Source organism: Streptomyces sp. JLSY215, from assembly GCF_059682825.1.
This window is the reverse complement of sequence record NZ_CM185022.1, coordinates 8,640,990-8,870,538: the sequence shown is the minus strand read 5'-3', so window position 1 is coordinate 8,870,538 and position 229,549 is coordinate 8,640,990. Positions and strand designations below refer to the sequence as shown.

Here is a 229,549-nt window from a genome sequence, read left to right as displayed (position 1 = left end):
TGATGCGCCTGCGCTGCGGCTTGGGCGCGCCGTCGTCGCCGCGGCCGGCGTCGGCATCACCCGCACCGGCGGGTTCGGGCGACACCTGGCCCGAGGCGCTCTCGATGAAGTACAGCGGTCGCTGGCCGAAGAAGCCGGCGGGGGTGATGTACCAGAGGTGGCCCTGTGCTTCCTTGGTGTCCGGGTCCAGCGCGGTGGCCAGTTGGACCCCCTTGTCGTGGCTCTCCTCCTTCAGGTCGGCGGGCCGCAGGTAGCCGCCGTTGAAGGCGTGGACGAGCATGACCGGCCGGTTTTCGAGCAGCGCCGCCACGATTGCGTTGTCGTAGCTGTTCACCGCCACCGGGCCACCGACCACCAAATTTGACATTGCCGTGCGCTCTTGGGTGTACATCGCGGAAACCTCACCTGTTCTGAACGTGGAGAACAATGCGTCGGTGCTCAGTTCAGTGCTTTATCGCCCGGAATTACTGCAGGCTCGATCGCCCTCGATTAAGTCGAGTCCGAAAGCGATTGGATGGCCGAATCGAATCCCCTCACCCACGTCAACGCACCACGTCAACGATCGAGGTCACAGCGCTCGCAGGCAGGACTGCCGGAAAGTCATTGATCGGCGATTGGCAGCGCTTCAACCTAGCGTCAGCTCCTGCGAGTTGAGAACCGTCACCGGACTCCGACCACCCGATTGGGTGAATGCGCGAAGTCACCGTTTGAGTGACGAAGCCCGTGGAAATTTCGATTGTCGGGACATGCACAGATTCCTGTTACCGCTTTATCGTTCACCGAGCGCAGTTCGACCAGATCAGTCGAGGACGGGGAATGCCTTCCAACGCGTACAACCTGGAACGGGCCAAGCGCCAGCCACTGACAAAGAAGAATCTTCGGGAACTCAATATCGACCGGACCTGGCAGTCCATCCTGGACCACCCCAACCTGGTCTACGTCGACGATTACGGCGTGCGGCACAAGCCCGTCGGGTTCTCCCTGAACAAGTCGAGCTTCGGTACCTTCCCCGGGTCCGCCTTCAATCTGGGCTGGCTCGCCTACATGAACCTCGGGGAACCGCTGATCGAGGAGCGGGGCGACATCAGCCAGCCCCCGCCCGACACGTTCTCCTCGCGCGCCTACGTCAACCGCAGCCAGACATCCGAGATGACCTTCACCGACTCGGTCGATTTCACCGTGTCGAACGGGGCCACCTGGTCACTCCAGGGGGATGCCAAGCTCACCTTTGGTGGCAGCGTCGGTGCGTCCCTCCAGCTGCAGCTGCAGAACCAGCTCCGGCTGGATCTCCAGTCGCAGCTTCAGACGCAGTGCCAGAACGAGGCGGCGAACCGGAACACGGACACCGTGACCAACAAGAACAGCAAGGACAGCGTCGGCGTCGACAAATCCCATGCCACCGAGACGTCCACGAGGAATGCCTCGACGAACTCCGCGTCGAACTCGATGACGAACTCGGTGGGGTTCACGACCACGGGCAGCGCCACCGGCAACGCATCGCTCAACGCGCAGCTGGCGCTGGGCATCGTGGCCTCCGTCGGAGGCTCCCTGACCACCAGCTGGGCCTCGAAATCGCAGATCTCCGGCAAGGTCCCGCCGGGCTCCCGGGTGACGACCATCGTCACGCAGCGGCGTACCCGCAAGCAGTACTCCTACGAGATCCCGGTGACCTTCTCCGGGTTGCTCGCGGTGCAGTACGCCGTGCCGGTGGCGGTCCTGTCTCCCCCGCAGAGCCGGAACTACCCCGGCCTCGACCACGTGGTCGCCCGCGACCTCGGTGACATCGATCTGGCCGGCGGCAACGGCTTCCGCATGAAGGGGCTGGCCGAAGTCGTCTCCGCCCTGGAGGTCCACCACACGATGTTCGACGGCGAGAGCCTGACCGGCAGCGAACGAGAGCTCCACAAGCAGCCTTGACCGGGCGGACGACGCCGGCACGACGACAACCAGGGGTGACGACCATGGTGTTCGACAACATCTTCGGCTTCGCGAGCAAGGGCGCAGGGCTTTTCTCAGTAACCACCGACGGGGCCAAGCCGCAACCGGGCGCGGACGTCGACTTCGAGGACTCCGACGACGACACCTACGACGACAAGAGCACGAGCCTGTTCAACAGCGCGATCCACGGGGCCAACTCCCGCGCGAAGATCGTGCAGGAGCAGTCGCCCGAAGCACGGGCCATCCTGGGCTTCCTCGGCTCCTTCATCCAGACCACCCAGGCATCTGCCAGTGCGCAGGCCCAGTACGCCCAGAACCCCGGCTCCGTGTCCAAGGCTGCGTCCGCCGGCATGCAGGAGTCGAGTACGACCGTGACCGAGCACAGCGGCCTTCAGAAGGACGAGGACCTGCAGAACAAACCGAAGAAGAGCGACTTCGCCAAGGCACCCGAGGTGCCCAAGCCGACCGCCGAGGACCCGTCCGCCTCCAACGACAACCGCTCGTAGCCGGCGGTCAGTGAACGGTGAAGGGATGACGATGAGCACTGCCCACGAGGCAACCACAGGTGGCGAGGACTGCGCCCCTCCGATCAGCACAATCGCAGGGACCGGTGTCGGTGGGTTCTCCGGGGACAACGGACCTGCCGTGTCAGCCCAGTTGCGAAACCCGTACGGGGTCGTGGTGGACTCCACCGGAGCCCTCTACGTCTCCGAGTTCAACAACCACCGGATCCGGAAGATCACGACTGACGGGAAGATCTGCACGGTCGCCGGCACGGGCACCAAGGGCTTCAGCGGTGACTGCGGACCCGCCGTCTCGGCCCAACTGAACTTCCCGCGCGGAGTGGCGGTGGACAGCGCAGGCGCCGTCTACATCGCCGATTCCGACAACCACCGGGTCCGGAAGATCGCGGCCGACGGGAAGATCTGCACGGTCGCCGGCACGGGCACGAAGGGCTTCAGCGGTGACGGCGGCCCCGCCACCGCCGCCCAGTTGGACGACCCGCGCGGGGTAGCGGTGGACAGCGCCGGCACCCTCTACGTCTCCGAGTACAACAACCGCCGAGTTCGGAAGATCACGACGGACGGGACGATCAGCGCGGTCGCGGGGACCGGGACCAAGGGGTCCGACGGAGACGGCGGTCCAGCGGTTTCGGCCCAGCTGAACAACCCGCGTGGAGTAGCGGTGGGCCGCGCGGGCGAGCTCTACATCGCCGATGCCGGAAGTCACCAGGTCCGGAAGGTCACGGCCGACGGGAAGATCAGCACGGTCGCCGGCACCGGCACCGCGGGCTTCAGCGGTGACGGCGGCCCTGCCACCGCCGCCCAGTTGGATGGCCCGTTCGAGGTGACGGTGGACAGCATCGGCACCCTCTACATCGCCGATTTCAGCAACCATCGGATCCGGAAGGTCGCGGCCGACGGGAAGATCAGCACGGTAGCAGGCACCGGCACCGGGGGCTTCGACGGTGACGACGGCCCAGCCGCTTCGGCCCAGCTGAACAAGCCGACCGGGCTCGCTGTGGACCGCGCCAACACCCTCTACATCGCCGATCACGCCAACCACCGGGTCCGTAAAGTCGCGTTGCCGAAGCGGGCCGGGGTGCCCGAGTCGGGCACGGTGGTCTCCTGGGCCAACGTCCGCAGCAGGCTGCGGATGGCGGTCCAGCGTGAGTCCACCAAGGACGGGGCCGAGATCCACCAGGCTCTCGCCACCCCCAGGGGCCACCAGCGGTGGCGACTGGTCGTCGCAGGGCAGGACGACGGCGAGAATCTGTACACGATCGAGAACGTGCACAGCGGCAAGGTCCTGGAGATCCTCGGAGCGCACGAGACGGCCGGGGCGGTGGTCGCGCAGCGCGCCTACGAGGGTGACGACGCCCACCACCAGCAGTGGAGGCTGATCCCGGTGAGCCCCGCGACCGACACCCCGCCGGTGTACGAGATCGCGAACCGGAACAGCGGCCTGCTCCTGCGAGTGGACACCAACGCCCGCACGGCGATCACGCAACACAGGGCGGAGGGCGACCAAAGGGAACGGCAGTGGCACCTGCTCCCCGTGTGACCCACGAGGGGCAGGGGCGAAATCGCCCCTGTCCATATCTGGCCAGCCGTCCGCTGTGCGTGAGCGATGCGTGAGCGGACGGTGAAGCACGAGCCATCAGGAGCAGGACCGACTATCAGGCTGGCTGGCTCTGACCTCCGAGGACAACACCCCCCAGCCCGATCCAGCACCCTCGACCGGCGCCGTTGATCGCTTTCGGCCCCTCACGGTCGAGTTCCGGACTCTGCACACGGAATCTTGCGCAACGAAGTACGGTGACTCCGTAGGGTGATATCTGGTTAAGCGGTAGCGGCACCGATTCCTACAGGTTCCAGGCCACCGAAGCCGAACGCGGCACCAACAGCGCCCGGTGACCCATACGCCATCTGGCTCTGCGCGCCCGCCCCTGACGACATCGAGAACCGCTGGCCAAAAGGCATCAATTCAGTTGCCCGGGATACGTGGCTCAGGGATAGGTTCGCGATCATGGACGAAATGGACTTACTCAAGCGTTCCGGCGGTCCCGTAGTCCGAAGCCGGATCAGCCGTGACCTGACCGCGCTCGGCCTCGCAGACGGCGACATCGTCATGTTCCACACCCGCATGTCCGCCATCGGCTATGTGGCCGGCGGACCGCAGACCCTCATCGGCGCTCTCCGCGACGTGGTCGGAACGCAGGGAACCCTCATGGTGACCTGCGGCTGGAATGACGCGCCCCCCTATGACTTCGTCACATGGCCACAGGGTTGGCAGTCCGCCCTGCGTGCGGAACATCCTGCTTACGACCCCGACCTCAGCGAGGCGGACCACAACAACGGCCGCCTCCCCGAAGCACTGCGCCGCTGGCCCGGAGCCGTTCGCAGCCGTCATCCGGATGCCGGTTTCGCGGCCTTGGGAGCGGCGGCAGCCGAGCTGATGGCCGACCACCCCTGGGACGATCCCCATGGCCCGGACAGCCCCCTCGCACGGCTGGTCGCCCGCAGCGGCCGGATCCTTCTGATCGGCGCTCCTTTGGACACCTTGACGCTGCTGCACCACGCCGAGGCGCTCGCCAAGGCCCCCGGCAAGCGGTTCGTGGACTACGAACAGCCCATCCTCGTGCAAGGTCAGCGGGTCTGGCGCCGCTTCCACGACATCGACTCGGAGGACGGGGCCTTCGACTACTCGGCAGTGGTGCCCGAAGGGCAAGAGCCGTTCGAAGCGATCGCCCGGGACATGCTCGCCGCGGGAATCGGCCAGCATGGCAGGGTTGGCGCTGCCGAAAGCCATCTGTTCGAGGCCGCTGAAGTCATCGACTTCGCCACTACCTGGATCGAACACAAACTGAACAGGTAGAGACGCAGCAGAGGTATCCGCACGTCTCCGGGCCCGCTGTGATCAAGAGGGATAGCCAGGGCAACCAGAGCCGGTCAGCTCGCTCGAAGGGGGCCGGGCCCTTCTGGACCGCGCCTGTCAGGGACGCGGGCCAGCGGGGCTCGGTGACACACACGCTATCGCCACCCGTGGCTTCACCATCACAGACACTCATGACCCGACACAGACCCGGGCAGAAGTCACCCGCTAGGGGTGGCCCCCATTCTCATTGCCGATCATGAAGCCGCGAGGGTGTCAATCGCGTTCACGAACGGAGCAATGCGGTCCCCGTTCTCGCTGCCCGGGTGGCCCTCGCATGACCTGTCAGAAACAGCCCTGCGCTACTTCGCCCTCAACGGCACCGACCACCGCAGCCACAACGAGCAGAACGCCGCCATCGCCGCCTACGTCCGCTGGCGCAACACCCGCGTGGAACCAAAGACGAATTTCGCGCCCGACTCACCGATCCGGTCATGGACCGATTACCCGGTCAGAGCCGCCTGACAAGCCGCCAGTCCACCTGGGCCCTCATCCCAACGGTGGTGCGGTGATCCGCTTCTCGAACCAGTGGTGGGCATACGGCTCGTCGTTGAAGGCAGCGACCTCCTGGAAGCCGCTGGAGTGGTAGAGACCGATCGCCGCGGTGAGCGCCTTGTTGGTGTCCAGGCGGAGTACGTCGCAGCCTTGCTGGGCGGCTCGAGTCTCCAACTCGGTCAGGAACCGGCGGCCGAGACCGAGGCCCCGGGTGCGGGGCGCGACCCACATGCGTTTGATCTCGGCCGGGGCGCCTGGGGGCAGCTTCAGACCGGCGCAGCCGACGGGCTCGCCGTGCAGCCGGGCAACCAGGAACACGCCGCGCGGTGGCCGGAGTTCGCCTGCGTCGGGCAGCAGGCTCCGCGCGGGATCGAAGCCGGTCTCAAAGCGTTGCTGCACCTCGGCGAAGTAGGACCGCAGGCAGTGCTGGGCGTCGGGGTGGTCTGGGTCAACCGTGTCCAGCGTGACCGTCGCAGCGGTCAGCAACCGGTCGACCTCGGCCATGGCGGCGGTCAGCCGGGCGCGCTGGGCAGTGTTGAGCGGCTCAAGGAGAGAGCTGGCCAGCTCTTCGCTGCGGCCATCGAGCATCGCGCGCTCAGCGCGGCCCGCATCAGTGAGCCGGACGGTGCGCACCCGTCTGTCCCGGGGCTGCGGCTCCACCGTCACCAGGCCGTCGGCCTCCAGGGAGCGCAGCAGCCGGCTGACGTACCCGGAGTCGAGCGAGAGGCGCTCGCGCAGTTGCCGTACGTCCTGGCCCTCCTCACCGATCTCCCAGAGCAGCCGGGCTTCACCGATGGGCCGGTCGCGGCCTAGGTAGTGGTCGTGGAGCACACCCACACGTTCGGTGACGGTGCGGTTGAACTGCCGCACCTGATCGATCTGCACCGGATCCATTCTCTGACTTTAGTCAGAGAATTATGCGCGAGGCCAGAGGCTTCAGCCTTGACCGAGATGTTGACCGAGACGGCGGACGCCAGACCGCATGTCGATTGCCCAGTCGACGATGTGAGCCGAGCCACTAGTCACTCTTCTTCCGGCGAGCGGCCCGAGCCTTCGCGAGGCGAGATGGCTGTGCCGGAACCCGACACTTGTTCTGGATCTGACGCAGTTCCTCAGGGCCGAACCGTTTCGCTTTCCCGAGCCCGATGTAGGGGAAGCCGTACTTATTGCACCCATCGAGAAGGAATCGTTCGCCGCACCCCAGCGCCTTGGCGGCTTCCGCAGGCGTGAGGGTTACATCGCCGCGGTTGAAGGCTTGGGCAGCGGCTTGAACGAGCAGGTCGCGAGTTCGCCCTCATTAAGACGTCATCTCATTTGGCTGACTCGGTAGGGTGTCGGTCGTGGTGGGGATCGTTGAGCGGCTGGTGCCGGACGAGTTGTGGGAGTTGTTCCAGCGGGTGGTGCCTGAGGTCCCCTCGCGGCCTCAGGGTGGTGGCCGGCGCCGTCATGGTGACCGGGAGGTGTTGGCTGCGATCGTGTTCGTGGCCACGTCAGGCTGCACGTGGCAGCAGTTGCCGTCGGCGTCGTTCGGACCGTCGGGGGCGACAGCTCACCGGCGGTTCTCCGAGTGGACGAAGGCCAGGGTGTGGGCCAAGCTCCACCGTGTGGTCCTCGACGAGCTCGGCGCGCGTGGCGAGTTGGACTGGTCCCGCTGTGCGATCGACTCGGTGAACATGCGGGCCCTGAAAAGGGGGACCTGACAGGTCCGAATCCTGTCGACCGGGGCAAGTACGGCTCGAAGATTCACTTGATCACGGAGCGGACAGGTCTGCCCCTGTCCGTCGGAATCTCCGGGGCGAATCTCCACGACAGCCAAGCCTTGATTCCCCTGGTCAAGGGCATACCACCAATCCGCTCCCGCCGCGGACGACGGCGACGCCGACCGGGAAAGCTCCACGCCGACAAGGGATACGACTACTCCCACCTGCGGCGATGGTTACGCGGGCGTGGCATCACCCACCGCATCGCCCGCAAGGGCATTGAAACCTCCCAGCGACTGGGCCGACACCGCTGGACCATCGAACGCACCATGTCCTGGCTCGCCGGCTGCCGCCGCCTCCACCGACGCTACGAACGCAAAGCCGAGCACTTCCTCGCCTTCGCTGGCATCGCCTGCACCCTCATCTGTTATCGCAGACTCACCAATTGAGACGACTTCTAAGGGCGTCGAGGACAGCCTGGCTGAGGGCCTGACGTTCTCCGGCGTGATCCATACCGCGGCAACCCCCGATTCCTGGTGTGGGTTACGGAGCACTACGCCGTCTGGAGCCACGCGAAAACGTTCCCGGCCGAAGCCGGGTTCTCGCTGTTGATACTCACGCCTCCAGCCTCACCGCACGCAACTGCGGACACCCGCAACAACACCGCCCGACGCACCACGGATCAGAATCACGCACTCAGAGTCAAGCTAAGAGATAGAAATGGCCCGAATCCCGCGACCGGGACTCGGGCCCTCTCCGGATGACAGTGATCTGCTAGGCACTGTCCTGGCGATCAAGTGACTGATGACTTTGTCGGATCGTTGTCCCGCTCGTGAGGCGGGTGATCTGACGGACAGCCAGTGGGAGCGGTTGCGGCCATTGCTGCCGGTCAGCACCGGGAGGTGCGGACGGTGGCGGGATCACCGACAGGTGATCAACGGGATTCTGTACCGGGTGCGGACCGGCGTGCAGTGGCGGGATCTGCCGGAGCGGTTCGGACCGTGGAAGACGGTGTACGAGCGGCACCGGTTGTGGTCGGCGGACGGCACATGGGAGCGGGACTCCAACAGGTGCAGGCGGCGGCCGAAGCAGCCGGCCAGATCGACTGGCCGGTGTCGGTGGACTCGACGGCGATCCGGGCCCATCAGTCGGTGGCCGGTGCCCGTCAAGCTCCCCCTCCCGCACCCGCGGGCTCGCCAAGGGGGCATTGGGTGCGGAACACCAGCGCGAGCGTCCGTGGCGGGGCCCGCTGGCGGGGGTGGTGCAAGAGGTGAGGGACTCGGCCGCTCCCGCGGTGGCTTCACCTCAAAGGTCCACCTGAGCGCGGACGGTCACTGTCGGCCGTTGTCATTGGTAGTCACGGCCGGGCAGCAATCAGGTACCACCCAGTTCATCCCGGTGTTGGAGAAGATCCGGGTGCCCTGGCTGGGACCGGGACGTCCGCGCAAAAGGCCGGACAGCGTCGCTGCGGACAAGGCGTACAGCAACCGTCCCTGCCGCGACTACCTGCGAAGGCGCGGCATCGCGCACACCATCCCGGAGAAGTCGGACTCCCAGGCCGCCCGCTCACGTCGCGGCAGCGGTGGCGGCCGACCGCCAGGCTTTGGCCTGGAGCGATACAAGAAGCGCAACACGGTGGAACGCGCCATTAACAAGCTCAAGCAGTCGCGGGCAGTGGCCACCAGGTGCGACAAGCACAGTTACGTCTTCCTCGGCACTGTCACAGCTGCCGCACTCGTCATCTGGCTCAGGTCGTGATCGCTAGTAACCGGTTGTACGGAGCCACCGCAGCATAGTGACGATCTCTTCGCCGAAGTCCTCGCCCAGCACGCGCAACTCGCGCCTGATGGCGGAGTCGAGGAGTCGTCCATCGGGGAGGGACCGGAGGGCGTCGTGGCAGGCCGACTCGATGACGGAGTTCCGGGCGGCGAGATAGCCCTGGCCGCTGACCTGGCCCGCCAGGTCAGCAAGGTAGCGCCGGTGGGATTGCTCCCACGGGTGGGAGCGGAACGATCCCTCGACGAGACCGTCGAGGTAGTTCGCCAGGCCGGACGCGGTTTCGACTACTCGCTCGACCTCGACTGCGCGGGGGCTGTCGAGCAACGCGCCGAAAGTCAGCAGGCTGTCGATGATCTCCAACTGGACGAGCTCAATCGTGTCCGGGTCCACTTCAGACGCGAACAGCTGGGCTGTGCGCAGCTCGGCGACGGCCTGCCGGTACGCCTGTTCCGACTCTGGACTGGAAGCCTCTCCCACCAGGCGAAACAGCGACTCCAGCATGGATGGGTCGATACCCCACGCTTCGTCCAGTCCGAACGCAAGCAAGGGCGCACGCCACGGCCACAGGGCTACTGCAGCGACCTGACGCTGCTGGTCAAACGTCAGGACCGCCAACCGCTCGTTCTGCCGCACGTCCCTTGTCAGCCCTTTCGATTCGCCTTCTCCGCTTCCCCAGTTCGCCCTCGAGCAGTGTAGGAGCCTGACAGATTGCGTGATCGCCAGGACAGTGCCTAGCCGGGTAGCAAGGAGAGGGGCAGCTCGTGCAGGTGGCACGAGTTCTCCCGCAGCACCGCCATGGCGTCGGTGTCGCAGGTGTCGACAGGCCCGCCCGGCTGCGGCGGGGCGGCTCCACCGCCGCAGGTACGGAAGCGTTCGAGTGTCCCCACAGAGTCGGACGCGGCGAGCCGGCGCACACCCAACGCCCGTCAAACACCGCACAGCGCGACCCCGCCGTCACACGCAAAACCCTCGCCGGATCAAGCCGGCGGCGGCAGGGGGCGAGGTCCCGGGCGATCTCGGAGGGCGCCCAGCAAGGGGTGGTTCCGCAGCAGAGCCTGTCCCTGCTCGTACGCCTCGCGGGCAGTCTTCATCATGTCTTTGTCATCGGAGACGAACCGTACGAAGTCCAGTTCCTGCATGTCCGCTGGACACGTGGCACGGTGGTCGACCACAACTCGTCGTAACAGAGCATGAGCCCGATCGCGTTCTCCAGCACGGCGTTTGAATGGATGCGGCCGTATACCTGATGGGTGTTCGCAACGTCGATGAAGGCTGGGGCAGAAGGGCCAAGGTAGGCGCGCCGCTTCTTTGGCTGCCTGGTCGCCACTGGCATCAGTCCCGCAATCGCCTCATCCGGCTTTCGCTGGGTGTCGTCACTCACGTGTGCCCTCCCCCTCTTTCCCGGCCAACCACCCTTGTAGGCGACTACCTCGCATCACTGGCTCACGGGCAAGCTAGCGGATGGAGCAACCTGCTGAACTCCAGTTGGCGTGGGCCCCAGGGAGAGCCAGCTCTGCTTGCGGCAGGGATGCGGTTGCCAGGCGGTCTCCGCACCCGACAACACCGGACTCTCCAGGTAGCGCCTGGCCACCTTCGAGTCCACCGAGAACAGCAGCATGTCCATCTCCCTGTGAGACAACGCGGGAGACGAGAGATAGCAGCTGGCCGAAGGACTTGTGGACTCCATTCATCAGCCCGAGCGACACTTCATGAGACAGATCGGAACGTCCCCAAGAAGTCGTGGGCGAAGATATGGGTGACGAGGTCCATTTCGCGGGCGCGCAGGGTGTTGACCTGCTGCTTTCCCTCATCGGCTTCAGCCTCCTCCCGGGCGCGATCGGCGTCCGCTGCCGCGTAGCAGGGGGTCGTCCACCACATGAGCCACGAGTCGTTCCAGGACCTCGTCCAGCCGTCCGCCCACTCGTACCAGCCGTTCTCGTCGATGACCCGGCTACTGGAGCGAGGGGTGTGCGGCACGAACCAGCACACTTGCACCCCGTCCCGCTCGTACAGGCCGGTCCACGCGGCGATCTCCTGCGCCGTGATGGGGACAGCTGCGCCTCCAGCGCCATCCTCCGGTTGCCGTCTGTGCTGAAGACCATCACATCGGCCCGCCACTCGCCGGTGGGTGCGGCAACTTCTAACTCGGTGCGGAAGCCTGCGGCGCGCGCACAGGTCACCAGCTCCAGTTTTCCGAGCAGCCGCGAGTCCGTATCGCGTCTGAGCTGGGCGGATGCGTCGCGGACATGTCCGGGACGCGTCCCCTGTGCGGTCAGCCTTCCAAGTCCGCCGGGACGGTCCCAGAAATGCACCCGCGCGCGAGGTGGCCTTCAACGGCCGCCTCGAGCGCGGGTTCATGGGCATCGTGAGGTGTTACTCGAGGGCGACGCTGTCGGCGGCGCCGCAGTGGTCACACAGGATCCAGCTCGAAGCTCTCGACCACCAGTACCAGCTCCTCGATGGCGACCTCCGTGGCGGTGCCGCTGAGCGACGGTGCCGAGTACTGCTTGGGCCAGGCGTTGGTGAACTTCCACCGCAACGCCGGCTTGCCCGCTTCGTCGTTGAGCACGATGTGGCCGGTGCGGCGAACCACAGTGCCCTCCAGTACGGCCCGGCGCCAGTCCCACAGCTCGCGGTTGGTGGAGAAGCCTCGCTTGAGCGTGATGTCACCGAGCTTCTTCAGCCCCGGGAGCTTGATGACCGAGAAGTCCAGGTTGCCCTCGCGGTACTCGATCACGTCCTGCTCGGTGTGGGGGCACACGCACGCCATCGGCGGGCGTCCGTGGTGCGTAGGGCGGCCATCACGTCGTGCTCAGGCGCGCTCGCACAATCTCCATGAACGGCGGAAGAGCATCAGATCCCACGAACACGGAATCCTCGGAGATCCGAATGGTGCGCAGGGACCTCACATTCTTGAGACTGCTCACATCGAAACTGGCCAGCGGACTCTCGAAGGTGATGGTGTCGAGATTCGGGAAGTACGCCAGCCACTCCCAGGTGGTGCCTGAGTCGGCCTCCACCCACAAGTGGGTGAGGCGAGACCGATCGCAGGCAGTTTGGAACTCCTCAGGTGCGATCGTGCCTGTCATCCGGATGCGAGAACGGCCACCGAACCGTCGGAGCGCATGTAATTCCTGTGCATTCGAGACGCAGAAGTAGAGATCCTCTTCTCCGAGGTGAGCAATGACTTCCTCAGCGAATCGATCGCACTCGAAACGACTCCAGACCCTCGTCAGTTCCGAACGGACACGGAGGTCGGAGAGGTCGCGGTATTGCGCCAGTACGGAGATGGCGGCGTCGGTGGCAAGACGGGTTGCGGACAGTACCGTGAAGTATGCCTCGTCGGCGGAGAGCCCCTGCGGCCCGGGGAGCAGATCCAGAACGACCGGGCCCACATCCGCCAGAGCGCGCGCTTGATCCGCCGATCGAGGCGGAATCAGCGCCGCGGCCCGCTGCTCCACCTTCATCCGCACATCCGGGTTCAGTTCTGTCGCATGTTCCAAGCAGGCCGCTGCCAACAGATGGAGTCGCCTGCTGTCCTTCTCCGATGTGTCACCTCGTGCTATGAGACCGGTCAGCAGCCGAGTGCGCTCCATGGCCCGAGCGTGGGCAACGGACATCCGGATGACGTCTTCCCATTGATCGAGGTGCGCGTGCGCAATGAGAAAATCGAAGTCAAGACCTTCCACCGCGGCCTTGGCGCCCAGGTAGTCCTGAAAAGTGCGGTGAATGAAGTCCATCGAACCTGCGCTGGGTTCGCGCAGGAGACCACTTCGGATCAGCAGGTGGTGATAGATCTCCTCAGCCGACCCCTGATCGGCGATCTTCGGCATCGCGGGTAGTGCATGCTCCAGCAGCTCGACGGCGTCGGCCCGGTCCATCTCGGAACGACCGTTGCGGATCATCCAATAGGCCAGCTTCTGGATCAATTGGATGTGATGCTCCTCGCCGATGCGGATGGTGCCCGGCTTGTAGATTCCTCGCTCACGGTCACGCCGGGACAACAGCATGGAGAGAGCGGCATCGTAGACCTCCTTCCGGCCGTCCGGGAGGTAGCCACGACGGTCCTGATGAAGCGCGCAGATAAGCGCGCACATAAGGGGGTTGGTGGCGAGCCGGCCCAGGTCCTGCTTGGTCCGTACAGACCGCAGGAGATCTGTGGCATAGCGGTCACCGATGCCCGCGGCCTTGTGCCACCGCTTGATGAACTCGGCGACGTTCTCCCGGCTCATCGGAGCAAGGTCGAGTTCTGCGAAGTCGTCACCGACCAACCAGTCCTGGCGTACGGCCGAAGGCCGTGAGGTCACCAGCCATCGGTTGTGCGGGTAGGCACTGACCAACTCCTGTAGCCAACGTCGAGCCTCTTGGCGTTCACTTTCCGGGATTTCATCGATCCCGTCGACCAAGATCAACCCACGCCCAGACCTCAACACCCTGTCGAACCACCCCGTGGGCTGAAGGTTGGCGATGGGACAGTCCACCGCGGCCAGGAATCCGTCGGGCGTGGGGAGTTTGGCGCCGCCTCGGGTCAGCGTGCGCAGCGGCAGTACAAACGGCACCAGGCCGTAGAGATACAACAGACGTTCGTCTAGGACCTTCCGCGCCGTGGATACCGCCAGCCACTGTACGAGCGTCGTCTTCCCTGACCCCGCCACGCCCCGGAGCAATACTCGATTACGGCCGGCCAAGATGTGATCGGCAGGGAGGAGGGTGGGGAGGTCATGTGTCCTGCCTCCCACTGCATCCAAGCTCAGATAGGCGGCGTCGAGCGGCCAATTCTCCGGCGCCTCGGACAGATCGAGCCCAAAGATGGTCAATTTGCCGTGCTTGGAGGCGATGTATTCGGCGTAGCGCTCCTCGAAGGGCCCGTCCGCCGGCGACGGAGTGCGCGCGATCAGGGAGTCGATCTTGAGAGTCAACTCTTCGATCCGACGGCTGTGTTCGATCAGCGTACGGGCCACAAAAGTTGATCTCTGGGTGAAGAACTGCAGGATGTGCAGACACGCGGTGTCAAGCACGCTCGCATGAAGTGTCACCGCGTCGCTGGATAAGCCGAGAGTGGCCGAGGGACTCTGCGATCGCAAATGCCGGGAGAGCGCAAGGTGCCCGAGCTGTACGGCTTGCACGTCGTCCATGTCGATGTAGCCGAGCGACCTCAGCGAGTCCGCTACGGCATGTGCCACAGCACGCTGTTCGTATGCAGGCAGACGTTCCTCGACGCCGGTGGACTTCGCGGCGCGGTTCACCAGTTCCTCGGCGATCTTATGCAGATCCTCGTCCGACAGGACTCGTTTCTCGCCCTTGAACGAAACGAGCTTCGAGACGCGCAGCGGCTTGGCGACCAAACCGGCGCCGGGGCCGTCAGCTATGAAGAGTCTCTTGATCAGCGGCGCTACAACGCTTGAGGCGAGTCGAGCGCCAATGGCAGCGGCTTCCATTTACTCCCCGGTTGGTGTGTGGACGGCAGCCAACCGTCGGACCGCCAGCAGCTTAGGAGATGGAGTATCAGGTTGCCCGGGGAACAGCCCAAGTGCGTTGGCCGGCTGCCAAGCGCTGCCATGGCACTTGGTGCCCAGACCTGACGACCGGTCTCCGAGCACCCGACACCACCCAATCGAGACGGCCGTTCGAGCACCAAGTCCCCAAAGTATTAAGACAAAAGCTACTTACGCGTCGGGGTGCTCCGGCAGGGCGAGCCAGTCCGACCAGGAGATCTCGCGGCCGAGGAAGCGCGGCTGTTCGAACGGCCAGTCGGCGGCGATCCACTGCGGCACCAGCTCGTCGAGGGCCTGCTCGACCTCGCTGCCCACCAGCTCGTCCACCACCCACCAGGAGATCTCGCCGTCCGCGCCGGCCCTCTCCGGTGGGTCGATGTAGACGCAGCCGAGCAGAGCTGTCTCCGCCGCGTCGAACAGCGCGTAGTTGAAAGACTGGTGTGCGGCGATCTCCTTCTCGTGCCGCAACAGGTCGGCCTGGTCGGCCTCGTAGGTCATGGTGGCCGCGGGCCAGCCCCAGGCTGGGCCGAAGATGGTCCACAGCCGCTCGCGCGAACCCATCACAGCCGGATAGTCGAGCGGGGTGTCCGCCTCCCGGATCGGCCGCAGGTGATGACCACTGCCCGGCAGCGGTACCAGGACGGGATGGACGAAGTCATCGGGGAGCCAGCTCATAGCGCCCGACCGTAGCAGCGCGCGGCCGTCCGCTCCCCTGGATTTTCCCCGCATACCGCCAGGCCCTGCTCTCATGCCGGGCAGTGCCCGCGATCACCCGATCGAGACTCCCGTTCGATCGACAGACTCCATGATCGGTACGGCAACGGCTTCTAAAGCCCACGAGTGCGGTCGCCACGGCGGACACCCCCAGGCCGCCAACGAGGACATGCTCGACTGCGCCCGCAGCCTGCGCGTCAACGACCAAAGGCGACCCCTGCTGCCATCGCCACAGACACCGCCGACGTCGCCCTGGCCGGTCACTTACCGGAGTCCTCAGGTCGACCGGGTTGAACCAGGCCGAGCCGGAAAGCGGTGGTGGCGGCCTGGACCCGGCTGGAGACGCCGAGCTTGGCCAGGATGTTGGACACATGGACGCTGGCTGTCTTACTGGAGATGTACAGCTCCTCGGCGATCTGCCGGTTGGTGCGGCCGTCGGCGACCAACCGGAGCACCTCGCGCTCACGGGCGGTGAGGCCGAGTTCCGGGCCCCGGGAGCCGCCTTCGTGGAGGCCGTCGGTCAACGAAACCCGGGCCAGCCTGGCCAACTGCTCAATTGTCGTCCGCAGGCCACGGGCGACGAGCAGATCGGCGCTGTGGCTGGCGGTGTGCAGGCGGTCGGCCGCCGTTTGCCGGTCGCCGGCCTCGGCCGCGACTTCCGCTGCCCGCAGCAGCGCCAGAGCCTGTGGGTAGGGCTGACGCAGCTCGGCCCAGACGGCTGCGCAGCCGTCCCAGGCCGACTGATCCGACAATCCCCGGGCCCGCGCGATTTCGGCAGTGAAGGTCAGCCTCTGCGCCTGCTGGACCGGGCCGGTGACCGGAAGCTCAGCGGCGAGTGCACACAGACCGGCCACCAGCGTGGTCTGCGGTCGAACAGCCCGGGCCCCTGCGACGAGTGCCGGCCAGAGATAGCGCGGACTCGACAAGGTCTCCCTCCTGACCAGCGTTCGCTCGACAAGCTCAACGGCCTCCGCCGCCCTGCCCTTGGCGAGTGCCAGGTCCACTTCGAAGCAAAGCATCGGAAGCAGGTCCTGAGCATCGGATACACCCCAGGTGAACACGCTGCCGGCGAAAGCGGCGGCGGATTCGGCGAACGCGAGATCGCCCCGGGCCAACGCGATTGAGCCACGCAGGACGAGCAGATACGCGCGAAAGCTGGGGGTGGGGGTGAGTTCAAGGGTGTGGTCGAGAATTTCCACGGCCTCGTCCCAGCGCCCCAACGAGATCAGAGCCTCGGCCACGTTGGCGGCGTGCGTGGGACCGGATGTGCGCGACAACCCGGCGTGGGCCGCCGCGACGAGCCCTCGCCTCGCCACCTCGGCGGCCTGCTCGTACCGGCCGGCCCCCTGAAGTACGTCGGCCTCGCAGCGGAACGCATGCATCAAAGCGGCGTGGTCCTCGATGCGCTCTGCGGTCGCTCGCGCCTCGGCGAGGCCCGGCAGCTGCCCGTCCAGGTCGCCGCCCCGGGCCTGGGCATACGCCAGATTGATCGCGGCCAGGACCTCGGCCCGGTCGTCACCGGCGGCCTGCGCCGCCCGGATCGCCTCCTGCGCGACCGCCCGTCCTTCTTCCTCGTACGGAATCGTCAGCAAGCGATTCGTCAATGTGTTGAGCACAAAGGCCCTGTCCGGGTGCTGCGACGGCATGATCCGTGCCGCCTCCCGCATGTCCTCGACGTCCCCGGGCTGCCCCAGCGCGTGGCGCAGCTCTCCCCGGTGCCGGAGCATCTGCGCGGTACGCGCCGGATCAACGGCAGGGTCGGCATCGGTGAGTGCGACGGCGATCAACGTCATGGCCTGGTCGCCTTCGCCGGCCAGCATGGCCGCCTGGGCCGCCTTGTCCAGTAGAGCCTTCCGGTCGACTGCGAGCTGCTCTGCCGCATCGGGCACCTGATCCCACAGCTCCAGTACCTGGTTGAGCATGCGCAGCTGTTCGGCGTAGGCCAGCGACGTCCCGGCGTCCTCGGCGGCACGCCACGCGGCGCCGAGCGCCCGGGCCGGGTGCTGCTTCGCCACCGCATACCAGTGGTGGGCCAGCTCGACCGCGCCCCGGCCGGGCGGAGCGAGTTCCGGACGGCGCTCCAGTGCCTGGCCATAACGCGCGTGCAGCACAGAACGCTCCCCGGGAAGCAACTCCCCCTCGACCACTTCCCGGATCAGCGCGTGCCGGAACCCATAACTGTCGCCGTCGACAACCACCAGGTTCGACGCCACGGCGGGCCGCAGCGCGACGGACAGCGCGCCGTCGTCAAGGCCGGTGACCGCGGCGAGCAGCGCATGGCCCACCCGCACGCCTCCGGCAGCGGCGGCGCGCACTACGTCCTGGGTCTGCCCGCCGAGTCGCTCCAGCGGTGCGACCAGCAGGTCGCGAATCGACTGCGGCAGTGGCGCGTCCGGCTGGGCCTCACAGGTCAACAGCGCCTCCACCAGCAGCGGGTTGCCCTCGCTGCGCCGGTAGATCCGCTCACTGAGTTCGGCAGCCGGCTCGTTTCCCAGCAGGCCGCGCAGTTGCGCGCTCACCTCGCTCTTGGTCAGCCGGCCGAGCTCCATCCGCTGTGCCCAGGCCATCCGCTCAATCTCCGCAAGGAGCGGGCGCAACGGATGCGCCAGGTTCAGCCGGTCACTGCGATACGTCACCATCGCCAGCAGAGCGGGAACTGCCTGCTGGTTGTGGACGAGGAAAGCGAGCAGGTCCAGGCTGGACCGGTCCGCCCAGTGGATGTCCTCGATGACCAGGAGCACCGGCTTACGCTCGGCCAGGCCCTGCAGCAGCGCGAGGAACTGCTCGAAGAGGCGAGCGCGAGCCAGGTCGGCATCGTCCGCGGAGTGCGGCCGGCCCAGGCTGGGCAGCAGCCGGCCGAGCTCACCGGCCTCGCTGTTGGGCAGCAGCCTGCGGATGTGGTCCGCGCCGGTCTCGCGGACCAGCGCGCGCAACACCGTGGTGAAGGGGGCGAACGGAAGGCCGGTTTCGCCCAGTTCCAGACAACCGCCCCTGAGCACCCAGGACGAAGCCGGCAGCTGCGCCGCGAACTCGCTGACCAACCGGGACTTGCCCACGCCGGCCTCTCCACCGATCAGTACGGCGGACGGCAGGCCGTCGCGAGCGCGCCTGAACGCTGCGTCGAGCGCGGACAGTTCCTCGTCTCTGCCCACCAGGGCAGCGCTCGTCGTGGCCATGCCGTCAGCTTCTCAGATGTCCCTAAGCACGTGCGGCCGGGTTCTGAGGGCCCGGATTGGGCAGTCGTCCGATGCGAAGCGGCACCGGCCCGGGCGAGTCTTCGACCGTGACCAGTTCCGATGCCGTCCTCCCGGATGCGACAGGCCCCCAGCCGATCGTCAGCCGCCCGGTGATCTTGCTGTTGCTCGTCTCGTTCGGCTCGTTCATCGGCTTCTATCTGTTGTTGTCGGTGATTCCGCTGTATGTCGCGTCCGGCGGGGCGGGCGCGGAGGGCGCCGGCCTCGCCACCGGCGCGATGATGTTCGCCACAGTCCTGGTGGAGTTGGCGGTGGCCCGTTTGGTGGCGAGATTCGGCTACCGGGCGGTGGTGTCAGGGGGCCTGCTGCTCCTCGGGGCGTCGGCGGCCGCGCTCACTGTCTCCCGCGGAATCCCGGTGGTGCTCGCTGTCTGCCTGCTCCGTGGAGCCGGCCTGGCGGTCGTCGCTGTGGCCGGCCCCGCGCTGACCGCCGAACTCGTGCCCGCAGAGCGTCGTGGTGAGGGGCTCGGGCTGTACGGAGTGGTGGTCGGTGTGCCCGCCGTGATCGGCCTGCCCGTGGGCGTGTGGCTCAGCGACCACGTCGGCTTTCACCAGGTGTTCCTGATCAGCGCGGGGATTTCCCTGGTCACACTGGCTGCCGCAGCCGGCCTGCCGGCACAGCGGGGTCGGAGTGAACGCCACAGCGGAATGCTGAGCGGCCTTCCTGGCAGCGGGCTCGCCGGACTCACGGTGGTGTTCGGCGCCGTCACACTGGCGGCCGGCGTTCTGGAGACCTTCCTGTCCCTGGCCATGCCCGCCGGGTCGCACGCGATTGTTCCCGTGGCCCTGCTGGCCCAGACCGCCGTCACTCCCCTTGCGCGCTGGGGGGCAGGGCGACTGGGCGACCGCAGAGGCTCCGGACGTCTGGTTGTCCCCGCAGTGCTCACCGCAGCCGTCGGCACGGCCGGGCTCGTCCGGATGGGAAGCCCGCTCGCGGTGATCTCAGGTATGGCGTTGTTCGGGATCGGGTTCGGCATAGCGCAGAACGCCACCCTGGCGCTCATGCTGGAGCGCGTACCACGGTCCGAGTTCGGCAAGGTCAGTGCGCTGTGGAACCTCGCCTACGACGGTGGATTCGGCGTGGGAGCTGTCGGCTTCGGCTTGCTGGCCGGGCCGGTGGGCTACCCAACCGGATTCGGTGTGACCGCGCTCGTGTTGTTCGCCGCGATCGCCCCCGCGCGGCGTGATCGCTTGAGAGAAATGGAAGCCAGCCATGAACGATGACCTTCGCCGGGCCGTGCGGCAGGTACTGCCCGGGGTCCGGACCGATCTCGACGCCCTTGTCCGGATCCCTTCGGTCAGCGCTGCCCCCGGCTCCGTCGAGCAGGTGCGCCGTTCCGCCGAGATGACCGCCCGGCTCTTCAAGGATGCCGGCGCGCCGGACGTAGAGATCCTCGACGACATCGAAGACGGCCTGCCGGCAGTGCTCGCGCGGTATCCCGCCCCGCCGGGCCAGCCCACGGTGTTGCTGTACGCCCACCATGACGTGCAGCCCGCCGGCAGTCCCGGACAGTGGTCCAGCCCGCCATTCGAGCCGACTGAACGCGACGGACGACTGTACGGCCGCGGGGCCGCCGACGACAAAGCCGGGATCGCGGCGCACCTAGCGGCGCTGCGCGCATACTCCGGCCGTCCGCCGGTCGGGGTCACCGTACTCGTCGAAGGGGAGGAAGAGATCGGATCGCCGAACCTCGGCACGTTTCTGGCGCGCCACAAGGACAAGCTCGACGCCGATGTCATCGTCCTCGCCGACGCCGACAACCTGACGGCCGGCACGCCCTGCCTGACCACCGCCCTGCGCGGGATGGCCGCCTGCGTGGTGGAACTGCGGGCGCTGGAGGGCGGTGTGCACTCCGGCAGCTACGGCGGAGGCGTCCCGGACGCGCTGACCGCGTTGTGCCGGCTGCTGGCCACCCTGCACGACGAGCAGGGCAATGTCGCCGTCGAGGGCCTCGCCACCGCGGCGCCACCCGGTGCCACCCTTTCCGAGGCGGGGTTCCGGGCCGAGGCCGGTCTGCTCGAGGGCGTTCAGCTGCTCGGGAGCGGCAGCATCGCCGAGCGGATATGGGCCAAGCCTGCGGCGACTGTCCTCGCGATCGACGCGCCCCCTGTGGCCACCGCGTCCCCCACGCTCACGCCGGTGGCCAGGGCGAAGGTCGGGCTGCGGGTCGCGCCCGGTGATGACGCGCTGAAGGCGAGGAAGGCGCTTGCCGGGCATCTGCGGCACCGTACGCCGTGGGGCCTGCAGGTCACCGTCGTCGAGGCGGAGGTCGCACAGCCGTTCGCCATCGACGCGCGAGGCCCGGCATTCGATGCCGCGCGAAGGGCCTACGGCGAGGCATACGGCAACGATGTTGTCGACATCGGTTCCGGCGGCTCCATCCCCTTCGTCGCAGAGTTTGCAGACGCCTATCCGCAGGCGGCTATCCTCATCGCCTCCGCCGGAGCCGACGCCGGCAGCCGCGCCCACGGTGCCGACGAAAGCTTGAACCTGGCGGACTTCGAACGCGCTTGCCTCGCCGAGACCCTGCTCCTCGCCGAACTCACGCGATGACGCGGAGCCTGCACGTGCCCCAGCGGCCTCCGGTGGTGTCCGGGCTCACGCTGCGTTGTTGCTGACACAGGTTGCACGGTTGTGCGGTCACCGGCGGACGGCGTACAGAGCCCCGTCGTCCGTCAGCCGCCGTGCCCAGAAGGGGCGGTGGCCCCAGCGGCCCTCCTGGGCATGAACGACGCAATGGCCGCGTCCCTGGCCGCGATGGCGGCCAGGCCCTGGAAAGACCGGCGATCCCGCGGATCATTAATGGTCCACCGCCACTACTTGACCATACGGCGAAAGGCATCGCCGATCCGGCCATCAATGCAACCTCTCCCACGTCCTTCAGCGCTTAACGCCGCCGCGTAGCCCTACGGAACAGGCGCCGTGCGCGCTCCCGACCCATGAGGCGTGTATCTGCACCCACAAGCCGAACGCGCCGTGGCGAGCAGAGCCCCATCACATCCCGGGTAAACCGGGAAAGAGGTCGACCTGCATTGGGTTGGCCTACTCATCGACGTCGACCTCAGCGCGCGATGAGAGCCGCACCTTATTGGCAGTTTCAAACCGCATCGACTGCGCGTAAGCAGCGCCGTTTTAGGCCCGCGACTACTTCCCCGATCGGCTTGATCTCCAATGCCATGGTCCCAGCCTTCAACTCGATCTCAGCGACGCGCGTGATCAATCCACTTGGGCCAGGTGCAAGGCCGCGCGGGCATCGACCACGCCCACGGCAGGAATGCCACGCTTGCGGTAGGACGACAGCCTGTGCCACATGTCGGCGCCCTCATTCGACCGGCCCGGCTCCCGCTGCTAGAAGATCCAGACTGGGCTGACCCCCGGGACCCGCGCAGCACGGACCGGCATAACCGCCCATGCGCCGCTTGGGACGGCAGCCAGGCGTACGACGCTGAGGCTGGCCCTGGCCGCTTACTGATCGTTTCAGAATGCGGTGCGCAGTCGCCTCAAGCAGATGATGCTGCAGGCGAGTTCGAGGAGACCCTGGTGGAGGTCGGCGCGTATCTCGTACCGGATGCGTAGGCGCTTGAACTGGTGGAGCCAGGCGGAACTCCGCTCTACCACCCATCGGGTCTTGCCCAGTCCGGAGCCGTGTGGGGCGCCTCGGCGGGCGATCTTCGGGGTGATCCCTCGGCTGCGGAGGAGCCGTCGGAACTTGTCGAAGTCGGAGCCGCGGTCGGCGAACAGCCGCTTGGGCCGGTGTCGGGGACGCCCGCGTCGGCCGCGGATGCGGGGAATTGCATCGAGTAGGGGGATCAGCTGGGTGACATCGTGTCCGTTCCCGCCGGTCAGCAACACCGCGAGCGGTGTGCCGCGCTGGTCGACGACCAGGTGGTGTTTGCTGCCAGGGCGGCCACGATCGACCGGCGAGGGCCCGGTGTGAAGCCCCCTTCGAGGGCGCGGACGCGCGGGCCGTCGACAGCGCAGTCATCCATCTTCAGCAGGCCAGCGGCCCGGAACTCGGCAAGCAACGCAGCGTGGAGCCGGGGCCAGACGACAGCTTCGGTCCAGTCTCGCAGGCGGCTTCAAGCGGTCACCCCGGAGCAGCCCACCACCTGACGTGGCACGTCACGCCAGGCGACGCCGGTGCGCAGCACGTAGAGGATGCCTGCCAGCGCGACGCGGTCCGGTGTCCGGCCGTCCCGCGTAGCGGTTTCTCCGCTCAGGACAGGGCGGGAGCAGGGGAACCACTCGCGTCCACAGCTCGTCGGGCACAAGATCACTGTTCACTCGTGGCAGCGTGCCAGAACAACGCGTTTGAAGTGGGCGTTTCCGCCCGGCACACTCGGCCGATGAGCAAGAGCACACAGCCGAGCGGCTGGGACGGCCCCTGGTACCGCGTCCACACAGAACATTTCGAAGCCGCATTCTTGCCAGGCGCTGATGAGGACCTGGACGCTGTGAATGACATTGACGTCGAGGTGAAGCTGCGGGACGGGTCTCGATGGAGCGCAACCATCTGCACGATTGGCCGCGTTCAGACACTGATGGAGCGGTGGGCGACAGCGGGGAGGCCCTCGGTGGGCGCTACTACTAGTGCCCGGACGGTCTCATCGTCCGCGATGCCGGCATCAGCAATATGGTCGAGGTACTCATAGGCCTGATCGACAATGGCAAGTTCACACAGGTCCTGGACCGGCTTGATGACTGACGCAGCCTGACGAGCCTCCTCAGCTCTCATTCTGAAATGATCAGAAAGACCCAGTCTCGAACGTGCCTCGAACTTGATTAGCGTTTTCGCACTTCAAGCCTGCTGTGGCTATTGGTTAGCAAGAAGGACTCTACGGGCTGATAGCTTGAGTAGGTGATCAATGGTGCACACACGATCATCTACGCCTCCGATGCCGAGGCGGCGCGAGCCTTCTTCCGCGATGTGCTTGGGCTCCCGCACGTCGATGCCGGAAACGGCTGGCTCATCTTCAAATCCCCACCGAGCGAACTGGCTGTCCACCCGAGCGACCCTCACGCCGCCGGCACTATCGAGCTGTTCCTGATGTGCGACGACCTTGCTGCCACGGTCGCGGATCTGAAGGCTAAGGGCGTCGAATTCACGACAGATATCACCGAACAGGGCTGGGGATTGGTCACCGCCTTGGCCGTGCCGGGCGCGGGTACAGTCGGGCTGTATCAGCCAAAGCACGACACCGCATACGACCTGGACTGAGTTTGCTTTCGAGATCCACATGCGGGCGACTGGGCCCCGGCCGGGGATGCAGGAGAAGGCTGGGCTGGAGCCGGTCAGGAAGGCTGCTCGCTCCTGTCTCTGAGGCGAAGAAGATCCGGACATGGGCCAAGCGGACTGGCGTCGAGGTCAATGCCCAGGGTGCTATCCCCGGCCCGATCCGTGAGCAGTACCTGAAGGCGAAGGGTGCTGGAGAGCAGGAGGCCGACGAGAAGTAGCAGCAGCGCTTGCGTCTGACGCGTTAACCACCTAAGTGGGCCGGAGTAAGCGACCGCTGGCCATCTAGTGCTCTGACCGCAGGTTCGCCGGGTTGTAACGGGCGGTGCAGGGTTCGCGGAAATCCGTTTCGAGTGTTGCCCTGGCGCCTCTACTGTGGCGCGGTGATGACTCAGGTGATCGTTGTCAACGGTGGTTCCAGCTCAGGGAAATCCGGGATCATTCGGTGTCTGCAGGCAGTCCTACCGGATCCGTGGCTGGCTCTCGGGACAGACACACTGGTTGAGGCAATGCCAGCCTCCATGCAGGCGTCGGATGGCGGGATCGAGTTCGCTCCGGATGGAGAGGTGATCGTCGGTCCTGAGTTCCGAACGCTGGAAGCTGCATGGATCGAGGGGGTCGCCGCGATGGCCCGTGCAGGCGCCCGGGTGATCGTCGATGAGGTCTTCCTCGGCGGAGCGTCCTCACAGCAGCGATGGCAGAAATCCTTGGGCGAACTGCGGGTGCTGTGGGTCGGCGTCAAGTGTGACGCTGCGGTGGCCGCAGGCCGTGAGATCGCACGAGGCGATCGGACCCTCGGGATGGCCGCGTCCCAGGCGGAAGTGGTCCACCAGGGCGTGACCTATGACCTGGAGGTAGACACCACCCACACGGAGGCGATGGAGTGCGCACGGTCCATCGCCGCACATGTCAAGTGATCGACAGCCCGGCCGTCACAAGGAGCCTGCCATGCCATGCATACTCCGGACCCTCGCCTCCCCGGCCCAAGCTGCGAGCACGGTCACCGCCGCCGGTCCGCGCGCTTCCTCTCCAGTTGACGGCGTCGGTGATTCGGTTCGAGAAGTCAAGGTTGGGATCCTGCGTCGACGTGATGGCAATCGAGGAACTGGGGGTGTAGCTCCAGTGCCACCGGCCGGACGCGTCCCTGGGCTTGACCGCTTCCCTGCCGTCGAGCTGCGTCCGACAGCCGTCGCGCACCATCCACCATTACGTCGATCGCCACCTCCAGCCCAGTGGATGCGCTAGGCCGGCATCAGCCGTGACAGGACCAGCACCAGGACTCCGTGCCCCCGCAGTTTGTGCCGGGCCTGTGCCAGATACTCCGGCGCGGCCCCCGGCGGGCAGCAGCGGAAGCCAGCGTGAGCCGCCGAAGGGGGCGCCTTCCGCCAGGTCGAACGGGCTCTGTGCGGGCTGCTCGGACATGGACAGCTCCTCGTTTCGCCATCGCCGGTGGGCGCGTCGAAGATCAGAGTACGGCCGGGCGTCCCCCGGCGGGGGAGGCTGTGGACAACCCCGCCGCGGGCCGCGGAACCGTGCCGCCGGCGGGGCGTCGGAACCTGCCGGGGGCGCCCCGCCCGCGCCTCACCCCGCCGTTCGCGGGATGCTCCGCTCCCACGTCCGCCGGAAGACTTCCTCGTCGCCGTCGTGGCAGACGACCTCGTTGCGGGTGTGGAAGGCGTCCGCGTCCGCGGTGATCTCGGAAACCGTGGCGATGCGGGCGTCCCAGCCGGTGTCCGGACGGTGCAGCCGTACCGACCAGGTGGAGCGGGTCCGGGCGCTGGTCGGGTCGTCGCTGGTGATGCGGTAGGTCTCCAGGGCGTCCTCGGTGAACTCCAGGCCGTCCGGGTAGACGCGGGTGCCGCCGTAGCGCGGATCGACCTCCAGGGTCCATTCCCCGGCGGCGACATCGCGCACCACCCGCCGCTCCGGCCGCTCCTCGGCGGCCTGCGGGAACTCCACGCCCAGCGGGGCGGCCTGCTCGGGCGGCCCGAAGGTGACGGGCGGCCCGTCGGACCCCTCGCCGCGTACGGGCAGTTCGAGGGCGGAGCCCGCCGGGTCCACGGTCCAGCCGTCCGCCTCCGGCTGCGGCCAGATCCACGGCCAGTAGGCGGAGGACAGGGCCAGGCGGATGCGGTGGCCGGGCGGGAAGGTGTGCCCGATGCCGTTGAGCTCGAAGGTGATGTCCTCGGTGGCGCCGGGTTCCCATGCGACGCTACGGTCCCGGCCGTGCCGGGCGAGGAGGTTGAGGACACCCCGAGTGACCAGTGTCGAGGAGCCGTCGGGGGCGACATCGCACAGCCGGGCGATGACCTGCCCGCGGCGGGCCTGCGAGGTCAGCCGCAGCCGTACCCGGGGGCGGCCGAGGATCTCGGTGGCTTCGGTGAGTTCGGGCAGGTCGAAGCAGACCGAGCGGCCGTCCTCCTCACGCTGGTCGGGCGGCAGATCGGCGTCGTTGCCGAAGGGGAAGAAGCGGCCCGCGTCCACCCCGGTGTGCTGCGGGGAGCGCACTGGGCGGGGCTGCTCACCCGGGAGCGGGTACGCGGTCGGCGTCACCCGGGGTGACGGCCAGGAGGCGTCGCCCACCCAGCGGCCCGGCAGCTCCGGGTAGACCGTGGCCGGCGGATGCGACTGGCTGATCCAGGCGCGCAGCAGCGGCTCGTCCATGACGTCGCGCTGTCCCGCCGGGCGCTCGGCGTCCGGTTTGAGCCAGCGGTCCCACCAGCGCAGCGTCTCCTGGAGGAAGCCGATGGCCGGGCCGGGCGGCAGTCCGCGGTCGGGGTACTGGTGCGACCACGGTCCGATGATGCCCCGTACGGGGGAATCGAGATGCTCCACCAGGCGCAGCACGGTGTCCCGGTAGGGGTCGTGCCAGCCGCCGACCGCCAGCACGGCGGCCTTGATGGCGGAGTAGTCCTCGCAGGCGCTGCCGTGTTCCCAGTAGGCGTCGCGGGACTGGTGGGCGAGCCAGGTGTGGATGAGCGGGTCGAGGGCGTTCAGGCGCGCCAGCCACCGGTCGCGCCAGACATCGCCGACGTGCGCCGGGTCCGGCGGCCGGGAGGCGAACGCCAGCATGGTGGCGGCCCAGGCGTGCATGTCGACGGCGAGCACCGAACCGCCCATGTAGTGCACGTCGTTGTCGTACCGGTCGTCGGCGGAGCACACCGTGACGATCGCCTTGAGCGCCTCGGGGGCGCGGGCGGCGAGCTGGAGGCTGTTGAAGCCGCCCCAGGAGATGCCGAACATGCCGACGTTCCCGGTGCACCAGGGCTGGGCGGCGAGCCATTCGATGACGGCCAGCCCGTCGGCCAGTTCGGTCTCGGAGTACTCGTCGGTCGGCAGCCCCTCGGAGTTGCCGTGGCCGCGGACGTCAACCCGTACGGAGGCATAGCCGTGGCCCGCGTACCAGGGGTGGCGCTGGGCGTCGCGGGGCGCCGTCCAGTCGCTGAGGCGGTACGGGAGGTATTCCAGGAGGGCTGGTACGGGTTCGGTGCCGTAGGGGCGCCAGATGCGGGCGTAGAGCTCGGTGCCGTCCGGCAGGGGGATGCGGACGTCCTCGCGGAACGTCTCGTGCGGGAATGCGGTGCGGATGTGCATAACGGGTTCCGGGGTCGGCAGGGGTCACGGTCGGGGGACGCGGGGCGCCGGGCGCGCCGTCAGTGCACCGGGTGCATGGTGCGGCGCAGCCAGGGGCCCACGGCTATCACGACGAGGCCGAGGACGACGGCTATCGCCCCGTTGAGGCCGAAGTACAGGCCGTTGGATATCACGCCGAAGAGCTTGACGGCCTGCGCCTGGATCCCGTTGGCGAGTGCCAGGGAGAGGAACCACAGGGCCATCGTCTGGCTGGCGAAGGCGGCCGGGGCGAGCTTGGTGGTCGCCGACATGCCGGTGGTCTCCAGGAGGATGTCGCCCAGGCCCAGCAGGAGGTAGGAGATGACCAACCACCAGGCGGCCATCTTCCAGTTGCCGGTCTGCCCGGTGACGGCCGGGACCATCACCAGGAAGGACAGCCCGCCCAGGATGACGCCGTAGGCGATCTTCCGGGAGGCGTGCGGTTGGCGGCGGCCCATCCTGACCCAGACGGCGGCCACGACGGGGGCCAGCAGCACCTCTGCCACACCGAGCACGGAGTTGTACCAGGTGGAGGGGAATTCCCAGCCCAGGATGCTGGTGCGGGCGTGGTCCGCGGCCAGCAGCGTCATCGTGGAATAGGACTGGAACAGGATGAAGTTGAACACCACGGACGCCGCGAACAGCACGATGTAGGGCCGCAGCCGGCCCCGCTCCTCGGCGCTGACCCGGGGGCTCTTGAACATCACGGTGAAGTAGACGACGGGGGCGATGACGGAGATGACGGTCAGGATGTTGACGGTGTCGTCCAGGCTGAGCCGGCCGGTCAGCACGAGCGCGGCGGCCGCCGCGGCGACCAGGACGCCGCCGCCCGCCAGCAGCCACACCGCGCGCTTCATGGCGCGCGGCGGAAGGGCGAATTCCGCGGCGTGGTCGCGGCCGGCGAGCCCGCGCCGCCCCAGGACGTACTGCACCAGGCCGAGCGTCATACCGATGGCCGCGGCCGAGAACCCCAGGTGCCAGCCCATCTTCTGGCCGAGCCAGCCGGTGACCAGCGGCCCGAGGAAGGCACCAATGTTGATGCCCATGTAGTAGAGGGCGAAGCCGGCGTCGCGGCGCTGGTCCTCGGTCGTGTAGAGCTTGCCGACCATGGTGGACACGTTCGGCTTGAGCAGGCCCGTACCGGCGATGATCAGGCCCAGGCCGACCCAGGTCATCCCGGTGGTCGGCACGGCCATGGAGTAGTGGCCGCAGGCGATGAGGATGCCGCCCCACAGGACGGCGCGGTAGCTGCCCAGCATCCGGTCGGCGAGCCAGCCGCCGGCCACCGAGACGAGGTAGACGAGCGTGCCGTAGGCCGCGGTCACCGAGGCGGCGGAATTCTGTGCCATGCCCAGGCCGCCGTGGGCAACCTGGTCGGAGAAGTACAGGACGAGGATGGCCTGCATCCCGAGGAAGGAGAACCGCTCCCACATCTCCAGCGAGAAGAGGGTCAGTAGGCCGCGGGGATGGCCGAAGAACCTGTGGTCCTCGCGCGTATTCGGTTCTGCGGTCACAACGGTTGCTCCAATTTGCTTTCGAGAATTCGCTTGCCTCTGCTCTCCCCTTTCGTGCACCGCAAACCTGGAGCGCGGTGTGATGTGGACCATTGCGGCAGGCACCGGGGGCGCTGGCCGGGTGATTCGGAGGGTGGGCGCTCACGGTGATCGAACTGCGACCGGATGTGATGGACGAGGCGGAGGTGCGCCACGGCGTGGCCGGCGCGCCGCGTGCGCCGTTCGGCATCGGTCGTGCGGCGAGGCCGTGCAGCGGCATCCCCCACTGTTGCGCAGGCGCACGGCAGAACGCTCGCCTGCGCAAAGGCTCACGCGGCGGACGGCCGCCCGGCTTCGACGAGGACCGCTACAAGAAAGCGCGGCTACATCTACCTGGGCACCGCGACAGCGGCAGCCCTCACCATCTGGCTACGAACTTGATCGGCCGGATGTGGTCATGCTCGGGTAACGAGGGCTCGCTTCGAGGGTGCCGGTTTCGCTGCGCCGTGTGCGCCCGATTCGCTCCGATGTGCCTTGCAAGGGCAACGGGAAACCGATCTGCCCCGCGGGGGCGTACGGCCGGGCGCCCGCTGCCCCGCGCCGGACCGCAGGCGCGGCCGGTCAGTAGGAGGTGGTCGCCGCTCCGGTGACCTTGTCGGGCGTGATGATTCCGTCGCGCTCGTAGTGCTTCAGGACGATTCCGAGGCCGAAGAATGTGGGTGCCCACTCGCTGGTCCATTCGCCGGTGATGGCTGCGTCCTTGGTGAGCTGGGCCCGGACCTCGAAGGTGCAGACGTCCACGTTCGGTTCGGGCACCCGGTCTCCGAGCTCTGCAACTGCTGCCCGTCCGGCGGTGCCACCAAGGCGTGCGGCCCCGCACCTCCGGCCGGCTGCTGCGCATCGTCCATCGCTATGCCGCAGACTCGGCCGGTGGCACGGGAGGTGCGCGGCAGCGCGCGTGCGCACTCCAGGCGCTGTACCGCCCGCCCACGGACAGCCCTTCTCGATCCCTCCGCGCCGCGGTTCAGCCGCTGCCCCGCCGTGTGTCATCAAACGAGGGATGGAGGGGTGTGATGGTGGCGCCGATTGCAGCGAGCTCTTGAGGAGGCGTCGCTGCGGGCGCAGAGGGCCTCTGCGGCGGCGATGGCTTCGGCTACTGGTTCGGCGATCCACCAGTGCTTACGAGGGTGGCCCGGGTGGTTTTTGCGCAGGGTGGAAGCGATGGCGGGTGAGCCGTAGTGTTCGACGACGCTGCCGCGGGCGATGGCGTGGATTGCTGGCGGGAAGGGGTTATTCCGACCGTGCACCACTCCGAGCCCAGCCCCAAGGCCGGGCTCGGAGTAGGGACGCGGAGGGCCCCGCACGAAACCGGGAGGTCGGGGGGTCACGTGCGGGGCCGCTCACGGGGTGTGGACCGTCAGACTCCGATCAGGGTGTACGTACCCGTACCGTCCTGCCTGCCGCTGGAGTACTGGCGTATGAACTCCCCGTCCGCGTACCGGTCGTGGCCCATCATGGAGCCGGTGTACTTGTTCTGCACACCGATCTTCGAGCTGCCGGGTACGTCGCGGTAGATGTAGAACCGCTGGAGGTCGTCCTCCGTGCAGGGGGCCGTCTGCAGGACCGCCCGTTCGGTGGCCGCGTTCTGCTCGGCGATGGTCGCGCACCCGCCGTTGCCCCAGTTCCACAGGGACGCCTCGAGGACCCCGTTGTTCTCCGTCACGTTGCACAGGCGCCAGTTGTCCAGGTGGGCGCTGAAGATCGACGAGGGCCGCAGGCGGACACCGTCGTCCGCCAGGAGCGGCGCGCCCCAGGACAGGGGCTTGCCGGGTACGGCGATCTTGTAGACCTCGGCCTTGCAGTCGAGAGCGGCCCGCGCGCTACGCCCGGAGGCCTTGGGCTGTTCGGCGGACGTGCCGCTGGTGAGCGCCGGGCGCTGTACGAGGCGGTCCCGCTTCTGCTTCGCCGTCGGCGCCACCGCACCCGCCGGGTGCTCGGCCTTCGCGGCGGCCGAGCCGCAGTCGAGGAGGCCTTGTGCCTTGGCCATGATGCTGCCTGCGGGCACCTCGTCCTGGCAGCGCACCGCGCCTTCCTCGAGGGTGGTGTAAGTGGTGAAGTTGCCGCCGTCGGGCCCCTCGGTCCACTTCAACGCCCAACTGCCGTCGCCCTGTTGGACGCGGTTGCAGTTGAGGCTTCCGTACGTACCGGTGACCTTCTTGGTGCCCTTGTAGGCGCCGTAGTAGCCGGGCTGGTTGAAGTTCCACGTGACCGCGTTCGACTCGGTGCTGGTGGAGGTGTAGTCGACCTTCACGTTCAGGCCCAGGCTCGCGCCGACCTTGCCGAGGGTCTCGACGGCGAAACTGCCCTCGACATTGCCGTTGAGGCCGACGGAGACCGAGATGGTCGTCTGGGTGCTGGTGGTGACGGTCTGGGTGCCGGTTGTGCCCTCGGTGACGTACCAGCCCTTGAAGTGGGTGATCGTCGGGGACACTTCGGTGGTCTTGATGTACGGGTGGCGCTTGCCGAGATCGGCGGCAGTGCAGGCCTCACCGAGCTTTGCCTGAGCAGCGGCGGGCTTTGCCGGGGCGGCGGCGGCCGGTGAGGCCGCGAAGCTCATGGCGGCTATCGCGGAGGCAGCCGCAGCGGTGAAGGCTATGAGCTCTCTGCCGAAGCGGCCGGTCGGTCTTAAGTGACGCATCGTTGTCTTTCCCCCTTTGGCCGGCCCGCGCGCAGGCGGGTACCCCGGCCGGTGGTGTGGTCAGTGTGATGGTGCTGAGCGCGACTGAACATAGGGCCACCCGATGAAAAGATGATGACGGAATCAGCGAATTTGATCACGCCGGGGCGGAATGGCTTGTTCTCGGTTGGTACGCGCGGCCGTTGCCCGAGTTCACCGGTGTGCCCGGTGAGGGTGAATAGGCCAGGCTTGGGCTCGGTGAGGATGCCGCGGCGGACCAGGCGTTTCAGCTTGGCGCGCATGCTCTCGGTGTGCCGTGGCTCCAGCACGGTCGCGTGGGTGATCTCGAGCCGCTCCAGGGTGCGTTCGGCGGCATCGAGTTGGCCGCTGAGCTCGGTGATCTGCTCACGCAGCCGCTCGACAGTCTCGCGGACCAGCCGCTGCCTGGCCTCGATCTTGTCCAGGAGGTCTCTCATCGACGCTCCTCCTCCTTCCGGGAGCCGACTGCCGGGCGGGCGGGTCGCGCCAGGTCAGGGTGAAAGTACGGGTGAGGCGACGGAGCATGACATCGGTCATGGACCAGTGGATCACCGCAACCGAACTGGCCGGCTTCGTCTCATAGTCACGTGCGAGACGTCGGTGGAGCATGAGCGTGCCGAAGGTCTGCTCGACCACCCACCGCTTGGGTTCCGGCGCGAACCCTTGCGCCCCGGGCTCACGCTGGACGGACTCGACGTCGATGCCGAGGCGGGCACCGTGTTCGACGACGGCGTTCCTGAACCCGGCGTCCGTCCATGCCTTGGTCACAGTGGGCGCGTTCGTGGCGACCTTGTCCAGCAGGGCGATGCCGATGGCGTTGTCGTGCACGTTGGCGGCGGCCACGACGACGGCGATGATCAGGCCGAGAACGTCGGTGGCGATGCCTCTTTCGCGGCCGGGGCTCTTCTTACCCGGATCCAGTCCAGTCGTCTCCTTCGGCGCGTTCACCGAGGCCCGCGCGGTCTGGGTGTCCAGGACGACGGCCGTGGGGTCCTCGCGCTGCCCACGCATCTCGCGGACCTGCCGGCGCAGCAGGTCGTGGATGGTCTCGGCGGTGCCATCGTCACGCTACTTGGCGAAGTACTAGTACACCGCGCCATACGGTGTCAGGTCGTGCGGCAGATAACGCCACTGGCAGCCGGTCCGGGCGTGGTACAGGATCGCGTTCACGATCTCCCACATCACGTAGCTGCCCTTGTGACCGCTGACCGACGGATGCCGCCCCTTCCATGCCGTGAGGACCGGCCGGATCAACTCCCACGTCTCATCCGACAGGTCACTGAGGTACGGGGCACACTCACCCATGCCTTCCAGCAGACCGCACACCCGGCCAAGCGCAAGACCCCGAACCAGACATCAATCCATCAATCTGCATCAGAGCCGCAGAAGATTCACATAACGCCCTCTGAGGTGAAGGGGCGGTGGCAGGCCCATTCGTCGAGCAGGGTGTGGTGGAAGCGTTCGACCTTGCCGTTGGTCTGCGGGCGCCAGGGCCGGGTCCAGCGCGGCTGGATGCCCAGGTCGCGGCAGGTCTGACGCCAGGTGTTCTTGGTGTAGGCCCAGGCATTGTCGGCCAGGACGCGTTCGACGGAGACACCTCGAGCAGCGAACCAGGCGGTGGCCCGTGTCAAAAAGCCCGCGCAGGTGTCTGCCTTCTCGTCGGGGAGGTCTTCGGTGTAGGCGAGTCGGGTGTGGTCGTCCAGCGCGGTATGTAGGTAGGCGAGTCCGACGCCGGAGCGGTTCTTGTGTCCGGCCGCGCGGCCGAGGGCTTTGTGGCCGCCTCCGTTGTGGTGTGGCAGAACGTTGGCTTCGCGAAGCCCTCGATGGTGAGCTGTCGCAGGAGGGTGTCGAGGGGTCCGGCGCCTGTCGGACATGACGCGGTGGTCACTACTGCGCACCATGAGCTCGTGTCGTCGCACCCTTCGGCTCACCTGCCTGTCAATGCCTGGCCCCCATCTGGCAAGTGCCGTTAAAAACGCTCTAGTTCTGTCACTATCCGAGCCGCGAGCGGTACTTGGATGCCGTGTCGTTCGGCCGCTCGTAGCAAGGCTCCCCCGATTGCGTCGAGTTCCAGCGGGCGACCGGCCTCCGCATCGCGCAACATGGACGATTTGCTGGCCGGTGGGAATGCTTCGTATCGCGCCAGGACCTGGGTGGCGTCCGCCGGCCCACCGCAAGCCCGGCTCACGGCGGTGGTCTCCTCGACCAGGGCCTCCAGCTCCTCCCGCCGCTCGGACCGGATGGTGCCGATGGGCAGTCGGTAGCGGGTGGTGAGCAGGGCGAAAGGCGTCAGGAAGGCCAGCTTGGCCCACAGGACGGCGTTCTCGTCAGGCATGACGCGAGTGTCCACGCCGGCGGCCGTGAGCAGTGCGGTGAGCGGGGTGAGGCGTTCCTGCGGACCGGCCAGGTCGATCTCGGTGAAGGGACTGCCGTGTTCGATCACGCCGGGAGCTGTGCGGGTGGACTCGACGCGGATCACGGCTGGTACCACCTGCCGCATGCCGAAGCGTGCGCGCAGGACAGCGGGGTGTTCGATGCCGTTGAGCAGCGGCAGGACGAGTCCGTCACCGAGGTGCTGGGGCGGGATGCGGTCGAGCGCCGCGTCGAGCGCGGTGTGTTTCACCGTCACCAGGCACAGGTCGATGCGCTCCCGCAGGGCGGTGTCCGCCTCGACCTCGGCCGTGAAGGTGCCGTACTGACTGCTGCGTACCTGGATGCCGCCGCGGCGCAGTGCACGTGTGCTCTCCTCGCCGGCGAGGCAGATGACGCGATGTCCGGCGCGCGAGAGCAGCGCGGCGAGCAGTCCACCGACCCCTCCGGGGCCGAGTACGGCCACGGTCCGGGCGGACGGGGTCGGAGCGACGGAGTCGCCGGTGAGCGGTCTGGTGTGGTGCATGGGCGGGTCCTCTCCGTTGTCGGGTCGGCACCCGTCCCGCCGCTCAGCCATATCCGGACTGGGCAGAGGGGCGGGACGGGTTGCCGCCCTGGGCCCGAAGTGATCATCGGGCAGCCCCGAGAGGCAAGTCAATCCTCGGGACTTCTTCCACACCCCAAGTGATCGCTTAGGTTGAGGCGGCCGTACCTTGGCATCCGTGCCCATGACCTTCGATGACCTGCGAATCTTCTTGGCGGTGTGCCAGGCAGGAAGCCTGAGCGCCGTCGCCCGGGACCTTTCATGCACCCAGTCAGCGGTGAGCCAGCACGTAAAACGGCTGGAACAGCAAACAGGGGTACGGCTGCTGGAGCGTCAGCCGCGGGGCGTCGTGCCTACCCTGGAGGGGCGCCTGCTGCAGGCGGCGGCCATGGAGGGGATTGCCGGTCTGGATCTCGCCCTGCGACGGCTGGGCGAACTCGCGCGCGGCGAAGCCGGATCGGTGCGGGTGACAACGGGCGCCACGACAGTCCGGCACTTCATGGCCGAGGCCATCGTCGCCTTCCGCGAGAGTCACCCAGGGGTGAGCTTGGAGTTCCGGACGGAGACCTCCAGCCGGAGCTGTTTCGACGCGCTCGCCGACGGCGCGGTCGATCTGGCCTGGGTCACCATCGGCAACCCGGTGCGGGGCATCGAGCAGCGTTCCGTCATAGAGCTGCCGTGGGTGCTGGCGGTCCGGGCCGACGATCCGCTCGCCCTCCGGTCAGGGATCGAGGCCGCCGACCTCGTCGGGATCCGGCACATCCGGCTCCCGGAGAACTCCTCCTCAAGGGCCCACCTGGACACGGCCTTCGCCCGCCTGGGCATCCACCTCACGTCGGACACTGGTGTCGCCGACTGGGACACCGCCATCCTGCTGGCAGAGCTCGGCATCGGACATGCCATCGTCCCCGCCCTGCCCGGGCAGGACTCCGCCGGCACGTCAGGAGGTCCGCTGAGGTTCCTGCCCCTCCCGGACCTGCCGCCACTGCCGGTGGGGTGGGCAGCCCGCCGCTGGGACGCGCTCACCCCACTTGCCCGCGCCTTTGCCGACGTGGTCGGGCAGCGATGTGAGACGGGCCCGGCCACGCAGTAATCACGGCTGTGGCACCAACCTCATGAGTGCGGGGAGCAGGCCGCAGCTTCGGTAAGCGGGCCTCCTTGAGCGGGACCGTCCCCGCGGACGCGGGGAGCAGACTTCTTAACCTGCATCGTTACACGCGCACGTCCGGGACCGCTTACCCCAACTCCGGCAATCAGTGCGCTGCAAATCGCCTGCTCCCGCTAGATGATCGATCCCAAGGGGTCAGTGGTCATATGCGGTCAGTGAGCGCAGGACGGGCTGTCCTGTGTGGTCGTTGTCAAGGTGGACAGGTCCTCGGTCCCTGAGGTGAAGGGCTCACTGACCACCTCGACGTCGAACCGTCGCCCCTGGCCCGACTTGTCAGCGAGCCGAGTAGGAAGTATCTGGGCCATGCGCTGCGCGATCTCCGTCGGCGCATCCGGATCCGCCAGGAGAGCCACGACCGTATCGCCCTGAGACGACACCCGAATGACTCCGGCCCTTCTCTTCGGCGGCCCCGCGATCGCAAGTGCCCACAGGATGCCCTCGAGGTAACGTCGACGCCGCGTAACACGCAGGCCCCCGCCAGCAGGTGCAGGCGGTACGGCCAGATCTCTCGTCCTCCCAGTACGGGACCTGCTCCCACCATCGGCCACGATCGCGTGCACCACCGCGAACACCCGCTCCGGCGCCACCCCGGCCCGCACCGCACGGACGCGCCACCGGCCACCCCGTCGGTGTTGCCGGACTCCGGCATCAGCGCTCCCAAAACGCCGAGGGCCGTTCCCCTCAGCCGGTGGGCGACGCGCATCAGACTCAGCATGGACAGCGACAGCAGTGCCGCGTGGGAGGGCGCTGCCGCCGGGACCGGAGCCCGGTGGTGAGGCGCGGGGCGGAACTGCAGAGGCGGGCCTTGGAGGACTTCGCGAATGGCCGTGAGCCGCACACCCCTGGAACGGGACGTCGGGTCTGCTCGCGAGGAGCAGCGGGTGCGGGCGGCCGTGGAGACGGAAGGTGACGGATCAGGACCCGCGCACCGAGGGGGATGACGGCGCCGGCGACGGGGAGCGCCCCGCCTCCTGGAGCGGGAAGTAGTCTCCCGGCCGCGTCGAGCGCCGCCACACGTACGCCGCTGTCGCCATCACGAGGATCATCCCCGCCAGGATGAGCAGTTCGATCCCCTCGACGTTCCACCGGAAGGATTTCTCCGCCTCGGCCGTCACGATGAGCACCTTGCGGATGCCGGCAATCAGGCCGACGACGAGGAACGGCTCCGCGTCGAGGGTCTGGTTCCTGATGGTGAGGCGGACGGTGTGGAGCAGCTCGGCCACGATGAACAGGACAAGGCCGTTGTCCAGGGCGGAGAGAACGACCGTCTCCTCGTGATACGGCCCCTGGATCGACCTGATGACGTCGTGGATGACCCCGACGGTCAGGAGCCCCGCGAGCAGTACGAGGAGCGTCGCGACGACCAGGTGGATGCCGTCCTCGATGAGCTGCAGGAGGCCCTGTAACCGGCCGCCCTCGATCTTCGGGGTATTGGGTCGCACAGTCAGCCTGCTAAGGGTGCCCCGGCCTGCAGGCGCGGCGTGCTGGGCGAACCGGTGGACGAGCGGATCCCTCCCTGTGGTGGCAGCCCGGGCGCGGTGAGGCGCGACGTCCTCGAGGCCCACCCGGCGGCAGGACAAGGGTTACGAGGTAGCCCGACGCGTGGACACAAACGCCGGGAACCTGCGGTTCGTCCTGGTCGCCGACCTGGGCCTGCCCTCCGAGATGGCCTGGCTCGCCCCCGCCTACCGGAGGATCTGCGCCGCCGCATTGCCTGGGGCATCCGCTGGCAGGCGGACACCGTGACGGCGCCCCTGGTGGCGGACGAGCAGGTCGGCGTGTCCGACGTGGCTGAAATCGTCGGCAGCTGTCAGGAGGAAGGCGACTGGGACATCGGCGTCTTCCTCACCGACCTGCCGAGCCGGGCGGAGCGCAACCCGGTCCGCACCGAGGTCGACGCTGAGCACAGGGTCGCACTGATCTCACTGCACGCCTCGGCTCCCGGCGTCTGCGGCGCCGGAGCGGTGCGGCAGGCGGCGGTCGGCGTCGTCAGGCAACAGGCCGCGCAGGACGAAGAGCCGCTGGATTCCGCAGTCGTCGGCCGTCCGGCCCCGGGGAGCGGTCGAAGCGCGGACGCTACGCGGTGCCGGGGGGCTGCCCGGCCACGTCCGCCTGGCAGTTGCCGCCGCGGCGCCTTCCATCCTGGCGGCGACGCTGTCCACCCTCGCCGCATGATGAAAGAAATCCCAGTTCAGATGGGCTACTCCGCCGAACTTGCGGTGTCCGGCTCCGGCTGGTCCGCGCCGCCCGAGGCGACCGCCGGACTGAGGGTCAGTGCCAGCTCGCCGTCCTTGACATCGGCGATGACGGTGTCGTCCGGATTGACCGAGCCGCTGAGCAGCATGTTCGAAAGGCGGTTGTCGAGCTCCGTCTGGATGGTGCGGCGCAGCGGCCGGGCTCCGAACTCGGGCTGGTAGCCACGATTGGCCAGCCACTCCTTGGCGGTCTCGGTGACCTCGAGGTTGATCTGCTGGGCGTGGAGCCTGCGCCGGCTGCGTTCCAGCAACAGGTCGACGATGCGCACCAGGTCCGCCCGGGTCAGGGCGTGGAAGACGATGATCTCGTCGATGCGGTTGAGGAACTCGGGCCGGAAGTGCGCCTGCAGTTCGGCCATCAGGTCATCCCTGATGTCCTCGATCGCCCCCTGGTGGTCCAGGATGCGCTTGGAGGCGATGTTGCTGGTCATGATGACCACGGTGTGCCGGAAGTCGATCGTGCGCCCCTGGGCGTCGGTGAGCCGTCCGTCGTCCAGCACCTGCAGCAGCAGGTTGAAGACGTCCGGGTGGGCCTTTTCGACCTCGTCGAACAGTACGACGCTGTACGGCTTGCGGCGCACCGCCTCGGTGAGCTGCCCGGCCTCCTCGTAGCCGACGTATCCGGGCGGGGAGCCGACGAGCCGGGAGACGGTGTGCTTCTCCTGGAACTCGCTCATGTCGAAGCGGACCATCCGGTCGGCGTCTCCGAAGAGCAGTTCCGCAAGTGCCTTGGCCAGTTCCGTCTTGCCGACTCCCGTGGGTCCGAGGAAGAGGAAGCTGCCGGTGGGCCGCTCGGGGTCTCCCATGCCCGCCCGGCCGCGGCGCACAGCCTGGGACACGGCGGTGACTGCCTCGTCCTGGCCGACCACCCGCTCGTGCAGGGCCTCTTCGAGCTTCGTGAGCCGCTCACGCTCGGTCTCGGTGAGCTGGGATACGGGAATGCCGGTGCGCGCGGAGAGCACATCGGCGATGTCCTCGGGAGTCACACTCCCGGCCTCTTCCCACTCCCCGCCGACCCCGGCGAGCTCCCGCTCCACCTGCTGGATCTGCTCCTTGAGCTGTGCGGCGCGTTCGTAGTCCTCGGTGCTGACGGCCTCGTCCTTCTCCCTGCGCAGCTTGGTGAGACGGTCCTCGAGGCTCGCGGTCCCGGTCGGGGCACCGAGGCCGCGCAGTCCCACGCGTGCTCCTGCCTGGTCCATGAGGTCGATCGCCTTGTCGGGCAGGAACCGGTCGGTGATGTAGCGGTCGGACAGGGCGGCCGCGGCGTCCAGCGCCTCGTCCGTGTAACGGACCTGGTGGTGGGCCTCGTAGGAGTCGCGAAGCCCGCTCAGGATCTCGACCGTCTCCTCGACGGTGGGTTCGCGCACCATGACCGGCTGGAAGCGACGTTCGAGCGCGGCGTCCTTCTCGATGTACCGGCGGTACTCGTCGATGGTGGTGGCGCCGACCACGCTGAGGTCGCCCCGGGCGAGCGCGGGCTTGAGAATGTTGCCGGCGTCCATGGCACCCTCGCCGCCTCCGCCGGCGCCGACGACCGTGTGCAGTTCGTCGATGAACACGATGATGCCGCTCTCGGCCTCCGTGACCTCGTCGATCACCTTCTTCAGCCGCTCCTCGAACTCTCCCCGGTACTTGGATCCGGCGACCAGACCGGCCATGTCGAGGCTCACGACGCGGCGGTTGCGCAGGGCCTTCGGGACCTCTTCGGCGACGATCCGCTGCGCCAGTCCTTCGACGATGGCGGTCTTGCCGACGCCGGGATCGCCGATGAGCACGGGGTTGTTCTTGGTGCGCCGGGAAAGGACCTCCACGGTCTGCTCGATCTCCTCGGCCCGGCCGACCACCGGGTCGAGACGTCCGCTGCGGGCCTCGTCGGTGAGGTCGCGCCCGTACTCGTCCAAGGTGGGGGTGTCGCTGTGCTCGCCCGACGCCGCCTTCCGGCCGGCTTCGCCGCCACTCAGCAAACCGGAGGAGACTCCCTCGGATCCCAGCGTGCGTGCGAGGCTGGAATCGTCCAGCAATGCGGCGAGGATGTGCTCCGGACCGATGTACGAGGCACCGGTCGCCTGGGAGTGGGCGTGGGAGGCAAGCAGAGCGCGCTTCACCGCTGGCGTGAGCCCGGGGGCGCCGGTTCCGGTGCCGGTGGGAAGGTTCTCCTGCAGGTCCGCAGCCAGCTGGTCCGGATCAGCGCCCGCCTGCTCCAGCACCTGCCGGGCGGCCGGCACCTGCGTGGCGGCCCACAGCAGGTGCACGGTGTCGAGATCGGCCCCGTCCTCGGCCGCCCGGCCGCCTGCCGCCGCCAGCAGCTCGTGCGAGGAATCACTGAGCAGTCGCCCGATGGGCACGCGCTGCACGGCCGGCGGCGAGGCTGCCGGACTCATGCCGAAGAAGCGGTTGAAGAGATCGGAGAACGGGTCGCCGGACCCGAAGGGCGAAGTCGTCACAAGGATCATCCCGTCCGGCGGGCGGCACAGCGGCTGTGCGCAGCCTGCCGTAGTCGAATTGCCGGTACACGGCCATTCTTCGCCGGGTCGTCCCGGCGTGCGAACGCAGCAGGTGAGTGACGGGCGTCCTGGGCAGAGCCGCAGATGCCACGGGCGATCGGGCACGAGCAGGCGTGGCAGACGGTGACGCTCAGTGCCAAGGCGATCAAGACGATCGACAGCATCGGTGTCGAGGCGGCCGTGGCTCGCATCCGCGCCCGGGGGAGCCCGCGCCGGATTCCTCCCCGGAGTCACGAAGTCGTCCTGCTGAAGAGAGAGTTGGACACCCTCGCGACTGCGCTCCATGTGAAAACCGACGACCTGCTGAAGGCGTCTCCGCATCTCGCGCCATGGCGGCCGACCGTGGGGATCGCCCCGCAGCTCACCGGCGCCGAGCTGGTCACACTGGCGATGAGGCAGGCCATGCTCGGCGTCACCTCTGAGGCGAGGTGGCTTCGCCACGCCCGTTCCCACCTGCGGCATCTGTTCCCGTACTTGCCCAAGCAGCCCGGCTACAACAAGCGGCTGCGCAAGAGCACCGACCTGCTTCGCAGGGTCACCCGCCTGCTGGCCACCGACACCTCCGTGTGGAGCGACGACGTGTGGATCGTGGACTGCACACCGGTGGAATGCGGCCGCTCCCGCGAGACCGTCAAACGTTCCGACCTGGCCGGTTGGGCCGAGTACGGGTACTGCGCCAGTCACAGCCGCTTCTTCTGGGGCCTGCAGCTGCACTTGATGTGCACCCCTCCAGGGCCTGCCGGTCGCCTTCGCCCTGACCGGCGCCAAGGCCGACGAGCGCGAGACCCTGCTGGACCTCCTCGCTGCCGAACCCGGCCTGGCCGCCGACCGGCCCGGCCAGACGCTGATCGGCGACAAGAACTACTACGGCCGGGGCTTCGAACACGAACTGGCCGGGCAGGACATCCGGCTGCTGCGCCCGGCCCGCAGAGGCGAGCCGGAGCGGCCCGGAGCGTCCCTGTTCAAGCCGTTGCGGCAGGTCATCGAGTCGGTCAACGAGACCTTCAAGGGCCAACTCGATCTCGAACAGGACAGCCTGTCCTGCGCTCACTGACCGCATATGACCACTGACCCCTTGGAATCGATCATCTAGAGGCTGCTGACCAGCTTCGCAGCCTCGGCGAGTGGGATGCCGGGGACCTGCTTGCGCAGCATGCGGACGGCGTGCGCGTTGCCCTTGTTGTCCCGGGCATCGCGGAGAGCCGCACTGTCCAGGGCTTGCAGCACCGCCTCGGGGGTCGGATACGCCCGCTCGTATCGTGCGTGGCGCCGCTCGCGTGTCTTCCTGCGGGAGAGGATCCACGAGAGAACGATCATGGGACCCTCGGCTATCAGACCGACTATGACCAGTGTGCTGGACGTGTCGCCGTCCACGAGGCGGTAGTGCGCGAGCAGTGCGGCCACGATCGGGAAGAGCGTCACGATGCCGCAGAGCGACCAGAAGAGTTTGTGGAGCATGAGGCATAAATCTAACAATCGATCCTCAAGAGGATGACGCTGCCCGCGAGTTGAGAATGACCGTGATGGCGGCCAGGACACTGGCCCTTGGACTCCTGGTCACGCGGCTCGACCACGATCTCCTTGTACCGCTGCCGACTGACGCTCCCCCGGACGATCGTCCGAGCCCCTGAGGTGTACCGCCGTGTGCGGGCTGGTGGGGGTCGGTTACAGCCCTATCGCTACGACAAGGTGCTACCGGCTCGGCGGCGGCGTGGGTGGAGCCGCCGGGTAGGGACCGGGTGCGCTCGGCTGCTGTTGGTAGGGGCCGGGCGGGCAGCGAGGGGTCATGCGCGGCGGCGCTGGGGCCTCGGGGACGGTCCGTAGGCCAAAGCGAGGGCGTTGCGTACTGCGACGTGTCCAACCGTGCGGAAAGACTCAGGGCGAGAATCTACAGAAACCCCGCCAGAGCACTTGAGTTCCGGCGGCAGCGCGCACATGCCATCACCTCGGCGAAAGCGGGCGCGTCACCGGCCTGTCCCACCGTGAGATGGAAAGCCAGGGCCGGCAACGGGCATCGGCCGCGAGGTGGCTCTTCGCGGTCAGCCCGCCGCGGGATCGGCCGATGGCATGGTCGCCTGGTTCCCCGGCAAGCGCCCCTTTTTGCGAGCCCCGGCCGCGTGCTGGTGGACACGCACGATCGCGGAGTCCACGGAGACGGCCCACTCCAGGGACTCGTCGGCGTCGGCCTGGGCCATGAGGGCAGTGAACACCCGCTCCCCCGTGCCGTCGGCAGCCCACATCCACAATCGGTTGTAGGCGCCCTTCCAGTTGCCGTACTTCTCAGGCAGATGGACCTACTGCGATCCGGTCTGGAGCTTCCAGGCGATCGCGTCGATCACCTCACGATGGTCCCGCCACCGCCCACCCCGCCTTGGTGTCCGGCCGGCAAGCAACGGTTCGATCCGCGCCCCCTGCACATCAGCCAACGGCACAACCCAACCAACGCCCGGAAGACCCCATCGAATCGGCCTAGCCGTGGGGAGGCCCCTATCCACTCACCGCACCCTGAGGGTCTGGCCCCGCTGGCCGGCCCGTGTTGGATGGGCCGGTAGCCTGCCCCAGCAGTTGGTGGCAGACGAGAGGATAGGCATGTGGGGTAGGCGGCGGAACGGCGGTACGGGGCCGCTGGTACAGGCGGCGGTCATGGGCGCCCGGGGGCACGGCAAGAGCACCCTGGTCCGGGCGTTGACCGAGGTGCTGCCCCAGGAGTTCCGGCAACCACCGCCGCCGTTCGGGCGGTTCGCCACGGCACGCGGCCCGTACCAGCTGCACGACAGCCCCGGCCTGGACGCCTTCCGGTCCCGAATCCCCGTCGGCACCGGCCAGTTGCGGGGTGCGCTGCTGGTCGTCTCCGCCGAGGACGGGCCGCTGCCGGAGACCCGGGAGTATCTGGAGGCGGCGAGGGCGGCGGGCGTGGCACGGATCGCGGTGTTCCTCGGAAAGCGCGACCTGGTCAACGACCCGGAGATCGCGGAGCTGATCGAGCTCGAAGTCCGCGAGCTGCTCCACGAGGTGGAGTACCCCGGGGACCACTGCCCGGTGGTGCACGGCTCCGCGTTGCGGGCGGTGCACCACGGCAGGTCCCGGAAGGGTCGCCGCGATGTGGTACGTCTGGCGGAGGCCCTTGACGGTCACTTCGGCTGACGCCTGATCGGCCGCACCCCAAGCGAAGCGCTGCCGTGCCCCGGCCCCGTACGCGGAGGGGCGGCCGAGCAGCACGACGGGTGCCCAGTGCCACGGCCTTCGCCACGTCCGCCCCGGTGCGAACATTCCGCTGGCTTACGCCACTTCGCGGGGCCCGATGCCAGACCGGACCAGGTTGAACACTTCTCGGGCAGCGTAGCGTTTGAGACAGCGGATGATGTCGCGCCGGTTGCCGTCGTGCTCGGCGGGACGCAAGGCGGCTCCGCGCTGTCAGCCGGGAAGGGCGGCCGGCACGCCGGCGGGGTGGCGGGGACCGAGGCGGTCCGGGGCGGCACCTGGACGTGCCGAAGGGCTCGTGAGCCAACCGGCCCACAAGCCCTCAAGCCCTTCCGGTGTCAGTCGAGTTCGGCGCTGCCGTGCACGATCTCGCCGCCGACCATCGTCAACAGCACCTTCGTCTTGGCGATCTCCTCCGCGGGGACCTTCATGACATTGCGGTCCAGCACGATCAGGTCCGCGAACTTGCCCTTCTCCAGGGACCCGGTGTGCTTCTCCTGCCGCAACTGGTAGGCGCCGTTGAGGGTGGCGGCGCGCAGGGCCGTGGCGCGGCTGAGCCGCTGGTGCGGTGTCATCGTGCCGTGCTTGGCGAACGGGCTGTCGGGTGCGGCGGTGCGGGTGATCACGGTCTTGATCGCGGTCCACTCGTCGAGCGGATCGACCGGCCAGTCGCTCCCGAGGGAGATGCGCCCGCCGCTCTCGTTGATCTCGCCCTCGGGCTCGTAGTGGGCCCAGCGCTTCGCGCCGAGGTAGGGCTTGACGGAGTCGACGGAGTCGGGGGCGGGCTTGGCCCAGTGGAAGCCCATGGCCGCGACGATGTCGAGCCTGCCGAACCGCGGTATGTCCTTGGGGTTGACGAGTTCGGCGTGCGCCACGGTGAGGCGGTTGCTCTTGTGCCCGGCCTCGCGTGCCGCCGCGTAAGCGGTGAGGGCGGCGCGTACCGCCTGGTCACCGATGGCGTGCATATGGGGGTCGAAGCCCGCCTCGACGAGCTTCAGAACTGTGTCGTTGAGCTTCTCCTGCTCCCAGTACTGCTCGCCCTTCTTCTTTCCCGCGATCCAGTGGTCGTGCTGGTGCACGAGGTAGGGGTCGATCAGCGAGGCCGTCTGGGCGGGGTGCTGGAGCACACCGTCCAGGAAGAGCTTCGCGTTCCGGACGGCGATACGAGGCCGAGCGGTGATCCGGTTTCCGCTGTGGAAGGCGCGGCGCAGCCGGGTCGGCTCCTTCAGCGGGTCCTTGTCGTCCACATTGACCGGCGCGGCGAAGTGGGCGCGGGCGGTGAGCTTGCCCTGGTCCGCGAGGGTGCTGAAGGCCCGGAGCCCCCCTTCCGAGGCGATGGCGTCCATGAACGTGGTCACGCCCTGCTCGGCCAGGGCGGCCAGGGCGGTGCGAGCAATCTTCAGGTTCTCCTCGGCGGAGGGCTCGGGGATCTTCCGCGCGATGAGGTCGCCCGCGTCGTCCTCCAGCACGCCGGTCGGCTCGCCCTTGTCGTCACGCGCTATGCGGCCGCCGCCCGGGTCGTCGGTCTTGGAGGTGATGCCGGTGCGTTCCAGGGCGCGGCTGTTGACCAGAGTGGTGTGGCCGTCACTGGACTTCACGACGATCGGCCGCTTGGTGTCCAGGGCGTCGAGGTCGGCCTTGGTCAGCGCGGTGCCCTCCGGTCGCATGGCCTGGAGGTACCAGTGCTCCACCTGCACCCAGCCGTCCGGCTCTTGCGCCTTCGTCTTGTCCAGATACGCCTGGATCTTCCCCTGGAACTCCTTGACGGTGAGCGGGGCGTACTTCAGGTCGCAGCCGAGCAGCCCCTGGCCGCCCGACATCGGGTGCACATGCCCGTCGTGGAGGCCCGGCATGACCATACGGCCGCCGAGCTTGATCACCTTTGTTCCCTTCCCGATGTGTCGGGAGGCCCCCTTGGTGGTGCCGACGTAGACGATCCTGCCGTCCTTGACGGCCAGCGCCTGGTGCGTGCTGTCCTCGGCATCGACGGTGTGGACGTAGCCGCCGGTCAGCACGAGGTCGGCCGGCTGGTGGCTCTCGGCGGCGGGCTCGGAGCAGCTGTCGACGGCGGCCACTGCCGCGACCGCGCCGGCAGCCGCCAGCACGGTACGACGTCGCGGGTTACCCTCCACGGGACTTTCCACAGGACTCTCCTCCAGATGCGATGAACGAACGGGTCGACGGGGGAACGGGTGAAGGGGAATTGGTGCATGGCTGAGCGACCGGGCAGCGGCGGCGGCAGAACCCAGGAGCGCGGCAGGCAGGCGCGCCGTGCGGTGGTCGAGGCCGCGCTCGCGCTGATCGCGGAGCGGCCCGTAGGGGAGATCCAGGTACAGCAGATCGCCGAGCGGGCAGGGATGAGCCCGGCACGGGTCCTGTACTACTTCCCCTCGAAGGACCACATCCTGGCCGAGACCTTCCGCTGGAGTGAGCGGGAGCTGACCGAGCGCCGGACACAGGAGCTGGCGGGGGTCGCCGATCCTCGTGAGCGGTTGGAGCGGTACGTCAGGCTCTACCTGCCCTCGGGCAGGCACGACGTCTCATGGAAGCTCTGGTTGGAGGCGTGGTTGCGCGCGGTGGAGAACGACGAGATGAGCCGGACGGCCGACGGGCTCGACAAGGGGTGGATGCGGGATCTGTCCGCGATCATCCGTGACGGTGCGGCGAGCGGGGTCTTCCGCCCGGTGACCGCCGAGGAGTTCCTGCCCTCGTTCAACGCCCTGTTGGACGGGCTGGCGGTGCATGTGCTGATCGGGCGGCTCGACCGTACGGATGCCGTGCGGACCGCGCTCACCCATGCCTCCGGGGAACTGCACCTGCCCCCGGCCGCACAAACTTGAATCTCATTTAAGTTCGGTGGCGTGAGTATTCACCGGGGTGCGTGGCCCCGTCAACCATTTCTACGGGGCCACCGCGGCGCAACGCGCTCGGCGTCCGGGCGGATCGCGGGATGGCTGCGACTGCATGGGGACGCGGGCCGTGAGCCCCGGACCCGCCCGGTGCTCGCGCTCAGTGGACAGCGCGGGGAGATGGGGACGTGGCTTGTGCCGGCAACCCGTCGTGTGAGACATGAGTGGGCAGGAGGCCGAAGAGGAACTCGCGGGCGTAGTGGCGGTGGGAATGGTCGTCGGTGGTGCATGAGCCACCGAAGGTCCGCTCCACCACCCAACGTCGAGGGATCACCTTGAACCCTTTGACGCCGGGGTCTTTGCGGACGACTTCGACGTCGATGCCGAGGTGGGCGCCGTGGTCGATGGCCTTGGTGCGGTAGCCGGTGTCGGCCCGAGCCTTGGTCACGCGAGGGCTTGTGGTGGCGATCTGGGACAGCAGGTGGATGCCGCCTGCGTTGCCGGAGACGCAGGCGGCAGTCACCCAGACGGCCAGGAGGGGAATCATGTCGACCTCGTCCGGGGTGCGGATGACGCGGTGCCCGAGGCATCCTGCCTTGTCGAGCGCCTTGAGATGGATCGGGTCGTTCGGGTCACCGTCCAGCTTGAGCGGGGTCTGATTGACGCGCTTGAGGAAGCGGATCACGTCGTCCCGGTCGTGGGCTTCCTCGAATATTCCGGCCCGGATGCCGCCGAGCTGCGCGCGGCGCTTCATCAGCGCCTTGTCCCGCAGCAGCATGGCCTGACCGTACAGACGCGGATTGTCCAGCAGAACGGAGTTGATCGCCCCTGCCCATTCAACCGTTTCCTCGAACGGCGGGATCGCGACGTCGACACCCTCGTTCTGAAGAGTCTCGGCGATCTCCAAGGAGCGGTTGTTGATCCGTTCGAAATCCCACGACAGGTAGGGGATGTCGTGGTCGACGCAGTACTCCTCGGCCTACTCCGGCGCCATACGGCAGCAGGGCCCGGCCCGCGCGTCGCGGTCCGGGCCCTGCCCCGTGCGGTGCCGCCCTGCGGCGGCGGTGCGTCAGCTCTGTGCGATGTCGTCGCCCGCCTGCCCGGCGCCCTCAGCTGCGCCTGCCTTCTCGCGCATCTTGCGCACCAGCTCCGCCTTCTGGTCAGCTGCACCCTGGCGGTCGAGGTTGCGGTGCGGGCCGTTGTTCTGCCGTTCGGCGCGGGACAGCCTCTTGCGCTGGCCGCCGCCCATGCCCACGGGGTTGTTGATGTTCTTGCTTACGGTCACGGGTTCTCCCGGTCATGATGTGAAGTGATCTACGGATTCGTCGGTGGGGGGACGGGCAGCGACGTCGAAGGAAGTCAGCAGGAGCCCGTCACGCTCTCACTCGTAAATCGGCGTCTGGAAGAATATGGCAAAACCGTTACCCGGTTCCGTCGGCCCCGCACCCCAACCTTTTCGCCGCCCCGGCATCGGCCGGCTTTCGGCGAGCGCCCGGGGTCAGCCGTTCCCTTCCGGGAGTCTCAGCACCGCCCCGCCGTCACAGGACATTAGCCCGCCGCGCGTAGAAGCCCCGCCGGAGCATTCCGGCGGGGCTTCTCGTCTCACACTGCCCCTATGACGGAGGTCCTGGCTGTGTGGGCCTGACCAGGTGGAACACCTCGCGACGGCGTAGCGTTTGAGGCATCGGACGATTTCGCGCCGGGTTTTGCCCTCCTTGGTGCGGCGTTCGTAGTAGTCCCGGGTGCGTGGGTCGAAGCGCAGGCGGGTCTGCGCGATTCGGTGCAGGGCGGCGTTGGCCTGCCGGCCGCCGCCGCGGTTGAGGCGACGGTACTGCCGAGTGCCCGAGGAGCGTTCTACGGGGCTGACCCCGCACAGCGCGGCGAAGGACGCCTCACTGTGCAGACGTTCCGGGTTGTCCCCCATCCTGATCAGCAGGGTGACGGCCGTGTCCGGACCGATGCCCACCACAGTGAGCAGCTGCGGGGCGTGGCGTTCCGCGAGCAGGGCCCGCACCGCCGCACCACGGCCAGAGCACACCCTGGGCGCACCAGTGCACACGCAGGCGCGGAGGCCGGGCCGGAGGGGCTGGGCGACAGGGCCCCGGGGCGGCTATCCGGCGACGAGGACACCAGCCAGGAGGCGATGCGCGCGGCGGCGCTGGACCGATCGACGTGGCTCTCGACCCGCTCCCGCCAATGGCCGGAACGACGCCGGTAGATGCCGGGAGATAGTCGGTTCACACGGCGACGGCAGAGACCGGGGTACCAGGCGAGGGGCCCTCAGTGATGACAGTCCTGGGGCCGGTGCGAGCCTCGGAACTAGGGCCTGTCTGATAATTGATCTTGTGGCAGGTCGAGGCGAGGTGACGGACGCGGCGTGGGAGCGGGTAGAGCCCTTGTAGCCGCAGGCGGACGGGCGTGGCCGTCCGTGGCGTGATCACCGTCAGGTGGTCAACGGTGTGTTGTGGCGATTGCGGACCGGGGCTCCGTGGCGCGACCTGCCCGAGCGGTACGGGCCGTGGCAGACCGTCCATGAGCGGTTTGCCCGCTGGGAGGCGGACGGCACGTGGGCAAGGCTGCTGGAGCACGTGCAGGTCCGCGACGATGCGGTGGGCCGGGTGGAGTGGACTGTCGCCGTCGACTCCACGGCCAACCGAGCCCACCAGCACGCCGCCGGCGCCCGCAAAAAGGGGTCGCGGACGGGGGCGAACTGGAAGATCCGGGCCGCTCGCAGACGCGCCAGGCCCTCGGCCGGTCCCGAGGCGGGCTGACCACCACGGTCCACCTCGCCTGCGATGGCCGGGGCCTGCCCCTGTCGATCGTCCTCACGCCCGGCAACGTCAACGACACCACTGCGTTCAGCCAGGTCCTCGAAGGGATACGCATCCCGCGCGCCATCACGGGCCGTCCACGCACGGCGCCGGAGCGCGTGCTGGGCGACAAGGCCTCCTTCCAGGGGTTCAGATCTGCGACCGAGTGGCCGACATGGAACAGCGGTCGCACCAGAAGCCGAAGAGCGAACCGCCGAACTCCATCGGGCCGAAGGGAGTCAGGCCGCTGTCCACCGCGACCAGGAAAGGCATGAAGTTTCCGCATCCAGGACAGAGCGGGTGCGTCTCCGGTGAAGGCCAGCGCGGTAGTCCGCCCACCTGGTGCCGCGACCTTCCGGTGATGGCCGCCCGACTCACACCCTTCTGGTTGGGGTGCGTTTCCAGCGTCATGGACAGCTCGCCGGGAACCACGCGTGACGTCTCGGCAGAAGGCCCTTGCGGTTGATAGAAAGCACGCGTCCCGTCGGCCGTGAACTGTACGTAAAGGATGTCGACTTCGTCGCAGTCGCAGGAGAACCAGAAGAACGAGGGATCACTGCTGAATTCGTACGGCAGATCACTAACGGAGAGGGTGAGCACCCTGTCCGCCGGCGCGTTGCACCGCGCACAGAGAGGAACGTTTTGTTCGTACCGTCCACCCATCACGTGCGGGCTCTCGCCCCGGTCGGTGACGAACCCCATGAACGCCGGGCGGAATCCTGCCGCGGCCTCGCTATCGGACATGCGGCCCGCGAGCGGCATCAGCCACTCCCACTCCTCATAGGTATCGACCTCGTCACGCACCGAAGTGATCAGGTCAGCGGCATAAGGGGTCCTGATGAGGGCGAGAGAGACCAGACCGGCCCGATCGTGGCCCTCGCGCCAGTCGCGCAGCAGGGAGTCGGCCCGTTCGTCCGGGGCTCCGGACAGGAGGCTGTCCCGATAGAGAGAAGTGCCGAGTCGATCCTCGTAGGGGCGTAGCCGATCGGGGTGATGGACGGCGATGTTGAAGACGACGGAAGCCAGCGGAGAGTCGGGGTCCGGCGATGCGAGGTAATCCTCGATGAACGCATCGGTCAGGCACTCCGGAAACCAGGGAACAAGCCGGGACGCTGACCGCACGACCGGTCCCGCAGCGCGCAGCCGCTCGGCCGCTCGCACCTTCACCTGCCGTGCGTCAGGAACGAGCTCAAGGTACTCCGCAACATACTCGGCCACGGCTTCGTCCGTCGTCTCCATGAGACACGCGCCGGCGTTTTCCGCTCCTCGGTCACCCTGAGCGGAGAAGTATTCAATGATGCTCTGCGCCTTGTCAGCGACGCAGAGTTCAGGGTCGAAGGCGATTTTCTCGACGCGCTCAGTCGGTGTCATTCTTTACCTTCTCCCAGTAGTACAGAAGCAAGTGATCGATGGTGCGAGAGTACGGTCTGCCACGGCCCGTACCGCTCGGGCAGGTCGCGCCACGGAGCCCCGGTCCGCAACCGCCACAACACACCCTTGACCACCTGACGGTGATCACGCCACGGACGGCCACGCCCGTCCGCCTGCGGCAACAAGGGCTCTACCCGCTCCCACGCCGCGTCCGTCAACTCGCCTCGACCTGCCACAAGATCAGTTATCAGACAGGCCCTACGGCCGTGTACCGGCGCGTTGGAACGCCTCCGATGGAGGGCCTTCCGCGTGGGCCACGACGCCGAGTGCGGCCCCGCGCTCACGCCTGCGCCCAAGGGAAGCCATCAAGCACGCAGAGGTGATCGGTTCAGCCAGATCACCAAGGCCAGATAGGTAACGGAGCCTGACACGCGGAGAAGCCCACTCCCCCTGGCTCCGCCCCTGGACAGGGTCTGACGTGGGACTGGGCAGGCAGCGTCGCGATCTCCTCGGGCCGACTGACACTACGACGGACAACAACCCAGTGGCGGCGGTCCTCACGGTGCCGGGGACGGACTTCGACACGCGCCCAGTCGAACACCCGCATCCCATGAGCAGCCCTCCCGCACGCGCGACGTTTCCCCTTCTGCCGCGGCAGGCCCGTGAACAGGTCGTGGACGGGACGGTCCAGGGCCCAGCGGGTGACGACGGTGTCGTGCCGGGTGGTGGCCACGACGTGGAAGACATCAGCCTGCTCCAGCTCGAACCGCCAGCCTTTGCTGAAACCGTAGGCGGCATCCGCGGTCACCCACGGGAACGGGAGTCCGTCCGCCCCGCGGTCCCGGAGTACTGCCGCTGCCCCCCTGCCGAACGGGTTCCCTTCTTCAAGAAGCCGGTGTCGTCCACGATGAACACGGCCTCACGGTCGCCGAGGTGCTCGACGACGTAGTCACGCACACCGTCGAGGACCCCATCAGCGTCCCACTCGATCCGGTTCAGCAGCCGATGGATCCGGTCCCGAGCAGCGTGACCGGCCTGTTCGGCCGGCGTCCAGCCATTCTTCCGCTCCAGCGGAGCAATCGGTCCCCGCAAATGGGCAAGCACCGACTCCCGCGGCTCCGACCTGGAAAACCGATGCACGAACCGCTCGTGCACAGCGTCCAGTTCGCCGGCCCATGCCCTGACATCAGCAAGATGCCCACCCATGAACAGAACGATGACCGGCCTGCCCCACCGTCACGGCAAACACCGGCTAGGGCGAGGAACAAGCCGGATTCCACTGCCGGCTCACCAACGCCGCAGCGACGGAAGCGCGAGGCGGGCCGCTCCCCCGTCCTCCGCGATCGCAGGAGCAGCTCAGATCTGTCCTGACGGGCCCGTCGACGGCTGACCTGGACAGCTGCAAGATCCCCGACAGAGTCAAGACAAGACCGCTGTGCATCCGATGAGCGGAATGGCAGCATTGCGTGCGCGGCCGCGTTCAAGGACGACTGGGACGGGCAACAGCGGTAGCGCCGTGGAAGTTTGAGGAGCAACGTGAAGAACGTACTGGTCACCGGTGCCAGCAAGGGCATCGGACTGGCGATTTCCCAGCGGCTCGCGACGGCAGGGTACGGGGTCATTGGCGTCGCTCGGAGTGCGCCCGACGACAAGTTCCCCGGCACGTTCCTGCGGTGCGACCTCGTCGATGTCGAGGACACCGCACGCATGCTTGAGGAGGCTACCCGCAGTCACGCGGTCTGCCGGGTCGTCAACAACGCGGGTATCGCTCAGCCCCAGCCCATCGAGGATCTCGACCTTGCGACGTTGCAGCAGGTGGTGGACTTGAACCTGCGCGCTTCGGTCCAGATCGTCCAGGCCCTCGTGCCGGGCATGCGCGCGGAGCGATTCGGCCGGATCGTCAACATCACCTCGCGGGCGACGTACGGCGCCAAGGACCGTACGTCCTACGCGGCGGCCAAGAGTGCGCTCGTGGGCTGCACCCGTTCCTGGGCGCTGGAACTCGCCGCGGACGGCATCACCTCCAACGCGGTGTCGCCCGGCCCCACCGCGACCGAGCTGTTCCGCCGTGCGCGGCCCGCCGGCAGCGAGGCCGAGCGCAAGGCGATCGCCTCGATCCCGATGGGGCGCCTGGGTACTCCCGACGATGTCGCCGCAGCCGTCGCGTTCCTGCTCTCCGACGACGCAGGGTTCATCACCGGCCACGTCCTCGATGTCGACGGAGGGAGCAGCCTCGGCGGACGCTAACGGCTTGCAGAAGAACAACGTGCGGCTTCCGCTCCTGTGGCTCATTGATCTGGTACGGGAAGACCGAGTGAGGTCAAGGTGCAACTCGCCTCGGGGGTCGAGGTGTTGTTCCCGCACCTGGACGAGCGGCTGCGCGCCGTCGGCCGCTCGGACGCGAAGGTCCGCCGGACCACGGGCATCGGCGCTCCCTCCCGCACCAAGATCAGTGGGCCCTGCATCGTCGCCCACGGCCGCCTGGTCCTGGGCACTGAGGACGGCAACGTCCTCGCCGTGGACACCGCGAACGGCCGCCGCGCAGGGGACCTGCGCCACCGGGCGGACGACGACTTCATCCGTCCGGCCCTGTGCGGCGGACGGTCCACCTCGGCGCCAAGACGCTGCCTGCCCGCAGGATCACCGGCGGCAAGGAGCTGTGGACCGTCGAGGACACTTCGTCCATCAACAGCCCCCGCCCCTGCGTCGCGGTGACCGCCACCGCGGATGCCGTCTGCGCCGCGTTCGGCTATGGCGGCACCTGGCCCTGGCGGCTGAGTAGAGCATCTGGGATTGCGACCTGCCTCCGGTCCGAGGCCAGTGGCTCGTGGCCGACGGCAACCGCGTCTTCGCCACGAACGGCACCTCGCTCTACGCACTCCCGGTGTTCTGAGCCCCTGGTGGTCAGTGACGGGGCAACCAGGCCGTCGGCCGTAGGAGTACGGGAACCGCGCCCCGATACATACGTCCCCGACGCCACCTCGCCCTCCTCCACGACGCCCCCGTCCCTGCGCACCGGCACAGTTCCCAGCCCGCCGGCGCCGCTACCGCCGCACCTCTCGATGCATCGCCACACGTCACGGTCCGCACCACATGACGCGCCGTCAGCCAGGGAGGCCCCGGAAACAGCATCCTGACCAGCACTGACACCGAAACACTGGTGAAGTACTGGGCTGCGGGCCCAAGCTGGCTACGAGGGGGCCGTCAGGCGTTGGCGGGGTCTTTCACCTCGTGTCCAGGCCGCACCGATCTGCGGCTGCGCCGCGAGCTGTTCGCGGACGAGCTCCTCGCCGTGGAGGCGGGCCGCGGGACCGTACACACCTCGTACATCCCCACGGTGTGCCGCGAACGGATTGTTGGTTAGGGTGGCAAGTAGAGGCTGATTGCGATGCCCTTGGCCAAGGTCATGGCCAAGCCGGCAAGTTCGGGGCTGCACAGGCTGACGGCTCCTGCGCGGGCCAAGCGGTGCCGGGTACGGAGCGGCGTCAGGTCCCTGCGCACCCGGCGGGAATCGTGCAGGCCAGGAGCGGGTTTCCACGGGGCGGTCATGGTCGCTGGAGGGTGGGTCGGACACGACTTGGGACTCGTTGCTGGGGGGTTGGTGCCAACAGAAGCCGGAGGCCACGCCGACCGGCGTCCACTGGCGTTGGATCGCCTGGCCGGAGCGGACCTGGAAGTCGACTCAGCCCAGTTCGTGCTCGGCGTGTTGGTCATCTTGCGCGGTCCAGCCGCGCGGCCCGTACAGGCTGACGATCCCGGCCATGTCGGCGGGCGGCAGCGAGCAGTTCTTGCGGGCGCGGCAAGGCAGATCGGTCACCAGGTACCAGACGCCGACGGGCGGCAGGGTCACCGGGGCGGAGGAGGCCACGGTCGTCTGCGACGGTGTGCGGGTTTTCCCGGCCTCGGTCATCAGCGGGGAATTCGGCTCGATCGCCGCCACGTCGGGGGTTGCGGCGCGGTCGAGTTCGGCGATGATGTGCGGGCTTTCGCTCGGGCCGTAGAAGCAGTCGGCGACCAGCGCCCGAAACGCGAGGCCCTTGGCGCGGGCCCGGGCCACAAGGTCGGCGGCCAGTTGGCCCTTGGTGCGAAACGCCGGATCGGCAGGGCCTTGGGGCAGGACGGGAGCCGGCCGGTAGGGCACGGTGTGCGGCGGGAAGTACACGGGCTCGTCGGCCCGGGCGGTGGTGGCCACGACAGTGCCGATTCCTACCTGCTTGCGCGAGCCGAGGTACTGACGGGACGCATAGGCCGTGGTGTGCCCGGACCTACGGTCACCGGAGTCGTCCGGAAACAACGCCCCGCCGTCGTGGGGCGGGGTCGCCGGCTCCGCCTCCGCCAACGCGGTCAGCGTCTTGTTGCGGTCCCGTGGCGCCAGCAGGGCGGCGACACCGCAGGTCGACCGGACGCGGTGGGCGTGTGACCGGCCGGCCGGCGCCCGCGGTGCTGCCCCCGTCGCTGCGCACGTGGCTCGGGCCGATCGCGGCCCTCGCCACGCTGGTGGTCGTCGTGCTCGGGGTCCTGTACGCCGGCCACAGCCGGCCCGGCATGGTGGACACGTGGCTCCAGTCGGCGGCGGACGGTGTGCGGCCGACGTGGCGGCACGTCGCTCTGGCCACGGACTTCCTGGGGGAGCCCGCCGGAGCGGCGACGCTGGTCGTGGCCGCTGTCACGGGCTGCCTGCTGCTTCGGCGTCCTCGCGCGGCGGTGCTCGTCGTTGCCGGGGGCGGCATGACCGTGGGGACGGCGTCGCTGCTCAAGCACCTGGTGGGACGCACCATCCACGGCGACAACCTGTCCTATCCGAGCGGGCACACCGCCTTCGCCACCGCGCTCGCCCTCATGGTGGCGCTGCTCGCAACCGGCCGGCTCGGCCTCGGCAGGACGGCCGGCACGTTACTCGTGCTTGCCGCGGCGCTGGTCGCCGGCGCGGCCATGGGCTGGGCGCAGGTCGCCCTGGGCGCGCACTACCCGACCGACGTCCTCGGCGGCTGGTGCACCGCGCTGGCGGTGATACCGGCGACCGCGTGGCTGGTCGACCGGATGGCCGACGCCGGTCGGTAGGAGCATCGCTGACGTCGGTCACGTCACGCCAAGCGGCGGAATACGGGCTTCACCGGTCGCCCGGCCAGCCAAGGGGTGGGGTCAGCGGCGTCCAGTGCCTTCCGATACACCGCACATGCTTGGGCCACCACGTCGACGGTGCGGTCGATGTCCGCGTCGTCGAGCGCGCTACTCACCACGAACGACGGGGCCAGCACCCCACCCGCGAGGAGCCGGCGCAGAAACAGGGTGCGGTACTGCTGCGACGGCTGCCGGTTCTCGTCGAGGGTGGCGAAGACCAGGTTGCTGGCCCGGCCCCGGACGACGATGTGGTCGCCGACGCCCATACTGGCCGCGGCGTCGCGGACACCGGCGGCCAACCGCTCGCCGAGGGCGTGCAGCCGCGCGGTGACGCCCTCCTCGACGTAGGTGGTGAGCACGGCCATCGCGGCGGCCAGCGAGTGCGTTTCCGCACCGTGCGTGGTGGACAGCAGGAACACCCGCTCGCCGGAGTGACGCAGCCCGCCCCGCTCCATCAGCTCGCGGCGCCCGGCCAGCGCAGAGACTGCGAACCCGTTGCCCAGCGCCTTGCCGAACGTGGAGAGGTCGGGAACGACGTCGTACAGGCCCTGGGCGCCCGCCTCGGACCAGCGGAAGCCGGTGATCATCTCATCGAAGATCAGTACGCAGCCGTGCCGGTCGGCCAGCTCGCGCAGGCCGGCGAGGTACCCGGGAGTGGGGTCTCCCCTGTTCGAACGAAGTTGAGAGCTTGGGGAAGGCTCGGTGTGGGAGGCAGGCTCGAGGATCAGGCAGGCGACCTCGTCCTGGTACCGGGTGAGCAGCTCCTCCGTGGCGGCCAGGTCGCCGTAGGGGAAGGACACGGTGAGCTCGGTCGTCGCCGCCGGAATGCCGGCGTTCATCGGTGTGGTGCCGATGAACCAGTCGTCGACGGAGAAGAACGGATGGTCGGCGCAGAGGGCCACCCGCGGGCGCCCGGTGACGGCGCGGGCGAGGCGCACCGCGGCGGTGGTGGCGTCGGAGCCGTTCTTCGCGAACTTCACCATCTCGGCGGTCGGCACCGTGGCCAGGAAGCGTTCCGCGGCCTCGACCTCCACGATGGACGGCCGGACGAAGTTGCTGCCGCGGTCGAGTTCCCGCCGCACCGCCTCGACCACGCGTGGGTGGGCGTGGCCGAGGCTGACCGACCGCAGGCCGGAGCCGTACTCGATGTAGCGGTTGCCGTCGATGTCCCACACGTGGGCACCGCGGCCGTGGCTGATGACCGGGGCCAGGTTGTCGGGATACTGGTCGTCGCCCTTGGCGTAGGTGTGCGCGCCCCCGGGGATCATGGCGTGCAGCCGCTCGTTCGCCAGCCGCGACCGGGGCAGGAGGAACTCCCCGCTCTCTACGGTCTCTTCGGTGTCCACGCCGACTTCAGCTCTCCTTCTGCTTCAGGACCTCGGCGAGGCTCGGCGCCTCCCGGTCCCGCTGGGACATCGATGTGACCGGCAGCGGCCAGGGGATGGCGAGCTCCGGGTCGTCGAAGGCGATCGTGACGTCCTCGGCCGGATCGTGCGGGCGGTCGATCCGGTACGAGGTGTCGGCGGTTTCGGTCAGCGCTTGGAAGCCGTGTGCGCACCCCGCCGGGATGTACAGGGTCGTCTGCGTCTCGTCGGACAGCTCGAAGAAGGCCCGGTTGCGGTAGGTCGGCGAGTCCGTCCGCAGGTCCACGACGACGTCGAAGACCTTCCCGTACGAGCACCGCACCAGCTTGGCCTCGCCGGCGCCGGAGCGCAGGTGCAGTCCGCGCAGCACGCCCCGGACCGAGCGGGACAGGCTGTCCTGTACGAAGGCCTCCGGGTCGAGGCCCACCGAGCGGATCACGTCGGCGTCGAAGGTGCGGCAGAAGAAGCCGCGCTCGTCGGCGTGCGGCGTCGGCTCGAACAGGTACGCGCCGGCGATCGCCGGGACTTCGGTCGCTTTCATGGAGCCTTCCGCAGGGTGTGGGTGTGGTCGGTCGCCGGGAACAGGGCCGCGGTCAAGGTGGCGAATTGGTGCGCGAGTTGCTGTGCGGCGGCGAGGTTCCGCTCGGTGAGGGTCTGCCGCAGCTCGGCCGATCGCTTCTCCAGCGCCCGGAACTGCTCGAGCAGCCGGTCGGCGTCGACCTCGCGCGCCGGGTGGCAGTACGCGGCAAGGCCCATCCGGTCCATGAGCGCCTCGCTCTTCGCCGCGTAGCAGAGAGCGAGCACCGGCGTGCCGGTCTTCAGCGCGCAGATCAGGTTGTGGTACCGGACCGCCACCACGGTGTCGGCAGCCGCCATCTCGTTCATCAGGTCGGCCAGTGAGGACGGCTCGGCGGCGGTGACCAGCGGGGAGTCCACCGCGTCGAGGATCGCGGCGACCACCGACGCGTCGCAGGTGTCGCCGGTGAGCAGCCGGACCGGCCTGCCCTCCTCGACCAGCGTGCGGACGAACCGGATCGTCCCGTCGAGGTAGCGCCGGTATATCTCCTCGGCCCGGGCGCGGTCGTCGTTGCCGCCGTGGAAGTCCATGACGCCGACGCAGACCGTGCCGGGCGAGTCCGAGGGCGTGCTCGCCTGCGGCGTCGGCAGGGCGAAGGCGAGGTCCGGGTAGACCTCGTCGCGCGCGGTGTCCACGCCCATCGCCCGCATCGCGTCGCGGGACTGGGCGTCCCGGTACGACCGGTATGCGGCCAGCCGCGCCGACCAGCGCACCAGGGCCCGGGTCGGCCGGTTGCCTATCTCGGCGGCCCCGACGCTGACCAGCGCGACCCGGGTGCGCAGCAGCCGGCCGCTCGCGCAGAGGAGGAACAGCGAGTACGGGAAGCCCCACGGCCGCAACGGCAGCGTGGCCTCCAGGACGCCCATGCCCGGCACGATTACCACGTCGTGTCGGCGCACCCAGGCGGCGGTGCGGAAGACGTCGACCAGTTTGCCCAGACCCTTCGCCGCGATCGCGCCCGCACGTGACGCGGTCCGGTACTCCGCGCGGTTCCAGTGCAGCCGCGTGGCGGGGATCCCGAACCGGGTCGTCACGGCCTCGGGTCCGCCGCACAGCGCGTCCACGACCGCCTCCGGGTGCTCGGCGCGGAGGTACCCGAGGACGGCCTCGAGCGACCCGTCGTTGCCGAGGTTGCCGGAGCCGAGCAGGCCGAACACCCCGACGCGCACCGGAGTTTCGTCCGTGGACGTCATACGTGCCTCCCCTCACGACCTTCACGGCCGGCGACGAGGGCGTCGACCGAGACCGTGAGCAGGGCCGGGTCGACCGGGGCGCGGTCCTCGACCCGCTCGCCGGCGCCCGGCCGGACCCGGCTGGTCATCCATGCGGTCAGGTGGCGGTAGCACGCGCGCCGGTCGGCCGGGGACAACGGCGCCCGCCGGATCGCCGAGGCGAAGCCCCAGACGTACTCCGCGAGCAGCCGGGGCGTCGGGTGCAGCGGGCCCGCCCGGCGCGGGTCCAGGTTGACGCACCGGGAGCGCTTGGAAGGGTTCGCCCGCTCGGCGCGGGTGGGGTGGTCGCGGCGGAAGTACAGCAGCTCCGGCACCTGGTGGAAACGCCCGTGCAGGGCAATCTCGGCGACGAACGTGCGGTCCGCATGGTGGTAGCTGTCCATCGGCTTCACCCGACGCAGCATGTCGGCCCGCATCACCCCGTAGAAGTCGTCGCCACCGGGCTCGAACAGCAGACTGCGGAAGCGCTCCGGCGGGTGCGGCGAGTCGGTGGCCAGCCCGTACTCGTAGGGGACCTTCACCTGGCCGTCGCCGTCGATGACCGCCTGGCCGGTGTGCGCGAGGATCAGGTCCGGCCGCTCGTCCAGCGCCTGGACACAGCGCTGCAGCAGGTCGCGGGCGTAAAGGTCGTCGTGCGAGGCCCACTTGAACAGCTCGCCGCGGCACTCGGCGAACACACGGTTGTGGTTCGGCGTGGCGCCGATGTTGCGGGGCAGCCGGAGGTAGCGGATGCGTGAGTCCTGCGCGGCGTACTTGCGGCAGATCTCCTGCGTCCCGTCGGTCGAGGCGTTGTCGGAGATGACCAGCTCGAAGTCCTCGTAGGTCTGGCCGAGCAGGGCGTCGAGCGACTCGGCGAGGTACTCCTCGCCGTTGTACACGGGCAGGCCGAGGCTCAGCCTGGGTCGGTCGGTCATGAGGTCCTCACTTCGGGGATGGGGTTGTGGTGGTGCTCGCGCAGGGCGGACCGCAGCTGCAGCCACCACACGGCCGAGCCGCTGACGGTCGCGGCGGCGACGCCCCAGGCCGAGCCGACCGTGCCGGCCATGACCGCCCCGCCGAGCCCGCCGCCGACGTAGCAGGCGGAGGCGAACAGCTGGCAGCGCAGGCTGCGTCGGGCCGCGCCGAGCGCGCGCAGCCCGGCCGCCGCGCCGGTGCCGAGGCCCGCGCCCGCGACGCCGAGGGTGATCGGCACGATGAGCTCCGAGGCGGAGTGCCAGACGCCGCCGAGCACCAGCTCGCCGAGCCGGTCCGGCATCAGCAGCAGCGCCCCGCCCCAGAGCAGCGCGGCGGCGGCCTGCCCGCCGCCCAGCAGGAGGCAGAACGCGCCGAGCCGGTGCGGGGCCTGCCGTAGCACGCGTGCCGCCTCCGGGACGGTGACCAGCGACAGCCCCATCAGCACGGCGAGGAACGGGCCGAGCAGGAGCTCGGCGCCCCGCACCGCACCCACCGCGCCGACCCCGACGATCGCGCCGAGCCCGTACGCCCGCAGCTGGCTGGCGCCGCTGAGGCTGACGTTCTCGACCAGGTACCGGTAGCCGAGATCGCGCTGCTCGCGTAGCCAGCCGCGCGCCTCGGTCAGCCGGGGCCGGATGCCGGACTGGATGTAGCCGTAGCCTGCCGCCACCGTGGCGGACGCGCCCCAGGCGAGCACGAAAGCGGCCACGCTGCCCACACGGGCCGCAACCACCATGGCCGGGACGAGCGCGAGACCCCACACGACGTCGTTGACGAACGCCTTCCGCCCGGTGCCGGCGGCGAAGAACGAGAACCGCCAGGCGTCCTGGAGCAGCAGCCCCGGCAACATGACACCAAGCGCGGCGAACGCGGGCCCCACACGGCCGCCGAGGCCGAGCCCGGCCACCAGACACGCCGCGCCGAGGGCCGCACCGACGCCGAGTGCGGTACCCGTCGACCGGCCCACCGCCCCGCGCCAGGACGCGCCCGGCATGCCGCTGAAGCGCACCACCAGCGGATCGGTGGCCAGCCCGCGGGAGACGTTGAGCACCACGCCGTACGTCACCCAGGCGAGGCTGAACACGCCGAACGCGGTCACCCCCAGCGAGCGGGCCACGTAGATGCCCACCACGAAGTTGCTGATGCTGGAGGCCGCCTGGTCGGCCAGCCCCCAGGACAGCCGGCCGACGAGGGCCCGCCTGGCGGATCCGGCCGGTGGCGCCGTTGTCTGCGGATTCTCCCCCTCGGTGGTCATCGGCGTCATGCCTTGATCAGCCCGGCGCCGTGCAGAGCACCGGCCGCGGTGGCGACGGTGTCGAACGGGAGCCCGGACCGCTCGGCGACATCCAGCAGACTGTGCTCGCCGTCGGAGAGGTTGAGCACCCAGAGCATGGCCATCTGCGCCTGTTTGGTGTCGCTGCGGCCGCCGAGCGCGTCGTACAACCCGCGTCGGCCCAGCTGTGGTTCGCCGTAGGGGCTGAGATTGAGGTACCGCCGGTTGCGGTCGAGCACGGCGAACGCCTCGCGGCAGACGGCGAGCGTGTCCGCCATCGCCTCCGGGGAGACGAAGTCCGGGTTGTCCGCCGAGGTGTGGTACTCGGGGTAGCCGGCGTACGGGGTCCGGGTGAGCGAGCCCACGCCGAGGTTGAACCCGGGCGAGCAGAACTGCCGCTCGTCGTAGCCGTACGGAGTGAACTCGGTGATGTGGTGTGGGCGTTCGGATGCTGCCAGCACGTGCCGTATCACCCGGTCGATCTCCGCGTCGCCGCGTCTGCTCCGCTTGTACGTCAGTTGGCCCGAGTCTCCGGCGCAGGCCAGCACCAGGCCGTGCTTGACCCGGTCCACCCGCTCGGCGTTGCGGGCGAGCCAGGTGATCGCGCCGATGGTGCCGGGCGCGTAGAGGAACCGGTAGGTGTAGTACGGCGTCTCCTGTGCCAGCGTCCGGGCCAGGAACGTCGCCACCGCGATGCCGGCCAGGTTGTCGTTGGCCAGCGACGGGTGGCAGACGTGGCAGGAGACGATCACCTCGTCGGATACCTGCCCGGGGACCACGTGCTCGGCGTAGGTGAGGTGGCCGTCCGCGAGTGTGGAGTCGATGCGTACCTCGTACTCGCCGTCCGGCAGCGCGTCCAAGGTCTCCTGGGCCAGGCAGAACCCCCATTCCGGCTTGTAGTAACTGGTGCGGTACGGCACCCAGGCCGGGTGGTCCGGCAGGGTGTGCAGGTGCGCGCGAAGCTCGGCCAGCGGCATGGTCGCCGACACCGGCACGCTGTAGCCGAGCACGTGCAGGCTGGACGCGGCGAAGTCGACGACCCGGTTGCCGGCGGGGTCGGCGATGTAGGCGTCCCGGATGTTCCACTCCTGCGGCACCGTCCAGTCGAGTACCTGAGTCCCGGTCGGCACCTCGTGCACCTGCAGCGGGACGTACTCGCCGACGATGTCCAGGGTGGCGCGCACACCGTCGCCCGTGATGCTCCGGCAGAGCGGGTACAACCGCTCCACCAGAGCGTGCATCTCTTCGCCGGTCGAGGTCATCGGCGCCACCGCAGGGTGTCGTCGACGGCGCCGGCGTCGGACGCCGCGCGCAGCACGGCGAGGCGGGTGAAGCGTCGCTCGAAGTCCTCCCCCGTCAGGCCGAACTTCCGGTAGGCGTCGGCGAGTTCGAGCGCGCCTCGCTTCACCGTCCACTCGCAGTCGAAGCCGGGGATCGCGGCGCGGAACCGGGAGAAGTCCACCCGGTACGACCGCGGATCGGCACCGTTCTCCCCGGTGATCCTCACCTTCGCGCCGGACACCGCCTCGGCGACCTGGTCCGCGATCTCGGCGACCGTGACGTTGTTGATCTCACTGCCGATGTTGAACGCCCGGTCGTGCACCGCTTCGCGCGGCGCGGTCAGCGCGGCCGCGAAGGCACGTGCGATGTCGGCGGCGTGCACCAGCGGGCGCCAGGGGGTGCCGTCGGAGAGCACCAACACCTCGCCGGACAGGAGCGCGTGGCCCACCAGGTTGTTCAGCACGATGTCGGCGCGCAGCCTGGGCGAGTAGCCGAAGGCGGTGGCGTTGCGCATGAACACCGGGGTGAAGTCGCCGTCGGCCAGCGCGTGCAGGTCGTCCTCCACCCGCACCTTGGACTCCGCGTACGGCGTCACCGGACGCAGCGGGGCGTCCTCGGACACTAGGTCGCTGCCGCCGGCGGCGCCGTAGACCGAGCAGGTCGACGCGTACAGGAAGCGTCGCACTCCGGCGTCGCGGGCCAGCCGGGCCAGCCGCACGGACGCGTGGTGGTTGATGTCGTAGGTGAGCTCCGGCGCCAACGATCCCAGCGGGTCGTTGGACAGCGCGGCCAGGTGGATCACGGCGTCCACCCCCGCCACGTGGTCGGCCGTGACGTCGCGCAGGTCCATCCGATGCCCCGGCGGGTCCGCGGGCGTCGGGCCCAGCACGCAATCGGCGAACAGGCCGGCGTCAAGCCCGACGACCTCGTGCCCGGCGGCCGCGAGGACCGGGGCCATCACGGTGCCCAGATAGCCCTGGTGTCCGGTCAGTAGTACGCGCAAGGTTCAACCCCCCAGGTTGAGCGTGAGTTTGGTGACGGCGAACGCTTCGGCGTATCGCTCGTGGCATTCGATGCCGCGGATCCGGGCGAGGCCGAGGAAGGCCTCCCGGTCGTACCAGGGCCGGTGCCGCTGCGAGGGGTAGTGCTCCTGCAGCAGCCGCACCTTCCGTTCGGCGATCTCCATCGACAGCGGCTGGTACGCCGACGGACGGCCGAGATCGCCGTCCCACTTGACGATCTCGTAGCCGAGTACGAGGTGGTCGCGGAATGCCGTGGGCAGCAGCTGGGCCAGGCCGCGGTGATCCTGGTGCGCGTCGTCGGTGCGCGGGGCGAGGACCAGGTCCGGCTCGGTCTGCAGACGCAGCTCCTCGACCGCGGCCTTGGCCTCCTCCCAGTGCGCGGGCATCCGCCCGTCCGGCAGCTTGAGCACGGTCAGCCGCAGGTCGGCGCCCAGGCAGAAGGCGGCCAGCGCGGCCCGTTCCTCCTGCTCCCGGTCGGTGCCGCCGCCGGAGAGCACCAGCGCGTCGACGCGGATACCCGGCCGCGCGAGGCACAGCGTCAGCAGGGTGCCGCCGGCGCCGATGGCGATGTCGTCGCAGTGCGCCCCTACCGCGACGATCCGGTCCAGGCGCCCGGTCCCGAGCCGGATCACGCGCTCACCCCCACGCCGTCGCGCTCCCACACGGCCCACGGGCGGTCGCCCCGGGCGTAGGCGTCGTCGAGCGCGGCCCGCTCCTTCACGGTGTCGGTCGGCTTCCAGAAGCCGCGGTGCTGATGCGCCACCAGCCGCCCCTGCTTGGCCAGTTGGGCACATCCGTCGGCGACCAGGTCCCCGTTCTCCGGTATGTGGTCGAACACCTCCTGACGGAGCACGAAGTAGCCGCCGTTCTCCCACAGCGGCAGTTCGCTCACCGCGGTGATGCCACCCACCAGGCCGTCCTCGCCCAGGTCCACGCAGTGGAACGACGACTGCGGCGGCACCACCATCATCGACGCACCGGCGTCGCGCCGGGCGAAGTTCTCGATCATCTCCGGCAGCGGGGCGTCGGTGAGCACGTCGGCGTAGTTGGCGAGGAACATCTCGTCGCCGTCCAGGTGGTGCCGCACCCTGCGCAGTCGCTCCCCGATCGGTGACTCGATGCCGGTCTGCGCGAACGTGATCGTCCAGTGGGCTATGTCGGTGGACAACAGTTCGGCCCGCCCGCCCCGCAGCACGAAGTCGTTGGACGTCGTCTCCTCGTAGTTGAGGAAGAAGTCCTTGATGTGGTGAGCCCCGTAGCCGAGGCACAGGATGAACTCCGTGTGCCCGAAGTGCGCGTAGTAGCGCATGACGTGCCAGATCAGTGGTCGCGGCCCGACCATCGCCATCGGCTTGGGCACGTCGTCGGAGGCTCCGTTGCGCATCCGCATCCCGTAACCGCCGCAGAACAGAACGACCTTCATGCTGTGACCTTTCGAGACGCGACCTCGACAATGCTCAGTTCCGGGATGGGAAAGACCAGCCGGCCGCCCCAGTCGTGCACGAAGGACAGCTGCTCGACCAGCTCGGCCCGCAGGTTCCACGGGAGGACGAGGACGTAGTCCGGCTTGTCGGCGGCGATCTGCTCGGGCGGCAGGATCGGGATACGGGTGCCCGGGGTGAACCTGCCGTGCTTGTACGGATTGCGGTCGACCGTGTACGCGAGCAGGTCGGGCCGGATGCCGCAGTGGTTGAGCAGGGTGTTGCCCTTGCCCGGGGCGCCGTAGCCGACGACCGTCTCGCCGCGCTCGGCCGCCTCGATGAGGAACCGCAGCAGGTCCCGGCGCACCTTGGCCACCCGGGCGGAGAACTCCGTGTACCCGGACAGCCCCTGGAGCCCGGCCGCCTTCTCCCGGGCCAGTACGTCGGACACCTGCTGGGACGGCTCGCCGGCCACCTCGGTCGGGCGAGCCCACAGCCGGATGGAGCCGCCGTGCGTGGGCAGCAACTCCACGTCCACGAGCGTGAGTCCGCCGCTCGCCAGGGCCCGGATCGCGGACGCGACCGTGTAGTACTGGAAGTGCTCGTGGTAGATCGTGTCGTACTGGTTCTCCTCGATCAGGGTCAGCAGATGCTGCACCTCGATGGAGACCCAGCCGTCGTCGGCGACCAGTGCGCGCAGCCCCTGGGTGAAGCCGACCACGTCGGGGATGTGCGCGTACACGTTGTTGGCCACGACCAGGTCCGCCGGGCCGTGCTCGGCGCGGACGGCCGAGCCGGTGTCCGGGCTCAGGAACTCCGTGAGCGTGGGCACACCCGCGTCCCGCGCCGCGGCGCCGACGTTCACCGACGGCTCGATGCCCAGGCAGCGGATCCCCCGGTCCACCACATGCCTCAGCAGATACCCGTCGTTACTCGCGACCTCGACCACGAAGGCGTCGGGGCCGAGACCCACGCGTTGTACGGCGTCGGCGACGAACGTGCGCGCGTGCTCCACCCAGGAGGTCGAGTACGAGGAGAAGTACGCGTACTCCTTGAACGTCTCCTCCGGCGTGATCAGCGGAGGGATCTGCGCGAGCCAGCAGTCGGTGCAGACCCGCAGGTGCAGCGGGTACGCGGGCTCCGGCTCGTCCAGTTGGTCCGCGGCGAGAAAGCTCTCACACGGCGGGGTCGCCCCCAGATCGACGACGCTCGCCAGCGTCGCCGAGCCGCAGAGTCTGCATCGTGTCATTTACTGCCCCCCATTGATTCCGTCCGACCCGCGATCGCGGTGCGGTACCCCTCCACCAGACGCTCCAGCCCGACGGCCGGGCTGAACCCCTGCTCGTAACGGCGCCGGGCCGCCTGGCCCATCTCCTGGTTGCGGGCCGGCCCGGCCGCGATCCGGCGTATGCAGGACGCGAGCGAGGCGGGCTCGCCCGGCCGGTGCAGCAGCCCGGTCACCCCGTCCTCGACGAGTTCGACGAAGGCGCCGTGACCGGCGGCGACGGCCGGGACCCCGGCCGCCATCGCCTCCACGACCACCAGGCCGAACGCTTCCAGCCACGTCGAGGGAGCCACCACTGCGACCGACCGCGCGACGGCCTTCCGGCACTCCGCCGCGTCGTACAGGCCGACGTACCGCACGTCGTCCCGGCCCGCCGCCCAGGCGGTCACCTCTCGCTCCAGCGGCCCCGCGCCGGCGATCACGAGCGGCACGCCCACACCGCCGCCCGCGGCGATCTCGTCCCACGCGGCCATGAGCAGCCGCACGCCCTTGGCCTCCGCGAGCCGGCCGAGATAGAGCAGATGCTCGCCGGCGCCCGCTCGGCGGGCGCCCGGGTCGGGCACGAAGTTGTGCTTCACCGCCAGCCGCTCGGATGGCATGCCGGCCCGCGCCAGGACGTCGCGCTGTGCCGCGGAGATGCAGAAGAACCGCTCGACGCCGGACCACCACCGCCGCCGGTTGACCGACAGGCTGACCGCGAGCGGCACCGTAGCCAGCCGGGAGCTGCGGTAGCAGCCGTGCCGGACGGCGGGCAGCGGCGCCGACCCGACGCACTCGGTACACGGCCGGCCGTCCCGCTGCAGCGTGCCGGGCGGGCAGACCTGGGTGTAGTTGTGCAGCGTGGCGACGGCGGGCACGCCGGCGTCGGCACAGGCGGCCAGCACCGCGGGCGACAGGAGCGGGAAGACGTTGTGGACGTGCACCACGTCCGGCCGCTCGGTGCGAAGCCTGGCGGCGAGCTCCGCGCGGACCGCCGGGTTCCACGGCACAAGGAGCGGCACCGCGGCTTTGCCCAGCAGGGACCGGGCGGCGATGTCGTCGCTGCGCCGCTCGAACGCCTCAACCCGGTGGCCGGCCGCGCGCAGCAGCTCCACCTCCTGGTCGACGACCTTGTTCTCCCCGCTCGGCTGCGCCGAGGCGTAGCGGTTGTGCACCACGAGGACGTGCATGGTCAGGTCACCTCCGATCTCCGGGCCCAGCGCGGGATGTGTCGTGTAGGGACTGCGGGCGTCGAGAGGTGAGCGGCCTCGGCGGGTGCCGCCAACAGCGTGGCGGCCAGGGCCAGATGCAGCAGATACGGCGAGGCGTCGCCCAGCCCGGCCTCGGTGTACGACGCGATCGCGCAGTAGCTGATCAGGAAGATCGCGCAGGCCCTCTGCAGCGACGGTGGCCGCAGCAACGCGACGCCGCCCAGCACGATGATGATCGCTGCGACGAGGGTGACGCCGATCAGACCCTGCTCGTTGTAGACAGCCAGCCAGCTGTTGTCGATCGGCAGCCCGCCGAACGACTTGTCGCCCAGGCCCGCGCCGAACAGGTACTCCGAGGTCGTCCGGGGGGCTGCCAGCAGGGCGTCCCAGACCTTGGCCCGACCGGTGAGGTTGGAGAAGTTCTCCTGGCTCTGTCCGCGCAGGAACCACGCCTGTAGCACGGAGCTGAACGCCACCGCGGCCACCGTGGCGAACAGCACCGCCCAGGCGAAGAACCGGCGGGCGGCGGCGCTGGTCAGGACGAGCGAGCCGATCGCCAAAACCAGCCCGATGAGCAGGCCGAGCGTGGCCGTCCGGGTATGGGTCAGCGCGAGCAGGACGAGTGACGGCACGATGACCACCGCCGCGCTGCCCCTGTCGGTCCGGCGGCCCAGAACGAGTAGCACGGTGAGCCCGGTGATCACCGCGGCGTACTGTCCGATCTGCGGCGGGGTGAGCGGCCACAGCGCGCCGACCAGCCGCCCGCCGTAGAGCTCGGGCATGGCCGCGCCCGGTGACATGAGCAAGCCGGCGGCCACCGACGCGAGCACCGCGAAGTACATCCGGATGTGGTGCCGGACGAACGTCTGGCTGCCGTCCCACCAGCGGCTGAGCAGCCACAGCGTGCCGACGAAGAGAGCCAGCCGGGCGCAGCGGAACAGCGCGCCGAACCCGGACTCCAGTTGCAGGCTGGAGATCACGCTCGGCACCAGCAGCAGGGTGAGCAGGAGCAGGAAGGCACTGGCCCGGATGCGCAGCCGGAGATTGAGCGCGAGCGCCAGCGCGAACGCGGCGGCCAGCGCGCCCATAGTGACTACCTGGATGAGGGAGCGAGGCAGCGGGATGATGGTCTTCGCCCCGGCGGAGCCGAGCGTGTTGAGGACCAGCAGCCCCCAGGCTGTCCCGACGATCTTCGACGTGCGGTCCGCGCCCATCTCAACCACCGTCCCGTGCGCGGAAGGTGCTGCCCGCGTCCTGTTGGTACGGCGTGCCCTGCCACTGCCCGAAGTCGAGCACCCGGCTCGGGTCGTGGGCGACGAATTCCCATGGTCCGAGGTAGACGTTGTCGTGCCAGCGGTTGTGCTGCTTGTGGGTGATCGCCTCGGCCACCCGCTCGCCCTGGTACGGCGACCAGTCCGGATAGGTACCGTAGTTGGCCAGCACCGCCATGCGGTCGCACTTCACCGTGCACTCGACGACGGACTTGTCCAGCACGAAGCGGTTGCCGTGGATGTCCACCCGCTGGGTCTTCCACCGGCAGTCGGCGTGGAGCGGTGCGGTGGCGATCGCCGGCCGCTCGCAGCGGTCGGAGTGCCGCACCAGCAACGTGCAGTCACCGGACGAGGTGTTGGCCGGGCTGTTGCAGAACCGGTCGGCGTTTTCCCACAGGGTGATTCCGGACCAGTTGTTCTCCAGCACGTTCCGGTAGATCTCGATCTTGTCCGTGCGGGCTTTGACCCGTGGTTCGCCGCCGGCCTCGGACAGGTAGATGGTCGCGAACGGGAAGCTGTCGCCGCGGTCGGCGTTCCTGCGACCCTCGACCCAGTTGTTCCGCCGGATCGTGTTCTTCCGGATGACCGCGTTGTAGCTGGTCTCGTAGATCAGCGCGGCACCGTCGTTGGCTTCGAGCACGTTGTCCTCGATGCGGAAGTCGTTGTTGTTGGTGTCTGCCCATAACCCGGCTCCGCGGTTGTCGTGCACCCAGTTGCCGCGTACGTCGGCGCCGTTGACGGCCCAGAACTTCACCCCTGCAGTGCAGCCGCAGCCCGGCCGCCGCCGCTCCCAGTCGTCCGTGTTGTTGGCCACGATCTCGTTGCCCTCGACCACCAGGCCGCTGACATGACCGGTGGCCTTGTACGCGTTCATGCCGTACTGACCGTTGCCGCGCAGGCAGCTGGCGCGGACCCGCTGGTGGGCACCGGCCATCAGCCCGGCGCCGGAGTTGTGCTGGATCTTCGCGTGCTCGATCACCCACCCGTCGGCCGAGTCATGGTTGACCACGCCCTCGTTTTGCGGCGCGACGAAACCCTGCACGGTCAGGTAGCGGATGGTGACGTTGCGGGCGGTACCGCCGAACGCGTACTGGTTGGTCTTCCGGCCGTCGAGCACCGCGCCTGGCGCGCCGAGGTAGCGGTTCCCCTTCTTGGGGATGACCTGGGAGTAGCGGTCCCGCTCGAGCCTGTGCTTGCCCGGTCGAAGCCAGAACGTGGTGTTCGGAGGGCTGCTCCGGGTCTTCGCCGCCAGGTCACCGACCACCGCGGGGTCGACTTTCACCGCGCCCGCCGGCGCCTTCGCCGGCCCGGCCGCAGGCTTGGCGCACACCCGGGCCACGGACCGGGCCACGGACGTGGATGGCGCAACGGTCGGCTCCGCCGGGGCGGCCGGCGTGCTCACACAGCCGGTCGCCAGCAAGGCCAGCGCCAGCGGTGCCGCCGGCAACGCCCGGTTCCGCCACTTGATCCCCACGCATCCTCCCTAGTCGCGGAACCTGAGTACGGTGGTGAACCCCTCACCGCCGTCGGCGAAGCCGGTGCCGACCAGCGTGGTGGTGGGTTCCTTGCGCCCGAAGCCGGCGGAGTACCAGCCCAGCGGCGGGTCGGTCTCGCCGCGATGCGCCCGCCAGCACAGCTGCCCGGGCAGGTCGAGTACCGCGGAGCGGTCCTCGCCGTCCCGGGTCCACGTGAGCGCTGCGCGGTTCCCCACCAGGTCCGCGGTGATCGCCGGGCCGAGGTGGAACGCCAGGTGCACGGCCCGGCGCGAGCCGCGCACCTCGTCGACCACCTTCAACTCCCGGCTCGCGGCGGTCAGTTCCACTCGGCGGCGGTGCACGGAGCCCTGGTAGCCGTCGTGTTCGGCGCACCAGCGGGCCACACCCTCGTCGGATGCGTCCGCGGCCAGGACGCGACTGTTGGCATGCCGGGTCCACAGGAACGGGCCGCCGGAGACGGACTGGTCACCGCCATCCAGCTGCAGGGTGTTGTGGCCGAGGGTCGACCGGAAGTACTGCCGCCACTCGGGCTGCCCGTGGTAGCAGAACGTCCCCGGGTCGGCGAGCACGTCGACCCCGTCGTGCCGGACCTCCACGGACAGCGCGTCCGCGTGCGCATGCGCGGCGATGGACAGGAACCCGTGCGGGCCACCGTCGCAACGGCACCAGATCCCCGCCGGACCGCGCAGGATGGTCATGCCCGCGTCGGCGAAGTGGCCCGGTCGGCTTTCCGGGCGGGTCACGGCCGGTGCGGTTCCATTTTTCGAGTACGGCCGGATGAGCGCGGCAAGGAGCGGGGTGCGCACATCGGTGCCGGTCACCTCCGGCCACCAGGCGAGCCGGCCGAACACGGCGTCCCCGGTGGCAAGGAGCGAGGCCCAGCGGTCGGTGCCCGCGCCGTCCACGACCAGACCGTGGCCGTCGTCCGCGTCCCCTTGGCGCGGCGGCCGTAACCGGCTGTCCACGACGGCCGCGAGCGCATCGGTCATCCGCAGCAGCACAAGCCGGACGGTCGCGGGGACAGGCACGCCGGAGGCGTCCGCCTCGGCCACCGCGGCCAGGCCCAACTCCATGACGAGTCCGTGGTATTCGGTGGCCAGCTCGCGGTTGAGGCCGGAGCCGAAGGTGTTGCCGCGCAGGTGCCGGTCGAGGGACCGCAGCGCTCCGGCCCGCCAGCGCGCCGAGGAGGGGAACCACGCGAACGCGCAGGCCGCGGCGAACTGCCCGGCGGCCTCGGCGATGACGTGGTTGTTCGCCGACGACCCCCGGCTGGGAAAGGCGGACAGCCAGCGCTGGTGGTGCCAGATCTGGTTCAGCGCCACCGGGTTGCCCTCGAAGAGCTCGGGCGCGCCCGGCCAGCCGTCGAGCAGCCGGCGGATCCACACCCAGGACAGCAGCCGGATGCCCAGCTCGATGCCGCTGATCCAGTGCACGCCGCGCAGCGGTGGGTTGGCCGCCCACCACGACCGCAGGTGCTCGGCCACGCGCTCGGCGTACCGGTCGTTCCCGGTGATCGCGTAGGCGGCGGCGAGCTGGGTGAGGTACTGGTGCCGGGACGGCTCCCAGATCTGCTTGATGTCGCCGACCGCGTCCTCGTTGCGGTACGGCACGTCGAAGGCGTAGCCCGACGGAGCCCGGCGGCCGGTCTTCGGGTCGTACAGCCAGTCCGGGTCGGCCAGGTCGTCGCGGACCACCCCGAAGAATTCGGCGTGCCCGTACATCAGCCGGTCCGCCTCGACGACGAGACGCTTCGCGGCGTCCGGCGGGATGGCGGCGATCGTCCCGGCGGGCAGGACCGCGGTGAACCGGGCGCCGGTCACGCTCGGGCAGTCCGGGCGCGCCGACCGCCACCGCCGCCTGCGTACCGCGTCGCCCACCCGGCCGGCGACCTCCTGCGGCCCCATCCGGGCAAGGCGCCGCAGGTACCAGCCCGCGCTCATGGTCATCGTGCCCCCGCCAACGTCACCGGCGCGCCGCCGGCCAGACCGGTCTGCACGGCGAGGGTGGCCGCCGTGGTGGCGACCAGCGACTCCAGCGGCACCGGCATCGGCCCGCCGGTCCGCACGGCCTTGATGAACGCGGCCAGTTCGGCGTTCTGGCCCTTGTCCCGGGCCTTGGGCAGTCGGGAGCTGACCCACCGCTTGCTTCCGTACACCGAGGCACGGACGAAGTCGTCGAGCCGCAGCACCTTGCCGTCCGCGACGAGGTCCAGCGTCTCCTTGGGGAAGCCGGGCGCGCCGGTGGTGACGTAGCTGATGGTGGCGGTGGACCCGTCCGGGTAGCGCAGGACGACCTGCAGGTCCTCGTTGCCGGACGTGGCGACCGCGTACACCGAGACCGGGTCGGCCTCGAGCAGCCAGCTCGCCGTGTCGATGAAGTGTCCGCCCTCGCCGGCGAACCGCGAGCCCTCGGTGCCCTGTTGGAGGTACCAGCTGCCGTGCTGCAGCCGGCCCGCGTTGACCAGGTAGCGCAGGCTCGCCGGCCCGGTCCGGGCGCCGAACCGCGTCCTGGCCTCGTTCAGCAGCGGCGCGAACCGGCGGTTGAAGCCCACCTGCAGCCGGTCGTTGCCGGATTCCTCCACCGCCGCGAGCACGCCGCGCAGCTCGTCCTCGGTGAGGGCCAGGGGCTTCTCCACGAACACGGTCTTGCCGGCGAGCAGCGCCTTCCGGGTCAGTTCGGCGTGCGAGCTGTGCCGGGTGACGACGAAGACCGCGTCGATGGACGGGTCGCCGAGCACGGAGTCGAGGTCGGTGGTCGCCTCGGCGAAGCCGAACTTCCGCTGCGCGTTGGCCGCGGACAGCGCCGTCGTGGTGACGACCGTGGACAACTCGACGCCGTCGCGCCGTGCCAGGTGCGGCAGCAGCATCGACGTCGCGTAGTTTCCCGCGCCGACGAACGCCAGCCGCACCGACGCCTTGGCGGATCGGGCCGGGGTGGACGCTCCACCGCTGCGCCGCACCTCGGGCACGGCCACCGCCGGGGCCGCCGCTTCCCCTTCCTCCGCGTGTTCCGGGTACCGGAACAGCACGGCCACGGCCTTCAGGTCGCCGTCCTTCAGGCGCCGGTATGTCTCGACGGCGTCACCGAAGTCGGCGATGTGGGAGACCAAGGGCTCCACGTCGACGCTGCCGCGGGCGAGGAGATCGAGGAAGCACGCCAGGTTGCGGCGCTCGGTCCAGCGCACGTAGCCGATCGGGTAGTCCCGCCCCTCGAGCTCGTACTCCGGGTCGTAACGCCCGGGACCGTACGACCGGGAGAACCGGACGTCGAGCTCTTTCTCGTAGTACGCGTTCCACGGCAGGTCCAGGCGGCACTTGCCGATGTCGACGACCCGGCCGCGGTCCCGGCAGAGCCGGGCGGCCAGCTCGACGGGCTGGTTGGTGCCACCGCCGGCGGCCAGGTACACCTGGTCCACGCCGTGACCGCCGGTGAGCTCGGTGACGGCGGTCTCCACGGCCGCGGACCCGGGATCTCCGCAGGCCACGGCGCCCAGGCGCTCGGCGAGTTCGCAGCGCACCGGGTCGGGGTCGGCGCCGACGACGCGGACGCCCGACGCGGCGAGGAGCTGTACCACCAGCTGCCCGATCAGCCCGAGGCCGATGACGAGGGCCACCTCGCCGAGCTGCGGCTCGCCCTGGCGGACGCCCTGCAGCGCGATCGACCCGACGGTGCCGAAGGCCGCGTGCTGCGGCGCGAGGCCGTCCGGCACCGGGGTGTAGAGGTTCTTCGGCACCCAGTTCAGCTCGGCGTGCAACGCGTGCTCATTGCCGGCGCAGGCCACGAGGTCGCCGACCTTCACATCGTCGATCCCGCTGCCGACCTGCTCGACCACCCCGCACAGCGAGTAGCCCAGCGGCGTGTAGGAGTCCAGCTTGCCCATCACTTTGCGGTAGGTGGCGGGCACCCCGTTGGTGGCCACGCTCTGCATGACCTTGGCCACCTGGTCCGGACGGGAGCGGGCCTTGCCCAGCATCGACATGCCGGCCTCGGAGACCTTCATGAGCTCGGTCCCGGTGGATATCAGCGAGTAGGCGCTGCGGACCAGCACACCGCCCGGCTTGCACCCCGGCACCGGCACGTCGAGCACCGCCAGCTCGCCACTCTTGTAGTTCTGCACAACCTGTTTCACCCGAGCTCCTCTTGTTTCCACGCTGTCAAGCCGCCCGGCTCTGGCCGGAGCCAGAGGTCGCGCCGCGATACCAGTACTCGAGGGTCAGCACATGCCACAGATGCTTGGAGAAGTCCCGCTGCCCGGCGGCGTCCTCGGCGACCATGCGTGCCAGCGCGTCGCGGCGCAGGAGCCCGGAGTTGACGAGCACGCCGTCGTTGACCACCTCGCGCACCAGAGGTGCCAGATCCCGGCTCATCCAGGCGCGCAGCGGGGCGCTGAACAGGCCCTTGGGCCGGTACACGATCTCCCGGGGCAGGATCGAGGTGGCCGCCTCCTTGAGGGCGGCCTTGCCCTGCCGTCCGACGATCTTGCGATCGCCGGGCACGGCGAACGCCGCCTTGACCACCTCGACATCCACGTACGGCACCCGCACCTCGGTCGACGCGGCCATGCTCGACCGGTCCGTGTAAGCGAGGTTCAGGCCCGGCAGGAACATCCGGGCGTCGCCCAGGCACATGCGGTTGACGAAGTCGTCGAGGTCGTTGTCCTGGTAGATGTCCGCATGCTCGGTCAGCACGTCCTCGACCGTTCCGGCCAGGTCCGGATCGACCAGGGCGAGCAGCTCGTCCTGGTCGTACATGGTGTAGCTGCGCCGGAACGCGGTCTCCTCCGGCAGATCGGCGAACGAGAGGAACCGCTTCGCGAAGCGCACCGACCGGTACCCCCGGCGGGACGTGGCGACCGGCAGCCGGTCCACGGTCGCGGCCAGGCCGCGCCGCAGGGGCCGCGGGATGCGCTGGTAGCGCAGCGCGAGCAGGTTGGCCAGGTGCTTGCGGTACCCGGCGAACAGTTCGTCGGCACCCATCCCCGAGAGCATCACCTTGACCCCGGCCTCCCGGGCGGCCGAACAGATCAGGAACGTGTTGATCGCGGCGGGGTCGCCGATCGGCTCGTCCAGGTGGTACGTCATCTGCGGCAGCAGGTCGAGCACATTCGGAGCGATCTCGATCTCATGCAGGTCGACGCCGAACTGCTTGGCCACCCGCCGGGCATGGCGCAGGTCGTCCGGCATCGCCTCGAACCTGGCGTCCTCGGCGCGGAATCCGATCGTGTAGGCGGAGATCCCGGGTTGGTGGGGGGCCGCCAGCGCGGTCAGGTAGCTGGAGTCGAGACCGCCGGAGAGGAAGGTCGCCACGGGTACGTCGGAGAGCAGGTGGCGGCGGGTCGACTCCTCGACGACGGCGGCCAGGTCCGGCCGCTCGCCGCCCCGGGCCCGCTCCCGGCCCTCGGCGGCGACGTCCTTCAGGCTCCAGTACCGGCCGCGCTCCACCCGGCCGTCGGGCCGGCACCGGAGCCAGCTCCCCGGCGGCAGCTTCTCCGCCTCGCGGAACGCGCAGCGCGAGTCCGGCACCCAGTAGTACAGCAGCGAGGCCACCAGCGCCGCATGGTCCACCTCCAGCGACCCGCCGGTGGCGGCCGCAAGCGCCTTGAGCTCGGAGGCGAACACCAGCCCCTCGCCACGCCGGAGCAGGAACAGCGGCTTGATGCCCAACTGGTCGCGGGCGAGCACCAGTTCACCCGTCCGCTCGTCGAAGATCCCGAACGCGAACATCCCGCGCAGCCGGGGCAGGCAGTTGGTGCCCCAGCACCGCCATGCCTCCAGTAGCACCTCGGTGTCGGAGGTGCCGCGGAAGCGCACCCCGGCGGCTGCCAGCTCGGCACGCAGCTCGGGCGCGTTGTACAGCTCGCCGTTGTACGTGAGGGCGAGGCCGCCCGAGACCATCGGCTGGGCGCCGGTCTCGGACAGGTCGATGATGGCCAGCCGACGGTGCCCGAGGTTCACTTCGCCGTCACCGGCGGGGTGGCTGTACCGGCCCGCCCCGTCCGGACCGCGGTGGGCGAGGGTATCGGTGAGCCGGTCGGTCACGGCCTTCCCGTCCGGCCATCGGTAAGTGCCTGCGATGCCACACATGTCCTAGCGCGCCTCCTGGTCGTTGCCGGGGACTCGTGCGGCCCACATCGGCGGCCGCTCCGTCCGCGGCTGGCCCATCCCGTTCTGCCGGGCCGGCCGTTCGTTATGGCCCCGCAGCGCGATGTGCAGCCCGTCCCACAGCGTGCCGTCCGTCCGGTCACCCGGATCGGGGTCGATCAGCACCACACCGAGCACCGCGATGCGCTGGTCCGCGAGCTGCCGCGCCACGGTGTGCAGCCATGCGGCGCTGCCGTGCCCGGCACGCACGACGAGCACGGTCCGGGTGCCGAGATACTGCAGGTCGGTCCACGCCGTGCCGGGCGCCACCGAGCCGACGCCGAGCCGGCGTTCCTGATGCGACACGGCCGCGGCGCACTCGCCACTGACCACGGTGGGGTCTCCTGGCTTCGGGCGGCGGCGGTTGGCGAGCTGCAGGCTTGGCAGACCATCGATGATGACCACTGCCCCCTCCGCCGCCAGTGCCCCGGCGAGGTCCAGGGCGATCACGCTCGTGCTGCGCGCACAGCCCAGTTCCAGCAGCGACACCGGTTCCGCGGAGCCGCGCACGGTGCGGGCCAGGGTCGCGGTGAGCCGTTCGCGTGCCGCCCGGGTCCGTCGGCGCTGCCACGGCCTGGCCGGCCGGCGGGGCACGCGGCGCAGCTCCGCGATGACCGAGGCGCCCAGGTTCGCCGCGATCTCCCGGCGCAGCACGGGGCGGTCCGCCACCACCGCGCCGACCGCGGCCAGCGCGAGCCCGAGGACCAGCCCGAGGGCGAGCCCGATCGCGGCGTTGGTGACAGCGGCCCTGGGCAGGGAGTGCTGAACCGCGTGCGGGGCGTCCACGATCTGCGTGCCCGCGATGAGCCGGGGCGTGCCGATGCGCGCCTCCGCGGCGCGCTGGTCGAAATCGGCGATCTTCGACTTGAGCTCGGCCCGGCGGGCGAAGAGCGACTCGTTGCTCGCCGACGCTTTCGGGTCGCTCTCCGGCGTTCGGTCTCCGATCACCTTGTTGACCTGGGCCAGTTCGTCCCGTAGTCGGTCACGCTGGTCGAGCAGGGTCTTGGCCTCGGCGTTCGCGGCTTCCCTCATCCGCTTCACATGGTCCGCGACGAACGCATCGGCCAGCGCCTTGGCTCGGGTCACCGCTTCCGGGTCACTGTCACCTGTCACATCGATCTGCAGCAGGTTGTTGGTCAAGCCGGTACCTCGGTAGTCCTGCATGAAGTCTTCCGGGCGTTCCGGGGACTTGAGGGACTGCAGGGCCAGCTCGGCGACCCGCGTGGTCCGCAGCAGCTCGACGTCGGTGCGGATCAGTGTTCCGGGGTCGTTCGGCTGGTCCTCCTGATGCGCGACCAGCACCTTGGTCACCGCCGTCGGCGGCGGCGGCAGCAGGACCGCCACCGCCGCGCCGACCAGCAGCCCCAGTAGCGCCAGGGAGCCCCAGAGGCGGCGACGCCTCCGCACCGCCACCACCAGCGCCTGCAGGTCCAGCAGCGGAGCGGTGGCCGACGACTCCGAAGTCGTGCTCGTCGTCACGCTGAACCTCCCGTCGCGTGGCCGCGAACCGCGAGCGCCGGAGTGGCGTCATCCGGAGGATGGCCGGCAGACCGCGTCGGACGGGCCCGGACCGTGCCGGCGACGACGATGCCGACGACCTCATGCTTGCCGTCCGCACACGCCTCGGCGATCCCGGCGAGCTCCCCTGCGGTCCAGCTGCCCGCGCTGAGCACGACCAGGGCACCGGCCTCGGTGTCGCGGTCCGGCACCATCGGCCGGTCCACCGAAACTTCCACCACCCGCAGCGTGGGGTATCCCCTGCTCGAAGAGCTTGGAGTGGGGTCTCCCCTGCTCGAACGAAGTTGAGAGCTTGGAGTGGGGTCTCCCCTGCTCGAACGAAGTTGAGAGCTTGGGGACGGATCGCTCTCAGCCTCGGCAACGAGCTGCCCGGCGGCCCGGCGGGCGATCTCGTCGCCGTCCGGTACGACAACCAGCAGCCGCCGGGGGGCCGGCAGCTGGTCCCGGAGGCGAGCGCACACCCGTCGGTAGCGGATCCGCCTGCTGGCCTCGTCGCCGGACATCCGCGGGGTCGGTATGTCCCACCGGGTGTCGACGCCCAGCAGCCGGTGGAGCCAGGCCCGCGGGCCACGGCCTTTGGGCCGGTGCGCGAGCCGTTCACCCGGCACGTCGACGGTACCCAGCAGCGCCGAGCCCAGCGCCGCGGCGATCTCCGGTTCGGTGCACAGTCGGCGATTCACCCGTGCGGCGGCGAGATGGCCGATGACCGCGAGCAGGAAGAACAGCAGCGCCCCGGCGACGATGAGCTGCATCCTCGTCGGCGGCGCCTCGCCGGTCGGCCGGGCCGCCGGCCCCATGACGACCATGCCGGCCTTGTTGGCCGCCGGGTCGGCCTCGTCCAGCTTCTTCATGGCCTCCTGCAGCGTGGTGCGCAGCTGCTCGAGCTCGGTGCGGGCCTGCACGCTCTCCACGGTCTGCCCCGGATCCGCCGCATTGGCCAGGTCGGTGATGCGGCGGTTGGTCTGCACCACCTTCTGCCGCAGTGCCTCGGGTCCCGCCGCCGCATCGGGGTCGGTGTTGCCGCCTGCGACCCGCGCAGCGAATGTGACGAATTGCTGGGCCATCTGGTCTGAGAGCCGCTGCGCACGCTCCGGGGTGTCGGCCGTACCCGAGATCTTGATGATGTTCCCGTCGGCGGTCTTGGCGCTCACTCGATCCCGCAGCTCGGGGCCGCCGGTCCCGGCCCAGCCGAGTGCGGCGGCCACGCGGTCGACTACCCCCGAACTGGTCGCGATCTGCGCCTGAGTCAGCAGCTCGCGCTCCTCCCACTGCCCCGGCAGCAGTACCGATGCCGACGCCGTGTAACGCGGCGGAATCAGCACCGAGGTGCCGTAGCCGACGAGCGCGCCCACCACGGCGAGGATGGCGAGAAGGCGCCGACGCCGACGGAGCATCCGCCCGATCGTGACCAGGCGTATCGTGTCATCGCTCAACGGCGCGGCCTCTTCCCTGGCCGGACCGGGTCGCCCGCCGACACCGGAGTGTGGTCACGGCAGGCAACGGCGTAGGCGGCGAGCAGCGACGCTTGCGAGTTCCGCCAGGAAAGCTGCCCGCCGATCCGCTCCTGGCCGATCTTGCCCATCCGGGCCCGCTTCTCCGGATCGTCCAGCAACAGCGCGATGAGCTTGGCGAATTCGGCCTCGTCGTTGGCGGGCGCGTAGACGGCGGCGTCACCGGCGGAGACTCGCGCCTCCCGGAGGTCGAACGAGACGATCGGTCGGCCCATCGCCATGTACTCCAGGACCTTGTTCATGGTCGACACGTCGTTGAGCGGATTGCGCGGGTCGGGGGAAAGGCACACGTCCGCGGTGGACAGGTAACGCACCAGGTCGGCGTCCGGAATGCGCCCGGTGAACTGCACCTGCTCGGAGAGCCCGAGCCGCCGGGACAGCTCCACCATCGCGTCGAAGGCGTCGCCGGAGCCGACGAACACCGCATGCCAGTCGCTCCGCCCATACTCGTCGCGCAGCTTCGCGAGGGCGCGCAAGGCGTAGTCGACGCCGTCCTGAGGGCCCATGACGCCGAGGTAACACAGCAGATGCGGCTTGCCGCGCTTCAACTCCGGCTCGGGCGGCACCGGTTGGAACCGCTCGATCGCGGGGGCGCTGCGCACCACGAACACGTCCTCCGGCCGCCGGCCGCCACGGCGTATCGCCACGTCCCGGTAGCTCTCGTTCGTGGCGAGCACGACGTCCGCGGCCCGGTAGGTCAGCCGTTCCAGCGCGCACACGGCCCGGTAGAGCAGATCCTCGCCGCGGTCGAACCGGGAGAGGTACAGCTCGGGTACCAGGTCGTGCTGGTCGAAGACGAACCGCGCGCCACGCCGTTTCAGCCACAGTGCCGGCAGGAACAGCAGGTCGGGCGGGTTGCAGACGTGGACCACGTCGACCGGGCCGACCTTGCGGGCCAGCCGGGCCGTATGCCACAACGCCGATCCGTACTCCCGCAGGTAGCCGGCCGGCCCTCCGGTGGCCGCGCGCAACGGGTAGCGGTGGATCCGCACCCCGTCGATCACCGCCTCCGGCTCCGTGTCGCGCTTACTCCCCTGCGGACAGATGACGTGCACCGTCCAGCCCGCGTCGCGCAGCGTCGTGCACTCCTGCCACACCCGCCGGTCGAACGGCACCGACAGGTTCTCCACCAGAATCAGCGCGCGACGGGCCTGCCCGTCGTCGCCGGCTGTGTCATCGAACGATGTGTCACCAAGCAAGGCCCACGTACCCCGGTTCGGCCCGGCGCGCCTCGGCGTCGGGAAGGTGGATGAGGTCGACGATCACCGGGCCGTCGCCATGGGGCAGCGCCGACAGCACGGCCGGATCCCTGGTCCCGACCAGGCACACCTCGGCGTGCTCGAGCACCTCGCCGACGGAATCCGCGAGCAGCTGCCCGAGGTGCGGCAGCCGGGTCTCGATGTACTCGCGGTTCGCGCCGATCAGCCGGGAGAGGCTCACGTTGACGTCGTGGATCCGCAGGTCGTACCCCTTGCCGAAGAGCCTCTCCGCCAGCTCGACGAGCGGGCTCTCGCGGAGGTCGTCGGTGCCGGGTTTGAAGGACAACCCGAACAGACCCACCCGGCGCCTGCCGGTGCGCTCGACCAGCTCCACCGCGCGCTGCAGATGGTCGGAGTTGGAGGGCAGGACATGGGACAGGATGGGCACCGAGACGTCGGCCCGCTGTGCCGCATAGACCAGGCTGCGCAGGTCCTTGGGCAGGCAGGAGCCGCCGAAGGCGAAGCCGGGCCGCAGGTAGGCGGGGCTGATGTTCAGCTTGCGGTCGGCCAGGAACACGTCCATCACCTGGTGCGAATCCACCCCGAGCGCCTGGCACACCGCGCCCAGCTCGTTCGCGAAGCCGATCTTGAGGCCGTGGAACGCGTTGTCCGCGTACTTGATCGCCTCGGCCGTCGGGACCGGCACCCGGAACACCTCGCCGGGCAGGCCGTCGTACAGCGCCGCCACCACGTCGCCGCTTGCCGGGTCGAGCTCGCCGATGACGGTCTTGGGCGGGTCGAAGAAGTCCCGCACGCTCGTGCCCTCGCGCAGGAACTCCGGGTTGACCGCGACCCCGAAGTCCACCCCGGCCGTGCCGCCGGCGTACTTCTCCAGGATCGGTACCAGCAGGTTCAGGCAGGTGCCCGGGAGCATGGTGCTGCGGAAGACGACGGTCTGCCGCCCACCCCGCTCGGCCACCGCGGCGCCGATCTGCTCGGTGACCCGCTCCAGGTACGTGGTGCACAGGCTGCCGTTGGGCTCCGACGGCGTGCCCACGCAGACCAGCGACACCTCGCTCCCCATGATCGCCTCGCGGACGTCGCCGGTGGCGCGTAACGCTCCGGTCCGCACGACCTCGGCGATGAGCTCGCCGATCCGCTCCTCGACCACCGGGGCCTTGCCGTCGTTGACCAGGTCGACCTTCACCTGGTTCACGTCCACCCCGATGACCTCGTGACCCAGGCTGGCCAGGCACGCGGCCGACACACAGCCCACGTAGCCAAGCCCTAAGACGCTGACCCTCATGACCCGTCCCTCCCCCCGGGCAGGCCCTTTTGGCCTGCCCTCCGCGCGCCGACCAGACGACGCCCCCACGCATCACGCATCAGTAGGCCCCCTGCCCGTAGAGCACCGCACGCAGCGTCTTCCACAAGATCACTGCGTCCAGGGCGAGCGACCAGTCCTCCACGTACCGCAGGTCGAGGCGGACCGCCTCCTCCCACGGCAGGTCGCTGCGTCCGCTGATCTGCCACAGACCGGTGAGCCCGGGCTTGACGAGCAGCCGCCGCCGGATGTCCGGGCCGTACGCAGCGGACTCCTCCGGTAACGGAGGCCGCGGACCGACGAGCGACATCGATCCGGTGAGCACGTTGAAAAGCTGCGGGAGCTCGTCGATCGAGTACCGGCGCAGCACCGCTCCCAGCCGGGTCACCCGCGGATCCCGGCGGAGCTTGAACAGCAGGCCGGCGCCCTCGTTGCGGTCGGCCAGCTCGGCACGTACCCCGTCGGCTCCGGCGACCATGGTGCGGAACTTGAAAATGGTGAACTCGCGGCCGTCCTTGCCGACCCTGCGCTGCCGGTAGACCGCCCCACCCCGACTGTCCGCCAGCACGAGCAGCCCGACGAGCACCATCAGCGGCGCGAACAGCATCAGCAGGACCGCCGCGCCCATCCGATCGACGACCTCTTTGACCGCCCGGTGGCCCCCGGTGAAGGTCGGCATGCTGACCCGCAGCAGCGGGATCCCGAGCACCGCATCGACGTGCAGCCGCGGGCCGGCCACCTCCATGAGCACGGGGGCCACGACCATCTCGGCATCGCTGCCTTCGAGGTTCCAGGCCAGCCGCTGCAGCCGGTCCGGTGACCAGTGCGGGTGCGGTGTGACCGCGACGACACGGTAGCCGTCGCGGCGGACGTGGCCCGCGACGTCGGCCAGTCTGCCGACGACCGGCACTCCGTCCAGTTGGTCACCGTCGAGCCCGAGACCGTCCGCCGTGCACACCGCCTCCACCCGCCAGCCGAGGTGCGGGAACTTGCGGGTTCGGGTGATCAGGTCGCGCACGGTGGCCAGGCTCCCAGCAGCGAGCACCGGGCGCAGGCACCGTCCTTCCTTCCGCTGTTTGTGGAGCCAGAGGCGCAGCAGATATCGCTCGGTCATGGTGATGAGCGCGATCGCCGGGATCGCGACGAAGATCCAGAGCTTGATGTTGTGCGAGGTGAGGGCGATCCCGCCGAGCGCCAGTACGACGGCCGCCGTGAACAGTGAGCGTCCGAGCCGGCGGAATTCCTCGGCGCCCTGGCCGAGCACGGCCGGAGCCCACGACCGGCTCACCGCAAGCGCTCCCAGCACCAGCAGCTCGGTGCCGAAGGCGAGAATCCTCCACTTCTCGTGCCAGTTGGCCGCGTCCCGGACCCCGAAGAAGCCGCCGATCGCCGCCACCACGAAGGCGGTGGCCACGGTATCGCTGGTGATCACGGCACGGCGGTACCGCTGCTCCCAGTCGATCGCGGGCCGGCTGATTGCCCCGTTCTCCAGACGCCCGCGCGCCGATGGAAGCAGGCTGACCAATTCCCCCCGCTGCACAGACCCCCCCAGGTCGCCAGCGGGCTCGACGTGTTCGCTCAACACGGTTCCTCCCCCCGGGAGGCCCCCGCCCCCCGCACTGTTCCACCCCTCGGGAGGCCCCCGCCCCCCGCGCCGCGCTGTTCCTCTGCTCGGAAGGCCCCTGCCCCCCGCGCACGACATCGCGGCTATCTCAGCGCTAGTTGAACAACCCACCCTGGCGGCAGCGGACTTGCACGTGCTGCCAGACGCTCGAGGTGCGCGGGAACCCGTCGAAACCTCGGGTGCTCCCCGCACCCATGGCCCCTCTCGGGCCCCAAGAATTGATCACCCCCACGTCTGACGCCGAGGACGCGACTGCTGGCTGTCCGTAGCGCCGGACCTATAGATCATTTAGATCAATATTGGTCGCCTCGTGACCGACCAGCTGAAGCACGGTCAATCTAGACCACCGCGACCAGTTTGTAGAGGGGATGTGTGCAACTTGTGCCCAAGCTTTGAGGATGGACCCACCGATCGGTGACCGCCTACGGGTTCCTTGACGAAGAAGACGTGCCTTGTGACCTGTGATAACGGGAGTTCTCTGGGCCGCCGGCACCGGCAACCCCGAGGCGTCCCGGCACTGGCAGCCGGGCCGCACCCGGGCCCTGCCGACGCCCCCAGCGGGCCTTCTACGGCGCCCAGTTCGGCAACAACTCCCGCTGTTCGTGCACTACGGCGTGCCGCTGTGGGTGCCCGAGGTGGGCGGGGCGATCGACCCGGACAACGAGCCGCCCAGGCCACCGGCTCAGCGACAACGACGCCCGCGACGAAGGCTGCATGCCGGCGCAGCGCACCACACGACGAAACCCAGTCCACATTTCGGCGGGGCTCTCCCGTCACACGCGCTATCACACACGCCGCACCAACAGCATTGACGCCACCTCAAGGCACTCCGCCCGCGGCGCTCACTCAACGTGCCTGCGGCAGTCGCGGCTCCCGCCTCGCCGCCGCCCGTGATCTTCACGCTCGCCGGTCCCTGCGCCGCTCTCCCTTGCCCGCTTGTTCGCGCCGAGTTCGCGGATCGGCCCGCATGGGGGCGATCCGGCGGTAGCGTGATCGTCATGACGGCTGAGGGCGAGGCGCTGGTCGGTGGGATGGTGAACGCGGGGGCGGTCTTCCGCCGGGGTGCGCTGGTTGAGCGCCCGGCGCCGCGCAACGCGCGCGCCCTGCATGCCCATCTCCTCGCGCTGAAGGAGCACGGTTTCGACGCGGCGCCTGCCCCTGTCGGTCTCACCGCGGAGGGCCGCGAGCAGCTGACGTTCATCCCAGGCGACGTGGCTCTGCCGCCGTTCCCGGACTGGGCGATGACGAAGTCTGCCCTCGAATCGGTGGGGAGCCTGCTGCGGCGCTTGCATGAGACCAGCGCGGCCGTGGCGGTCGAAACCCATGCCGAATGGCCTCGGGACCTGGCCGATCCGGAGGGGGGAACGATGCTGTGCCACAACGACGTGTGCCCGGAGAACGTCGTCTTCCGCGACGGTCGTGCCGCTGCCCTGATCGATTTCGACTTGGCGGCCCCGGGCCGCCTCCTCTGGGACGTCGCCATGACCGCACGCTATTGGGTGCCCATGCTCGATCCCGAATCCGCGGCTGCCCTCTACCCCTCCGGGCTGGATGCGCCCGCACGGCTGCGGATCCTTGCCGACGGCTATGGCCTCTCGGCGGGGGACCGCGCTGAGTTGCCCGGCGTTGTCGAGCAGGCCACGGAGGTCTGCCGAGCCTTCGTCGCCCGCCGCGTGGCCGACGGTGACCCTGTCTATCTCCAGGCGTTGGCCGAGCGTGGTGGATGGGAACGTTGGGACCGTATGCAGACGTGGCTGGTGGACCATCGCAAGACGTTCACGGCTGCCCTGCTGAAGTGAAGGGACCGTTCGAGGACAAACTCACGGGGTCTCCTTGGTGTCGCGTTCGTCCTCGGCGGCCTGAAACCGGTAGGAGTCGGTGCCGGTCTGGAACAGCGTGCAGTGGAAGGTAATCCGGTCGTCGATGGCCGCGCAGACCCGACTCGTTGAGGATCGAGTCCCACTCGTTGAACGGGGAGTTCGTAGCGACCGCCGTCGCCTTGCGTTCCTCCCGCTCGGTGAAGATCTGGAACAGCAGTTTGGCCGTTCGGCTTTGCCGTTTCACGCTGGCGGGTCTCGTTAGGATGTCCTGATCATGGACGTGATGGCAGGGAACGAGATGATCGCCATCCCGCCGGGGCAGGTGACGCTGTCGGACCGGCGGACGCAGCGCAGTTGGTCGGTCGAGCTTGCGCCCTATCAGCTCGCGGCATTCCCGGTCACCCAGGCGCTGTACGCACAGATCACAGGTCAGCGGCCGAGTACCGCTCATGGGGACCAGTTGCCCGTCGAGTGCGTTTCTTGGTGGGACGCGGCGCGATTCTGCAACGCCCTGTCCCAGTGCGAGGGTTTCACGCCGGCGTACGACTTCCGTGCCGACGGCGAAGGTATCGAGTGGGATGCGTCTGCTGACGGGTACCGGCTGCCGACCGAAGCCGAGTGGGAGCACGCCTGCCGTGCCGGTACGACCGGGCCGCAGTACGCGCCGCTCGACGAGATCGCCTGGTATCGCGGGAACTCGCAGGCGAGCATCCACGCCGTGGGCGGCAAACACCCCAATCCATGGGGTCTTTACGACATGCTGGGCAACGTCTGGGACTGGTGCTGGGACGTCTACGATCCAGAGGTCTACGGCACCTACCGGGTACTCCGTGGCGGTGGCTGGTTCGATGAGCACTGGAGTTGCCGGGCCTCTGCGCGGCGCCGCAGCCACCCGACATTCCAGGTCGACGACGTAGGGTTCCGCATCGCACGCTCCATCGTGTGACGAGCGTTTCCCGCGCGTCGCTGAATCCGCGCCGTCCGCTGCCTTCGCCAACAAACGGCGCACCTTTCTCCCGCGCACGGGACAACCACGCCACTTCGCAGGCTTGCCCTCTGCCGGCCCCAAGCCAGTGTTGGGGCTGGCGCTGGCAACACGCATCACGTGAGCTGCGAGATGGTGTCTGCGATCACCGCCGCGCGGTTGGCCACTGGACCGGCCGGGACGTCGACGAGTTCGTAGCCGAACTGCCGATAGCTCCGTTCGTGGATCCGCTCGAAGGCCAGCGACTCCTGAAAGCTGATCCGTCGGGCAGCGGTGGACTCGCAGAACCCGATGTTGCGGATGAAGAAGACCAGCTGCTCGTACACCCTCTCCCTGATGATCCTGTCGATCTCGGCGGACAGCGCCGCTGGGACGGGGCGTCCGAGGTAGGTGCTGAGGGCGTGAGTGCAGATCGGAGACCTGTCGTAGATCTGGAGGGTCACGTCGTTGGATGCGGACTGCAATTGTCGCTGGCGCTGCAGGACGGCCACTTTCTCCACGAAGCCTGCCTGGGTCCAGGGCTCGGCATCGCCGTCAGCTTGCTCGCGCGCGATGATCGCAGTCGCTGCCTCATCGACGACGTCGAACCCTTGCTGTTGCAGCTGCCGAAGGATGGATGTCTTCCCTGCGCCGGGTGTGCCGGTGAGGATAAACCGCTTCATGGCAAGTCCTTGCGTCTATTCCGGTGGCTGATACGGGGGTTCATCCACCCCCATCACGGTCGGTGATGCGGACGGTGAGATGGGCGCTGCAGTCACGCTGAGCATGGTGGGCCCACTTGAGTGCGGTGTGAATGTGGAGATCAAGCAGCTCGGCCAGGACCGGCGGCAGTTCGGCAGCGAGGGCGATGAGGGCTGCTGTCCGAGCCGGCCTGGCCTGGATGCCGTGGCGCACGAGCTGGTCGTTGAACGCCTTGCGGCTGAGGGGATGACCGGGCAGCACGCCGGGGAACAGCCACGGAATCTGGTTGGCCAGGCGACGGGAGAGATTGGAGCGCTGACGGGGTGCCTTGGCGAGTTGGTGAAGGAGTTCAGCCAGGCTGGGCGCAATCCACAGCCGTGCAGTTCCGAGCTGGAGGAACATCGTATCTGAGGTGCCGTGTATCTGGTCGGTGGTCAGGTGCCGCAGACGTTCGCCGGGGATGCCGTAAAGAAGGACGAGGGCCCCGGTGACGCGGACTTCGAGTGGGAGCGCGGTGTCGGTGAGGCAACGGCGGAGTTGGTGCCAGCGGTCTGCTGCGGCGAGACAGGGGCGGCCATCGCGGTGGGTGGGGTGACGATGGTGAAGGGATCGGTGAGGCCGTGCTGGGCAGCCCAGTGGAGGAACTGCTTGGCCTCGTAGTGCGAGCGGTTGGCGCTGATCCAGGTGTCGAGTCGGTCCTGGTCCAGCGTTGCCGGTTCGAGATGGTGGGCGTCGAGCCAGTCCAGCAGGTGCAACGCCTGGCGGACGCGGCGGCGGATGCGCTGGGCCGCCGAGGTGGTGTGGAGGCGGTCGTCGGCTTGGCGGTGGGCTCGTCGCAGTAGTACCCAGGTGGTGAAAGGGCGTACGAGGCGGCCGTGGTGCGGGGCCGGTCGGCAAGCAGGCTGTCGAGCCAGGCGGGGATGCGTTCGAGGTCGTCGTTACGGCGACGGCGTCCTCAGTACCGGAGAACCTGGCTCCGACGTTGCCAAGACCTTCGTCTACGACTCGGCGGACCTGGTGCCCAGCCTGGGCGGCCGACTGGTCGCACCCAGCGCGTTCACGCGGTCGGACCGGTCGACCAACGACCGGTCGAAGCCCGCGACGACGTGCTGTGCTTCTCCACACCGGTGCTCGAAAACCCGGTTGAGGTCACCGGCCACATATCCCTCGAATTGCATATGAGGGTTGTCAGCGGCAGACACCGATTTCACCGGCAAACTCGTCGACATCTTCCCCGACGGACGGGCGATCTATCTCACCGACGGCATCCTGCGCGCCCGCTACCGCAATTCCCTCGCCCGGCCGCAGCCGCTCGAACCCGACACGGTCCATGGAGAAGCCGCGGATGACCGGTGAGCAGGGTTACCGCGGCGCTGCAGGCCGTGAGGATCAGGATGAACAACGTCTGGTTCTGTCGATGACGAAGAGCAGCGTTTCTCGGGCAGTTCGGGAGGCGGTGTCCTCGCCGAATGTTCACGGTCCGGGCAGCGGCTTGTGGGTGACCTGAGCGACGCCGTCCACCGGCAGTCCGGAGCTCAGGGTAAATGCGCTGGCTACGAGCGTAGGTGACAGTCGGCCCCGGTCCGTTGCCGGGTGCTGGCGAGTGCCTCCCGTTCTCAGGTTCTGGATCAATTTCTGTGATGCCGCCCGACGCGCAGCAGACGGGGTCGGCGAACGCGGAGGAACCAGAAGGTCAGAGCGTTGAGCTGATGCGGTCATGAACAGGCACAGCTCAACTCCACAGAAAATGGACCAGAACCGGAACTCATCAAGAAACGCTGCTCTTCGACATCGACAGAGCCACCTTGACGCACTCTCTGCACCAGCCGGAGGTCGTCCGAATCCATGAGAGAGACGCATGAGGCGGACGGTGGCCCCCGGCCGTCCTTCGTCAGCTGTCGGTGGAACGCGGCCGCAGCAGCGTGGCCGCCAGGGCCGCCGTGATGAGCAGGACCACCGCGGCGCAGGTGGTGACCGTGGTGAAGCCACGGTCGTAGGCGGTTCTGGCTGCGTCGAGTACCCGGGTGGCGGTCGAGGTGTCCAGCTTGTCAGCGACCGTCTCGGCGGAGGGGAACGACTCCTTCACCGCATCGCGGTCCGCCGCGCCCAAGCCGGGGACAGCGGGCAGAGTGAGCCGGTAACTGGCGATCAGCACAGTGCCGAGGACCGCGACGCCGAGTCCTGCGCCGAGCTCGAAGGAGGTCTCCTGGATGGCGGCGGCCTCGCCCGAGCGGTCCGGGTCGGCCGCGGCCATGATGGAGTCCGCGCCCAGGGTCATCACGATCCCCGCTCCGTACCCGGCGGCCACGAGGGGCGCGATGAGCACGCCGTACGCTCCCGTGTCGCCCACCAGCGCCAGGAGCGCCATGGCCGCGGCGAAGAGGCCCAGCGCCCCGCTCAGCGCCCACCGGTTGCCCCAGCGGGCCGAGACCCAGGGTGCAGTCGTGGCACCGACGGCGTTGGCCGCGGCAAGCGGCATCAGGGCCAGGCCCGCGCGGACCGGCGAGAAGCCGCCCACCTGCTGCAGCCACTGGGTGAGGAAGAACAGCAGCGCGACGTAGCTGCCGAAGCAGCCGATGACGCACACGGTGGCGGTGGAGAAGCGGCGGTCGGCGAAGAGCGAGAAGTCCAGCAACGGTTCGGCGAGCCGACGTTGGCGACGGACGAAGAGGTGGAGCAGGGCCGCCCCGCCCACCGCCGTGAGGACGATCGTCGTGCTGACGCCGGCGTGCTCGCCGCCCTGTTTGAGCGCGAAGACCACGCCGGCCAGGCCCGCGACGGACAGCGCCACACTGGCGAGGTCCCACTGCCGGGGGCGGGGGTTGCGCGACTCGGGGATGACGCGGGCACCGATCACAAGGATGGCCAGGGCGATCGGTACGTTGATGAGGAACGCGGCGCCCCAGCCCCACCGCTCGGCGACCAGCCCGCCCACGAGCGGACCGAGGGTCGCGCCCACACTGTGCGCGGCCGTCCAGACACCGATCGCGATGGCCCGCTCGCGGTCGTCGGTGAACACGACCCGGATGATCGCCACGGTGGACGCCATGATCATCGCGGCGCCGATGCCCAGCACCACACGCGAGACGATCAGCTCCGGGGTGGACGAGGAGAAGCCGGCGGCGGCGGAGGCCAGCCCGAACAGCGCGAAGCCACTGAGGACCATCTTCTTGCGCCCGATCCGGTCGCCCAGCGTTCCGCAGGTCACCAGGAGCGAGGCGAGGGTGAGCGAATAGATGTCCACGATCCACAGCAGCTGGGTGGCGCTGGGATGCAGCTCCAGACTCATCCTGGGGACCACCGCATGGAGCACCGTCAGGTCGATCCCGCACAGCAGAAGACTGGTGGAGACCACGGCCAGCACCAGCCAGCGCTGCCTCGCGGTCATTTCGGCCGACGGCGGGAGCACCTCTAATGGCGCCTCAGCGTGCGGCGCTTGACTGTTGTTCATGGAAGAACTCTCGTGCGCTGGGTACCGTTGAGGCAAGTACTGTCATTCATGTGCCATAGTGCCAATCTGTATACCATTGGGGGTTGCCACGAATGCGGAGCGCCGCCGGCGAAATGCCCGACTACTGTGCGATCGAGGCTGCCATGGAGGTCCTCGGCGGCCGTTGGAAGCTGGCCATCCTCAAGCAACTCCTGGGCAGCACCCAGCGGTTCAGCGAGCTGAAGCGCGGTCTGCCGCGGATCACCCAGCGGATGCTGACCCGGCAGCTGCGCGAGCTGGAGGCCGACGGGCTGGTCGAGCGCACCGTCTACCGCGAGGTGCCGCCCCGGGTCGAGTACGCGCTGACCGAGACCGGCCGCAGCCTCGACGCCATCGCGGGGCTGCTGGATACGTGGGGCCGCTGGTACCTGGACACCCACGGCAGGCCGGCGCGTGACCTGGACCCGGCCCCCGCCGCGGCCACTGGCGCTCACGCGGTGGAGAAGACCGCGCGGTAGTCCAGCCGCGGTCCGCGCGGCGGCGCGGTGCCGGACGCCGGGAATCCGATGTTGACCACGGCGAGCACGGAGTGGTCGCCGTCCGGGAAGAAGTCCTTCGCCACGCCCTCGGCGTCCAGGCCGGTCATCGGCCCCGCGGCGAGCCCGGCCGCCCGCACGCCGATGAGGAAGTACGCGGCCTGCAGGGCGCCGTTGAACGCCGCGGAGCGCTCCCGCGCCCCGAGGTCCGCGTAGAACCGCTCCGCGGCGTCGGGAATCGCCGGGAACTGCTCCGGCAGTTCGCGGTGGAACTCGTGGTCGACGGCGAGGACCGCGATCAGCGGCGCGGTGGCGGACCGGGCTCGGTTGGCTCGCGACAGATGGCCCAGCAGCCGCTTCCGGGCTTCTGGCGACCGTACAAGGACGATGCGCAACGGTTGCTGGTTGAACGCCGTCGGCCCGTACTTGACCAGGTCGTGGACGGCCCGGACGGTTTCCTCGGGCACGGGTGTCGGGGCGAAGTCCCTGGCCGTGTACGCCTTCCTGAAGAGCAGGTCCTGAGCGGCGGGGTCCAGGACGAGCCGCCCCGGCGCGAGGTCGTCCGTCATCGCTTCCTCGACGGGGCATGCATCATGGGTTCCTCCATGGTGGACGAGGGGCGGGTGGAGCGCCGGCGCCGTGGCGGGCCGTGCGCCGGCGCTCCGCCGGGGCGCTCGGTCAGAACTCCAGAAGGTTCTCGCGCAGGGTCCGGCCGGGCGGGTACACCGAGCGGGTCAGACCGCGGCGCTGCAGTGCGGGTACCAGACCGTCCGCGACCTCGGCGATATAGCGCCGGTTCAGCCGGAGCAGCGGCGTCGTGATCATGAAACCGTCGCCGCCCACCTCCTCCATGATCTCGCCCATCCGGTCGGCAACCTGGTCCGGTGTGCCGACCAGCTCCACCGACGAGACCAGACCGCCGGCGCCGTCCACCACGAGCTGGCGCAGCGTCTTGCCACTCCCCCACTGCTGGAACTTGTCCAGTGAGCCCTGCTCGCCGTTGGTGGTGAGCTTCCGCGGCAGCGGCTCGTCCAGCTCGAACTGCATGAAGTCGATCTCCGTCAGGGAGGAGATCTGCGCGAGGATGTTCTCGGTGAACCGCGGCGAGGCGACCATCCGCGCCTGCTTGGCCTCGGCCTCCTCAAGGGTCTCGCCGAGCGTCGGCGTGATACAGAACAGCACCTTGATCTCGTCGGGGTCCCGGCCCGCCTCCACTGCGTGCCGGCGAACGTCCTCGCGGAACTCCCGCATGCTCTCCACACCGCTGCCGATCGCGATGATCGAGTCGGCGTTGCGGGCTGCGAACCGACGGCCCCGTGGTGAGGCGCCCGCCTGGACGAACGCCGGGCGGTGCTGCGGTGAGGGCACGGTGTTCAGTGGGCCGCGCACCGAGAAGTGCTTGCCCTTGAAGTGGACCGGGCGGACCTTGGTGTGGTCCGCGTAGACGCCGTTCTCCCGGTCGATGACGACCGCGTCCTTGTCCCAGGACGCGAAGAGCTGCTTGACCACGTCAACGTACTCGTCGGCCATCTCGTACCGCACGTCGCGTGGCGGCAGGACGTCCATGCCGAAGTTCTGCGCGGCCAGGTCCTCGGCACTGGTGACGATGTTCCAGCCGAAGCGCCCGCCCAGCATGCTGTCCATGGTGGAGGAGAGCCGGGCCGTCATGAACGGCGGGTACGCCATCGTGGACAACGTGGCCACGATGCCCAGGTTCCGCGTCGCCAGCCCCATCGCCACCGCCAGCGGCACCGGGTCGTGCTTGGGCGCCACCATGGCCTGCTTGAGCACGGCCGCCGCGGAGCCGCCGTAGCTCTCCGGCACCATCAGCTTGTCCTCGATGATGACGTAGTCGAAGCAGGCGCGTTCCAGCGCCTGGGCGACCTCGGTGTGGAACCTCCCGTCCCACGGCGTGCCGCCCGAGCCGAAGGGGCCCTGCCAGTCGTCCGGGGTGAAGTTGAAGATGAAGGCGAGATGGAACGGGCGGCTCACGGTGTCTCTGTCCCCTCGGTCGTGATGGCAGCGGCCGGTGCGGCATGGGTGGCGGTCGGTGCGGCGACCGCGGTGTCGTTCCCCCGGCGGTCCGGCCTCGTACGGGCGAGCAGCAGGCCCTCACCGCTCCGGACGAGTCCGACCGCTTCGGCGACGACATGGCGGAAGAGCTTCTCCCCGAGGGCAGCGCTGGAGCCCTGCGTGGACGACAGCACGCCCTCGTTGGTGGTCTGGCCCACGTCGATCGGGTGCAGGTAGATGCCGCTGCGCGGCGGCCGGTCGTGACCCGGCCTGGCCTTCCGCACCAGGTCGGGCCGGAGGTGCAGCATCAGGCTGGTCTCGGTGACCCCGGCGTGCTCGGCGTGCCAGCCGGGGAACTCCGGGACCTCGGCCCGCAGCCAGGGCTCCTGGACCAGACTCCACCAGCTGAAGGCGAGCACTTCCTTGTTGTCGAACGCCCCCTGTTGGCATACCTGGTCCAGCGCCTCGAAGATGAACGGCTCGTTCTCGAAGTGGCCGTTCACCACCAGCAGCCGCGCGAAGGGCAGCCCGGCGAGCGAGAGCAGCGCGTCGCGCAGAAAGCGGATGAGCGTGTCGCCATGGACGTGCAGCGTGCCGGGGAAGGACAGCCCCCCACCGCTCTGCGGCAGTGAACGGGCAGCCACCGGCTGCACCGGGAGCACAAAGCCGTCGAGCTCCTCCGCGATCGCGCGGCCGAACTCCTCGGCGAGCACGGAGTCGACGGACAGCGGCAGATGCGGCCCATGCTGCTCGGTGGCCCCGACCGGCCACACGAGGGTGTGGCCACCCAGGACGCCGGGCGTCTCGGCGCTGGTCAGATCCGCGTACGAGCGGGCGCCGGGGGACGGGGCGGTCATGCCAGCGCCTCCTGCGGTGTGCCCGTGATCCGTGTGGTCTCGGTGACGATCCGGTCCAGGGTGGTGTACATGTCGGTGTGCAGGGCGGTGTACACCTGAGTCGCGTTCGCCCCGACCTTGAGGTAGTCGGCGACATCGCGGCCGGAGGTGATCCCGCCGCAGCCCATGATCGGCAGGGTGAACCGCCGACTGCGCAGCCGCCAGACGGCCGCGAGCACCAGCGGCTTGATTCCGGGCCCCGAGTAGCCGTACACGCCACCGAGTTCGAGCTCGCCGGAATCCGGCGCCACCGCGGCCCCGGAGATGGTGTCGCTGACGGTGATCGCGTCCGCGCCGCCGGCGATGGCGGCCCGCACCCGGTCCTCCAGCCCCTCTCCGATGGCAAGTTTGACCGAAATGGGCACCGAGGTGCACGACCGCACCTCGGAGGTGTACGAGTACACCCGGTCCGGGTTGTCGTCCGGAAGGCCGGATTCCTCGTTAAGGCAGGAGATGCCGAGTTCGAGCGCCCGGCAGCCGGTGGTCTGCACCTGCCCGGCCAGGACGGCCAGCTCCGCCGGAGTGTCGGCGTGGATCGAGGCGATCACCGGGAGCTCGTCCTTGGCGAACGAGCGCAGCACCCCCAGCCAGTGGCCGACCGAACGCTTCGAGTAGGTCGTGCTGTTCAGCATCCCCACCGGGAGCCGGAGGATGCGCTCGTCCAGGCCGGTGGGCGGACTCGGGTGGATCGTCTTGGTGACGACGGCTCCCGCTCCCGTCTCCAGTAACTTGCGGATATTGCGCTCCTGGTCCGTCAGGAGCCCGGAGCCGACAATCACGGGATTGGCAACGGGTATGCCCAATATGGACAGGTCAGACACACGTTCCTCCGGGGGCGTGCGGTGGTGAGCGAGGGCTGAGGAGGTGCGGTCAGGCGGCGTAGCCCGCGTTGACGGCTTCCCTCTGCTGTTCAGTGGCAGCGAGGACGGCCTCGACGAGCAGGCTCGGCTTGTCGACGAACTGATCGAAGTCGATGGTCCGTACGGCCCCGACCTTGTGCAGCCCCTTGAGGAGGTGGCTGGCCGAATCGACGAACGGCTGCTTGGTGATGAGCACGATCGGACGCCCGAGAGCGGTGGCCCAGCCGAGTTCCACGTGGGTGCCGTCGGTACGCCGCAGCGTCTGGTCCTCCAGGAGGGGCAGCACCGGGACGAAGACGTCACACTTCCGCATCCAGCGGAAGTCGCGTACGGAGACCTGCTCGGGGGTGAACGCCGCGGTCTGGGCGCCGAATTCCTCCACGCGGTGGGCGGAGAAGGTGTTGGCGCCGTTCTCCTCGGCCACGGCGATCGCCGTTTGGATGGCGTCCTGCAGATGATGGACAAAGCCGTTCGGCAGGATCGCGTGCTGGATCGGGCCGCCGACGAAGACATCCAGACCGGTCAGCAGGCCAGGCGTAAGGGCTGTTTCTGACATGCGAGTTCTCCTCATTTCCACTGTGCACCTCGACGGCGTGCGGCATGGGTGTCTCAGCTGTGGGAGCCGCATCAAGGCATGCCGAGGCGATGGACGGGTGGCTGGTGGGCGACGCGAGGCCGGACGGAAAGGGCCCGCGCGACGGGAAGGAATCTCTGTGGAATCGGCTAGGGGAAACCGCTTCACGAATCCGGTTCAAGCATCCGCAGCACCTGGAACCGGCATAGGAGTGGCCGATGAAAGGCGGAATCCAAAACGGTGGCGTGCCACGTGGTTGCGCGCTCCGAATGAACGGGGCGGCGACGCGACCGGTCAGCCGGCGTTGCTACGGCTGAGACCGGTGTATCGACCGCGGTGGTACAGCAGCGGGCGGACGGCCCGGCCGGCGTCGAGCCAGCGGACGTCCGCGACCGCGATCACGTGATCGCCCCCGGGGTATTCCGCGTGGAGTTCACAGTCGATCCACGCCGAGGCATCGGCGAGCAACGGAGATCCGCCCGGCGAGTGGTCCCAGCGGACGTCGGCGAACTTCTTCCCTCCGGAACGGGCGAAGTTGTCGCTGAGGTGCTGCTGGTATTCCGCGAGGATGTTGATACAGAAATGCCGGATCCGGCTGATCAACGGCCAAGTGGTCGAGGTGCGACTGGCGCACAGCACGACCTGCGGTGGCTCCAGGGAAAGGGAGGAGAACGCCTGACAGGTGAACCCGACCGGACCTTCGGAACTCATGGCGGTGACGACCGTGACACCGGAACAGAAGTTCCCGAGTACGGACCGGAAAGGTGCCGCCTGTTCCTCTAAGACGGTGGGGGCGTTGTCAGCAGGCATGTTCTCTCCACTCATCGAGCATGCACCCCGTCCGAAGACGGCGGTGCCCGAGAATTTCCTCGCGTTGACCGGGCGATGGATCGGGGTACAGAGCCCAGGGATGGCATCCGGACGCGTCGGTCCTCCGTGGCACCGACGGCCATGTGCCCGGCGGGCTCCGCCGGGTGATCTCAAGCATGCACGGCCTGAACGGATCTGACAATGGGCCTATGCCTGATGGCGAGAACTTTGTAATCATCGCCATATGTTGAAAGAATCAGACGGCACCGACAGTCTCGACAGACGCGTCATCGCCGCACTCCAGGTCAATCCGCGGGCCAGCATCGGCGAGATCGGGCGGATTCTCGGGGAGCACGAACGCACCGTGGCCAGGCGGACCCACCGGCTTCTGGCGGAGAGAATCATCGTCCCGACGGCCATCTACGACGCCCTGCGCTGCAACATGGGCGTCTCGACCCATGTACGGATGCAGGCCGAGCGCGGCGCGCAGACGAAGGTCGCCGCCTTTCTGGCGCACCGTCAGGACGTTCGGCTGGTAATGGCGATAGGAGGCCAGAGCGATGTCCTCTGGGCCGAGATGATCACGCCGCGGGACACCGGCCTGCACGCCCTGATGACCCAGGACCTGCCGCACGTCCCGTACCTCGAAAGCTTCAGCGCGTATCTCACGATGCGCACCTTCGTGACAGTCGCCGAATGGCACGTTCCACTTCTCACGGAGAAAGAAGTCAGCCAGCTGCGATCAAGCGCGATCAAGCCACTTCCCGAGCCTCAGGACCACTATGAGCTGTGCCCCTCCGATCGGAAAGTGGCCGAAGCCCTCATCAGGAACTCACGCATCACACTGACCGAACTCGCGAAAGAACTGGATTTCTCCGTGGCGACCGCAGGCCGCCGGGTGACCTCGTTGCTCGAACGTCAGATGCTCCATCTGCGAACCGAAGTGGAACCCGCCCACCTGGGCAGGCCCATTGAGGTCCAGCTCGGCCTCCGGGTGCGCACCGAAGGGCTGGAAGAGGTGGGCCGCGCCCTCGCCCGATGTCCGGAAGTCCGCTATTGCGCCGCCGTCACCGGCAGCCACAACCTGCTCGTGGAGCTGTGCCTGGAACACGAGACAAATCTCTACCGGTTCCTCGTCGAACGCCTCGGCACCATTCCGCACATCGTGGACGTGCAGACCGAGATCATCGCCCACGCCTACAAAAGAGGCTCCGTCATCAAAGACCCGGCCCTGTTCCCGAATGTGGCCGACGGCATCGACAGCAGAGCCTGAAGACCCTTCCTACCTGTCCAGGGAGCTGACCAGTCGTGCGCCACACCGAACCGACCAAGCACATCTTCGTCACCGGGGGCGTCGCCTCCTCATTGGGCAAGGGGCTCACGGCCTCCAGCTTGGGCGCTCTGCTCAAGGCGCGCGGGCTGCGGGTGACGATGCAGAAGCTGGATCCGTATCTGAATGTGGATCCGGGGACGATGAACCCGTTCCAGCACGGTGAGGTCTTCGTCACGGACGACGGTGCGGAGACCGACCTGGACATCGGACATTACGAGCGTTTCCTGGATGTGAATCTGGATGCCTCGGCCAACGTCACAACCGGGCAGGTGTACTCGACGGTGATTGCCAAGGAGCGGCGCGGGGAGTACCTGGGCGATACGGTGCAGGTAATTCCGCATATCACCAATGACATCAAGGGCCGGATCCGGCGCATGGCCACCGATGCGGTGGACGTGGTGATCACCGAGGTCGGGGGCACGGTGGGCGATATCGAATCGCTGCCGTTCCTGGAGGCGGTACGACAGGTACGGCACGAGGTGGGCCGGGACAACGTGTTCGTGGTCCAGATCTCCCTGTTGCCTTACATCAGCCCGTCCGGTGAGCTGAAGACGAAGCCGACCCAGCACTCGGTGGCGGCGTTGCGCAGCATCGGAATCCAGCCGGATGCGATTGTGCTGCGGGCGGACCGCGCCGTGCCGGCCTCGATCAAACGCAAGATCTCGTTGATGTGCGACGTGGACGAGGCGGCGGTGGTCGCTGCGATCGACGCCAAGTCGATCTACGACATTCCCAAGGTCCTGCATGCAGAGGGCCTGGACGCATATGTGGTGCGCCGGCTGAACCTGCCCTTCCGGGATGTGAACTGGCGCCAGTGGGACGATCTGCTGCACCGGGTACACGAGCCGGATCACGAGGTGACGGTGGCCCTGGTGGGCAAGTACATCGATCTCCCGGATGCGTATCTCTCGGTCACCGAGGCGATTCGTGCGGGTGGGTTCGCCAACCGTGCACGGACGCGGATCAAGTGGGTGGCGTCGGACGACTGCCGCACTCCGGCAGGCGCGGCCCGGGAGTTGGCTGATGCCGACGCCGTGGTGATCCCCGGGGGATTCGGGGAGCGAGGAGTGGACGGCAAAATCGGTGCGATCACCTATGCGCGCCAGAACCGCGTTCCGCTGCTGGGGCTGTGTCTGGGATTGCAGTGCATCGTGATCGAGGCGGCGCGGAACCTCGCGGGGATCCCGGGGGCGAACTCCACGGAGTTCGAGGCCCGTGCCACGGATCCGGTGATCTGCACTATGGCGGAGCAGCTGGACATCGTGGCGGGGGACGGCGACATGGGGGGCACGATGCGGCTGGGGATGTATCCGGCGGAACTCGCCGAACGGTCGATCGTCCGCTCCGTCTACGGCGACCGGGCCCAGGTCGAGGAGCGACACCGCCACCGGTACGAGGTGAACAACTCCTACCGCAGGGAGCTGGAGAAGAAGGCGGGCCTCGCGTTCCCGGGCACCTCCCCGGACAACAAGTTGGTGGAGTACGTGGAGTACCCCCGCGAGGTCCACCCGTACCTGATCGGCACCCAGGCCCACCCCGAACTCCGCTCCCGTCCCACGCGCCCTCACCCCCTCTTCACGGGGCTGGTGGCGGCGGCCCTGGCACACCGGGAGGCGGGACGCCTCACCCCTCGTGCGGGGTCAGCCGCAGGGAGATCAAGTTAGGGCGTGTCCGAGGACCTCCGCAGGCGCGCCGTCGCCCGCGGCCCCCAGCCACAGCCCGCCCCGGTGACGGCCTCGCCGCCGCACACCCAGCAGCCCGGCGTCCAGCACACGCCGGGCCGGACCGCAGGAGGAGTCGCGTGAGCACGGGGCGGTCCAAATTTCTGGGCACCCTCGCGAGCCGTGCTGTCGGAGGCGGCTTGTACCCTGCACTCATTCGACGATCGGACGATCACGGGTACGGGCATGCGGGCACGGGGCGGGCGTCCAGGGGCGGGAGCGCGGGGATTTCGATGAGTGACGCTTATCCGATACGAAGCCGCAGACCGGGCCTCTCGGTCGGTGCTCGCATCATCGCCGTGGTCGTCCTCGTCGCGATCGGGGCCGTCGGCGCCTGGCTCCAGCGCGACGCTCGCGGCCGGAGTGCGGAGCCGCGTACGGAGTTCACCGCGAGCAACCCGCCCGCCGGTCTGCCCACCGCGCTCACCACCGGCCAGCACCTGCACTGGTCCCGCTGCACCTCGCCGCCCACCGCGCGCACGGGCTACGACTGCGCCGCCATGAAGGCCCCCCTCGACTACCGGAAACCAGACGGCAGGACGATCGATGTCGCCCTGATCCGCCGCAAGGCCACCGGCCCGAACGCCCGGCGCATCGGCTCGCTCGTCCTCAACTTCGGCGGCCCCGGCGTGTCCGGCGTGATCGGACTGCCCGAACGCCTCAACCAGTACAAGCCACTCCTCGACCGCTACGACCTGGTCTCCTTCGACCCGCGCGGCGTTGGCGCGACCATCCCCGTGCGCTGCGGGAAGACCGCGGACGACACCGGCTACGACGGGGCCGACGCCTGCGCCGAGCACTCCGGGGCGCTCCTCCCGTACCTCGGCACCTCGCACACCGCGCGCGACCTCGACCTGATGCGCTACCTCCTCGGCGACGAGCGGCTGCACTACTTCGGCGTCTCGTACGGAACGGCGCTCGGCGCGGTCTACGCCCACCTGTACCCGTCGCACGTCGGACGGCTCGTCCTCGAAGCGTCCGTCGATCCGACCGAGGACCTCGAGGAGGAGCAGGTGTCGCAGGTCAAGGCGGTCCAGGCGGCGTTCGACCGGTTCGCTGCGCACTGCGCGGCCCGTATCCGCCACTGCCCGACCGGCGACGGGACCGAGGAGGCCGCGCGACGCATGGCGCGCCTGGCCGACCGCCTGGAGAAGAAGCCCGCCCCGGCCGGCGGCGGAAGGAACCTCGACGCCGACGGCCTCGCGCACGCCGTCAGCGACCATCTCCGCCTCGGCACAGACGGCTGGTCGCCGCTCGCCAAGGCCCTCACCGCGCTGATCGACCACAACGACGGCCGTCCGCTGAGCAAGGGCGCGGACGACATCGGCTCCGCCGACCGCGCGGCGACCCCGCGCGACAGCAGCCCCGCCGCCCAGAGGGCGATCACCTGCGCGGACTCCAGCCTGCGCCCCGGCTTCGAACGCCTCGACAGGGCCGGGGCCCGCGTCAAAGCCGCCTCACCCGTCTTCGGTGCGGCCTGGTCCCCCGGCGTCTACTTCTGTTACGACTGGCCGTTCGACGGCGAGCGCGCCACGCCCCAGGTGAACGCCGACGGCGCGGCCCCCGTCCTAGTGGTCGGCGGCACCGGCGACCCGATCACCCCATACCCCGGCGCCCGCCACATGGCCCGCGCCCTGGGCGACGGTGTCGGCGTGCTCCTGACGGCCGAGGAGGAGGGCCACGGCACATACCCGCAGAACCGCTGCGTCACGGAGGCGGTCGACCAATACCTCCGCACGGGCCGCACCCCGGCCCCGGGGACGGTGTGCCGGGGCAGCATGTCCTGACCTCCATGCTTGCTCCTGCTCCTGGGCGACGAGGGGCAGTTGCCCGGGCATCGCGGTCGGCTGACGCGCGGCCGGGCCGGACAGGGAGCGGGCGGCGATGACGGCGCGGTCGTGGCGCAGCGGTACACGTGGGATCTCGCACTCTGCGGGCTGCCTCCGGGGCCCGGACGCTCACGGGCGCGTGGCAATGCGCTCGCGCTCAGGTCCGTGTGTGCAATGGGCGCTTCGCTGATCGGTATCCGCTTACGCTTGCCTCGTCGTCGGTTCTTCTGGGGTGGGGAACGCATGTATGAGACCAAAGTGCCGGGATCGGTGTGGCTTCCGAAGCGACGGCTGCGTGCGCTGAAACCGGCGTGGGAGGCCCGGGGTGACGCTCGCGCCGGAGCCGAGGCGCTGGGCACCTGGTTTCACGACGGGCTCGTCATCAGGGCTGCCTTCGATCGGCTGCGGGCCTTCGATATCGAGACCGGCGAGCAGCGATGGGCCTGGGGCGTGCCCGGCCGTGACGTGCTGGGGGCTATGTCCGACGAGGTGGTGGAGGGTGTCGGGGTCGTGGTCCATTGGCCGGACACCATCGGCTGTCGGGAGGCGGCTGTGGTCACCGCCCTCGATACGACGTCGGGCAAGACTCTGTGGTCGTCCCGGCAAGGCCTCGACGAGCTCCAGTACAGCGACTCGGGTCTCAGGCCCGGCACCGTCGGCCTGTCCGGGGAGCGAGCGATGGTTGCCACGGGAGCCCAAGTCGTCGCCCTGGACATCCGCACGGGCCGGCCGGCGTGGACCGTCCCGCACGGCCGCGCCGACGAGGTCCGGATCGGGGCCGGAGGCGATCGGCTCGTTCTGGTCACCCGGCGTGCGGGCACTGCCACCGTGAAGTTGGTCGCCGCCGACGACGGCACAGTGCGCTGGACGAAGATGCTCCCCTTCGACGGACCCGTCAGGCAGGTACGGATCCTTGCCGCGCGTCCCCTGCTGCTCGCCGCAGAGGGCGAGGGCCGTCGAGACCCGAACGCCGTACTGCGGCTGACTGCCGACGGGGACATCGCCACGGAGATCTCACTGGATGACGATCGCGGCAGGATGGCCCCGTATTTCTCCCGGATCCTCGCCGACGAACGCCGCTGGGTCACATGGAGCGGGGACACGCTCATGACGTTCGTCGACCCGTCGAAGTACGCCCATCTTTCCCATCTCGCCGGCTTCTCTCTGTCGACCGGCCGGCACCTGTGGACGTGGGGCGACGGCTGGGGCATCGATGCGCTGGCCTGCCAACGTGGTCATGTCATCGCACTACGCTACTTCGAAGATGACACTGAGGGGCGCCTCTCGTGGTGGTGCCGGGTGCATGTGCTCAACCCCGCCGACGGCCGTGAGGTGGCACGGCGCCGCTTGCGGGTGACAGGCGACGAGCCGTACACGATGCACTGGCACGGCAGCCGGATGCTCTGGGTCAGCAAGAAAAGCGGACCCGGCACACCGCCGGTGAAGGCCTTCGACTGGCGCTGAGTTTGTTCTTCAACCTCTGAGGCGGTCGACGATGGCCGCGCAGAGGTGAGGATTGGTGAAGGTCGTAGTCCAGCTGCCGAGCGAATTGTGTCCCAGCACCGCCGCTCCTGCATGTCCTCGTGCCCACCGCCCCGCAAGCGGAGGCCGGACCCGTTCCGGCAACCGAATCCGCGACCTCGCCGTGGATCACCAGCAGCCGCTCCGCCGACCGCACCAGGGCCCGGCATGCCACGATCCACGCTCTGACCGAGGCCGGCTGACGAGCCCGAGCAGGCGGTGCACGATGCCGACTTTTTGCAGGACGCCAGTCTTCAGCTCGAGGCGGGCGGAACTGCGGGACGAGCTGACCGAGTAGACGATCCAGCAGGTGATTGTCGCGAGGGCGAAGAGCAGACCAGCACCGTTGAAGGGGGCTCTTGAGGTGGTCAGAGCCGAGAAGGACGAGGGCGGCGAAGGGGGGCGGTGAGCAAGGTGCTGGTGAGTTGGTGGACGAGGAGGAAGCCGTCCGCGCGGCCGCTGTGCCGGCGGAGGGCCGCGCGCGTGATGGTGCAGTCGGCCGTGTTGAGGACGATCACGACGACCAGAGGTATGAGGTAGGGCATGGAGCCAGGACCTTTCATGTGGATCAGGCCGGGTCCTCGGAGACGAGGACGGTGTTCCCCGTCGTCAGGTCCGACTGCCGCCGTCCGCCAGGCCAGCCGTTCACCCCTTGCCCACTGCACGCGCGGAAGTGAAGCAGTAGACGAGCAGGATGATCAGGAAGCTGCCTGAGGCGAGCAAGTCCGTCGTTCGTAAGGGCTTGCTCGCTGTAAGGATCGGCAGCCAGGCCAGGTAGAGGCCGACGGTCGTCACGGACCGCACCGTCTGGGTGAGCGGCGACCGGGCCAGCCTCTGCAAGGCCTCGGTGCCCGAAGTGAAGGTGAGGACGGTTCCCATGAGGACCCCGACCAGGGCGACGGCGATGAAACCGAAGAGCGCGCCACGTCCACGTGCCGAATCGCCGAATGCCTGCCATCGCGGGTGCACGAACAGGTGCAGGTCCTGGTGTGCGTGCACGACACCACCGAGCTGTGGGGCACCCGGCGCCCACAGAACCTCGACGGCGGCACCTTCACGCGGCCTGTCACGGGTATAGGCACCCTTCACGGACAGCCTGCCAGGGCCGTTCGGTAGCGACAGGACAAGGTCCGCGTAATAACCCCGGACGACATCCTCACTCAGGTCCCTCTCCAGCGCCGTGGGTTGGTCGGCGATGGTGGCGTTGCTGACCGTCGCGCCGGCCTTCTGCAGGGCGGTGACCTTGGGACCGGGGAAGCCGGACAGGACCGGCACGATGAGCGCGCCGGCGGCGAAGGGCACCAGCACCCACATCGCACAGGTGCGGGCCTGCACCCAGCCCGGAGAGCTGCTGAGGGAGAGGTCCGGCACGGGCCGACCGTACTGCGACGCCGCTGTCGGCTTGGTCAACGGGACCTGCGGGTTCGCAGATCGTGCGGCCCACGCAGCAGCTGCACGTACAACGGCACACACCGCTGCGACGCCGCCCCACACCAGCGGCCAGGGATAGGGCGGAGGGAGAGCAAATGCTCCCAGCAGCCAGGCACATGCAGCAGCCGCAGCAAGAAAGCCAACAATCCCGCATATCCGCATGGCCGCCATCAATGCGCTCGACACACGTCATCCTCGATCGGCATGCACAGCAGTATCCCCGGCGGAGCGGCAGTGCGGCTGCCGTTCGACAGCTCCACGGCAGCAGGCATCGGCGCGGGTGAGACCTGAGTGGCGGGACCACCCAGGTCAGCGCGGAGTGGGCCCGGATGCCGAGAGAGTGAGCCAGAAGGTCTCGGGGCAGGCCGACGACTCGGCGAAGTACGCCGACGCCGAGCCAGGAGTGACTTCGGCGGCTACAGGTCATCAGCGGGTACTTCAGATGCCACACCATCCTGGCTCACGGTCCTGAGCTCTTTCCCTTGCTTCCTTGAACGGGCGACCGTGGTGCGAATCTGCGGTGCGCCGGGGGCTTCAGTCCGTGCCGGAGAGCGTTTCCCGCGTGGATGCCGTACACCACGTCCCTCACGAAAAGCAGCATGCTGCGGAGCAGGGTTCGCATGAGCAGGGCCTTCCTGGCAGCTCGGGGCAGAAGGTGGGCTTCGCTGTCGGCTCGCCGGTCGGTCAGCCCCGATGTGCCGTGCACACCGCATTGGGCATCACCGCAGCCGCCTCGTCGACGGGCGGTACGCCGGCTGCACGCCGTACGGCCATTCCCGGTCGGGCCGGCAGTGTCAGGACGGCGACCCCGGCGGTGAGCAAGAATGCCGCGTCGAGGCCGTAGCGGTCCGCGAAGGATCCCAGAGCCGCTGGCCCGACGATGGTTCCGACACCGAGGAAGAACACGGTGGAGCTGAACCCGGTGGCCGGCTGTTCAGGGAAGACCTGGTAACTCCAGACAGCGAGCAGACCTGAGCAGGCCATGAACGCCGGCCCGTAGAGCACCGCGGAGGCCCCTGCGGCCGGCATCGCGCCCGGTGCCACGCCCAGCAGGGCGATGGCCACGGCCAGTGACAGGAAGAGACAGGCGTGGGCACGGCGTGGTCCCACCCGCTGGATGAATGGGCCGGTGAAGACGCCGGCGGTTCCCGCGAGTCCCATGACGGTCCAGAAGACCGGGCCAGTGGGGTCGCCCTCCTTGAGGTCTCGGGAGACGGCGTCCACGGCGAAGGTCCAGTAGACCGCGCCGACCAGGCCGTACGACAGCGCAGTGACATAGAGCGGGACGGCCCGGCGACGGGCGAACCGGCGCAATCCCAAGCTCTGTTGGTGGGCGAGCCGTGACGTGTGGTGCGGTCCGCCCGGCAGGACCAGAGCATTGTGGACGGTGACGGCGAATGCGGCCAGGGCGAAAGCCGTCCACGCATACTGCCATGCGGGGCCTCGCGCGATGAGGGCCAGCGGGCCGGCGATGATCACTGCGAATGCCGTACCGCTGGGGATCAGCGCCATGACCCGCTCCCGCTGACGAGCCGGGACCATGCGGTCCACGGCGTCGGAGAAGGGCGCCCACGCGAATCCCGGACTCAACCCGGCCAGGACCAGTCCAGCGATCAGCATGCCCCTGCCCTGCGCATAGGCGACCAGCAGCATGCCCGCCCCCGCGGCGAGCCCGCCGACGACCACCAGAGGCCGTGGGCCGAACCGCGCCGAGAGAACCCCGACGAGCAGCAACGCGAGCAAATAGCTGACGTACGCGGCACTGCCGATGGCCCCCACCAGCGACACCGATAAGTCGAACTGGTCGCGGATCCCGGGAAGGAAAAGACCGTATCCGTAACGGGCGAACCCGAAGGTCACCCCCTGGGCCGCGACTCCCGCGAGACCGACCTTCCATGCGGGGGAAAGTCGCAGACGGCGTTCTCTCATGTCATGAAGCCTTCCTTGAGAGGGAATCCCCCGGCGCCGGCCGGCCGCGGCGATGCGGCCCGCCGCCCCTTCATGCACCGCGGTCGTTCTTCGGCCAGGTGTCCAGGAGCCGATCGACGGCCGAACGGGCTTTGGTGATGGCGTCGGCCACACTTCCCAACGCTTCGGTGGTGCTCGCTCCCTCGTAGAGCAGGAGCAGAACGTCGACCAGTTCGTCGGCAGCCAGGAAGCCCGCCTCGTCGACGAACCCCTCGAGATCCGTGCGCAATGCGGCCTTGTGCGACGTCACGACCACACGCGCGGGGTGATCACGACCGGCCAATTCGGCCGCAGCGTTGGCGAAGGAGCAGCCACGAAAGCCCGGCTCGGTGTGGCAGATCGCCAGAGCCTCGAAAACCGCGCGGACACGACTCACCGGATCCGGTCCCACCGCTGCGACGGTGTTCCTCAACAGCGTCCGCCAGCGAACGTCACGCCCCTCGAGGTAGGCGACGATCAGCCCGTCCTTGCCGCCGAAGTGCTTGTAGAACGTCATCCGTGCAACGTCGGCCGCTTCGATGATGGCGTCGACACCCGTGGCGTCCAGGCCCCGGCGGTAGAAGAGGTCATCAGCCGCTGTCAGCACCCGGTTCCGGGCCGAAGGCCGAGGCATCGGTTCGGAGGAGCAAGAAGTCATGGACATGACCATACTGAACGTTCTATCCACTGCATAGACGGAACGTTCTATCTATCTGACATGGCTCCGGTGTGCTCGCCCGACGGATCCCCGCCTGGAACGCCCCTCCAGCAGGTCATCCGCCGGGCCCGAACGACCAGCCGCCAGCTCGCAGATGTAGCCGGAGAGACTGCCAGCTGGTGCTCTGACCGGGAACGTTCGCCGGGGTGGTCGTCCGGGCGGTTGGATGCACAGTGACGTGCGCTCCGCTGCTGGGGTCCAGCATCCGCTGACCTGCTCGAACTTCGGACTTTGGGGCGGCAGAGCTCACCCGATCAGGGCGGGCCCTGCCACTCACGCCGTTCGATGGGAGCCGATGCCGCTGTCGATGAGGCCGGGCTCTCGTTTCGACTGGAGCGGCATGACGACACCCACCTGGTAGTCGACGGGGTTCTTGCCCCCGTCGGACCACGTGGTTCCAGAGCGGGTGCGGCCCGTGATGTGCGTTTCCTCGTGCGCTACGCCGGTGCCGGCCGTACCGCTTGGGCCAGCGCACCCACCGCCTCATCGATGCACTCCTCGCGCAGCTGCCCGACGCCCAGCACGAACGATGCCTCCTCCCCGTGGTGCAGCAGCCGCATCTCGCGCACCGCTTGAATGGCGACGCCCCGCTCCGCGGCGGCCTGCACGGTGGCTTTCTCATCGGCCCCCGGCAAGGTGAGGCTGACGTGCAGCCCCACCGGGACCCCGAGCACGCGTGCCTGTGGCAACCGTCGCTGCAGGCTCGTCAGCAGCTGTTTGCGCCGGCCCCGGTAGCTCGTCAGCGCACGCCGGAGATGACGTGCGTAGGCGCCCGTGACCAGCAGCTGGGCCAGGGCGAGCTGGTCGAGGGTGGCGGTACCGAAGTCCGTGGTCGCCCGCTCCACGGCCATCACTTCGGCCAGCGGCGGCGGCGCCACCGCCCAGCCGATACGCAGCGCGGGGGCGAGGGATTTGCCCACGGATCCGACGAGCACCACACGGTCCGGGGCCAGTGCCTGCAGGCATCCGGCCGCGGGACGCCGGTACTGGAACTCGCTGTCGTAGTCGTCCTCGATGATGACGCCGTCACGACTGCGCGCCCAGTCGACGAGTTCCGCCCGGCGGCCAGGCGAGAGGGCCACCCCGGTGGGGAAGTGATGTGTGGGGGCCACCAGCACCGCACGGGCTTCGCTGCGGTCCAGCCGGCTGACGTCGATGCCCTCCGGGTCGACCGGAACCGGCACGATGTCGAGCCCCACGGCCTGCAGGAGACGGCGCTCCCTGGCGTCCGTCGGGTCTTCCACGGCCAGGTGCCGGTGTCCGGCCGCCACGAGTGCGCGGCCCATCGCGGCGACGGCCTGGGTGGAACCGGCGGTGACGACCAATTGGCCAGGGGGCAGCAACGTGCCGCGGGTCCGCTGCAGATGGCGGGCGAGTGCCTCCCGTAATGCGGCGGCGCCCACCGGATCGGGATAGGCCAGTTCGCTGTGCGGCACCGTCCTGAGGACGTGCTGGAGCGACCGCTGCCAGGAGGTGCGCGGGAAGAGCGATAAATCGCTCAGACCGGGGCGCAAGTCGAAACGGATGGTGGAGGGAGCTGGAAGGGTCGGCGGTACCGCGGTGGCGCGCTTGATCGCGTCCATCAGCCCGGAGCCGCCGAGTGCGCCGGTAGCGGTCTGCCGGCGGACGAAGGTGCCCGAGCCCTGACGCGCCTCGGCGTAGCCCTCCGCGATGAGTTGCTGATAAGCCTCGACCACCGGACCCCGGGCGATCGCCAGGTCGGCGGCCAGCCGTCGGCTGGGCGGCAGCCGTTCACCGGGCGCGAGCCCGCCTTGACGTACCGCCCGACGGATCGCCTGCGCCACGGGGCTTCCCGCGACGCGGTGGTGCCTTTCCGTTCCAGGCCGGCGCCAGCCAGTCCCTCACGGCCAGCAGAGGGCCGCACACCGGGCCGTCTCGGGCCCCTGCCTCCCGGCCGGGCACCCACTGGGTGGAGCCGATCTGGGACTTGAGGAGTTCGTCGGCCTCCTTACCGTGGAGGACCAGGTCCGCGCTCTCCTCTTCCACCCAGACCGTTGGTGATCCCTCGCCTCCGGTGTTCGGTGCGATCCCGACGAACCGTAACGTCATGGCACTCTCCCGCGTCGAGTCCGGCTGGGCATAGTTGCGCAACGACCGTCCCGCGCTGAGGTGTCGGGGGGGCAGGAGCGCGACCGGCCCGCGTGACGCTGCGGCTCGGATCGTCGCCCACGCGCCGCCCCACACAGGCAGCCCGCCCAAGCACCACCACATAGCAACAACCACTGAACATGACCATTACGCAGCGCAGATGACACGACCTGACCACCCCGCCCATGAACCGACAAACCCGTAGGTCACCACCCCGCGCCAGGAACAGCGCCCACGGGCTTACGGCCACTGGACACCAGCACGGCCTGACCACTGCCACACACCAAACTGATCAGCCCAGGTCAGACCCACAACCACTGATCAGAACAACCTCGCATGGACAAGGCACTGGCCGCCCTCGGACTCCAATGGGCGGCGGCATAACACTGTCGGGCAGGACCCCGGGCGCGCTGTGCGGCCCGGGGTCTTTCGCTGCTCCGGGCCAGCGGCATCGCAGCCCAGGGCCGACAGCACCTCAGCCCGATGCCGTGGGGCCCTGAGCAGCGGCATCGCACTGAAGTGCGTGTAGGCCCTGAGATCTTGGGCCGCTCCCCTGCGGGCTATGGAGCGGCCGGAAGGGGCTCCGTGAGGCGGTCCCGCCGCGCGTAGAGCGCCTGTATGAGCCGGGCGCGGTTCTGGGCGCAGCGGGCGGTGCCTTCCAGTGGTGCGGACAGGCGTCCGGCGCCTTCGCGGAGGATGACTTCGGCGAGGGCTCCGCGGCCGTCGCTCTTCGGCAGGGCAGCGGCGTGGCGCCGGACGTCGGCGGCCACTGCGCGGGCGTGCCCGGTGAGCTGGAGGGCGATCTGCTGGACGGTCTTCTCCCGCTGGTCGTGGAAAGCGCTGGACGGGTGCGGCCTGATCCTGGGGGTTGGGCCCGGCCTCGGGATCGGTAGGCGCCGTTGATCGTGTAGTCGGTGTGCGGCTGCCCGCTGTCATGGATGGGGAGCGAGTGTCACGGGCTGTGGTCGCGTCCGTCCCGTGGGGCGAAGGCTGCGAGGGCGTCGGCGTCGGTCGCGCGAGCGTGCAGGAAGTAGTCGGCCCATTCAGTGATCTCGGGGTAGGACGAGTCCTGGCTGACCTGGGTGGCTGCGGCTTGGAGGTCGAAGTGCGTGGTGCGGAGTTCGACGCCCGGGCCCAGGAGGGCCCAGTGTGCTCCGGTTCGTCCGTAGGGCATGCCGATGCTGCCGGGGTTGATCACGAGTCGGCCGTGAGCGAGGCGGACGAACGGCATGTGAGTGTGGCCGCAGACCACGGTGCGAATGTCGGTATCGAGTCCGTCGAAGACTTCCTTCCACCGGTCGAGGCGGGAGTCGACCAGGACTACCTCCTCGTCGTCGCGAGGGGTGGCGTGGCAGAACAGCACCTTTCCCAGGCCGTTCACGGACAGGGAGAGTGATCGGGGCAGCGAGCTGAGAAGGTCGAGATGGTCCTCGCGGAGCTGTGCGGCTGCCCAGGGAGCGATCGGGTCGGGGATCGAGTCGCGTTGCCCACGGCGGTATTCGAGGAGTTCGCGGTCGGCGTTGCCGCTGATCCAGATGACGCGGTCGCCGAGGCTGGTCAGCAGGTCGAGAACCTGGGCCGGTTGTGGGCCGGCGGTGATGTCGCCGGTGAGCACGAGGTGATCGGCCGTGCCGACGTCTGGTTCGGCGAGTACCGCCTCCAGGGCCGGCAGGACCCCGTGAATGTCGGACAGGACGGCTACTCGGTTCAGCATGGTCACCACTGTGGGGTGAAGACAGCCGAGCGGTGTGATCCTTCGCCCGGCGCGTAGTTCAAGGGGCCGGTCAGCGTGTGTGTGGTCGCCGGGTGCCTTCGGAGGCGGTGTCACGGCCCCGTCCGCCAACCGCTTCGGCTCGGTCAGCCCCACGATGGCGGACCATGTCCGTGCCGAGCTCGGCGATGCTGTCGGCTTCGTGCTGGACGGCGGCCCCTGAAGGCCGTCCCGGCGTCGGGCGGATTCCCGGGTGAGGGACCAAGTTCGATGGCCATTCGAACCGCTGGATGGGGCCGGGCTGGCGGGCTGCACTCGTGGCCCTCAACTGACGCCTGGACGCCGGTTAGGCCGCAACCACCCCCGCGCAGACCAGGGAGGCCGCCGTTCTTCGGTGCTGGTGGCCCCGGTACCGGCCTCATCGCCGAGACACTATGCGGTGGCTCTGACATCCCAGCCGGACCTTGAAGAACAAGCTCAGCGAACGCGCCCCGTACACAAGGAGGCAATGCGCCCAAAACTCCACTCGGTAGTTCTCGCCGGTCCGCAGTATTCACCGTGCGCTGTGCCCTGGATGTGCCCTCGGTGGGCGCATCCAGGGCACAGGTACGTCAGTGCTGCTGGGCCTTGCGGCGGCGGAACACGAGGTAGCCGCCGGCCGCGACGAGCACAGCAGCCGCCGTGGCCAGCAGCCCGACGGGCGCGCTGTTGCCGGTCTCGGCGAGGTCGCCGCCGCCCTGTGCGGACGGGGAAGCCGAGGGTGCAGGAGGCGCCGGTGCGGCGCTCGCGGCGGCGGACGACGTGGGCGCGGCGGTTGACTGCGCGGAGCCGGACGGGGCGGCGGAGGCCGACGGCTTGCCGCCGCCCGGCTGGGTGCGGTCCTCGCAGTCGGTCCAGAAGACCTTGTGCTTGGCCCGGCCGTGCTCGCCGTCGAAGTTCCAGAAGAGCTTGTAGTGCCCATCGGGCAGGGACAGGTCCTGTGTACGGCCGTGTCCTTCGTCGTCGAGCGTCAGGGAACCGGTCTTCACGGTCTCGCCCTTGACGTCGGCGGTCGGGGCCCAGGATTCGATGTGCCAGTCGACCTGCTGGTCGCCGTCGAAACCGAAGGCGTCGAGGTAGAAACTGCAGACGTGGGGCTCGTTCTTGCGGAGCTCCTCGCCGGTCGTGGCGTCATGGATCTTCACAGTGCCGTTGTCGCCGGGGGCGGTGGCGTAAGCGGAGGGGGCGAGCAGCAGGGCCGCGGCCACGGTGGCCGTGAGCGTGCCTGCGGAAACAAGCGGGCGCATGGGCATTCCATCGGGGAAGAGGAAGGTTGCCGTGGGGGGCGGCTCAGCTTCCTGCGCCCCCAGGAGACCGTCAAGGCACCTCAAAACACTTATGCCATATAGGACATTGCTCGCCCCATTAGTCCCGCATAACGATTGGGTACGGGCCCCGCCGGCCTTAACCGCGTCCTCCCGAACTCCGCTGGTCACCGCTTGTCATCTCCTGACGTGTGCTTCGAGGCGGCGGACCTAGGCGACGAGGCGGCGGTGCGGGCGTCGGCGGCCACGAGGTCGGGCCTGCGGGGATGCACGGCGCGGGCGTCCAGGTGGCCGGCGGCGGGGGCTGCCAGCAGGTCGCGGAGTTCGCCGGGGTCGGTGTGGGTTCGGTGTGGGTGGGGTCGAGCCAGGCGCTCCAGTCGTCGGGGGCGATGGCCACCGAGCGCCATTACCTGGTTGTCCTCGGGGGTGATGAAGTATGGCTGCTTGCGGGCCTTGGTCGTCTCGGTCACGGCGACGGCCTGCCACTCGTAGAAGCCGTCCGCAGGCAGCAGGCAGCGGCGCTTGGCGAAGGCCCGGCGGTAGGCCGGCTTCTCCGCGACGGTTTTCACCCGGGCGTTGATCATTTCGCGCCGATGTTCAGGCTCTTCGCCCAGAACGGCACCAGGCCCCAGCGCAGCGACCGCAGCCGCCGGGTGACCTCCCCGGTGTCGCGCTCGATCCGTTCCAAGATCGACCACACGTCCTTGGTCGGGGCCACGTTCCAGCTCGGACCGAGCACCTGGTCGGGGTCCCAGCGTGTGACGTCGAACAGGTCGACGAGATCCTGGGGACGCCGGGTGGAGGCGTATCGGCCGCACATGCGCCCACCCTGCCACGCGGCCGGCCGCTGGCCGGCACCCATGCCGCAGCTGCAGCATGCGGTCTGGCGCCCGTACCGTGCGAGGGCGAGAACACATGACTCAAGGTGGTTCGACGTGCGATCGGCCTGGGTGGGCGGTGCGCTGGGATCATGGCGCAGACCATCGCGAAACGGACGATCACCTGGGGCCTTGTGATCATCCCGGTGACCGTCCCGGACGGCCGTACCCGATCCGTTGCAAACCGGGATACTCGACTGACCCCGACGGGTGGCCGGCGAGCCCGCACAGTGCCCGCCGGGGACAGCAACGGATCACTCGCCGCTTAGCTTTTCGGCCACGTCCCTCGGCCAGTCACAGATCTGCAATTTGTAGTCGAACTCAAGACCCTCGGGGCACGGCATGACATAGGGGATGCCGTTGGAGCACTGGATGAACTTGTCCGCTTGCCCAGGGAGCGGCAGCAGTTTGTCGGTGTTGCACCGCCCCGGCGGGTTGGTGTCCGCCTGCGCGACGCTTGCAGTTCCCATCATCAGCGATGCCGCGCTCAAGGCCACAACACCCATCACAGCTAACTGTCGACGCACCCAAGTCTCCCTATTTTCACCGGCGTTATGACAGACGCTCCCATCCAAGTTGCTGCGGTTCTTCACTGTCCAGAGCGCGCAGATCATTACGCCGCAGGAGTGAGGAGGTGGACGGACGTGCCCGTGTCCCCTGACGTAGTCGACGACGATCCCGTACGCGTGTGCCCCATTCGCCGTGCATGGGGCGGAGCCTTGGCCGCGTCTATCGCCCGTGGGGGTGACATGCTGCTCGGTCGTCATCTGGGTCGGGTACCCCACTGAATAGTTCCGACCAGGCCACTTGGCGCCGTCCAGCGAAGGAGACTCCCCCATGCTCACAGGCACCATCAACGAGTGGGAACAGGGGCCCGGTAGGGGCTACCTCGTTGATACGAAAGAGAAGCACTGGGACCTCTACGAAGACAGCTTCGACAGCAACTATCTCTTCCCGTCGGCAGGAGACAAGGTCACCTTCGAGGAAGACAAGGAGACCAAGCACGTTGCTATCAGGGTGAAGAAAGCCTGACGGCCGGAACCGGTGTGTCCGATGAGGGCCGGGCTCACAGATCCCTCACCGCCCGGCCCGGGTCCCGTGCGCCGCGCGGGTGACCGATAAGGCGTGCCGCTCCCACCTCCCCAATATTCGAACATGTGCACGTATTCTTGGGGTGTGTCCAAGCCTTTCGACTTCCCCCAGGACCTGCTGCCGGCGCAGGAGGCACTCCGCCAGGTCAAGGCGGAGCTTCCCGCCCTCTACCCGGCGCTGCCGTGGTCGGCGGAGCCGATGCCCGGCTGGACCCGCAGGAAGGAGGGCAGCCGCTACTACGAGTCCGAGCGCCCCGACTCCCCAGCCAGGAGGTGGCCCTGGGGATCGGTGAAGACCACCTTGCCGTTGTGGGCGGACAGGTCATTCTCGCTGGAGGCGATCTTGAATGCGAGCGCGGCGTCCTTGATCGCACGTTCGCGTGCGCCGAGGTCACCGATAATGCCGACGCCGTCGACGATCAGCTCGTCGTAAGCGTCGGCGGGGACCGCGGTGAGGTCGCCGCCCTTCCCGCCCCGGCTGTAGTCGATGCTCGCGTCGCCTGCGGAGGTGCCCAGCCTGCTGTCCCGGAAGGCATCCGTGTCCACGAACCCGGCCACCCGGTACGAGCCGGGCTGATCGGTGTTGAACACCGGCTTCGCGACGCGCACCGGGGTGTAGGACAGCTGCGTCTCCTCCTTCGCCGCGTCGAAGCCGTTGGCCCCATACGTCTTCTGCGCGGCACCCTTGCCGCGGACCGTCCCGCCACTGGTGAGACCGGGGTCGGATGTGTGAATCAGTTCGCTCATGACGCGGGACTCCCCGAAGGTGTCTGAAAGTAAGGGGCTGATCACGGACGGGTGATCATGGGAAGCCTAGGGGCGGGGCACGGAGCCCAAGGGCACAATGCGGCAACCGCCACAGAATGGCCGGGAGCGCACCACCTGGCCAGAATCGGCGGCAGGCCAGCCCCGTCGGACAGGCCCGTAACTGGGGACAGCCCGGACCCCGTCCGCGATCGAGTAGTCCGACACCGGCGCACGCCACGTCGCCACTGGGCCGCCGTCGACCGATCGCTCGCGGCCACAGCAGAAGTGAGCACTGTAGTTGGCCCCTGAGCGCTCCAGTTGGCCCGGCTGAGCAATTTGCGTGGCCCGCAGGGCAGTGAGACAAGTCCGGTGGCACGCCACGTTCGGTCAGGAAGACAGGGACCGGACCTGGACCGGTTCAACCTCCCGATACCGCTCCGTAGGCTGCGTGACCTGCCACCGCTGACGTCCGGCCCTTCGGCGGGGGCTCCTCGTGTTACTCCTTACTCCGCGGGCGCGATCTGCCGGGTGCGATGACGTACGTCGAGCGTCGCGGTGAGGTCGGCCTGCCGCGGGAACGAAACGCCCAGCCGCCACGGCTCCGGAAGGGCCGCCAGCTCGATCGATACCTGATCCTCGGTGACTTTGCCCAGGGCTGGGATGCCGTGGCGATCAGCCGTTCACCAACATCACGTAGCAGTCGTCGTGACCCGAGAACCAGACTCGGGAGTCTCCCAGGCGGCAATGAGCCGTGCCCTCGACCGCCCGCCTCGAGATGCGCGAACCGGTGGGCCCTGCTTCGCTGATCAGGCCCCTCTCCCCGCAGATTCAGGAGTGATCATGAGCGTTGCCGGCGAATCCGGTCGTGCCCAGCAACTGCGCGCCAAGGCAAAGGAAATGAAGGAAGCGGCCGAGCGCGCCACCGACCCGGAACAGCGCAAACTACTGGCGGACAAAGCCCGCCGTCTGCAGGAGCAGAGCGAAAAGGCGAGCCGCAGCATCCAGGGCATCGACCCCATGTAGCCTGGCGCGGCCACAGCACCGGACGGTGGCCTCCCGCGCTCCCCGAGGCGCCAGAGGCCACCGCCCAGGTCCAGCTGGTTTCGGCGCCTCACTCCTGCCCTGTCCAGCGACCGCGCAGCGCGGGTAGCCGAGCGGCGAGTGGGTGAAATCTCTCGCACCGCAACCCCACACTGGTTGGCTTGGGGGTGCAGCGGCCAGGAGCCCGTCGAGTGGCACACCCATTAGTTCCTGATGGCGACCTGGCGGGCAGCTTCCGGTAGCCAGGCCGCTGGATGGTGCCCGGTGTCCAGTGACGTCGAAGGCTGCGGATTGAGGCTTTAGAAGTCGTCTCAATTGGTGAGTCTGCGATAACAGATGAGGGTGCAGGCGATGCCAGCGAAGGCGAGGAAGTGCTCGGCTTTGCGTTCGTAGCGTCGGTGGAGGCGGCGGCAGCCGGCGAGCCAGGACATGGTGCGTTCGATGGTCCAGCGGTGTCGGCCCAGTCGCTGGGAGGTTTCAATGCCCTTGCGGGCGATGCGGTGGGTGATGCCACGCCCGCGTAACCATCGCCGCAGGTGGGAGTAGTCGTATCCCTTGTCGGCGTGGAGCTTTCCCGGTCGGCGTCGCCGTCGTCCGCGGCGGGAGCGGATTGGTGGTATGCCCTTGACCAGGGGAATCAAGGCTTGGCTGTCGTGGAGATTCGCCCCGGAGATTCCGACGGACAGGGGCAGACCTGTCCGCTCCGTGATCAAGTGAATCTTCGAGCCGTACTTGCCCCGGTCGACAGGATTCGGACCTGTCAGGTCCCCCTTTTCAGGGCCCGCATGTTCACCGAGTCGATCGCACAGCGGGACCAGTCCAACTCGCCACGCGCGCCGAGCTCGTCGAGGACCACACGGTGGAGCTTGGCCCACACCCTGGCCTTCGTCCACTCGGAGAACCGCCGGTGAGCTGTCGCCCCCGACGGTCCGAACGACGCCGACGGCAACTGCTGCCACGTGCAGCCTGACGTGGCCACGAACACGATCGCAGCCAACACCTCCCGGTCACCATGACGGCGCCGGCCACCACCCTGAGGCCGCGAGGGGACCTCAGGCACCACCCGCTGGAACAACTCCCACAACTCGTCCGGCACCAGCCGCTCAACGATCCCCACCACGACCGACACCCTACCGAGTCAGCCAAATGAGATGACGTCTTAGTTTGCGGGGGATTTTGCGGGCTGAAGAGTTACCTTGCGGCGAGGGGCGGGGCAGCCGGACGTGGTGCATGCGTTGGGGGTGCTGCCGCCGGTGCCGCCGGGCCGTCGGCGGACGGGGTCGAGGTCGCGCACGTCGTCCCCGACGGGTCAAAGTGGCTGCGCCCCTGCTGATGTCTGTGGTCACCAGCTCGCCAGCAGGGCGCGCAGGCCGCCAGTGACCCGCTCCTTGTCCGTTGACAGCACCGCCCACGGGGCGTGCAGGCCCAGGCCCGGAAGGCGCTGGGGCAGCTGTTCGCAGACGGTCCGCAGTGCGACCCTGGCCAGGTCTGCCCCCGGACAGTAGAACTTCCCGTGGCCGAAGGCGATGTGAGGGTTCGGCGCTCGGGTGATGTCGAACAGGTGGGGGACGGAGAACCGGTTCGGGTCGCGGTTGGCCGCCTGGAGAGCGAACACCACCAGGTCCCCAGCCCGGATCAGGCTGCCGCGGAAGGGAATGTCCTCTCGCGCGTACCGAGGAATCCAGCTCCCACCAGGGACGGCAAGGCGCAGGATCTCCTCGACTGCGCCCGCAGCCAGCGACGGATCATCGTGGAGTGCCTGGTACTGGTCGGGGTGGGCCAGCAGGAACAGCAGCCCGTAGGCGATCCGGGCCGCGACGGTCTCGTGCCCGCCGAAGAACAGGTGCCCGGCCGCCTCGATGGCCTGCCCCCGCGTCAGCCGGCCGTGCCGTGTGAGTCCTCCGGCAAGGTCGGTCAGCGCATCGTCCGCAGGGCGCGCGTGCCGGTCGTCGATCAGCTCTCCCAGCCGGCCGAGGAGGGCGGAGCGGGCGGCTTCGGCCGCCGCTCGGTCGCCAGGTACGCGGATGGCGTCCGACCAGGCCCGCATGCGGGCGTGCTCCTCGCTCGGGATACCGACGAAGTCAAGAATCAGGCGGGTGGCGAAAGGCTCAGCGACCATCTGGCGCAGATCCGCGGGTGGCCCGGCGGCCACCATCGTGTCGATCAGCCCGTCAAGCAGGGGGACGGCCAGCTCCCGCTGCGAGCTCAGGCCAAGGCTGGTGAAGCGCGGCGTCAACACGCGACGCCAGCACTGGTGATCACGGAGCTCGGTGTCGAAGTTCGACTGCGGGACGAACATGGCCGCGTCCCACAACCGCGGCGCCTGCTGCGGACTGGGATGCGCCTTGCCGATACGCGGATCGGCGGCGAGCTTGCGGACGTCCTCGTAGCGCGTAACCAGCCAGCCCTCGCCCCCGGCAGCGGTCCGTAGCAACCGCGGCCCGGGGCAGGCACGAAGCGTGGTGAATTCCTCCGGCTCCTCCAGAGGCGACCCGCAGAAGAACGGCATCGGCCCGATGCTCACCATGCACCTCCTTGCTCAGCCCACACACCTACCCAAGCCTGCTGCCACGGACCCGCCTCGCACGGCGGGGGAAGCCGGCACGGTTGCCGAAGGCCCGTCCCGCCCGTCCGCCGGCGGAGGACTTCGGCGATCGGACGACCGCTGGCGCGGCCCGCCGCCGAGAACGAAAGGTAGGTCTGCACAAGCGCCGTACGCGAATCCGACCGGCTCCCCACCGTCGTAGCCTATGACGCAGGCGAATCGGGGATGGCCGCCCCAGTGGTCCACGAACCAGGGGAAGCGCTGGTTGAACTCGTCGTCCATCTCGTTGGCGTAGGCGTCCGCGTGCACGTCCAGGAGGGTCTGCCGGATGGTCGGCAGGTCCTTGTGGCCGAAGCGGCGGAAATCGACGGTGGGCGCAGCGCACGCACGGGTGAAAGGCCGCTCCTGTGGTGACTGAGCGCTGTAGTTGGCCAGTTGAGCGCGGAAGTGCTCCAGCACCGATACCGAAACGCTGCTGGAGTACTGGGCCTGTCCGATGGGTCCCGTGATCGCCTCACACGCAGGTCTTTTCATTCGAGGCGGGCGGGGCAGTCACGCAGACCCGTCGTGCTGCGGACGGCCGACCGTCACCGTTGCACATTGACGAGTTGCCCTGCCCGCTCACCATTCGATTACCGCGTAGCCGTTGCCCCCCGGCTGTCCGGCACCCGAAGCCGGCCCTTGGGACCCGGTCGCGCCCGGCGAGGAGCCTTCGCCGCCAGCTCCGACGGTCCTGCCTTTGCCTCCCTCGCCGCCCGCAGCCCCCTGACTGCCGCTACCGCCCTTGCCGCCCTGGCCCACACCGTTCGGCGCGACGACACCCTTCCCGGGCGCGCCGGCACTGCCGAGGCCCCCGGCCGGACCCATAAGGCCACTGCCGCCCTTGCCTCCGGCACCGCCGCGAGACGTTGTCCCGTTGGTGCCCGGCGCACCAGGACTCATCTGGCTACCGGAGCCGCCGTAGTCCGCGGTTTCCGGTTGGGTTACATCACCTGTGGAGTCCCGGTAGCAGCCACCGGCGCGGGGATAAAACCCCGGGCTGCCGCCTTTGCCCCAGGTGCCTCCGGCTCCTCCGCCGCCTCCGGCCCCGCTGTGCAGCGCACCGTTGCCTCCTTGGCCCCCACCGTGGCCTCCGGCCCCGCCAGCGCCCCCACCGGCACCGCCGCCGCCGGCGGCGTAGGCAATTCCGGTGTCACCCGAGCCCGATGCGCGAATGCCTGAACTGCCGCCATCGGCCCCGTCCGCGCCATTGCCACCCTCCTTGCCTGGGCTGCCCGGATCCGCAGGCGGCCTCCACCCGTCGCCACCCCGCCCGCCGGCGCCACCAGCACCACCGGCACTGGCGGCCTGGCCGCCGACACCGCCCCGGCCGACGTACACAGCGTAGGTTGCGCCCGGTGTGACCGGGATCGAGCATCGGATGAAGAACCCGCCGACGCCCCCACCCCCTCCTCCGCCGATGCCGCCCGCGCCGCCGCCCCCGCCCCCACCGCCACTGGGGAACTGGGTGCCACTGACAGGCGGGGCCATTCCGCCGCCACCTCCGCCTCCGCCGCCACCAGCAGCCCCACCTGCGCCGCCTCCGCCACCAGCGCCCCATGCGGAGAAGGTGATGGTGTTGACGCCGTTGGGCACGGTGAACTTGTAGGTACCGGGCTGGTCATAGACTTTGGTCGCCGCCGTCTCGGCGCCGGCGAATGCAACGGCCGGATTCACCAGAGAAGCCAAGATCAAGGCGATAGAGGTGCCGGTCGCGAAGCGCTTCGAGTGTGTAGGCATGGACCCCAGAGTGAAGTCGCCTTCGGTTAGGCGAAAAGGACCCCTCGATCCACTATCCATATATTCAGTCGATCGACTGACAGCCCAGCAGGTCTCACCTCGCTACTTTGCACCAAGGCCGTGCGTGTGGTCGACCACATCAGCCACGAGGGCGTTCGGGGCCTGCTCCGCTCGCCCACGTGCTCAACTGGCCAACTACGGCGCTCAGTCACCCCTGTGTGACTGAGCGCGATAGGTGGCCCTTGAGCACGCTAGTCGGCCCGCAGGCTAGCGCGTGGATCATCCTGATCAGGCTGTTTTTCGTTCCGCCGGATTCACGGTGACCGTTCGGTGTCCCGGTGCCGGGGCGGCACTGCAGCGCGAGACGGTGCGAGTCCTGTCGCGACTGGAGACTCTGAGCCACCTGCCTGTCTCATTCTTGATTTTCGCCCGCCCGCGACTGCTGGTTGCTGGAAGCATGCGGACCGTAACGGAGTCTCCGCGAGAACAGGATCCAGCGAGTGCAGCTCAACGACATACAGGGCGTGTGCCAGGACACCGACGGCACCTGGCCCGTGACCTTCTCTCTTGAAGCGAGCGAGGTCTCGCAGTCCTACGCCCGGCCGCGGGTGATCGCCGAGGCCTACGTCAACTGCACCCGCAATCAGCTGGAGCACACCCGGACCCTCGACTGCTCGTCCTTCTCCACGGCCGCGTTCACCGCGGCGGGCGAGCCGCCCACTGCCCGGCAGCCCACCTCCCTGACCTGGACTCGGACGGACCGCCGTGACGTTGTCGAGAGGATCCCGCCGGGCGAGGTGTCCTGGGTCGAGTTCCAGGACAGCCGCGCGGCGGGGACGGGCACGTTCACCATCACCGACGAGGGCGGAAACAAGCTGGTCATCACCGGCACGTTCGACTGCCAGCACCCCACCACGCCCGCCCGCACCATGCAGCGCACCGGCCCGATGAGCGAGGCCGAGAAGCAGCGCTGCGCGGCGAGCCGCCCCACGAGCGGCTTGATGCCGGCCTGACGGACGGGCGGGCCGGCACACACCGTGGGACCACCTCCTCGGCTGGCCTGTCCTGGGACAGGCCAGCCGAGGAAGTTCCCGGCAATGAGCCCTCGGCAGGCACCGCGCGTTACACCGGTTCGTAGTCCAGGTCGACGTCGGGGCAGGTGGCGGCGAGGTGGCTTCGATGCCGTCATGGAGGCTGACGGTGTCGGCATGGGCAGACGTGGCGGCAGTCAGGGGCAGCAGCACTTCGGCCCGCCTCCCATGGGGACGCAAGCCGCCGGCGTCGGCCAGCGATGCTCGCCTGTCCCACCTCCTGGTACGAACACCGTCCACGGCCACGGATTGTGCCGTCACAGCGATGGTCTACGGAGCTGATGTGTACTTCACCGTCGTCCGAGGGCAGCCGACCGCGATCTGCTTCAGTCTGGTCTTCTCGGCGCGGTCCGCGGTCAGTTTCCAGCGGAGCTTGGATGCGACCCAGTCGGCGGCGTAGGTGCAGGTGTCGTTCTTGGCCAGCGGCATCCACTCGGCCGGCTCTTTGTCGCCCTTGGAGCGGCTGGAGCCGAGGCTGACCGCGATCAGGCTGCGCGCGGCGTCGAGGTCGTTGGCGTAGGCCTCGCGGCGGTCGGCACTCCACTTCGAGGCTCCAGAGTCCCAGGCCTCGGCGAGGGGGACGACGTGGTCGATGTCGAGCTGGCGGGCGTTGGTGAGAGTTTTGCCGTCGTAGGCCGAGCGCCAGGTGCCGCCGGTCAGACCGACGTCAACTACGAACCCGTATGACCGGGCGCCGGCAGCGTGATCTGGTGATTACGAGCCGAGCACCGGCTGGCCACGCTCGGCCTCGGCTGGCAGCGGCCTGAAGACGTCGCGCGAGGCTGCCCCGGCCGATGCGTGTCCGGGGCAGTCGAAAGACAAGGTCAGAAGAACGTCATGTCCCAGTCGCCTGTGATGAGGGCCTGAATCGCCTCCGCAAATCCGTTGGCAACGCGTTGGATCCCGGCGTCTCCGCCGATCAGGATGTCGCCGTTGTCAGCCAGCAGCACGCAGTCCTCGGTGGACGAGGTGATACCGACCGGAAGGACGGGCCGGCCGATGCGCTTGCCGTAGAGACGCACATTCCTGGCCGGAAAGTCCAGGGCCTCTTCGACGGACGTGGTGAACTCCACCTCCGACTGCCGGAACATCCAAGTGACGGTCAGCTCGCCGTAGTCGTGCAGGAATTCGCGCAGCTGGGGAGTGACCTCGTATCCGGCTTCGGCGTACCGGCGGCAGGCGTCATCGATGTCCAACGGGCCGACCTCGAACCGCCGGGCTCCGGTCAGGGAGTGCCGCAGTTTTCGCAGCGCCGACCGCTCTTGGTTGTCGTTCATCCTGTCAGGACCTCTCCTCCGAACCCGGGCACCCAGGTCTTGCAGTTCTCGCACATCCCGAATTTCTTGCCCTTGATGTTGACGGTCACCAGATCAACGTTCTTCGGATCTGCGCCGTCCTTGATCGCGTTGGTGAACATCCGCGGCTCGCCGCACACCCCGGGCGGACGACGCCGTGGTCATGACCCTGGCGATCGCCGGTGGTGGCGCCGTGACCGTCGTCGCCACGCCAGGAACAGCACAGGCAGCCCCCGCGAGCAGCGAGACGCCAAGGACAAGCAAAGGCGCTTGGGGCGAGTCCATTGGTGGAACGACATGAAGGGGTTCGGCTACATCACCTACCAGGTGGCAGGCGGGGCTTCTAGGGAACTCTTCACGCACGCGAGTTGGATCGAAAAGCCTTGGAGAATGGAGCAAGGCGACATCGTCTCGTTCATCGTTGCGAAGGGGCCCAAAGGTCTTGACGTTGCCAAGGACGTAAAGGAGATCGCCGACGCGTGATCTTGTAGGTGAGCAGGCCGTGGGCGGCGGGACGAGGCCGCCCACGGCCCTTGGGCGGCGCGCCGGCCAGCCATCGCCCCGGTTACGGTGCGTGTCCATCCGCAGTGGGTCATGGAGCTCTGAACCCGGGTCACCTGACAGCGCCCTCCCCGGCGGTACAGCTGTGATCATCGAGGGGAGCCCCTCCTCACCTAGATCACCTTCAGCTATCACGGTCTGTGACGTCGACCGCGGCGTGCTCGGAGCGGCGAACGCTCGGAGCATCAGTGCAGGTTGAATCCGCCTCGCTGGTGCTGCGCTGTTTCGCGGCTATGACATGAGTGGCACAAACCCCGGCCGTGGCGTGGGTCGTTGGGGTCGAGGCCACGCTCTCGCCGGCTCAGCGCGTAGTGGTCGGCGTGCTTGCTCGGCGCCTTGCGGCACAACACGCACACGCGGTCGCGGGCGAGGACGCCGGGCCGACTTGAAGGCCGACCGCGCGAAGGGCCGCATCGCGTACGGCCAGAGGGCCGGCGTCAAGCCCGGCGAGTCCGGCAACGCGCCGGCTGTTCACCCGCGTGCTTGTCCAGGACCAAGTGCAGTTGGTAGAAGGTCGCCCCGCGCATCAGCCAGTGGTGCTTCTTGTAGCGGCCGTAGAGGATCTGCGTGTCCGCGAGGACCTTGTTCAGGCGCTGGCAGGAGTACATCCGCGCCTCGTAGGACAGGGCGACCGGGAACTGCTTGACGGTCCCGAACTCTTGGATCACCTCGCCCTTCCGGTGCAGCCAGGGCTGACTGCCTTGTACGGATGGGGAGTTGGTGGTCACGGTCCGCCTCCTGCGGTGCCGTGCTGTGTGTACCCCGGTGACGCCAGGTGCCCGGTCGGGGGGCGTCTTGACCGGCAGTGCATGCGGTGGTGCCCGCCAGCGCATGCACTGCGCCCGGTCCTTGTCCTCGGCGTTCGCTCTCGGGCAAGCCTCTGTGCGCCGGCGGACTCGGACCGCCGTCAGGCCGCTCTAGCGTCAGCGGGACAGTCCATGCCTGGAGAACGGGCGGAACGAGGAGAGGTATGAGCGCGATCGAGCAGGCGGATGTGGTGGTCCTCGGGCTGGGGCCGGGCGGCGAGTACGTCGCCGGCGCGCTGGCCGAAGCGGGACTGGACGTGGCGGGGGTCGAGGCGGAACTCGTCGGAGGCGAGTGTCCGTACTGGGCATGCGTGCCCAGCAAGATGATGATCCGCGCCGGGAACCTGCTCGCCGAGGCGGGCCGGGTTCCCGCCCTCGCCGGTGAGGCGGTGGTGACTCCGGACTGGGCCAGGGTCGCCGGACGGATCCGCGAGGAGGCCACTGCCGACTGGAACGACCAGGTGGCCGCGGACCGCTTCGCGGCGAAGGGCGGTCGGCTCGTCCGGGGGGCGGGGCGCCTTGCGGGGCCGCGCCGTGTGACGGTCGGTGACCGTACGTTCGAGGCCCGGCGTGGCGTCGTGCTGGCCACCGGTACCCGGCCCCGGATCCCGCCCGTGCCGGGTCTGGAAGGAACGCCGTACTGGACCAACCGGGACGCCATGGCCGAGAAGGAACTACCGGCGTCCATGGTGGTGATCGGCGGAGGGGCCATCGGCGTCGAACTCGCCCAGGTCTTCGCCCGCTTCAAGTGCGCGGTCACGGTGATCGAGGGGCAGGACCGGCTGCTGCCGCAGGAGGAGCCCGAAGCAGGGGAGCTTGCCGCCGACGCCCTGCGCGCAGACGGTGTCTCCGTCCGCACGGGCACGCGGGTGCGGCAGATCAGCCATGTCGGCACCGAATTCACCGTGCGCCTTGAGGGCAATGGACAGCGGCTGACTGCCGAACGGCTCTTGGTCGCCACCGGACGCCACGCCGATCTGACCCCGCTGGCGGTCGACACTGTGGGACTCGACCCGGCAGCGGGATCCGTTCGCACGGATGGACGGATGCGGGCCGGGGAGGGGCTGTGGGCAGTCGGCGACATCACCGGCCGGGGCTCGTTCACCCATGTGTCGATGTACCAGGCGGAGATCGCCGTCCGGGACATCCTCGGGCAGGCCGGTCCTGACGCCGACTATCGGGCGCTGCCCCGCGTCACCTTCACCGATCCGGAGATCGGGGCCGTGGGGCTGACGGAGCGACAGGCGCGCGAGCAGGGCCTGCGCGTGCGCACCAGCGTGGTGACCACCGCTTCCTCCACACGCGGCTGGATCCACGGGCCGGGCAACGAGGGATTCATCAAGCTCGTCGAAGATGCCGACCGGGGCGTGCTGATCGGTGCGACCTCGGCGGGGCCGGCGGGCGGCGAGGTGCTGCACGGGCTGAACGTGGCCGTCCATGCCGAGGTACCCGTCGACCGGCTTCGACACATGATCTACGCCTATCCCACCTTCCACCGGACCATCGAGGCGGCCCTGGGAGCCCTCCGCTGAACCGCGCCCCGACCATGCAGGCGGACCCGGGTGCCAGGCGGTGGCGCACCATGGTGGGCCGCAACCCTGGCGAGCCGCACCGGACCGCCACTCCGCTGGAGCTCTTCTTCGACCTGTGCTTCGTCGTCGCGGTGGCGCAGGCGTCCACGAGTCTGCATGAGGCGCTGACGGAGGGGGACTACGCCAGCGGTGCGCTGCGCTTCGCGCTGGTCTTCTTCACCATCTGGTGGGCGTGGATGAACTTCACCTGGTTCGCCTCCGCCTATGACCCGGACGATGTCACGTACCGGCTGACGGTGCTGGTGCAGATCACGGGCTCACTCGTCCTCGCCGCCGGTGTGCGCCGCGCGTTCGAGGACGGGGATCTGCGCATCATCACGCTCGGGTACGTCGTGCTGCGGACGACATTGGCCGCGCTGTGGCTGCGTGCCGCGCTGTCCGATCCCGCCCGGCGGAGGACCACGCTGCGCTTCGCCACGGGGGTGATGTTGTGCCAGCTCGGCTGGGTGGGGTTGCTCTTCGTCCCGGATCCGGTGCGGCTGCCGGGCATCGTGGTGATGATCGTGGCCGAGGTATCCGTGCCGGTGTGGGCGCAGTCCGCCGGGATGACGCCCTGGCATCCGCGCCACATCGCCGAGCGCTACGAACTGTTCACCCTCATCGTCCTCGGCGAGTGCGTCGCGGCCGCCACCGTCGCCGTCCGCAGCGCCTTCGACCGGCATCACGGCACCGGTTCGCTGTACGCGCTGGCGGCGGGCGGCCTGCTCGTGGCCTACGCCATGTGGTGGCTGTACTTCACCAGACCCGCGCACACGCTGCTCGCCACGACGCACCAGGCGCATCGCAGGAGATTCTCCTGGGCCTACGGCCACTACCTGATCTTCGCCTCGGCGACCGCGGAGGGCGCCGGCCTGGCCGCGTACGCCGATCACGTCACGCGCCACGCCGAAGCCTCGTCGATTGCTGCCGGCGCAGCGGTCACTGTTCCGGCGGCCGTCTTCCTGATCACGGTCTGGGTCGTGCACCTACGGCCACACCAAAGGAGCCTGGTCGAGCGGATTCCGTTCCCCGTCGCCGCGGTCGGTGTCCTGATGGCCGCCTGGTCCTCGGCACCCGCGCTTCTCGCCGGTGTGCTTCTGACGGGCCTGGTCGGGTTGGTGACGATGCCGCGTCGGTGACCAGGTCGCGCGCAGGTCCAGCCCTGGGCCAAGGCGAATGGGCCGCGCGGACGGACACCGTACAGAGTGTTCGTCCGCGCGGACGCCATGCCGCCCATCACCTTGTCGGTCCGTCGTGCCTGCCTCCTCGCGGATCAGACCGGCGGCCTCCAGCGTCGACGCTCCTGGACCGCAGGCCTGCGAAAACGCTCTTGATCTGGACCACCTGCAGCGGAGGACGCCTCACTGCCCAGACGTTCCGGGTTGTCCCCCATCGTGATCAGCGAAGTGACGGCCGTGTCCGGACCGACGCCCACCACACCGAGCAGCTGCGGAGCGTGAGGCACCACGAGCCGGGGCAAGCGGCCTCCAAGTCCTGCACCCACTCGGTGAGCCGCCTTACTCCCCGGAAGCTCGCGCCCGCCCGCTCAGCACCGCCCGGCCCGCATTCTTGGCAGCGAACGGGTCCGGCTTCCCACGCTGGCGGCGGTCGGTCCGGCCGGGCGGGTGCACGCCGCACACTTCCGCGCCCTGTGCCGCCTGCCTGGCCCCAACTGAGAGGACTGCCGCCATGGAGTGGAGCAGCAACTTCCCGACCGATGGAGTAGAGCATGCACGGACGCATGATGAATGACGGCAAGCACGGAGGAGCCCCGTCCGACAAGCCGTGAACGCCGCCCCCACGCCGCCGTCCCCCGACGGCGATCGACCCAAGGTGGCCTGATGGCCAACCCAACGGGGCCTGGTCAGCTGCGGCCACGACCGGATCCGCCTGTACACCCATCGTGCGCCGGGGCGCCGGCGATGCCACTGGAGGCGTCGGCTGTGGGCCGCCAGTTCCCTGGTCCGCGGACTGGGCCGGGCGGTGTGCGCGGGACGGAGGCCACCAAGCCGGGCGGGCCGCCAGTGCACCACGTCGGGTGTCACGGGATCGGTGATGTCGGCACCGCCTGGCCTGCCCCGCCGCCGGATCGGACCTCGCCCGGCTCCGGTGCGCTGAGGGGCACCTACGCGTGCACTCGCGGACAACGCGGCCGCCGGTTCGACACCTAGCGTCGACCGCGTACGTTTCAGCACGACTTCGCAGGAGGCACGTCATGACCACCGGTTCCAAGCCCATCAGCAGCCAGCCGTGGCTGCATCAGAAGGGCTCGGTCATCCAGGAGTTCGGGACCGTCAAGCAGTTCCCCCTCGCACTGTCCTACGAGGCGCGCATGTACGCGTCCCAGCGTCTGAACAAGGTGCTGGCGGACACCCAGATCCTCCACGGCCTCTACAAGAAGCACCACTGGAGCATGCGGGGCGCGACCTTCTACCAGCTGCACCTGCTCCTGGACAAGCACGCGGGAGAGCAGCTGGAACTCGTCGACGCTCTCGCCGAGCGTGTCCAGACGCTGGGTGGTGTCGCCGTGGGCGATCCCCGGCACGCCGCCGAGATCACGTCGATTCCGCGCCCGCCGGACGGTGTGGAGGAGGTACCGGCCATGCTCTCCCGGCTGCTCGAAGCCCACGAGATCATACTCACGGATGCCCATGACGCGGCCGCCCGCACCGCCGCGCTGGGCGACGACGGCACCAACGACCTGCTGGTCTCGCAGATCGTCCGCACCGGCGAACTGCAGGCGTGGTTCCTGGCCGAGCACCTGGTCGACACCCCGCTGGTGCGCGCCTGAGCCGTCCGCATGGCACGCAGAAGGTGCGGTGTCGGGCGAGCAGACCCTCGGGCGCCCCGACGGCATCGGGCTGCGGGTGCCGCGCGCCCTCTTCCGCTCATGCGGTGCATGTCCCCGCATCGGGCGCGGACGACGTCCCGGTCCGCGCCCGACGCCCGTCACGTCTCTGCTCCCCCTGGAGTGCCCATGGATTCGTCCAGCGTCGCAGAACTGTCCCGATGGCAGTTCGCGATCACCGCGATCTTCCATATGACCTTCCCCGCGCTCACCGTCGGGCTCTCCGTGCTGCTCGCCGTCACTTACACGGTCTACGTGCGCACGGGCAATCCCCTCTACCTGCAGATCTTCCGGTTCTGGAAGAAGATCTTCGCCGTCGGGTTCGGCCTGGGCGTCGTCGCGGGCACGGTGATGACCTTCGAGTTCGGCCTGAACTGGGGGAAGTACGCCCATGCGGTCGGTCCGGTCATCGGGGTCACCATCGGGATGGAGGTGATCACGGCCTTCTTCCTGGAGGCGGGTTTCATCGGCCTGATGTTGTACGGGGACGGGCGGATCCGCCCCCGCACCATGGCCCTGGCCAGCTGGATGGTCGCCTTCGGAACCCTGCTGTCCACCACCTGGATTCTGTCGGCCAACAGCTGGATGCAGGACCCGGTCGGCTACCGGAAGGTCGACGGCCAGTTCCACGCGAAGGACTGGATCGACATCCTGTTCAACCCCGCCTTCGCCCACCGCTTCCCGCACATGCTGCTGGCCGTGCTGATCAGCGCGGCCTGGTTCGTCGGCGGCATCTCCGCCTGGTACCTGGTGAAGAAGCGGTCCTCCGCCCAGCCCATGGCCCGCCGCTGTCTGTCCATCGCCCTCGGTGTCCTCGGGGTTCTGATGCCGGTGCAGCTGTACGTGGGTGACGGCACTGCCGTCTTCATGGGACAGCACCAACTGCCCAAGCTGGAGGCGTTCGAGGGCAACTGGAAGAGCGACAACAACGGCTACAACCTGCTCGTCATCCCTGACACGGACAAGGGCGAGAACCGGCTGCACGTCGAGATCCCCTATCTCGGCTCGGTCATCGCCCAGGACCTCAGCGGCAGGACGACAACGCCCGGACTGCTGGGGACCCCGCCCGACGAACGCCCCAACATGTGGACCACCTTCTACGGCTTCCGCGCCATGTACTTCACCGCGCTGCTGATGTTCGGCACGGCCTTCGCCGGCGTGGTCCTGCGCCTGCGCCGGCGCCTGTACGACTCGTCGCGCTTCCTGCGGTGGATGGTGTGGATGACCCCAGCCGGGATCATCGCCATCACCGGCGGCTGGATCGTCGCCGAGACGGGCCGCCAGCCCTGGGTCGTCTACGGCCAGTTGCGCACCGCGGACGCGGTCTCCCACCTCAGCACAGCCGAAGTCGCCGCCACCCTCGCCGGCTTCGTCCTTCTCTACGTCACCCTGCTGGCCATCTGGGCCCGCTACATCGTCCGTACGGTCAAGGCCGGCCCCGAGGCGCTGCCCACCGGCCCCGCCTCGCCCGACGTCCCGGAGGCCCTCGTTGCTTGAGTACGCCGCTTACGCCCTGGTCCTCTTCTCACTGGGCATGTACGTCGTCCTCGACGGCTACGACCTCGGGGTGGGCATGCTCAGTCTGGCGGCGGGTCCCGAGCGCCGGCGGGAGTACGGCGAGATCGTCGCCACCGCCTGGGACGCCAACGAGAGCTGGCTCATCCTGGTCGGCGTGGTCCTCTGGGCCGGTCTGCCCGGCGCCTACGCCGTGGTGCTGCCCGGCGTCTATCTGCCGCTGATCGTCATGCTGGTCTCGATCATCCTGCGCGGACTGGGTTTGGAGATGCACAGCGCGGCGGGCCGCTACCGGCGGGGCTGGGCGCTGCTGTTCGGCGGGGCCTCGCTCGCGGCCACCGTGTGCCAGGGCCTCGTCCTCGGTGCCGTGCTCACCGGCCCGCAGCAGCGGGACGGTGTTTTCCACGGCGGGGCCTTCGGCTGGTTCAGCCCCTACGGCGTGCTGTGCGCCGTCGGCCTGGTCGTGGTCTACCTGCTGGCGGGGGCCGCCTGGCTGCAGGACAAGACCGAGGGGTGGTCCCCGTCGAGTGTCCGCCGCACCGGACGGTCCCTGCTGCTGGCCACCGTGGTCACGGCGCTCGTGCTCGGTCTGCTGCTGCCCGGCGCCGACCCGCAGCAGTTCGAGCTGGGCCAGCCGGTACGGGCCGTACTGTTCTGGCTCGCCGTGGGGGTCGCCGCCGTGGCCGGTGCCGTCGCCTGGCACGGGTTCGGCCGCAGCCCCGACTGGCGGCCGTTCGCGGCCGTGGCCACGATGACGGCCAGTGGGCTCCTGGGACTCGCCGTCGCCTCCCTGCCGGTGGTCGTGCCGCCCGGCCTGACCGTCCATCAGGCGGCGAGCCCGCACTCCTCCCAGCTCTTCCTCGTTCTCGGCGTCGGCCTGTGCATGCCGTTCGTGCTGGCCTACAACATCCGCGCGTGGCGGAGTTTCCGCGGCAAGTACAGCGATCCGGTGGAAAGCCCGCTACCGCCGCTGCCCGCCCGGGGCCGGTCGCTTCCGGACGTACCGGCGCCCGTCGGCCTGCCGCGCACGATCGTGCGGCGCATCGTGCTGACCGTGCTCGGCATCCTCGCCACCGCCCTCTCCCAAGATGTGTTCGGCGGTGCCTCCGATCTGATCGGACCGATCGGCGTCTTGGTGCTGGGCTGCGTCGCACTGGCAGCCTGGATCGTCGGCGACCGCAGGGACGGTCGCGCCGGATACTTCGACGCGGACACCGACGCGGAGACCACCTCGTGAGCGGCACCGCCGTACTGCTGGACGAACTGGCCGCGGACAGAACCAGCGATCCGGTGGCCGCCATGCTGAAGAGTTGGGCGGCGGTCGGTCGGCCCGAGCTGCGCCGCGCGGGAATCCTGCGCGGCGCGGCCCGGTCGGGCACGGTGGTGTGGGCAGGCGGGCTCTCCTGGGGTGCGCAACGCGGCCTGTCGGCACTGCACGGCGAACTGCCCGCGACGGCCCTGGTGCTGCCCGCCCTGCTGACCATCGCCGGAGTCGCCCTGCGCGCCGGACTGCTGGCCGCGGGCGACGCGGCAGCCGCTCGCGGCGCCCGCGTGGTCCGCGAGACGTTGCGCCGCCGGATCATCGAGACGGCACTGCCCACCCGCGGGCCGGCCCGCGCCGACCTGGACGAGGCGGCGCCCGCCCGGGCCATCGACGGCGAGGTGGACCAACTGACCGACTGGCTGACCGGTTACCTGCCCGCGCGGACCACCATGCTGCTCGGCAGCGGTCTCGTGCTGGTCTCCATCGCCTGCAGCAGCTGGTTCGTCGCCCTGCTCGTCCTGGCCGCCACCCCGCTGCTGCCGGCCAACCTGAAGGTCATCGGTCTGGGCACACAGAACGCCGTCCGCGCCCAGCTGACCGGGATCCGTACCCATCAGGCCCGGCTGCTGGACCATCTGCGCGGGCTGCCCACCCTGGTCGGGCTCGGCGCGCACGACGAGGCGGCCCGCGCGCTGGAGCGGGACGACCGGGAGGTCGCCCGTCGGACCGGGAAGGTGCTGCGGATCGCCTTTCTGTCGACCGCATGGGTCGAGCTGCTCATCACCGGCACCCTCGCCGTGGTGGCCACCTACTGTGGCCTGGTCCTGCTCGACTACCTGCACCTGCCCGTCGTCCCGGACCGCATGAGCCTGTCCGTCGCGCTGTTCGTCCTCGTCCTGGCACCCGCCTACTTCGCCCCGGCCCGGGACCTGGCCGCCGGCTACCACGCCCGCGCCCAGGCCGCTGCCGCGGCCGAGCTGCTGGCCCCGGTCCTGGACACACCCGAGGAGGCGGACCTGCCGTCGGCCGCGCCGCTCCGGCCGGCCCGTGGCGCGGCGCCTCCCGGGGTGCGCCTGGAAGCCGTGACGGTCCGTCATCCGGGGCGTGCGGCGCCTGCCCTGGACCTCGTCGATGTGCGGATCCCACCGGCCCGGTGCCTCGCCGTCACCGGACCGAGCGGGGCGGGCAAGTCCACCCTGCTTGCCGTGGCGGCGGGGCTGTCCGCCCCACACGAGGGACGCGCGCTCCACATGCTGGACGGACGGCCCGTCCCCGCCGATCCCGGCCGGGTCTCCTGGGTGGGCCAGCCGGCGCACCTGCTGCCCGGCACCCTGCGCGAGAACCTTCTCCTGGCCCGGCCGACTGCGAGCGACCACGACCTGCTGGGCGCCATCGCCTCCCTCGGCTTCGAGGACCTGCTGACCGCGCTGCCCCAGGGACTGAACACACCGCTCGGCGAACGCGGCACCGGCCTGTCCTCCGGCCAGTCCCAGCAACTGGCCCTTGTCCGGGCGTTGCTGCGGGACGCGCCCCTTCTGTGCCTGGACGAACCCACCGCGCACCTCGACCCGGAGGCGGAGCGGCGGGTCCTGTCGGCGCTGCGGACGCTGGCCCGCGACCGTACGGTCCTGCTCGCCACCCACAGTCCGGCGCTGCTGCCGCTGGCGGACCAGGTCATCACGCTGAAGGACGGGAGAATCCGATGACCGGGACCGGCGCCTGGCGTCTGCTGCGCAGGGCGGCTCCGCGCCGCGCCCTGCTGACCGGCACCCTGCTGGCCGTCGCGGCCGAACTCAGCGGTGCCGCGCTCCTCGGTGTGTCCGGATGGTTCCTGACGACCTGTGCCGTGGTCACCCTCCAGGCCAACACCACGTGGTCCTGGATGTATCCCTCGGGCGCCGTGCGGACGTTGGCCCTGGCCCGCACCGGACTGCGCTACCTCGAACGCCTGGTCAGCCACCGGACGTTGCTGTCCGCCTCCGTGGCGCTGCGCACCCGGCTGGCCCGCGGCGCCGCCCGGCTCACCCCCCGTGAGCTGCGCGGACAACGCGACGGAATACTGCTCGCCCGACTCACCTCCGACGTGGAGACCGTCGCAGGTCTGCCTGCGAACGTCTGCGCACCGCTCGCGGCGGCGGTCATCACCGCGTGCCTGATCGAGATCCTGCTGCTGGGGGCGATGCCGCTCCTGGGCGCGGCCGAGTTGGCCGTCTGGGCGGCCGGGCTGGTCTGCGCCCGGCGGGCCCACCGCCGCGCGCGAGCCCATCTGGGTACAGCCGCCGAGGCCAGGGCCGCACTCCGCACCATGCTGCTGGGCAGCCGGGCCGCCTTCGACGAACTGCGCTGCCTGGACGCCGTACCACAGGCGCGACGGGCGGCAACGACCGCGATGACGGCCGTCGAGTCCGCCGAGTGGGCCGCCGCCCGAGCCGAACGGCTGGGCCTGCTGGCGCTGCGCCTGCTGGCCGCCGTGGGTCAGGCGTCGGTGCTGGTGATCGCCCTGTGCGCGGGCCCGGCGCAGCCCGTCGCGGTCGTGGTGGGCGAGGTGCTGCTGATGGCCACGGGGTGGGAGTTGCTGGAGCGGCTGCCCCGGTTGCTGCACCTGCTGAGCCAGGCAGGCGACGCGGCCGGACGCCTCGCGCCATTGGACGCCGAACAGCCACCCGCAGGTTCCCAGCGGCCGACAGCACATGTCCTGGGGACGGCCGGACTGCCGCTTCCCGGCTCGTCGGCGGCTCTCACCACGAGCCTGTCCGGACCCGGCCTGGTGCTGGTCACCGGCCCCAACGGCAGCGGGAAGTCAACCCTGCTCGGACAGCTCGCCGGACGGATACCGGCCCCTTCCGGCACGGTCCTCCTGGGCGGCACGCCTCTGCACGAACTGCCGGCCCAGGTCGCCGCCGAGACGATCACCCTGGTCGAGGCCGACGACTGGCTGGCCGACGACACGGTGGCGGCCAATCTCCGTCAGGCTTGCCCCTCGGCCGACACCGCCGCCCTGCGGGCCGTACAGGAGGTGGTCGGCCTCTCCGCGCTGCCGCTCGACGCTCCGGTGGGCCCCGGCGGGCGTCTGCTGTCCCAGGGGCAGCGGCGGCGCCTCGCGATCGCGCGCGCCGTGCTGCGGCGCCCCCCGGTGCTCCTGCTGGACGAACCCACCGCCGGTCTGGACCGGCCCACCGCCGAGGCTCTGCTGACCGAGCTGTTCCGGACGCTGCCCGAGACCTCGGTGGTGATCGCCGTGCAGGAGCAGGACCTCGGCCTGCTCGCCCGGACGCCGGCCGCGGTCATCCGCCTCGGACGAGGCGGGGACCGGGCCGGCGTCGGTTAGGCCGGGCCCGTGGTGGCGGCCTCAGTCCAAGCGCAGGTCGGACAGCTGCCGTTCGAGCGCGGTGACGTCGTCCTCGGGTGCCGCCTCGGACGGACGGGCGGCCATGAGGGCGGCCAGCTCGCCGCCCGCCCGCCGGATGCGGGCGGGCAGTCCCTCCGTGGAGGCGTCGCCGCCCGACCCCCAGTCCTCGGACGCCGCGTACACCGCGGTGGGGACGACGGCGGCGCGCAGGTAGGAGAACAGCGGACGCAGCGCGTGCTCCAGGACCAGGGAGTGGCGGGCCGTGCCTCCGGTCGCCGCGATCAGGACCGGCTTGCCGCTGAGAGCCTCCGGATCGATCAGATCGAAGAAGGACTTGAACAGGCCGCTGTAGGAGGCGGTGAACACGGGGGTGACGGCGATCAGACCGGCGGCGCCCGTCACCGCGTCGATCGCGGCCGCCAGCGGGGGCGGCGGGAAACCGGTGACGAGATTGTTGGCGACGGCGACGGCCAGTTCGCGCAGCTCGACGACCTGGGTCTGCATGTCGAGTCCCTGAGGGGCGAGTTCGCCGTGGACCGCCTCGGCGAGACGGTCCGCGAGCAGACGGGTGGAGGACGGGGTGCTCAGCCCCGCGGAGACGGCGACCAGCTTCATGCGGCGGTCTCTCCCGTCGGGGACGCCGGGGCGGCGACCCGGGCCGCGTGCGTCGGCGCGTCCGGCACATCGGCGGGGCGTCCGTTGGCGAACTCCTTGCGCAGTACGGGCACCACCTCTTCGCCGAGCATGTCGAGCTGTTCCAGGACGGTCTTCAGGGGCAGGCCCGCGTGGTCCATGAGGAACAGCTGGCGCTGGTAGTCGCCGACGGTCCCGCGGAAGGACAGCGTTCGATCGATGACCTGCTGCGGTGAGCCCACCGTCAGCGGGGTCTGCTCGGTGAAGTCCTCCAAGGACGGTCCGTGGCCGTAGACCGGCGCGTTGTCGAAGTAGGGACGGAACTCCCGTACGGCGTCCTGCGAGTTCTTCCGCATGAAGACCTGCCCGCCGAGACCGACGATGGCATCTTCGGGGCGGCCGTGACCGTAGTGGGCGTACCGCCGCCGGTACAGCTGGACCATCCGCCGCGTGTGCTCGGCCGGCCAGAAGATGTTGTTGTGGAAGAAGCCGTCCCCGTAGCGGGCCGCCTGGTCGGCGATCTCCGGGGAGCGGATGGAGCCGTGCCAGACGAAGGGCGGTACGCCGTCCAGCGGGCGGGGAGTGGAGGTGAAGCCCTGCAGGGGCGTGCGGAACTTCCCCTCCCAGTCGACGACGTTCTCGCGCCACAGCCGGTGCAGCAGCGCGTAGTTCTCCCGGGCGAGCGGGATGCCCTGCCGAATGTCCTGCCCGAACCAGGGGTAGACGGGACCGGTGTTGCCGCGCCCCAGCATCAGGTCCACCCGGCCGTCGGCGAGGTGCTGGAGCATCGCGAAGTCCTCCGCGATCTTCACGGGGTCGCTGGTGGTGATCAGCGTCGTGGCGGTGGAAAGGATCAGCCTCTCGGTGCGGGCGGCGATGTGGCCGAGCATCGTGGTCGGTGACGACGGCACGAACGGCGGGTTGTGGTGCTCGCCGGTCGCGAAGACGTCCAGGCCCACCTCCTCGGCCTTGAGTGCGATGGCGACCATCGCCTTGATGCGTTCGTGCTCCGACGGAGTACGGCCGGTGGTGGGATCGGGCGTCACGTCCCCGACCGTGAAGATGCCGAACTGCATGGGTCCCTCTTCTTCCGGTAATCGTGTGCGGTGGGGAACGCTAGGCGCCGGTCGCACGACCGTCATGACTCTGCGCGCACCGGGACGCGCCCTCCAGCGCCCTCCTCCCACGCGTCGGCCCCGTGCGCTGTCCTCCGGCACGGATGATGACTGCCGGGGCCGGCTGCCGATCCGATGCCCCTCTGCTGGGAGAGGAGTCCTTCGATGGGCGATGAACCGGTGTTGGTGCTCGCGACGACCGGTGGACAGGGCAGGGCAGGGCCGTGATCGACGCGCTGCTGGCCCGCGGGGCCCGGACCAGGGCGCTGGTCCGCGACCCCGGCCGCAGTGCCGCGCAGGAACTGGCCGACCGGGGCGTGGACCTGGTGGCGGGTTCCCTGAGCGATCCCGGGTCCCTCGCCGCGGCCATGAACGGGCACGGTGCAGGCCGGCACCTGAAGACCGTGCACCACGGGGTCGGGGGGACCGTGTCTGCGGGCTCACTCGACGTCGTAGTGCAGCGGATGTCATCGGCCGCGACCACCAGGACATCGCCGAGGCCCGTGAGGAGTGGCGACGCGGGTCGGACCGCTTCGGCAGCGTCGCGGGCTACCCGGGGGCCGTCTCCCCTCCCCCGGTCCTGCCCGCGACGCCCCTCACTCCGCGCGGGCACCCCCGCGTGCCGCAGTCCGGCTGAGCCGGCGCCACACCGGCCCGGCCGCGCTGAATTCCGGCCCCACCGGGTACGCCCTCCTCGGGCGCTCTCGGACGACACGCAGTGCTCTCAGCGGCAACCGTTCGCGTACCGCCGGCCCTAGCTTGTGGCCCGTCGCAGCCACAGGCGCTGCCCGGAAGAGAGAGACGAGCCATGCCGTTCATAACCGTCGGCCAGGAGAACTCCACCCCCATCGACCTCTACTACGAGGACCACGGCTCCGGGCAGCCGGTCGTCCTCATCCACGGGTTCCCGCTGAACGGGCACTCCTGGGAGCGGCAGAGCTCCGCGCTGCTCGACGCCGGCTACAGGGTGATCACCTACGACCGCCGTGGGTTCGGCCGGTCCTCCCAGCCGACCGTCGGTTACGACTACGACACCTTCGCCGCGGACCTCCACACGGTGTTGGAGACTCTCGACGTCCGGGACGCGGTGCTGGTCGGCTTCTCGATGGGCACCGGCGAGGTCGCCCGATACGTGTCCACCTACGGCTCCGCCCGGGTCGCCAAGGCCGCCTTCCTGGGCTCCTTGGAGCCTTACCTGCTCAAGACCGACGACAACCCGGACGGGGCCGCCCCGAAGGAGTTCTTCGACGGCATCGTCGCGGCGGTGAAGGCCGACCGCTACGCCTACTACAGCGCATTCTTCCGGGACTTCTACAACCTGGACGAGAACCTCGGGACCAGGATCAGCGACGAGGCCGTCCGCAACAGCTGGAACGTCGCCGCGGGCGGGGGCGCGTACGCCGCCTCGGCCGCGCCGTCCACCTGGTACACCGACTTCCGGGCCGACATCCCGCGCATCGACGTGCCGACCCTGATCCTGCACGGGACGGGCGACCGCATCCTGCCGGTCGACAGCACCGGACGCCCCTTCCAGCGGGCGCTGCCCTCCGCCGAGTACGTGGAGATCGAAGGCGCGCCGCACGGCCTGCTGTGGACCCACGCCGAGGAGGTGAACGCGGCGCTGCTGGCCTTCCTCGCCAAGTGACCGCGGCGGCAGCCCGCCCGGCCTGACCCGAAGCCCCGGTTCCCCGTCCTGCTCGGACGCGGGTACCGGGGCTTCACGCCGTCCGCCGCGGCTTCAGCGGGGGCCGTGGCCTTGACGACGGCCGCCCCCGGTGCGCTACCGGAACGGAGACGGTGCGCTGTGGGCAAATCGGAGACCAGGAACCTCGCCTAACTTCCTGTCAGGCGTGTGAACGAGCCGGGCCGTGACCTCGGCACGGTCGAACACCCCCTCCGTCGCCCGCACCGTGCGGCGGTCCGAACCTGTCACAGGAGGCTGACGAGGTGCCTGCAATGCCGGTCGGCGGGCTGGTTCCCCGCGCCGTCGAGGACGCCGCTGACGTCGTCGTCCGCAACGCGAAGATCTACACCGGAGACGTCCGCCGTCCGCGGGCCGGCGCCCTGGCCATCCGCGACGGCCTGATCACGGCAGTGGGGGACGACGCGGACATCGCCCCGGCCGTCGGACCGTCCACGACCGTGGTCGACGCGCTCGGCCGGTGCGTGGTGCCCGGGCTCAACGACGCGCATCTGCATGTGATCCGCGGCGGCCTCAACTACGTCCTGGAGCTGCGCTGGGACGGCGTGACCTCGCTGCGCCAGGCCCTGGCGATGCTGCGGGACCAGGCCGCCCGCACCCCCAAGGGGCAGTGGGTGCGCGTCGTCGGCGGCTGGTCGTGCGAGCAGTTCGCCGAGCGGCGGCTCCCCACGCCCGCCGAACTGAACGAGGCCGCGCCGGACACCCCAGTGTTCGTCCTCCACCTCTACCAGTCGGCGATCCTCAACCGCGCTGCGCTGAAGGCCGTCGGCTACACCAGGAGCACCCCCGACCCCAAGGGCGGCCGGATCGTCCGGGGCCGGGGCGGCGAGCCCAACGGCATGCTGCTGGCCGCCCCGAGCGCCCTGGTCCTCTATTCCACGCTCGCCAAGGCCCCGGCACTGGAGGGCGACGACCGCAGGACGTCCACCCGGCACTTCCTGCGTGAGCTGAACCGCTTCGGGCTGACCTCCGCGATCGACGCCGCAGGTGGGTTCCAGAACTTCCCCGAGAACTACGCCACGGTGACCGAGCTCGCCCGGGAGGGGCTGCTCTCGCTGCGCATCGCCTACCACCTGTTCCCGCAGACCCCCGGCCAGGAGCTCGACGATCTCACCCGCTGGGTCGAGACGGTCCGCCCGGGGGACGGCGACGCGTGGCTGCGGCTGAACGGCGCCGGCGAGAACCTCACCTGGGCGGCCGCCGACTTTGAGAACTTCGCCGAACCTCGCCCCGAACTCGACGGATATGAAGGTGAGTTCGAGAAGGCCGTGCGTCTGCTCATGGAGCACGGCTGGGGCTTCCGGCTGCACGCGACCTACGACGAGACGATCCGCCGTGACCTGGCGGTGTTCGAGAAGCTCGCCGCCGAGGGGCTCTTCCCCGCCGGAAACCGGTGGCTCTTCGACCACGCGGAGACCGTCTCCCGGGACAGCCTCGACCGGATCGCGGCGCTCGACGGCTCTGTTTCCGTGCAGAACCGGCTCTCCTTCCAGGGTGAGGTGTTCACCCGCCGGTACGGCCTCGGCGCCGCCGCACAGGCCCCACCGATCCGCGCGATGCTGGAGCGCGGGCTGACCGTGGCCGCCGGTACGGACGCCACCCGGGTGTCCTCCTACAACCCCTGGATCGCCCTGCACTGGCTGGTCTCCGGCCGTACGGTCGGCGGCCTGACGGTGCGGCCGCCGCAGAACCGGGTGGACCGGGAGACCGCGCTCGCGATGTACACCACGGCGGGCGCGGCGCTCACCGGCGAGCAGGACGTCAAGGGCGTGCTGCGACCGGGCTGTTACGGCGACCTGGCCGTCCTGTCCGACGACTACTTCACCGTGCCCGAGCGGGACATCCCCCACATCGAGTCCCTGCTGACGGTCGTCGGCGGCCGGATCGTCCACGCCGCGGCCGAGTACGAGGAAATGGACGAGGAGCTCCCGGCGGTCAGCCCCGCATGGAGCCCGGTCGCCCACTTCGGCGGCTACCAGAACGGCCACCGCGCCCGCACCGGAGCCGTCGGCGCGGGCGCCCGCCAGGCGGAGTTGATCGAGCAGGTCGTCGCGGAGTCGGAGCTGCACCGCCGGTGGCGCGTCGGACGCGGCCTGGCGACGGAGCACCACCAGCCGTTCGACCCGTGCTTCCTCCTCTGACGCGGCCCGCCCGACCGCCCCCTTCCAGATTTCCTCCACGGATCACCGTGCGAAGGACCTCCCCAGAACCGAAAGGAATCCGTCATGGTCAACCTCACCCAGGTCAGCGCCACCCCGAGCCCGGACCTGCTGACTCCCGACAACGCCGTGGTGCTGTTCGTGGACCACCAGCCGCAGATGTTCTTCGGCACGGGCAGCGGCGACCGATCCGCGATCATCAACGCAACCGTCGGCCTCGCCAAGGCCGCCAAGGCCTTCGACGTGCCCAGGGTGCTGACCACCGTCGCCGCCGAGTCCTTCTCCGGCCCGCTCCTGCCGCAGCTGGGCGCGGTCTTCCCCGATGCAGAGATCATCGACCGCACCTCGATGAACGCCTGGGAGGACCCAGCCCTCGTCGAGGCGGTCAAAGCCACCGGGCGCGGCAAGGTCGTCATAGCCGGCCTGTGGACCGAGGTCTGCCTGGTCCTGCCCGTCCTGTCCATGATCACCCAGGGCTACGAGGTCTACGTCGTCACCGATGCCTCCGGCGGCGTCTCCCCGAAGGCCCACGAGCACGCCATCCAGCGGATGACGCAGGCCGGCGCCGTACCCGTCACGTGGTTGCAGGTGCTGCTGGAGCTCCAGCGCGACTGGGCCCGTACGGAGACGTACGGCGCCGTCACGGAAATCGTCAAGGAACACGCCGACGCGTACGGCCTGGGGCTCGTCTACGCGCATGCCTTCATCGGCGAGCACGCCGCGGGCTGAGCCGGCCCGCACGCCGGCTTCGCGTCAGGGACAGGGACAGGGACGGGAACAGGAGACGATGGATACCGGACTGCTGATTCTCCGGGTGGTGGTGGGACTGCTCATCGCCGGGCACGGAGCGCAGAAGGTGAGCTACCGCTTCGGGGGCCACGGCCTCGTCGGCGGGACGGAGGAGTTCCGGCGCGACGGGTTCCGCGGTGGGCCGCTCACCGCTCTCGCCGCGGGCGTCGGGCAGGTCTGTTCGGGCCTGTTCCTGGCCCTGGGCGCGCTCACACCGCTGGCTGCCATGGTGGCCATGGGCGTGATGACGGTGGCGCTCACCGTCAAACTGCCGCACGGGCTCTGGGTGCAGGACGACGGCTACGAGTACCCGCTGGTGCTGGTCGTCGTCGCGGGAGCGCTCATCTTCACCGGCCCGGGCCGGTGGTCCGCCGACCATGCGGTCGGTCTGACCGCCTGGCCGGTGTGGCTGTCGGTCGTGGCCGTCGTGCTCGGCCTGTCGAGCGGGCTGCTCACCCGGGCGGTCCTGCACCGTGCGCCGGCGCCCGAGGAAGGAGCATCCGTTGCGCGCCCTGCTGACTGACGCCGTGCGGACCCTCGTCCCACCGCGGACGGACCGGCACGGCCCGCTGCCGCCGCTGATGCTGCTGCTGACCGTGGCCACCGGGGTGGTGGACGCGGTGAGCTACCTCGGCCTGGGGCACGTGTTCGTGGCGAACATGACCGGCAACGTGGTCTTCCTGGGGTTCGCCCTGGCGGGAGCCGCAGGTCTGTCGGCCACGGCCTCGCTCGTCTCGCTGGCGTCCTTCCTCACCGGTGCGCTCGCCGGCGGGCGGCTGGGCAACAGGATGGCGGCCCACCGCGGGCGTCTGCTGGCCGCGGCCACCGCCGTCCAGACGGTCCTGATGGCCGCGGCAGCCGCCACCGCCGCGGCCTCGGACGGCGACGCCCGCTACGCCTTGATCGTCCTGCTGGGACTGGGCATGGGCCTGCAGAACGCCGTGGCCCGACGGCTCGGCGTGCCCGACCTCACCACCACCGTGCTCACCCTCACCCTGACCGGCCTCGCCGCCGACTCGGCACCGGCCGGGGCCGCTGCACCGCGCCAGGGCCGCCGGATCCTCTCCGCGCTGGCGATGCTGCTCGGCGGCGTCGCGGGCGCGGCGCTGATCCTGCACGGGCGGCTCACCCTGGCCCTCGGGCTGGCGGCACTGCTGCTCCTGGCAACCGCACTGACCGCCCACCGGGTCTCGGCCCCCGACGCCCACTGGGCCCCGCCGGCGGCCTGAGCGCCGCCGCCCCACCCCACCACCGACCGAATCCTCCGCCCAGCAAAAGAGCACGCGCCCGACCACAGGCACGGCGGAAGCCGGGGCGCGAACGACGACCGGGAGGTCCTCCATGAAGCACCGCTTAGCCCGCCGGGTGGTCCCGTTGGTGGCGGCGATCGTCACACTCACGGCGATCCCCACCGCCTCTGTGGCCCAGAGCACCCCGACGAAGCCCCCGGGCTCGCACCAGCAGTTCGCCGTCGGCGCGCAGTACGACTCCACCCACGTCTATGTGGCGCCGGGCACGGAGCAGGCGTTCGTGACCAGTTGGGTGTCCACCTTCGGGGGGACCACGATCGGGCCGACCGCCACCCAGGTGACGCCCACGCCCAGCCGGACGCTGTCCGAGCTGGTGCTCTCCCCGGTCGGCACGCTGTCGGTGTTCGAATACACCACGCCCGTCCCGTACCCGTTCGGCACCGAGCGCACCGGATGGCTGGTGACCGACCTCGACCGGGCCGTCCGGGCCGCCCGGACCGACGGCGCGGACGTGACGGTGGCACCGTTCACCGATCCGATCGGCCGGGACGCCGTCGTCCAGTTCCCCGGCGGGATCAACGCCCAGCTCTACGTGCACACCACTCCGCCGTCGTACCCCAAACTGGTGAGCGTGCCAGAGAACCGGCTCTACCTGTCGCCGGACGCGGTGGGCGCCTTCCTGCGGAGCTACCTCTCCTTCACCCGGGGCCGCGTCGTCTCCGACGACCGGCGGGCCGACGGCGCCGCGATCGGGCTGCCCGGGACGACGTACCGGCTTCTGCGCCTCACCTCCGGCTTCGGCACCACCACGGTCACCGTGACGGACGGCCACCTGCCGCACCCCTTCGGCCGGGAGCTCACCGGCTACGGCGTGCCTGACCTCGGCGCGGCCCTGAAGCGGGCGAAGGCCGCCGGCGCTTCGGTGCTGTGGGGGCCGGTCACGGTGAGCGGCCGGGACAGCGCGATGGTGCAGTTCCCGGGCGGCTACATCGCGGAGATCCACGCCGGCCGGTGACCGGCATCCGGTGACCTGCTGTCAGGGTCGCACCACCGGTGGGCCGCCGGGCGGCGCCGCGCCCGGCGGCCCACCGCCGCGGCTCACACCGCGACGCCGAATCCGGACGGGCGGGCGGCCTTCCCCGGCTTGTCGGCCGGCAGCGGCAGCCGCACGGTGCCCCGCGTGCGGCCCGCGCCGCCACGAGCCTGCCACTCGCGCGGGGAGACACCGTAAGCCGCACGGAACGCCCGGCTGAAGTGACTGGCGCTCACGAAGCCCCAGCGGCCGGCGACCGCCGCCACGGTCGCCCGGCCCGCAGTCGGGCGGGCGAGGTCGCGGCGGCACATGTCCAGCCGATGGCGCTGGATCCAGCGGGCCACCGTCACACCCTCGAAGCGGAAGAGCTTGTGCAAGTACCGCACCGACACATGGTGGGCGGCCGCGATCCGCTCCGGCGAGAGTTCCGGGTCCCCCAAGTGCCGCAGGATGTGGTCCTTCACCCGGGCCAGAGTGGCGAGGGCCACTTCTGGCGCCTCCGGGACGGACCGGCCGCGGCGCTCGTGGGCGAGCACCGCGAGCAGGTCGACCGCCGTGGTGGCAAGCCGGGATGCCAGGTGCGGCTCCAGCGAGCCGGCCGACCGGGAGAGGCACTCCAGGTACGCGGCCACCAGCCGGGCGGTGCCATCGGCGGTGTCGAACGCCGTCGCGGTCAGCACGCGCAGGTCCTTCTCGGAGACACCCACGGCCGACCGCGGCCAGTGGAAGGCCGTGAAGACGAAGGGGTCCGGCAGCTCCTTGGCGAACGGCCGCCCGGCGTCGGAGACCGCGAAGGTGCCCGGTCGCAGCTCCACCTGGCGACGGTCCTGCACCAGCCGGGCGGTACCCCGGTGCTGGAGCGCCAGTGTGAGGTGGTCCTCCCCACCCCGGGCGATCAGCCCCGCGCTGCGCTCGACCCGTTGCGGGCCCGCCTGTACCAGGGACACCTGCAGGGCGCCCAGGCAGTGGCTGGTGATGGTAGCGGGGGCGGGGGCGCTTTCGAGCAGGGCCACGTCCAGCGGGATGAAGGTGTGGGACACGGCCTCGTGCCAGTACTCGGCGCGGTCGGCGGACGGTACCTCGGCGGTGTCCAGGACGACGGACATCGGTGCTCCTCAGATGGCTGTTGGCCGGACCGGCCGGTCCGGCCTCGGTGTCGGGCGGGTGGGCCCTGGCTTCCCTCCCGGCGGGACCGCGGCGGGCAGGGATCACCAGGAACGGCTGTGCAGGGCCACGTGGACGGTGTCGACGGCCTGGATCAGCGCGGCACGGGCGGTGCTGGTGGGGCAGAGCGTGCCGAGCAGGAGGAAGCCGTGCACGACGCCCTGGTAGCACATCGCCACCACCGGCACCCCCGCCGCGCGGAGCCTGGCCGCGTAGGCCTCGCCCTCGTCCCGCAACACATCGGCCTCGGCGGTGACCACCAACGCCGGGGGAAGCCCGGCAAGTTGGTCCAGGGACGCGCGCAGAGGGGCGGCGGTGGCCTCGCTCCGCCGCCGAGGCTCGGGCAGGTAGTCGTCCCAGAACCGGCGCATGTGGTCGCGGTGCAGGAGGTACCCGGTCCCGAACCGGCGGTAGGACGGGGTGTCGAAGTCCGCGTCGGTCACCGGGCACAGCAGCACCTGATGGACGAGCCCCACGTCTCCGCGCTGCCGGGCCAGCAACGTCAGCGCCGCCACGAGGTTGGCCCCCGCGGAGTCGCCGACGGCGGCCATCCGCCGCCCCTCCAGTCCGATCTCGTGGCCGTGCGCGTGGATCCACCGGGCCACGGCGTAGCACTGCTCGACGGCCACCGGGTAGCGTGCCGCGGGCGCCCGGGCGTAGTCCACGTACACCACGGCGGCATCGGTGCCCAGGGCGAACTCCCGAACCAGCCGGCCATAGGCGGCCGCGTCGCCGAGCGACCAGCCCAGACCCGGTAGGAACAGCACCACGGGGCTCGGCTCGGCGGCGCCGACGGGTCGGGTCACCTGGACGTGCACCCGCCCGGTCGGTCCACAGGGCAGCTCGAGCCACTCCGCCGTGGTGCCGCAGGGGTCGTCCGGGTCATCGGCCGGCGCGTCGTCCGGATCGCCGTCGGACATGAGGAAGGAGAGGTCCGGCAGTTCGGTCGCGGACCGGCCGACCCGGGTGTCCAGAAACTCCTGGAGCACCCGGTCGAGCACCGGTCGCCGGTCTGGCAGGGGGGTGGTTTCGGACACTCTTCGCTCCTGGCTTCGGTCGGTGCGTACTGCGACGCCGTGTACGCTCTGGCCGGAACCGGTGTGCACCGGGCGAACGTCGAGCGTGCCTCCCCGTGGTACGGCCGCATCGCTCGACCGTACTGCCGGGGTGACGGCCGCGGTGGCCTGACCGTGCACGGAATCCGTCCGCCGGCGGGCCTTCGACGGCTCGTCAGCCGGCACCGTCGTTCCGGAGCGCGCGCCACTCCCGCGGCGATACGCCGTACGCGGCCCGGAAGGTTCGGCTGAAGTGCGCCGGGTTGACGAAGCCCCACCGCTGGGCGACGGCCGACACCGTGGGCGCGGTGCGGCCGCGCCGGGCCAGCTCGCGGGCGCACGCCTCCAGGCGGCGCTGCTGGACGACCCGGCTCACCGTCATTCCCTCGCCCTCGAAGAGCCGGTGCAGGTACCGCACGGAAATGTGGTGGGCATGCGCGATCCTCTCGGGCGACAGCTCCGGATCGCCCAGGTGGCGGTCGATGTACTCCCGCACCCTGCGGACCAGGTGTGCGTTCGGGGTGTCCGGCTCGTCCGGCGTCCGGGCGAGGGCGAGTTGGGCGACGAGTGCGCTGAGCAGATCGGCGACGCTGCCGGCCAGCCGGTCGCCGACCGGGGCGGGGTAGGAGTGTGCGGAGGCGGCGAGGATGCCGAGGAAGGGCAGGAGCACCGGTCCGCACCCCTCCGCGGGGCTGACGGCCGTCGCCGACGCCTGTCGCAGGTCGCGCTCCGGCACCCCCAGCAGCCGGCGCGGCAGGTGGAACAGGTGGGTGCGGAAGCGCTCCGGGTAGTCGACGGCGTACGGGCGCTCCGTGTCGTACAGGACAAGCCCGCCCGGCGGCACCTCGGCGTGGCGCCCGTCCTGCTCCAGGACCGCCCGGCCCGATACCTGCACGCCGATCCCGACCTGCGGCTCGCTCCGCGGGGCCCGCGCGATCAGCGCCTCCGTACGCGAGACCCGTGCGGCGTCCGCCTCCAGCGTGGAGATCCGCACGTAGCCGAGCCGGTGGGACTCCAGGAGCCCGTCGAACGGCCGCCCGGTGAGCGGGCGCACCTCCACCGGCACCAGCGACCGCGACACCGCTCCGCTCCAGAACGCCGCCTTCTTGTCGTCCGATACCGACGCGGTCGTCACCCGCAAGCCCATCTGACCGCCCTTTCCGCCGAAGTCCTGCGCAGTCTCAGCCTGGACCGCGGGCGCAGCGGCGCGTTAGGTCATCTGACTGCCGTGTTCGGGACGATGCGCGGCACGGCTCGGGAAGGACCGGTCGGCCAGGTGTTCCAGCAGGTCAGCCGCTGCCGAGGGCGTAGGCGAGCGCGGCCCGCGAGGTGATGCCGAGCTTCGGGAAGATCTTGTAGAGGTGGGCCGCAACGGTGCGGGGCGACAACTGGAGCTGCCGGCCGATCTCCTTGTTGGTCAGACCGGTCGCAGCCAGCTGCGCGATGCGCAGCTCCTGGCCGGTGAGGCCGGACGGCTCCGTGGCCGGGCCGCCCGGCGGCAGGGCCACGAAGTCGCCCGAGGCCCGCAGCTCCTCCTCGCACCGGTGGGCCCAGGGGGCGGCCTGTAGGCGGCGGAATACGTGGTGCGCCACGCGCAACACCTTGCGGGCCCCTGGCCGGTGGCGTCGGCGCAGCCACGAACCGTGGGCGAGCCGCAGCCGGGCGAGGTCGAAGGCCCACTGCTCGGCGCCCGGCACTGCGTACGCGGCACGGTAGGCGGCGTCCGCTTCGTCGTCCTCGGCGGTCAGGGCGGTGGCGGCCGCGAACAGGAAGGCGTGGCGGCCGGAGATCTCCGCGGAGCGTGCCGTCCGCCCCGCCGCGATGTGCGCCCGCGCCTCCTCGTACCGGCCGGTGTGCACGGCGGCCGTCACCAGGTCGAAGACCAGTGCGTGATGCCAGGGCAGGCCGCTGGACAGCTGCCCGGGCGGGGTGATCTCGCAGAAGTGCGCATACGCCTCCTCGTAGCGCCGGTGGGCGAGCGCGGCCAAGCCGTGCAGGTGGGTCAGGCGGTCGAGGACGTACCGCATCCGGGCCCGGGTGGCAGTCGGCCTGATGGCCTGCTCGATCTCCCTCAGTCCGGCCTCATCGCCCCGGCCGGCCAGGAAGTGGGCGTAGGACTGGCGAAACATCAGGGCGTTGCAGTGGTAGCCGAGCTCGTCCGCGATCTCGGCTTCGCGCAGGCAGACGGGTGCCTGGTCCCAGTGACCGAGCAGGAAGTCCTGGTGGCACTTGGCCTTCGCGACGGAGCCCTGGGTGGCGTAGCCGTGCAGTCCGGTGAAGCGCTGCCACAGGTCGCCCTCGGTGCAGTCGAGCGCCGAGGCGGTCCACAGCAGGAGCCAGGCCGCACCGGCCTCTTGCTCCTCGGTCATGTCCCCGGCCACCGCCCGCAGGGTGGCGGCCACATCCGGGCCCGGAGCGGTCCAGGCCCGCAGGCACAGCCGCCCCGCCTCGGAGACGTTCTCCTGGTGCCGTTGCAGGGCTCGCCATGCCCAGGGGTCGTTTGTGTAGGTGGCGGCCAGCAGCAGTTTGAAGTAGACCTGTTCGACCAGTCCGCCGAAGGTGTCGGCTCCCGGTGCCGTCAGCATGTCGAGGACTGCGGGCAGCAGCGCGGCGGAGGACTCGAAGTCGACGTGGTGGCTCTGGTCGGCGTACACCACCGCGTACGCGAACAGCGGGGCGACATCCTGCGGAACCGTGCTGGCCTTCAGTTCCTCCACCAGGGCCGCGGTGTGGCGCAGCTGCCCGCCGCGGGCAGCCATCACCGCGGCCCAGGTGAGCCGACGGGCGCGATTGCACGAACTGGGGCTGAGGACGGCGGCGCGTTCGAGCAGGAGCGCGCCCTCCGCGTCGCCGCCGCGGCAGGCGAGGTCGCGGCCGGCCTCCTGCAGGCGGCCGGCGAGGTCCTCGTCCGGCAACAGCGCGGCGGACGCCTCGTGGACCAGCCGCCGGGGGTCGTCCGGCGCGAGGGCTTCGGCGAGTTCACGGTGGGCCTCTCGGCGCGCAGTGTCGGAGGCCGCGGAGACCACGGCGGTGCGGACCAAGGGGTGGCGGAACACCAGCTGTCCGGTCACGTCGAGCCGGGCCAGGCCGTCCCCCTCGATCCGTTCCAAGGTCTCGCGTGCGTTCTCGCCCGCGACGGCACGCAGCCACCCGCCGCCGCTGAACTCCGGTCCGGTGGCCAGTGCGCCCAGCAGGAGGAGACGGCCGATCTCCGGTGTCACCGCTCCCAGCCGCGCGGCGAACATCCGCTCCAGTTTCCGCCCCAGCGGCAGCCGTTCCGGCAGCGGAGCGGCCCCCCGTTGCTGGGCGGCCGCCAGTTGGCGCGGTAGCTCCACCAGCGCCAGGGGGTTGCCGTCCGCCTCCGTCAGGACCCGGTCCCTGACGGGCGCCGCCAGTTCGGGGCAGCAGGTGCCCAGCAGCAGCGCCGCGTCCGCCCGGGGCAGAGCCCGCACGTCGACGGCTTCGGCCGACCACGTCTGAGCGGCCGGGCCATCCGGGCGGGTGGCACCGACGATCACCAGTGGCAGCTCGGCACAGCGCCGGTGGAGGAAGGCGAAGACGGCCGCGCTCGACGAATCGATCCAGTGCAGGTCGTCCAGGAGCAGCAGCACGGGGGCGGTCCGCACCGCCTCGTCCAGCAGCACCAGAGCGGCGGCGCCGACGGCGAACCCGCTCGGGGTACCGGACCGGACACCGAGCGCGCTCTCCAGGGCGTCCCGCTGGTGGGCGGACAGGGCGCCGGACCGCTGGAGCAACGTCCAGAACGCCTGGTGGAGGGCCCCGAACGAGAGCTCAGTCTCCGCCTCCGCGCCAACCGCGCGCAGGACGGTGAACCCGCGGTCGCGCGCCACACACTCCACCCAGGCCAGCAGCGTGCTCTTGCCCACCCCTGCCTCGCCGCGCAGCAGCACCGTGGACCCGCTCGCCCCGTCCTCGGCCTGCACCAGGGCAGCGGTCAGCAACTCCGTCTCCCGCTGTCGTCCGACCAGGACCGGAACCCGTCTGTCTTCCACCACTCTCGCCCCCCGGGTGAACCGGTCTGCTCCATCTCAACCGCCCAAGATTACCGAGTCAGATACACCCGGCGCAGGCGCGAGTTCGAGCAGCCGGATCCGCCGCCCGTGGTCGTGACGCGCCCTGGGGGAATCCGGGGAGTATCTGAGCCGCTGGGGAGCGCGTGGGAGAGAATCAGCTACATAACCCGGCAAGAAACTTAAAGGAGCTGAAGGTTCATTTGCGCAGGTAAGCGGCGAAAGCAGTCGCAACATCGCAGGTCAACGGCGGCGCCTGGACAACTCCATAATGCGGGTACCCAGTTCGGCGGTCTCTGCCTGCCCAATCCCAGCAGTGCCTGCGCGGCTGCGCGCAGCATCGTGCCGAAAGCCATCCGCTGCGGCACATTCCGGCTGAACGACTGGCGCTCGTCAATGGCCCCGGTCATGCCCCATGTATGTAAGCGCGTAAGCACGCCGGTCCCTGCGCCACTCCCCCTTGCCCACAGTCTCTGACCTGGACTAACGTCCGCCCGACCGATGCCACTTTCCTCGGAACTTCGCAGGTGCCAGATTTGCAGTGCCGTCCGCGGAAATCGTGGACACCCAGGCAATGGGCCGCGGCACCACCCTCGCGGTCAGCAGCTTGTAGAACTCGTTGCGGGACATCTCAGCGGAATCAAAGTCAATGCGCGTGGTGATCAGTATCCACACAGGCGGCCGCGGATCTTACAGCGGATCCACGGCACCACCAAACCCCTGAGTTCGACGGAAAGTGCCCGATATCGGGAGCCACCGAGCACCAGGAGCCGACACCGCGCCCACCGCAGCCCCCCACCGTCTGGGAGGACTTCGGCACGCCCCCAAACGCCGCCCCGGCGCCTAAATGCGCATTTCCTTCGACCGCTTCGGCCTCGAAACCGGTGTCGACCGCCGGCACGAGGTCCGTTGTCCTTCTTGGCGAAGACGTCGATATGCCTCGACAGCGCTCGGTCCCCCGTTTCAGAGCTTCGCTGTCTGCACCGGTTCGGTGGCTGTGGCCATGCCTAACGGACTGAACGGCCCACATAAGGGGCTGTCAGTGTGCCGAGGATGAGAGGCGCGCGTACGTTCACGCCACGGACTTCAACATCACCGCGGACGAGGAAGCACTCTTCCTCCACGCCGGCCACTCCCCCACGGACAACGACCTGGTGGACGAACCGGGTTACGACGTCAGGCTGCTCCTGCAGTCCCTCCTGGAGAAGGGCTGGCTCATCGTCAACCCCGTCACCAACGAGTGGATCGGCGAAGTCGTCCCAGCCCTCGATGCCCGTGCCAGCTCGCCGTGAGGGCGCAGCGACGGCAGCAGGGGTGGTTACCAGGGGCGGATGAGGACGGTGCCGACCTTGCCGGGCCGTACCGCGTGTTCCACGGCCTCTGCCAGGTCGCCGAGACCGTAGGTGGCGGCTACGTCGAACTGGTCCTTGAGCTCCCTCGCGATCAGCTTCGCGGCGGCGACGTCGGAAGCCTGCCTCTCGGCGGAGGTGTCCGACATCCAGCGGCCGATGCTCTTGCCGCGCAGCGTCAGCGATTTGTGCAGCAACGTCGACGCGGGCAGCGAGATCGGCTCCGCGGCCATCTGCCCGTAGCAGACGAGCTTTCCGCCCGGCGTCAGCAGGTCCAGAAGGCTCTCGGCGAGTTTTCCGCCGATCGGATCGAGGGCCACGCTCACCGGACGGCCGTCAGCCGCGCTGCGGACGTCAGCGGCCCAGCCTGCATGCTCCGTCGCCACCACCGGCACGTCCGGGAAGCGTTTACGCAGTTCCGCGGCACCGCGTTCGCTGCGGACGACGTTGACGATCGCGATGTTGTGGGCCAGGCACACGGCGGTCAGCAGGCGTCCGACCGACGAGCCGGCGGCGGTCTGCAGCAGAACGCCGTCGTACCCGATGGAGGCGTGTGCCTCCGCCTCGCGGCGCAGCATCATGGCGGTGATCGGGTTCACGAGCATCTGTGCGGCGACCTCGTCCGGCACTTTTGCCGGTACGGCGACCACCACCCGGGCGGCCGCCGTGATCCACTGGGACCAGGCACCCGGGTGCGGGAAGACCGTCACCCGCGCGCCGGGCTCGACCCCCGGTGCCACCGGTGTGTCCGGGCCGATGGCCTCCACCACGCCGGTGGCCTCGACACCGGCCGGGACCGGTTGTCCGCTGTGCCCTGGATACGCCTCGACGGCCTGGAGATCACCAGGGTGCACGGGGAACACGGTGGTGCGGACGAGTACTTGACCGGTCTGCGGCGCTGCCGGCTCCGGCTCCTCGATGACGGTCAGGACGTCGGCGGGCGACCCGCCGCGGGTGTGGACGACACGACGGCTCATGACACTCCTCCTGTGTGTGCTGGGCTTGCATGGCCCGGGGTGACCGCGGTCCGGGCTGTCAGCCGGCGTCCTGAAGCAGGAAGTGCCGTGCGCTGAGCGGGCCGTCGAGCTGCATCAGCCGGCCCCCCTCTCGCAGACCACCGAGGTCCAGTGCGGCGAACCCGAACTCGTCCAGCAAAGCGGCCACGGCCGCCTTCGCGTCGGCGTCGTCGCCCGCGTAGAAGACCACCTGGCGGCCTTCCTCGTGCCGGGGGTCCCCGGCGATGAACGGGGCGAACAGGGTGTTGAACGCCTTCACGATCCGCGCTCCGGGAAGGCGCTCGGCGACCCATTCGCTGCCCGTGAGGTCACCGACGTCGTACCGGCCCCGCCAGGGGTTGGCCGCGGCGAACTGATTCGTCGTGTCGACGACGGTCTTCCGGGACCAGTCGGTAAGGCCGGTCAGGTCCGGTACGGCGAAGAACGGCACCGCGAGGAAGACGAGGTCCGGCTGCGCCGCCTCCTCGGCCGTCACCGCACGGGCCTTCGGCCCCAGCTGCGCCACGACCGCCTTGAGTGTCTGCGGGCCCCGTCTGTTGCCGATGAGTACCTCATGTCCATGCCGGACGGCTTTGTCGGCGACGGCCCGGCCGACCGCTCCCGCGCCGAGAATGCCGATGGTGCTGTGTGCGGTCATGCTGCTCATCCTTGATCGTGTGTCGGGGGCCGTTCCGGTGGCCCTGCGGCGGCTGTGTGATCGACTCCGGCCGCTTCCTTTCGGGGTGGTCCCGGCCTCAGCGGCAGGTGCGGCGGCGCCTACGCGCGATGCGGGTTGAAGTCCAAGAGGACCTTGCCGTTCTTCCGGAAGTACGCGAGGGCCTCGGGGAAGTCCGCCGCCTGGTAGACGGGCGCGGAGGGCAGGACGAGTTCTCCCTCGGCGACCAGCCGCGCGGACTGCGCGTTCAGGGCCGGAAGGCGGGGCAGGAACTCGTCCTGGTACATCCAGAACTCCGTCGTGGTGATGTTCTTCGTCCTCAGCACGTCCGGGTCGGGCGTGAACGGCCGGCCGCTCAGGTACCCGTAGATCGCCAGCAGGGCGCCGTGGGTCAGCATGTCCAGCAGCCGCGTGGTCGCCGTTCCGCTGACACCGTCGAGGCCGAGCAGTACCGGATCGGAGCCTATGGCTTCCCGCACGCGCGCGCCGGCGTCCGCCGAGTCGACGACCACGACGTCGGCGCCGAGGTCTTCGAGTTCGTTCACGAGTTCCGCACGGCGCACGATGTTGATCGTTCGCAGCCCGCGCTCCTTGGCGAAGACGATGACGGACCGGCCTACCCCGCTGTTCGCCGCGTTCTGCACCACCCAGGAACCGGCCGGAAGGTCGCGCAGGCCGACCAGGAGCCCCGCGGTGACGGGATTGATGGTGAGCATCGCGGCCTGCTCTAGGCTGATGGACTTGTCCAAGGCGCTCAGGTCCGCTGCCTTGGCCACGACCTGCTCGGACCAGGCGAAGACGCCGAAGGGAAGCAGGACTCTGTCGCCGGGACGGACCTGCGTGACGTCGGGCCCTACGGACACGACCGTGCCGACGCCCTCGTTGCCGATGGCGGTGGGCAGCTCAGGGCGAACGGGGTAGATGCCCTGCGCCAGGAGGAGGTCGTGGTGGTCGAGCGGGGCGTACTCAACCTGGATCAGCGCCTGCCCGGCGGAAGGAGCCGAGAGCTCGGGCACGTCCACAACCTGCAGGCTCTTCTCCGGCTCCCCGAACTGGGTGAGGTGAATTGCGAGCATGGAACACGACTTCCTGTTACGAGACATCAAGTGCGGAGGAATGACTGGCCTGGCGACTCGTACTCATCGCAGCATAGATATTCCGTCTCAGCGATTCAAAGCCATCGCTACCGAGAGACCCGCCATTCGTGTCCCGGCAGTTGTGGTGACTGGATATTGGGCACGATGTCTTTTCGGCATGCATTCCAGGGGCGTATCTATATCTATTCCTGACTCATTTTTCGGGCCCCCGCCGAAATTCACCCGATCTCCCGGGGTGCTCACATAGTGACCTACCCCATTTCGTCGGCATGGGAGAGCGTGATGGCGTGGGAGCCGCCGGTGATCTCGGTGGCGGTCGCGCCGATCCGCTTGGCTGCGGCACGCTCGGCGTCGGGGTTGATGGCGTGGTCGGCGCCGGCGACGAAGCACCGGCTCGGGAGCTTCTTCCAGCCCGGCTCGATGGCTGGTACGCGAGGAACGCGTTGTTGAGTTCGGGATGTCAATGGCGGGCAGGTCGGCGCGGCGGACCGTGCCCTACTGAAGGCCCCCTCGGATCACGTCGTCCTACCCGTCGCGCGGTCGTCGTCAGCGTCCGGCTGCGCGGGCAGGGCCTGGCTGGCGGTCACCGATTCCACTTCGCCGATGTCCTGCGGCGTGAGGTCCAGGTCGGAGGTCTCGTCGTTGCCGGGTCTCTCTGCCTCTCTTCGGGCCTTGCGCCGGTCATGGAGAAGCGAGAAGGCAACGGCGGAGAAATAGAGCATCCAGATCGGCGCGGCCAGCGCCAGCATGGTCAGCGGGTCCGTGCTCGGCGTCGCCACAGCCGAAAAAACCGTGATCCCCACGATCATGCTGCGCCACCAGCCGAGCATCCGCCGGCCGGTCAGCGCTCCGGTGAGGTTCAGCATCACCAGCAGCAGTGGCATCTCGAAGGAGAGGCCGAAGACGACCACCATGCGGGTGACGAGGTCGAGCAGATCATCCAGCGGCAGCAGGTTGTCCACCCCGTGCGGGGTGAAGTCGATCAACACCCTCGCGGTGTTGGGCAGCACGTTGTAGGCGAAGAAGGCGCCGCCGAAGAACAGCGGGACGCCCGCGCCGACGAACGCGTAGGCATATTTCCGCTCGTGCTTGTGCAGGCCGGGGGCAACGAACGCCCACAGCTGGTACAGCCATACCGGCGAGGCCAGCACGACGCCGGCCATCAGGGACACCTTCAGTGCCAGGGTGAAGGGCGCGAGCAGACCGTTGATCGTGATCCGCGCGCAGGTGGTGTCCGCGGTCTGCCTGGCCAGAGCGGCGAAGGACGTCGGGCAGCCGACCGAGTCCAGCACCGGCCTGGTGAAGAGGTTGATGATGCCCTTGTAGTAGAAGGCCGCGGCGATCGTGACGACCAGGATGGCAAGGACGGCCTTGGCGAGCCGGTTGCGGAGCTCACGAAGGTGCTCCGCGAGCGGCATCCGTCCCTCGGGGTGCTTCTCCTTGTTGCGGGCTGACTGGGGCACGCCACGTCCTCATCTCGTGCGGCAGACCGGAAACCACCGGCCTGCGTCAGTACTTGATCGTCTCCGTCACCCGGTGGGGCGCGAGCTCGCCACGGCGCTGGTTACGGCCGGTAGCGCGTCCAGGAGGCAGTGGGGCCAGGTCGGCACCACTTACCGCGAGCTGATCTGCCCTGCCCGGCCCGACGGTGGGAGGCCCACGAAGGTCCTCCGACCGTCCACCGTTACGCGCTGTGCGCTCGGGCCGGGAAACAGCGCTGCCCGGCCAAGACACCGGCGTGCGGGGATGAGCCAGGGCGCAGGACCGGGCTCAGTCTCCGTGACTGGTCGTGCTGTCCGTGGGCGCGGTGCGTGCGGTGGCGGTGTCTCCGGGAGCGCCCGAGATCGTCTGCCGTCCCGGTGCAGGCTCGGGCTCGGACTCGGGCTCGGGCTCGGGCTCGGGGCGTGGCTCGTTTGAGGCGACGTCGCCCTTCATGGCCTCGGTCTCGCTCTTGAGGATCCGCATGGACTTGCCCAGCGCCCGGGCCATGTCGGGTAGTTTCTTCGAGCCGAAGATCAAAACCACCACCGTGACCAGGATCAGCAGGTGCCAGGGCTCCAGCGCATTGCGGAACATCGTCACATCACCCCTTCGAACACGTCGGCCCTCATACCTGCCTCGGCGATCCGTGCCGCTTGTTCCTGCGCGGCAGCGGTGGGAGCGGGAGCGCCCGCGGCGCCTCGTGTCTTGCCGCCCCGAGCGTGCCCCCATCGCTCTCCGGGCGCGCGCAGAACCTCGGCCGCTGCCCTGAGGGGCGTCCTGCCCACGACCGGGCCTTGCGGAAGGTTGACGCGGCGGGAGGCGCACACCTTGGGCCGGGGACGACGGCCCGCTGCCGCCGGCGGGAGCGTCCAGCACGGTTGCCCGTCCAGCGATACGGCGAAGAGTTCCCCTTCCGCGTCCCGGCCGCAGCCGGCCGGGACACCACTCTGCTGGACGCGGTCGATGTCCACGCCCCGGTAAGGCTCTATACCGACGGATGACCGGCATTCGTCGTCGCAGAAGGCGATCCACAGGAGGTGGCCGGACAAGCCGGCGTCCGTGCCCGCGCCCGCGGTCTCGTACGCGGACGCCTGGGAGGGGGTTTCCCGGTGCACTTGGGAGGGCGGTTTCGCCGGTGCCCGCCGCCCGCGCCGTCGGGAGATTCCCAAGGCGTCGTCCAGCCGGGCTTCGCAAGTGAATTCGTCGCCCGCCGCCGCAAGCACGGGGAGTTCGGCCAGCAACAGGCGGACGACGAGGCGCAGTTCGCCGCCTGTGACCTGCATGGCCACCTGCGCCGGCTGCCCGGCCCGCGGAGCGTGCGGGGGTGTTTGGGTCGGATGGACGCCCAGCCGCTGCCCTGGGGAGCAACCACGTTCGGACATCTGGAACAGCCGATGGGTCTTCGCGTTCGGCCACGGTGCGTTCACCGGCTTTCCCTGACGTGACCGTTCCTGTCGCCGACCGGCGCGATGTTCACGCATGGCTGTCGGGCATATGAGGCGAGGCGAGTGGAGTGGGCCGGCTGCCGCGGGGGCGTGCCGGGTGTCGATGTCCTTGCGGGTCATGTGTCCTTCTCCTTGTCGGATCGGGGTCGATTCAGATTCCGGGGCGCCCGGCAGCCGTCCAGGCGGCGTACTCCTGGCGGACGTAGAGGCGGTGGCCGGGGGCGGGCGTGATCGCGTCGGGGTGGTGCGGGCCGGCCACCAGATCGGGATGGCGACGGTCGTGCCGAACGAGTTGCTCGGCGGTTTCTGCGGCGGCGGCGACCGGGCCGGGGCCGTCGAGGGCCATCCGGTCCATGAGGGCCGCCCGTCGTAGCAGCCAGGCGCGTTCGGCGGCCGTCGCGTCGACCAGGGGGCCGGTGTCGGGCCCGGCCTGGCGGCCTTCGCGTTCGGCCCCGAGAGCGAGCACTTGGTGTATCTCGCGGCGCAGGTCTGGCGCATTCGCGTACGCCTCGTGCGGGGGCGGGACGCCGATGGCCTCACCGCTGTTCGGAGTGACGTGCATGCTCACACCTCCGCCGGCCCTGGCAACGGGCCGCAGTTCGTGCGGAACGCCCGGCCCGGTCATGACGAGCACCTGAGGCAGGCGCGGACTTCGCGGCCGCTGCGTGTCTGGTGGACCTCGGTCGACTGGGCGAGGTACTGGACGATGCCGGTGCCGCGGCCGTGTTCGTCGGGGGCGATGTCGGGGCGATGGCGCTCCACTGGCGTGCCGGAGTCAGTGACCACGATGTGCAGAGTGCCGTCGTCGAGGACGAGCAGCAGGGTCATGCGCTCGCGGCCGTACTGGGCGGCGTTGGCGGCGAGTTCGTCGACGATGAGTACGGCGGAGTCCCGCTCACTTGCGGGCACGCTCCAGGTCTCCAGCAGATCGTCCGCGAAGTGACGAGCGGCGGAGACGTGCGCCTCCTGCGCGGGCAGGGTGAGCAGCGCCTCGTGGCGGCAGGGCGGGCCGATCAGTGAACTCGGGCTGGGGGAATCGGTCACAAACATGGTCTTCTGGCTCTTCTGTGGAGGTGCGGAGAGCGGAACTGGGGAGACCAGCACCAACAACTTCGGGGGCTGTCGGTAGGCCGGACCCTGAAGGGGCGCGCTCATTCAGTTCCACGGACGACGCATGCCGAACGGTTCGAGCCGTTCGCCCTTTTTGCTCGACTTCTTGCGGTTCGCATCAATTCCGGCGGCCTGGCTGGGCTCACTCGCCTCCGCCACGACTCGATGCCGCACTCGGTCGGACCGGGCACCGGCAGCTCGTTCCCTCGCCCGTGGCCTTCCGGAAGGCCCTGCGGAACGTCGCGCCGCGGGGCCGGACGAGCGTCCCTGCCCGCGTCTCGGCCCGGTCGCGGCCCTCGGCGTGCCGACATCTTGGACCGTCTCCTCCGGGCCGCCCGGACTTCGGAGGAAAGGGCGAGTCGAGGTCGCCGGCCGCTTGGTGAACGGCAAACCTCTGCTTGCGCGCGGGACGGGGATCACTTCGGCCGGGCCCTTGCCCAAGGCCCAGGGCGGCGCCACCGGCCACCCGGAGAGGGAGTGCACGCCCCGTCGGCGCACTCACGCATCAAGTCGGCTGAGAACGCAGCCGGTTCGCCGGAGCCGGCCTGAGGGTCACCAGCCCCCGGAAACCGTCGGCGCGCCCGCGAGAAGGACCCGGGTGCCGGCTTCGGCCTCCTCCCGGCGGAGGTTGAGGAGTACGCCTTCGGCCCCGCACAGCCGTGCCCAGAGGCGCCCGCGGCGGCCTCCGAGGCCGCCGCGCTCATCCGCCGGGTGCGTTGTCGGACGATCTCGCCGATCCCGGAGCCGTGCGACCTGGTGGCATCGGTCGACGACGGTGGTCACGAGCGTGCCCGCGCAGCCGATGTCACGAGCACAGGCCTCCTCGATGGCCATCGGTTGGACGTCCTGTGCGCGCTCCTTCAGCCTGGCCCACCGGTCTTGAGGCGGCTTCGCTTCTCGGCGACGGCCCGGCCCCCGCGGCGCTGACGGCCTGGACCTTCGGTCGCGACGTCTTCTTGGCCCCTCGTGCCGCCGTGCGCTCACACCCGACAGCTGTCGTCATGTCACTGGGAGGTCTGGCCGCCCAGTGACATGACGACCCTGGCCTCGCCTCACGCCCTGATGGTGACCATCTTCTGACCGTTGCCCGCGAGGATCTCGAAGTGGTCGATGGCCCCCGGGGACATGGCAACCGCCCCTGGGATCGTGGTGCCGGAAGGGTACTCGCCTGCCCGCCAGGTAGCGCCGTCCGCCCTGGCTCCGCCGGGTCCGACCGCCTGCAGCCGGCAGGTGATCCCGGCGGGTGCCCCCTTGGCATGGACCTGCAACACGCTGCCCCAGGCAGAGGGCGAGACCTTCACCGAGGCGGAGACGCCGGTGGTGGGATCGCTTCCGGAAAAGGTGCGCCAGGCAGCCGGTGCGGTCGGCCCAGGCGGCGTCGCCTGACTGCCCACGGATCCGGTGGCCGCCAGCCATGTGCCGCCGGCCGCTGCCGCGATGAACGTCAGAGAGGCGGCCGCTCCGGCCAGTTGCAGACGCCAGGTCCTGCGTCGCCGGGCCGCGGCCTGCTGGAGGAGCCTCTCCAGCACACCCCCTGCCGGCGCCTTCGACACCGCGGGGGCGGCGGGCCGTTCGGGCAGGGTGCCCTGCGCGCTTTCGGCTGCCCGTGCCACCAGCCGGTCGGCCAGGTCCCCGTCGGCCGTCGGCACTGTCTGGCCTGAGGCTTCGGCTTCGGTCACCGTCGCCAGCAGCGCAGGCAATCCCGCCAGCCGGGTGTGTTCGGCCTGGCATTCGGCGCATTCCGCGAGGTGGATGCGTACCCGTTCCATTTCTGCCGAGGGCAGCGTGCCCAGGACGTATCCCCCCAGCGCCAGCCGGAGGGCGTCGTGCTCCGCGCTCATGGTCGCCGCCTCCTGCCCGCCACGGTCATGGCTCGATGCCCCGTTCCTGCAGCGCCAGCCGCAGGGCGTGCAGGGCGTAGTGCGTCCGCGACTTCACGGTGCCCAGCGGGATGCCCAGCACCTGTGCGGCCTCCGCCATGGTCCGGCCCCGGTAGTAGGTCTCCAGCAGGACGGCGCGGTGGTCCGGGGACAGCGACCGGATGGCTTCGGCAACCGCCCAGCTCTGCAGTGCCTGCTCGATCTGGTCCTCGCCCGGCGTCTGCTCGGCGGCCCGCTGAAGGGCCTCGCCGCCGGCCTCGGCCGGTCTGGCCTGCCGGGCCCGGTGGGCGTCGATGACCAGGTGCCGGGCGACCGTACACAGCCATGCCCGGGCCGGGCCGCGTGCGGGGTCGAACGCGGCGGGATGCTGCCACGCTCGCAGCAGCGTCTCCTGGACCACATCCTCCGCCCATTGCCAATCTCCTGAGGTCAGTCGCAGCACGTAGTGGAACAGGGCCCCTGCGTGCTCCACGTACAGAGTGCGCAGCAGATCCTCATCTGCGGTCGAAAGCGCCCCTTTACCAGAGACACGGTGCGCGGAGCTATCTGGATCAGTCCGCGGGCCACGTTTTCGGGAACTCCAGGGCATAGGGCGATCATCGCGCACATGTACCACTTTGTCCCGTAACGGACGGCACGGCGCAGGTGACGCTCAGTGTGCATCGCGGATGACATGCCCCTGCCGGGCCTTACGGCACCAGGAGAGCCGAGCGTGCGCGGCGCCCGGGAGGCCGACCGGTCCGCGGCGAAGCCAGGAGGTCTCACAAAAAGTGCATATCTGTCGAACCGTGGGACTCCCGCCGTCCGTGGAGCCGGACAAGAGCCGACTCACGCGCACTTCCTCATCGATTCCCCATGCAACGAAGGATGGATCGGAGATGACCGAGATACACCACGCGACGGACGCACTCCCGGCGCCGGCCAAGCTCACCCCGCCCCCGCGCGTCCAAGTAGGCGCCACCGCGCAGCCTCCGCCCGTGCCCAGCGCACACCACGGCGACGGCTCTCCACGCACCGCGATCGAGGGCCACGCAACCAACGGGACGGAACTCCGCCCGGCCCAGCGTGCGCACCACCGGTACGGGCACCGCCAACCTGCCCCGAATCACTCGCGGCTCCCCACAGGGGGAACTGCCGCATGCCGCCCGCACCTTCGCGGCGCGCAACCGCGGATGTGCAGCACGGGGCACGTCGAGGCGAGCCGCCGGCCCGGGGCGGCACCCATGCTCGTTCGCCGGGTCCGTGAGGGGCACGCGCCCTTGAACACGGCACCCACCACATATTCCTGCGGTTACGTGCGCCGAGCCGGCGCAGTCCCCGCCTGATCAGTGAGGAACGGACACCATGCACCTGAACTTTCGCACACCGGTCCGGCGATCACGTGCTGCGGCCGGGCTGGCCGTCGCCATCATCGCCACTGCCGGCGCGGTGGGGCTCCTCAGCTCATGCGGCCAGTCGTCGCATTCCTCGGCCGGCGGAGCCGTCGCCATCACCCCCGGTGCGGGGCAGCACCGGACGGCAGGGATGCCCGGCGCCACGGGGCCGGGGAAAGCCGCCGGTCCCGGCGCCTCGCCGATGCCCGGCATGAGCATGCCCATGAGCCCCTCAAGCACGGCCGCGCCGGTGACCGCGAACGCAGTGACGATCAAGAACTTCGCCTTCTCCCCGGCCACGCTGAAGGTCAAGGTGGGCACGAGGGTGACGTGGACCAATCAGGACACCGACGCCCACACCGTCACCAGCGCCGGATCGGGCGGCGCGTTGCATTCGGCCGCCCTGGCCACCCATGCCACCTACAGCTACACGTTCACCAAGCCCGGCACCTACGCCTACCTCTGCACCATCCATCCGTTCATGACCGCCACCGTGGAGGTGACCCGATGACCGAGTACCACGACAGTCACGACGGAGCACTGGCCGACGACGCCGGTCAGCCCGATACCGAACACGGTATGACTCGACGTCAACTCATGCGGCACGCAGGGTGGTTCGGCGGCGCGGTGGTGCTGACCCTGGCCAGTGGAGAGGTGATAAGCCACATCGCCGGCTCCCTGGACACCAACGCGGGCGCCGCGACCGGGGCCGCCGCAGCGGCAAACGGCGCGCTGCGGTTCGTGCAGGTCTCCGACAGCCATATCGGGTTCCAGGGCCCGGCGAACACGGATGTGGTCGGCTCCTTCACCGAAGCGATCAAGCAGGTCAACTCGCTCGGATTCAGACCCGATTTCGTCATGCACAGCGGCGATCTGACCCACCTGTCCACGGCCGGGCAGTTCGACCAGGTCAAGCAGATGATGGCCGGAATGAAGACAGACCGCGTCTTCACCGTGCCGGGCGAGCACGATTCCATCGGCGATGCAGGCCGCGCCTACCGGCGGACCTTCGGCATGGGCACGCTCGGCGACGGCTGGTACAGCTTCGACACCCACGGCGTGCACTTCATCGCCCTGGTCAACACCCTGAGCCTGGAGAAGCTCGGCCACCTCGGCGCCGACCAGATCGACTTCGTTCGCAAGGACATCGCCGGACTGTCGTCGGACACCCCCATCGTGGTCTTCAGCCATATCCCGCTGTTCGCCATGTACCCGAAGTGGGGCTGGAGCACCGACGACGCCCTCAAGGTCATCGCCCTGCTGCGCCGCTTCTCCTCCGTCACCTGTCTCAACGGGCACGTCCACCAGCTGTTCACCAAGACAGACGGCAACATCACCTTCCACTCCGCCACCACCACCGCCTACCCCCTGCCCAAACCGGGCCGCGCCCCCGCCCCCACCCCGCAGGTCGTCCCCGCCCGGCAGCTCAAAGAGGCACTCGGCATCCGCAGCGTCGGCTACCGCCAAGGCGACCGCGAACTGGCCATCAAGGAACGGAGGCTGGCATGAACACCCACAGACTCCTCGCCCCCACCCTGCGGTCGATGACCGCCGCGACCCTCGCCGCCAGCGGATACATTCACGCCCAGCTCTACATCGACGGGTACCGCTTCATCCGCATCATCGGCCCCCTGTTCCTGCTCCAGGCCAGCGCTTCCTTCGCCTGCACCGCCCTGCTCCTGATCGGGACACCGCCCCTGCTGTTGAGGACCGCCTCGGCAGGCGTCGCGCTCGGCGCCCTCGCCGGCTTCACCGCTTCGCGCACCGTGGGAGTGTTCGGATTTACCGAGCACGGTCTGCAGCCCGAGCCACAAGCCGTCCTCAGCCTCCTTGCCGAAACCGGCACGCTGCTGCTCCTCGCCATCTGGCAGGTGACCGTGACCAGACAATCTCACACTGCCCGACCGCCCGTCAGGACACCCAACTGGGCCACCACCCGCACACCACCCAACTGAACCACCGCCACGAAGCCGCCCGGGATGCCTGCGTCCTGGCTCGGAGTGCGGCGGGACCGGCGCGCCACACACCGCCGCACGGGCTACCCCGACAGAACGGCACGGCAGGGTAGGGCAGGGCAGGGGATCATACGGGTGCTCACCGGTTGCCAGGACTTCGTGTCCGCCCAGGTACAGCACACCCTGCAGCTTGCCGAATCCCCCTCGCTCGGTCCGATCCCCAAGCACTCTCCACCACTCTGCGCGAGCCGCAGGCGAACAGCGGTGTGGATGCCGTACGCGAACGGACAGGCCGGCGGGGCGCACCGTCTGCGTCCCGCCGACCGGCACCGCCGCCCCCAGCCGTGCCGCGGCTACAGCACAGCCCGCCCGCGGACAGCGACATCGTCGAGAGGCGGGCCACTCGCAACGCTTGCGACATCGGCTTTGCCGCCGAACACACCGTCGACCTCCCCGGCGCCATCTGCGCCGCCCGCACCTCATTCCGGAACCAAGGACTGCCCCCATGTACCTGGAACCGCGCCCAGGAATCGCCTGGCCGAGCCCGCACCTCCGCGAGCTGAAGGATGCCGTACGTGCTTTGCTCGGCCTGGACGACGACACCGCCGTCACAATCCGCCAACTCATCTGGGGCGAAGTCGGCTACCCACCTCTGGAGACCATCGTCGAGGTGCTGTCCATGGACGGCGAGTCTCACCGCTGGACGCTCCACCGCCCCGCGGAGCAGATAACCGAGAACGAGCTACGGGCCGCCCTGCTCCACCACCGACCGAGCTGACCGGAACCTGATCGACTGCCCCGGAATCCCGAGAACTGCGCGACGAGCGGCTTGCGGACACCGCACTGACCGGCGTCCGCGGCTCGGGAAATACCGCCCTCAACCGCATCCTCACCAGGACGATTTCGGCGCGGGCGACGTCGGCGCGAACCCGGCCCCACACCGCCCATAGACGAACACCGCCTGAGCTGCGGGCCGTTCTCCACCATCCATCTCGATTCGTGGGCCGCCACACACCGTCAGGAACTGCTCGACCAGCTGTCCTGACAGATTGCGGCAGAGCGCGCCGGACGAAAGATCCGCATCTGTGCCGGACGGAACAAGGCCGAACTGTGCTTCACCCCGACCTACCACAACCGGGCGAACCCGCTCGGAGCCCACTTCGGTCACGTTCGTCAGCTCACCCTGGCCAACTCCCACCACCCCAACCACCCGGCGCAGTCCCAGGCGCTGCACCGCTACCTAGGCCGAGTGTCGCGCCCGGTCCTCGAAGCGCTCGCAGACGCGCTGGTGCTCGCCCCGGACGAGCGAGCGTAGCTCTTTGCGGTGCCGGACGTGACGCAGGCCGCTCCCGCGCGACAGCCCGCCGAGCAGCGGTCGACCAGCAGCTGCGGCAGCTGGTCGACGGCATGCCTGACATCCCCGCGATGATTTTGGGCGGCCGCCAGGACCTGCTGGCCTGGAACACAGCGGCCACCGCCGTGCTCACCGACTTCGGCTCGCTGCCCCAGGCAGCTCGGCCACACCGGAGCCGGTCAGCGGTCGGGCGGGAACTGGTCACCGAACATCGGCAGCCCGCTGACGGACTCGGCGTGGGTCGCCTCATCCTGTAGGACGTCCCAGTGTTCGGCGAGCTTGCCGTCTTCCATGCGCACCACGTCGGCTGCCACCGAGGCGGCGGGGCTGCCATTGCCGCTGAAGCGGCCGTAGAGCATGACGTGATCGCCTTCGGCGAGGACGAGCTGATGCTCGTAGCGCAGGGTGTCCGGCAGCGAGCGGATCAGGTCGAACAGACCCGCGCGTCCTGGTGCGATGTGCGCGCTGTGCTGGATGTAGCGCTCGGACCAGAAATCTTCGGCGGCGACGTAGTCACGCTTGTTGAACAGCGTGTCGAACGCTTCCAGCACCAGTGCCTTGTTCTGTTCGGGAGTAGTCATGTGATCCTCCACGAGGTAGCCGCTGCATTCCCTCGCCCATCATCATGTCGATCGGCATGGTTTCTACGCCCACCGCGCCGCACGGTGCACGCGGCTGCTCCTCGCCGACTCCTGCTCGGAGTCGAGGCAGAGTTTGGCGTACTTGACGAACAGCTCGGGGTACTGGTGATGAGCGCCGTGGTTGGCGTCGGGGTAGAGGATGAGCTGGGCGTTCGGGGCGTGCTGCTGAAGCAGATAGGAGTTGACGGTGGGGATGATGATGTCGTTGTTGCCGTTGACGACGAGGGTGGGCTGCTTGAGGTCGGCCAGGTAGCCATAGGTGTCATCCTTACGCGCGCCCCAGGTGCCGATCGCTGCCGCCTGGGCCTGTACGGCCTCCGGGGCGACGGGCGCGTCGCGGTCGGAACGGGCCGTGACCCGCTCGGCATAGGCGCGGCCTGCGGCCTGGCTCTCCGTGGAGGGAGAGAAGAGAATCGGCAGCCACATGTCCTCCTGCCGGTCGTACGTCTCGAAGAAGAGTGCCTCGGTCTCGGGGGGGCATGGCTCCCAGGCCCTGGCCGCCGCGGGGCGCGGTTCCGACCAGGACCAGCTTGCGCACCAGTTCGGGGCGGTCGAGGGCGACCTGCTGCCCCACCAGGCCACCCATGGAATGGGCGAGAACGTCGATGACGCCAAGGCCGAGGGCATCGATGAACAGCTCGGCGTCCCGCGCCATCTGCTCGATGGTGTCGGGAGTCCGTCCGCCGCTGGAGGCGACGCCGACTCGGATGTGAGGCAGACATGTGTGCAATAAGGAGCCGGTCTGCCGCGAGGCTCTCCAGCTCTCTTCAATGTCGCGTTCTCCGCCGCCACCGCCACCGTCACCGCCGCCGGCGGCCCTGCGAGGCCGGCATCGCCGATCGGCGTGGATCAGTGAACCTCGCTGGGCGCAGCGCGTCTCACCTTGCTGATTGCGTGCGCTAGAAGCCTGAAGAACTGTTCCACTCACGGCCAAGTCAACCGGGCGCGGAGCGAACCTCCGCGCCTGGACGGGTTAGTTGGCGGTGTGACCGCCGTCGACGTTGAGAATATGCCCGGTGATGAATGAAGCTTCGTCCGATGCAAGGAAGACGATCGCTTCGGCAAGCTCCTCCGGGAGGCCGAGGCGACCCAACGGAACATCCGCCACCAGAGCCGCTTTGTTCTCCGGTATCCCGGTAAAACGGGTCAGCATGCCGGTGTCTGTAGGACCAGGCGCCACGCCGTTCACGCGGATTCCGGACTTGGCGAGCTCGAGCGCCACGGACTTGGTGATGCCTTCGACGGCATGCTTGCTGCCGACATAGAGGGAGGCTCCCGCCGCACCTTCGTGCCCGTAGGTCGAGGAGATGTTGATGATGGCTCCGCTGCCCTGTCCTTGCATGACGCGCGCTTGGTGCTTCATGCTCAGGATCACTCCGAGAACATTCGTGTCGAACGTCGCGGCATAGGTTTCCGCGGTCTGGTCCGTGATCGGGCCGACCTTGCCTTCGGTGCCGGCATTGTTCACGGCGACATCGAGACGGCCGAACTGTGCGACGGTCTCGTCGACCAGAGCGCGGATGTCATCCTCCTTGCGGACGTCCGCGTTGATGAACTCGGCCTCGGAACCGAAAGAGCGCAGCTCCTCGGCGAGCGCCTTGCCGGCCTCATCGCGTCGACCGGCAACGACCACCTTCGCGCCCTTCTTGGCGAAGGCGACGGCGGTGGCGCGGCCGATGCCGCTGAGCGCTCCGGTGATCAGAATGACGGGCTTGTTCATTTCCACTCCTGTGCTTCTGTGCTGCCGGGCGGCCTGGTCGCGGACGCGTTCGCTCGGGCTCGGCTGCATACTCCTTAGCTGCGTTTCATGTCTCGGCCGGTGACGAGGGCGAACTCGTTGCCTTCGGGGTCGGCGAACGCGTCCAGCGGGCGAAGCCCTGAGCGACGTCGCGGATCCGGGACGCGCCGAGCACGATCAGCCGCTGGGGCCCGGCCTCGAAGAGGGGGCTGATGAGGTCGAGGTGGAGCCGGTTCTCCACCGGCTTCGGCTCGGGGACCTGGTGGAAGCTCAGCCGCGGGGTGGCCCCGTCCGGGTCGAGTGCGGCGAATTTCGGGGCTCGCGCCTGGGGCGACGTCCCGCCCGAGGGCCTCGGCCCAGAAGTGCGCGAGGTTCTCGGCATCGGCGGCATCGACGCTCAGTCCGTACACGGTGCTGCTCATGACCGTTTGCCTCTCAGGGCAGACAGGTTCAGATGGCGGTGCGGCCGCCGTCGACGGCGACGTTCGCGCCGGTGACGTAGCCGGCCTTCGGCGAGGCGAGGAAGGCGACGACCTCGGCGATCTCTTCGGGCTCGGCAGCGCGCTTCATCGCGGTGGTCTCCGCGAGCGCGTCGAACAGGTCGCGGGCCTCGGGCCGGGTGTAGACCGGTCCGGGGGCGACGGTGTTGAAGCGGACGCCGCGGCCGCTGTACTCGGCGGTCCAGCCCCGGGTCAGTGACGCCAGCGCGGCCTTGGTCGCGCCGTACGCGGCGCCGGTGGCCAGGCCGAGGCTGCCGGCCATGCTGCCGATGTTGATCACGCTGCCCGCCCCCTTCGCCGCCATCGCCGGGGCGAACGCGGCGACGAGGAAGAACGACGCGCGGACGTTGCTGGCGAACATCGCGTCGTACTCGGAGACCTTCATCTCCTCGGTAGGCGCCCAGATGGCTTGCCCGGCGTTGTTGACCAGGACGTCGATCTCGCCTACCTCGGCGGCGAGCCTGTCGATGCCGGCCGGGTCCTCAAGGTCCGCTTCGACGAACCGGGCATGGCCGCCGGCCGCAGTGATCTCGTCGACGGTCGCGGCACCTCGCTGAGCGTTGCGGCCGGCCACGACGACGGACATTCCCTCGGCAGCGAGCCTCTTGGCGACCGCCCGGCCGATGCCGGACGTAGCCCCGGTGACCAGGGCAGTAATGGGGTGTAGGTCGAGGTTTTCGTGCTCCACAGACATGGGTTGCACCTTCTCGAATTGTTACCCAGACCGGTCTGTCTGTTAACACCTCCAACTTAGACAGACCTGTCTGGATACGTCAAGGGAACGCGGAACAAATAAAGACAGACAGACCTGTCTGCTAATATGCGGGTATGTCTGAGAAGGTGCTGTCACCGAAGGAACGCAGCGCGGCGGCGCGGGCGCGACTGCTGGCCGCCGCCAACGAGCTGTTCTACGCCGAGGGTGTCCAGTCGGTCGGGATCGACAGGGTCATCCAGCACGCCGGGGTCGCGAAGGCAACGCTGTACAGCGCATTCGGCAGCAAGGACGGCCTGGTCCGCGCCTACCTACAGGCACGGCATGCCGCGACCGTCGAGCGCATGACACGCGAGCTCGAGACCCGTTACGACAGCCCGAAGGAGCGCCTGGTCGGCGCGTTCGAGGTGCAGGGGCTCTCGTTCATCGAGCCGGGGTTCCGTGGCTGCGCGTTCATCAGCGCGAGCGCCGACGCCCCACCCGGCGGCGTCGTCGAACAGGCCGCGAATGACTACCGCACCTGGCTACACGAACTCTTCTTCGGCCTTGCCCAGCAGGCAGGAGCCAAGGACGCGAAGTCACTCGCCCAGCAACTGGTACTGCTTTACGACGGCGCCGGGATCAGTGCCTGGCTGGACCGCGACCCCAGCGCCGAAACAGCGGCCCGCACCGTAGCCGCCGCCCTGGTCGACGCCGCCATCCCAGACTGAGACGGAACCACCCCACGGCGACCACGATCACCAAACCTCGAATTCCTTGCCTTCGCCGGGATAGCCACGACTCTGATCTGCTACCGCCGGCTCTCCGCCTGAGACGGCGCTCAGGTAATTGGCGCCTCGTGCCGTTACCTGCCAGCGGTCGATCACCTCGCGGTTTCGGACGACCAGTAGCTCATCGGCGAGATCTACCGGCGTGCATACGTGGTTGGGGACGACAGCAAACAACGCCCCGAGGCGTGGCCCCCGCACCCCTTCCGGAAGCCGGACAACGGCGTGGTGCTCCCACAACCTGCGTCCCCGAACGCAGGAACCCCACCGGCAAGCCGACGGGGGTTCCTCACCTCTCACGCGGTATCACACGCGTCTCACCAACAGCATTGACGCTCCTGGACCACAAGGCCCTGACCTGCGCCTACACCCCTGACCTGGACCACCTGGATCACGCAAGACGCGATCTACAACATGTGCCAGGTGGGACCGTCACAGCTCAAGGACAGTGGTCCCCCCCGCGTGGCCGGTCTCGCTGTCCGTGGCCGGATGCAGATGCCGTCGGAAGCATGGGCTCCTCCAGGGCGGCATGGGTGTCCGTGTCGGCGGGCCGGGGATCGTCAGGGCACGCGGTTGCCGGCGTCCGGATGTGACCATGGCCGAACTCAACAACGGCTTTCGTGACGATGAGCAACGGCGGCGTGTCCGGAGTGTCATTCATGATCGCCTCGCCGACGACCGTGGCCCCCAGGAGTGCCGCTTTCTCATGCGGTTCCGGTGGCAGCTGCTCATGTCGTACCAAGAGGTGTCGATGGACGAGCTCGGCCTGAACGTTGGCCGGCCGAAGCTGGACGTGATCGAGTCATTGATCAGGGCCATTGATCAGGGCCATCAGGTCGTCCCATGCCGAGATCGATGTCTGGATTGCCAGCACCCAACCATTCTTCCCGGTGATTCAAGACCTCCCAGGAAAACGGCAGTCACCGTGGCCGGAGCTTCGTCAGTCGGCGCAGCAGATGACCGGAGCTGTTTCGTAATTCCTGGGACGCACCCTCAAGGCCTCAGCGTTTCTGGGCCTACAGCGCCGCGAGCCGCATGGGCACCGCAGACTGTTCCATCGCGCGACCGCCTGCCGGACCGATCGGTCGGTTCTCCTGGGATCTGGTCCCTGTTTCAGCCTTTCCGGCTCCAAGCTCGGTCGACATCGCAAACAACACCGGCGAGCGCTGCGGTAGTTACCAGGGAACGGCCTGATCTGCCACCGTCTCAGTGGATGGTACTTGCGCTCGTGGCCGAACGTCCCGGCCACGGCTTCGCCATCACAGCCCTCACGGCGGAGGGCCCAGAAATCGGCGAGTTCTGGCATATCGCGCGATCTATGCCTGGCAGCTGGAACACGTCCGCGCCGGGTGCGGGCTTCTCGACGCCGTGACGTCGCCTTGACGCTGCCGGCCGCCAAGACCGGCTGACGTCACGTTCGTGGTCATCCTCCCCTCGGCATCCACGTCACCGCCGCGCGCGTGCCACGACTCGATCCGGCCGATACCGGTCAGCAACGACCACGACAGGTGGCACCCCGGCGGCGCCGCCGCAGCCTTCACATACGCGTCCAACACCACACCCGGTAGCCGTGGACGGTGCTCAACGATGTGTGTGTGCCGGCGAGACGGGCTCGGCGATCGCATCATCGCAATCGCCGAGCCCGCGACGCGCGTCAGCGTCTCATAGGCAGCCGCCGGAAACGGCTCGTCGGCTACGACACCTCAACGATGGTCTCGCGGGAGCCGCCGGCCGTGATCGAATCCCTGCACGGGAGCGTCGGACCGCCGTTGGTGGGGTGCCGTCCGCGGCCGCTTCGTCGTGTTGAGCAGTACCGACGCGTCCTTGACGAACGTCGCCGAGCTGTTGCTGTTGGCCGTGACGACATCGGGACGCCCATCGCGGTCGAGGTCGGCCACCGCTGCGGCATACGGGTGGCTACCGCCGTTGAGCCCGAATGCGAGCGGGCTGCCGAACGCACCCGTGCCGTCGCCCTCGAGCACCACGACCTCGTCCGAGCCGGAGCTGGAGACGACCAGGTCGGCGTGGCGATCGCCATTCAGGTCGGCCACCGACGCGGAGGTGAGGTTCGACCCCGCCGACAGTACGCTCGCGGTGCCGAACCCGCCCGTGCCGTCGCCGAGCAGGACGGCGACGCGCCCCGGCGTGCCGGGCGCCACGAGGACGGCGTCCGGCTTGCCGTCCTCGTTGACGTCGGCGAGCTTGAGCTTGGACGGCAGCGTCATGCCGGCCGAGACGCTCGACGCCGTGCCGAAGCCCCCGTCTCCGTCGCCCAGCAGCACGGAGAGAGTGCCGGCCGATGAGTTGGACGTGACGAGATCCAGATGGCCGTCGCCGTCGAGATCGGCGGCCGCGATGCCCTGCGGGCCGGTACCGCTGCCCAGTCCGAACCGCGTCGCCGCGCCGAACGTGCCGTCCCCGTTGCCGAGCACTACCGCGACGTTGCTCGTGTTCGTGTTGGACGTCGCGAGATCCGGCTTGCCGTCCTCGTCGAAGTCGCCGACGGCGACGTCGTTCGGCCAGCGCACGACACACGGGTTGTCGCCCGTGGTGTCGCACCCGGGCCTCGGGTTGAGTTGCACCGCCGCTCCCGCGCCGAGAGCGCCGGAACCGTCGCCGAGCCAGACCAGAGCGACGTTGCCGCGCGCGTCCTGGCTGATGACGTCCTTGTGGCCGTCGCCGTTGACGTCGCGGATCACTGCCGAGTTGATGAAGAGGCTCGACGAGGTGCGCGGCGCCGCGTACTTCGTTACGGCGCCGTAGCTGCCGCGGCCCGAGCCGAGGAACACGCCGAGGCCCTCGGTGCGGATCGCCGTCACGAGGTCCGGTATCCCGTCGTTGTTGAGATCGCCGATCGCGACGGCGGAGCTGCCGCGGCCGTTGTCGTCGAGGTTCACCGCGGTACCGAGCCTGGTCGTGTGGGCGACGGCCGCCGAGGCCGGACTGCCGGCCGTCACGACGGTCGCTGCCGCGAAGATGAGCGTCAGAACTCGGCGGGACCGACCGCGCGTGAACGCAACTGAGCGGCCGTCCGGCGTGAGGTGCCGACGTGGTGATCTGTACATGGGCGAGGCCCCTCCTCAGGGCCTGATGAACAAGAGTTGGTGACGCACTTCGGCAGTACGACCGCCGATGGGCAAAGTGCTGTGCCGGTCGTTACCGATCCGGCCCGTGCCGCCGGCGACGACTCGATCGAGGGATCGCCGGTGGTGAAGGTGGCGGTCCGGTCGTGCGGCGGCCCGCCGGGCAAGGGGCCGCTGGGCGCTGGACCGGAGCGACCACGCGGCACCGAACTCGTCGGCTGTGCCCCCTCAAGATCGCAAAAGTGGCCGCCTCCGGGCTACGTACGATCCGATGAAAAAAACCGTGATTTTCCGGCCGCATTTGTGGTCGGAGCCAATGACCGGAGGGGATGGGCGCACCCCCTCAAGGGCGGGTCGCAATTCGTCGAACTGGTCCGAGATTTCCGTGCCTTGACAGAATTTTGAAACCGTGAGGGACTGACTCGGCTCGGTGAGACCGGAGCCGCCCCCGATCCCGTGGACACCACGGCCGTGCGGCTTCTCCGGTCGATCGGCACAGCCCGGGACACCATCCTCGTTCCGGCCGCCGATCCACTTTCCCGGCGTACGCCGGATTCCCGCTGCATCAGGCCCCGCCGGGGCCTCCGGTCAGGAGTCCTGTCGACGCCCCGCGCATCCGCGCTCCGCCGAGGCTCGACCCTCACCGGCACACCCGGCACCTTCGGCACGTCCGCAGCCGTACCCCTGCCACTTCGCATCCGACCGCACACCGCGCGGCCGGCCCCTCACGCACGCCCCCGGCTGCGTGTGCGGTGCCGGTCACGCCACCGATCATGCCCACTCCAGGAGCGACCTGACCATGAACGAACCCCAGACCCCCGAGGGCGGGGCGGCCAAGCACGCCGTCGACCAGACCCTGCCCCCGGTCAAATTGATCGGCGCCGGGCTGCAGCACGTGGCCGCGATGTACGCGGGCGTCGTCGCGCCACCCCTCGTCGTCGGCATCGGAGTCGGCCTGTCCACCCCCGACATCGCCTTCCTCATGAGTGCGAGCCTGTTCGCCGCCGGCATCGCCACGCTGCTGCAGACCCTCGGGTTCTGGAAGGTGGGCTCCCGTCTCCCCTTCGTCAACGGCGTCTCCTTCGCAGGCGTCGCACCCATGCTCGCGATCGCCAAGGCGCAGAGTCCCGAGGATGCGCTACCGGTCATCTACGGAGCCGTCATCGTTGCCGGAGTCCTCGGATTCCTCCTGGCGCCCTGGTTCTGCAAGCTGGTGCGCTTCTTCCCCCCGATCGTCACCGGCACGGTTATCACCCTCATCGGCGTCTCGTTGCTGCCCGTCGCCTTCAACTGGGCCCAGGGCGGTAACCACAAGGCCGACGACTACGGAAGCCTCACCAACATAGGCCTGGCCGCCGCCAGCCTCCTGATCACGGTCGTCCTACGCCGAGTGCTGCGGGGCTTCCTGAAGCAGCTCTCGATACTCCTCGGCCTGGTCGCCGGCACTCTGATCTCCCTACCCCTGGGCGCGGCCGACTTCAGCGGCGTCACCAACGCCGACCTGATCGGCCTCCCCGCCCCCTTCCACTTCGGAGCCCCGCAGTTCTCCCCCGCTGCGGTGATTTCCATGTGCATCGTCATGCTCGTGATCATGACGGAGTCGACCGCTGACGTCCTGGCCCTCGGCGAGATTGTCGGCCGGCCGGCCGACGAACAGACCCTGGCCGCAGCATTGCGCGCCGACGGACTCGGCACCGCCATCAGTCCCTTCTTCAATGCGTTCGCTGCCAGCGCCTTCGCCCAGAACGTCGGCCTGGTAGCCATCACCAAGATCCGCAGTCGCTTCGTCGTCGCCGCAGCCGGCGGCATCCTCATCCTGCTCGGACTCTGCCCCATGCTGGCCTCGCTCGTCGCCCTCATCCCCCAGCCCGTCCTGGGCGGCGTCGGCATCACCCTCTTCGGCACCATTGCCGCCGGCGGAGTGCAGACCCTCACCAAGTCCTCGCTGGAACACGGCGATAACGTCCTCATCGTCGCCATCTCCCTCGGCGCCGGCATCATCCCCATGGCCGCCCCGGACTTCTACCACGCCTTTCCCGAGAGCCTGCGCATCATCCTCGACTCCGGGATCAGCACGGGCTGCGTCGTCGCCGTCCTCCTCAACCTCGCCTTCAACCACCTGGGACGGACATCCGGGCCCTCCCCCGCGGAGGCCGCCCCCCAGCCGGTGCACTGACCCCACAAGCGACCCCAGAAGCGGAAAGAAGGGCTCATTCATGTTCGGTCCGTGCTGTCTCTGGCCAGACGCAGTGTGGACGTCCTGTGGGCCGTGCTGAGTGATGGACGCTTGTTCACTCCAGCTCCTCCCGTGCCCGCCTCGGCTTGAGACACGAGGCAGTAATCTGCCTCTACGAACCTAGATCAAGTACGCAGTGTCTTCCCCCAAAGGTTGAGCTGTGCCCTAGCGGGCCGGGCCTGCCGGCAGGGACGATCCTCGCCGTGTCCACTGCTACAGACCTCACGCGACCGAGCCACTCAGTCCCCTTGGTGTTCGCCTCGGGGGCGGGCATCGGCGTGCTGGGCGGGATGATCGGCTTGGGCGGCGCGGAGTTCCGTCTGCCGCTGCTGATCAGCTTGTTCGGGTTCGCTGCGCTCTCGGGCGTCATTCTGAACAAGGCGATGAGCCTGGTCGTGGTCGTGGTCGCGCTGCCCGCCCGTCTGGCGGCGGTACCGGCCTCCGAGGTGGCCGCGAACTGGCCCATCGCGGTCAACCTGCTGGCCGGGAGTCTGCTGGGCGCCTGGGCCGGAGCGAGCTGGGCAGTGCGTATGCGCAGCTCCACCCTGTACAAGGTGCTGGCCGCGCTGATGGTGTTCATGGCCGGCGCCCTGTTGGTCACGCACACCACAACCCTGGGGGCGCTCTCGCTGCCGCTGTGGGCACAGGTGCCCTGCGGGGTGGTGGCCGGCTTCGGCATCGGAGTGGTTGCGGCCATCATGGGCGTGGCAGGGGGTGAGCTGCTGATCCCGACGATCGTGCTGCTGTTCGCGGTGAACATCAAGACGGCGGGAAGCCTGTCCCTGCTGGTGTCGTTGCCGACGATGCTGGTGGCTTTCGCCCGCTACAGCCGGGACGGCAGTTTCGCGGTGCTGGGCGCCAACATCCGCTTCACCGTGCTCATGGCCGCAGGATCCATCGCAGGCGCGATGCTGGGCGGGCTGCTGCTCGGCGTGTTCTCGGATCTGGTACTGATCCCGGTCCTGGCCCTGATCCTGCTCGTCTCCGCGGTCAAACTCGCCCGTCACAACTGACCCGGCTGGGGTTGACTCGGGCATTGCGATGCACCGCATCGGGTGACCTGGGTGCGCCAGCACCTTCGCCGACCGGATCCGTGCCGACGACGAGCTGGCCCTCGCCCACCAGTACCTCGCCAGCTCGACCAACGGCCACCACCCTCTATGCCGGCGTCGCAGCCCTCATCCGCGACGCCGGCACCGACCATGGCCTCACCGCCCGCGCCACCGTCCTGCACACCGAGAGCACCATCGCCGGCCTCCCCTGGCTCGCGCCACTCATCGAGACCGTTCTCGCCTTCCACCACGCCGTATGCGGCGCACGGCGACGACACTCAGACCGGCAACAACATCAGCCTCGGCCCCGGCGTCACAATCGGGCGGCGATCCCGAATCACCAGCGGGCCTGGCTCACGCGCGCAGCGAGCCGGCGAGCAAGGGGAGCCTGCACTCTAGGTGCGGCACGTGCTCTCGGGCCGTGGTGGTCGGCGGGGCGCGCGGTGTCAGGCAGCAGACAGGGAGACGGATTCGACAGCCGCTTGGGCTTCTGCTAGCACTTTTTCCGCCACCTGACGGACGTCGGTGGGGACATCGCCCAGGTCATGGACCAGGCGGTCATATATGGGCGCTTCGGTGGCGCTGTCGGCGCTGGGGTACACAGTGTCTTACCTCGTCCAGAGTGGGAAAAGCAGGGGCTGAGTTTACGGCAGAGATCGGCCGGCATGCCGGCCGCCGACGCGCAGATCGGCACGAGCATGGCGAAGGTCCTGGAGCGGGCAGCCGAGATGTCCGCGTTCCGGCCGGACCGGGGGAACGTGGACAAGGTGCCGCCGAACGACTGCCCCGGCCGCGCGTCGGCCGGGGCAGCCTCGCGCGACGCCGTCAGGCCGCTCCTCTGTCTGGCCCCACGGCAGTCACGCAACGTAGCCAGTAGCAGCGCATCAGATGATCTGTCTACCGACGGCGCCCTTCACTCTCCGCATGGCTTTCTCTGCGGAGAATTTGGGGAGTTTAAGCAGCGCTGGAGAGCGCGTGGGGAGAATTGGCTGAGCAACACAGCACGAGCCTGAAAGACACCAAGCATGAACTGACACTCTCGACGATCACTCAAGCCGCTATGTCAAGCCGTCGGGGCGTCGGGGGCTCACAAGCATGAGAAAGCCCCCGACACGAAGCGAGGGCTTCACGTCGCTCAATCGTGCAACGACGATGACTGTGCCCAGAGTTCCGCGAGTCGCCTCTCGTGCAGAGGACCGGCCATATGTGCGGCACGCGCGGGAGTCCGGGCGGCCCGGGGCCCTGTGAGCGGCGGAATGGCTCGGCTCACCCTTCCGCGGCCGTCAGCCGGCCGCGCAGGTCCTCCCAGTAGGAGTGCAGCATCCGCTTGAGCTCGTCCACGGTTTCCAAGTCCGGATCACCGCCGGTCTTGAACACCTCGTGCAGCACAGCGTTGGCGGCCCACACCACCATCCGCGTCGCCCGTTGCGCCCGCTCACCGCCGGGCCCGCCCGTCAGGTGCTCGATGACGCTCTGCAGCCCCTCGGCGATGAGCGTGTTGCTCACCTCGTCGGCCCGCGCGAGCTCGGGACTGAGGTGCCGCCCGGCCCACAGAGCTATGCCGCCCGGCTGGGACCGGAAGAGCTCGGCGTAGACGTCGACCACCGTGCCGACCAGGTCGGTCAGTTCGCCCTCGACGGCACGCTCGACGAGTTCGTCGATGGCGGTTTTGAAGGCCACCAGGTACCGCTGGCCGAGTGCGTCCACGACTGCGCTCTTGTCGGGGTAGAACTGGTAGATGCTGCCGACCGGCGAGCCCGCCTCCTCGGCGATGCGCCGCATCGTCAGCGCCTCGTACCCCTCCTGGGACAAGATCCGGTCGGCCGCGACGAGAATGGCCTCGACCCGGGCCCGGCTGCGGGCCTGCTGCGGCTGCCTCCGCAGCCGCGCCCGCGAAGCCGACTGCGGCTTCCCTGCTTCCGTCACCACGTGCCCCCGGTCGTCCGATGACGCGAACGTAGCACGCGGCCACGGAGCGCTCCGGCCGACGCTGTGCCGTACAGGATCACTCCGGCGACGCCGACGAGGGTCTGCGGGCCGCCGCCGCAAAAGCCGAGTGGGACCATTGCGGGATCAACGGATGTTGCGTCAGACTCCATCCACTCCATGACAACGCTGTCAGATTGAGTGGAGTGCGAGTATGCATCTTGATGGACCCTCGGCTCCCGGTGCCGGAGTACGCGGACGGCCTCCCCGGCCTGCCCCGCTCGCGTGGCGCATCGTGATCGTGATGGCGCTGGTGGCGGCGCTCATCCCGCCGCTCGCCACAACGAGTTGGGCGGACGAGGCTTCCTCCAACGTCGACCTGGTCAATCCTTTGATCGGGACGACGGGCAAGAGCAGCACCGAGTACGGCGGGATGATTCCCAGCACTGCACCACCGTTCGGCATGACCCGGTGGTCCCCCATGACCCGCGACAACCACGTCGGTCGTGCGCCATACCACCTCAACGACCCGAAAATCACGGGCTTCATCGGTACGCACCAGCCGGCGATCTGGATGGGTGACTCCGGATACGTGGTCGGCATGCCCGGTGTCGGTATGGTCAAGACGGCCACCTCCGACCGCGGACTGACGTTCCGCCACGCCGGCGAGAAGGCTTCGCCCGAGCGCTACACGGTGGACATGAACGCCGGGCCGGGACAGACGCTGAAGACGGAGATGACAGCCACATCGCGGGTCGGGGTTCTGCGGATGAGCTATCCACAGGACGCGGAGTCGAACTTCGTGCTGCAGGCCACGCGATCGGGCGTCACCGGCCATGTGCGCATCGATCCGGATGTCCGGGAGATCACCGGCTACAACCCCGACCGCCAGGACAAGGGCCTCGGACCGTTCAAGGCCCCGAACTTCAAGGGCTATTTCGCCGCCCGGTTCGACACGCCGTTCGCCAGCTATGGCACGGCCACCAGCGCGGCCCAGCACGAGGGTCAGGCCGATCGCACCGACAGCGACGTGTCCGCGTATGTGCGCTTCCCGTCGGGCACCCGGACGGTGCAGGTCAGGATCGCGACATCGTTCATCTCCGTGGACCAGGCGCGTGCCAACCTGGCCGCCGAGGTGCCCGACGACCAGACCTTCGAAGAGACCGTGGCCAAGACCCGCGCGCAGTGGAACCAGAAGCTCAACCAGGTCCTCCTACAGGGCGCGACACCCGACCAACGGTCCATCTTCTACACTGCCATGTACCACGCCCTGCAGTATCCGTCGGAGATGTCGGAGCACGGCCGTTACTACAGTGCCTACGACGACAAGGTGCACTCCGGGGTCAGTTACACCGGCTACTCGCTGTGGGACACCTTCCGCGCCGAGAACACGTTCCTGACGCTCTTCGCCCCCGAGCGGATCGACGGCATGGTCACCTCGATGCTGCAGGACTATCAGCAGGGCGGCTGGCTCCCGATGTGGAAGAACGTCACCGAGACCAACATCATGGTCGGCACGAACGCCGACTCCGTCATCGCCGAGGCCATCGCCAAGGGCTTCACGGGGTTCGACCGCAAGTTGGCCTATGAGGCGGTGTACAAGGACGCGATGACGCCGCCGGACAAGGACACCGAGCTCGACTACCACGATCGTCAGCCGAATACTCCGGTCGAGGCGCGGGCGGGATTGACCACGTACAAGCAGAAGGGCTGGGTTGCCGCGGACCGCACCGCGGAGGCCGGTTCCCGCACCCTGGACTACGCGTACGAGGACTGGGCGGTCGCGCAGGTCGCCAAGTCGGTGGGCCACGGCGACGACGCTGACTTCTTCCTGCGACGCAGCAAGAACTACAAGAAGCTGTTCAACTCCTCGACCGGTCTCATGCAGGCCCGCAACTTCGACGGGTCCTGGGCGAATGGATCGTTCACCGAGGGAGACCAGTGGGTCTACACGCTCGACGTCCTCCACGACATCCCCGGGCTGATCGCGCTCAAGGGAGGCGGCGAGAAGTTCGCTTCATGGCTGGACGAATACTTCGCCGGCGGGCACAACAATCACACCAACGAGCCGAGCCACCATGCCCCCTACCTGTACGACTACACGGGACGGCCGTGGAAGACACAGGAACAGGTGCGCCGGATCGCCGACGCGAACTACGCCAACCGTCCTGATGGTCTGAGCGGCAATGAGGACTGTGGGCAGATGTCGGCTTGGTATGTGCTGTCGGCGCTGGGCATATACCCGGTCAATCCGGCATCGGACCAGTACGCGGTGGGGAGTCCGTTCTTCGACCGGGCGGTGCTGCACCTCCCGGCGGCATCCCGCCCCCTGGTGATCAGCGCACCTGGGGCAGCCTCGAAGCAGTACGTGCAGGCGCTCTCCCTCAACGGCCGGAACATCACCCAGCCCTTCCTGAGCCACGGCGAACTCCTACGCGGCGGTCGGCTTCACTTCACGATGAACTCCGCGCCGCAGAGCTGGGCGGCGGCCTCTCCGACTCCCGACACCCCCGACCTGGCCCACACCAGGTGAAGACCGGCCGGTCGGCCATGTCCTTGTGGAGGCGGGGCCCTCGCGCGGGTCGACGCCGTCTTCCAAGAACATGCACAGCGTGATCAGGTAAACGGCACCGCTTTGCACGGCTCGGTGCGAGTGCCCTGCCGGGTGCTGACAGTTGTAGGCGTCGACGACCGGTTGGTGAGGGCCCGCGGCGCCTACGGGCGGGCATGCCGAGGTCGAGGTGGAGGCACAGCGAGGTCATATGCACCGCCGCTGATTGCCGCTGTCGGCGGCCGCCTTCCGCTCCCTGCGCTCTACGTGGCGCGCCGGGGAACGCGGCGGGACATCAGGCCGGCCGGATCAGGAGAGCTGATCCGGCCGGCCCGGTCCTGGGCACCGCCCCACCAGTGCCGTCAGTCGCTGAAGAATCCGACCTCTTGGAGCGAGTAGCCCCACTGCGTGCCGCGCTCCAGCCCCTTGATCCGTACGTAACGCGCCGGAGTGCCGGCGAACCGCGCCGTGTCCAGACCGCCGTCACCGGCGGTCGTGGACCATACCGACTTCCAGGCCGTACCGTCCTGCGACAGCTCGATGCGGTAGGACTTCGCGTACGCCTCCTCCCAGTCGAGAGTGACGCGCTTGACCGGCTTCGCGGATCCGAGGTCGATCCGCAGCCACTGGTCGTCGCTCCACTCGCTGGCCCAGCGGGTGCCCGTGTCGCCGTCCACGGCCTTGTCAGGAGTGAAGCGGGTGAGCGGGTTCCACCATTCCGACGAGGATGCCGTGGCGGCCGCTCCCGAGGCCAGGTTCTCCGTGGACTGGTGCTGCTCGGTCTTCGCCCAGGTGCGGAGGTAGGACTCGGCGCCCGAGAAGAGGTCGTCCACGACCTCCTGGCCCCCGACGATCCGGATGTCCTCGATCCAGTCCGGCACCATGCCGTAGTGCGCGCCGCCGTCGGTGTTGAAGTCCCAGGTGCGTTCGCCGGTGGTCTGCTTGTCGATCACCGAGCCGCCATCCGTGCTGCGGAAGGGGTACTTCACCGGGTTCGGGGTGTTCGCGCCGCGCGGGGCGGGCCAGCCGCCGACACCGTTCATGTCCGTTCCGTAGCCGTAGCCGACCTTGTACTTCTCGCGCAGCGCGTCCGTTCGCTTGGCCTCAGCGCTGAACGCCCCAGAGGCGCTCATGTACTGGGCGGCGAACCCACCGAGCTTGTAAAGCCGTTCGGTCCAGCCCAGGTCCATCCAGCTGTGCGAGGAGATGGCGCCCGGGTACGACTCGGACTCGAGGATGTCGAAGGCCTGGTCCGCGGCCTTGACGCTCATGTGGTCGAGCTCCAGCGTCATGTGACGCTTCATCATGCCGCGCACCGCGTACGCACCCAGGTCGGTCAGCCCACGGGTGTTGCACTGCGCGTCCGAGGAATACGTGGGGACGGACGTCCCCGCCGGCAGCCGCTTCTCCGCCTCGGGCGCCGCCGCGTTGCCGATGGGGTTGTCGTGCTGCGGGCCGCGGCAGGTCTCCGTCTTCCAGAAGGTGCCGGTCGACAGGAACTGGCCGACGTTGATGGCCGTGCCGAGGGCGCCGGAGTCGAAGCGCACCCCGCACAGGGCGTTGTCGAACTTGTGGCACAAGAACATGCTGCTCACACCCAGTTGGTGCAGCTCGTCCAGGCCGCGGTCGATGTCCTCCTTGCTGCACTGCGCCTTGTCCAGGATCTGCTTGCAGCCGAACGGCTCGGACGTCTCGACCCCCAGGACGACGGCCAGCTTGCCCTGCTTGATGACCTCGCGGGCCTGCGCGCTGTCCGTGACGATCCGGAACCAGCCCTTGCCCGGGCCGCCGTACATCTTGTCGATGAAGGCCTGCATGTCGTACGACTTCTTGGCCTCGAGACGGATGGCGGTCATCTCGTCGCAGCTGCGGTCCTTGAAGAAGTAGACCGAGCAGATCACGCCGTTGGTGACCAGGTCGTTGACCAGCACCCGTTGGCCGCTGCGCCACGCCCGCTCGATTCCGGCGTAGTAGTTCTGCTGGTGGGTCAGTGAATCGTGGGCGGGCCAGTCCTTGAACGTGGGCCACCCGACAGGGTCATGCCTGCCGTCGCCGCCCTTGGTGATCATGTCGAAGACGGCGAGCGAGCCGTCGGGGTAGTGCTCGGGACAGTCCTTGAGCGCGTCGGCGACACCCTGCTCCGAGAACGGCTTGCCGCAGATCAGTCGGCCGCCGAAACCCTCGTTGGACATGATGTGGTCGTGGGCGTCGACGAAGCCCCTGACCCGCCCCTGGGCGTCGGTGCCCTTGAAGGGCTCGCCGGTGACGTTGATCTGCGCGTCGGGGGTGGGCCGCGCGGCCGGGTCCCACCAGTTGGACTCCGCCGCGGAGCTGGGCATCGGACCGAGCGCCAGGGCCAGCACGGCGAGAAGCAGTGACGCCACCGTGAGGGATTTGCCTCTGCGGCGCGGAGGTTGAGCCATGGTCATCACTCACCTTGATTGACATGGTCATGCAAGTTACTGGCGAGTTGAGAATTGTGGCGACCATCCACGAAGTCAATGGTTCGGGACGGCCAACTTGACGGTCCATCAATTTTTCGACCTTGCGACCTTGCGCCCGGCCACCGTCAAAGCCGGCTCTCGGGCAGACCCGATTCCTAGAACGTGAACGAGCGTTCATGTTACGGTGCGGTCACTTCGGACACAAGGCCCAGCCGCGAACGGCCTTCCCCAGGGCGGCCGGTGGGGCGCGAAAGCCAACCGCCGGCAGGCCACCAGGAGCCGCCCGCGCCGGTGGCCGGACCTGAGCAAATCCCGCATCAGCGATGAAGGCAGGTACCTGTGACGACCAGCTCCACCGATGCCACCCAGCTGCCCCGGCTCCCGGCCGACTTCGTCTGGGGCGCCTCGACCGCCGCGTACCAGATCGAGGGCGCGGCCGACGAGGACGGCAAAGGAGTGTCGATCTGGGACACCTTCGTGCGGCGCCCCGGGACCGTCCGCGACGGTCACACCGGTGACGTCGCCTGCGACCACTACCACCGGTTCGACGAGGACATCACGCTGATGCGCCGGCTCGGGCTCGACGCATACCGCTTCTCGGTCTCCTGGCCGCGCGTCCTGCCGACCGGTGCGGGCAAGGCCGAGCCGCGCGGACTGGACTTCTACGACCGTTTGGTCGACGCCCTGCTCAACGCCGGGATCGAGCCCACGCCCACCCTCTTCCACTGGGACCTGCCGCAGGCCCTGGAGGACAAGGGCGGATGGCTGAACCGCGAGACCACCCACCGGTTCGCCGAGTACGCGGCCGTGACGGCGGAACGGCTCGGTGACCGGGTCAAGCGGTGGATCACCCTGAACGAGCCCTTCGTGCACATGTCCTTCGGGTACGGCTTCGGCGTCCACGCCCCAGGTCGCGCCCTGATGCTGGACGCACTGCCCGTCGCACACCACCAGCTGCTCGGCCACGGCCTCGCGACCGCGGCGCTGCGGGCCGCCGTTCCGGACGCACAGCTGCTGATCGCCAACAATTGCACGCCCGTCCGCCTGCGCTCCGACGCCCAGACGGACGCGGACGTGGCAGCGGCCTCTGCTTACGACATCCTGCACAACCGTCTCTTCAACGACCCGATCCTGCTGGGGAGTTACCCCGATCTGTCGGCCTACGGCATGACCGACCCGAGCTGGGGAGGAGTGGTACGCGACGGCGATCTCATCACCATCGCCACATCGCTGGACGGACTCGGCATCAACTACTACAACCCGACCTGGGTCACCGCACCGGTCGATCCGGCCGCCGGGCTGCCCTTCGACCTGGCCGAGCCCCAGGAACCATGCGAACGCACCGCGTTCGGATGGCCCATCGTCCCCGACGGGCTCACGGAGCTGCTCACCGACCTCAAGACGCACTACGGCGAGGCCCTTCCGCCGGTGTGGATCACCGAGAACGGCTGCTCGCAGCCGGCCGGGCTGCACGATCAGGCGCGCATCGGCTACCTCGCCGGCCACATCGCCGCGGTCGCGCGCGCCATGGCCCGCGGGGTGGACGTGCGCGGCTACTTCACCTGGTCGCTGCTCGACAACTTCGAGTGGGCCGAGGGATACCACCAGCGTTTCGGTCTGGTCGAGGTCGACTTCGCCAGCGGGCGTCGCACACCCCGGGCGAGCTTCCACTGGTACCGCGACCTGATCGCCTCCCAGCAGTCCTGAACGACGGCGCGTCATGGCCCACACGCCCCCGCGGTGCACGCCGCGGACGACGCCTCCGTCCTCGCCGAGCCCGCCGTCCCGGTCAGGGCCGACTGGACGGGGAACGTCCCCCGGCCACGCTCCCCATCTGGCCAACCGCTCCCCGGCACATGGTCGGACCACACCACAAGCCGGTGCGGCGGCCGCCGGCTCTGGACGGGACGAGGCGAGCACGACACCGCGCCCGAAGCCCGTGATCCGGCCCTGGAGCAGCGTCGGCCCAGGGAAACCGCCCGGTCCACCGGCGCATACTGCGAGCGCGTCAACTCCACGTCCGCCACGACCTGATGCCGCGTGGACCGGCGCACGTAGACAACGACGATCCGATCGCGATGGCGATCCGCGGACGCCCCGGGACCCATTGCCCGGACGCCTTGGCCGCCCCTTCAACGGACGCGCGAACCTCGTCGCTGGGGGGCCGCGATACGACAGGCCGCGCACCGCGCGTGTGGGCACGTACAGGCACGGCGGCCCCGCTTCACCGCTGACCGCTCCCGGCAGCGCGAGGTCACCGAGCGGTTCTTCGCCACCGCGACCGGCAGGGACATCACCACCCTCATGGAGCTGCTGTCCCCGGACGTCACCCTGTGGACCGGCGGCGGCAAGGTCCGCCAGGCGCTGCGTCCGGTTGTGGGCGCACAGACGGTAGCCTCCTGGTTCGCAGCAATCGGCGCGGTCACCTGCCAGGGCGTCGAGCCCGCCGATATGCGCGCCGAGCTCGTCGAGATCGTCGGCGTCCCGGGCATCCTGTTCAGCGTCCGGGACCGGGTAATCTCCACCGTCAGCTTCGCTTTCGACGCCGACGGCCGCATCACCGCCATCCACAAGGTGGCCAACCCGGACAAGCTCCGGGCTGTCGCGGACGACAAGGCCCACGACGTGTGGAGGCGGTGAGCCCTGAGGGGTTCCCCTCGGCCGGCGGCTCCTGAGTGAGGGTACTCATGGAGTCCATGCGCGGTGAGGAGCCCTGATTTCCTTCGCCCGCGTGCAGCTCGCCGAGGCGCGGTACGACGTCGTGTAGTCGCTCAGCGCCAGTCCCTCGGGGCCTCAATCCCCCTTGAGAAAGGCGTCCACCAGCTGTGCCGGGGCCGCTTGTTTCCAGGAATCCACGAGGATGTCCCGCAGCTCTTGCATGTCTTCAAGTGCGACCAGCCTCACCCGAACCCACGCGGAGCCTGCCTCGTGCGGCGGAACCCAGAACTTCTCCGGTTCCGCCGCGATCAGCTCCCGCCGCTCATGGATGGGGCACTTCACGGCGAAGGACGTCTCGTCGTCGGGGAGGGTGATGAACATCTTCCCGGCGACCCGGAACGTGGGCATGCCCCAGGCCAGCTTCTCCTCCGTCTGAGGCAGGGCGAGGGCGATGCGGCGGACATCGGCGGAATCGGTCATGATCACTACATTAGGCAGAGCAGTGCGTGAAAGCGTCAAGTTCTTGATGGTGAACGGATGCGGCGCCGCCTGGAGCATGCTCGCGCAGACCAGTTCACCGACCGGCACGACGCTTTGCCGGCTGAGCAGGACGCTGGTACCTGCACCTTCTACATCGCCGGCCGTCGCGTGGCGACCGCGATTGTCCGGATGCTGTGCCGGAGACGGCGGCGTGGCACGGGCTGCGCAGACTGCGGGCGGCCACCGGCCCTCGAAGAATGCCACGCCCCAGAAGGGCTTCACCGCCCCGCCGGTGGCGGCCTCAAGCCGCTGCGTGATCCAGACGCGCCCGGCCTCAACGAGGACGACGACGGCACGGGAGACCGACCGCCATCGGGCGCCGTGACAGCCGCCGTCCTCACGTATGTGTGGCTCCTGGCCGGTGCCTTCGCCTGTGCCCGGCCGTTCTCGGTCAAGCTCTGGCCTGATGCCTGCCTGGAGGTTTGAGCGACACAGATCATCTGTTCGAGTGGTCGATGCGGAACATTTCCCCGAGGTGATTTCGGTGGGGTGAGCATGTGTCCGTTCGTCATCACCACCTCCGCGGAAGGCGGGCCCAGCCATGTCCATTGACGGCACCCCAGAGTGCCGCCGGCCTTCACCGAGGCGGCGAGTTCCGCCAGGTGCGTAGCTGTGGTGTCCATGTAGGCGGCGGTGAAGGACCGGATCGCATGCAGAGGCTCCTCGACACTGTGCGAGGTCGAGTCCAGCCACGTGCGTGCGTGCCCTTGGGCGTTCTTCACGTGGCCGGCGAGCCCCGGAGCGGATGACGCCTCTTCCGGGGAGTTGGCGAGGACGTCCTTCGCCGCCTGTCCGATGGACGAGAGCAGTGAGGTCGGTGCGGTCGTCGGATCGGGCCGCCTTGGCCAGGCAGTCACTCTGGACGGGCAGGGACGTCATCTGGGTGTCGATCAGGTCCGCGGTCTTGTGGACCTCTCCCCAATCCGCCTTGGCGGTCTTGAGCTTGGCCTTCAGGAAGTGCTTGTCGGGAGTGACGTTGTCGCCGATGTAGTCGATGACGGTCTTGAACTTCGTCTGCAGAAACGCAGAGTCGGAAGCGACGAGCTGGAACGCAACCAAGACACGCCGAAAACCGCACAGCGCGGCCCCGCCGTCAGACGCAGCGGCTCATGTGCAACGTTCAGGACCTTCGGCACCAAAATGCGCATTCGCTGGCAGAAAGCGCAAGTCAGCCGTGCTTACGTGCATGCGCTCGCCACGCAGGACGGCTACACGATCTGCGACTGGAACGTGGACAAGGACGGCGTCGATGTCACCCTTCGCTCACGCGGTCTCATGGTGGATATCCAGCTCAAGTGCACGCAGAGCCCACGTGCCATCCGCGGCGGTGACAGCTTTGCGCTCGACGTCGAGACCTACAACAAATTACGCGACCCGGAACGCTCTGCCCCCGGCCACCTCGCCGACGTGAGCGTCTCTCTCGGCCTGGACGTCGGCAAGAGCCCCCATCACGGACACGGATTACCCCGGCCGGCAGGAAGGTCTTGCCGCTGCTGGATACCCTCCCCCGTATTCGGGGACTGCGAGGCCGGCCACGGCACCGGCCGCGGAGGCTGTTCGCCGATCGCGGTTACGACTTCGACAAGTACCGGCGCCTGATCCGCAAGCGGGGCATCACACCGAAGATCGCCCGCCGCGGCACTCCGCACGGGTCCGGCCTGGGCAAGACCCGTTGGATGGTAGAGCGCACCTTCGCCTGGCTTCACCAATTCAAACGCCTGCGAATCCGCTACGAGATACGCGCCGACCTCCACCAAGGACTCCTCGAACTCGCCTGCAGCATCATCTGCTTGAGACGACTACGCACGGCATTCTGAATCATCGGTAGGGCCGTCCTCACCCTGGACCGGCAACGCTGACGTTGCTGATTGGTATGCCTTGGCCATGGCGTGGAAGGAACGCTTGGGGGCGAGGCTGCCGTCGGGCATCAGCTTGCATACCCCGTAGGAGGCCATGTCGAGGTCGAAGCGCGGGTCGGCGTGGTGCGGGTACTCGTAGCCGGCGAAGGTGAACCAGAAGACGGTGTCCACGCCTTCCTCGTCGAAGACGGCGAGCATCTCGCGCAGGTAGTGGGCCTGTTCTTCCTCGTCGCGGACGTAATCGCCGTTGATGCGGGGCGGATCGGCGTCGTGATCGACGACATCTACCCAGCCCGTGCCGCCGCGCTCGGCTGCTCCCCGGTAGGTGCAGCAGCCGAATTCGGTCGCCGCGAGCGGCTTGCCGTGCCGGAAGTACTCGCGCAGGCCCTGACGGAAGGCGTCACTGGAATCGCCGTAGGCGTCCGCACTTACGATGTCGAAGGGCGCCCAATCGACCTGTTCCCATGGTCCGGAGGCGTAGGTGATCTTTCCGCGGAACCGTGAACGCACCGTCTCTGCGATGTTGGCCAGCAAGGAGTTCAGCCGGGCAGGAACCTCGGCGAGCCCGGCCAATGCCTCGGGGACGCCGCCGGTCAGGGCTTCGATTCTGGCGAGGCTGTCGTCTCCGGGGAGAATGTCGGCGGCAAACAGGCTCAGCTCGCAGCCGGTGACGAAGACGTCCGCTCCCACCTCCTGGGCGCGGTCGGCACAGGTGGCGAAGTAGGGCAGCAGCTCTTCGGCGGACAGTTCGCAAGGGAACGGGGAGAACCAGACCTCAAGCCCGGCATCGGCGGCATGCCGGGCCGCAAGGGCCAGTCGCCCAGGGTCGCCGCCGGTGATCCGCACGGCATCGCAGTGCAGGTCGTCTGCGATGACGCGGATCTCGCGTCGCACCGCGTCGGCGTCGAAGACGGGCCGCGAACTCTTTCCGCCCGGAGTGAAGCCGGTGTCGTAGGTGATGCCTTTGGCTCGCATGGGATGCTCCTGACAATCGATCGACATCTGTTGCTGCGTTGTGCTGCGTCTCACCGGGCGTCGAGGGGAACGGTTCGGTGGACGGATCGCATGGACGACTCGGGGTGCGTCTGGAGATCAGCTCGACGGCGACCTTGGCCGCGCTGCCGTCTCGCTTCTCCCTGGGAGACCACCTGACACCCGTGCTCGGCGATCGGAGCCGAACGTTAGGTCCGAGTCGAAATGCCAGTCAACGGCGATCTCCTCGGAACCGTGCTGTTTGCGCTGGTCAGCTCCGCAACTGTCGATGCAATGACAGTGATGGTCAACGCACGGCGAACGAGAGGGTGTTGCAACGATCGGCGACCAGTGCACACACTGTGTGCCGAGACGACCGAATCAGAGGAACCGACCCGATGCCAGGACGCAGGCTGACCAGAGCCGACCGGCAACAGATCGCCGCGGGGTTGGCGCAGCGCCTGAGTTACGCCGACATCGCCAGACGCCTGAACCGTCCCGCCTCGACGGTGGGCCGCGAGGTCGCGCGCAACGGCGGACCTGGCCGGTACCGCGCGGAACTGGCACAGCTCGCGACCACCCACCGAGCCCAGCGCCGGCCGCGGCCCCCCGCCCCGGTGCAGCGGCCCATCGAGCATCTCGGCCCTGACCCCGACGCAACGGCCGCGTTCGTCACCGACCTCACCACAGCACTTGTCGAAACCGGCCTCCCGCGCACCGCCGCCCGCGTGATGGCCTGCCTGTTCGCTTCCGAGACCGGCAGTCGCACCGCCATCGAGATGGCGCAGCACCTGCAAGTCAGCGCGGCGACCATCTCGCACGCGGTCCGCCTGCTGGAACGGCAGGATCTGATCCGCCGCGGTCGCGATGACGGTGGCCGCCGCCACCGGTATTTCCTCGACGACAAGGCGGGCTTGCGGACCGTCGCGGCCAGCGTCGCCGCCAACCAGCGGTTCGCCGCCACCGCGCTGCGTGGCGCCGATCTCTTCGGGGCCGAGACCGCTGCCGGAGCCCGGCTCGCCCTGGCAGGCCGATTCCTCGAACGCCTCGGCGACGACCTCATCCGCTCCGCTGAAAAGCACTGGCGCGACATGGTTGGTGACAGGGGCGACGCATACACGCTGACGAGCCACGCGGAGTAGTACGCGGCCTCACTCGCCCTAGCGATCGGCCAGGCATTCGAGAGAGCCCGGAGCCTGAAGATCGCCCGGCGTGGCCCCCCACGGCTGGAGTAGCCCGGCGCGAGACTGGACGCCTGGCGTGAGTGGGCCCCGGCTGCGCGTTCGGGGCCGACCCGCCCGCCCGTGCTGACACTCGCTCACGCAGGGCCCGAAGGCCGTGCTGCCACAGCATCGGCAAGGAACCGCAGTTTCGAAGGAACCGCAGTTTCGTAGGAACCGCAGTTTCGTACGGACCTGCCCGTTCTTCAGATCGGCAAAGGCGTGCCCGACGACGGCTCGCGGCGATGAGGTCGGCGCAGCCGGGCGGCCGTGGCCAGGATCGGGGTGGTCGCGGCGGTGGCGGCGGCACCGAGTGTGGTTTCGGTGGCCAGAATCCAGCGGACTGTCTTCATGGCCAGGGTGAGGATCTCGCTGCCGCGCTGGCGCATACCTGCCTCGAACCTGCTGACGGCCACGGTGAGCGTGCTGGCACCGTCGGCGACTTCGCTCAGCCCCTCGAGCAGGCCGGCGGCGTCGCGGATGGCTGCGCCGGCGCCCATTCCGGCGGTTGGTGGTGTCGCGTGGACGGCGTCGCCGAGTGCGGTGATCCGGCCTGCGGGCCATGGTGCGAGGTCGGATGCGCGGGTCGAGGCGGCATTGAAGCGGAATGCGGCCACGCTGTGCGGGTCAGCGCGGGTGATGACCTCGAGCGCGTGCTCGGCCCAGCCCCGCGCACGGAACCGGTCCAGCAGCGCGGCCTGCAACTCGCCGGCACGCAGAGCACGCAGGGCGTCGGTGGCGGCGGATTCGGGGAACATGCCGCCCCAGATGTAGGTGGGTCCGGTGGTGACGGACATCCGCAGCTCGGGTGCATCGAGCACGGCGTTGCCGACCGGGTCGAGGAAGCCGACGTAGAGCGCCGCACCCCGAGGTCCTATTGCCAGCCCCGATCGTGGTCCGAGCCGCTGCTGTTCACGAGGGCTCAGATCTCCGAGGGAGGTGCGGCCGGAGAACCCGATGATGCCCGCCGGGCTGTTGGTCGGGCCGCCGGCCAGGTACCGGGCGACGACGGAGTGGGCACCGTCCGCGCCCACCACCAGATCAGCCGTGACGGGTGCGGCATCGGTGAACCGCACCTGCGGTCTGCCGTCATCGTCGTGGCCGACGCCGGACACGGTCTGTCCCAGGTGCAGGTCATCGCCGACCGCCTCGGCCAGCAGCGTGCGCAGGGTGATGCGGTCGATGTCGACGCCGGCATCACTGCTGAGGTCCGGCCCGTGGCCGAGGAGCCGGCCTCGGCGGTCCCAGAACGCATCGCGGTCGCGCAGTCGCAGCGCCGAGGCCGACGCCAGCAGACGCTCCATGATCTCCGGCGCCACCAGTTCCCGCAGCGCCGACTGCGCCCGCTCGTCCAAGGTGATGTGATAGCCGCCCGTCTCCGTGACCTCGGTGTCGCGGTCGAACGCCGCCACCTCGAAACCCCGACGACGCAACCCCGCCGCCAGCGCGAGCCCACCGATCCCGCCACCAACCACAACGACACGCATATCGATCCCTTTCACCGTCAGTTGCCTTCGCGGACCGACGATGACACCGGTAGTGGACACCGAGTGGCCAGGACCGGCCATGATGGGGCAATGGCGAGCACTTCACGACGGGCATTGCGGTTGTTGTCCCTCCTCGGATCGCGCCGGCAGTGGCCGCTGCATGAACTGGCCACCAGGCTCGGGGTCAGTGAGCGCACCGTCCGCCGCGACATCGAGACCTTGCGCCGGCTCGACTACCCGATCACCACCCTCCATGGCCCCGACGGCGGCTACCGGCTCGGTGCCGGACACACCCTCCCGCCACTACTGTTTGACGACGATCAGGCCCTCGCGGTCGCGGTGGCCCTGCAGACCGCGCCCAGCACGGTGTTCGGCCTGGGAGACGACGCGGCGAGGGCGCTGGCCGCCCTGGAACAGGTGATGCCCGCTCCGCTGCGGGCATCCATGGAATCCCTGCGCCTGACCAGGCTCCAGAACTACTGGGAGTTCCCGGCACCACCCATCGACTCGACCGCGCTCACCGCCGTGGGGGCCGCGGTGCGAAACCGGCATGTGCTCGTTGCCGAAAGGCTGCGCGCCGACGGCTCACGCCCGGAACCCGGCGACGACGACTTCCTGCCCGCCCGCCGCATCGAGCCCCACCACCTGGTCGTCTGGGCCGGTCGGTGGTACCTGGTCGCCTACGACCTCACAGACCACGCGTGGCGGGTGCAGCGTGTCGACCGGCTCCATACCCGCCCGACGACGCACCGCTTCACCGCGCGCGAGCTTCCCGGAGAGGACCTCGCCCAGTTCGTCATGCGCAGCCACGACCGCGGCGACACCCCCGCTGCCTGGCCATGCACCGGCAGCGCCCGGCTCAACCTGCCCGCAGGCGTCGTCGCCCGCTGGGCGCCAGGCGGCTCGGTCGTCGAACACCTCGACACCGACCACTGTCGTCTCACCCTCGGCGCCTGGTCCTGGGCTGGGATCGCCGGCATCCTCGCCACCTTCGATGCCGAACTCACGGACGTTCGCCCGCGCGAACTCGTCGAGGCCGGTCGACGCCTCGCGCATCGATGGGCCATCGTGACAGAGACCGGCGACAGCGCCAGCCCAACCCGCTGCTCATAAACGGCCCCTCCCGAGAAGACGCGGTCGGGCCGCCCGCGGGACCGCCGGCATCGACCGGGGCAATCCTCTACCGTGGAACAGTCAGCCAAGAGCATTGCCACCGGCACCGCTCTCACGGCCAACTACGGTCATTCCGTTGGCAGCTGGGGCGACGTCGGGACCGAAGCCCAAAAGGGAACAATCGTCACGATCGCACACTTCGGACGCTTCGGACTCTTCGGACGCTTCCGGAGCGTTTGAGGCAGCGGACGATCTCGCGTCGGGTCTTGCCCTCTTTGAGGCGTCGCTCGTAGTGGTCTCGCGGGTGCCGGGATCGAAGCCGAGCCGAGCGTGCACGATCCGGTGGAGTGCCGAGTTTTCCTGCCGGTCTCCCCCACGGTTGAGCCGCCAGCACCGCTCGCGCCCCGAGGAGTGCTCGACAGGGCTGACCCCGCACAGTGCGGCGAACGACGCCTCGCTATCCGTTCCGGGGTGTCCCCCATGGTGATCATCAAGGTTGCGGCGCTGTCCGGCCCGATGCCCACCGGAGCCAACCGCTGCGGGAAGTGGTGCTCCACCAGCCGGGCCAGACGCCGGTCGAGGTGCTGGATCCGACCGGTCAGCTGCTCGATGCGCTGAGTCGGCACGCCCAGCGTGGTCCGAGTTGCTGCGTGCGCGCCTTGACCGCGGAGCGCAACGGACGACATCGGCAACCAGTGCTTCGACCGGGCGAGGTTCGCCAGGCTCGCCTGGCCTGCGTCGTCGGGGTCCTCGGGGGGCCGGATCGGCGGTATGCCGTTGGCTTGAGGGATCAGTTCCTGGCTGTCATGCCGGTTCGCCCTCGCAATTCTCGACGGACGGGGCAGCCCGAGGTGACGCATCCGCCAGCGGCACCCCGTCCTGGTCGCGTGCTCAGACGGGCAGGGTCGCGGCCAGCGGTGCGCCGATCTGGATGTCGAGGTAGGCCACGAGATCACCTCCGTCGAGCGCGCTCGTGCGCGCGTCGATGATCACGACCGTGCCGGCCACGATGCCGGCGAAGCTGGTGCCGGTTCGACGGGACTGTTCGATGCGCTCCGTGACGGGACGACGGACCGCCTCCGTGAGGAAGGCGAGGCCGTGCGGGAACTCCTCACTGAGCAGGTGTCGTTGCCGTCCGGCCTCGATCCGACTGCCGATGCCGAACTGGGCCGAGACGATCTGGTCACCGCGGAGGGTGACACGGAAGTAGCCGTTCGACTGGACGCGGTTGCAGTTCTGCTGGGGTGGATAGAAGCAGTCGTAGCCACCGGCGAGGAGATCGTCCACAGCGGAGCTCATCGAGGTCGCATAGTGGTCGGAGCCGAACGGCCAGCGCCGCACGGAGGCGTCCCGGGCGGTGACGACCAGTCCGTTGAGCCCGTCGTATCCGTACTCCGCGTGCGTGTCGCGCCATCCCGCTCGGGGTGTTCCGTCGTCGTGCCCCGCCGTGTCCGTGCGGTGCTCGTCCTCGAAGTCGTTGATCTCCTCCCGCACGCGGTCACCGGCGCCGGGCCAGATCGCGGTCAGCGTCGGCGCCGCAGCCGCGACAACCTCGTTGGCCTCCGAAGCCGTCTCGACGGGCGGGAACCAAGCCCAGACGAGCCGGTCGTCGCGGTCCAGCAGGAACTGCGCCACCTGCGAACGGGCCGTGTCCGACGCGTCGTGGCGCGCGATCCGGCACCACAGTGCACGACCGTCCGCATTGGCTCGGGCCTGCACACAGAACCAACCGGCCGCCCGCAACGGCCGGGTGAGAGCCCCTGCCACGCCGTCGGGCGCGATCGGCTCGGCCTGGGACTTCTCGGCTGCTGCAGCGTGCTGGTAGACGCCGGCGGGCGGGAGGGACGACGGCTCGTCCGCCCGGGTGCAGCCGGTCAGCGCGAGCAGGCCCAGCATCGTGGTCCTCAACGCCGTGACAGTCGTTCGCCGGACCGCTCGACAGCGGCGTCCGGGTATGCAGGAGGTTCGGGACACGGGGCTCATCGAAGCCTGTGGATCACCGGTTCAGCAACTTCGGTCGCCAGATGCCGGGTCATGTCCTCGTCGGCCGGATCGCGGCCAAGTTTGACGGCGTGGTCCACGACCCAGCGCCCCGTGGAGGCGGCGAGGCATCCTTCGCCGCTGGGGAGGGGACGGGCGATCGAAGGCGTCGACGTGGCTGAGGGGAGGGTCCTTGCACCGCGGCCAGACCGCTGATTGCGGCTCGACGGGACCGCGGTCAGAGCCAGCCGTTGGTCTCCGCGCGCCGGGCTGCCTCGGCGCGGGTGCGGGCCTGTGTCTTGCCGATCGCTGACGACAGGTGGTTGCGCACGGTGCCCTGGGACAGTCGGAGTGTCCTGGCGATGTCGGCTACGGTGCCGCCGTCGGCGGCGGCGCGCAGCACCTCCGCTTCGCGCTCGGTCAGCGGGCTCGCGCCGCCGGCCAGTGCTTCCGCGGCGAGGGCCGGATCCACGAAGCGCAGGCCGGTGTGGACGCGGCGGATCGCGTCGACCAGTTGTTCGGGCGGGGAGTCCTTCACGACGTAGCCGGCAGCGCCCACGGACATCGCCCGCCAGAGGTAGCCGGGCCGGCTGAAGGTTGTGCAGATGATGGCGCGGCAGCCGGGCAGCGCCCGATGGAGATCGGCGGCGACGGCCAAGCCGTCCCTGCCGGGCATCTGTACGTCGAGCAGCGCGATGTCGGGCGCGGTCCGCTGTGCGGCGGGCAGCACCTCGGTGCCGGTGCCGATCTCGGCGACCACGTCGATGTCGGGCTCGAGCCGGAGCACGGATGCCAGGGCGCCGCGTACGAGTGCCTGGTCGTCGGCCAGCAGGACACGGATCATGTCGGCCCGGCTTCCTGCGACGGTGCGAGGTGGACCGCCGGGGCCGGCCCGCGGGCGACGACCCGGAACCCGCCGCCCGGGTCAGGCCCGTGTTCGAGCATGCCCGACACGGCGGCCAGCCGTTCGGTGAGGCCGCTGAGTCCGTTCCCGGCGCCCGCCGCGCGGCTGGAACTGCCGTTGTCGGTGACCTCGACCCAGCCGGGTCCGATGCGGACGGTGCACAGTTCGGCGTCGGAGTGCCGCAGCACGTTGGTGACCGCCTCCCGCACGATGTAGCCGAACACCTCGCGCAGTTCGGCGCGCACGGCGTGCGTCGCGGTGGGCAGTTCGGCCCGTACGCCGGCGGCATGCAGAGCCATGCGGGCGCCGGCGAGTTCGCTGTCCAGCGACAGGGTGCGGTAGTCCGAAATGGTGGCCCGCAGGTCGGACAGCGCCGTGCGGGCCATGCTTTCGAGCTCGGTGACCTGTCCGACGGCGAGGGCCACGTCTCCGGAGGACTCCAGGATGCGCCGTGTCAGCCCCAGTTTGACGGTCATCGTGGAGAGGCTGTGGCCGAGGACGTCGTGCATGTCCCGGGCGACCCGTTCTCGTTCCTCGTTCACGGCCAGCCTCTTGACCTGTTCGCGCGCGGCCCGCAGGTGACCGATCGTGAAGTTGAGCGCGAAGACGGTGCCGAGTGCCGCGGTCACGCCGACGAGGATGGCCACCTGCGCCCAGGCCACATCGCCCTAGGCGAGACGCATCCAGACGATCTGCCCCAACACCGTGACGAGGCCGAGCAGCAGCGCATGGCGCAGCGGCAGCAGCATGAGTCCGATCGAGAGGGCCTAGGTCAGATCGGTCAGGTAGGAGGGCGACGCGAGAAGCACGGCCGGTGCCACCCCGAGCAGGAACATCGCGGCCACGATGGCGACACGCCCCCGGCGCAGCACCAGCGGCCCGTACCAGGGCGCCAGCATGCAGCCGATGCCGTAGCAGGCGACGAAGCCGATCGCGAGCGAGGTGAGCAGGAGAGGTGTGGTGCCGTGCGCGATGTCCTCGGCCCGTGCGATCAAGGCGAGGGAGGCCAGCGCGGTGGCCGTGGCGACGGCCTCGCGGCCCCGGCCCCATGCCCAGGAGCCTCCCGTTCGCCCACGCCGAGCGCGTGGCCGACGCCGACGGCGGGCTCGACGAGCAGTCTGACTGGACGGCGAAGGTCGCGGCCTTCGTGCCCGGGTCGCTGAACGAACTCGTCCGCTACTGCGCAGCGCTCAAGCCGCTGCGCGCGGCCTGCCCCGGCCCCGAACCTCAGCCCTGTCAGAAGCTCCGGGTGACCTCGTCGCCCGGGGCTTCGTCGTGTTCCGGGTGGATCAGCCCGGCGTTGGTGGCAGCGACAACCGACGGGCCCCGGCTTTGGCGCGCACGACGAGAACGGCCCCGGTGACGCCCCGTACGTTGTGCCGACCAGGCGTGAACGGAGAATGGAGCCCAGGATGACCGAACTGATCCCGCCGGAAATCACGCGGTCGGCGCCCGGGGCGGTCAGACGCAGGCTCGGCGTGCTGTCCCTGGTCGGAATCTTCTTCTTCACGGTGTCCGGAGGCCCCTTCGGGCTCGAAGCCTCACTCTCCAGCGCCGGTCCGGGCATGACCCTGCTCATGATCGTCCTGGTGCCGGTGGTCTTCGGCGTGCCGAACGCGCTGGTGGCAGCGGAGTTGAGTGCCGCGATACCGGTCAACGGCGGCTACTACTACTGGACGAAGATCGCGCTCGGCAGAGGTGCGGCATTCGTGTTCGGGGCCTGGAATTCGATCGGGTCGGTGCTGAACCTTTCCCTCTACCCGATCCTGCTGGTCGACTACCTGGCCACCTGGGTCCCGGACATCGCCCGCGGGAAGGGGCTGGTGATCGTGGACCTGTTCCACGGCGGTTTCGTCGTGGACCTGCACTGGATCGTCACCGTCGCCCTCATCGTCCCGATGGCGTACCTGAACTACCGCGGCTCCAAGGCGGTGAGCGAGTACTCGGTCGGGATGATGCTGCTGATCCTCGCACCGTTCGCGGTGCTGGCGGTCCTCGGCATCTGGCATGCGGTCGGCGACGGGATCAACGTGCTCTCGCCCTTCATGGTGCCGGGGCAGAGCGTCCCCTCGTCGGTGGCCGGCGCGCTCAGCGTGATCGTGTGGCTGTACCTCGGCTTCGACGGCCCGAGCACCGTGCTGGGCGAGGTCGCCGACGCGCACCGGACCTACACCCGGGCCCTGGTCATCTCGGTTCCGCTGATCATCGCCGCCTACCTGCTGCCCACCATCGCCGCCATCGGCAGCGGGCTGCACCGGGGTTCGCCCGCCGACTGGGTCCAGGGCGACTTCGTCGTGGTCGGCGACGCCCTGGGCGGAATCTGGCTGAAGGTGCTGATCTCCCTGGGATCGGCGCTCTCCCTGGTGGGGCTGTTCATGGCGATCCTGCTGACGAGCACCCGGGTCCCGCGGGCGCTCGCCGCGGACGCGTACCTGCCGCGCTGGATGGCCCGGGACAGCAAACGGTTCAACACGCCGGTGGGTGCGCTGCTGGCGAGCACCACCGTCGTCGTCGTGCTCTCCGCCGTCGACTTCAGCTCGATCCTGCGGGCCACGGTGCTCCTCACCCTGGCCTCGATCCTGCTGGAATTCGTGGCCTTCCTGGTCCTCCGCTGGAGGTATCCGCAGATGCTCCGGCCGGTCCGGGTCCCCGGCGGCTGGCCCGGCGCGGTCCTGGTCGTCGCGTTGCCCACGGCGATGATCGGGTACCTGGCGTGGAGTACGGCGGTCAACGAGGCCGCGACGTTCGGCACGAGTCTCGCGGTGGCGCTGCTGGCCGTGCTGCTGTACCCGCTGTGCCGACGGTTCGTCAAAGGCGACCGGCCGGACGCGGAGATCGACTCTTCCCAGGTCGAGCTGGGTCCGGACCGGTTCGCGGGATTCGGTTCGCGGAAGGCGGGCGTCTGATGGATGTGCAAGAGGTGCTCTCCGAGCTTGCGGAGCGGTTGCGGACCTGGTGGCCGGTGCCGGGAATCGCGATCAGCGTCGTCGACGGTACCGGCGAGTCCGCGTTCGTCACCGCAGGATTCGCGAACGCGGAGTCCGGGGCGCCGGTCTCCCGTCGCACGCGGTTCGAGATCGGTTCCATCAGCAAGACCTTCACCGCCGTCTTGCTCGGCATACTGGCGGACGAGGGGAAGGTGGACCTCGACGCGGCGGTCGCCGACCACCTGCCCTGGTTCGCCCCGAACGGCGGCTCCCGCGCGATCACCGTCCGGCACCTCCTGCAGCACACCTCCGGCCTGGTGGCCGGGGCCGACGCGCTGCCCGATGCCGCCGCACGCGGCTACGCGCTGCGCGATGCGAGGACCTGGGCCGAACCAGGTGAGCTGTTCCACTACTCCAACGAGGGCTACAACCTGCTGGGGTTGATCGTCGAGCAGGTGACGGGGGAATCGCTGGCGGACGCCATGGCCGAACGGCTGCTGCGCCCCCTGGGCATGCGCGACTCGGCGGCGCGGATCACTCACGAGGACATCGCCGAACTCGCCACCGGGTACCGGTTCCTGCGCGACGACCGCCCGCCGCTGCCGTCGTCCCCGCTCGCACCGGCCGGCTTCTTCGAGTATTCGTCGGCCGACGGGAACGTGCTGGCAACCGCTTCCGACCTGGGCCTGTTCGCCCGCATGCTGCTGGGCCGGGGCACCCTGGACGGCACCAGGATCATCGGGCCGGAATCTTTCCGGCAGATCGTCACGATGCCTGCCGACGCGGTCAGTTGCGGTTACGCGCTCGGCGTGGACGTGGAAGTGATCGACGGCCGCACCTGGCTGACGCACGCCGGCGGGATGGTCGGATACCGCTCGTACCTCGCCGTCGACACCGACGGCGGGCACGGTGTCGCCGTGCTGACCAACGCACCCGGCGAGTGCCAGATCATCGACCGCTTCGCCCGCCATGTGCTCGCGGTCGTCCAGGGAGCCCCGGCGGACCCCGCGCTGTTCGACCCGGAGCGGATCCCCGACGCCCGGCGCTACGTCGGGATCCACGGAACGACGCCGCGTCAGATCCGGGTCGAGGCCACGGGGGACGACCGTCTCTCGCTCACCTCGGACGGGGTGACCGGCAGGCTGTACGACGCGGGGGACGGACGGCTGGTGTGCGATCACCCAGAATGGTCCGCCTACCACCACTCTCTGGACGGACGCTGGCTCTACGGACCCGAGTCACTGGGCCCCAGCCCCTCCGCGCCGACCGCTCCCCCGCACGCACTCGCAGGTCACTACCGGAGCTACACCCCCTGGTATCCCGGCTTCAGCATCGTGCAGCGGGCGGGACGACTGCACATGATCGCCGCGACCGGCGTGGAAGCGCCCTGCGACGAACCGGAACTCGTCCCGCTCGACGACGGGACGTTCCGCATCGGAGCCGACCCCCGGCTGCCGGAGCGCCTGACGTCCGGCCCCGCCCTGGACGGCGCGGTGCTCTGGGTCGACCTGGACGGGTGCCGCTACACGCGCTCGTTCCGGGATCAGCCGGAGGCTTGGGAAGCGCCCGTCCGCAGCTCGCGCACCCGGAGCTGAAGGTGCGCGAGCAGCATGGCGTCGGCATCGGCGAAGTCCAGCCCGGAGACCTCGCGGATACGGCGCAGCCGGTAGCGCATGGTGTTGGGGTGGATGTGCAGGGCCTCCGCCGCGGTGTCGGTGGCTCCCGCGGCGGCGAGATAGGCGGCCAGGGTCGCCGCCAGCGGACCGTCCTGGCCCTCTTCCTGGCGTAGCCGGTGCAGCGCGCCGCCGGCGTCCGGCAGGCCGAGCGCCTCGGTCGCATCGGCGAGGTGCAGCAGCAGCACCGCCAGCGCCATGTCCTCCACGGTGCGCACGGCCGGTCCGCGGACGGCCGGATGCCGCAGCGCCCGCAGCGCGGCGTCCGCCTGCGCCCGCGCGTCGGCGATCCGGCCCATCGATTCGGCCGGGCCGCCGACGGCGACCACGTAGTCACCGGCCAGTGGGGTCCGCGCGAGGAAGTCGCGGGCCAGGGCGACGGCCGACTCCAGGGCCGTGGCGTGTTCCGGAGGCCAGGCGGCCAGTACGTACACCACTCCGGTGCCCGCCACCAGGGCTGAGCGGGGGTGCACGGCCGCCAGGAAGTACTCCAGCGTGTCCGCGAACCGGCGCAGCCCGGCGGCGTCCAGCGCGTCGGAGCCCGTGCTCCCGGCCGGCCGCGGGGCCGCGGCCAGGACGCAGAACGGGCCGGAGCCCAGCTGCAGCCGGCTCGCCTCCACCGGGTCGGCCGCCCCGCCGAGTACCGCGGCGGCGAGCTCGCCGCGCTGGCGGCGGGCGTAGCTGGTCTCCGTGCGCAGGCCGACCAGCTGCAGCGCGACCACGGGCGCGTATTCGCGCAGCCGGGCTGTGGCCGCCTCGTCGAGCGGCCCGGTGACGGCGGCCCAGATGTAGCCGAGGACGTCCGAACCGGCCCGGACCGCGATGGCCACCCTTGCCAGCTGATCCGCCCCGGTCGCCTCCATGTACACCGGTTCGGTGCTGGCATGGAGCCGCTCGAATTCCTGACGCTCGCGCTGTTCGGCGAGCGTCCGCTGGTGCACGGCCCGCCCCAGGATGGTCTCGATCCGCTCGGAGTCGGTCCGGTCCTGCCCCTCCGACCAGGCGACCAGCGCGGAGAAGCGGTCCTCGATGGTGACCGGGGCGCCGACGGCCTCATAGACCGCGTTCGCCAGGGCGAACAGCTCCGCGCCGCTGCCGGCCGAGCGCACGCGCGTCCTCGCGTACTCGAGCAGCTGCTCACGGACGGTCGTCGCCACGTGCATCCAGGACGCGTCCGGGTTGACCTCGATGATCGCCGGCTTGTCGTCGGCCGACGGCGGCACCGGGGCCTTCACCGCCAGCACCTCCGCGCCGGCCTGCCGCATGGCCGCGGTCAGCTCGCGCAGCTCGGCCTCCGTGGTCACGCCGACCCCCAGCACCACGCACCCGGGGCCGAGCTGTGCCGGCGCACCCGGGGCATGGATGGCGATGTCGGTGAGCGGCCCGCCGCTGCCGGTCCCCTCCTGGACCAGGCGCAGCAGCGCCGGGCCGATGTTGTCCACGAGCTGACGGACGGGCAGGTGCCCCCGAGCGCCGGACTCCCGCATGGTGCACCCCCGACTCGAAGGATTGTTGTGAGCGTCAATTCTGGGAGCACCGTATTGACGATGTCAACGATGATCCGGAGTGACCGTAGCGGGAGCATGGCAGGAGAGCGGAACGGATCAGTGGCACAAGGAGCGCGGATGGCAACGACGCAGACGCAGGCAGGCCGGGAACTGGTGGGGCTGTTCCCGCCCGGGACCACCCGGGACGGGAGCGGCGGACTGGTGATCGGCGGCGTACCGGCGGCCGAACTCGCCGAGTCCTACGGCACTCCCGCGCTGATCCTCGACGAGGCGTCGGTCCGCGCCCGCGCCCGCCGGTACGCCGACGGCCTGGCCGCCCGTTGGCCGAACTCCCGCGCCACCTTCGCCTCCAAGGCCTTCCCCTGCACCGCCGTCATCCGGCTGCTCGCGAAGGAGGGCCTCGGCATCGACGTGGCCAGCGGCGGCGAGCTGACCCTCGCCCTCGCCGCAGGCGCGGACCCGGCCGGCCTGGTCGTCCACGGCAACGCCAAGACCGAGGAGGAGCTGCGCCTCGCCGTCGAGGCCGGCGCCGGGACGGTCGTCGTCGACAACTTCGACGACATCGACCGGCTGGAGAAGATCCTCGCCGACACCGCGACGGAGCAGGGAGTACTGGTCCGGGTCACCCCCGGCATCCGTCCCGACACCCACGAGGCCGTGTCCACCGGCCAGAACGGCTCCAAGTTCGGTCTGCCCCTGCCGCAGGCCCGGGCGGCGATCGCGCGGCTGCGCGGCAGCGACCGGCTGCGACTGGACGGCGTCCACGTGCACGTCGGGTCGCAGATCCTGGACCTCGCACCCTTCGCGCAGGCCGTCGAGGCGGTCGCCGAACTCGGCGAGTTCGCCGTCTACGACCTGGGCGGCGGCCTCGGCTCCCGCTACACCTACGCCGACCGACCGCCCACGGTGGAGGCGTACCTCGACGCCGTCACCGACGTCGCCCGACGCCTGCTGCCCGCTGACGCGCGCATCCTCATCGAGCCGGGCCGCTCGATGGTCGCCGAGTCCGGCGTCTCGCTGTACCGGGTCGTCTCCGTCAAGCGCGGCGGAGGCCACACCTTCGTCGCCGTCGACGGCGGCATGGGCGACAACCTCGAAGTCTCCCTGTACCAGCAGCGCTTCGAGGCCGCCGTCGCCGGCCGTCCGACCGGCGAGGGCGAGCTGTGCCACCTGGTGGGCCGGCACTGCGAGTCCGGCGACACCCTCAGCACCGGCGTCCCGCTGGCGGACCCGCGCGTCGGGGACCTGATCGCCGTGCCGGTCACCGGCGCTTACACCTATGCGCTGAGCAACAACTACAACGGCGCGCGCCGCCCGCCGGTGGTCTTCGTCCGCGACGGCGCGCACCGCGCCGTGGTGCGCCGCGAGACCTACGCCGACCTGATGCGCCGGGATCTGCCGTAGCGGCGCAGCCGGCCGAGCCGGGCCGGCCGCAATGCCGCGTGGTCAGGGCCTGCCGCGGCTCAAAGCGTTGCTTCCCGTTCTGGGCATCGCTGTTGTGGTGTGGGCATATCTGTGGAGGCCGAGGCGTGTTGACGGCGAAGTTCGAGGTGCTGTTCCCGCCCTTGGACGAGCGACAACGCCGTCTGACAGCCGGGGCCGAGGCGCGATTGTCAGGGCATGGCGGGGTCCGGGTAGTGGCTCGGGCTGCCGGGATGCGCGGGGGCACCGTCTCACGCGGAGTGGACGAACTGGATTCCGCAGTGGAGCCGACCGGCCGGGTCCGCCGACCCGGCGGCGGCCGCAAGAAGCCGGCCGACCTGAACCCGGAACTGGTTCCCGCGCTGCCGGGGCTGGTCGAGCCGGACATGCTCGGGGATCCGTGAGCACCCGCGGGGATCCATGAGCACCGCCACCGACCCCGCCTCCCGCCGGCTCCTCCCGGGCCGCCGGGCAGGACAGCCGGCCCGCCCCGACCACCTGTCCGCGCTCCTGGACGAGGCCGGGATCCCGGCCGCCGCAGCACGTGGCGCCACCATCCGGCAGCAACTCCTCGAACTCGCCCCCGTCGTCGCCGACGCCCTCGGCTACCGCGACAAGACCACCAGCCGCCTCATCAGAGAGACCGGCGGGACAAGGAGCCGATACGCCACTGGCGATCACACAAGGTCACCAACAAGCCGGCCTGCTCGGGGAGCCGGCGACAGGTGACATACGAGAGCCCACAGCAGCAGGCCATGCTCTAGCGGAGACGGGCCAGCAAGTGGACGTCCAGGAAGCCCCGCTCGGAGGCCGGGTCATGGAGCAGCCGCGCGAATGTGACGAACCCGGCCCCGGCCAGCAACTCGGCGAACCGGTCCGCCGGCCAGCTATAGGCGGGTGTCACCTTGTGGTCGAAGCGGACCGGCTCGGGCGCGTCGGTGCCGAAGAACGAGGCCAGGAGAAGGCCCCCCGGCGCCAGGACACGCGCCTGCTCGGCGAGCAGCGCGGGTAGTTCCCCAGGCGGGGTGTGGATCATCGAATAGTGGGCCAGCACACCGCCGAGCGCGCCGTCCTCAACTGGGAGTGCCTCCATCCGGGCCTCGTCGAACTTCAGCGCCGGATGGGCCCGCTGGGCGTGGTCGACCATGGCCGGGGAGAGGTCGAGCCCGAAGGCATCCAGCCCCAGGTCGTGCAACATGGCCGTCAGATGTCCGGGCCCGCAGCCGACGTCGGCCACCCGCGAATTCCCCGTTCCACGCACCAGCTCGGCGAAGGTGCCAATCATGTTCCGCGCGAACGGCTGCGTCTCCAGTCGATTAGCGAACTTCGACGCATACAGCTCGACGACCCCGTCGTAGGCCGCCCTGGTCTCATCCTGGTGCTCCGCCACGGGAAGGAAGTTAACACCCCCCATTCTCAGCGGTTCTCCGGCCCCGTGCCGAATCCCGCGCCGTCGTATCGGACTCGCTCGGCTACCAGGACAAGGCCACCACCCGATGGCACGAAAAGCCGCTGGCGACCACAGTCGGTCACCAGCTGGCTGGGCTCCCCGGGGAATCGGCGACAGCCGAAGACGAGCCGACCACAATCAGACCCATGTCAAGGCAGCCGTTGACCGGACGCACCCTGGGTTGCACACAACCGCTCGCGGTTGGCAGCCGCCGGCGCGATGCTGCCACGATGCCTGCAGGGACGGCTTACACGACGAAGTCGGCGACGCGCCGTGCGACGGAGTCGTGAGCGCAGTGATGCTCCATCACATCGCCGATCGGCCGCGTCTCCTCGGCGACCTACGACGCGTCCTGCGTCCCGGAGGATGGCTGCTGGTCTCGACGACCCACCCGACGGCTGACTGGCGGGAATTCGGTGGCTCGTACTATGCCGAGGACTGGGTTGACCTCCCGGTCGCCTGGCAGCCGTGCGATCGAGGGGCAACCATTCCTGCGAGCTGATGGTCATGTCCGTGCCACCCGCGTACGGGGTGGGGCATTGTCAGCTCCGCCTCGGGGCGTTCCTGAGGCGCTGGAATATAAGGGAACCGCCTTCATGCATCACCGCGCCACCATGGCAGGCTTCGCCGGGGCCCTCGCCCTGTCCGCGCTCACGATTCCGGCGGCCGCGCAGGCGGATGACTTCTCGGGCGACATCAGGATCACGAAGGTCGTCGTGAATGGAGGGAAGGACATCGTCCTGGGGACCACGGACGTGAAGACGTTCACCATCGCGGTGACCGCCACGGACGACTCGGGCATCGAGGCCGGAAGGACCTTCCCGGTCATGTGGCACACGCCCCTCCCGAACGGCGACTATTACGGTCTCGTGCTGCCCGACAACATCGCGGGCAAGTGCGTGCGCCATCGCTTCACCACGACCACCTGCACATACACGCTGAAAATCAACCCGCGCACCCACCCCCAGGACAACACCACGGCCGGGACCTGGACCGTGAGCGCCCATGCCCTGGCCAACGACGGTGACTACATCACCAAGGATTCCGCCGCGAAGGCGAAGGTCCTCCGCAACTCCAGACTGACGGTCAACGCCTCGCCGGAACCGCTGAAGAAGAACAAGACGATCACCGTCACGGGCGCCCTGACCCGCGCCAACTGGGAGACCTACAAGTACGGGGGCTACACCAAGCAGCCGGTGAAGCTCCAGTTCAAGAAGAGCGGCACCAGCACCTACAAGACGCTCAAGACCGTCACGACGGACAGCAAGGGCAACCTGAGGACGACGACGAAGGCCACGGCGGACGGCTACTTCCGCTACTCCTTCGCAGGCACGTCCACCACCCCGGCGGTCGCCTCCGCGGCGGACTACGTCGACGTGAAGTAACCCTCGGGAGGGTCATCTGCCCTCCAGCACCAGCGCCACGCCGAGCACGCAGGACTCAGCCCGCCGACGCACGCCTGTACGTCGGCGTCTCGGGTGGCGCTCTGAGGAAATGCGACCTGCTTTCGCGGTCAGGACAGTCCGGACCAAGCCTTGTCGACCAGGGCCGCAATCCGTTCCGGGCTGCTGTGGATATCGCCCGTGACACTGCGGATCTGGACGGTCAGCCCCTTCCCCGTACGCTGACAGGAATCGACGTTCACCGTCTCCGGGCCGGGCTTCTTCCCTGGCGACATCGGCTGGTTGTACACCAGGCAGGCGACCTCGCCCACCGTGACCACTTCACGCGGCGGCTTCGCCATTCCCAGCTGTGCGGCGTTCTGATAGGGGGTGAACGGCTGCGGGCTGGTGGCAGCCACCGCGGTGAGCACGAAGATCTCGGACAGGCCGGTATCCGCAAAGGTCGCCACTGCGGCCGGGGCGCCGTCGTACGCCTTGGACAGCAGCTGGGTGCTCTTCTCGTCGGCGTCGTCGGTGCGCCGCGCGATCTGGTCCGCGTTGCCGGCGTGGGTGCTACGCGCGGCTTTCGAGAATCGCTGATAGGACCCCAGCGACTCCGGAAGGGCCGGCTCCTCGGAGACCCGGCGCGAGCCGGTCCCGCCCGTGGGACCCTTGCCGTCGGCGGAGATCAGCCAGCACGCCCCCACCACCGCTGCGCCGCCCAGCAGACCGGCCAGGCCGGCAGACCATGGCCGTGACCAGGGGCCGCCTGGCGGGGCGGAGGGTCTGGCGACGTCCGGGGACTGGGATGAGGGGGCCTCATTCGGGCTATCGGGTATGCCGAAATCATTGGTCATAGCCGTCATCGTGCCCTCGGAGACGTTCGGTTGGGGGCCTTTCCGCAAGACGTGGCCGACGACGGGCTCCGGAAGCGGAGAGGAGCTCGGCGGCGCCCGGGCTCGCAACGCCTCGCTGTTCCTCATCACGCGTCGGCGGCGCAACCGGCGGTTCCCCGGGTCCGGGGCACGGCTGTGTCAGTCGGGAGGCCTCGCCGGCAGCCATGGTTCGTGCCATCGCGGATATCCGGCGACGAGCTTGGTCGCGCCCGCCGGTCCCCAGGTCCCCTGCCGGTACTGTTCGGGGTCGCCGGGCGCCTCCAGCAGTGGCTGAACGATGCGCCACGTCTCCTCCACCGAGTCCTCCCGGGTGAACAGGCTCGCGTTGCCTTGCATTGCATCACTGAGCAGGCGCTCGTACGGTTCGGGTGCCTCACCCAGCTCGGCCGCGAAGAGGAGGTCGAGGTCCACCAGCTGCGTGTCCTGCTTGCCCGGCTGCTTGGCCTGGATGCGGAAGTTCATGCCAGGGCTCGGATCGATCCGCAGGATCCACTGGTCAGGCTCGGGCGCGAACCGCTCCGCGAACGCAAGCCGCGGCGGGCGCTTGAACATGATCCGGATCTCGGTCACTCGCTCGGGGAGCGACTTGCCGGCGCGGATGAAGAACGGCACCCCGGACCAGCGCCAGTTCTCGACCTCCAGCCGCAACCCGACGAAGGTCTCGGTGCGCGAGCGCGGCCGCACGCCGGGGACCTGGAGGTACCCCTCGTACTGCCCGCGGACGTAGTGGGCCGGGTCGGCGTCGGGGATCGCCCGGAACACATCGACCCGCCGGTCTCGGAGCGCGTCCGCATCGGCGGCTGACGGCGGCTCGGACGCCACCAGGGCGAGCAGCTGCAGCAGATGGTTCTGCACGACGTCGCGGAGCGCGCCGACTGGGTCGTAGAAGTGGCCGCGGTCCTCGACCCCGAAGTCCTCGGCCATGGTGATCTGCACGCAGGAGACGTGGTCGCGGTTCCACACCGGCTCGAACACGGAGTTGGCGAACCGCAGGAACAGGATGTCCATCGCCGGCTCCTTGCCGAGGAAGTGGTCGATCCGCAGCAGCTGATCCTCGTCGAGGAGCTGACGCAGCTCAGCGTTGAGGGCGCGCGCCGACGCGAGGTCGTGCCCGAACGGTTTCTCCACGACAACCCGGGCGCCCTTGGTCAGCCCGGCGCCTGCCAGGCCCCCGACCACCCGGGCGAACAGCGACGGCGGGATCTCCAGGTAGAAGACGGGGCGCCGCCTGCCGTTGACCGCCCGGGCGAGGCGATGGAACGTCTCGTCGTCGGTGTAATCGCCCTGCACATAGCTGAGTCGGGCGGCGAACCGGGCGAAGACGCTGTCGTCCAGCGGCTCGCCCGTTTCCTTGATCGCCGCGCGGGCGTGGTCACGCAGCGCGTCGTCGGACCAGCCGTCGCGCGCCACTCCGACGATCGGGCAGGTCAGCAGCTTGCGCCGCTCAAGCCGATAGAGCGAGCGAAACGTCATCTTTCGCGCGAGGTCGCCAGTGATCCCGAAAATGACCAGCACGTCTGCGGGAACGTTCGACGAGTTCACAGCCATCTGATCCCCCTTACGGGGCCGGCGCGGCAATAGGGTCGGGCGTCATGGTCATGCTGGCGACCGGGCGTCGGCGCGAGCCGGGCCCTGGCCGGCCGCCGCGTCCGCGAGGACGAGCGACGCCGCCGCCTCGACCCGGCCGGCGGGAATCGACCGGTCTGCCGCAACGAGCCTTGAGAGCGGTTCGCGCTTGTCCGCTCCGGTGATGAGCCAGAGCACTTGCCGGGCGCGGGCGAGCGCAGGGTAGGTGAGTGTCATGCGCTGGTGGCCCATGTAGGGCGCCGTCAGGGCCACCAGCCGGTCCGAGACTTCGAGCACCGGGTCCCGTGGCACCAGCGAGGCGGTGTGCCCGTCCGGGCCGAGGCCCAGGTGAACTAGGTCGAAACGCCGGGGCAGCGACCGCCCGTAGGCGGCGGCCGCCGCGTCAAGGTCGGTGTCGTTCACGGGCATCGCGATGACCTCGGCCGGGGCCGCACCGAGGCTCTCCCGCAGGTGAGTGAGGTTACGGTCCGGGTCGCCGTCGGGCGCGACCCGCTCGTCGACCTGGAACACCGCCACCTGCTCCCAGGGGACGTGCTCATGTGCGAGCCGCGCGAACATCGCCCAGGGCGTATGCCCCCCGCTGACGGCGAACGTGAATCGGCCATGGGCTTGCACGCAGGCCCGGGCCAGCCGCGCCACGAACGCCGCCGCGGTGCCGGCGACCGCATCGGGGTCGGCGACGACTTGGAGTTCGTGATGCACGGCCCTCAGCCCTTCTTTTCGGCGTGCCCGCCGAACTCCGAGCGCATCGCCGAGAGGATCTTGTCGGTGAACTCCCCGGCCTCCCTGGACTCGAAGCGCTCGTAGAGCGAGGTGGTGATGACCGGTGCCGGGACGCCTTCGTCCACCGCGGCGAGGACGGTCCAGCGGCCTTCCCCGGAGTCGGAGACCCGCCCGGCGAAGCCGTCGAGGGAGGGCGAGGCGGCGAAGGCGTCGGCGATCAGGTCGACCAGCCACGAGCCGACGACCGAGCCGCGCCGCCAGACCTCGGCCACCTCTCCGACGTCGATGTCGTACTGGTAGGCCCACGCATCGCGCAGCGGCGTCGTCTCGGCGTCGACCTCTTGCCGGCCTTTGCCGGCGTCCGCGCGTTTGATGATGCTGAGGCCCTCGGCGATCGCGGCCATCATCCCGTACTCGACCCCGTTGTGGACCATCTTCACGAAGTGCCCGGCGCCGTTCGGCCCGCAGTGCAGATACCCGAGCGGGGCGGTGCCGTCGGTCCGGGTCCGGCTCGGCGTCGGCTCGGCGCTGCCCTCGCCGGGAGCGATCGTCTTGAAGATCGGGTCCAGATGGGCCACGACCTCGTCCTCGCCGCCGATCATCAGGCAGTAGCCGCGCTCCAGCCCCCAGACTCCACCACTGGTCCCGCAGTCGACATAGTGCAGCGATTTGTCGGCAAGACGCTGGGCGCGCGTGATGTCGTCGCGGTAGTAGGAGTTGCCGCCGTCGATGAGAATGTCGCCGGGCTCCAGCAACGGCTCGAGCTGGTCGAGGATGGAGTCGACGATCGCAGCCGGAAGCATGAGCCACAGGGCCCGTGGCTTGTCCAGTTTCGCAACGAAATCCCGGAGTGAGTCTGCGCCCGTCGCGCCCTCGCCGGTCAATTCGGCGACGGCGTCCGCGTTGACGTCGGACACGACGCAATGGTGGCCGTCTCGCATCAGCCGACGCACCAGGTTCGCCCCCATCCGGCCGAGCCCGATCATCCCGAGCTGCATGGGCTTGTCTGTCGCCATGTGGCGCCTCCTAGTCCTTGAGCGTGCGGTAGTGCCGGATCAGCGCGTTCGTGGACGAGTCGTGGCCGAGCTCAGGGTCGGTCGCGCTCTCCAGCTCCGGGATGATCGCGACAGCAAGCACCTTGCCGAGCTCGACGCCCCACTGGTCGAAGGAGTCGATCCCCCAGATCGTCCCCTGGGTGAACACGCTGTGCTCGTAGAGCGCGACCAGCGTGCCGAGCCGGTACGGGGTGAGCACCTCGGCCAGCAGCACGTTCGTCGGGCGGTTGCCCTCCATCACCCGGTGCGGCGCCACGTCCTCCTCCGTCCCCTCGGCGCGCACCTCGTCCTCGGTCTTGCCGAAGCCGAGCGCCTGGGCCTGGGCGAAGACGTTCGACGAGAGGATGTCGTGGTGGCTGCCGAGCGGGTTGAGCGACTTGCCGAAGCCGATCAGGTCCACCGGGATCAGCTTGGTGCCCTGGTGGATCAGCTGGTAGAAGCTGTGCTGCCCGTTGGTCCCCGGCTCCCCCCAGTACACCGCGCCGGTCTGGTAGTCCACCGGCACGCCCTCCAGCGTCACGTGCTTGCCGTTGGACTCCATGGTGAGCTGCTGCAGGTAGGCCGGGAAGCGCTTCAGGTACTGGTCGTAGGGCATCACGCCGACGGTCTGGGCGCCGAAGAAGTCGCCGTACCAGACGGCGAGCAGTCCCATCAGGACCGGCAGGTTCCGTTCGAACGGCGCGGTGCGGAAGTGCGTGTCCATCGCGTGGAATCCGGCGAGGAGATCGCGATAGTGGCCGGGGCCGACGGCGAGCATCGTCGAGAGACCGATCGCGGAGTCCATCGAGTAGCGCCCGCCGACCCAGTCCCAGAAGCCGAACATGTTCGCGGTGTCGATGCCGAATTCGGTGACCCGTTGCGCGTTCGTGGACACCGCCACGAAATGCCGGGCGACCGCCGCCTCGTCACCGAGCTGCGCCAAAACCCAATCACGCGCAGAGCGGGCATTGGTCATCGTCTCCAGCGTCCCGAACGTCTTCGAGGCGATGATGAACAGCGTCTCTTCGGCGGCCAGATCACGGGTCGCCTCGACGATGTCCGTCGAGTCGACGTTGGACACGAACCTGAACGTGAGATCGCGCCGGCTGTAGTGGCGCAGCGCCTCGTAGGCCATGACCGGCCCGAGGTCGGAGCCTCCGATGCCGACGTTGACGATGTTGCGGATCGGCTTGCCGGTGGCGCCTTTCCAGGCGCCCGAGCGGACCTGGTCCGCGAACGCCGCCATCCGGTCGAGCACCTCGTGCACCTGCGCGACGACGTCCACTCCGCCGACGACGAGCGAGGACTCCTTCGGCATCCGCAACGCCACGTGCAGCACCGGCCGGTGCTCCGAGACGTTGATCCGATCGCCGGTGAACATCTCGTCGATGTGCTGGCGCAGTCCCGATTCCTCGGCGAGCTGGAGCAGCAGCCGCAAGGTCTCGTCGGTGATCCGGTTCTTCGAGTAGTCCAGGTACAGCCCGGTGGCCTCGGCCGCCATCCGCTCGCCGCGTCCCGGATCGGCGGCGAACAGCTCGCGCAGGTGGCGCCCGGCGATCTCGGAGTGATGGCCCGCGAGCGCCTTCCACGCAGGACGCTCGCGCAGCGCGGTCGATGGCATGGCTTGCTCCTCTGCTGGGTTCGGTCCGGCCGCTCGGCGCCGAGGTCAGGCCACGGCCTTGCTCTGCACGTCGATTCGCTCCATGAGGTCGTTCCAGGCCGCGACAAAGGACGTGGCGCCTTCGCTCTGCAACTCGGCGGCAAGCGCCTTGACGTCGACGCCCGCGCTCGCGAAGCGGGCCAGCATTGCCTCGGATTCGCCCCCGTCCGACGGCAGCGTCTCTCCGATCTCGCCATGGTCGAAGAAGGCTTTCAGGGTGTCGTCGGGCATCGTGTTGACCGTGAACGGAGCGGCCAGACCGTGGACGTAAAGCGTGTCGGAGGCGGCCGGGTCCTTCGTTCTCGTGCTGGCCCAGAGCAGCCGCTGCATGCGCGCGCCGGCATTCTCCAGCCGCTGGAAGCGCTGCGAGCCCATCACTTCGCGGTACGCCCGGTACACGTCGAGGCCGACGGCGAGGGCGAGGGTGTCGGTGAGGCCGGCCGGTGCGGTGTCCTTGACCGCCACGTCCCAGCGTGACATGAACACCGACGCGACCGAGCCGACAGCGGGGTCGTGGCCGGCCTGCACCCGGCGCTCGACGCCACGCAGGTAGGCGTCAGCCGCGGCCCGGTAGTGGTCTGCCGAGAACAGCAGCGTCACGTTCACCGGAACGCCCGAGGCGATGGCCTCCTCGATCGCCGGCAGCCCCTCGGGAGTCCCGGGGATCTTGATGAAGAGGTTGCGCCGGTCGGCCCTGGCGTGCAGCGCCTTGGCGGCCGCCACCGTTCGCTGCGTGTCGTAGGCGAGCAGCGGCGAGACCTCCAGCGAGACCCAGCCGTCGACGCCGTCGGTGCGTTCGTGGATGGGCAGGAACAGGTCGGCGGCCCGCTGCAGGTCCTCGATGGCCAGCTCGAAGAACAGCTCCTCGCCCTTGCGCCCGCCCGCCGCCTTCGCGCGGATCGCGTCGTCGTAGTCACCGGAGCCGATCGCCTTGTCGAAGATCGAGGGGTTGGAGGTGAGCCCTGTCACCGAGAACTGGTCGATGTAGTGCTGGATCTGGCCCGCATCGAGCATCGAACGGGTGATGTTGTCCAGCCAGATGCTCTGGCCCTGGTCATGGAGCGCCTGGGTTACGTTCACGCCTGCTCCCTACCGGCGGCCACGCACTCGCGGGCAACCTGGGTGACCTTCTCTGGAGTGAAGCCGAATTTGGTCAGCAGCTTTTTGAGCGGCGCCGATGCCCCGAACGTGTGCATGCCGACGACCGCACCGCCGTCGCCGACGTAACGGTCCCAGCCGAGGGTCGCCGCCTGCTCGATGGCGACCCGGGCCCTGACCCCGGGCGGGATGACCGAGTCGCGGTATTCCTTGGGCTGGCGGTCGAACAATTCCCAGCAGGGCATGCTGACCACGCGAGCCGCGAGGCCCTCGGCGGCGAGTTCGTCACGGGCCGCGAGCGCGAGTTGTACCTCCGACCCCGTGGCGAGCAGGATGACGTCGGGCTTGCCGTCCACCGCGTCGACCAGAACATAGGCCCCCCTGGCCACCCCGGATGCGGCCCCCATCCCGGAGCGGTCGAGGGTCGGCAGTGCCTGACGGGAGAGGACCAGCACCGCCGGCTCGTGCCTGAGCGCGGCGACGACCCGCCAGGTCTCGACGACCTCGTTCGCGTCGGCCGGGCGGAACACCAACAGCCCCGGCATCGCGCGCAGCGAGGCGAGCTGCTCGACCGGCTGGTGGGTGGGGCCGTCCTCGCCGACCCCGATCGAGTCGTGGGTGAAGATGTGCACGACCGGGATCTCCATCAGCGCTGAAAGCCGGATCGCGCCGCGTGCGTAGTCCGAGAAGATCAGGAACCCCGACCAGTACGAGCGCAGCTTGGTCAGCGCCATCCCGTTCGTGATCGCGGCGGCGGCGTGCTCGCGGATCCCGAAGTGGAGGTTGCGCCCCGAGCGGTCATCGGCCTGGAAGTCGCCGGCGCCGGAGAACATGAGGTTGGTCTTGGTCGACGGCGAAAGGTCCGCCGATCCGCCGAGCACCCACGGCACGGCTTGGGCAAGCGCGTTGAGCACCTGGCCGCTGGAGTCACGGCTGGCGATGCCCTTGGGGTCGGCCGGGAAGGTCGGCAGCGCCGACTCCCAGCCCTCCGGCAGCTCACGCCGCTGGATACGCCCCAACTCGTCCGCGAGCTCGGGATAGTTGGTTCGGTAGGCCTCGATTCGGGCCTCCCAGCTCGTCCGGGCATCGCGACCGCGCGCGCCGACTCCTGCGGCGAAGTGCTCGTAGACGCCGTCGGGAACGAAGAAGTCCTTGTCCTCCGGCATCCCGAAGAACCGCTTGGCCGACTTGACGCCCTCCACGCCGAGCGGCGCGCCGTGCGCCTTCGCGGTGTCCTCGACCGGTGACCCGTAGCCGATGTGGCTGTGCACCACGATGAGCGTCGGGCGCTCGTTCTCGGACTTGAAGGTGTGCAGCGCGCGGGCCACCGCGTCGAGGTCGTTGGCGTCGGCCACGGTGGTGACGTTCCAGCCGTAGCCGATGAACCGGGCCGCCACATCCTCGGTGAACGCGATGTCGGTGTGGCCCTCGATCGTCACCCGGTTCGAGTCGTAGATCCAGCAGAGGTTCGACAGCCGCTGGTGGGCCGCCAGCGAGGCGGCCTCCGAGGAGACCCCCTCCATCATGCAGCCGTCGCCCGCCATCGCGTACACGTCGAAGTCGAAGACGGTGAAGTCGTCGCGGTTGTACCGGGCGGCGAGCCACTGCCCGCCGATCGCCATCCCGACCGAGGTCGCAACGCCCTGGCCGAGCGGGCCGGTCGTGGTCTCCACGCCGCTGGTCCACCGGTACTCCGGGTGCCCGGGGCAGCGCGAGCCGAGCTGGCGGAACGTCCTGAGGTCGTCGAGGGTCACGGCGGGACGGCCGAGGACCTCGTAGTCGGGGTCGACGGCCTGCACGCCGGTGAGGTGGAACAGCGACCAGAGCAATGCGGAGGCGTGTCCTTCCGACAGCACGAAGCGGTCGCGGTTGGGCCAGATCGGGTCGGCCGGGTCGAAGCGCAGGAAGCGTTGCCAGAGTGTGTACGCGACCGGGGCAATTCCCATCGGTGTCCCCGGGTGGCCGGAGTTGGCCGCCTGGATGGCGTCCATGCACAGAGTGCGGATCGTGTTGACGGAAAGTGTTTCCAGGTCGTTGTTGCTCAATGCGAGCCTCCCTGAAGATGCCGCCCCTGCGCTCCTATCGAGCGCGGCAGACTAGGTTTGAGCTTTTCCGGCCGGGGCGAAGAGCGCCGCGCCGACAATGCCCGCATCGTTCAACAGCTGCGCCGGCACGATCTCGGTCCTGAGCTCGATGTGCGGCAGGAACTTGTCAGCCTTCTTGCTGACGCCGCCGCCGATGACAATCAGGTCGGGCCACAGCAGCCGCTGGACGAGCTCGAGATACGTCTCCAGACGGTGCGCCCATTTCTTCCAGGACAGGTCGTCGTGCTCGCGCACCGACTCCGCGGCCCAGTCCTCGGCATCCCCGTGGTGCAGCGGCAGGTGCCCCAGCTCGCTGTTGGGCACCAGGAGCCCGTCGGAGAAGACGGCGCTGCCGATACCGGTGCCGAGCGTCACCATCACGACGACGCCCTTGTGTCCCTTGCCGGCGCCGAAGCGCATCTCGGCGATCCCGGCCGCGTCGGCGTCGTTCACCACCCGCACGTCGCGGCCGGTCGCTCGTGCGAAGAGCTGGGCCGCGTCCGTCTCCATCCAGGCCGGATCGATATTGGCCGTCGTCTGGACTTTGCCGCCCCGGATGACTGCCGGGAGCGTCAGCCCGACCGGTCCTGGGACGCCGATCTGGGAGAGCACCTGCACGACCACGTCCGCGACTGCCCCCGGGGTCGCCGGATGCGGGGTCGGAATGCGGACCCGCTCACCGATGAGGCTGCCGTGCTCGAGGTCGACCGGTGCTCCCTTGATACCGGTCCCGCCGATGTCGACCCCCAGCACGTGGGCCGTCTTGTCCTGGCCTGCCTGCGCCATTGCCCGCTCCCCTCAGGGACCGGCCCAAAATGTGTTGTGTGAATTTCGAACGTCAGGCCCCGTAAGAGATTCGCCATATAGCCCTTAATAATCGCACATATTCCTTATATTCGCCACTCCGCACTTACGTGGTTATATCGAAGCTCAAGGGGTATATCCAAACATTGCGCGCCCTCAAGGGCATTGGCGGTCCCCTCTGTTCGAGAGGAACGCAACTGCGTCTGATACCAGCCGCGACGGTAACCTCCAGAAACTTTCGGAAACCAAGCCGGAACGGGAACCCTTCCCAAAGGTCCCCCGCATCCATGAGCCGCTGCCTCTCCCCACCCGGACCGGCCGCGACCGGAGCTTACGGAGGCGTGATGCCAACCTGTCCGATCCGCCTGCTTCTTGCCGACATCGACGGCACTCTGGTCACGAGCGACAAGGTCCTCACCGACCGCGCCGTCCGTGCGGTCCACAAGCTCTACGACGTCGGCGTCCTCTTCGCGGTGACCAGCGGGAGACCACCCCGCGGCATGTCCATGATCATCGAGCCCTTGGCGCTGGCCACTGAACTCGCCGCCTTCAACGGTGGTCTCATCGTCAATCCGGATATGACCGTTGTCGAGCAGCAGGTCATTCCCGAGGAGGTGGTGGCCCCGGTCGTCGCGCTGATGGAGTCGTTCGGCCTCGGCGTCTGGATCTACCGGGATGCCGACTGGTACGTCCGCGACATGAAGGGGCCGCACGTGGATCGCGAGAGCCGGACGGTGCAGTTCGCGCCCACGCTCGTTCCCGGCTTCGACGGGCTCGAGCAGGGCACCGCCAAGGTCGTCGGGGTCAGCGATGACCACCAGGTCGTCGAGGCGGCCGCGGTCGCAGCTCGCGCGCAGTTCGGCGAGCATGTCTCGGCCGCGCGCTCGCAGCCCTACTACCTCGATGTGACCCATCCGCAGGCCAACAAGGGGGCTGTCGTCAAGTACTGGTCCGCCAAGCTCCAGATTTCCCCCGAACAGATCGCCACGATCGGCGACATGCCCAACGACGTACTGATGTTCGCCCACTCGGGACTGTCCATCGCGATGGGCAACGCCGGCCACGAGGTCCAGCGCGCGGCGAGGCGGGTGACCACGAGCAACGAGGAGGAGGGCTTCGCGAACGCGGTCGAGCAGTTCATCCTATGACCCGCGTCAGCGCATGCCCGGGCCCAATGTGCCGCTGAGGCTGAGAGCGTCCCGCCTCGCGGCCTCTCGCGAAGCATGTCGGATATGCCAGAGGCCGCCGGGAGTGCTTACCGAACCGCGGTGGGCAGTCCCTGCGGCACCCTATTAGCCCAGTTCAGAGGCACACTTCTCCTATTCGGTCAGCCCTCGGACGCCGGGGTTGCCGACGCCCGCATGTCCCTTTCCCGGGGTGCGGGCGGCGTGTGTGCGGGATAGGCTTCTGACGGCAAGGTCAGGTTCTCCGGGCGGTTTGCCAGACGCCCGGGCCTCATTCGCGATGCTCAGTTCTCTCTACGGAGACCTTTCTGCGGAGACCTTTGACGTGCGTGGTGCCCCCCTTTCGTATGCGCAGGGGTGAGCAGCAGCCGAATCCCCTCCTCGAAGGCGTGCCTCGCGCTTCGGGCACCGTACCGGCGCCACCTCAGGGCCCGCAGTTTTGCAGTCCTGAAACGGAGTTCGGGATGAAAGTTGTCGTTGATCTTTCCCGGTGTCAGGGATATGCGCAGTGCGCGTTCCTGGCTCCGGACGCCTTCCGGATGCACGGCGAGGAAGCGCTGATGTACAACCCGAAGCCCGACGACGGCCAGCGCGAACAGGTGCTGCGCGCCGCGGCGGCCTGCCCGGTCCAGGCCATTCTGGTCGACCAGCTGGAGGGGCGGGACGCACCGGTGGAGGCGTCGCCGTGATGGGCAGCGCCGACGCCTTGCAAGCGTTCAGGCGTGACGGCCGCATCGTGATCGTGGGGGCGTCACTGGCGGGACTGCGGGCCGCGGAGGCTCTGCGCGAGGAGGGCTTCACCGGATCGCTCACCATGATCGGTGACGAGCTGGGCGAGCCCTACGACCGACCCCCGCTGTCCAAGCAGGTACTGACCGGGTGGGTGCCGGCCGGGAACACCACGCTGCCGCGACGCCGTGACATCGATGCGCAGTGGCTGCTGGGCGTGCCCGCCGACGGGCTGGACCTGGCGACCAACCACGTACATCTCGCCGACGGCCGCGAGGTTCCCTTCGACCGGGTGCTGATCTCCACCGGTGTGAGGGCCCGGCCCTGGTTCGTCGAGGCCGAGGCGGCCCTGGACGGAGTGTTCGTGGTCCGCACCCGCGAGCACGCCGAGAGCCTGCAGCGGGCGATGGCGGCCGGGCCCTCCCGCGTACTGATCATCGGCGCGGGCTTCACCGGCTCCGAGATCGCCTCCATCTGCCGCGAGCGGGACATCCCGGTGACCGTCGCCGAACTCGCACCGGCCCCGCTGGTCGGCGCACTCGGCGCCATGATCGGTGAGGTCGCGGCGGACATGCAGCGCGCCCACGGCGTCGACCTGCGCTGCGGCGTCAAAGTCACCAAGCTGGAAGGCGACGCCCAGGGGCACTTCCGGCGCGCCCACTTCTCCGACGGCAGCACCATCGACGCCGACGTGGCGGTGGTGGCGCTCGGCGGCATCCGCAACACCGAGTGGCTGCGCGGCTCGGGACTGGCGGCAGGCCCATGGGGCATCGCCTGCGACACGGGCTGCCGCGCCCTCGACCTCAACGGCCTGATCACCGACGACATCTTCGTCGCCGGAGACGTGGCACGCTGCCCGAACCCGATCTACGAGTACCGGCTCATCTCACTGGAACACTGGGTCAACGCCGTGGAGCAAGCCAAGGTCGCGGCGCACAACATGCTCAGCGCCCAGGCTGACCGCTGGCCACACCTGTCCATCCCGACGTTCTGGTCGATCCAGTTCGGCGTCAACATCAAGTCCGTCGGTGTACCGACCTTCGCCGACGAGGTCGTCGTCACCCAGGGATCCGTGCCCGGCCACCGCTTCGTCGCTGCATATGGCTACCAGGGCCGCGTCACCGCGGCAGTCAGCTTCAACAACGCCAAGTGGCTTGGCCACTACCGGCAGTTGATCGAGACGGCCGCGCCCTTCCCGCCCCCCTGCCCCACGCCCGACCAGCCCGCCGACGCAAAACCCGTGCCCGTCGACTTCCCCGGCCCCACCCTGCTCGCCCAGGGCGCCACCGTGGTCGTCACCGGCCACGACCCAGGAGAGCGGCGCGTCACCGCCGCGTGGCAGCACCACCGGTAGGAGGGAAGCAGGAGGAAACAGGAGGAACAGCGACATGACCACGACCCCCACGCCCGACACCCTGCACCGGATCCTCGACTACTCCTCCCGCGCCGACCCCTACCCGCTCTACGCCGAACTGCGCAAGACACCAGTGGCCCTCCAGGAGGACGGCAGCTACGTCATCAGCACCTACCGCGAACTCACCGGCATCCTGCACGACCCACACCTGAGCTCCGACGTCCGCCACCTGTCACGGCCCATGGCCACGGCCGAAGCACACACCACACCCTCGTTCATCAACCTCGACCCGCCCGAGCACGACCGCCTGCGACGCCTGGCCATGCGCCACTTCGGCCCCCCGCACACCCCGGGCCTGGTGACCGGCATGGAACCCGACCTGACCGCCACCGTTAACGGCCTGATCGACGACTTCGCGGGCAAGGAACGCATCGACATCGTCGACGACTTCGCCTACCCGTTCCCCGTCACTGTGATCTGCCACCTGCTCGGCGTGCCACGCGAGGACGAACCACGGTTCCACCTGTGGGTGAACGCCATTGTCGACTCTCTCGACTACAACCCCAAGACCGACCCGAAGGAGAAACTCGACAACGGCGTGCAGGCCAGGAAAGACCTGTTCCAATACCTCGGCGGACTGCTGGAACAACGCCACGGCCGGCCGGGCGACGACCTCCTGACACGGATGGCCAACGACGACGGACCCGACGGACGCATGACCGACGACGAAATCGTCAGCACCGCCAACCTGCTGCTCATCGCCGGCCACGAGACCACCGTCAACCTCATCACCAACGGCATGCTCACCCTGCTGCGCCACCCGCAGATACTGCAGCGGCTGCGCGACGAACCGGACCTGATCGTGCCGCTCGTCGAGGAACTGCTGCGCTATGAGCCCCCCGTGCACATCATTCCCTGGCGAGCGGCATACAGCGACATCACCGTCGCCGACACCGTCATCCCCAAGGGCTCGCAGATCATGCTCATGCTCGCCTCAGGCAGCCGCGACCCGGACCGCTTCCACGACCCCGACCACTTCAACCCCGACCGACAGGACAACCAGCACCTGGGCTTCGGCAGCGGCATCCACCTGTGCTTCGGCGGCCCGATGGCCCGGCTGGAGACCCAAACCGCACTGAGCGCGCTCGCACGCCGCCTGGAACGCCCCACACTGGTCGCCGACCCACCGCCCTACCGGCCCAGCCCTATCCTGCGCGGCCCCATCCACCTGCACATCGAACAGAGCTGACGCCGAACGCGGCAGCCGCGGGCATACCCACACGCGTACCACCACCTCAGTCGCGACTGCGACGACGGGACGTGGTGCGGCCCCCTCGCCAGGGCCTCACGGCGTGGCATCCCGCAGCGCGCCACTCACGTGACGGCCCGTCAGCACTCGCTGCCTTCAGTGAAGGTTCGTCAGGAAAGGTCCGCGCACGTTGCATGCGGCCGGCGGACCGTCGACGGCCGGGAACGCAGGCGGATGATCGCAGATAGCCGCGACGTGGCAGGAGTGACGGGTGTGCCGGATAGTGGACGCAGGGGAGGCTTCTTCCGAGACCTCGGAGTTTGCCATGGACCGCTACCCTCCCATCGCCGAGCACGGCTTGGTGGGCGACCTGCAGACCGCCGCGCTCGTCTCGTCGCAGGGCGTCGTCGACTGGTTCGCCGCCCCCCGGTTCGACTCGCCCAGCATCTTCGCCGCCCTGCTCGACCACGACCGCGGCGGGTACATGCGGCTGGCTCCCGAACACCCCGATGTGACGTGCAAGCAGCTCTACTACCCCGACACGGCCATCCTCGTCACCCGGTTCATGTCACCGGCCGGCGTGGGCGAGCTGATCGACTTCATGCCCCCGGACCAAAGCCGCACCGCCACCGACCGGCACACCCTGGTCCGCTGCGTCCGTGCCGTGCGGGGGACCGTCGACTTCACCCTTGAGTGCCGGCCGCGCTTCGACTACGGCCGCGCCGAGCATGAACTCGAACTCGGCGAGAACGGCGCTCTGTTCCGGGCCCCCGGGATCGACGGGCACCTGCAGTCCACCTTCCCGCTGGAGCGGGACGGCCAGGACGTGCGCGCCAAGGTGACTCTGAAAGCCGGCGAATCCGGAGGTGCGGTGTTCACCGTCTGTGCATCCGGCGGTGAGGCACCCCCACCGCCCACGATCGAAGGGCTCACCCGGCACTGGGAGGAAGTCGGCCTGTTCTGGCAGCGCTGGCTGCGCCAGTCCCGCTACCGGGGACGGTGGCCCGAGCTGGTGCACCGCTCGGCCATCACCCTCAAGCTCCTCACCTACGCCCCCACGGGCGCTCTGATCGCGGCTGCCACCATGGGCCTGCCCGAGCAGGTCGGCGGGGAGCGGAACTGGGACTACCGGTTCACCTGGGTACGCGATGGCTCGCTGTCCGTGCGGGCCATGCTTGACCTCGGCTTCGTCGAGGAGGCCACCGCCTTCGTCCACTGGCTGGTGGACAGGCTGCGGGCACGCGAGGGCAAGGAGGCGGAGCCGATCCAGACGATGTACCGGATCGACGGCAGTCCCGACCTCCCGGAGGAGACACTCGATCACTTCGAGGGCTATCGCGGCTCCGCGCCCGTCCGCATCGGCAACGGCGCCGCCGACCAGCTCCAGCTGGACATCTACGGCGAGGCCATGTACGCGGTGTCCCAGGGGGGAGAAATCGCGCGCCAGGCCAGTTCCGAGGGATGGAAGGCGATGGCCAGGACACTGGACTGGTTCGCCGACGCCTGGGACCGGCCGGACGAGGGCATCTGGGAGACCCGCGGCGGCCGCCAGGACTTCACCTACAGCCGAGTGATGTCGTGGGTTGCCCTCGACCAAGGGCTGAGCCTCGCCGAGCGCTTCCGCAGACCCGCCGACATGGAGCGGTGGCGCACGGCGAGAGACGCCGTATTCGAGCAGGTCATGGAACGAGGCTGGAGCGAGCAGGAGCGCGCGTTCGTCCAGCACTACGACGGCGACGTCCTGGACGCCTCGCTGCTGCTCATGCCGAGGGTCGGGTTCATCGCCCCGAAGGATCCTGCGTGGCTCTCCACGCTCGACGCGATGGACCGAAAGCTCGTCTCGGACAGCCTCGTCTACCGCTACGACCCCGCGGCATCGCCGGACGGACTGCGCGGCTCGGAGGGCACCTTCAGCCTGTGCACCTTCCTCTACGTCGACGCGCTGGCCCGGGCGGGGCGGCTGGCCCAGGCCCGCTACACCTTCGAGAAGATGCAGACCTACGCCAACCACGTCGGGCTGTTCGCCGAGGAGATCGGTCCGATCGGGGAACAACTGGGCAACTTCCCCCAGGCGTTCACCCATCTCTCCCTGATCATGGCCGCCATGACTCTCGACGAGGCGCTCGACGCAGAGACCGGGCGCTGAGGTGCGGACCGGGCGGACGGTGACGCTCGCCTCGCCGGTGGCGACGCTGCCCGGTCCGGACAATCCGGAGCCCGCGAGGCACCGGATGAGCGGGCAGCCAGAGGAAGACGCCTCGGGCAGGCTCCACTTCGCGATGGACAGCTTCGCGATGAACGTGCACGGCGGCGTGGCCGCGAGCAGCGTCACGGCGAACGGCTCAACCCGTCCCTGACCGCCATCGCCAACACCCTGCGGGTCGGCGACCACATCGCCGCCCGGCTGGGCTGACGGGGCATCCAACCAGCGCCGCTACAGGTTGTCCCCAGGCGCTCTGGCGGCCCGGGTGTCGGCGTCGGTGAGCTCCTCCAGCTCCCCCATGGTGGCCAGCCGGTAGAGCAGCACCAGCGCCGGACCGACCAGCACGATCGCGATGGCCGTGACGATCAGCAGCCAGCGCAGCGTGTGGGCGGCGCCGGCCGCCTCGGCCACCGTCAGCGAGGTGGGCAGCACATAGGGCCGCTGCGCGAAGCCCCAGGCGCCGACGGTCAGAGCGACGCTCGCCACCGAGGTGTAGCGGGACCATCCGTGGGAGCGGCGCCACAGGAGCAGGACCGTCGCCGGACCACAGACCGCGGCCAGGATGATCAGCAGCAGGCCCGGGCCCCCGGTGAGGCCGTCCCAGACGTACCGCGCGCCGTCGTGGGTGACGGGCAGGCCGATGAGTGCGAGGACGACGACCGCGGCGAAGGCGATCAGCGCCCGCAGGCGGAAGTAGTCGACGAGGTCGTCGGCGCCGAACCGCAGGGCATCGGAGCAGAGGAAGACCGCCCCGAGGAACGCGGTGGCGGCGACGGCCAGCAGACCCGCGAGGACGGAGGTTCCGTTGGCCCAGGCGTCCGCGGAGGCGGTCGTGCCGACCTTGACCCGGCCCGCGGCGATGCCGCCGAGCACCGTCCCGAAGAAGAACGGCGTGAGCAGTGACGAGATGGCGAACACCGCGCCGTAGATGCGCCGTTGGGCCAGGCGGCGGGACGGCTTGCGCAGGGCGAATCCGGCGCCGCGGAGCACCAGGCCGACGGCGGCGAGGGCGAGCGGCAGCCACATCGCGGTGAAGACGGCCTGGAACATCGTCGGGAAGCCGGTCCACATGATGACCAGGACGAAGATCAACCAGACGTTGTTGACCTCCCAGACCGGCGCCATGGCGTGGTCGATCAGCCAGCGGGGCCGCTTGCCGCGCTCCGCGCCGCCGGCCAGGAGGTCCCAGAAGCCCGCGCCATAGTCGGTGCCCCCGGCGCAGGCGTAGGCGGCGATCGCCAGCACCAGCACCCATGCGATGAATGCGGCCATTACGACGCACCGCCAGAGGTGTGACCCGACCCGTCGGTGGGCGGGGCCCCGGCGGCTGCGGGCTCGGGCTCGCTTCTGGGCCCGTAGGGTGTGTCGGCCTCCGGTGGCAGTTCGGCGCGTACGGCGGCCGAGCCCTCGTCGGCGATGCGCCAGCGGGTGCGCATCTTCAGCACGACCGCCAGGAACGCGCTGAAAACGGCGACGTACACGGCCATGACGATGCCGAGCATCGCCCACAGCGATCCGGCCCGAGTGCTGGTCACCGCCTCGGAGACCCTCATGTGGTGGTAGACGATCCAGGGCTGCCGGCCGACCTCCGTGGTGATCCACCCACACTCGACGGTGACCAGGCAGGCGACTCCCGCGAGCGCGGCGCAGCGGTAGAACCAGCGGCTGCCAGGGTTGTCCCGGTGTTGCCACCAGGACCAGGCGTACCAGAGTGCGAGCAGGACCAGCACGCTGCCGATGGTGACCATGATGTCGAAGGCCCAGTGGGCGATGGTGGCCTGAGTCGCCGTCGGGCGGTCACTCGCGGCGACCGACGACAGGCCCGTCACCTTCGTTTTCGGGCTGAAGCCGGCGAGGATCGAGTCGAGTTGGGGGATCTTGAGCCCGCCGGAGATCGTCCCGTCGGGGTGCAGCCGTCCGAAAATGTACTCCGGTACGTGGGTGTCGGTCTTCCAGACGATCTCCGTGGCGGCGAACTTGACCGGCTGCTTGTGGAAGACGGCGCGAGCGGCGGAGTCGCCGAGCATGAACTGAACCGGTGTGAGGATCGCGGCAACCGTGAAAGGCACGGTGAAGCCGAGCCGGTGGTAGCGGTCGCGGCGCCCGCGCAGCCAGCCGACCGCGTACACGCCGGCGACCACGTAGCCCGCGGTCAGGAGCATCGCGACCACGAAGTGCCAGTACTCCGGGCCGAAGATCGGTGTGAAGACCGCCTGCCGCACGTCGACGTGGATCGGCTTGCCCTGGGCGTCGAGGCTGAACCCCTGGGGGGTGTTCATCCAGGAGTTGGCCGCGATGATGCCGAATGCCCCCATCAGGGCCGCCAGCGGCAGCGGTACGGCCAGCCAGAAGTGCGTCCAGGGCTTGAGCCGGCGCCAGCCGTAGAGGTAGATCGCGATCAGGACGGCCTCCAGGAAGAACGCCCATGCCTCGACGCCGAACCCCAGGCCGAAGACGTCGCCCCAGCGACCCATCATGCCGGGCCACAGCAGGCCGAACTCGAAGGACAGCACGGAGCCGGTGATGATGCCGATGGCGAACTGGACAGCCATCACCGCCGACCAGCGCCGGGTGAGCATGAGGGCGACGGGGTCGTTGCGGCGGAGCGCCCGGTGGTGCATGAGCAGCGTGATGAACGGCAGCGCCACGCCGAACGGGACCAGCAGGATGTGCGAGGCCAGGGTGAAGGCCATCAGCTCTCGAGCGGGCAGGAGCTGGGCCGGGGTGTCGTTCGCCAGAAGGGCAACTGTGCTGAGCATGTGCGCCTCGATGGTCTGCCCTGCGGGGTGGCGGGGCTGAGGGGGACAGAATGCGGAGGGCGCCCGTAGAGGGCCGGCCGGGGCCGTCGTTGCCGGTTGCCCGGGCCAGGGCCGCGGCGATCGGCGGCGCCTCGACACCCGCCGTTCACAGCACGGTGCGTGCCTCGCACCGGGTCGTCGCGACCGGTGCCCGCCGCAGGGCGCGGGCAGCGAACAGCCCGGCGAACCCCCCGCCCAGGATCACCACACAGCGGGGCGCGATGTGATCCTGCATCGAGGATCAGCCTCCGGTGGCGAAACCGGGGAAGAGCGTCATTCCGCCGTCGACGAAGAGCGTGCTGCCGACGACGTAGTCGAGCAGGTCGGAGGCCAGGGCGACGACGGCGTTGGCGATGTCGTCCGGGTCACCCACGCGGCGGTACGGGATCAGGCGCAGCAGTTCGGCCTCGGCCTCGGGGGTGGACCAGGCGTCGCGGTTGATCGGCGTGCGGATGGCGCCGGGTGCGACCGCGTTGACCCTGATCCGCTGGGGAGCCAGCTCCTGGGCCAGGGTCGTCATCAGCATGCCCACGCCGCCCTTGGAGGACGCGTAGTTCACGTGGCCCGACCACGGGATGACCTGGTGGACCGAGCTCATACAGATGATCTTTCCCGCCGAGCGGGAGACCTCCTCCACCACGCCGCGCCGGATGAACTCCTTGGCGGCCTCCCGCGCACACAGGAACTGGCCGGTCAGGTTGACGTCGATGACCTTCTGCCACTGGGCGAGCGTCATCTCCGTCACGGCAGCGTCCCGCTGGAGGCCCGCGTTGGCCACCATGATGTCGATGGTGCCGAACTCCTCGACCATCCGCGCGACCATGGCGGTCACCTGGTCCTCGTCGGACACGTCGGCCTCATGGGCGTAGGCGCGGACCCCGAAGCCCTCGATCTCCTTCACGACATTCTCTGCCTCGTGCGCACCGACGACGTAGTTCACCACGACGTCCGCTCCGGCCCGGCCCAGGGCAACGGCGGTCGCCAGGCCGATGCCCGAGTTGGCGCCGGTCACCAGCGCCTTCTGGCCCCTGAGAAGCTGCGCGGACGTGGTGCCGCGGTTCTCGACTTCTGCTGCCACCACGATCTCTCCTTCGGCGTTTCGGACGGCACGTCAGCCGAAAACGAGCGGCGTGCATGAGGAAGGCCTGGAGCCGGCCGCTCGCCAGGACAGACACCGGAGCCGTCGCATACCAGGCCTCCAGACGAAAGCACCCTGCGCCTCGGGCGGGAGGAACCGGCACGCCACGCAGCCGTATTTCGACAGGGCAGGTCACACGGTCGGGCTAGATGAGTGAGTCCGATGTTCTCAGTGGGCTTCTTGACCGGGCCGACGTGACTCTTGAGACGTTCGGTCTCCTCGATGCCGGGGTCTCGTCGGCTCTGGAGTGCTATGCCGAGATGGTCTACGAGGACATGGACCATGAGTGGCTGTACGACGGCTCGACGGACGGCATCGACGAGAGTCCGGTGGGCGACTACCTCGGCATCGCGCCTATGGGACTGGCGAGCTGGTTCAAGCCGTTCAACGATGACCGGTACGTACATCCCTACGCAGTGGATGAACCGGTCAGGCGCTCACACCTCAATGTGCGAGCCCATGATGACCGTCCGCTCGCGGGGCAGACCGAAGTATTCGGCGGCGTCGGCGGTGATGTAGGACGTGGCGATGAACAGCCGCTTGCGCCAGGGCGCCATGGTCGGCGCTTTCCCGCGCCGAAGCTCGATCTTCGACAGGAAGTAGGACGCTCGGTCGAGCTGCAACCGCCCCTCGGTCGTGGCCGGGTCGAGCATCGCCAGTGTGCCGGGCACGTCCGGCGTCTCCATGTAGCCGAACCGGGCGGTGACGTGGATGATCCCGTCGTCGGCGTGGCCGAGATCGTCGACGACGCTCCGCTGGTCGTCCGGAACCCGGGGCACGGGCTCGGTCGTGAGTGAAAGGATCACGACCTGCTCGTGTCGCACGTGGTTGTGCTCGACGTTGGCCCGCATGGCCAGTGGCGCGGTCTGCTTGCCGCGGTTGAGGAAGACGGCCGTGCCGGGGACGCGGAGCGTCGATGCCTTGCCATCGTGCAGTTCTTCGATGAACTCGCGCAGTGAGCCTTCGTGTTCGGCGCGCTCCTTGGTGACGATCTCACGGCCATGTTGCCAGGTGGTCATGACGGTGAACGAGATGAGGCCGATCAGCAGCGGCAGCCACGCGCCGTGGACGAGCTTGGTCATGTTGGCCGCCACGAACAGCAGGTCCACGGACAGCAGTACCGCCGCGCCGATGCTGAGCAGCCACACCGGTCGACCCCACTTCGCGCGGGCGACGTAGAAGAACAGCAGGGTGGTGATGGTGATGGTCCCGGTCACCGCCATGCCGAATGCGAAGGCCAGCGCCGTGGAGCTGCGGAAGGCGAAGACCAGGGTGAGGACCGAGACCATCAGCAGCCAGTTGATCCAGGGGACGTAGACCTGACCCATGGAGGATTCGGAGGTGTGCGCGATCCGCAGCCTGGGCAGGTAGCCGAGCTGGGCCGCCTGGGAGGCGACCGAGTACGCACCGGTGATCACCGCCTGGGAGGCGATCACGGTCGCGGCCGTGGCCAGCAGGACCATCGGCAGCCGTCCCCATCCGGGCACGAGCAGGAAGAACGGGCTCCTGACGTTGGCCGGATCGGCGAGGACCAGCGCTCCCTGGCCGAGGTAGCTGAGCATGCAGGCGGGGAAGACGAGGATCAGCCAGGCGCGGGTGATCGGCCGACGGCCGAAGTGCCCCATGTCGGCGTAGAGCGCCTCGGCGCCGGTGACCGCGAGCACGACGGCGGCCAAGGCGAAGAAGGCGGTGCCGAAATGGCCGAACAGGAAGCCCAGTGCGTAGGTCGGCGACAGCGCCCTGAGGATCTGTGGGTGGTCGGCGATGCCGACCAGGCCGCACGCGCCGATGGCCAGGAACCAGGCGATCATCACCGGCCCGAACACCCGGCCCACCGCTGCGGTCCCCCTGCGCTGGACCACGAACAGCGCCACGATGATCACCGCGGTGATCGGCACGATCGCGGAATCGAGCGATGACTCGACGACTTTGAGCCCCTCGACCGCGGACAGCACGGAGATCGCGGGTGTGATCATGCTGTCCCCGAAGAACAGCGAAGCGCCGAAGATCCCCAGAGCCGCCAGCACGACGGCGGCCCGCCGGCCCTGCTGTCCGCTCCACCTCCGCAGCAGGGTGATCAGCGCCATGATGCCGCCCTCGCCGTCATTGTCGGCGCGCATCGCCAGCAGGACGTAGGTGACCATGACGATGATCACCACCGACCAGAACACCAGCGACACCACGCCGTACACGTTGTCCGTGCTGACCGGGATGGGGTGCGGGTCGCTCGGGTTGAACACGGTCTGGAGGGTGTAGATCGGGCTGGTCCCGATGTCGCCGAACACGACGCCGAGAGCGCCGATCACCAGCGCAAGGCGCAGCGTGTCGTGCGCGCTCGGACCACGAGATGCCGGCGGTCCCGATGCCGGCGGTCCCGATGCCGACCCGTCATCCGACCCGTCATCCGAAGCGGTCATGTACCGGCGATTCGTCACAGCGATCCTCCTCAGCGCGGTCTGAATGCCCGGCGTATCGCGCAAGGCGTCACTCTTGAGGCGTGCCTGGCTCCGCTGTGTCGAGGGCAGCGCCGGCCTGGTCGGCGAGGGTCACGGCGATGAGACGGGCTTGCAGGGTGGGGTGGGCACTTGGGCCGGGGGTGACGTGGTTTACGACCGCGTCGGCGGACGTCGTGGACTGGGCCGGCCGGGCGGTGTCGTGGATACGGGCCAAGTACTCGGCGTCGGTGACAGCGACCACCTGAAGGCGCCGGGCCCGCGCAGCCGGCTGCGAGACCACCAAGCCCACCACGACCAGCAGGATCGCGGTCTCGACATCTTCAGCCTGGCCGATGCCGAAGCTCTGATAGGGCCGAGTGAGGAAGAAGTCGAACCAAGCGGCGACGGACAGCGCCGTCAGGGCACCGGCGAGGCGGTTGCCGATGACGGCAACCGCGACGATGACCGCAACGAGGATCAGCGCCATGTTCGTGTTCGTGTTCGTGTTCGACAGGCTGTCGCGGAACGGCACCAGCACCAGCACCAGCACCACCAGCAGTGGTCCGACCAGAGCGGCCGCCACTGCGATGCGGTCACGAAGCGGATGCTTGGACATGCGGCCACCTCCTGCCCTCTGCTTACCACGGCTATGTCCCGTATGTCCGTATGTCGTGCGGGGCGGTGACCCCACCGAGGACGGCTCGGCATAAAGGACGGCATGCCCAGCGGGGCGCCATCGGCGATGCCGGGCGATACATCCGTCACCACGTGAGTGACGCGTCCCGTGATCCGTCGTGCCTGCCGTCTTCCGACCCGTTCGGCGGCCATGGCAAGAGGTTCGCCGCGGTACCAACCGTGTCAAGGCGGTGCGCCGTGTGCCCGTCGGGGCTGCGGTGCACTGCAGCGGTGAGAGAGGGCTGAGGTGGCGTGAAGGTTCCGGCTGCGGGCGCATCGGGCACGGTGCTGAGGCTTCCGGCCGCGGCAGCCCGCTTGGCGTCTTTACTGGCCTTAGAGGGTGCGGTGTCCGGCGCTGCCGCCTCGGCGCGGGTTGCGGTCCGGGCGGGTGAGCAGGCTGCCGGGATCGTCTCTTCGAGCGCCGGTGTGGCGGCCTCTGCGCTGCCGTTGCTGACTGCGGTTCCCGGGCTGGTTCGTCTGCCCGGTGTGCCGCCGCCCTTGTCCTCTCTCGGACGTACGGGCTGGTCCATGGTGCGGGGTGTGGCCGAGGGCGGGCTGGAGGGGGCGGGCCGTGCCGTGGGAGCGTTGCGGGATCTGGCGCACGGCGAGCGGCCGCGGCGGGTGTGGGCCCGCGCCGGTCGTGCGCATATCCAGGCGCACGGTCTGTCCGGAAAGGGCGAGCGGCACCACCACTATGTCCGGGCGCTCACCGGGGCCTTGCACCGGATCGAGGGCGTTCGGTGGGCGGAGGTGAACGCGGTCACCGGGCACGTGCTCATCGCGTACGCCGAGGGCTCGGTCGGCCTTGAGTGTCTGGTGGAGACCATTGAGTCGGTGGAGGCGGCGCACGATGCGCGCCGCGCCGTCGAGGCTGCGGAGGGGCGGCACCCGGACGACGATCTGGCCGCCTCGGCCGCGGCGGTGGCACTTGCCGCGGACTGCCTGGGGGTGGGCGCGGCACTGCTCTGCCGGGTGACCGCGCTGCCGGTCGTTCCCAGCCCGGTGCGTGCCGTAGTGGCCCTGGCGGATGCGCTGCCGCAGGCCCGGCGGCAGTTGGAACGTCGGATCGGGCGTACACGTACGGACGTGCTGCTCGCGGTCGTGAACGCGGCCGTGCACGGGACGGCCTCCGGCGCGACGCCGCTTGCGGTGGACGC

General features: G+C 69.3%; 192 protein-coding genes and 27 pseudogenes (2 of these 219 only partly in view). 84 read left to right on the top strand and 135 right to left on the bottom strand.

Annotation, left to right across the window (positions count from 1 at the left end):
- Positions 1-391 carry the 5' portion of a hypothetical protein gene (locus AC5677_RS39205; RefSeq protein ID WP_497192625.1) on the bottom strand. It extends 329 nt beyond the left edge of the window, so 391 of the gene's 720 nt are visible here — the first part of the coding sequence; the start codon lies at positions 389-391; its stop codon lies off the left edge, out of view.
- Between the two features lie 425 nt (positions 392-816).
- On the opposite strand from AC5677_RS39205, the gene AC5677_RS39200 reads away from it, so the two are divergent.
- The 5 genes from AC5677_RS39200 (at position 817) to AC5677_RS39180 (ending at position 5,838) form a co-directional block, all read left to right on the top strand.
- Positions 817-1,917 (top strand): hypothetical protein, encoded by a 1,101-nt coding sequence (locus tag AC5677_RS39200; protein WP_497192624.1) that lies wholly within the window; start codon positions 817-819, stop codon positions 1,915-1,917.
- 44 nt (positions 1,918-1,961) lie between these two features.
- Positions 1,962-2,444: a hypothetical protein gene (locus AC5677_RS39195; RefSeq protein ID WP_497192623.1), complete on the top strand. Its 483-nt coding sequence runs from the start codon at positions 1,962-1,964 to the stop codon at positions 2,442-2,444.
- Between the two features lie 31 nt (positions 2,445-2,475).
- Positions 2,476-4,002: an NHL domain-containing protein gene (locus tag AC5677_RS39190; protein WP_497196919.1), complete on the top strand. Its 1,527-nt coding sequence runs from the start codon at positions 2,476-2,478 to the stop codon at positions 4,000-4,002.
- Between the two features lie 465 nt (positions 4,003-4,467).
- The gene (aac(3), locus tag AC5677_RS39185) at positions 4,468-5,316 is read left to right on the top strand and encodes an aminoglycoside 3-N-acetyltransferase (RefSeq protein ID WP_497192622.1); all 849 of its coding nucleotides are present in this window, start codon (positions 4,468-4,470) and stop codon (positions 5,314-5,316) included.
- Positions 5,317-5,586: 270 nt separating this feature from the next.
- On the top strand, positions 5,587-5,838 hold the full coding sequence (locus tag AC5677_RS39180) for a hypothetical protein (RefSeq protein ID WP_497192621.1): 252 nt from the start codon (positions 5,587-5,589) through the stop codon (positions 5,836-5,838).
- Between the two features lie 24 nt (positions 5,839-5,862).
- On the opposite strand, the gene AC5677_RS39175 is transcribed toward AC5677_RS39180, so the two are convergent.
- Positions 5,863-6,762 (bottom strand): bifunctional helix-turn-helix transcriptional regulator/GNAT family N-acetyltransferase, encoded by a 900-nt coding sequence (locus AC5677_RS39175; RefSeq protein ID WP_497192620.1) that lies wholly within the window; start codon positions 6,760-6,762, stop codon positions 5,863-5,865.
- Positions 6,763-7,217: 455 nt separating this feature from the next.
- On the opposite strand from AC5677_RS39175, the gene AC5677_RS39170 reads away from it, so the two are divergent.
- Both AC5677_RS39170 and AC5677_RS39165 read left to right on the top strand, forming a co-directional pair.
- Positions 7,218-8,017 (top strand): IS5 family transposase gene (locus AC5677_RS39170; protein ID WP_497196915.1). Its coding sequence is split into 2 segments (ribosomal slippage): positions 7,218-7,553 and positions 7,556-8,017, totalling 798 coding nucleotides; the frame shifts between segments, so codons are not numbered across the junction.
- 355 nt (positions 8,018-8,372) lie between these two features.
- Positions 8,373-9,326: pseudogene (locus AC5677_RS39165) on the top strand (IS5 family transposase).
- Positions 9,327-9,329: 3 nt separating this feature from the next.
- On the opposite strand, the gene AC5677_RS39160 reads toward AC5677_RS39165, so the two are convergent.
- The 7 genes from AC5677_RS39160 to AC5677_RS39130 all read right to left on the bottom strand — a co-directional run bounded on the left by AC5677_RS39160 (position 9,330) and on the right by AC5677_RS39130 (position 18,732).
- Positions 9,330-9,980: a hypothetical protein gene (locus AC5677_RS39160; protein ID WP_497192619.1), complete on the bottom strand. Its 651-nt coding sequence runs from the start codon at positions 9,978-9,980 to the stop codon at positions 9,330-9,332.
- Positions 9,981-10,437: 457 nt separating this feature from the next.
- Positions 10,438-10,728, bottom strand: coding sequence for a hypothetical protein (locus tag AC5677_RS39155; RefSeq protein WP_497192618.1), 291 nt, complete (start codon positions 10,726-10,728; stop codon positions 10,438-10,440).
- 326 nt (positions 10,729-11,054) lie between these two features.
- Entirely contained in the window at positions 11,055-11,324 is a 270-nt protein-coding gene (locus tag AC5677_RS39150; protein WP_497192617.1) for a hypothetical protein, read from the bottom strand.
- A gap of 433 nt (positions 11,325-11,757) precedes the next feature.
- Positions 11,758-12,117 carry a phage tail protein gene (locus AC5677_RS39145; protein ID WP_497192616.1) on the bottom strand — a complete coding sequence of 120 codons (360 nt, stop codon included), beginning with the start codon at positions 12,115-12,117 and terminating at the stop codon, positions 11,758-11,760.
- Between the two features lie 31 nt (positions 12,118-12,148).
- Complete coding sequence (locus AC5677_RS39140; protein ID WP_497192615.1) at positions 12,149-14,785, bottom strand: NACHT domain-containing protein; 2,637 nt, start codon at positions 14,783-14,785, stop codon at positions 12,149-12,151.
- Between the two features lie 228 nt (positions 14,786-15,013).
- Positions 15,014-15,517, bottom strand: a complete 504-nt coding sequence (locus tag AC5677_RS39135; RefSeq protein WP_497192614.1) for a GNAT family N-acetyltransferase — start codon at positions 15,515-15,517, stop codon at positions 15,014-15,016.
- A gap of 299 nt (positions 15,518-15,816) precedes the next feature.
- On the bottom strand, positions 15,817-18,732 hold the full coding sequence (locus AC5677_RS39130; protein ID WP_497192613.1) for a helix-turn-helix transcriptional regulator: 2,916 nt from the start codon (positions 18,730-18,732) through the stop codon (positions 15,817-15,819).
- A 107-nt stretch (positions 18,733-18,839) separates the two neighbouring features.
- On the opposite strand from AC5677_RS39130, the gene AC5677_RS39125 reads away from it, so the two are divergent.
- Positions 18,840-20,033, top strand: a complete 1,194-nt coding sequence (locus AC5677_RS39125; RefSeq protein ID WP_497192612.1) for an MFS transporter — start codon at positions 18,840-18,842, stop codon at positions 20,031-20,033.
- 13 nt (positions 20,034-20,046) lie between these two features.
- Positions 20,047-21,363 carry a dipeptidase gene (locus tag AC5677_RS39120; RefSeq protein WP_497192611.1) on the top strand — a complete coding sequence of 439 codons (1,317 nt, stop codon included), beginning with the start codon at positions 20,047-20,049 and terminating at the stop codon, positions 21,361-21,363.
- Positions 21,364-22,287: 924 nt separating this feature from the next.
- On the opposite strand, the pseudogene AC5677_RS39115 reads toward AC5677_RS39120, so the two are convergent.
- Positions 22,288-23,094: pseudogene (locus tag AC5677_RS39115) on the bottom strand (IS5 family transposase).
- A gap of 62 nt (positions 23,095-23,156) precedes the next feature.
- On the opposite strand from AC5677_RS39115, the pseudogene AC5677_RS39110 reads away from it, so the two are divergent.
- The 4 genes and pseudogenes from AC5677_RS39110 (at position 23,157) to cpt (ending at position 24,960) form a co-directional block, all read left to right on the top strand.
- A pseudogene (locus AC5677_RS39110) lies at positions 23,157-23,515 on the top strand (hypothetical protein).
- Between the two features lie 153 nt (positions 23,516-23,668).
- Complete coding sequence (locus AC5677_RS39105; protein ID WP_497192610.1) at positions 23,669-24,028, top strand: VOC family protein; 360 nt, start codon at positions 23,669-23,671, stop codon at positions 24,026-24,028.
- 2 nt (positions 24,029-24,030) lie between these two features.
- Positions 24,031-24,264, top strand: a complete 234-nt coding sequence (locus AC5677_RS39100; RefSeq protein WP_497192609.1) for an Lsr2 family DNA-binding protein — start codon at positions 24,031-24,033, stop codon at positions 24,262-24,264.
- Positions 24,265-24,429: 165 nt separating this feature from the next.
- Positions 24,430-24,960 carry a chloramphenicol phosphotransferase CPT gene (gene cpt, locus AC5677_RS39095; RefSeq protein ID WP_497196918.1) on the top strand — a complete coding sequence of 177 codons (531 nt, stop codon included), beginning with the start codon at positions 24,430-24,432 and terminating at the stop codon, positions 24,958-24,960.
- 664 nt (positions 24,961-25,624) lie between these two features.
- Here cpt and AC5677_RS39090 read toward each other — a convergent pair.
- The 8 genes and pseudogenes from AC5677_RS39090 to AC5677_RS39055 form a co-directional block, all read right to left on the bottom strand.
- Entirely contained in the window at positions 25,625-27,637 is a 2,013-nt protein-coding gene (locus tag AC5677_RS39090; protein ID WP_497192608.1) for a CocE/NonD family hydrolase, read from the bottom strand.
- A 59-nt stretch (positions 27,638-27,696) separates the two neighbouring features.
- Positions 27,697-29,262: a peptide MFS transporter gene (locus AC5677_RS39085; protein ID WP_497192607.1), complete on the bottom strand. Its 1,566-nt coding sequence runs from the start codon at positions 29,260-29,262 to the stop codon at positions 27,697-27,699.
- 507 nt (positions 29,263-29,769) lie between these two features.
- A complete protein-coding gene (locus tag AC5677_RS39080; RefSeq protein WP_497192606.1) occupies positions 29,770-29,964 on the bottom strand; it encodes a hypothetical protein in 195 nt (64 codons plus the stop codon).
- Between the two features lie 601 nt (positions 29,965-30,565).
- Entirely contained in the window at positions 30,566-31,846 is a 1,281-nt protein-coding gene (locus tag AC5677_RS39075) for a hypothetical protein (RefSeq protein WP_497192605.1), read from the bottom strand.
- Complete coding sequence (locus AC5677_RS39070; protein WP_497192604.1) at positions 31,834-32,301, bottom strand: hypothetical protein; 468 nt, start codon at positions 32,299-32,301, stop codon at positions 31,834-31,836. The genes AC5677_RS39075 and AC5677_RS39070 overlap by 13 nt, the downstream gene beginning before the upstream one ends.
- Positions 32,302-32,347: 46 nt before the next feature.
- Positions 32,348-33,169, bottom strand: a pseudogene (locus AC5677_RS39065) (IS5 family transposase); the annotation flags it as partial.
- Between the two features lie 98 nt (positions 33,170-33,267).
- A pseudogene (locus tag AC5677_RS39060) lies at positions 33,268-33,651 on the bottom strand (DDE-type integrase/transposase/recombinase); the annotation flags it as partial.
- 182 nt (positions 33,652-33,833) lie between these two features.
- Positions 33,834-34,760, bottom strand: coding sequence for a ketopantoate reductase family protein (locus AC5677_RS39055; RefSeq protein ID WP_497192603.1), 927 nt, complete (start codon positions 34,758-34,760; stop codon positions 33,834-33,836).
- Between the two features lie 202 nt (positions 34,761-34,962).
- On the opposite strand from AC5677_RS39055, the gene AC5677_RS39050 reads away from it, so the two are divergent.
- Positions 34,963-35,871: a LysR family transcriptional regulator gene (locus tag AC5677_RS39050; RefSeq protein WP_497192602.1), complete on the top strand. Its 909-nt coding sequence runs from the start codon at positions 34,963-34,965 to the stop codon at positions 35,869-35,871.
- 989 nt (positions 35,872-36,860) lie between these two features.
- On the opposite strand, the gene AC5677_RS39045 is transcribed toward AC5677_RS39050, so the two are convergent.
- On the bottom strand, positions 36,861-37,388 hold the full coding sequence (locus AC5677_RS39045) for a phosphate-starvation-inducible PsiE family protein (protein ID WP_497192601.1): 528 nt from the start codon (positions 37,386-37,388) through the stop codon (positions 36,861-36,863).
- Positions 37,389-37,548: 160 nt separating this feature from the next.
- Here AC5677_RS39045 and AC5677_RS39040 point away from each other — a divergent pair, with 160 nt between their 5' ends.
- Entirely contained in the window at positions 37,549-37,692 is a 144-nt protein-coding gene (locus AC5677_RS39040) for a hypothetical protein (protein WP_497192600.1), read from the top strand.
- A gap of 454 nt (positions 37,693-38,146) precedes the next feature.
- Here the strand turns inward: AC5677_RS39040 and AC5677_RS39035 are convergent, their stop codons facing one another.
- On the bottom strand, positions 38,147-40,654 hold the full coding sequence (locus AC5677_RS39035; RefSeq protein WP_497192599.1) for an ATP-dependent Clp protease ATP-binding subunit: 2,508 nt from the start codon (positions 40,652-40,654) through the stop codon (positions 38,147-38,149).
- A 174-nt stretch (positions 40,655-40,828) separates the two neighbouring features.
- Here AC5677_RS39035 and AC5677_RS39030 point away from each other — a divergent pair.
- Both AC5677_RS39030 and AC5677_RS39025 read left to right on the top strand, forming a co-directional pair.
- A pseudogene (locus AC5677_RS39030) lies at positions 40,829-40,909 on the top strand (50S ribosomal protein L28); the annotation flags it as partial.
- A gap of 42 nt (positions 40,910-40,951) precedes the next feature.
- Positions 40,952-41,735 (top strand): annotated as a pseudogene (locus AC5677_RS39025) (IS982 family transposase); the annotation flags it as partial.
- A gap of 59 nt (positions 41,736-41,794) precedes the next feature.
- On the opposite strand, the gene AC5677_RS39020 reads toward AC5677_RS39025, so the two are convergent.
- Positions 41,795-42,163 carry a hypothetical protein gene (locus AC5677_RS39020; RefSeq protein ID WP_497192598.1) on the bottom strand — a complete coding sequence of 123 codons (369 nt, stop codon included), beginning with the start codon at positions 42,161-42,163 and terminating at the stop codon, positions 41,795-41,797.
- 581 nt (positions 42,164-42,744) lie between these two features.
- Positions 42,745-42,945 (bottom strand): hypothetical protein, encoded by a 201-nt coding sequence (locus AC5677_RS39015; protein WP_497192597.1) that lies wholly within the window; start codon positions 42,943-42,945, stop codon positions 42,745-42,747.
- Positions 42,946-43,348: 403 nt separating this feature from the next.
- Between AC5677_RS39015 and AC5677_RS39010 the strand changes: the two genes are divergently transcribed.
- The gene (locus AC5677_RS39010; protein WP_497192596.1) at positions 43,349-43,849 is read left to right on the top strand and encodes a GTP-binding protein; all 501 of its coding nucleotides are present in this window, start codon (positions 43,349-43,351) and stop codon (positions 43,847-43,849) included.
- Positions 43,850-44,244: 395 nt separating this feature from the next.
- Here AC5677_RS39010 and AC5677_RS39005 read toward each other — a convergent pair whose 3' ends face one another.
- Complete coding sequence (locus tag AC5677_RS39005) at positions 44,245-46,050, bottom strand: amidohydrolase (protein WP_497192595.1); 1,806 nt, start codon at positions 46,048-46,050, stop codon at positions 44,245-44,247.
- Positions 46,051-46,116: 66 nt separating this feature from the next.
- On the opposite strand from AC5677_RS39005, the gene AC5677_RS39000 reads away from it, so the two are divergent.
- Positions 46,117-46,746, top strand: a complete 630-nt coding sequence (locus AC5677_RS39000) for a TetR/AcrR family transcriptional regulator (RefSeq protein WP_497192594.1) — start codon at positions 46,117-46,119, stop codon at positions 46,744-46,746.
- A 284-nt stretch (positions 46,747-47,030) separates the two neighbouring features.
- Here AC5677_RS39000 and AC5677_RS38995 read toward each other — a convergent pair.
- The 3 genes and pseudogenes from AC5677_RS38995 to AC5677_RS38985 all read right to left on the bottom strand — a co-directional run.
- Positions 47,031-47,293: pseudogene (locus tag AC5677_RS38995) on the bottom strand (IS5 family transposase); the annotation flags it as partial.
- Positions 47,294-47,824: 531 nt separating this feature from the next.
- Positions 47,825-48,040 (bottom strand): DUF6243 family protein, encoded by a 216-nt coding sequence (locus tag AC5677_RS38990; protein WP_497192593.1) that lies wholly within the window; start codon positions 48,038-48,040, stop codon positions 47,825-47,827.
- A gap of 328 nt (positions 48,041-48,368) precedes the next feature.
- Positions 48,369-48,751, bottom strand: a pseudogene (locus tag AC5677_RS38985) (transposase); the annotation flags it as partial.
- A 349-nt stretch (positions 48,752-49,100) separates the two neighbouring features.
- Between AC5677_RS38985 and AC5677_RS38980 the strand changes: the two are divergent.
- A pseudogene (locus AC5677_RS38980) lies at positions 49,101-49,702 on the top strand (IS5 family transposase); the annotation flags it as partial.
- Positions 49,703-49,715: 13 nt separating this feature from the next.
- Here the strand turns inward: AC5677_RS38980 and AC5677_RS38975 are convergent.
- The 3 genes and pseudogenes from AC5677_RS38975 to AC5677_RS38965 all read right to left on the bottom strand — a co-directional run.
- Positions 49,716-50,936: a hypothetical protein gene (locus tag AC5677_RS38975; protein WP_497192592.1), complete on the bottom strand. Its 1,221-nt coding sequence runs from the start codon at positions 50,934-50,936 to the stop codon at positions 49,716-49,718.
- 35 nt (positions 50,937-50,971) lie between these two features.
- Positions 50,972-51,172, bottom strand: a pseudogene (locus AC5677_RS38970) (transposase); the annotation flags it as partial.
- A gap of 183 nt (positions 51,173-51,355) precedes the next feature.
- Positions 51,356-52,142: pseudogene (locus AC5677_RS38965) on the bottom strand (transposase); the annotation flags it as partial.
- Between the two features lie 330 nt (positions 52,143-52,472).
- Here AC5677_RS38965 and AC5677_RS38960 point away from each other — a divergent pair.
- Positions 52,473-53,183, top strand: a complete 711-nt coding sequence (locus AC5677_RS38960) for an SDR family oxidoreductase (RefSeq protein ID WP_497192591.1) — start codon at positions 52,473-52,475, stop codon at positions 53,181-53,183.
- Positions 53,184-54,618: 1,435 nt separating this feature from the next.
- On the opposite strand, the gene AC5677_RS38955 is transcribed toward AC5677_RS38960, so the two are convergent.
- On the bottom strand, positions 54,619-55,275 hold the full coding sequence (locus AC5677_RS38955) for a transposase (RefSeq protein ID WP_497192590.1): 657 nt from the start codon (positions 55,273-55,275) through the stop codon (positions 54,619-54,621).
- Between the two features lie 77 nt (positions 55,276-55,352).
- Between AC5677_RS38955 and AC5677_RS38950 the strand changes: the two genes are divergently transcribed.
- Entirely contained in the window at positions 55,353-55,997 is a 645-nt protein-coding gene (locus AC5677_RS38950) for a phosphatase PAP2 family protein (protein ID WP_497192589.1), read from the top strand.
- Between the two features lie 23 nt (positions 55,998-56,020).
- Here the strand turns inward: AC5677_RS38950 and AC5677_RS38945 are convergent, their stop codons facing one another.
- The 21 genes from AC5677_RS38945 to AC5677_RS38845 form a co-directional block, all read right to left on the bottom strand.
- Positions 56,021-57,403, bottom strand: a complete 1,383-nt coding sequence (locus AC5677_RS38945; RefSeq protein WP_497192588.1) for a glutamate-1-semialdehyde 2,1-aminomutase — start codon at positions 57,401-57,403, stop codon at positions 56,021-56,023.
- 7 nt (positions 57,404-57,410) lie between these two features.
- Entirely contained in the window at positions 57,411-57,962 is a 552-nt protein-coding gene (rfbC, locus tag AC5677_RS38940) for a dTDP-4-dehydrorhamnose 3,5-epimerase (RefSeq protein ID WP_497192587.1), read from the bottom strand.
- Positions 57,959-59,191, bottom strand: a complete 1,233-nt coding sequence (locus AC5677_RS38935) for a polysaccharide pyruvyl transferase family protein (protein WP_497192586.1) — start codon at positions 59,189-59,191, stop codon at positions 57,959-57,961. Before AC5677_RS38935 ends, rfbC begins: the two co-directional genes overlap by 4 nt.
- Positions 59,188-60,144, bottom strand: a complete 957-nt coding sequence (locus AC5677_RS38930) for a glycosyltransferase family 2 protein (RefSeq protein WP_497192585.1) — start codon at positions 60,142-60,144, stop codon at positions 59,188-59,190. The genes AC5677_RS38935 and AC5677_RS38930 overlap by 4 nt, the downstream gene beginning before the upstream one ends.
- Positions 60,141-61,439, bottom strand: coding sequence for a hypothetical protein (locus tag AC5677_RS38925; RefSeq protein ID WP_497192584.1), 1,299 nt, complete (start codon positions 61,437-61,439; stop codon positions 60,141-60,143). Before AC5677_RS38925 ends, AC5677_RS38930 begins: the two co-directional genes overlap by 4 nt.
- A gap of 5 nt (positions 61,440-61,444) precedes the next feature.
- Positions 61,445-62,728, bottom strand: coding sequence for a DUF4910 domain-containing protein (locus tag AC5677_RS38920; RefSeq protein WP_497192583.1), 1,284 nt, complete (start codon positions 62,726-62,728; stop codon positions 61,445-61,447).
- Positions 62,716-63,741 carry an NAD-dependent epimerase/dehydratase family protein gene (locus AC5677_RS38915; protein ID WP_497192582.1) on the bottom strand — a complete coding sequence of 342 codons (1,026 nt, stop codon included), beginning with the start codon at positions 63,739-63,741 and terminating at the stop codon, positions 62,716-62,718. The genes AC5677_RS38920 and AC5677_RS38915 overlap by 13 nt, the downstream gene beginning before the upstream one ends.
- 3 nt (positions 63,742-63,744) lie before the next feature.
- On the bottom strand, positions 63,745-64,392 hold the full coding sequence (locus AC5677_RS38910; RefSeq protein WP_497192581.1) for a PIG-L deacetylase family protein: 648 nt from the start codon (positions 64,390-64,392) through the stop codon (positions 63,745-63,747).
- Positions 64,389-65,183 carry a sugar phosphate nucleotidyltransferase gene (locus tag AC5677_RS38905; protein ID WP_497192580.1) on the bottom strand — a complete coding sequence of 265 codons (795 nt, stop codon included), beginning with the start codon at positions 65,181-65,183 and terminating at the stop codon, positions 64,389-64,391. The genes AC5677_RS38910 and AC5677_RS38905 overlap by 4 nt, the downstream gene beginning before the upstream one ends.
- On the bottom strand, positions 65,180-66,430 hold the full coding sequence (locus tag AC5677_RS38900) for a class I SAM-dependent methyltransferase (protein ID WP_497192579.1): 1,251 nt from the start codon (positions 66,428-66,430) through the stop codon (positions 65,180-65,182). Before AC5677_RS38900 ends, AC5677_RS38905 begins: the two co-directional genes overlap by 4 nt.
- Positions 66,427-67,635, bottom strand: a complete 1,209-nt coding sequence (locus tag AC5677_RS38895; RefSeq protein WP_497192578.1) for a glycosyltransferase — start codon at positions 67,633-67,635, stop codon at positions 66,427-66,429. The genes AC5677_RS38900 and AC5677_RS38895 overlap by 4 nt, the downstream gene beginning before the upstream one ends.
- A 2-nt stretch (positions 67,636-67,637) precedes the next feature.
- A complete protein-coding gene (locus AC5677_RS38890) occupies positions 67,638-68,870 on the bottom strand; it encodes an O-antigen ligase family protein (protein ID WP_497192577.1) in 1,233 nt (410 codons plus the stop codon).
- A 1-nt stretch (position 68,871) separates the two neighbouring features.
- Positions 68,872-70,401 (bottom strand): right-handed parallel beta-helix repeat-containing protein, encoded by a 1,530-nt coding sequence (locus tag AC5677_RS38885; protein WP_497192576.1) that lies wholly within the window; start codon positions 70,399-70,401, stop codon positions 68,872-68,874.
- 9 nt (positions 70,402-70,410) lie between these two features.
- Positions 70,411-72,369, bottom strand: coding sequence for a heparinase II/III family protein (locus AC5677_RS38880; RefSeq protein WP_497192575.1), 1,959 nt, complete (start codon positions 72,367-72,369; stop codon positions 70,411-70,413).
- Positions 72,366-74,552 (bottom strand): bi-domain-containing oxidoreductase, encoded by a 2,187-nt coding sequence (locus AC5677_RS38875; RefSeq protein WP_497192574.1) that lies wholly within the window; start codon positions 74,550-74,552, stop codon positions 72,366-72,368. Before AC5677_RS38875 ends, AC5677_RS38880 begins: the two co-directional genes overlap by 4 nt.
- 25 nt (positions 74,553-74,577) lie before the next feature.
- Entirely contained in the window at positions 74,578-76,506 is a 1,929-nt protein-coding gene (gene asnB, locus AC5677_RS38870) for an asparagine synthase (glutamine-hydrolyzing) (RefSeq protein ID WP_497192573.1), read from the bottom strand.
- 3 nt (positions 76,507-76,509) lie between these two features.
- Positions 76,510-78,042: a Wzz/FepE/Etk N-terminal domain-containing protein gene (locus tag AC5677_RS38865; RefSeq protein WP_497192572.1), complete on the bottom strand. Its 1,533-nt coding sequence runs from the start codon at positions 78,040-78,042 to the stop codon at positions 76,510-76,512.
- The gene (locus tag AC5677_RS38860; protein WP_497192571.1) at positions 78,039-79,514 is read right to left on the bottom strand and encodes a Wzz/FepE/Etk N-terminal domain-containing protein; all 1,476 of its coding nucleotides are present in this window, start codon (positions 79,512-79,514) and stop codon (positions 78,039-78,041) included. The genes AC5677_RS38865 and AC5677_RS38860 overlap by 4 nt, the downstream gene beginning before the upstream one ends.
- Positions 79,511-80,791: a glycosyltransferase family 4 protein gene (locus AC5677_RS38855; RefSeq protein WP_497192570.1), complete on the bottom strand. Its 1,281-nt coding sequence runs from the start codon at positions 80,789-80,791 to the stop codon at positions 79,511-79,513. The genes AC5677_RS38860 and AC5677_RS38855 overlap by 4 nt, the downstream gene beginning before the upstream one ends.
- Positions 80,781-82,097: a nucleotide sugar dehydrogenase gene (locus AC5677_RS38850; RefSeq protein ID WP_497192569.1), complete on the bottom strand. Its 1,317-nt coding sequence runs from the start codon at positions 82,095-82,097 to the stop codon at positions 80,781-80,783. Before AC5677_RS38850 ends, AC5677_RS38855 begins: the two co-directional genes overlap by 11 nt.
- Positions 82,098-82,176: 79 nt before the next feature.
- A complete protein-coding gene (locus AC5677_RS38845) occupies positions 82,177-83,655 on the bottom strand; it encodes a sugar transferase (protein WP_497196917.1) in 1,479 nt (492 codons plus the stop codon).
- Between the two features lie 1,082 nt (positions 83,656-84,737).
- Here AC5677_RS38845 and AC5677_RS38840 point away from each other — a divergent pair.
- Both AC5677_RS38840 and AC5677_RS38835 read left to right on the top strand, forming a co-directional pair.
- Complete coding sequence (locus AC5677_RS38840) at positions 84,738-85,538, top strand: aminoglycoside phosphotransferase family protein (protein WP_497192568.1); 801 nt, start codon at positions 84,738-84,740, stop codon at positions 85,536-85,538.
- A 295-nt stretch (positions 85,539-85,833) separates the two neighbouring features.
- The gene (locus AC5677_RS38835) at positions 85,834-86,505 is read left to right on the top strand and encodes a formylglycine-generating enzyme family protein (RefSeq protein ID WP_497192567.1); all 672 of its coding nucleotides are present in this window, start codon (positions 85,834-85,836) and stop codon (positions 86,503-86,505) included.
- Positions 86,506-86,660: 155 nt separating this feature from the next.
- On the opposite strand, the gene AC5677_RS38830 is transcribed toward AC5677_RS38835, so the two are convergent.
- Genes AC5677_RS38830 through AC5677_RS38820 form a run of 3 tightly spaced genes read right to left on the bottom strand, consistent with a single transcriptional unit; the run spans position 86,661 to position 87,980 of the window.
- The gene (locus tag AC5677_RS38830) at positions 86,661-87,206 is read right to left on the bottom strand and encodes an ATP/GTP-binding protein (protein ID WP_497192566.1); all 546 of its coding nucleotides are present in this window, start codon (positions 87,204-87,206) and stop codon (positions 86,661-86,663) included.
- 40 nt (positions 87,207-87,246) lie between these two features.
- On the bottom strand, positions 87,247-87,627 hold the full coding sequence (locus AC5677_RS38825; RefSeq protein ID WP_497192565.1) for a hypothetical protein: 381 nt from the start codon (positions 87,625-87,627) through the stop codon (positions 87,247-87,249).
- Positions 87,628-87,659: 32 nt separating this feature from the next.
- Complete coding sequence (locus AC5677_RS38820; RefSeq protein WP_497192564.1) at positions 87,660-87,980, bottom strand: hypothetical protein; 321 nt, start codon at positions 87,978-87,980, stop codon at positions 87,660-87,662.
- A gap of 430 nt (positions 87,981-88,410) precedes the next feature.
- Between AC5677_RS38820 and AC5677_RS38815 the strand changes: the two genes are divergently transcribed.
- Positions 88,411-88,581 carry a CocE/NonD family hydrolase C-terminal non-catalytic domain-containing protein gene (locus AC5677_RS38815; RefSeq protein WP_497192563.1) on the top strand — a complete coding sequence of 57 codons (171 nt, stop codon included), beginning with the start codon at positions 88,411-88,413 and terminating at the stop codon, positions 88,579-88,581.
- Positions 88,571-88,732, top strand: coding sequence for a hypothetical protein (locus tag AC5677_RS38810; protein WP_497192562.1), 162 nt, complete (start codon positions 88,571-88,573; stop codon positions 88,730-88,732). The genes AC5677_RS38815 and AC5677_RS38810 overlap by 11 nt, the downstream gene beginning before the upstream one ends.
- 384 nt (positions 88,733-89,116) lie before the next feature.
- Here AC5677_RS38810 and AC5677_RS38805 read toward each other — a convergent pair whose 3' ends face one another.
- Positions 89,117-90,676 carry an MFS transporter gene (locus AC5677_RS38805; protein ID WP_497192561.1) on the bottom strand — a complete coding sequence of 520 codons (1,560 nt, stop codon included), beginning with the start codon at positions 90,674-90,676 and terminating at the stop codon, positions 89,117-89,119.
- A 92-nt stretch (positions 90,677-90,768) separates the two neighbouring features.
- On the opposite strand from AC5677_RS38805, the gene AC5677_RS38800 reads away from it, so the two are divergent.
- Positions 90,769-91,173 carry a winged helix-turn-helix transcriptional regulator gene (locus AC5677_RS38800; RefSeq protein ID WP_497196916.1) on the top strand — a complete coding sequence of 135 codons (405 nt, stop codon included), beginning with the start codon at positions 90,769-90,771 and terminating at the stop codon, positions 91,171-91,173.
- Here AC5677_RS38800 and AC5677_RS38795 read toward each other — a convergent pair.
- The 6 genes from AC5677_RS38795 to AC5677_RS38770 all read right to left on the bottom strand — a co-directional run bounded on the left by AC5677_RS38795 (position 91,146) and on the right by AC5677_RS38770 (position 96,344).
- Positions 91,146-91,760 carry a malonic semialdehyde reductase gene (locus AC5677_RS38795; RefSeq protein ID WP_497192560.1) on the bottom strand — a complete coding sequence of 205 codons (615 nt, stop codon included), beginning with the start codon at positions 91,758-91,760 and terminating at the stop codon, positions 91,146-91,148. The two genes, AC5677_RS38800 and AC5677_RS38795, sit on opposite strands and share 28 nt — an antisense overlap.
- A gap of 109 nt (positions 91,761-91,869) precedes the next feature.
- The gene (locus AC5677_RS38790; protein WP_497192559.1) at positions 91,870-93,183 is read right to left on the bottom strand and encodes an NtaA/DmoA family FMN-dependent monooxygenase; all 1,314 of its coding nucleotides are present in this window, start codon (positions 93,181-93,183) and stop codon (positions 91,870-91,872) included.
- Complete coding sequence (locus AC5677_RS38785; RefSeq protein ID WP_497192558.1) at positions 93,180-94,061, bottom strand: creatininase family protein; 882 nt, start codon at positions 94,059-94,061, stop codon at positions 93,180-93,182. The genes AC5677_RS38790 and AC5677_RS38785 overlap by 4 nt, the downstream gene beginning before the upstream one ends.
- Complete coding sequence (locus tag AC5677_RS38780) at positions 94,058-94,921, bottom strand: beta/alpha barrel domain-containing protein (protein WP_497192557.1); 864 nt, start codon at positions 94,919-94,921, stop codon at positions 94,058-94,060. The genes AC5677_RS38785 and AC5677_RS38780 overlap by 4 nt, the downstream gene beginning before the upstream one ends.
- Positions 94,922-94,970: 49 nt before the next feature.
- The gene (locus tag AC5677_RS38775; RefSeq protein ID WP_497192556.1) at positions 94,971-95,516 is read right to left on the bottom strand and encodes a nucleoside 2-deoxyribosyltransferase; all 546 of its coding nucleotides are present in this window, start codon (positions 95,514-95,516) and stop codon (positions 94,971-94,973) included.
- Positions 95,517-95,828: 312 nt separating this feature from the next.
- Complete coding sequence (locus tag AC5677_RS38770; protein ID WP_497192555.1) at positions 95,829-96,344, bottom strand: flavin reductase family protein; 516 nt, start codon at positions 96,342-96,344, stop codon at positions 95,829-95,831.
- A gap of 244 nt (positions 96,345-96,588) precedes the next feature.
- Here AC5677_RS38770 and AC5677_RS38765 point away from each other — a divergent pair, with 244 nt between their 5' ends.
- From AC5677_RS38765 to AC5677_RS38745, 5 genes are all read left to right on the top strand, one after another.
- On the top strand, positions 96,589-97,617 hold the full coding sequence (locus AC5677_RS38765; protein ID WP_497192554.1) for an Lrp/AsnC family transcriptional regulator: 1,029 nt from the start codon (positions 96,589-96,591) through the stop codon (positions 97,615-97,617).
- Between the two features lie 35 nt (positions 97,618-97,652).
- Positions 97,653-99,341, top strand: coding sequence for a CTP synthase (gene pyrG, locus AC5677_RS38760; RefSeq protein WP_497192553.1), 1,689 nt, complete (start codon positions 97,653-97,655; stop codon positions 99,339-99,341).
- Positions 99,342-99,344: 3 nt separating this feature from the next.
- A complete protein-coding gene (locus AC5677_RS38755) occupies positions 99,345-99,482 on the top strand; it encodes a hypothetical protein (RefSeq protein ID WP_497192552.1) in 138 nt (45 codons plus the stop codon).
- A 149-nt stretch (positions 99,483-99,631) separates the two neighbouring features.
- Positions 99,632-101,185: an alpha/beta hydrolase gene (locus AC5677_RS38750; RefSeq protein WP_497192551.1), complete on the top strand. Its 1,554-nt coding sequence runs from the start codon at positions 99,632-99,634 to the stop codon at positions 101,183-101,185.
- A 216-nt stretch (positions 101,186-101,401) separates the two neighbouring features.
- Complete coding sequence (locus AC5677_RS38745; RefSeq protein ID WP_497192550.1) at positions 101,402-102,691, top strand: outer membrane protein assembly factor BamB family protein; 1,290 nt, start codon at positions 101,402-101,404, stop codon at positions 102,689-102,691.
- A 425-nt stretch (positions 102,692-103,116) separates the two neighbouring features.
- Here AC5677_RS38745 and AC5677_RS38740 read toward each other — a convergent pair whose 3' ends face one another.
- From AC5677_RS38740 to AC5677_RS38710, 7 genes and pseudogenes are all read right to left on the bottom strand, one after another.
- A complete protein-coding gene (locus tag AC5677_RS38740) occupies positions 103,117-103,293 on the bottom strand; it encodes a hypothetical protein (protein WP_497192549.1) in 177 nt (58 codons plus the stop codon).
- 100 nt (positions 103,294-103,393) lie between these two features.
- Entirely contained in the window at positions 103,394-104,119 is a 726-nt protein-coding gene (locus AC5677_RS38735; protein ID WP_497192548.1) for a hypothetical protein, read from the bottom strand.
- A 744-nt stretch (positions 104,120-104,863) separates the two neighbouring features.
- Positions 104,864-106,108 (bottom strand): MFS transporter, encoded by a 1,245-nt coding sequence (locus tag AC5677_RS38730; RefSeq protein WP_497192547.1) that lies wholly within the window; start codon positions 106,106-106,108, stop codon positions 104,864-104,866.
- A 70-nt stretch (positions 106,109-106,178) separates the two neighbouring features.
- Positions 106,179-106,790: a TetR/AcrR family transcriptional regulator gene (locus tag AC5677_RS38725; RefSeq protein WP_497192546.1), complete on the bottom strand. Its 612-nt coding sequence runs from the start codon at positions 106,788-106,790 to the stop codon at positions 106,179-106,181.
- Between the two features lie 491 nt (positions 106,791-107,281).
- Complete coding sequence (gene pdxR / locus AC5677_RS38720; RefSeq protein ID WP_497192545.1) at positions 107,282-108,649, bottom strand: MocR-like pyridoxine biosynthesis transcription factor PdxR; 1,368 nt, start codon at positions 108,647-108,649, stop codon at positions 107,282-107,284.
- A gap of 864 nt (positions 108,650-109,513) precedes the next feature.
- Positions 109,514-109,762: pseudogene (locus AC5677_RS38715) on the bottom strand (restriction endonuclease); the annotation flags it as partial.
- Between the two features lie 143 nt (positions 109,763-109,905).
- Entirely contained in the window at positions 109,906-110,667 is a 762-nt protein-coding gene (locus tag AC5677_RS38710; protein WP_497192544.1) for a metallophosphoesterase family protein, read from the bottom strand.
- A 94-nt stretch (positions 110,668-110,761) separates the two neighbouring features.
- Here AC5677_RS38710 and AC5677_RS38705 point away from each other — a divergent pair.
- Positions 110,762-110,884, top strand: a pseudogene (locus tag AC5677_RS38705) (L-threonylcarbamoyladenylate synthase); the annotation flags it as partial.
- A 391-nt stretch (positions 110,885-111,275) separates the two neighbouring features.
- On the opposite strand, the gene AC5677_RS38700 reads toward AC5677_RS38705, so the two are convergent.
- The 3 genes and pseudogenes from AC5677_RS38700 to AC5677_RS38690 form a co-directional block, all read right to left on the bottom strand.
- Complete coding sequence (locus AC5677_RS38700) at positions 111,276-111,950, bottom strand: LPXTG cell wall anchor domain-containing protein (protein ID WP_497192543.1); 675 nt, start codon at positions 111,948-111,950, stop codon at positions 111,276-111,278.
- A gap of 185 nt (positions 111,951-112,135) precedes the next feature.
- Positions 112,136-112,788 (bottom strand): annotated as a pseudogene (locus AC5677_RS38695) (SOS response-associated peptidase).
- Positions 112,789-113,100: 312 nt separating this feature from the next.
- Positions 113,101-113,373, bottom strand: coding sequence for a chitin binding peritrophin-A domain-containing protein (locus tag AC5677_RS38690; protein ID WP_497192542.1), 273 nt, complete (start codon positions 113,371-113,373; stop codon positions 113,101-113,103).
- Between the two features lie 310 nt (positions 113,374-113,683).
- On the opposite strand from AC5677_RS38690, the gene AC5677_RS38685 reads away from it, so the two are divergent.
- Complete coding sequence (locus AC5677_RS38685) at positions 113,684-113,878, top strand: hypothetical protein (RefSeq protein ID WP_497192541.1); 195 nt, start codon at positions 113,684-113,686, stop codon at positions 113,876-113,878.
- Between the two features lie 123 nt (positions 113,879-114,001).
- Positions 114,002-114,160, top strand: a pseudogene (locus AC5677_RS38680) (DUF8825 domain-containing protein); the annotation flags it as partial.
- A 14-nt stretch (positions 114,161-114,174) separates the two neighbouring features.
- Here AC5677_RS38680 and AC5677_RS38675 read toward each other — a convergent pair.
- Complete coding sequence (locus tag AC5677_RS38675) at positions 114,175-114,684, bottom strand: hypothetical protein (protein WP_497196960.1); 510 nt, start codon at positions 114,682-114,684, stop codon at positions 114,175-114,177.
- Positions 114,685-115,524: 840 nt separating this feature from the next.
- Between AC5677_RS38675 and AC5677_RS38670 the strand changes: the two genes are divergently transcribed.
- Positions 115,525-115,707, top strand: a complete 183-nt coding sequence (locus tag AC5677_RS38670; RefSeq protein ID WP_497192540.1) for a DUF6381 family protein — start codon at positions 115,525-115,527, stop codon at positions 115,705-115,707.
- A 329-nt stretch (positions 115,708-116,036) separates the two neighbouring features.
- Here the strand turns inward: AC5677_RS38670 and AC5677_RS38665 are convergent.
- From AC5677_RS38665 to AC5677_RS38655, 3 genes and pseudogenes are all read right to left on the bottom strand, one after another.
- Positions 116,037-116,836, bottom strand: a protein-coding gene (locus AC5677_RS38665) for an IS5 family transposase (protein WP_497196915.1) whose coding sequence is annotated in 2 segments (ribosomal slippage) — positions 116,037-116,498 and positions 116,501-116,836 — 798 coding nt in all. Because the reading frame shifts where the segments join, the coding sequence is not laid out codon by codon here.
- Positions 116,837-117,067: 231 nt separating this feature from the next.
- Positions 117,068-118,252 carry a cytochrome P450 gene (locus AC5677_RS38660; RefSeq protein ID WP_497192539.1) on the bottom strand — a complete coding sequence of 395 codons (1,185 nt, stop codon included), beginning with the start codon at positions 118,250-118,252 and terminating at the stop codon, positions 117,068-117,070.
- Positions 118,253-118,426: 174 nt separating this feature from the next.
- Positions 118,427-118,609, bottom strand: a pseudogene (locus tag AC5677_RS38655) (GNAT family N-acetyltransferase); the annotation flags it as partial.
- Positions 118,610-120,549: 1,940 nt separating this feature from the next.
- Here AC5677_RS38655 and AC5677_RS38650 point away from each other — a divergent pair.
- Entirely contained in the window at positions 120,550-121,062 is a 513-nt protein-coding gene (locus AC5677_RS38650) for a hypothetical protein (RefSeq protein WP_497192538.1), read from the top strand.
- 348 nt (positions 121,063-121,410) lie between these two features.
- On the opposite strand, the gene AC5677_RS38645 is transcribed toward AC5677_RS38650, so the two are convergent.
- The 3 genes from AC5677_RS38645 to AC5677_RS38635 form a co-directional block, all read right to left on the bottom strand.
- Positions 121,411-121,800, bottom strand: coding sequence for an HNH endonuclease family protein (locus AC5677_RS38645; protein WP_497196914.1), 390 nt, complete (start codon positions 121,798-121,800; stop codon positions 121,411-121,413).
- 164 nt (positions 121,801-121,964) lie between these two features.
- A complete protein-coding gene (locus AC5677_RS38640) occupies positions 121,965-122,417 on the bottom strand; it encodes an SUKH-3 domain-containing protein (RefSeq protein ID WP_497192537.1) in 453 nt (150 codons plus the stop codon).
- Positions 122,414-122,557, bottom strand: a complete 144-nt coding sequence (locus AC5677_RS38635) for a hypothetical protein (RefSeq protein ID WP_497196959.1) — start codon at positions 122,555-122,557, stop codon at positions 122,414-122,416. The genes AC5677_RS38640 and AC5677_RS38635 overlap by 4 nt, the downstream gene beginning before the upstream one ends.
- On the opposite strand from AC5677_RS38635, the gene AC5677_RS38630 reads away from it, so the two are divergent.
- Positions 122,493-122,918: a cold-shock protein gene (locus AC5677_RS38630; protein WP_497192536.1), complete on the top strand. Its 426-nt coding sequence runs from the start codon at positions 122,493-122,495 to the stop codon at positions 122,916-122,918. The genes AC5677_RS38635 and AC5677_RS38630 overlap by 65 nt on opposite strands.
- Before the next feature lie 545 nt (positions 122,919-123,463).
- Here AC5677_RS38630 and AC5677_RS38625 read toward each other — a convergent pair.
- Positions 123,464-123,724 (bottom strand): annotated as a pseudogene (locus AC5677_RS38625) (ferritin-like domain-containing protein); the annotation flags it as partial.
- Positions 123,725-123,966: 242 nt separating this feature from the next.
- Here AC5677_RS38625 and AC5677_RS38620 point away from each other — a divergent pair.
- From AC5677_RS38620 to AC5677_RS38590, 7 genes are all read left to right on the top strand, one after another.
- Positions 123,967-125,334: a dihydrolipoyl dehydrogenase family protein gene (locus AC5677_RS38620; RefSeq protein ID WP_497192535.1), complete on the top strand. Its 1,368-nt coding sequence runs from the start codon at positions 123,967-123,969 to the stop codon at positions 125,332-125,334.
- Positions 125,335-125,384: 50 nt separating this feature from the next.
- The gene (locus AC5677_RS38615) at positions 125,385-126,512 is read left to right on the top strand and encodes a low temperature requirement protein A (RefSeq protein WP_497192534.1); all 1,128 of its coding nucleotides are present in this window, start codon (positions 125,385-125,387) and stop codon (positions 126,510-126,512) included.
- Between the two features lie 1,076 nt (positions 126,513-127,588).
- Positions 127,589-128,164: a Dps family protein gene (locus AC5677_RS38610; RefSeq protein WP_497192533.1), complete on the top strand. Its 576-nt coding sequence runs from the start codon at positions 127,589-127,591 to the stop codon at positions 128,162-128,164.
- Positions 128,165-128,350: 186 nt separating this feature from the next.
- Positions 128,351-129,718 carry a cytochrome ubiquinol oxidase subunit I gene (locus AC5677_RS38605; protein WP_497192532.1) on the top strand — a complete coding sequence of 456 codons (1,368 nt, stop codon included), beginning with the start codon at positions 128,351-128,353 and terminating at the stop codon, positions 129,716-129,718.
- Entirely contained in the window at positions 129,711-130,973 is a 1,263-nt protein-coding gene (locus AC5677_RS38600; protein WP_497192531.1) for a cytochrome d ubiquinol oxidase subunit II, read from the top strand. Before AC5677_RS38605 ends, AC5677_RS38600 begins: the two co-directional genes overlap by 8 nt.
- The gene (locus AC5677_RS38595; RefSeq protein ID WP_497192530.1) at positions 130,970-132,706 is read left to right on the top strand and encodes an ABC transporter ATP-binding protein/permease; all 1,737 of its coding nucleotides are present in this window, start codon (positions 130,970-130,972) and stop codon (positions 132,704-132,706) included. Before AC5677_RS38600 ends, AC5677_RS38595 begins: the two co-directional genes overlap by 4 nt.
- A complete protein-coding gene (locus AC5677_RS38590) occupies positions 132,703-134,328 on the top strand; it encodes an ATP-binding cassette domain-containing protein (RefSeq protein WP_497192529.1) in 1,626 nt (541 codons plus the stop codon). The genes AC5677_RS38595 and AC5677_RS38590 overlap by 4 nt, the downstream gene beginning before the upstream one ends.
- A 21-nt stretch (positions 134,329-134,349) precedes the next feature.
- On the opposite strand, the gene AC5677_RS38585 is transcribed toward AC5677_RS38590, so the two are convergent.
- Positions 134,350-134,964 carry an FMN reductase gene (locus AC5677_RS38585; protein ID WP_497192528.1) on the bottom strand — a complete coding sequence of 205 codons (615 nt, stop codon included), beginning with the start codon at positions 134,962-134,964 and terminating at the stop codon, positions 134,350-134,352.
- The gene (locus AC5677_RS38580; protein WP_497192527.1) at positions 134,961-136,058 is read right to left on the bottom strand and encodes an LLM class flavin-dependent oxidoreductase; all 1,098 of its coding nucleotides are present in this window, start codon (positions 136,056-136,058) and stop codon (positions 134,961-134,963) included. The genes AC5677_RS38585 and AC5677_RS38580 overlap by 4 nt, the downstream gene beginning before the upstream one ends.
- A gap of 263 nt (positions 136,059-136,321) precedes the next feature.
- Here AC5677_RS38580 and AC5677_RS38575 point away from each other — a divergent pair, with 263 nt between their 5' ends.
- The 7 genes from AC5677_RS38575 (at position 136,322) to AC5677_RS38545 (ending at position 143,012) form a co-directional block, all read left to right on the top strand.
- Positions 136,322-136,855, top strand: a complete 534-nt coding sequence (locus AC5677_RS38575) for an NmrA family NAD(P)-binding protein (protein WP_497192526.1) — start codon at positions 136,322-136,324, stop codon at positions 136,853-136,855.
- A 50-nt stretch (positions 136,856-136,905) separates the two neighbouring features.
- Positions 136,906-137,742, top strand: coding sequence for an alpha/beta fold hydrolase (locus AC5677_RS38570; RefSeq protein WP_497192525.1), 837 nt, complete (start codon positions 136,906-136,908; stop codon positions 137,740-137,742).
- A gap of 311 nt (positions 137,743-138,053) precedes the next feature.
- Positions 138,054-139,940, top strand: a complete 1,887-nt coding sequence (locus tag AC5677_RS38565; protein WP_497196913.1) for an amidohydrolase — start codon at positions 138,054-138,056, stop codon at positions 139,938-139,940.
- An 84-nt stretch (positions 139,941-140,024) separates the two neighbouring features.
- Positions 140,025-140,687 carry a hydrolase gene (locus AC5677_RS38560; protein WP_497192524.1) on the top strand — a complete coding sequence of 221 codons (663 nt, stop codon included), beginning with the start codon at positions 140,025-140,027 and terminating at the stop codon, positions 140,685-140,687.
- Positions 140,688-140,745: 58 nt separating this feature from the next.
- Positions 140,746-141,270, top strand: a complete 525-nt coding sequence (locus tag AC5677_RS38555; protein WP_497192523.1) for a DoxX family protein — start codon at positions 140,746-140,748, stop codon at positions 141,268-141,270.
- Positions 141,251-141,976: a YoaK family protein gene (locus AC5677_RS38550; RefSeq protein WP_497192522.1), complete on the top strand. Its 726-nt coding sequence runs from the start codon at positions 141,251-141,253 to the stop codon at positions 141,974-141,976. The genes AC5677_RS38555 and AC5677_RS38550 overlap by 20 nt, the downstream gene beginning before the upstream one ends.
- A 112-nt stretch (positions 141,977-142,088) precedes the next feature.
- Entirely contained in the window at positions 142,089-143,012 is a 924-nt protein-coding gene (locus AC5677_RS38545) for a VOC family protein (protein ID WP_497192521.1), read from the top strand.
- Positions 143,013-143,095: 83 nt separating this feature from the next.
- Here the strand turns inward: AC5677_RS38545 and AC5677_RS38540 are convergent, their stop codons facing one another.
- The 5 genes and pseudogenes from AC5677_RS38540 to AC5677_RS38520 form a co-directional block, all read right to left on the bottom strand.
- Complete coding sequence (locus tag AC5677_RS38540; protein WP_497192520.1) at positions 143,096-144,136, bottom strand: helix-turn-helix domain-containing protein; 1,041 nt, start codon at positions 144,134-144,136, stop codon at positions 143,096-143,098.
- A 102-nt stretch (positions 144,137-144,238) separates the two neighbouring features.
- Positions 144,239-145,231: an alpha/beta hydrolase gene (locus AC5677_RS38535; RefSeq protein WP_497192519.1), complete on the bottom strand. Its 993-nt coding sequence runs from the start codon at positions 145,229-145,231 to the stop codon at positions 144,239-144,241.
- A 193-nt stretch (positions 145,232-145,424) separates the two neighbouring features.
- Positions 145,425-146,396, bottom strand: a complete 972-nt coding sequence (locus AC5677_RS38530) for an AraC-like ligand-binding domain-containing protein (protein WP_497192518.1) — start codon at positions 146,394-146,396, stop codon at positions 145,425-145,427.
- A gap of 142 nt (positions 146,397-146,538) precedes the next feature.
- Complete coding sequence (locus tag AC5677_RS38525) at positions 146,539-149,265, bottom strand: BREX system ATP-binding domain-containing protein (RefSeq protein WP_497192517.1); 2,727 nt, start codon at positions 149,263-149,265, stop codon at positions 146,539-146,541.
- Positions 149,266-149,796: 531 nt separating this feature from the next.
- Positions 149,797-149,910, bottom strand: a pseudogene (locus AC5677_RS38520) (flavin reductase family protein); the annotation flags it as partial.
- Between the two features lie 524 nt (positions 149,911-150,434).
- Between AC5677_RS38520 and AC5677_RS38515 the strand changes: the two are divergent.
- Entirely contained in the window at positions 150,435-150,572 is a 138-nt protein-coding gene (locus AC5677_RS38515) for a hypothetical protein (protein ID WP_497192516.1), read from the top strand.
- A gap of 26 nt (positions 150,573-150,598) precedes the next feature.
- Here the strand turns inward: AC5677_RS38515 and AC5677_RS38510 are convergent, their stop codons facing one another.
- The 12 genes from AC5677_RS38510 to AC5677_RS38455 all read right to left on the bottom strand — a co-directional run bounded on the left by AC5677_RS38510 (position 150,599) and on the right by AC5677_RS38455 (position 159,903).
- On the bottom strand, positions 150,599-151,606 hold the full coding sequence (locus AC5677_RS38510) for a zinc-binding dehydrogenase (RefSeq protein ID WP_497192515.1): 1,008 nt from the start codon (positions 151,604-151,606) through the stop codon (positions 150,599-150,601).
- A 58-nt stretch (positions 151,607-151,664) separates the two neighbouring features.
- Entirely contained in the window at positions 151,665-152,282 is a 618-nt protein-coding gene (locus tag AC5677_RS38505; protein WP_497192514.1) for an NADPH-dependent F420 reductase, read from the bottom strand.
- Positions 152,283-152,401: 119 nt separating this feature from the next.
- Entirely contained in the window at positions 152,402-153,376 is a 975-nt protein-coding gene (locus tag AC5677_RS38500) for a zinc-dependent alcohol dehydrogenase family protein (protein ID WP_497192513.1), read from the bottom strand.
- Positions 153,377-153,648: 272 nt separating this feature from the next.
- Entirely contained in the window at positions 153,649-153,861 is a 213-nt protein-coding gene (locus AC5677_RS38495) for a hypothetical protein (RefSeq protein WP_497192512.1), read from the bottom strand.
- 51 nt (positions 153,862-153,912) lie between these two features.
- Positions 153,913-154,860 carry a twin-arginine translocase subunit TatC gene (gene tatC, locus AC5677_RS38490; RefSeq protein WP_497192511.1) on the bottom strand — a complete coding sequence of 316 codons (948 nt, stop codon included), beginning with the start codon at positions 154,858-154,860 and terminating at the stop codon, positions 153,913-153,915.
- Positions 154,861-155,167: 307 nt separating this feature from the next.
- A complete protein-coding gene (gene tatA / locus AC5677_RS38485) occupies positions 155,168-155,473 on the bottom strand; it encodes a Sec-independent protein translocase subunit TatA (RefSeq protein ID WP_497192510.1) in 306 nt (101 codons plus the stop codon).
- Positions 155,474-155,475: 2 nt separating this feature from the next.
- The gene (locus tag AC5677_RS38480) at positions 155,476-156,162 is read right to left on the bottom strand and encodes a hypothetical protein (RefSeq protein WP_497192509.1); all 687 of its coding nucleotides are present in this window, start codon (positions 156,160-156,162) and stop codon (positions 155,476-155,478) included.
- 313 nt (positions 156,163-156,475) lie between these two features.
- Positions 156,476-156,886, bottom strand: a complete 411-nt coding sequence (locus AC5677_RS38475) for a hypothetical protein (protein ID WP_497192508.1) — start codon at positions 156,884-156,886, stop codon at positions 156,476-156,478.
- Between the two features lie 59 nt (positions 156,887-156,945).
- Positions 156,946-157,374 (bottom strand): ATP-binding protein, encoded by a 429-nt coding sequence (locus AC5677_RS38470; protein WP_497192507.1) that lies wholly within the window; start codon positions 157,372-157,374, stop codon positions 156,946-156,948.
- Between the two features lie 612 nt (positions 157,375-157,986).
- Positions 157,987-158,268, bottom strand: a complete 282-nt coding sequence (locus AC5677_RS38465; protein ID WP_497192506.1) for a hypothetical protein — start codon at positions 158,266-158,268, stop codon at positions 157,987-157,989.
- Positions 158,269-158,486: 218 nt separating this feature from the next.
- Positions 158,487-159,275: a zf-HC2 domain-containing protein gene (locus AC5677_RS38460; RefSeq protein WP_497192505.1), complete on the bottom strand. Its 789-nt coding sequence runs from the start codon at positions 159,273-159,275 to the stop codon at positions 158,487-158,489.
- Positions 159,276-159,300: 25 nt separating this feature from the next.
- Positions 159,301-159,903 (bottom strand): sigma-70 family RNA polymerase sigma factor, encoded by a 603-nt coding sequence (locus AC5677_RS38455; protein ID WP_497192504.1) that lies wholly within the window; start codon positions 159,901-159,903, stop codon positions 159,301-159,303.
- A 755-nt stretch (positions 159,904-160,658) separates the two neighbouring features.
- Here AC5677_RS38455 and AC5677_RS38450 point away from each other — a divergent pair.
- From AC5677_RS38450 to AC5677_RS38435, 4 genes are all read left to right on the top strand, one after another.
- A complete protein-coding gene (locus AC5677_RS38450; RefSeq protein ID WP_497192503.1) occupies positions 160,659-161,198 on the top strand; it encodes a cupredoxin domain-containing protein in 540 nt (179 codons plus the stop codon).
- A complete protein-coding gene (locus tag AC5677_RS38445; RefSeq protein WP_497192502.1) occupies positions 161,195-162,196 on the top strand; it encodes a metallophosphoesterase family protein in 1,002 nt (333 codons plus the stop codon). The genes AC5677_RS38450 and AC5677_RS38445 overlap by 4 nt, the downstream gene beginning before the upstream one ends.
- Complete coding sequence (locus tag AC5677_RS38440; protein WP_497192501.1) at positions 162,193-162,642, top strand: hypothetical protein; 450 nt, start codon at positions 162,193-162,195, stop codon at positions 162,640-162,642. Before AC5677_RS38445 ends, AC5677_RS38440 begins: the two co-directional genes overlap by 4 nt.
- A gap of 505 nt (positions 162,643-163,147) precedes the next feature.
- Positions 163,148-163,420: a hypothetical protein gene (locus AC5677_RS38435; RefSeq protein WP_497192500.1), complete on the top strand. Its 273-nt coding sequence runs from the start codon at positions 163,148-163,150 to the stop codon at positions 163,418-163,420.
- A 111-nt stretch (positions 163,421-163,531) separates the two neighbouring features.
- Here AC5677_RS38435 and AC5677_RS38430 read toward each other — a convergent pair whose 3' ends face one another.
- Positions 163,532-163,810: a hypothetical protein gene (locus AC5677_RS38430; protein ID WP_497196958.1), complete on the bottom strand. Its 279-nt coding sequence runs from the start codon at positions 163,808-163,810 to the stop codon at positions 163,532-163,534.
- Between AC5677_RS38430 and AC5677_RS38425 the strand changes: the two genes are divergently transcribed.
- Positions 163,753-164,253 (top strand): MmyB family transcriptional regulator, encoded by a 501-nt coding sequence (locus tag AC5677_RS38425; RefSeq protein ID WP_497192499.1) that lies wholly within the window; start codon positions 163,753-163,755, stop codon positions 164,251-164,253. The two genes, AC5677_RS38430 and AC5677_RS38425, sit on opposite strands and share 58 nt — an antisense overlap.
- On the opposite strand, the gene AC5677_RS38420 is transcribed toward AC5677_RS38425, so the two are convergent.
- From AC5677_RS38420 to AC5677_RS38395, 6 genes and pseudogenes are all read right to left on the bottom strand, one after another.
- Positions 164,176-164,577 carry a nuclear transport factor 2 family protein gene (locus tag AC5677_RS38420; protein ID WP_497192498.1) on the bottom strand — a complete coding sequence of 134 codons (402 nt, stop codon included), beginning with the start codon at positions 164,575-164,577 and terminating at the stop codon, positions 164,176-164,178. The two genes, AC5677_RS38425 and AC5677_RS38420, sit on opposite strands and share 78 nt — an antisense overlap.
- A gap of 63 nt (positions 164,578-164,640) precedes the next feature.
- A complete protein-coding gene (locus AC5677_RS38415; protein ID WP_497192497.1) occupies positions 164,641-165,063 on the bottom strand; it encodes an alpha/beta fold hydrolase in 423 nt (140 codons plus the stop codon).
- 118 nt (positions 165,064-165,181) lie between these two features.
- Positions 165,182-165,292 (bottom strand): annotated as a pseudogene (locus AC5677_RS38410) (alpha/beta fold hydrolase); the annotation flags it as partial.
- A 318-nt stretch (positions 165,293-165,610) separates the two neighbouring features.
- Complete coding sequence (locus tag AC5677_RS38405) at positions 165,611-166,357, bottom strand: SDR family NAD(P)-dependent oxidoreductase (RefSeq protein ID WP_497192496.1); 747 nt, start codon at positions 166,355-166,357, stop codon at positions 165,611-165,613.
- An 85-nt stretch (positions 166,358-166,442) separates the two neighbouring features.
- The gene (locus AC5677_RS38400) at positions 166,443-166,757 is read right to left on the bottom strand and encodes a VOC family protein (RefSeq protein ID WP_497192495.1); all 315 of its coding nucleotides are present in this window, start codon (positions 166,755-166,757) and stop codon (positions 166,443-166,445) included.
- Positions 166,758-166,825: 68 nt separating this feature from the next.
- Positions 166,826-167,569, bottom strand: coding sequence for an SDR family NAD(P)-dependent oxidoreductase (locus tag AC5677_RS38395; RefSeq protein WP_497192494.1), 744 nt, complete (start codon positions 167,567-167,569; stop codon positions 166,826-166,828).
- Between the two features lie 134 nt (positions 167,570-167,703).
- Here AC5677_RS38395 and AC5677_RS38390 point away from each other — a divergent pair, with 134 nt between their 5' ends.
- A complete protein-coding gene (locus tag AC5677_RS38390; protein WP_497192493.1) occupies positions 167,704-168,297 on the top strand; it encodes a TetR/AcrR family transcriptional regulator in 594 nt (197 codons plus the stop codon).
- A gap of 27 nt (positions 168,298-168,324) precedes the next feature.
- On the opposite strand, the gene AC5677_RS38385 is transcribed toward AC5677_RS38390, so the two are convergent.
- Both AC5677_RS38385 and AC5677_RS38380 read right to left on the bottom strand, forming a co-directional pair.
- Entirely contained in the window at positions 168,325-168,654 is a 330-nt protein-coding gene (locus AC5677_RS38385; protein WP_497192492.1) for a hypothetical protein, read from the bottom strand.
- 1,403 nt (positions 168,655-170,057) lie between these two features.
- Positions 170,058-171,251 (bottom strand): FG-GAP repeat domain-containing protein, encoded by a 1,194-nt coding sequence (locus tag AC5677_RS38380; RefSeq protein WP_497192491.1) that lies wholly within the window; start codon positions 171,249-171,251, stop codon positions 170,058-170,060.
- 207 nt (positions 171,252-171,458) lie between these two features.
- Here AC5677_RS38380 and AC5677_RS38375 point away from each other — a divergent pair, with 207 nt between their 5' ends.
- The 4 genes and pseudogenes from AC5677_RS38375 (at position 171,459) to AC5677_RS38360 (ending at position 174,686) form a co-directional block, all read left to right on the top strand.
- Positions 171,459-171,842 (top strand): hypothetical protein, encoded by a 384-nt coding sequence (locus AC5677_RS38375; protein ID WP_497192490.1) that lies wholly within the window; start codon positions 171,459-171,461, stop codon positions 171,840-171,842.
- 394 nt (positions 171,843-172,236) lie between these two features.
- Positions 172,237-173,613, top strand: a complete 1,377-nt coding sequence (locus AC5677_RS38370) for a nucleobase:cation symporter-2 family protein (RefSeq protein ID WP_497192489.1) — start codon at positions 172,237-172,239, stop codon at positions 173,611-173,613.
- 15 nt (positions 173,614-173,628) lie between these two features.
- Positions 173,629-173,763: pseudogene (locus AC5677_RS38365) on the top strand (IS110 family transposase); the annotation flags it as partial.
- Positions 173,764-173,876: 113 nt separating this feature from the next.
- Positions 173,877-174,686: a sulfite exporter TauE/SafE family protein gene (locus AC5677_RS38360; RefSeq protein WP_497192488.1), complete on the top strand. Its 810-nt coding sequence runs from the start codon at positions 173,877-173,879 to the stop codon at positions 174,684-174,686.
- A gap of 1,305 nt (positions 174,687-175,991) precedes the next feature.
- Here the strand turns inward: AC5677_RS38360 and AC5677_RS38355 are convergent.
- Complete coding sequence (locus tag AC5677_RS38355) at positions 175,992-176,651, bottom strand: TetR/AcrR family transcriptional regulator (protein ID WP_497192487.1); 660 nt, start codon at positions 176,649-176,651, stop codon at positions 175,992-175,994.
- 304 nt (positions 176,652-176,955) lie between these two features.
- On the opposite strand from AC5677_RS38355, the gene AC5677_RS38350 reads away from it, so the two are divergent.
- Positions 176,956-179,184, top strand: coding sequence for a GH92 family glycosyl hydrolase (locus AC5677_RS38350; protein ID WP_497192486.1), 2,229 nt, complete (start codon positions 176,956-176,958; stop codon positions 179,182-179,184).
- Here AC5677_RS38350 and AC5677_RS38345 read toward each other — a convergent pair.
- Positions 179,083-179,343: pseudogene (locus AC5677_RS38345) on the bottom strand (DUF5946 family protein); the annotation flags it as partial. The gene AC5677_RS38350 and the pseudogene AC5677_RS38345 overlap by 102 nt on opposite strands.
- Positions 179,344-179,564: 221 nt before the next feature.
- Positions 179,565-181,631, bottom strand: coding sequence for a galactose-binding domain-containing protein (locus AC5677_RS38340; RefSeq protein ID WP_497192485.1), 2,067 nt, complete (start codon positions 181,629-181,631; stop codon positions 179,565-179,567).
- A 354-nt stretch (positions 181,632-181,985) separates the two neighbouring features.
- Between AC5677_RS38340 and AC5677_RS38335 the strand changes: the two genes are divergently transcribed.
- On the top strand, positions 181,986-183,353 hold the full coding sequence (locus AC5677_RS38335; RefSeq protein WP_497192484.1) for a GH1 family beta-glucosidase: 1,368 nt from the start codon (positions 181,986-181,988) through the stop codon (positions 183,351-183,353).
- Positions 183,354-183,809: 456 nt separating this feature from the next.
- Positions 183,810-184,286: pseudogene (locus AC5677_RS38330) on the top strand (sigma-70 family RNA polymerase sigma factor family protein); the annotation flags it as partial.
- Positions 184,287-184,439: 153 nt separating this feature from the next.
- Here AC5677_RS38330 and AC5677_RS38325 read toward each other — a convergent pair.
- Positions 184,440-184,784, bottom strand: a complete 345-nt coding sequence (locus AC5677_RS38325) for an MmcQ/YjbR family DNA-binding protein (RefSeq protein ID WP_497196912.1) — start codon at positions 184,782-184,784, stop codon at positions 184,440-184,442.
- 855 nt (positions 184,785-185,639) lie between these two features.
- Here AC5677_RS38325 and AC5677_RS38320 point away from each other — a divergent pair.
- Positions 185,640-186,209 (top strand): annotated as a pseudogene (locus tag AC5677_RS38320) (DUF4365 domain-containing protein); the annotation flags it as partial.
- A gap of 113 nt (positions 186,210-186,322) precedes the next feature.
- Positions 186,323-186,661 (top strand): annotated as a pseudogene (locus AC5677_RS38315) (transposase); the annotation flags it as partial.
- Here the strand turns inward: AC5677_RS38315 and AC5677_RS38310 are convergent.
- Positions 186,644-187,705, bottom strand: a complete 1,062-nt coding sequence (locus AC5677_RS38310) for a glycoside hydrolase family 113 protein (protein ID WP_497192483.1) — start codon at positions 187,703-187,705, stop codon at positions 186,644-186,646. The pseudogene AC5677_RS38315 and the gene AC5677_RS38310 overlap by 18 nt on opposite strands.
- 368 nt (positions 187,706-188,073) lie before the next feature.
- Between AC5677_RS38310 and AC5677_RS38305 the strand changes: the two genes are divergently transcribed.
- Positions 188,074-188,817 carry a helix-turn-helix domain-containing protein gene (locus AC5677_RS38305; protein WP_497192482.1) on the top strand — a complete coding sequence of 248 codons (744 nt, stop codon included), beginning with the start codon at positions 188,074-188,076 and terminating at the stop codon, positions 188,815-188,817.
- A gap of 284 nt (positions 188,818-189,101) precedes the next feature.
- Here the strand turns inward: AC5677_RS38305 and AC5677_RS38300 are convergent, their stop codons facing one another.
- Positions 189,102-190,382, bottom strand: a complete 1,281-nt coding sequence (locus AC5677_RS38300) for an FAD-dependent oxidoreductase (protein ID WP_497192481.1) — start codon at positions 190,380-190,382, stop codon at positions 189,102-189,104.
- A 90-nt stretch (positions 190,383-190,472) separates the two neighbouring features.
- Between AC5677_RS38300 and AC5677_RS38295 the strand changes: the two genes are divergently transcribed.
- Positions 190,473-191,495 (top strand): helix-turn-helix transcriptional regulator, encoded by a 1,023-nt coding sequence (locus AC5677_RS38295; RefSeq protein WP_497192480.1) that lies wholly within the window; start codon positions 190,473-190,475, stop codon positions 191,493-191,495.
- Positions 191,496-191,576: 81 nt separating this feature from the next.
- Here AC5677_RS38295 and AC5677_RS38290 read toward each other — a convergent pair whose 3' ends face one another.
- The 6 genes and pseudogenes from AC5677_RS38290 to AC5677_RS38265 all read right to left on the bottom strand — a co-directional run bounded on the left by AC5677_RS38290 (position 191,577) and on the right by AC5677_RS38265 (position 195,374).
- Positions 191,577-191,933, bottom strand: coding sequence for a transposase (locus tag AC5677_RS38290; RefSeq protein ID WP_497196911.1), 357 nt, complete (start codon positions 191,931-191,933; stop codon positions 191,577-191,579).
- Between the two features lie 285 nt (positions 191,934-192,218).
- Positions 192,219-192,343 (bottom strand): annotated as a pseudogene (locus AC5677_RS38285) (IS5/IS1182 family transposase); the annotation flags it as partial.
- 43 nt (positions 192,344-192,386) lie between these two features.
- The gene (locus AC5677_RS38280; protein ID WP_497192479.1) at positions 192,387-193,403 is read right to left on the bottom strand and encodes a hypothetical protein; all 1,017 of its coding nucleotides are present in this window, start codon (positions 193,401-193,403) and stop codon (positions 192,387-192,389) included.
- A 310-nt stretch (positions 193,404-193,713) separates the two neighbouring features.
- Positions 193,714-194,319 carry a response regulator transcription factor gene (locus AC5677_RS38275; RefSeq protein WP_497192478.1) on the bottom strand — a complete coding sequence of 202 codons (606 nt, stop codon included), beginning with the start codon at positions 194,317-194,319 and terminating at the stop codon, positions 193,714-193,716.
- Complete coding sequence (locus AC5677_RS38270; protein WP_497192477.1) at positions 194,316-195,008, bottom strand: sensor histidine kinase; 693 nt, start codon at positions 195,006-195,008, stop codon at positions 194,316-194,318. Before AC5677_RS38270 ends, AC5677_RS38275 begins: the two co-directional genes overlap by 4 nt.
- A gap of 138 nt (positions 195,009-195,146) precedes the next feature.
- On the bottom strand, positions 195,147-195,374 hold the full coding sequence (locus AC5677_RS38265; RefSeq protein WP_497192476.1) for a hypothetical protein: 228 nt from the start codon (positions 195,372-195,374) through the stop codon (positions 195,147-195,149).
- Positions 195,375-195,791: 417 nt separating this feature from the next.
- Here AC5677_RS38265 and AC5677_RS38260 point away from each other — a divergent pair, with 417 nt between their 5' ends.
- Complete coding sequence (locus AC5677_RS38260) at positions 195,792-197,285, top strand: APC family permease (RefSeq protein ID WP_497192475.1); 1,494 nt, start codon at positions 195,792-195,794, stop codon at positions 197,283-197,285.
- A complete protein-coding gene (locus AC5677_RS38255) occupies positions 197,285-198,901 on the top strand; it encodes a serine hydrolase domain-containing protein (RefSeq protein WP_497192474.1) in 1,617 nt (538 codons plus the stop codon). Before AC5677_RS38260 ends, AC5677_RS38255 begins: the two co-directional genes overlap by 1 nt.
- Here the strand turns inward: AC5677_RS38255 and AC5677_RS38250 are convergent.
- Positions 198,850-200,466, bottom strand: a complete 1,617-nt coding sequence (locus AC5677_RS38250) for a helix-turn-helix domain-containing protein (RefSeq protein WP_497192473.1) — start codon at positions 200,464-200,466, stop codon at positions 198,850-198,852. The two genes, AC5677_RS38255 and AC5677_RS38250, sit on opposite strands and share 52 nt — an antisense overlap.
- Positions 200,467-200,604: 138 nt before the next feature.
- Between AC5677_RS38250 and lysA the strand changes: the two genes are divergently transcribed.
- The 3 genes and pseudogenes from lysA to AC5677_RS38235 all read left to right on the top strand — a co-directional run bounded on the left by lysA (position 200,605) and on the right by AC5677_RS38235 (position 202,638).
- Positions 200,605-201,891, top strand: coding sequence for a diaminopimelate decarboxylase (lysA, locus tag AC5677_RS38245; protein ID WP_497192472.1), 1,287 nt, complete (start codon positions 200,605-200,607; stop codon positions 201,889-201,891).
- 125 nt (positions 201,892-202,016) lie between these two features.
- Positions 202,017-202,310: pseudogene (locus AC5677_RS38240) on the top strand (ISAzo13 family transposase); the annotation flags it as partial.
- A 19-nt stretch (positions 202,311-202,329) separates the two neighbouring features.
- Positions 202,330-202,638, top strand: coding sequence for a hypothetical protein (locus AC5677_RS38235; protein ID WP_497192471.1), 309 nt, complete (start codon positions 202,330-202,332; stop codon positions 202,636-202,638).
- A gap of 31 nt (positions 202,639-202,669) precedes the next feature.
- On the opposite strand, the gene AC5677_RS38230 is transcribed toward AC5677_RS38235, so the two are convergent.
- On the bottom strand, positions 202,670-203,299 hold the full coding sequence (locus AC5677_RS38230) for a class I SAM-dependent methyltransferase (RefSeq protein WP_497192470.1): 630 nt from the start codon (positions 203,297-203,299) through the stop codon (positions 202,670-202,672).
- A gap of 106 nt (positions 203,300-203,405) precedes the next feature.
- Here AC5677_RS38230 and AC5677_RS38225 point away from each other — a divergent pair, with 106 nt between their 5' ends.
- Together AC5677_RS38225 and AC5677_RS38220 are read left to right on the top strand one after the other, a co-directional pair.
- Positions 203,406-203,861, top strand: coding sequence for a class I SAM-dependent methyltransferase (locus AC5677_RS38225; RefSeq protein WP_497192469.1), 456 nt, complete (start codon positions 203,406-203,408; stop codon positions 203,859-203,861).
- A gap of 94 nt (positions 203,862-203,955) precedes the next feature.
- Positions 203,956-204,744, top strand: coding sequence for a DUF5707 domain-containing protein (locus AC5677_RS38220; RefSeq protein WP_497192468.1), 789 nt, complete (start codon positions 203,956-203,958; stop codon positions 204,742-204,744).
- A 128-nt stretch (positions 204,745-204,872) separates the two neighbouring features.
- Here the strand turns inward: AC5677_RS38220 and AC5677_RS38215 are convergent, their stop codons facing one another.
- The 8 genes from AC5677_RS38215 to ppgK all read right to left on the bottom strand — a co-directional run bounded on the left by AC5677_RS38215 (position 204,873) and on the right by ppgK (position 214,609).
- The gene (locus AC5677_RS38215; RefSeq protein ID WP_497192467.1) at positions 204,873-205,598 is read right to left on the bottom strand and encodes a hypothetical protein; all 726 of its coding nucleotides are present in this window, start codon (positions 205,596-205,598) and stop codon (positions 204,873-204,875) included.
- A 177-nt stretch (positions 205,599-205,775) separates the two neighbouring features.
- The gene (gene zwf, locus AC5677_RS38210) at positions 205,776-207,185 is read right to left on the bottom strand and encodes a glucose-6-phosphate dehydrogenase (protein WP_497192466.1); all 1,410 of its coding nucleotides are present in this window, start codon (positions 207,183-207,185) and stop codon (positions 205,776-205,778) included.
- Between the two features lie 48 nt (positions 207,186-207,233).
- Positions 207,234-207,926 carry a 6-phosphogluconolactonase gene (gene pgl, locus AC5677_RS38205; protein WP_497192465.1) on the bottom strand — a complete coding sequence of 231 codons (693 nt, stop codon included), beginning with the start codon at positions 207,924-207,926 and terminating at the stop codon, positions 207,234-207,236.
- Positions 207,927-207,931: 5 nt separating this feature from the next.
- Positions 207,932-208,963 (bottom strand): phosphogluconate dehydrogenase (NAD(+)-dependent, decarboxylating), encoded by a 1,032-nt coding sequence (gene gnd / locus AC5677_RS38200; RefSeq protein ID WP_497192464.1) that lies wholly within the window; start codon positions 208,961-208,963, stop codon positions 207,932-207,934.
- Between the two features lie 10 nt (positions 208,964-208,973).
- Positions 208,974-210,602: a glucose-6-phosphate isomerase gene (gene pgi / locus AC5677_RS38195; RefSeq protein WP_497192463.1), complete on the bottom strand. Its 1,629-nt coding sequence runs from the start codon at positions 210,600-210,602 to the stop codon at positions 208,974-208,976.
- A 45-nt stretch (positions 210,603-210,647) separates the two neighbouring features.
- Positions 210,648-211,721, bottom strand: coding sequence for a transaldolase (gene tal, locus AC5677_RS38190; protein ID WP_497192462.1), 1,074 nt, complete (start codon positions 211,719-211,721; stop codon positions 210,648-210,650).
- On the bottom strand, positions 211,718-213,784 hold the full coding sequence (gene tkt / locus AC5677_RS38185) for a transketolase (RefSeq protein WP_497192461.1): 2,067 nt from the start codon (positions 213,782-213,784) through the stop codon (positions 211,718-211,720). The genes tal and tkt overlap by 4 nt, the downstream gene beginning before the upstream one ends.
- 51 nt (positions 213,785-213,835) lie before the next feature.
- On the bottom strand, positions 213,836-214,609 hold the full coding sequence (gene ppgK / locus AC5677_RS38180; RefSeq protein WP_497192460.1) for a polyphosphate--glucose phosphotransferase: 774 nt from the start codon (positions 214,607-214,609) through the stop codon (positions 213,836-213,838).
- A gap of 362 nt (positions 214,610-214,971) precedes the next feature.
- Here ppgK and AC5677_RS38175 point away from each other — a divergent pair, with 362 nt between their 5' ends.
- The 6 genes from AC5677_RS38175 to AC5677_RS38150 all read left to right on the top strand — a co-directional run bounded on the left by AC5677_RS38175 (position 214,972) and on the right by AC5677_RS38150 (position 221,500).
- Positions 214,972-215,775 carry a Cof-type HAD-IIB family hydrolase gene (locus AC5677_RS38175; protein WP_497192459.1) on the top strand — a complete coding sequence of 268 codons (804 nt, stop codon included), beginning with the start codon at positions 214,972-214,974 and terminating at the stop codon, positions 215,773-215,775.
- A gap of 500 nt (positions 215,776-216,275) precedes the next feature.
- Positions 216,276-216,500, top strand: coding sequence for a ferredoxin (locus tag AC5677_RS38170; protein ID WP_497192458.1), 225 nt, complete (start codon positions 216,276-216,278; stop codon positions 216,498-216,500).
- Complete coding sequence (locus AC5677_RS38165; protein ID WP_497196910.1) at positions 216,500-217,894, top strand: NAD(P)/FAD-dependent oxidoreductase; 1,395 nt, start codon at positions 216,500-216,502, stop codon at positions 217,892-217,894. The genes AC5677_RS38170 and AC5677_RS38165 overlap by 1 nt, the downstream gene beginning before the upstream one ends.
- A gap of 34 nt (positions 217,895-217,928) precedes the next feature.
- Entirely contained in the window at positions 217,929-219,143 is a 1,215-nt protein-coding gene (locus AC5677_RS38160) for a cytochrome P450 (RefSeq protein WP_497192457.1), read from the top strand.
- A gap of 325 nt (positions 219,144-219,468) precedes the next feature.
- Positions 219,469-221,289, top strand: coding sequence for a glycoside hydrolase family 15 protein (locus tag AC5677_RS38155; RefSeq protein WP_497192456.1), 1,821 nt, complete (start codon positions 219,469-219,471; stop codon positions 221,287-221,289).
- Between the two features lie 19 nt (positions 221,290-221,308).
- Positions 221,309-221,500 (top strand): hypothetical protein, encoded by a 192-nt coding sequence (locus tag AC5677_RS38150; protein WP_497192455.1) that lies wholly within the window; start codon positions 221,309-221,311, stop codon positions 221,498-221,500.
- 77 nt (positions 221,501-221,577) lie between these two features.
- On the opposite strand, the gene AC5677_RS38145 is transcribed toward AC5677_RS38150, so the two are convergent.
- The 6 genes from AC5677_RS38145 to AC5677_RS38120 form a co-directional block, all read right to left on the bottom strand.
- The gene (locus AC5677_RS38145; protein WP_497192454.1) at positions 221,578-222,618 is read right to left on the bottom strand and encodes a cytochrome d ubiquinol oxidase subunit II; all 1,041 of its coding nucleotides are present in this window, start codon (positions 222,616-222,618) and stop codon (positions 221,578-221,580) included.
- A complete protein-coding gene (locus tag AC5677_RS38140; RefSeq protein WP_497192453.1) occupies positions 222,618-224,105 on the bottom strand; it encodes a cytochrome ubiquinol oxidase subunit I in 1,488 nt (495 codons plus the stop codon). The genes AC5677_RS38145 and AC5677_RS38140 overlap by 1 nt, the downstream gene beginning before the upstream one ends.
- A gap of 145 nt (positions 224,106-224,250) precedes the next feature.
- Positions 224,251-224,379 carry a hypothetical protein gene (locus AC5677_RS38135; RefSeq protein ID WP_497192452.1) on the bottom strand — a complete coding sequence of 43 codons (129 nt, stop codon included), beginning with the start codon at positions 224,377-224,379 and terminating at the stop codon, positions 224,251-224,253.
- A 6-nt stretch (positions 224,380-224,385) separates the two neighbouring features.
- Positions 224,386-225,222 carry an SDR family oxidoreductase gene (locus tag AC5677_RS38130; RefSeq protein WP_497196909.1) on the bottom strand — a complete coding sequence of 279 codons (837 nt, stop codon included), beginning with the start codon at positions 225,220-225,222 and terminating at the stop codon, positions 224,386-224,388.
- 497 nt (positions 225,223-225,719) lie between these two features.
- The gene (locus tag AC5677_RS38125) at positions 225,720-227,588 is read right to left on the bottom strand and encodes a potassium transporter Kup (RefSeq protein WP_497192451.1); all 1,869 of its coding nucleotides are present in this window, start codon (positions 227,586-227,588) and stop codon (positions 225,720-225,722) included.
- A gap of 178 nt (positions 227,589-227,766) precedes the next feature.
- On the bottom strand, positions 227,767-228,333 hold the full coding sequence (locus AC5677_RS38120) for a DUF4118 domain-containing protein (RefSeq protein ID WP_497192450.1): 567 nt from the start codon (positions 228,331-228,333) through the stop codon (positions 227,767-227,769).
- 587 nt (positions 228,334-228,920) lie between these two features.
- On the opposite strand from AC5677_RS38120, the gene AC5677_RS38115 reads away from it, so the two are divergent.
- Positions 228,921-229,549: the 5' end (the start) of an HAD-IC family P-type ATPase gene (locus AC5677_RS38115; RefSeq protein WP_497192449.1), read on the top strand. The gene runs 3,925 nt beyond the window's last position; only the first 629 of its 4,554 coding nucleotides appear in the window; it begins with the start codon at positions 228,921-228,923; its stop codon lies off the right edge, out of view.

What these genes read in the sequence shown, in the direction of transcription:
- AC5677_RS38830 (WP_497192566.1), bottom strand. Translation starts at nt 87,206, where the DNA reads ATGAAGCGGTTTATCCTCACCGGCACACCCGGCGCAGGGAAGACATCC.
- asnB (WP_497192573.1), bottom strand. Translation starts at nt 76,506, where the DNA reads ATGTGTGGCATCGCAGGCACTTACCGATGGCCGGACGGGAAGGCCGTG.
- AC5677_RS39035 (WP_497192599.1), bottom strand. Translation starts at nt 40,654, where the DNA reads ATGATCCTTGTGACGACTTCGCCCTTCGGGTCCGGCGACCCGTTCTCC.
- AC5677_RS38630 (WP_497192536.1), top strand. Translation starts at nt 122,493, where the DNA reads ATGTTGACGGTCACCAGATCAACGTTCTTCGGATCTGCGCCGTCCTTG.
- AC5677_RS38540 (WP_497192520.1), bottom strand. Translation starts at nt 144,136, where the DNA reads ATGTCCGTCGTCCTGGACACCGCCGAGGTACCGTCCGCCGACCGCGCC.
- AC5677_RS38750 (WP_497192551.1), top strand. Translation starts at nt 99,632, where the DNA reads ATGAGTGACGCTTATCCGATACGAAGCCGCAGACCGGGCCTCTCGGTC.
- AC5677_RS38220 (WP_497192468.1), top strand. Translation starts at nt 203,956, where the DNA reads ATGCATCACCGCGCCACCATGGCAGGCTTCGCCGGGGCCCTCGCCCTG.
- AC5677_RS38670 (WP_497192540.1), top strand. Translation starts at nt 115,525, where the DNA reads ATGAGCGTTGCCGGCGAATCCGGTCGTGCCCAGCAACTGCGCGCCAAG.
- AC5677_RS38475 (WP_497192508.1), bottom strand. Translation starts at nt 156,886, where the DNA reads ATGCACGTCACTCCGAACAGCGGTGAGGCCATCGGCGTCCCGCCCCCG.
- AC5677_RS38610 (WP_497192533.1), top strand. Translation starts at nt 127,589, where the DNA reads ATGACCACCGGTTCCAAGCCCATCAGCAGCCAGCCGTGGCTGCATCAG.
- AC5677_RS38225 (WP_497192469.1), top strand. Translation starts at nt 203,406, where the DNA reads ATGGCACGAAAAGCCGCTGGCGACCACAGTCGGTCACCAGCTGGCTGG.
- AC5677_RS38565 (WP_497196913.1), top strand. Translation starts at nt 138,054, where the DNA reads ATGCCGGTCGGCGGGCTGGTTCCCCGCGCCGTCGAGGACGCCGCTGAC.
- AC5677_RS38300 (WP_497192481.1), bottom strand. Translation starts at nt 190,382, where the DNA reads ATGCGTGTCGTTGTGGTTGGTGGCGGGATCGGTGGGCTCGCGCTGGCG.
- AC5677_RS39145 (WP_497192616.1), bottom strand. Translation starts at nt 12,117, where the DNA reads ATGGCGTGCGTGTGCCCCCACACCGAGCAGGACGTGATCGAGTACCGC.
- AC5677_RS38215 (WP_497192467.1), bottom strand. Translation starts at nt 205,598, where the DNA reads ATGACCAATGATTTCGGCATACCCGATAGCCCGAATGAGGCCCCCTCA.
- AC5677_RS38415 (WP_497192497.1), bottom strand. Translation starts at nt 165,063, where the DNA reads ATGTGGCTGCCGATTCTCTTCTCTCCCTCCACGGAGAGCCAGGCCGCA.
- AC5677_RS38620 (WP_497192535.1), top strand. Translation starts at nt 123,967, where the DNA reads ATGAGCGCGATCGAGCAGGCGGATGTGGTGGTCCTCGGGCTGGGGCCG.
- AC5677_RS38890 (WP_497192577.1), bottom strand. Translation starts at nt 68,870, where the DNA reads ATGGGCGCGGACCGCACGTCGAAGATCGTCGGGACAGCCTGGGGGCTG.
- AC5677_RS38905 (WP_497192580.1), bottom strand. Translation starts at nt 65,183, where the DNA reads ATGAAGGTCGTTCTGTTCTGCGGCGGTTACGGGATGCGGATGCGCAAC.
- AC5677_RS39010 (WP_497192596.1), top strand. Translation starts at nt 43,349, where the DNA reads ATGGGCGCCCGGGGGCACGGCAAGAGCACCCTGGTCCGGGCGTTGACC.
- AC5677_RS38685 (WP_497192541.1), top strand. Translation starts at nt 113,684, where the DNA reads ATGCTCACAGGCACCATCAACGAGTGGGAACAGGGGCCCGGTAGGGGC.
- AC5677_RS38390 (WP_497192493.1), top strand. Translation starts at nt 167,704, where the DNA reads ATGTCTGAGAAGGTGCTGTCACCGAAGGAACGCAGCGCGGCGGCGCGG.
- AC5677_RS39075 (WP_497192605.1), bottom strand. Translation starts at nt 31,846, where the DNA reads ATGCGTCACTTAAGACCGACCGGCCGCTTCGGCAGAGAGCTCATAGCC.
- AC5677_RS39055 (WP_497192603.1), bottom strand. Translation starts at nt 34,760, where the DNA reads ATGCACCACACCAGACCGCTCACCGGCGACTCCGTCGCTCCGACCCCG.
- AC5677_RS38340 (WP_497192485.1), bottom strand. Translation starts at nt 181,631, where the DNA reads ATGACCATGGCTCAACCTCCGCGCCGCAGAGGCAAATCCCTCACGGTG.
- AC5677_RS38585 (WP_497192528.1), bottom strand. Translation starts at nt 134,964, where the DNA reads ATGAAGCTGGTCGCCGTCTCCGCGGGGCTGAGCACCCCGTCCTCCACC.
- AC5677_RS38580 (WP_497192527.1), bottom strand. Translation starts at nt 136,058, where the DNA reads ATGCAGTTCGGCATCTTCACGGTCGGGGACGTGACGCCCGATCCCACC.
- AC5677_RS38450 (WP_497192503.1), top strand. Translation starts at nt 160,659, where the DNA reads ATGCACCTGAACTTTCGCACACCGGTCCGGCGATCACGTGCTGCGGCC.
- lysA (WP_497192472.1), top strand. Translation starts at nt 200,605, where the DNA reads ATGGCAACGACGCAGACGCAGGCAGGCCGGGAACTGGTGGGGCTGTTC.
- AC5677_RS38835 (WP_497192567.1), top strand. Translation starts at nt 85,834, where the DNA reads ATGGACGTGATGGCAGGGAACGAGATGATCGCCATCCCGCCGGGGCAG.
- pgi (WP_497192463.1), bottom strand. Translation starts at nt 210,602, where the DNA reads ATGCCATCGACCGCGCTGCGCGAGCGTCCTGCGTGGAAGGCGCTCGCG.
- AC5677_RS38400 (WP_497192495.1), bottom strand. Translation starts at nt 166,757, where the DNA reads ATGCCGAGAACCTCGCGCACTTCTGGGCCGAGGCCCTCGGGCGGGACG.
- AC5677_RS39135 (WP_497192614.1), bottom strand. Translation starts at nt 15,517, where the DNA reads ATGAGCTGGCTCCCCGATGACTTCGTCCATCCCGTCCTGGTACCGCTG.
- AC5677_RS38900 (WP_497192579.1), bottom strand. Translation starts at nt 66,430, where the DNA reads ATGACACGATGCAGACTCTGCGGCTCGGCGACGCTGGCGAGCGTCGTC.
- AC5677_RS38480 (WP_497192509.1), bottom strand. Translation starts at nt 156,162, where the DNA reads ATGCAGGTCACAGGCGGCGAACTGCGCCTCGTCGTCCGCCTGTTGCTG.
- AC5677_RS39020 (WP_497192598.1), bottom strand. Translation starts at nt 42,163, where the DNA reads ATGCTCCACAAACTCTTCTGGTCGCTCTGCGGCATCGTGACGCTCTTC.
- AC5677_RS38235 (WP_497192471.1), top strand. Translation starts at nt 202,330, where the DNA reads ATGAGCACCGCCACCGACCCCGCCTCCCGCCGGCTCCTCCCGGGCCGC.
- AC5677_RS38460 (WP_497192505.1), bottom strand. Translation starts at nt 159,275, where the DNA reads ATGAGCGCGGAGCACGACGCCCTCCGGCTGGCGCTGGGGGGATACGTC.
- AC5677_RS38505 (WP_497192514.1), bottom strand. Translation starts at nt 152,282, where the DNA reads ATGACCGCACACAGCACCATCGGCATTCTCGGCGCGGGAGCGGTCGGC.
- cpt (WP_497196918.1), top strand. Translation starts at nt 24,430, where the DNA reads ATGACTCAGGTGATCGTTGTCAACGGTGGTTCCAGCTCAGGGAAATCC.
- AC5677_RS38880 (WP_497192575.1), bottom strand. Translation starts at nt 72,369, where the DNA reads ATGACCATGAGCGCGGGCTGGTACCTGCGGCGCCTTGCCCGGATGGGG.
- AC5677_RS38500 (WP_497192513.1), bottom strand. Translation starts at nt 153,376, where the DNA reads ATGCTCGCAATTCACCTCACCCAGTTCGGGGAGCCGGAGAAGAGCCTG.
- AC5677_RS38725 (WP_497192546.1), bottom strand. Translation starts at nt 106,790, where the DNA reads ATGTCCATGACTTCTTGCTCCTCCGAACCGATGCCTCGGCCTTCGGCC.
- AC5677_RS38710 (WP_497192544.1), bottom strand. Translation starts at nt 110,667, where the DNA reads ATGCTGAACCGAGTAGCCGTCCTGTCCGACATTCACGGGGTCCTGCCG.
- AC5677_RS38700 (WP_497192543.1), bottom strand. Translation starts at nt 111,950, where the DNA reads ATGCGCCCGCTTGTTTCCGCAGGCACGCTCACGGCCACCGTGGCCGCG.
- AC5677_RS38120 (WP_497192450.1), bottom strand. Translation starts at nt 228,333, where the DNA reads ATGTCCAAGCATCCGCTTCGTGACCGCATCGCAGTGGCGGCCGCTCTG.
- AC5677_RS38570 (WP_497192525.1), top strand. Translation starts at nt 136,906, where the DNA reads ATGCCGTTCATAACCGTCGGCCAGGAGAACTCCACCCCCATCGACCTC.
- AC5677_RS38635 (WP_497196959.1), bottom strand. Translation starts at nt 122,557, where the DNA reads ATGTTCACCAACGCGATCAAGGACGGCGCAGATCCGAAGAACGTTGAT.
- AC5677_RS38530 (WP_497192518.1), bottom strand. Translation starts at nt 146,396, where the DNA reads ATGGGCTTGCGGGTGACGACCGCGTCGGTATCGGACGACAAGAAGGCG.
- AC5677_RS38545 (WP_497192521.1), top strand. Translation starts at nt 142,089, where the DNA reads ATGAAGCACCGCTTAGCCCGCCGGGTGGTCCCGTTGGTGGCGGCGATC.
- AC5677_RS38810 (WP_497192562.1), top strand. Translation starts at nt 88,571, where the DNA reads ATGACCGGTGAGCAGGGTTACCGCGGCGCTGCAGGCCGTGAGGATCAG.
- AC5677_RS38510 (WP_497192515.1), bottom strand. Translation starts at nt 151,606, where the DNA reads ATGAGCCGTCGTGTCGTCCACACCCGCGGCGGGTCGCCCGCCGACGTC.
- AC5677_RS38305 (WP_497192482.1), top strand. Translation starts at nt 188,074, where the DNA reads ATGCCAGGACGCAGGCTGACCAGAGCCGACCGGCAACAGATCGCCGCG.
- ppgK (WP_497192460.1), bottom strand. Translation starts at nt 214,609, where the DNA reads ATGGCGCAGGCAGGCCAGGACAAGACGGCCCACGTGCTGGGGGTCGAC.
- AC5677_RS38405 (WP_497192496.1), bottom strand. Translation starts at nt 166,357, where the DNA reads ATGAACAAGCCCGTCATTCTGATCACCGGAGCGCTCAGCGGCATCGGC.
- AC5677_RS38765 (WP_497192554.1), top strand. Translation starts at nt 96,589, where the DNA reads ATGTTGAAAGAATCAGACGGCACCGACAGTCTCGACAGACGCGTCATC.
- gnd (WP_497192464.1), bottom strand. Translation starts at nt 208,963, where the DNA reads ATGGCGACAGACAAGCCCATGCAGCTCGGGATGATCGGGCTCGGCCGG.
- AC5677_RS38255 (WP_497192474.1), top strand. Translation starts at nt 197,285, where the DNA reads ATGGATGTGCAAGAGGTGCTCTCCGAGCTTGCGGAGCGGTTGCGGACC.
- AC5677_RS38745 (WP_497192550.1), top strand. Translation starts at nt 101,402, where the DNA reads ATGGGCGCTTCGCTGATCGGTATCCGCTTACGCTTGCCTCGTCGTCGG.
- AC5677_RS38775 (WP_497192556.1), bottom strand. Translation starts at nt 95,516, where the DNA reads ATGTCAGAAACAGCCCTTACGCCTGGCCTGCTGACCGGTCTGGATGTC.
- AC5677_RS38850 (WP_497192569.1), bottom strand. Translation starts at nt 82,097, where the DNA reads ATGAGGGTCAGCGTCTTAGGGCTTGGCTACGTGGGCTGTGTGTCGGCC.
- AC5677_RS38155 (WP_497192456.1), top strand. Translation starts at nt 219,469, where the DNA reads ATGGACCGCTACCCTCCCATCGCCGAGCACGGCTTGGTGGGCGACCTG.
- AC5677_RS38675 (WP_497196960.1), bottom strand. Translation starts at nt 114,684, where the DNA reads ATGAGCGAACTGATTCACACATCCGACCCCGGTCTCACCAGTGGCGGG.
- AC5677_RS38370 (WP_497192489.1), top strand. Translation starts at nt 172,237, where the DNA reads ATGAACGAACCCCAGACCCCCGAGGGCGGGGCGGCCAAGCACGCCGTC.
- AC5677_RS38825 (WP_497192565.1), bottom strand. Translation starts at nt 87,627, where the DNA reads ATGTTCCTCCAGCTCGGAACTGCACGGCTGTGGATTGCGCCCAGCCTG.
- AC5677_RS38800 (WP_497196916.1), top strand. Translation starts at nt 90,769, where the DNA reads ATGCGGAGCGCCGCCGGCGAAATGCCCGACTACTGTGCGATCGAGGCT.
- AC5677_RS39015 (WP_497192597.1), bottom strand. Translation starts at nt 42,945, where the DNA reads ATGTGGGCTGCCGACGGCACGGGGGAGCGGGTGTTCACTGCCCTCATG.
- AC5677_RS39190 (WP_497196919.1), top strand. Translation starts at nt 2,476, where the DNA reads ATGAGCACTGCCCACGAGGCAACCACAGGTGGCGAGGACTGCGCCCCT.
- AC5677_RS38465 (WP_497192506.1), bottom strand. Translation starts at nt 158,268, where the DNA reads ATGGCCATCGAGGAGGCCTGTGCTCGTGACATCGGCTGCGCGGGCACG.
- AC5677_RS39070 (WP_497192604.1), bottom strand. Translation starts at nt 32,301, where the DNA reads ATGAGAGACCTCCTGGACAAGATCGAGGCCAGGCAGCGGCTGGTCCGC.
- AC5677_RS38165 (WP_497196910.1), top strand. Translation starts at nt 216,500, where the DNA reads ATGGGCAGCGCCGACGCCTTGCAAGCGTTCAGGCGTGACGGCCGCATC.
- AC5677_RS38455 (WP_497192504.1), bottom strand. Translation starts at nt 159,903, where the DNA reads ATGCCCTGGAGTTCCCGAAAACGTGGCCCGCGGACTGATCCAGATAGC.
- AC5677_RS38135 (WP_497192452.1), bottom strand. Translation starts at nt 224,379, where the DNA reads ATGCAGGATCACATCGCGCCCCGCTGTGTGGTGATCCTGGGCGGGGGG.
- AC5677_RS38395 (WP_497192494.1), bottom strand. Translation starts at nt 167,569, where the DNA reads ATGTCTGTGGAGCACGAAAACCTCGACCTACACCCCATTACTGCCCTG.
- AC5677_RS38795 (WP_497192560.1), bottom strand. Translation starts at nt 91,760, where the DNA reads ATGACGGACGACCTCGCGCCGGGGCGGCTCGTCCTGGACCCCGCCGCT.
- AC5677_RS38350 (WP_497192486.1), top strand. Translation starts at nt 176,956, where the DNA reads ATGGCGCTGGTGGCGGCGCTCATCCCGCCGCTCGCCACAACGAGTTGG.
- AC5677_RS38785 (WP_497192558.1), bottom strand. Translation starts at nt 94,061, where the DNA reads ATGACCGCCCCGTCCCCCGGCGCCCGCTCGTACGCGGATCTGACCAGC.
- AC5677_RS39085 (WP_497192607.1), bottom strand. Translation starts at nt 29,262, where the DNA reads ATGGTCCACATCACACCGCGCTCCAGGTTTGCGGTGCACGAAAGGGGA.
- AC5677_RS39200 (WP_497192624.1), top strand. Translation starts at nt 817, where the DNA reads ATGCCTTCCAACGCGTACAACCTGGAACGGGCCAAGCGCCAGCCACTG.
- tatA (WP_497192510.1), bottom strand. Translation starts at nt 155,473, where the DNA reads ATGTTCCGCAATGCGCTGGAGCCCTGGCACCTGCTGATCCTGGTCACG.
- AC5677_RS38605 (WP_497192532.1), top strand. Translation starts at nt 128,351, where the DNA reads ATGGATTCGTCCAGCGTCGCAGAACTGTCCCGATGGCAGTTCGCGATC.
- AC5677_RS38420 (WP_497192498.1), bottom strand. Translation starts at nt 164,577, where the DNA reads ATGACTACTCCCGAACAGAACAAGGCACTGGTGCTGGAAGCGTTCGAC.
- AC5677_RS38590 (WP_497192529.1), top strand. Translation starts at nt 132,703, where the DNA reads ATGACCGGGACCGGCGCCTGGCGTCTGCTGCGCAGGGCGGCTCCGCGC.
- AC5677_RS38295 (WP_497192480.1), top strand. Translation starts at nt 190,473, where the DNA reads ATGGCGAGCACTTCACGACGGGCATTGCGGTTGTTGTCCCTCCTCGGA.
- AC5677_RS38615 (WP_497192534.1), top strand. Translation starts at nt 125,385, where the DNA reads ATGGTGGGCCGCAACCCTGGCGAGCCGCACCGGACCGCCACTCCGCTG.
- AC5677_RS38555 (WP_497192523.1), top strand. Translation starts at nt 140,746, where the DNA reads ATGGATACCGGACTGCTGATTCTCCGGGTGGTGGTGGGACTGCTCATC.
- AC5677_RS38640 (WP_497192537.1), bottom strand. Translation starts at nt 122,417, where the DNA reads ATGAACGACAACCAAGAGCGGTCGGCGCTGCGAAAACTGCGGCACTCC.
- AC5677_RS39175 (WP_497192620.1), bottom strand. Translation starts at nt 6,762, where the DNA reads ATGGATCCGGTGCAGATCGATCAGGTGCGGCAGTTCAACCGCACCGTC.
- AC5677_RS38840 (WP_497192568.1), top strand. Translation starts at nt 84,738, where the DNA reads ATGACGGCTGAGGGCGAGGCGCTGGTCGGTGGGATGGTGAACGCGGGG.
- AC5677_RS38560 (WP_497192524.1), top strand. Translation starts at nt 140,025, where the DNA reads ATGGTCAACCTCACCCAGGTCAGCGCCACCCCGAGCCCGGACCTGCTG.
- AC5677_RS39140 (WP_497192615.1), bottom strand. Translation starts at nt 14,785, where the DNA reads ATGGAAGCCGCTGCCATTGGCGCTCGACTCGCCTCAAGCGTTGTAGCG.
- AC5677_RS39130 (WP_497192613.1), bottom strand. Translation starts at nt 18,732, where the DNA reads ATGGCCACGACGAGCGCTGCCCTGGTGGGCAGAGACGAGGAACTGTCC.
- AC5677_RS38975 (WP_497192592.1), bottom strand. Translation starts at nt 50,936, where the DNA reads ATGACACCGACTGAGCGCGTCGAGAAAATCGCCTTCGACCCTGAACTC.
- AC5677_RS38435 (WP_497192500.1), top strand. Translation starts at nt 163,148, where the DNA reads ATGTACCTGGAACCGCGCCCAGGAATCGCCTGGCCGAGCCCGCACCTC.
- AC5677_RS38805 (WP_497192561.1), bottom strand. Translation starts at nt 90,676, where the DNA reads ATGAACAACAGTCAAGCGCCGCACGCTGAGGCGCCATTAGAGGTGCTC.
- AC5677_RS38260 (WP_497192475.1), top strand. Translation starts at nt 195,792, where the DNA reads ATGACCGAACTGATCCCGCCGGAAATCACGCGGTCGGCGCCCGGGGCG.
- AC5677_RS38275 (WP_497192478.1), bottom strand. Translation starts at nt 194,319, where the DNA reads ATGATCCGTGTCCTGCTGGCCGACGACCAGGCACTCGTACGCGGCGCC.
- AC5677_RS38145 (WP_497192454.1), bottom strand. Translation starts at nt 222,618, where the DNA reads ATGGCCGCATTCATCGCATGGGTGCTGGTGCTGGCGATCGCCGCCTAC.
- AC5677_RS39195 (WP_497192623.1), top strand. Translation starts at nt 1,962, where the DNA reads ATGGTGTTCGACAACATCTTCGGCTTCGCGAGCAAGGGCGCAGGGCTT.
- AC5677_RS38175 (WP_497192459.1), top strand. Translation starts at nt 214,972, where the DNA reads ATGCCAACCTGTCCGATCCGCCTGCTTCTTGCCGACATCGACGGCACT.
- AC5677_RS38440 (WP_497192501.1), top strand. Translation starts at nt 162,193, where the DNA reads ATGAACACCCACAGACTCCTCGCCCCCACCCTGCGGTCGATGACCGCC.
- AC5677_RS38445 (WP_497192502.1), top strand. Translation starts at nt 161,195, where the DNA reads ATGACCGAGTACCACGACAGTCACGACGGAGCACTGGCCGACGACGCC.
- AC5677_RS39000 (WP_497192594.1), top strand. Translation starts at nt 46,117, where the DNA reads ATGGCTGAGCGACCGGGCAGCGGCGGCGGCAGAACCCAGGAGCGCGGC.
- AC5677_RS38935 (WP_497192586.1), bottom strand. Translation starts at nt 59,191, where the DNA reads ATGACGTCCACGGACGAAACTCCGGTGCGCGTCGGGGTGTTCGGCCTG.
- AC5677_RS38770 (WP_497192555.1), bottom strand. Translation starts at nt 96,344, where the DNA reads ATGCCTGCTGACAACGCCCCCACCGTCTTAGAGGAACAGGCGGCACCT.
- AC5677_RS38925 (WP_497192584.1), bottom strand. Translation starts at nt 61,439, where the DNA reads ATGACCACCGAGGGGGAGAATCCGCAGACAACGGCGCCACCGGCCGGA.
- AC5677_RS38250 (WP_497192473.1), bottom strand. Translation starts at nt 200,466, where the DNA reads ATGCGGGAGTCCGGCGCTCGGGGGCACCTGCCCGTCCGTCAGCTCGTG.
- AC5677_RS38470 (WP_497192507.1), bottom strand. Translation starts at nt 157,374, where the DNA reads ATGTTTGTGACCGATTCCCCCAGCCCGAGTTCACTGATCGGCCCGCCC.
- AC5677_RS38170 (WP_497192458.1), top strand. Translation starts at nt 216,276, where the DNA reads ATGAAAGTTGTCGTTGATCTTTCCCGGTGTCAGGGATATGCGCAGTGC.
- rfbC (WP_497192587.1), bottom strand. Translation starts at nt 57,962, where the DNA reads ATGAAAGCGACCGAAGTCCCGGCGATCGCCGGCGCGTACCTGTTCGAG.
- AC5677_RS38930 (WP_497192585.1), bottom strand. Translation starts at nt 60,144, where the DNA reads ATGACCGACCGACCCAGGCTGAGCCTCGGCCTGCCCGTGTACAACGGC.
- zwf (WP_497192466.1), bottom strand. Translation starts at nt 207,185, where the DNA reads ATGGCTGTGAACTCGTCGAACGTTCCCGCAGACGTGCTGGTCATTTTC.
- AC5677_RS38310 (WP_497192483.1), bottom strand. Translation starts at nt 187,705, where the DNA reads ATGTCGATCGATTGTCAGGAGCATCCCATGCGAGCCAAAGGCATCACC.
- AC5677_RS38160 (WP_497192457.1), top strand. Translation starts at nt 217,929, where the DNA reads ATGACCACGACCCCCACGCCCGACACCCTGCACCGGATCCTCGACTAC.
- AC5677_RS38325 (WP_497196912.1), bottom strand. Translation starts at nt 184,784, where the DNA reads ATGACCGATTCCGCCGATGTCCGCCGCATCGCCCTCGCCCTGCCTCAG.
- AC5677_RS38740 (WP_497192549.1), bottom strand. Translation starts at nt 103,293, where the DNA reads ATGCCCTACCTCATACCTCTGGTCGTCGTGATCGTCCTCAACACGGCC.
- AC5677_RS38730 (WP_497192547.1), bottom strand. Translation starts at nt 106,108, where the DNA reads ATGAGAGAACGCCGTCTGCGACTTTCCCCCGCATGGAAGGTCGGTCTC.
- AC5677_RS38140 (WP_497192453.1), bottom strand. Translation starts at nt 224,105, where the DNA reads ATGCTCAGCACAGTTGCCCTTCTGGCGAACGACACCCCGGCCCAGCTC.
- AC5677_RS38660 (WP_497192539.1), bottom strand. Translation starts at nt 118,252, where the DNA reads ATGGTGAGCATCGGGCCGATGCCGTTCTTCTGCGGGTCGCCTCTGGAG.
- AC5677_RS39090 (WP_497192608.1), bottom strand. Translation starts at nt 27,637, where the DNA reads ATGCACATCCGCACCGCATTCCCGCACGAGACGTTCCGCGAGGACGTC.
- AC5677_RS38895 (WP_497192578.1), bottom strand. Translation starts at nt 67,635, where the DNA reads ATGCACGTCCTCGTGGTGCACAACCGCTACGCCTCGGCGCAGCCGAGC.
- AC5677_RS39050 (WP_497192602.1), top strand. Translation starts at nt 34,963, where the DNA reads ATGACCTTCGATGACCTGCGAATCTTCTTGGCGGTGTGCCAGGCAGGA.